Source organism: Klebsiella sp. R390, assembly GCF_051131745.1.
Lineage (GTDB): Bacteria > Pseudomonadota > Gammaproteobacteria > Enterobacterales > Enterobacteriaceae > Klebsiella.
Genome location: NZ_CP180445.1, coordinates 1831332 through 2062017, shown reverse-complemented (window position 1 = coordinate 2062017; position 230686 = coordinate 1831332). Strand labels below are relative to the sequence as shown.

The 230686-nt window shown below is 56.3% G+C and carries 215 protein-coding genes, 3 tRNA genes, 2 pseudogenes and 1 other annotated feature (2 of these 221 only partly in view); of the genes and pseudogenes, 114 read left to right on the top strand and 106 right to left on the bottom strand.

Annotated features, from left to right (window positions below; genetic code table 11):
• A protein-coding gene (locus tag ACMYSP_RS09635) for a GGDEF domain-containing protein (RefSeq protein WP_434586526.1) crosses the window boundary here: on the top strand, positions 1–1236 show its 3' portion. The gene continues 174 nt to the left of window position 1, outside the view; the window shows 1236 of its 1410 coding nt (coding positions 175–1410); the start codon falls outside the window, past its left edge; the stop codon is at positions 1234–1236.
• 19 nt (positions 1237–1255) lie between these two features.
• On the opposite strand, the gene trpS is transcribed toward ACMYSP_RS09635, so the two are convergent.
• The 18 genes from trpS to ACMYSP_RS09545 form a co-directional block, all read right to left on the bottom strand.
• Entirely contained in the window at positions 1256–2263 is a 1008-nt protein-coding gene (gene trpS / locus ACMYSP_RS09630; protein ID WP_434586525.1) for a tryptophan--tRNA ligase, read from the bottom strand.
• 217 nt (positions 2264–2480) lie between these two features.
• Positions 2481–2810, bottom strand: a complete 330-nt coding sequence (locus tag ACMYSP_RS09625) for a DMT family transporter (RefSeq protein WP_434586524.1) — start codon at positions 2808–2810, stop codon at positions 2481–2483.
• A gap of 17 nt (positions 2811–2827) precedes the next feature.
• A complete protein-coding gene (locus tag ACMYSP_RS09620; protein ID WP_434586523.1) occupies positions 2828–3238 on the bottom strand; it encodes a DMT family transporter in 411 nt (136 codons plus the stop codon).
• 14 nt (positions 3239–3252) lie between these two features.
• Positions 3253–3945: a hypothetical protein gene (locus tag ACMYSP_RS09615; protein ID WP_434586522.1), complete on the bottom strand. Its 693-nt coding sequence runs from the start codon at positions 3943–3945 to the stop codon at positions 3253–3255.
• Between the two features lie 12 nt (positions 3946–3957).
• Positions 3958–4578: a phosphate propanoyltransferase gene (locus ACMYSP_RS09610; protein ID WP_434586521.1), complete on the bottom strand. Its 621-nt coding sequence runs from the start codon at positions 4576–4578 to the stop codon at positions 3958–3960.
• Positions 4575–5012 (bottom strand): BMC domain-containing protein, encoded by a 438-nt coding sequence (locus ACMYSP_RS09605; RefSeq protein WP_434586519.1) that lies wholly within the window; start codon positions 5010–5012, stop codon positions 4575–4577. The genes ACMYSP_RS09610 and ACMYSP_RS09605 overlap by 4 nt, the downstream gene beginning before the upstream one ends.
• A gap of 12 nt (positions 5013–5024) precedes the next feature.
• On the bottom strand, positions 5025–5996 hold the full coding sequence (cutD, locus tag ACMYSP_RS09600; protein ID WP_434586517.1) for a choline TMA-lyase-activating enzyme: 972 nt from the start codon (positions 5994–5996) through the stop codon (positions 5025–5027).
• A gap of 27 nt (positions 5997–6023) precedes the next feature.
• The gene (gene cutC / locus ACMYSP_RS09595; RefSeq protein ID WP_434586516.1) at positions 6024–9416 is read right to left on the bottom strand and encodes a choline trimethylamine-lyase; all 3393 of its coding nucleotides are present in this window, start codon (positions 9414–9416) and stop codon (positions 6024–6026) included.
• A 25-nt stretch (positions 9417–9441) separates the two neighbouring features.
• Positions 9442–10608, bottom strand: a complete 1167-nt coding sequence (locus tag ACMYSP_RS09590; protein WP_434586514.1) for a 1-propanol dehydrogenase PduQ — start codon at positions 10606–10608, stop codon at positions 9442–9444.
• A gap of 15 nt (positions 10609–10623) precedes the next feature.
• Positions 10624–10881 carry a EutN/CcmL family microcompartment protein gene (locus ACMYSP_RS09585; protein ID WP_434586513.1) on the bottom strand — a complete coding sequence of 86 codons (258 nt, stop codon included), beginning with the start codon at positions 10879–10881 and terminating at the stop codon, positions 10624–10626.
• A 26-nt stretch (positions 10882–10907) separates the two neighbouring features.
• Positions 10908–12503: an acetaldehyde dehydrogenase (acetylating) gene (locus ACMYSP_RS09580; protein ID WP_434586510.1), complete on the bottom strand. Its 1596-nt coding sequence runs from the start codon at positions 12501–12503 to the stop codon at positions 10908–10910.
• 53 nt (positions 12504–12556) lie between these two features.
• Positions 12557–12835 carry a BMC domain-containing protein gene (locus ACMYSP_RS09575; RefSeq protein ID WP_015585230.1) on the bottom strand — a complete coding sequence of 93 codons (279 nt, stop codon included), beginning with the start codon at positions 12833–12835 and terminating at the stop codon, positions 12557–12559.
• 14 nt (positions 12836–12849) lie between these two features.
• Positions 12850–13134: a BMC domain-containing protein gene (locus ACMYSP_RS09570; RefSeq protein WP_041143877.1), complete on the bottom strand. Its 285-nt coding sequence runs from the start codon at positions 13132–13134 to the stop codon at positions 12850–12852.
• Between the two features lie 16 nt (positions 13135–13150).
• Positions 13151–13429, bottom strand: coding sequence for a BMC domain-containing protein (locus ACMYSP_RS09565; protein ID WP_010634659.1), 279 nt, complete (start codon positions 13427–13429; stop codon positions 13151–13153).
• Positions 13430–13834: 405 nt separating this feature from the next.
• Positions 13835–14353 carry a FidL-like protein gene (locus ACMYSP_RS09560; protein WP_434586507.1) on the bottom strand — a complete coding sequence of 173 codons (519 nt, stop codon included), beginning with the start codon at positions 14351–14353 and terminating at the stop codon, positions 13835–13837.
• Positions 14350–15186: a winged helix-turn-helix domain-containing protein gene (locus ACMYSP_RS09555; protein ID WP_434586506.1), complete on the bottom strand. Its 837-nt coding sequence runs from the start codon at positions 15184–15186 to the stop codon at positions 14350–14352. The genes ACMYSP_RS09560 and ACMYSP_RS09555 overlap by 4 nt, the downstream gene beginning before the upstream one ends.
• Positions 15187–15252: 66 nt before the next feature.
• Positions 15253–15837: a TetR/AcrR family transcriptional regulator gene (locus ACMYSP_RS09550; RefSeq protein WP_434586505.1), complete on the bottom strand. Its 585-nt coding sequence runs from the start codon at positions 15835–15837 to the stop codon at positions 15253–15255.
• A 146-nt stretch (positions 15838–15983) separates the two neighbouring features.
• Positions 15984–16766 (bottom strand): NAD(P)H-dependent oxidoreductase, encoded by a 783-nt coding sequence (locus ACMYSP_RS09545; RefSeq protein ID WP_434586503.1) that lies wholly within the window; start codon positions 16764–16766, stop codon positions 15984–15986.
• 87 nt (positions 16767–16853) lie between these two features.
• Here ACMYSP_RS09545 and ACMYSP_RS09540 point away from each other — a divergent pair, with 87 nt between their 5' ends.
• A complete protein-coding gene (locus ACMYSP_RS09540) occupies positions 16854–17762 on the top strand; it encodes a LysR family transcriptional regulator (RefSeq protein ID WP_434586502.1) in 909 nt (302 codons plus the stop codon).
• Positions 17756–18175 carry a FosA family fosfomycin resistance glutathione transferase gene (locus ACMYSP_RS09535; RefSeq protein ID WP_434586501.1) on the top strand — a complete coding sequence of 140 codons (420 nt, stop codon included), beginning with the start codon at positions 17756–17758 and terminating at the stop codon, positions 18173–18175. Before ACMYSP_RS09540 ends, ACMYSP_RS09535 begins: the two co-directional genes overlap by 7 nt.
• A 604-nt stretch (positions 18176–18779) precedes the next feature.
• Here the strand turns inward: ACMYSP_RS09535 and ACMYSP_RS09530 are convergent.
• Complete coding sequence (locus ACMYSP_RS09530; protein WP_434586499.1) at positions 18780–20204, bottom strand: PLP-dependent aminotransferase family protein; 1425 nt, start codon at positions 20202–20204, stop codon at positions 18780–18782.
• Between the two features lie 177 nt (positions 20205–20381).
• On the opposite strand from ACMYSP_RS09530, the gene ACMYSP_RS09525 reads away from it, so the two are divergent.
• The 4 genes from ACMYSP_RS09525 to ACMYSP_RS09510 all read left to right on the top strand — a co-directional run bounded on the left by ACMYSP_RS09525 (position 20382) and on the right by ACMYSP_RS09510 (position 23361).
• Positions 20382–20546 (top strand): DUF1127 domain-containing protein, encoded by a 165-nt coding sequence (locus tag ACMYSP_RS09525; RefSeq protein ID WP_434586498.1) that lies wholly within the window; start codon positions 20382–20384, stop codon positions 20544–20546.
• 222 nt (positions 20547–20768) lie between these two features.
• The gene (locus ACMYSP_RS09520; protein WP_123757673.1) at positions 20769–21233 is read left to right on the top strand and encodes a MarR family winged helix-turn-helix transcriptional regulator; all 465 of its coding nucleotides are present in this window, start codon (positions 20769–20771) and stop codon (positions 21231–21233) included.
• A 6-nt stretch (positions 21234–21239) separates the two neighbouring features.
• On the top strand, positions 21240–22307 hold the full coding sequence (locus ACMYSP_RS09515) for an HlyD family secretion protein (RefSeq protein WP_434586497.1): 1068 nt from the start codon (positions 21240–21242) through the stop codon (positions 22305–22307).
• Positions 22297–23361: a DUF2955 domain-containing protein gene (locus ACMYSP_RS09510; protein WP_434586496.1), complete on the top strand. Its 1065-nt coding sequence runs from the start codon at positions 22297–22299 to the stop codon at positions 23359–23361. Before ACMYSP_RS09515 ends, ACMYSP_RS09510 begins: the two co-directional genes overlap by 11 nt.
• A gap of 62 nt (positions 23362–23423) precedes the next feature.
• Here ACMYSP_RS09510 and ACMYSP_RS09505 read toward each other — a convergent pair whose 3' ends face one another.
• Positions 23424–23663, bottom strand: coding sequence for a DUF2164 domain-containing protein (locus ACMYSP_RS09505; RefSeq protein WP_434586495.1), 240 nt, complete (start codon positions 23661–23663; stop codon positions 23424–23426).
• Between the two features lie 61 nt (positions 23664–23724).
• A complete protein-coding gene (locus tag ACMYSP_RS09500) occupies positions 23725–24651 on the bottom strand; it encodes a LysR family transcriptional regulator (protein ID WP_434586494.1) in 927 nt (308 codons plus the stop codon).
• Between the two features lie 222 nt (positions 24652–24873).
• On the opposite strand from ACMYSP_RS09500, the gene ACMYSP_RS09495 reads away from it, so the two are divergent.
• Both ACMYSP_RS09495 and metC read left to right on the top strand, forming a co-directional pair.
• On the top strand, positions 24874–26106 hold the full coding sequence (locus tag ACMYSP_RS09495; RefSeq protein ID WP_434586493.1) for a dicarboxylate/amino acid:cation symporter: 1233 nt from the start codon (positions 24874–24876) through the stop codon (positions 26104–26106).
• Between the two features lie 37 nt (positions 26107–26143).
• A complete protein-coding gene (gene metC / locus ACMYSP_RS09490) occupies positions 26144–27334 on the top strand; it encodes a cystathionine beta-lyase (RefSeq protein WP_434586492.1) in 1191 nt (396 codons plus the stop codon).
• A gap of 43 nt (positions 27335–27377) precedes the next feature.
• On the opposite strand, the gene ACMYSP_RS09485 is transcribed toward metC, so the two are convergent.
• From ACMYSP_RS09485 to ACMYSP_RS09475, 3 genes and pseudogenes are all read right to left on the bottom strand, one after another.
• Entirely contained in the window at positions 27378–28649 is a 1272-nt protein-coding gene (locus ACMYSP_RS09485) for a DUF445 domain-containing protein (RefSeq protein WP_434586491.1), read from the bottom strand.
• 5 nt (positions 28650–28654) lie between these two features.
• Positions 28655–29317 (bottom strand): LysE family translocator, encoded by a 663-nt coding sequence (locus tag ACMYSP_RS09480; protein WP_434586490.1) that lies wholly within the window; start codon positions 29315–29317, stop codon positions 28655–28657.
• Between the two features lie 34 nt (positions 29318–29351).
• Positions 29352–30180 (bottom strand): annotated as a pseudogene (locus ACMYSP_RS09475) (helix-turn-helix domain-containing protein).
• Between the two features lie 227 nt (positions 30181–30407).
• Between ACMYSP_RS09475 and ACMYSP_RS09470 the strand changes: the two are divergent.
• On the top strand, positions 30408–31331 hold the full coding sequence (locus ACMYSP_RS09470) for an Rpn family recombination-promoting nuclease/putative transposase (protein ID WP_434586489.1): 924 nt from the start codon (positions 30408–30410) through the stop codon (positions 31329–31331).
• Between the two features lie 50 nt (positions 31332–31381).
• On the opposite strand, the gene yjiA is transcribed toward ACMYSP_RS09470, so the two are convergent.
• From yjiA to ACMYSP_RS09400, 14 genes are all read right to left on the bottom strand, one after another.
• Complete coding sequence (yjiA, locus tag ACMYSP_RS09465; protein ID WP_434586488.1) at positions 31382–32338, bottom strand: GTPase; 957 nt, start codon at positions 32336–32338, stop codon at positions 31382–31384.
• A gap of 11 nt (positions 32339–32349) precedes the next feature.
• Complete coding sequence (locus ACMYSP_RS09460) at positions 32350–32553, bottom strand: YbdD/YjiX family protein (RefSeq protein WP_434586487.1); 204 nt, start codon at positions 32551–32553, stop codon at positions 32350–32352.
• A gap of 123 nt (positions 32554–32676) precedes the next feature.
• The gene (locus ACMYSP_RS09455; RefSeq protein WP_434586486.1) at positions 32677–34827 is read right to left on the bottom strand and encodes a carbon starvation CstA family protein; all 2151 of its coding nucleotides are present in this window, start codon (positions 34825–34827) and stop codon (positions 32677–32679) included.
• Between the two features lie 297 nt (positions 34828–35124).
• Positions 35125–35637, bottom strand: a complete 513-nt coding sequence (locus ACMYSP_RS09450) for a 4-hydroxyphenylacetate 3-monooxygenase reductase subunit (RefSeq protein WP_434586484.1) — start codon at positions 35635–35637, stop codon at positions 35125–35127.
• Between the two features lie 19 nt (positions 35638–35656).
• Entirely contained in the window at positions 35657–37219 is a 1563-nt protein-coding gene (gene hpaB / locus ACMYSP_RS09445) for a 4-hydroxyphenylacetate 3-monooxygenase, oxygenase component (protein WP_174509066.1), read from the bottom strand.
• Positions 37220–37671: 452 nt separating this feature from the next.
• The gene (gene hpaA / locus ACMYSP_RS09440; protein WP_434586482.1) at positions 37672–38562 is read right to left on the bottom strand and encodes a 4-hydroxyphenylacetate catabolism regulatory protein HpaA; all 891 of its coding nucleotides are present in this window, start codon (positions 38560–38562) and stop codon (positions 37672–37674) included.
• A 9-nt stretch (positions 38563–38571) separates the two neighbouring features.
• Positions 38572–39924 carry a 4-hydroxyphenylacetate permease gene (gene hpaX / locus ACMYSP_RS09435; RefSeq protein ID WP_434586481.1) on the bottom strand — a complete coding sequence of 451 codons (1353 nt, stop codon included), beginning with the start codon at positions 39922–39924 and terminating at the stop codon, positions 38572–38574.
• 21 nt (positions 39925–39945) lie between these two features.
• Positions 39946–40743 (bottom strand): 4-hydroxy-2-oxoheptanedioate aldolase, encoded by a 798-nt coding sequence (gene hpaI / locus ACMYSP_RS09430; RefSeq protein WP_434586479.1) that lies wholly within the window; start codon positions 40741–40743, stop codon positions 39946–39948.
• Positions 40744–40753: 10 nt separating this feature from the next.
• Positions 40754–41557 (bottom strand): 2-oxo-hept-4-ene-1,7-dioate hydratase, encoded by an 804-nt coding sequence (hpaH, locus tag ACMYSP_RS09425; protein WP_123757652.1) that lies wholly within the window; start codon positions 41555–41557, stop codon positions 40754–40756.
• A gap of 79 nt (positions 41558–41636) precedes the next feature.
• The gene (locus ACMYSP_RS09420) at positions 41637–42017 is read right to left on the bottom strand and encodes a 5-carboxymethyl-2-hydroxymuconate Delta-isomerase (protein WP_123757651.1); all 381 of its coding nucleotides are present in this window, start codon (positions 42015–42017) and stop codon (positions 41637–41639) included.
• 9 nt (positions 42018–42026) lie between these two features.
• A complete protein-coding gene (gene hpaD / locus ACMYSP_RS09415) occupies positions 42027–42884 on the bottom strand; it encodes a 3,4-dihydroxyphenylacetate 2,3-dioxygenase (RefSeq protein WP_123757650.1) in 858 nt (285 codons plus the stop codon).
• Positions 42885–42955: 71 nt separating this feature from the next.
• Positions 42956–44422, bottom strand: a complete 1467-nt coding sequence (hpaE, locus tag ACMYSP_RS09410; RefSeq protein ID WP_434586478.1) for a 5-carboxymethyl-2-hydroxymuconate semialdehyde dehydrogenase — start codon at positions 44420–44422, stop codon at positions 42956–42958.
• Positions 44419–45183 carry a fumarylacetoacetate hydrolase family protein gene (locus ACMYSP_RS09405; protein ID WP_434586476.1) on the bottom strand — a complete coding sequence of 255 codons (765 nt, stop codon included), beginning with the start codon at positions 45181–45183 and terminating at the stop codon, positions 44419–44421. The genes hpaE and ACMYSP_RS09405 overlap by 4 nt, the downstream gene beginning before the upstream one ends.
• Entirely contained in the window at positions 45180–45812 is a 633-nt protein-coding gene (locus ACMYSP_RS09400; RefSeq protein ID WP_434586475.1) for a fumarylacetoacetate hydrolase family protein, read from the bottom strand. The genes ACMYSP_RS09405 and ACMYSP_RS09400 overlap by 4 nt, the downstream gene beginning before the upstream one ends.
• Before the next feature lie 289 nt (positions 45813–46101).
• Here ACMYSP_RS09400 and hpaR point away from each other — a divergent pair, with 289 nt between their 5' ends.
• On the top strand, positions 46102–46548 hold the full coding sequence (gene hpaR, locus ACMYSP_RS09395; RefSeq protein WP_123757646.1) for a homoprotocatechuate degradation operon regulator HpaR: 447 nt from the start codon (positions 46102–46104) through the stop codon (positions 46546–46548).
• 1 nt (position 46549) lies between these two features.
• Here hpaR and ACMYSP_RS09390 read toward each other — a convergent pair whose 3' ends face one another.
• The 4 genes from ACMYSP_RS09390 to ACMYSP_RS09375 are packed head-to-tail and all read right to left on the bottom strand — an operon-like array spanning position 46550 to position 50106.
• Complete coding sequence (locus tag ACMYSP_RS09390; RefSeq protein WP_434586473.1) at positions 46550–47812, bottom strand: FAD-dependent oxidoreductase; 1263 nt, start codon at positions 47810–47812, stop codon at positions 46550–46552.
• The gene (locus tag ACMYSP_RS09385; RefSeq protein WP_434586472.1) at positions 47793–48056 is read right to left on the bottom strand and encodes a 2Fe-2S iron-sulfur cluster-binding protein; all 264 of its coding nucleotides are present in this window, start codon (positions 48054–48056) and stop codon (positions 47793–47795) included. Before ACMYSP_RS09385 ends, ACMYSP_RS09390 begins: the two co-directional genes overlap by 20 nt.
• A complete protein-coding gene (locus ACMYSP_RS09380; protein WP_434586471.1) occupies positions 48053–49162 on the bottom strand; it encodes an NAD(P)/FAD-dependent oxidoreductase in 1110 nt (369 codons plus the stop codon). The genes ACMYSP_RS09385 and ACMYSP_RS09380 overlap by 4 nt, the downstream gene beginning before the upstream one ends.
• The gene (locus ACMYSP_RS09375; protein ID WP_434586470.1) at positions 49159–50106 is read right to left on the bottom strand and encodes a 4-hydroxyproline epimerase; all 948 of its coding nucleotides are present in this window, start codon (positions 50104–50106) and stop codon (positions 49159–49161) included. Before ACMYSP_RS09375 ends, ACMYSP_RS09380 begins: the two co-directional genes overlap by 4 nt.
• Before the next feature lie 310 nt (positions 50107–50416).
• On the opposite strand from ACMYSP_RS09375, the gene ACMYSP_RS09370 reads away from it, so the two are divergent.
• From ACMYSP_RS09370 to ACMYSP_RS09350, 5 genes are all read left to right on the top strand, one after another.
• Complete coding sequence (locus ACMYSP_RS09370; RefSeq protein WP_434586469.1) at positions 50417–51244, top strand: helix-turn-helix domain-containing protein; 828 nt, start codon at positions 50417–50419, stop codon at positions 51242–51244.
• Between the two features lie 151 nt (positions 51245–51395).
• The gene (locus ACMYSP_RS09365) at positions 51396–52316 is read left to right on the top strand and encodes a dihydrodipicolinate synthase family protein (protein ID WP_434586467.1); all 921 of its coding nucleotides are present in this window, start codon (positions 51396–51398) and stop codon (positions 52314–52316) included.
• 14 nt (positions 52317–52330) lie between these two features.
• Positions 52331–53935: an aldehyde dehydrogenase (NADP(+)) gene (locus ACMYSP_RS09360; RefSeq protein ID WP_434587056.1), complete on the top strand. Its 1605-nt coding sequence runs from the start codon at positions 52331–52333 to the stop codon at positions 53933–53935.
• A 15-nt stretch (positions 53936–53950) separates the two neighbouring features.
• On the top strand, positions 53951–55552 hold the full coding sequence (locus tag ACMYSP_RS09355) for an APC family permease (RefSeq protein ID WP_123757638.1): 1602 nt from the start codon (positions 53951–53953) through the stop codon (positions 55550–55552).
• Positions 55553–55563: 11 nt separating this feature from the next.
• The gene (locus ACMYSP_RS09350; protein WP_434586465.1) at positions 55564–56574 is read left to right on the top strand and encodes an Ldh family oxidoreductase; all 1011 of its coding nucleotides are present in this window, start codon (positions 55564–55566) and stop codon (positions 56572–56574) included.
• Between the two features lie 71 nt (positions 56575–56645).
• Here the strand turns inward: ACMYSP_RS09350 and ACMYSP_RS09345 are convergent, their stop codons facing one another.
• A complete protein-coding gene (locus ACMYSP_RS09345) occupies positions 56646–57866 on the bottom strand; it encodes an amino acid deaminase (protein ID WP_434586464.1) in 1221 nt (406 codons plus the stop codon).
• Between the two features lie 79 nt (positions 57867–57945).
• Positions 57946–58090 (bottom strand): annotated as a pseudogene (locus tag ACMYSP_RS09340) (hypothetical protein).
• Between ACMYSP_RS09340 and ACMYSP_RS09335 the strand changes: the two are divergent.
• The 5 genes from ACMYSP_RS09335 (at position 58068) to ACMYSP_RS09315 (ending at position 63041) form a co-directional block, all read left to right on the top strand.
• The gene (locus tag ACMYSP_RS09335) at positions 58068–59528 is read left to right on the top strand and encodes an N-acyl-D-amino-acid deacylase family protein (protein ID WP_434586463.1); all 1461 of its coding nucleotides are present in this window, start codon (positions 58068–58070) and stop codon (positions 59526–59528) included. The pseudogene ACMYSP_RS09340 and the gene ACMYSP_RS09335 sit on opposite strands and share 23 nt — an antisense overlap.
• Positions 59518–59910, top strand: coding sequence for a RidA family protein (locus ACMYSP_RS09330; RefSeq protein WP_434586462.1), 393 nt, complete (start codon positions 59518–59520; stop codon positions 59908–59910). Before ACMYSP_RS09335 ends, ACMYSP_RS09330 begins: the two co-directional genes overlap by 11 nt.
• 174 nt (positions 59911–60084) lie before the next feature.
• Positions 60085–61572, top strand: coding sequence for a sodium:solute symporter family protein (locus ACMYSP_RS09325; RefSeq protein WP_123757633.1), 1488 nt, complete (start codon positions 60085–60087; stop codon positions 61570–61572).
• Positions 61573–61582: 10 nt separating this feature from the next.
• Positions 61583–62455: a 2-dehydro-3-deoxygalactonokinase gene (locus ACMYSP_RS09320; protein ID WP_434586461.1), complete on the top strand. Its 873-nt coding sequence runs from the start codon at positions 61583–61585 to the stop codon at positions 62453–62455.
• Complete coding sequence (locus ACMYSP_RS09315) at positions 62442–63041, top strand: 2-dehydro-3-deoxy-6-phosphogalactonate aldolase (protein WP_434586460.1); 600 nt, start codon at positions 62442–62444, stop codon at positions 63039–63041. The genes ACMYSP_RS09320 and ACMYSP_RS09315 overlap by 14 nt, the downstream gene beginning before the upstream one ends.
• Here the strand turns inward: ACMYSP_RS09315 and ACMYSP_RS09310 are convergent.
• Positions 63038–63901, bottom strand: coding sequence for a MurR/RpiR family transcriptional regulator (locus tag ACMYSP_RS09310; protein ID WP_123757630.1), 864 nt, complete (start codon positions 63899–63901; stop codon positions 63038–63040). The two genes, ACMYSP_RS09315 and ACMYSP_RS09310, sit on opposite strands and share 4 nt — an antisense overlap.
• A 220-nt stretch (positions 63902–64121) precedes the next feature.
• Between ACMYSP_RS09310 and ACMYSP_RS09305 the strand changes: the two genes are divergently transcribed.
• The gene (locus ACMYSP_RS09305) at positions 64122–64940 is read left to right on the top strand and encodes a GNAT family N-acetyltransferase (protein ID WP_434586459.1); all 819 of its coding nucleotides are present in this window, start codon (positions 64122–64124) and stop codon (positions 64938–64940) included.
• 39 nt (positions 64941–64979) lie between these two features.
• Here the strand turns inward: ACMYSP_RS09305 and opgB are convergent, their stop codons facing one another.
• From opgB to ACMYSP_RS09275, 6 genes are all read right to left on the bottom strand, one after another.
• A complete protein-coding gene (opgB, locus tag ACMYSP_RS09300; RefSeq protein ID WP_434586457.1) occupies positions 64980–67271 on the bottom strand; it encodes a phosphatidylglycerol--membrane-oligosaccharide glycerophosphotransferase in 2292 nt (763 codons plus the stop codon).
• 263 nt (positions 67272–67534) lie between these two features.
• Entirely contained in the window at positions 67535–68029 is a 495-nt protein-coding gene (locus tag ACMYSP_RS09295; protein ID WP_434586456.1) for a DUF2501 domain-containing protein, read from the bottom strand.
• A gap of 65 nt (positions 68030–68094) precedes the next feature.
• Entirely contained in the window at positions 68095–68832 is a 738-nt protein-coding gene (dnaC, locus tag ACMYSP_RS09290; protein WP_123757626.1) for a DNA replication protein DnaC, read from the bottom strand.
• 2 nt (positions 68833–68834) lie between these two features.
• Positions 68835–69374, bottom strand: coding sequence for a primosomal protein DnaT (dnaT, locus tag ACMYSP_RS09285; protein WP_434586455.1), 540 nt, complete (start codon positions 69372–69374; stop codon positions 68835–68837).
• A 244-nt stretch (positions 69375–69618) separates the two neighbouring features.
• Positions 69619–70092, bottom strand: a complete 474-nt coding sequence (locus tag ACMYSP_RS09280) for a threonine/serine exporter (protein WP_434586454.1) — start codon at positions 70090–70092, stop codon at positions 69619–69621.
• Entirely contained in the window at positions 70083–70859 is a 777-nt protein-coding gene (locus ACMYSP_RS09275; protein ID WP_434586453.1) for a threonine/serine ThrE exporter family protein, read from the bottom strand. Before ACMYSP_RS09275 ends, ACMYSP_RS09280 begins: the two co-directional genes overlap by 10 nt.
• 287 nt (positions 70860–71146) lie before the next feature.
• Between ACMYSP_RS09275 and pobA the strand changes: the two genes are divergently transcribed.
• The 4 genes from pobA (at position 71147) to bglJ (ending at position 74863) form a co-directional block, all read left to right on the top strand.
• Positions 71147–72331 carry a 4-hydroxybenzoate 3-monooxygenase gene (gene pobA, locus ACMYSP_RS09270; RefSeq protein ID WP_434586452.1) on the top strand — a complete coding sequence of 395 codons (1185 nt, stop codon included), beginning with the start codon at positions 71147–71149 and terminating at the stop codon, positions 72329–72331.
• Positions 72332–72354: 23 nt separating this feature from the next.
• Positions 72355–73224: a helix-turn-helix domain-containing protein gene (locus ACMYSP_RS09265; protein WP_434586451.1), complete on the top strand. Its 870-nt coding sequence runs from the start codon at positions 72355–72357 to the stop codon at positions 73222–73224.
• A 263-nt stretch (positions 73225–73487) separates the two neighbouring features.
• Positions 73488–74183 carry a helix-turn-helix domain-containing protein gene (locus ACMYSP_RS09260; protein ID WP_434586450.1) on the top strand — a complete coding sequence of 232 codons (696 nt, stop codon included), beginning with the start codon at positions 73488–73490 and terminating at the stop codon, positions 74181–74183.
• 56 nt (positions 74184–74239) lie between these two features.
• Entirely contained in the window at positions 74240–74863 is a 624-nt protein-coding gene (bglJ, locus tag ACMYSP_RS09255) for a DNA-binding transcriptional activator BglJ (protein WP_434586448.1), read from the top strand.
• 15 nt (positions 74864–74878) lie between these two features.
• On the opposite strand, the gene ACMYSP_RS09250 is transcribed toward bglJ, so the two are convergent.
• Positions 74879–75337, bottom strand: coding sequence for a YbaK/EbsC family protein (locus tag ACMYSP_RS09250; RefSeq protein WP_434586447.1), 459 nt, complete (start codon positions 75335–75337; stop codon positions 74879–74881).
• Between the two features lie 340 nt (positions 75338–75677).
• Here ACMYSP_RS09250 and ACMYSP_RS09245 point away from each other — a divergent pair, with 340 nt between their 5' ends.
• Positions 75678–77021: a PTS sugar transporter subunit IIC gene (locus ACMYSP_RS09245; protein WP_123757617.1), complete on the top strand. Its 1344-nt coding sequence runs from the start codon at positions 75678–75680 to the stop codon at positions 77019–77021.
• Between the two features lie 42 nt (positions 77022–77063).
• On the opposite strand, the gene fhuF is transcribed toward ACMYSP_RS09245, so the two are convergent.
• Together fhuF and ACMYSP_RS09235 are read right to left on the bottom strand one after the other, a co-directional pair.
• Positions 77064–77852: a siderophore-iron reductase FhuF gene (gene fhuF / locus ACMYSP_RS09240; RefSeq protein WP_434586446.1), complete on the bottom strand. Its 789-nt coding sequence runs from the start codon at positions 77850–77852 to the stop codon at positions 77064–77066.
• Positions 77853–77960: 108 nt separating this feature from the next.
• A complete protein-coding gene (locus tag ACMYSP_RS09235) occupies positions 77961–79007 on the bottom strand; it encodes a GGDEF domain-containing protein (protein ID WP_434586445.1) in 1047 nt (348 codons plus the stop codon).
• Positions 79008–79266: 259 nt separating this feature from the next.
• Between ACMYSP_RS09235 and ACMYSP_RS09230 the strand changes: the two genes are divergently transcribed.
• Positions 79267–79506, top strand: a complete 240-nt coding sequence (locus ACMYSP_RS09230; RefSeq protein WP_434586444.1) for a DUF1435 domain-containing protein — start codon at positions 79267–79269, stop codon at positions 79504–79506.
• Between the two features lie 21 nt (positions 79507–79527).
• On the opposite strand, the gene ACMYSP_RS09225 is transcribed toward ACMYSP_RS09230, so the two are convergent.
• From ACMYSP_RS09225 to rsmC, 4 genes are all read right to left on the bottom strand, one after another.
• Positions 79528–79613, bottom strand: a tRNA-Leu gene (locus ACMYSP_RS09225).
• Between the two features lie 31 nt (positions 79614–79644).
• Positions 79645–79730, bottom strand: a tRNA-Leu gene (locus ACMYSP_RS09220).
• A 28-nt stretch (positions 79731–79758) separates the two neighbouring features.
• A tRNA-Leu gene (locus tag ACMYSP_RS09215) sits at positions 79759–79845 on the bottom strand.
• 169 nt (positions 79846–80014) lie between these two features.
• Positions 80015–81043, bottom strand: a complete 1029-nt coding sequence (rsmC, locus tag ACMYSP_RS09210; protein WP_434586443.1) for a 16S rRNA (guanine(1207)-N(2))-methyltransferase RsmC — start codon at positions 81041–81043, stop codon at positions 80015–80017.
• Between the two features lie 205 nt (positions 81044–81248).
• Between rsmC and ACMYSP_RS09205 the strand changes: the two genes are divergently transcribed.
• The 13 genes from ACMYSP_RS09205 (at position 81249) to deoD (ending at position 93945) form a co-directional block, all read left to right on the top strand.
• Entirely contained in the window at positions 81249–81662 is a 414-nt protein-coding gene (locus ACMYSP_RS09205; RefSeq protein WP_434586442.1) for a DNA polymerase III subunit psi, read from the top strand.
• On the top strand, positions 81631–82077 hold the full coding sequence (rimI, locus tag ACMYSP_RS09200) for a ribosomal protein S18-alanine N-acetyltransferase (protein WP_154144458.1): 447 nt from the start codon (positions 81631–81633) through the stop codon (positions 82075–82077). Before ACMYSP_RS09205 ends, rimI begins: the two co-directional genes overlap by 32 nt.
• Before the next feature lie 73 nt (positions 82078–82150).
• Positions 82151–82828, top strand: a complete 678-nt coding sequence (gene yjjG / locus ACMYSP_RS09195; RefSeq protein WP_434587055.1) for a pyrimidine 5'-nucleotidase — start codon at positions 82151–82153, stop codon at positions 82826–82828.
• 90 nt (positions 82829–82918) lie between these two features.
• Positions 82919–84508: a peptide chain release factor 3 gene (gene prfC / locus ACMYSP_RS09190; protein ID WP_154144460.1), complete on the top strand. Its 1590-nt coding sequence runs from the start codon at positions 82919–82921 to the stop codon at positions 84506–84508.
• 228 nt (positions 84509–84736) lie between these two features.
• Positions 84737–85348 (top strand): molecular chaperone OsmY, encoded by a 612-nt coding sequence (gene osmY, locus ACMYSP_RS09185; RefSeq protein ID WP_434586441.1) that lies wholly within the window; start codon positions 84737–84739, stop codon positions 85346–85348.
• Positions 85349–85594: 246 nt separating this feature from the next.
• Positions 85595–85756 (top strand): DUF1328 domain-containing protein, encoded by a 162-nt coding sequence (locus ACMYSP_RS09180; protein ID WP_100682648.1) that lies wholly within the window; start codon positions 85595–85597, stop codon positions 85754–85756.
• A 219-nt stretch (positions 85757–85975) separates the two neighbouring features.
• On the top strand, positions 85976–87049 hold the full coding sequence (locus ACMYSP_RS09175; RefSeq protein WP_434586440.1) for a patatin-like phospholipase family protein: 1074 nt from the start codon (positions 85976–85978) through the stop codon (positions 87047–87049).
• A complete protein-coding gene (locus ACMYSP_RS09170; protein WP_434586439.1) occupies positions 87046–87825 on the top strand; it encodes a TatD family hydrolase in 780 nt (259 codons plus the stop codon). The genes ACMYSP_RS09175 and ACMYSP_RS09170 overlap by 4 nt, the downstream gene beginning before the upstream one ends.
• Before the next feature lie 143 nt (positions 87826–87968).
• Positions 87969–89246, top strand: a complete 1278-nt coding sequence (locus tag ACMYSP_RS09165) for a NupC/NupG family nucleoside CNT transporter (protein WP_123757605.1) — start codon at positions 87969–87971, stop codon at positions 89244–89246.
• A gap of 442 nt (positions 89247–89688) precedes the next feature.
• A complete protein-coding gene (gene deoC, locus ACMYSP_RS09160) occupies positions 89689–90468 on the top strand; it encodes a deoxyribose-phosphate aldolase (protein ID WP_434586438.1) in 780 nt (259 codons plus the stop codon).
• Between the two features lie 56 nt (positions 90469–90524).
• Positions 90525–91847 carry a thymidine phosphorylase gene (gene deoA / locus ACMYSP_RS09155; RefSeq protein ID WP_434586437.1) on the top strand — a complete coding sequence of 441 codons (1323 nt, stop codon included), beginning with the start codon at positions 90525–90527 and terminating at the stop codon, positions 91845–91847.
• Positions 91848–91899: 52 nt separating this feature from the next.
• Positions 91900–93123, top strand: a complete 1224-nt coding sequence (deoB, locus tag ACMYSP_RS09150) for a phosphopentomutase (RefSeq protein ID WP_434586436.1) — start codon at positions 91900–91902, stop codon at positions 93121–93123.
• A gap of 102 nt (positions 93124–93225) precedes the next feature.
• Complete coding sequence (gene deoD, locus ACMYSP_RS09145; RefSeq protein WP_041143950.1) at positions 93226–93945, top strand: purine-nucleoside phosphorylase; 720 nt, start codon at positions 93226–93228, stop codon at positions 93943–93945.
• 84 nt (positions 93946–94029) lie between these two features.
• Here deoD and lplA read toward each other — a convergent pair whose 3' ends face one another.
• The gene (gene lplA, locus ACMYSP_RS09140) at positions 94030–95046 is read right to left on the bottom strand and encodes a lipoate--protein ligase LplA (RefSeq protein WP_434586435.1); all 1017 of its coding nucleotides are present in this window, start codon (positions 95044–95046) and stop codon (positions 94030–94032) included.
• Between the two features lie 11 nt (positions 95047–95057).
• Positions 95058–95699 carry a YtjB family periplasmic protein gene (locus ACMYSP_RS09135; RefSeq protein ID WP_123757600.1) on the bottom strand — a complete coding sequence of 214 codons (642 nt, stop codon included), beginning with the start codon at positions 95697–95699 and terminating at the stop codon, positions 95058–95060.
• 103 nt (positions 95700–95802) lie between these two features.
• Here ACMYSP_RS09135 and serB point away from each other — a divergent pair, with 103 nt between their 5' ends.
• From serB to nadR, 3 genes are read left to right on the top strand one after another with little or no spacing between them, the layout of a single operon-like run.
• On the top strand, positions 95803–96774 hold the full coding sequence (gene serB, locus ACMYSP_RS09130) for a phosphoserine phosphatase (protein ID WP_434586434.1): 972 nt from the start codon (positions 95803–95805) through the stop codon (positions 96772–96774).
• A 10-nt stretch (positions 96775–96784) separates the two neighbouring features.
• A complete protein-coding gene (radA, locus tag ACMYSP_RS09125; RefSeq protein WP_434586433.1) occupies positions 96785–98167 on the top strand; it encodes a DNA repair protein RadA in 1383 nt (460 codons plus the stop codon).
• Positions 98164–99558, top strand: a complete 1395-nt coding sequence (gene nadR / locus ACMYSP_RS09120) for a multifunctional transcriptional regulator/nicotinamide-nucleotide adenylyltransferase/ribosylnicotinamide kinase NadR (RefSeq protein ID WP_434587054.1) — start codon at positions 98164–98166, stop codon at positions 99556–99558. The genes radA and nadR overlap by 4 nt, the downstream gene beginning before the upstream one ends.
• 33 nt (positions 99559–99591) lie before the next feature.
• On the opposite strand, the gene ettA is transcribed toward nadR, so the two are convergent.
• Positions 99592–101259 (bottom strand): energy-dependent translational throttle protein EttA, encoded by a 1668-nt coding sequence (gene ettA / locus ACMYSP_RS09115; protein ID WP_434586432.1) that lies wholly within the window; start codon positions 101257–101259, stop codon positions 99592–99594.
• 359 nt (positions 101260–101618) lie between these two features.
• On the opposite strand from ettA, the gene sltY reads away from it, so the two are divergent.
• Together sltY and trpR are read left to right on the top strand one after the other, a co-directional pair.
• The gene (gene sltY / locus ACMYSP_RS09110; RefSeq protein WP_434586431.1) at positions 101619–103556 is read left to right on the top strand and encodes a murein transglycosylase; all 1938 of its coding nucleotides are present in this window, start codon (positions 101619–101621) and stop codon (positions 103554–103556) included.
• Between the two features lie 151 nt (positions 103557–103707).
• Entirely contained in the window at positions 103708–104040 is a 333-nt protein-coding gene (trpR, locus tag ACMYSP_RS09105; RefSeq protein ID WP_434586430.1) for a trp operon repressor, read from the top strand.
• Here the strand turns inward: trpR and yjjX are convergent.
• Positions 104027–104542: an inosine/xanthosine triphosphatase gene (gene yjjX, locus ACMYSP_RS09100; protein WP_434586429.1), complete on the bottom strand. Its 516-nt coding sequence runs from the start codon at positions 104540–104542 to the stop codon at positions 104027–104029. The two genes, trpR and yjjX, sit on opposite strands and share 14 nt — an antisense overlap.
• Before the next feature lie 237 nt (positions 104543–104779).
• Between yjjX and gpmB the strand changes: the two genes are divergently transcribed.
• Positions 104780–105427: a 2,3-diphosphoglycerate-dependent phosphoglycerate mutase GpmB gene (gpmB, locus tag ACMYSP_RS09095; protein ID WP_434586428.1), complete on the top strand. Its 648-nt coding sequence runs from the start codon at positions 104780–104782 to the stop codon at positions 105425–105427.
• On the opposite strand, the gene robA is transcribed toward gpmB, so the two are convergent.
• A complete protein-coding gene (gene robA / locus ACMYSP_RS09090) occupies positions 105424–106293 on the bottom strand; it encodes an MDR efflux pump AcrAB transcriptional activator RobA (protein WP_434586427.1) in 870 nt (289 codons plus the stop codon). The genes gpmB and robA overlap by 4 nt on opposite strands.
• 209 nt (positions 106294–106502) lie before the next feature.
• Between robA and creA the strand changes: the two genes are divergently transcribed.
• Entirely contained in the window at positions 106503–106985 is a 483-nt protein-coding gene (gene creA, locus ACMYSP_RS09085; RefSeq protein WP_434586426.1) for a protein CreA, read from the top strand.
• 295 nt (positions 106986–107280) lie between these two features.
• Here creA and arcA read toward each other — a convergent pair whose 3' ends face one another.
• Positions 107281–107997 (bottom strand): two-component system response regulator ArcA, encoded by a 717-nt coding sequence (arcA, locus tag ACMYSP_RS09080; RefSeq protein WP_123757587.1) that lies wholly within the window; start codon positions 107995–107997, stop codon positions 107281–107283.
• A gap of 95 nt (positions 107998–108092) precedes the next feature.
• On the opposite strand from arcA, the gene yjjY reads away from it, so the two are divergent.
• The 7 genes from yjjY to ACMYSP_RS09045 all read left to right on the top strand — a co-directional run bounded on the left by yjjY (position 108093) and on the right by ACMYSP_RS09045 (position 114877).
• Positions 108093–108233: a protein YjjY gene (gene yjjY / locus ACMYSP_RS09075; RefSeq protein WP_049268126.1), complete on the top strand. Its 141-nt coding sequence runs from the start codon at positions 108093–108095 to the stop codon at positions 108231–108233.
• 394 nt (positions 108234–108627) lie between these two features.
• Positions 108628–109314 (top strand): tRNA/rRNA methyltransferase, encoded by a 687-nt coding sequence (locus ACMYSP_RS09070; RefSeq protein ID WP_434586425.1) that lies wholly within the window; start codon positions 108628–108630, stop codon positions 109312–109314.
• A 211-nt stretch (positions 109315–109525) separates the two neighbouring features.
• Entirely contained in the window at positions 109526–109594 is a 69-nt protein-coding gene (thrL, locus tag ACMYSP_RS09065) for a thr operon leader peptide (RefSeq protein WP_071824685.1), read from the top strand.
• Positions 109533–109650 (top strand) — a sequence feature (Thr leader region). Its footprint overlaps the gene before it by 62 nt.
• A gap of 25 nt (positions 109651–109675) precedes the next feature.
• Positions 109676–112138 (top strand): bifunctional aspartate kinase/homoserine dehydrogenase I, encoded by a 2463-nt coding sequence (gene thrA, locus ACMYSP_RS09060; protein ID WP_434586424.1) that lies wholly within the window; start codon positions 109676–109678, stop codon positions 112136–112138.
• Between the two features lies 1 nt (position 112139).
• Complete coding sequence (gene thrB, locus ACMYSP_RS09055; protein ID WP_434586423.1) at positions 112140–113069, top strand: homoserine kinase; 930 nt, start codon at positions 112140–112142, stop codon at positions 113067–113069.
• A gap of 3 nt (positions 113070–113072) precedes the next feature.
• Positions 113073–114359, top strand: coding sequence for a threonine synthase (gene thrC, locus ACMYSP_RS09050; RefSeq protein ID WP_434586422.1), 1287 nt, complete (start codon positions 113073–113075; stop codon positions 114357–114359).
• A 224-nt stretch (positions 114360–114583) separates the two neighbouring features.
• Positions 114584–114877, top strand: a complete 294-nt coding sequence (locus tag ACMYSP_RS09045) for a DUF2502 domain-containing protein (RefSeq protein WP_434586421.1) — start codon at positions 114584–114586, stop codon at positions 114875–114877.
• 41 nt (positions 114878–114918) lie between these two features.
• Here the strand turns inward: ACMYSP_RS09045 and yaaA are convergent, their stop codons facing one another.
• Together yaaA and ACMYSP_RS09035 are read right to left on the bottom strand one after the other, a co-directional pair.
• Positions 114919–115692 carry a peroxide stress protein YaaA gene (gene yaaA, locus ACMYSP_RS09040; RefSeq protein ID WP_434586420.1) on the bottom strand — a complete coding sequence of 258 codons (774 nt, stop codon included), beginning with the start codon at positions 115690–115692 and terminating at the stop codon, positions 114919–114921.
• 78 nt (positions 115693–115770) lie between these two features.
• Entirely contained in the window at positions 115771–117201 is a 1431-nt protein-coding gene (locus ACMYSP_RS09035) for an alanine/glycine:cation symporter family protein (RefSeq protein ID WP_434586419.1), read from the bottom strand.
• 203 nt (positions 117202–117404) lie between these two features.
• Between ACMYSP_RS09035 and tal the strand changes: the two genes are divergently transcribed.
• The 3 genes from tal to ACMYSP_RS09020 all read left to right on the top strand — a co-directional run bounded on the left by tal (position 117405) and on the right by ACMYSP_RS09020 (position 120482).
• Positions 117405–118358, top strand: coding sequence for a transaldolase (gene tal, locus ACMYSP_RS09030; protein WP_123757579.1), 954 nt, complete (start codon positions 117405–117407; stop codon positions 118356–118358).
• 110 nt (positions 118359–118468) lie between these two features.
• The gene (gene mog / locus ACMYSP_RS09025) at positions 118469–119056 is read left to right on the top strand and encodes a molybdopterin adenylyltransferase (protein ID WP_123757578.1); all 588 of its coding nucleotides are present in this window, start codon (positions 118469–118471) and stop codon (positions 119054–119056) included.
• 121 nt (positions 119057–119177) lie between these two features.
• A complete protein-coding gene (locus ACMYSP_RS09020; RefSeq protein ID WP_434586418.1) occupies positions 119178–120482 on the top strand; it encodes an MFS transporter in 1305 nt (434 codons plus the stop codon).
• A gap of 48 nt (positions 120483–120530) precedes the next feature.
• Here ACMYSP_RS09020 and satP read toward each other — a convergent pair whose 3' ends face one another.
• Positions 120531–121097 (bottom strand): acetate uptake transporter, encoded by a 567-nt coding sequence (gene satP / locus ACMYSP_RS09015; RefSeq protein ID WP_434586417.1) that lies wholly within the window; start codon positions 121095–121097, stop codon positions 120531–120533.
• A 91-nt stretch (positions 121098–121188) separates the two neighbouring features.
• Here satP and ACMYSP_RS09010 point away from each other — a divergent pair, with 91 nt between their 5' ends.
• The 5 genes from ACMYSP_RS09010 to nhaR all read left to right on the top strand — a co-directional run bounded on the left by ACMYSP_RS09010 (position 121189) and on the right by nhaR (position 127027).
• Positions 121189–121383 (top strand): hypothetical protein, encoded by a 195-nt coding sequence (locus ACMYSP_RS09010; protein WP_434586416.1) that lies wholly within the window; start codon positions 121189–121191, stop codon positions 121381–121383.
• A 158-nt stretch (positions 121384–121541) separates the two neighbouring features.
• Positions 121542–123458: a molecular chaperone DnaK gene (gene dnaK, locus ACMYSP_RS09005; protein ID WP_434586415.1), complete on the top strand. Its 1917-nt coding sequence runs from the start codon at positions 121542–121544 to the stop codon at positions 123456–123458.
• Positions 123459–123545: 87 nt separating this feature from the next.
• Positions 123546–124682, top strand: coding sequence for a molecular chaperone DnaJ (dnaJ, locus tag ACMYSP_RS09000; RefSeq protein WP_123757575.1), 1137 nt, complete (start codon positions 123546–123548; stop codon positions 124680–124682).
• Between the two features lie 219 nt (positions 124683–124901).
• Positions 124902–126074 carry a Na+/H+ antiporter NhaA gene (nhaA, locus tag ACMYSP_RS08995; protein WP_434586414.1) on the top strand — a complete coding sequence of 391 codons (1173 nt, stop codon included), beginning with the start codon at positions 124902–124904 and terminating at the stop codon, positions 126072–126074.
• A 53-nt stretch (positions 126075–126127) separates the two neighbouring features.
• Positions 126128–127027 carry a transcriptional activator NhaR gene (gene nhaR, locus ACMYSP_RS08990; RefSeq protein WP_434586413.1) on the top strand — a complete coding sequence of 300 codons (900 nt, stop codon included), beginning with the start codon at positions 126128–126130 and terminating at the stop codon, positions 127025–127027.
• A 92-nt stretch (positions 127028–127119) separates the two neighbouring features.
• Here the strand turns inward: nhaR and rpsT are convergent, their stop codons facing one another.
• On the bottom strand, positions 127120–127383 hold the full coding sequence (rpsT, locus tag ACMYSP_RS08985; RefSeq protein WP_003018940.1) for a 30S ribosomal protein S20: 264 nt from the start codon (positions 127381–127383) through the stop codon (positions 127120–127122).
• Between the two features lie 330 nt (positions 127384–127713).
• Between rpsT and ribF the strand changes: the two genes are divergently transcribed.
• The 6 genes from ribF to rihC all read left to right on the top strand — a co-directional run bounded on the left by ribF (position 127714) and on the right by rihC (position 134506).
• Entirely contained in the window at positions 127714–128652 is a 939-nt protein-coding gene (gene ribF, locus ACMYSP_RS08980) for a bifunctional riboflavin kinase/FAD synthetase (RefSeq protein ID WP_434586412.1), read from the top strand.
• Between the two features lie 44 nt (positions 128653–128696).
• The gene (gene ileS, locus ACMYSP_RS08975) at positions 128697–131513 is read left to right on the top strand and encodes an isoleucine--tRNA ligase (protein WP_434586411.1); all 2817 of its coding nucleotides are present in this window, start codon (positions 128697–128699) and stop codon (positions 131511–131513) included.
• Entirely contained in the window at positions 131513–132010 is a 498-nt protein-coding gene (gene lspA, locus ACMYSP_RS08970) for a signal peptidase II (RefSeq protein ID WP_434586410.1), read from the top strand. The genes ileS and lspA overlap by 1 nt, the downstream gene beginning before the upstream one ends.
• A gap of 114 nt (positions 132011–132124) precedes the next feature.
• Positions 132125–132574, top strand: coding sequence for an FKBP-type peptidyl-prolyl cis-trans isomerase (gene fkpB / locus ACMYSP_RS08965; protein WP_123757570.1), 450 nt, complete (start codon positions 132125–132127; stop codon positions 132572–132574).
• A 1-nt stretch (position 132575) separates the two neighbouring features.
• Complete coding sequence (gene ispH / locus ACMYSP_RS08960; RefSeq protein WP_434586409.1) at positions 132576–133526, top strand: 4-hydroxy-3-methylbut-2-enyl diphosphate reductase; 951 nt, start codon at positions 132576–132578, stop codon at positions 133524–133526.
• Positions 133527–133591: 65 nt separating this feature from the next.
• The gene (gene rihC, locus ACMYSP_RS08955) at positions 133592–134506 is read left to right on the top strand and encodes a ribonucleoside hydrolase RihC (protein ID WP_174509100.1); all 915 of its coding nucleotides are present in this window, start codon (positions 133592–133594) and stop codon (positions 134504–134506) included.
• Positions 134507–134511: 5 nt separating this feature from the next.
• Here the strand turns inward: rihC and ACMYSP_RS08950 are convergent, their stop codons facing one another.
• Positions 134512–135414 carry a LysR family transcriptional regulator gene (locus ACMYSP_RS08950; protein WP_434586408.1) on the bottom strand — a complete coding sequence of 301 codons (903 nt, stop codon included), beginning with the start codon at positions 135412–135414 and terminating at the stop codon, positions 134512–134514.
• Positions 135415–135506: 92 nt separating this feature from the next.
• Between ACMYSP_RS08950 and ACMYSP_RS08945 the strand changes: the two genes are divergently transcribed.
• The 5 genes from ACMYSP_RS08945 (at position 135507) to ACMYSP_RS08925 (ending at position 142460) form a co-directional block, all read left to right on the top strand.
• Positions 135507–136136 carry an alanyl-tRNA editing protein gene (locus ACMYSP_RS08945; protein ID WP_434586407.1) on the top strand — a complete coding sequence of 210 codons (630 nt, stop codon included), beginning with the start codon at positions 135507–135509 and terminating at the stop codon, positions 136134–136136.
• A gap of 216 nt (positions 136137–136352) precedes the next feature.
• Positions 136353–137174, top strand: a complete 822-nt coding sequence (dapB, locus tag ACMYSP_RS08940) for a 4-hydroxy-tetrahydrodipicolinate reductase (protein WP_434586406.1) — start codon at positions 136353–136355, stop codon at positions 137172–137174.
• A 458-nt stretch (positions 137175–137632) separates the two neighbouring features.
• Positions 137633–138781: a glutamine-hydrolyzing carbamoyl-phosphate synthase small subunit gene (gene carA / locus ACMYSP_RS08935; protein WP_434586405.1), complete on the top strand. Its 1149-nt coding sequence runs from the start codon at positions 137633–137635 to the stop codon at positions 138779–138781.
• Positions 138782–138797: 16 nt separating this feature from the next.
• Entirely contained in the window at positions 138798–142022 is a 3225-nt protein-coding gene (gene carB, locus ACMYSP_RS08930; protein WP_174509114.1) for a carbamoyl-phosphate synthase large subunit, read from the top strand.
• Positions 142023–142223: 201 nt separating this feature from the next.
• The gene (locus tag ACMYSP_RS08925) at positions 142224–142460 is read left to right on the top strand and encodes a YgdI/YgdR family lipoprotein (protein WP_434586404.1); all 237 of its coding nucleotides are present in this window, start codon (positions 142224–142226) and stop codon (positions 142458–142460) included.
• 53 nt (positions 142461–142513) lie between these two features.
• Here ACMYSP_RS08925 and ACMYSP_RS08920 read toward each other — a convergent pair whose 3' ends face one another.
• From ACMYSP_RS08920 to idnO, 3 genes are read right to left on the bottom strand one after another with little or no spacing between them, the layout of a single operon-like run.
• A complete protein-coding gene (locus ACMYSP_RS08920) occupies positions 142514–142981 on the bottom strand; it encodes a YhcH/YjgK/YiaL family protein (protein WP_434586403.1) in 468 nt (155 codons plus the stop codon).
• Positions 142978–143508 carry a gluconokinase gene (locus ACMYSP_RS08915; RefSeq protein WP_254444107.1) on the bottom strand — a complete coding sequence of 177 codons (531 nt, stop codon included), beginning with the start codon at positions 143506–143508 and terminating at the stop codon, positions 142978–142980. Before ACMYSP_RS08915 ends, ACMYSP_RS08920 begins: the two co-directional genes overlap by 4 nt.
• A gap of 14 nt (positions 143509–143522) precedes the next feature.
• Entirely contained in the window at positions 143523–144287 is a 765-nt protein-coding gene (gene idnO / locus ACMYSP_RS08910; RefSeq protein WP_434586402.1) for a gluconate 5-dehydrogenase, read from the bottom strand.
• Positions 144288–144575: 288 nt separating this feature from the next.
• On the opposite strand from idnO, the gene ACMYSP_RS08905 reads away from it, so the two are divergent.
• The 6 genes from ACMYSP_RS08905 (at position 144576) to folA (ending at position 151267) form a co-directional block, all read left to right on the top strand.
• Positions 144576–145568 (top strand): LacI family DNA-binding transcriptional regulator, encoded by a 993-nt coding sequence (locus tag ACMYSP_RS08905; RefSeq protein WP_174509118.1) that lies wholly within the window; start codon positions 144576–144578, stop codon positions 145566–145568.
• A 210-nt stretch (positions 145569–145778) separates the two neighbouring features.
• Positions 145779–146729, top strand: a complete 951-nt coding sequence (locus tag ACMYSP_RS08900) for a 2-hydroxyacid dehydrogenase (RefSeq protein ID WP_434586401.1) — start codon at positions 145779–145781, stop codon at positions 146727–146729.
• Positions 146730–146801: 72 nt separating this feature from the next.
• Positions 146802–148121: an MFS transporter gene (locus tag ACMYSP_RS08895; protein ID WP_123757544.1), complete on the top strand. Its 1320-nt coding sequence runs from the start codon at positions 146802–146804 to the stop codon at positions 148119–148121.
• A gap of 80 nt (positions 148122–148201) precedes the next feature.
• On the top strand, positions 148202–148732 hold the full coding sequence (gene kefF / locus ACMYSP_RS08890; RefSeq protein WP_434586400.1) for a glutathione-regulated potassium-efflux system oxidoreductase KefF: 531 nt from the start codon (positions 148202–148204) through the stop codon (positions 148730–148732).
• Entirely contained in the window at positions 148725–150590 is a 1866-nt protein-coding gene (gene kefC, locus ACMYSP_RS08885; RefSeq protein WP_434586399.1) for a glutathione-regulated potassium-efflux system protein KefC, read from the top strand. Before kefF ends, kefC begins: the two co-directional genes overlap by 8 nt.
• Positions 150591–150787: 197 nt before the next feature.
• Complete coding sequence (gene folA, locus ACMYSP_RS08880; RefSeq protein ID WP_123757540.1) at positions 150788–151267, top strand: type 3 dihydrofolate reductase; 480 nt, start codon at positions 150788–150790, stop codon at positions 151265–151267.
• Between the two features lie 96 nt (positions 151268–151363).
• Here folA and apaH read toward each other — a convergent pair whose 3' ends face one another.
• From apaH to lptD, 6 genes are all read right to left on the bottom strand, one after another.
• Positions 151364–152212 (bottom strand): bis(5'-nucleosyl)-tetraphosphatase (symmetrical) ApaH, encoded by an 849-nt coding sequence (apaH, locus tag ACMYSP_RS08875; RefSeq protein ID WP_434586398.1) that lies wholly within the window; start codon positions 152210–152212, stop codon positions 151364–151366.
• 3 nt (positions 152213–152215) lie between these two features.
• Positions 152216–152593: a Co2+/Mg2+ efflux protein ApaG gene (gene apaG, locus ACMYSP_RS08870; RefSeq protein ID WP_123757538.1), complete on the bottom strand. Its 378-nt coding sequence runs from the start codon at positions 152591–152593 to the stop codon at positions 152216–152218.
• A 2-nt stretch (positions 152594–152595) separates the two neighbouring features.
• The gene (gene rsmA, locus ACMYSP_RS08865; RefSeq protein ID WP_123757537.1) at positions 152596–153417 is read right to left on the bottom strand and encodes a 16S rRNA (adenine(1518)-N(6)/adenine(1519)-N(6))-dimethyltransferase RsmA; all 822 of its coding nucleotides are present in this window, start codon (positions 153415–153417) and stop codon (positions 152596–152598) included.
• A complete protein-coding gene (gene pdxA / locus ACMYSP_RS08860; RefSeq protein ID WP_434586397.1) occupies positions 153414–154394 on the bottom strand; it encodes a 4-hydroxythreonine-4-phosphate dehydrogenase PdxA in 981 nt (326 codons plus the stop codon). The genes rsmA and pdxA overlap by 4 nt, the downstream gene beginning before the upstream one ends.
• 133 nt (positions 154395–154527) lie before the next feature.
• On the bottom strand, positions 154528–155814 hold the full coding sequence (gene surA, locus ACMYSP_RS08855; protein WP_434586396.1) for a peptidylprolyl isomerase SurA: 1287 nt from the start codon (positions 155812–155814) through the stop codon (positions 154528–154530).
• Between the two features lie 54 nt (positions 155815–155868).
• Positions 155869–158214, bottom strand: a complete 2346-nt coding sequence (gene lptD / locus ACMYSP_RS08850; protein ID WP_434586395.1) for an LPS assembly protein LptD — start codon at positions 158212–158214, stop codon at positions 155869–155871.
• A 244-nt stretch (positions 158215–158458) separates the two neighbouring features.
• Between lptD and djlA the strand changes: the two genes are divergently transcribed.
• On the top strand, positions 158459–159289 hold the full coding sequence (gene djlA / locus ACMYSP_RS08845; protein ID WP_174509122.1) for a co-chaperone DjlA: 831 nt from the start codon (positions 158459–158461) through the stop codon (positions 159287–159289).
• 55 nt (positions 159290–159344) lie between these two features.
• Here djlA and ACMYSP_RS08840 read toward each other — a convergent pair whose 3' ends face one another.
• Positions 159345–160043: a response regulator gene (locus ACMYSP_RS08840; RefSeq protein WP_434586394.1), complete on the bottom strand. Its 699-nt coding sequence runs from the start codon at positions 160041–160043 to the stop codon at positions 159345–159347.
• Entirely contained in the window at positions 160033–161658 is a 1626-nt protein-coding gene (locus ACMYSP_RS08835; protein WP_434586393.1) for an ATP-binding protein, read from the bottom strand. The genes ACMYSP_RS08840 and ACMYSP_RS08835 overlap by 11 nt, the downstream gene beginning before the upstream one ends.
• Before the next feature lie 431 nt (positions 161659–162089).
• On the opposite strand from ACMYSP_RS08835, the gene ACMYSP_RS08830 reads away from it, so the two are divergent.
• Together ACMYSP_RS08830 and citX are read left to right on the top strand one after the other, a co-directional pair.
• A complete protein-coding gene (locus ACMYSP_RS08830; RefSeq protein ID WP_434586392.1) occupies positions 162090–163448 on the top strand; it encodes a 2-hydroxycarboxylate transporter family protein in 1359 nt (452 codons plus the stop codon).
• Between the two features lie 169 nt (positions 163449–163617).
• Positions 163618–164157 carry a citrate lyase holo-[acyl-carrier protein] synthase gene (gene citX, locus ACMYSP_RS08825; protein WP_434586391.1) on the top strand — a complete coding sequence of 180 codons (540 nt, stop codon included), beginning with the start codon at positions 163618–163620 and terminating at the stop codon, positions 164155–164157.
• Between the two features lie 83 nt (positions 164158–164240).
• On the opposite strand, the gene rluA is transcribed toward citX, so the two are convergent.
• The 6 genes from rluA to araB form a co-directional block, all read right to left on the bottom strand.
• On the bottom strand, positions 164241–164900 hold the full coding sequence (gene rluA, locus ACMYSP_RS08820) for a bifunctional tRNA pseudouridine(32) synthase/23S rRNA pseudouridine(746) synthase RluA (protein ID WP_434587053.1): 660 nt from the start codon (positions 164898–164900) through the stop codon (positions 164241–164243).
• A gap of 24 nt (positions 164901–164924) precedes the next feature.
• Complete coding sequence (rapA, locus tag ACMYSP_RS08815; RefSeq protein WP_123757528.1) at positions 164925–167831, bottom strand: RNA polymerase-associated protein RapA; 2907 nt, start codon at positions 167829–167831, stop codon at positions 164925–164927.
• A 189-nt stretch (positions 167832–168020) separates the two neighbouring features.
• Positions 168021–170378 carry a DNA polymerase II gene (polB, locus tag ACMYSP_RS08810; RefSeq protein ID WP_434586390.1) on the bottom strand — a complete coding sequence of 786 codons (2358 nt, stop codon included), beginning with the start codon at positions 170376–170378 and terminating at the stop codon, positions 168021–168023.
• A gap of 146 nt (positions 170379–170524) precedes the next feature.
• Positions 170525–171220 carry an L-ribulose-5-phosphate 4-epimerase gene (gene araD, locus ACMYSP_RS08805; protein WP_123757526.1) on the bottom strand — a complete coding sequence of 232 codons (696 nt, stop codon included), beginning with the start codon at positions 171218–171220 and terminating at the stop codon, positions 170525–170527.
• Positions 171221–171290: 70 nt separating this feature from the next.
• On the bottom strand, positions 171291–172793 hold the full coding sequence (araA, locus tag ACMYSP_RS08800) for an L-arabinose isomerase (protein ID WP_434586389.1): 1503 nt from the start codon (positions 172791–172793) through the stop codon (positions 171291–171293).
• Between the two features lie 10 nt (positions 172794–172803).
• Positions 172804–174513: a ribulokinase gene (gene araB, locus ACMYSP_RS08795; protein ID WP_434586388.1), complete on the bottom strand. Its 1710-nt coding sequence runs from the start codon at positions 174511–174513 to the stop codon at positions 172804–172806.
• Positions 174514–174850: 337 nt separating this feature from the next.
• On the opposite strand from araB, the gene araC reads away from it, so the two are divergent.
• Together araC and ACMYSP_RS08785 are read left to right on the top strand one after the other, a co-directional pair.
• Positions 174851–175696 carry an arabinose operon transcriptional regulator AraC gene (araC, locus tag ACMYSP_RS08790; RefSeq protein ID WP_123757523.1) on the top strand — a complete coding sequence of 282 codons (846 nt, stop codon included), beginning with the start codon at positions 174851–174853 and terminating at the stop codon, positions 175694–175696.
• Between the two features lie 128 nt (positions 175697–175824).
• Positions 175825–176589, top strand: a complete 765-nt coding sequence (locus ACMYSP_RS08785; protein WP_434587052.1) for a DedA family protein — start codon at positions 175825–175827, stop codon at positions 176587–176589.
• On the opposite strand, the gene thiQ is transcribed toward ACMYSP_RS08785, so the two are convergent.
• The 4 genes from thiQ to sgrR form a co-directional block, all read right to left on the bottom strand.
• The gene (gene thiQ / locus ACMYSP_RS08780) at positions 176576–177277 is read right to left on the bottom strand and encodes a thiamine ABC transporter ATP-binding protein ThiQ (RefSeq protein ID WP_434586387.1); all 702 of its coding nucleotides are present in this window, start codon (positions 177275–177277) and stop codon (positions 176576–176578) included. The two genes, ACMYSP_RS08785 and thiQ, sit on opposite strands and share 14 nt — an antisense overlap.
• Positions 177261–178871: a thiamine/thiamine pyrophosphate ABC transporter permease ThiP gene (gene thiP, locus ACMYSP_RS08775; RefSeq protein ID WP_434586386.1), complete on the bottom strand. Its 1611-nt coding sequence runs from the start codon at positions 178869–178871 to the stop codon at positions 177261–177263. Before thiP ends, thiQ begins: the two co-directional genes overlap by 17 nt.
• The gene (gene thiB, locus ACMYSP_RS08770; RefSeq protein ID WP_434586385.1) at positions 178847–179830 is read right to left on the bottom strand and encodes a thiamine ABC transporter substrate binding subunit; all 984 of its coding nucleotides are present in this window, start codon (positions 179828–179830) and stop codon (positions 178847–178849) included. Before thiB ends, thiP begins: the two co-directional genes overlap by 25 nt.
• A 411-nt stretch (positions 179831–180241) precedes the next feature.
• Positions 180242–181897 carry an HTH-type transcriptional regulator SgrR gene (gene sgrR / locus ACMYSP_RS08765; protein WP_434586384.1) on the bottom strand — a complete coding sequence of 552 codons (1656 nt, stop codon included), beginning with the start codon at positions 181895–181897 and terminating at the stop codon, positions 180242–180244.
• A gap of 87 nt (positions 181898–181984) precedes the next feature.
• On the opposite strand from sgrR, the gene sgrT reads away from it, so the two are divergent.
• Entirely contained in the window at positions 181985–182161 is a 177-nt protein-coding gene (gene sgrT / locus ACMYSP_RS08760) for a glucose uptake inhibitor SgrT (RefSeq protein WP_434586383.1), read from the top strand.
• 164 nt (positions 182162–182325) lie between these two features.
• Positions 182326–183510 (top strand): sugar efflux transporter, encoded by a 1185-nt coding sequence (locus ACMYSP_RS08755; RefSeq protein ID WP_434586382.1) that lies wholly within the window; start codon positions 182326–182328, stop codon positions 183508–183510.
• A 61-nt stretch (positions 183511–183571) separates the two neighbouring features.
• On the opposite strand, the gene aroD is transcribed toward ACMYSP_RS08755, so the two are convergent.
• From aroD to leuL, 6 genes are all read right to left on the bottom strand, one after another.
• Positions 183572–184327: a type I 3-dehydroquinate dehydratase gene (gene aroD, locus ACMYSP_RS08750; RefSeq protein ID WP_434586381.1), complete on the bottom strand. Its 756-nt coding sequence runs from the start codon at positions 184325–184327 to the stop codon at positions 183572–183574.
• A gap of 64 nt (positions 184328–184391) precedes the next feature.
• Positions 184392–184997 (bottom strand): 3-isopropylmalate dehydratase small subunit, encoded by a 606-nt coding sequence (gene leuD / locus ACMYSP_RS08745; RefSeq protein WP_434586380.1) that lies wholly within the window; start codon positions 184995–184997, stop codon positions 184392–184394.
• A gap of 10 nt (positions 184998–185007) precedes the next feature.
• Positions 185008–186408, bottom strand: coding sequence for a 3-isopropylmalate dehydratase large subunit (gene leuC, locus ACMYSP_RS08740; protein ID WP_434586379.1), 1401 nt, complete (start codon positions 186406–186408; stop codon positions 185008–185010).
• A 2-nt stretch (positions 186409–186410) separates the two neighbouring features.
• Positions 186411–187502, bottom strand: a complete 1092-nt coding sequence (gene leuB / locus ACMYSP_RS08735; RefSeq protein ID WP_434586378.1) for a 3-isopropylmalate dehydrogenase — start codon at positions 187500–187502, stop codon at positions 186411–186413.
• Positions 187502–189073: a 2-isopropylmalate synthase gene (leuA, locus tag ACMYSP_RS08730; protein WP_434586377.1), complete on the bottom strand. Its 1572-nt coding sequence runs from the start codon at positions 189071–189073 to the stop codon at positions 187502–187504. Before leuA ends, leuB begins: the two co-directional genes overlap by 1 nt.
• Positions 189074–189169: 96 nt before the next feature.
• A complete protein-coding gene (leuL, locus tag ACMYSP_RS08725; RefSeq protein ID WP_434587051.1) occupies positions 189170–189256 on the bottom strand; it encodes a leu operon leader peptide in 87 nt (28 codons plus the stop codon).
• A 615-nt stretch (positions 189257–189871) separates the two neighbouring features.
• On the opposite strand from leuL, the gene leuO reads away from it, so the two are divergent.
• From leuO to mutT, 23 genes are all read left to right on the top strand, one after another.
• Positions 189872–190837, top strand: a complete 966-nt coding sequence (leuO, locus tag ACMYSP_RS08720; RefSeq protein ID WP_434586376.1) for a transcriptional regulator LeuO — start codon at positions 189872–189874, stop codon at positions 190835–190837.
• A gap of 393 nt (positions 190838–191230) precedes the next feature.
• Positions 191231–192955, top strand: coding sequence for an acetolactate synthase 3 large subunit (ilvI, locus tag ACMYSP_RS08715; RefSeq protein WP_434586375.1), 1725 nt, complete (start codon positions 191231–191233; stop codon positions 192953–192955).
• A gap of 2 nt (positions 192956–192957) precedes the next feature.
• Entirely contained in the window at positions 192958–193449 is a 492-nt protein-coding gene (ilvN, locus tag ACMYSP_RS08710; RefSeq protein WP_123757508.1) for an acetolactate synthase small subunit, read from the top strand.
• A gap of 180 nt (positions 193450–193629) precedes the next feature.
• The gene (gene cra, locus ACMYSP_RS08705; RefSeq protein ID WP_123757507.1) at positions 193630–194634 is read left to right on the top strand and encodes a catabolite repressor/activator; all 1005 of its coding nucleotides are present in this window, start codon (positions 193630–193632) and stop codon (positions 194632–194634) included.
• A gap of 654 nt (positions 194635–195288) precedes the next feature.
• Positions 195289–195747: a division/cell wall cluster transcriptional repressor MraZ gene (gene mraZ / locus ACMYSP_RS08700; protein WP_123757506.1), complete on the top strand. Its 459-nt coding sequence runs from the start codon at positions 195289–195291 to the stop codon at positions 195745–195747.
• Position 195748: 1 nt separating this feature from the next.
• Entirely contained in the window at positions 195749–196690 is a 942-nt protein-coding gene (rsmH, locus tag ACMYSP_RS08695) for a 16S rRNA (cytosine(1402)-N(4))-methyltransferase RsmH (protein WP_004857852.1), read from the top strand.
• A complete protein-coding gene (gene ftsL / locus ACMYSP_RS08690; protein ID WP_434586374.1) occupies positions 196687–197052 on the top strand; it encodes a cell division protein FtsL in 366 nt (121 codons plus the stop codon). The genes rsmH and ftsL overlap by 4 nt, the downstream gene beginning before the upstream one ends.
• Before the next feature lie 15 nt (positions 197053–197067).
• The gene (locus ACMYSP_RS08685) at positions 197068–198834 is read left to right on the top strand and encodes a peptidoglycan glycosyltransferase FtsI (protein WP_123757504.1); all 1767 of its coding nucleotides are present in this window, start codon (positions 197068–197070) and stop codon (positions 198832–198834) included.
• Positions 198821–200308 carry a UDP-N-acetylmuramoyl-L-alanyl-D-glutamate--2,6-diaminopimelate ligase gene (gene murE, locus ACMYSP_RS08680; RefSeq protein ID WP_434586373.1) on the top strand — a complete coding sequence of 496 codons (1488 nt, stop codon included), beginning with the start codon at positions 198821–198823 and terminating at the stop codon, positions 200306–200308. The genes ACMYSP_RS08685 and murE overlap by 14 nt, the downstream gene beginning before the upstream one ends.
• Entirely contained in the window at positions 200305–201663 is a 1359-nt protein-coding gene (gene murF / locus ACMYSP_RS08675; RefSeq protein WP_434586372.1) for a UDP-N-acetylmuramoyl-tripeptide--D-alanyl-D-alanine ligase, read from the top strand. The genes murE and murF overlap by 4 nt, the downstream gene beginning before the upstream one ends.
• On the top strand, positions 201657–202739 hold the full coding sequence (mraY, locus tag ACMYSP_RS08670) for a phospho-N-acetylmuramoyl-pentapeptide-transferase (protein WP_434586371.1): 1083 nt from the start codon (positions 201657–201659) through the stop codon (positions 202737–202739). The genes murF and mraY overlap by 7 nt, the downstream gene beginning before the upstream one ends.
• A 2-nt stretch (positions 202740–202741) precedes the next feature.
• Complete coding sequence (gene murD / locus ACMYSP_RS08665; RefSeq protein ID WP_434586370.1) at positions 202742–204058, top strand: UDP-N-acetylmuramoyl-L-alanine--D-glutamate ligase; 1317 nt, start codon at positions 202742–202744, stop codon at positions 204056–204058.
• Positions 204058–205317, top strand: coding sequence for a cell division protein FtsW (ftsW, locus tag ACMYSP_RS08660; RefSeq protein WP_434586369.1), 1260 nt, complete (start codon positions 204058–204060; stop codon positions 205315–205317). The genes murD and ftsW overlap by 1 nt, the downstream gene beginning before the upstream one ends.
• Positions 205314–206384: an undecaprenyldiphospho-muramoylpentapeptide beta-N-acetylglucosaminyltransferase gene (murG, locus tag ACMYSP_RS08655; protein ID WP_434586368.1), complete on the top strand. Its 1071-nt coding sequence runs from the start codon at positions 205314–205316 to the stop codon at positions 206382–206384. The genes ftsW and murG overlap by 4 nt, the downstream gene beginning before the upstream one ends.
• A 47-nt stretch (positions 206385–206431) precedes the next feature.
• Positions 206432–207907: a UDP-N-acetylmuramate--L-alanine ligase gene (gene murC, locus ACMYSP_RS08650; protein ID WP_434586367.1), complete on the top strand. Its 1476-nt coding sequence runs from the start codon at positions 206432–206434 to the stop codon at positions 207905–207907.
• Positions 207900–208820, top strand: a complete 921-nt coding sequence (locus tag ACMYSP_RS08645) for a D-alanine--D-alanine ligase (RefSeq protein WP_434586366.1) — start codon at positions 207900–207902, stop codon at positions 208818–208820. The genes murC and ACMYSP_RS08645 overlap by 8 nt, the downstream gene beginning before the upstream one ends.
• Position 208821: 1 nt before the next feature.
• A complete protein-coding gene (gene ftsQ, locus ACMYSP_RS08640; protein ID WP_434586365.1) occupies positions 208822–209655 on the top strand; it encodes a cell division protein FtsQ in 834 nt (277 codons plus the stop codon).
• Positions 209652–210914 (top strand): cell division protein FtsA, encoded by a 1263-nt coding sequence (gene ftsA, locus ACMYSP_RS08635; protein WP_123757494.1) that lies wholly within the window; start codon positions 209652–209654, stop codon positions 210912–210914. Before ftsQ ends, ftsA begins: the two co-directional genes overlap by 4 nt.
• A gap of 62 nt (positions 210915–210976) precedes the next feature.
• A complete protein-coding gene (gene ftsZ / locus ACMYSP_RS08630; protein WP_004857884.1) occupies positions 210977–212128 on the top strand; it encodes a cell division protein FtsZ in 1152 nt (383 codons plus the stop codon).
• A gap of 100 nt (positions 212129–212228) precedes the next feature.
• The gene (gene lpxC / locus ACMYSP_RS08625; RefSeq protein WP_123757493.1) at positions 212229–213146 is read left to right on the top strand and encodes a UDP-3-O-acyl-N-acetylglucosamine deacetylase; all 918 of its coding nucleotides are present in this window, start codon (positions 212229–212231) and stop codon (positions 213144–213146) included.
• 251 nt (positions 213147–213397) lie between these two features.
• The gene (secM, locus tag ACMYSP_RS08620) at positions 213398–213892 is read left to right on the top strand and encodes a secA translation cis-regulator SecM (RefSeq protein WP_434586364.1); all 495 of its coding nucleotides are present in this window, start codon (positions 213398–213400) and stop codon (positions 213890–213892) included.
• Between the two features lie 59 nt (positions 213893–213951).
• Positions 213952–216657: a preprotein translocase subunit SecA gene (secA, locus tag ACMYSP_RS08615; RefSeq protein ID WP_434586363.1), complete on the top strand. Its 2706-nt coding sequence runs from the start codon at positions 213952–213954 to the stop codon at positions 216655–216657.
• A gap of 59 nt (positions 216658–216716) precedes the next feature.
• Entirely contained in the window at positions 216717–217112 is a 396-nt protein-coding gene (mutT, locus tag ACMYSP_RS08610) for an 8-oxo-dGTP diphosphatase MutT (protein WP_434586362.1), read from the top strand.
• Between the two features lie 43 nt (positions 217113–217155).
• Here mutT and yacG read toward each other — a convergent pair whose 3' ends face one another.
• The 3 genes from yacG to coaE are packed head-to-tail and all read right to left on the bottom strand — an operon-like array spanning position 217156 to position 218726.
• Positions 217156–217353, bottom strand: a complete 198-nt coding sequence (yacG, locus tag ACMYSP_RS08605; protein ID WP_123757489.1) for a DNA gyrase inhibitor YacG — start codon at positions 217351–217353, stop codon at positions 217156–217158.
• A 9-nt stretch (positions 217354–217362) separates the two neighbouring features.
• Entirely contained in the window at positions 217363–218106 is a 744-nt protein-coding gene (gene zapD, locus ACMYSP_RS08600) for a cell division protein ZapD (protein ID WP_434586361.1), read from the bottom strand.
• Positions 218106–218726: a dephospho-CoA kinase gene (coaE, locus tag ACMYSP_RS08595; protein WP_434586360.1), complete on the bottom strand. Its 621-nt coding sequence runs from the start codon at positions 218724–218726 to the stop codon at positions 218106–218108. Before coaE ends, zapD begins: the two co-directional genes overlap by 1 nt.
• A gap of 346 nt (positions 218727–219072) precedes the next feature.
• Between coaE and ACMYSP_RS08590 the strand changes: the two genes are divergently transcribed.
• A complete protein-coding gene (locus tag ACMYSP_RS08590; RefSeq protein ID WP_434586359.1) occupies positions 219073–220116 on the top strand; it encodes a GMP reductase in 1044 nt (347 codons plus the stop codon).
• A gap of 31 nt (positions 220117–220147) precedes the next feature.
• Here ACMYSP_RS08590 and hofC read toward each other — a convergent pair whose 3' ends face one another.
• The 4 genes from hofC to nadC all read right to left on the bottom strand — a co-directional run bounded on the left by hofC (position 220148) and on the right by nadC (position 224242).
• Positions 220148–221353 (bottom strand): protein transport protein HofC, encoded by a 1206-nt coding sequence (gene hofC / locus ACMYSP_RS08585; protein WP_434586358.1) that lies wholly within the window; start codon positions 221351–221353, stop codon positions 220148–220150.
• Positions 221343–222725 (bottom strand): type II secretion system protein GspE, encoded by a 1383-nt coding sequence (gspE, locus tag ACMYSP_RS08580; RefSeq protein WP_434586357.1) that lies wholly within the window; start codon positions 222723–222725, stop codon positions 221343–221345. The genes hofC and gspE overlap by 11 nt, the downstream gene beginning before the upstream one ends.
• A 10-nt stretch (positions 222726–222735) precedes the next feature.
• Positions 222736–223167: a prepilin peptidase-dependent pilin gene (gene ppdD / locus ACMYSP_RS08575; protein ID WP_174509148.1), complete on the bottom strand. Its 432-nt coding sequence runs from the start codon at positions 223165–223167 to the stop codon at positions 222736–222738.
• Between the two features lie 181 nt (positions 223168–223348).
• Entirely contained in the window at positions 223349–224242 is an 894-nt protein-coding gene (gene nadC / locus ACMYSP_RS08570) for a carboxylating nicotinate-nucleotide diphosphorylase (protein WP_434586356.1), read from the bottom strand.
• Between the two features lie 231 nt (positions 224243–224473).
• Between nadC and ampD the strand changes: the two genes are divergently transcribed.
• Together ampD and ampE are read left to right on the top strand one after the other, a co-directional pair.
• A complete protein-coding gene (gene ampD, locus ACMYSP_RS08565) occupies positions 224474–225037 on the top strand; it encodes a 1,6-anhydro-N-acetylmuramyl-L-alanine amidase AmpD (protein WP_434586355.1) in 564 nt (187 codons plus the stop codon).
• Entirely contained in the window at positions 225034–225888 is an 855-nt protein-coding gene (ampE, locus tag ACMYSP_RS08560) for a beta-lactamase regulator AmpE (protein WP_434586354.1), read from the top strand. Before ampD ends, ampE begins: the two co-directional genes overlap by 4 nt.
• 32 nt (positions 225889–225920) lie before the next feature.
• On the opposite strand, the gene ACMYSP_RS08555 is transcribed toward ampE, so the two are convergent.
• The 3 genes from ACMYSP_RS08555 to aroP all read right to left on the bottom strand — a co-directional run bounded on the left by ACMYSP_RS08555 (position 225921) and on the right by aroP (position 229823).
• A complete protein-coding gene (locus tag ACMYSP_RS08555; protein WP_434586353.1) occupies positions 225921–226871 on the bottom strand; it encodes a glycoside hydrolase family 43 protein in 951 nt (316 codons plus the stop codon).
• Positions 226871–228277, bottom strand: coding sequence for a glycoside-pentoside-hexuronide (GPH):cation symporter (locus ACMYSP_RS08550; protein ID WP_434586352.1), 1407 nt, complete (start codon positions 228275–228277; stop codon positions 226871–226873). Before ACMYSP_RS08550 ends, ACMYSP_RS08555 begins: the two co-directional genes overlap by 1 nt.
• Positions 228278–228449: 172 nt before the next feature.
• The gene (gene aroP / locus ACMYSP_RS08545; RefSeq protein WP_434586351.1) at positions 228450–229823 is read right to left on the bottom strand and encodes an aromatic amino acid transporter AroP; all 1374 of its coding nucleotides are present in this window, start codon (positions 229821–229823) and stop codon (positions 228450–228452) included.
• Between the two features lie 643 nt (positions 229824–230466).
• On the opposite strand from aroP, the gene pdhR reads away from it, so the two are divergent.
• On the top strand, positions 230467–230686 hold the beginning of the coding sequence (gene pdhR / locus ACMYSP_RS08540; protein WP_123757476.1) for a pyruvate dehydrogenase complex transcriptional repressor PdhR. 560 nt of this gene lie beyond the right edge of the window; 220 of the gene's 780 nt are visible here — the first part of the coding sequence; it begins with the start codon at positions 230467–230469; its stop codon lies off the right edge, out of view.

The window sequence follows — 230686 nt, the reverse complement described above, 5'->3', positions numbered from 1 at the left end:
CACCTGACCTATGATCTGGTGCAGGAGCGCCTCAGTCGTTCGCTGGCCGCATGGGTAAAGGATATTTTAACCTGCGAACGGGATGGGCTGCAGGCGCTGGCAGAACGGCAATATTTTATCGGCAGCATCCACGCGCGCATTGGTATTCCCGCCGAGGCGGTACTGCGCGGAGCCCGCCAGCTCAAGGCCGGGCTGATAGAGTACATTCGCGATCGTGACGACATTGGCCACCAGACCGCGCTGGCGACGCTCCATTATTCGGTCATGGCGATTAACATGGCCATCGAGATGATGTGCCATGCCTACACCTTATCGCACTACCGGGCGACGAAAAATGAAGAGGCTTACCGCCTGTATAGCCTGATGGATAATATCCCGATGGAATACGGCAAACAGCAGGCTTCGCTCTCCGGTTGGGAAAATAGTACGATTTTTAATATCGTCAGCGAAAATACAGCCGCGATTAACGGTACATTATTATCGGAATCCGAATTTGGCCTGTGGTTCCGTCATAAATGCGTACGCTATTTCAATAAAAATGCTCAGATGGCAGAGATCACCGACGTCATTGAGCAGGTCGATCGCTTAATTATCGACTGGAAATCATCACCGGATCGTTCCGGGTATAAAAACACCCAAAGCCTGCTCCAGAGCATCCATATCCATTGCCAGCAGATAGGTCACCAGCTGGAAGTGATCTTTAGCAGCCTGTCGCAGATGCAAAATGGCAAGGATTCGCTGACCAGCCTGCTAAACCGTCGTTACCTGCCGGTGGTCCTCAAACATGAGGTCACCCTCGCCATGGAGCATGGGCTGCCGATGACGGTAGCGATGGTGGATATCGACCATTTCAAAGAGATTAACGATAACTGGGGTCACGTAGTGGGCGACCGGGCGATCAAGCACGTGGCCGACCTGCTCAGCGATAATATTCGTTCCAGCGACTATATCTTCCGCTATGGCGGCGAAGAGTTTTTACTGGTTCTGGTGGAAACCAACGCCGGTGAGGCCTTTACGCTGCTGGAACGCCTGCGAAAAAGCATCAGCCAGCTGCAGTTTGACGTTGGCGCAGAGACCCACATTGCCATCACCGTCAGCATCGGCTATGCCGTGCATAGCGGCCACCCGGATTACAATCGACTGTTGCGCGATGCCGACAGCGCACTGTACACCGCCAAGCGTAGCGGGCGTGACTGCGTGAAGCTGCATCAGGGCGGGCACGGCGAATCACACTGAGTCGCCATGCCCCGGCTTTTCAGAACAGTACCGGCAACCCTAACCCCCGCATGACCTCATGCAGCGTCTGCTGCGTGAGGTGCTGCGCTCGCTCACTGCCCTGGCGCAGCAGCTCCAGCAGCATCCCTTTATCAGCGATAAACGTAGCCCGGCGTTCGCGAATCGGTGCCAGTAGCGTCTGCAGGCACTCTTCCAGCACATTCTTACACTGCCGATCGCCCAGTCCGCCACGCTGGTAGTGGGCTTTCATCTCGGCAATCAAGGCGTGGTCGGGATGGAAGGCGTCCAGGTAAGTAAAGACGACGTTGCCGTCGAGTTGGCCTGGATCGCTGACGCGCAGATGGTGTGGGTCGGTATACATCGCGCTGACCGCACGATGGATCTCCTCTTCACTGGCGGAGAGCGTCAGCGTATTCCCCAGCGATTTTGACATTTTGGCACCGCCATCAATGCCCGGCAGGCGGCTCACATCGCTGAGCAGCGCTTTGCAGTGCTGCAATACCGGCGTCGTCGTCAGGCTATTCATTTTGTGGACGATCTCATTGGTCTGCTCAATCATCGGTAGCTGATCGTCGCCCACCGGCACCAGCCCGGCTTTAAAGGCGGTAATGTCCGCCGCCTGGCTGATAGGGTAGGCGAGAAAGCCGACCGGCAGTGAACGGGAAAATCCCTTCTGCGCGATCTCATTTTTGACCGTTGGATTACGTTCGACGCGGGCGACGGTGACGATATTCATATACAGCGCGCTCAGTTCAGCCAGCGCGGGAAGCGCCGATTGCAGACAAATCGTGGTATTGCGCGGGTCGATTCCCACCGCCAGATAGTCCGCCAGCACCTCGCAGATATTGCGGCTGATTTTCTGCGGATCGCTGCCGTTATCCGTTAACCCCTGCAGGTCGGCGACCAGAATAAACTGCTGATGGTCATGTTGCAGCTCGACCCGCTGGCGCAGCGAGCCCACGTAGTGGCCGAGGTGTAGCTGACCGGTGGGGCGATCGCCGGTAAGAATGGTGGGTAATGTGTTCATCAGAGACTCCTTAGGCTGCGGTAAGCCGAAAGACGTCGCTAAGAAACAATTAAGCCGCCTTCCGGCGGCTTAAAAATTGGAAAACATAAATCGTGCCGCCTGTTATGCAGGCAGCCACCAACGGCATGAGCGGGAGATGACAACGATTCTGTTCATGACAATTATCCTGACACGAAAAAGGCGTGGGGTAAACCCACGCCTGGTCATGTTTAGCGGATTACATGGTGGAGAAGACGTTCATGATGATGCCGCCAGAGATGATCAGCACCATGGCGAAGATCGCCGGCAGATCCGGTTTCTGCTTGTACAGGATCATCGAGCAGATGGTGACGCCGACAATGCCGAAGCCGCACCACAGCGAGTACGCTACACCCACCGGGATGGTGCTCATTGCGCGAGTGAGGGCGAAATAACACAACCCGTAAGCGCAGACGACCAGTGCGGAAGGCGCCAGTTTGCTAAAGCCGTTGGTTTTTTTGATCATCGACGTACCGGTAATTTCTGAGCCGATGGACAGCGCCAGCCATAAGAACCCGAGATTAAACATATGCTATTCCTTTTCTGTTAGTTGGCGATCTTGCGATCCAGTGGCGTTACCGGTTCGGCAGGCGCGTCAGTGCTCTCTTCGCTGCCCATTTTTGAAAACAGATTCATGATCACGATACCGCTGGCGATAATTGCCATGCCGATAATGGCTGCGGTATCCGGATGCTGGCCATAAAAGGCCATCCCCAACGTCGATACCACCAGAATGCCGGTTCCGGACCAGGTGGCGTAGGCCAGGCCGACGGGAATATCTTTAACCGCACGGGACAGCGAGTAATAGCAGGTGCAATACAGAACAATCAGCAGCCCGAGCAGCAACATTTTGGTGGAGCCTTCGCTGCTACCGAACATCTTGAGGGTGGACGTCGCCGAGGTTTCCGAAAGGATAACCAACAGCATCCATAGCCAACATTTTGTTTTTGAAGACATAATAAACTCCGGATCTATTTATTAAGGTAGGGTTCTTTATTTCTGTTTTTGAGAAAATCACTCGCGGCATCGGTTAACACGGCATCGCTGGCGGCGGCCAGCGCCGGATTATTGACGATGTCTGTGACAGTGAGATAACGACGCGCCCCGCCGACCGGCGTCGGAACGGACGCTCCCGGCCCGGCGACCAGCTTTGCCAGCAGTTCATTCATTGAGCACAGCGTGACGCCGCATGCCGTCAAGCGGGCCAGGGTCGCGTGCATCTGACTGGCGTATGGCGTCTGGCTCGCCGCGCCGCACAGCTGGTTCAGCTCGCTGTCCGGGTCGCAGTGATAGCGCAACGCCAGTACCGGCAGGCCGGCCAGCAGCACGTCGTGCAGCCGCCGGGCAACCGGGCTGCGCAACGTGCCGTTTGCCAGATCGGCCGCCAGCGGATAATCGAGATACGGCACTATCACGGCCCGCCAGGCCATCGACGGCAGCGCCGCCTGCCAGGTCCCGTACGGGATAATCTCGCCGATCGCCTGCCACTGCGCCGCATCTACTATTCCGTCTTCCAGCGCGAGGTGCAGACGCTGCCCACATCCCGCCAGACGACGGCGGATGAGCGGGCGATAGCCCTCCGCCGCGCCGACCATCACCAGCACCGGCGGCTGCAGCCGCTGGATAACCCGCGTCACCAGGTGGTCGATCTCTTCCTCGGTCATGGCTGGCCCCCGTTATGCAATAAGCGTGACCTGCGCGCCGTTTTTTAATCCGGCGGCGTTGGCTTCTTCGGTATCGATATGCAGCTCGAGGACAAAATCGTCCCGCACCCGCACCACCACTTCATCAAACGTCAGCTGGCGTTCGCCACGGCTGCCGACCTTGACCTTCTGGCCATGGCTGACGTTCAGGCGCTGCGCATCCTGCGGTGACATATGAATATGCCGCCAGGCACAGATCACCTGGGAGCGGAGCTCAACGTGGCCCGCCGGGCCAATCAGCAGGGCATTGCCGGCCTGCTCCAGTTGTCCGGATTCGCGTACCGGTGCCTGGATCCCCAGCGTAAAGGCGTCGGCGCGAGAGATTTCCAACTGGGTCACCGGACGAGTGGGGCCAAGCACGCGCACGCGGGTTAGCGAGCCTTTTGGCCCGACCACGGTCACGCACTCCTCGGCGGCAAACTGCCCCGGCTGGCGTAGTGGTTTGAACGGCGTCAGCGCATATCCCTTGCCAAACAAGGCTTCGACATCCTGCTGTGACAGGTGCACGTGACGGTTGGAGATCCCGACCGGAATATCCGGCGCGATGCGGGTCAGTCGGGCGCTAATTTTTTCCTGTAGCAGGGTGTCGATCATGCCTTCTTCCCTTTCTTGAACGCGGCACTTTTATCTTCCGCCTCGCCGGGTGTTGGTTGGGACGGCGGCAGCTCCGGTCCGCTTTTTTCCACCGACGTCGGGACGACGGCGGGTTCTGCGATGGCGGGTTTTACTGCCGCTGGTGTCGCAGGGCGCGGCGGACGGCCTTTTAATTTGCCCAGCGCCTCAACTACGCTGCGTTCCGGGCGGGCGATGACCAGTGAACCCACTACCTGGTCTGCGGCAACCACGGCAATACCGCGCTCAATGGCGGTGTGGATGGCGCTGATTTCGCCCTCGAAGCAGACGCTGACCAGCCCCGACCCGACTTTGCGATAACCAATGCAGGTCACGCCTGCAGCTTTACAGGCGGCATCGACGGCCTGAATGGCGGCGACCAGCCCTCGCGTTTCAATTACGCCTAAACTTTTCATTGTCGGCTCCTGTTAATGGCGGACTAAGCGGATATCAAAATCGAACTGCGTGAAGAACGTCTCCAGTTGGCTCAGCTCATCGGGTGAATAAGACGGGTCCTGGGTAATGGGATAGGGCATATCCAGACGCTCATATTTTTTGCGCCCCAGTTGGTGATACGGCAGCATGTCGATGCGGCGGATATTCCCGCGCTTCGCCAGCTTCTGCACATAATCAATGGCCCCGGTAATTGCATCGAATGAGTCGTTATATCCCCGCACCAGCGGCATGCGCACAATTACGTTGGCGCCGGAATCCACCAGCCATTCCAGATTGCGGCGAATACCTTCATTGCCGATGCCAAATAACGCTTTATGGTGCTCGCTGTTAATTTGCTTAATGTCGAATAAGAACGTGTCGGTAACCGGCGCCAGCTTTTGATAATTGGCCAGCGAGGTGGTGCCCTGGGTTTCGACGGCGGTATTGAGCATCATCTTTTTGCATTCGCTGAACAGGGCCACGGCAAAATCGGTCTGCAGACTCATCTCGCCGCCGCCGATGGTCACACCGCCGCCGGAGGCGATATAGAAGTCATAATCCTGCATGATGACCTCCATCAGCTCGCTGACGGTGACGTCTTTGCCCATAATATCCAGCGCGTTCTGGGTACAGATTTCTTCGCACTTGCGACAGCCGATACAGTCTTTATTGCGGTCGACGAAATGCTTCATCTCGCCGTTTTCTTCCGCCCGATAATGGATCCCGGCCGGGCAGACGTTGACGCAATCGCCACAGTTAATGCATTTGTCGTGTGAGAACATCACCTGAAACTGGCTGGTCAGCCCTTCCGGGTTGGCACACCACGGGCAGCGAATATTGCAGCCTTTGAAAAAAACCAGCGTGCGAATCCCATCGCCGTCGTAGATCGAATATTTCTGAATATTGAAGATTCGCCCGGTTAATTCTTTATTCACGCTTGCCTCCAGAAAAAATAGCCAGGACATCCTTGTCCAAAAACGTCCGTGTCTTTATCAGAACTTCTCGATGACCGTACGGCTGATAATCTCGTCCTGAACCTCTTTGCACAGCTCCACGAAGTAGGCGCTGTAGCCGGCGACGCGGACGATCAGGTCGCGATATTTTTCCGGCTCCTGCTGGGCTTTTTTCAGCACTTCGTTATCGACATAGCTGAACTGCATCTGGCCGTTGCCGAGAATCGACGCCGTGCGCAGCAGGGTGATCAGGCCATGGCGTCCTTCCGGGGTGTCGAGCAACCCTTTGAGGAACTTGAAGTTATGCACCATGCCGATGTTCATGGTCTCGACGTTCATCTTGCTCACGGACTTGATGATGGCGGTAGGACCTTGCTTGTCCGCACCCTGCGTCGGGCTGATGCCGTCGGAAAGCGGCATCCAGGCCAGGCGGCCGTTCGGCGTGGCGTTGGTCAGTTCGCCAATTGGCGTGTTGTTGGAAATGGACAACGTGCCGTGGCTGAGGGTGGAGTAGAGCATCTGGTACTGACGGCATTCACGCTCGGTCCACTCGGTGATATCCAGCGCGTACTGGTCAACGTAGTTGTCGTCGTTACCGTATTTCGGCGCGTTCAGGCAGTCGCGGCGCAGCGCCTCGAAGCCCTCGAAGTTCGCCAGCATCGCGTCGCGCATCTGCTCGAGGGTGTATTTTTTATCCTCAAACACCAGCTTGCGGATGGCGGCGAGGGAGTCGACGTAGGTCGCCAGGCCGGAGAAGATAAGCCCAGGCCCGTGGTTGACCATCGCACCACCGGCGGCGACATCTTTGCCACTTTCCATGCAGCCTTCCACCAGCAGCGACATCAGCGGTTTCGGCGCCACGTCGCGGTGTACGCGCTGGCTGATCACGGTGCCAATCGCCGACAGACGCACGATATGGGCAATCTGCTTCTTCACTGCCGCATCAAATTCTTCGAAGGTGCGCAGGTCGCGCAGGTCGCCGGTATCCAGCCCCTGATAGCTATCAAACAGCACCATCCGGCCGCGGTTGAGCACAAACTCGATGGCAATAGGCCACTGGGTGTAGCCGGTGGAGGTCCACTGGTAGATACGGCCGGATTTCTGCGGCTCGACGCAGCCCATCAGGCAGTAATCGCGGGCGTCTTCAAAGTCGAAGCCCTTGCGCAGCATCATCTTGATATGCGAATCATCGAAGTGACAGGCCGGGAAGCCCATGCCCGCTTTCACCACGTCGACGATTTTTTCCATATATTTTTGCGGCGACTGGTTGTGAATACGGCAGGCCAACGATGGCTGGTAGACCTTCACGAAGCGCACGGCATCCATAATCAGGTAGGTCAGGTCGTTACAGGCATCTCCGCCGCTGCGCTTCTGACCGCCGACGGTCAGGTTAATAAACGGCTGGTAGCCGGCAAAGTATTTCGCCCCCAGCTCGCTGGACATCCACATCAGCTCGGCGCACTTGATAATAAACGCCTGCATCATCTCCAGCGCAGTGTCGTGCGTCAGGCGACCTTCGCGAATATCGGCTTCAAACATCGGGTAGCAGTACTGGTCAACGCGGCCCAGCGACAGACCGGTCTGGTTCTCTTCAATTTCGAACAGCGACTCCACGGTCCAGATGCTTTGCAGCGCTTCCTGCAGCGTTTTCGGCGGGTTTGCCGGGACATTCTGGTTTACCTCGGCAATGGTCAGCAGTTCGGCGCGACGCTGAGCATTCTGCTCAAGGGCGGCCAGCTCACGGGCGCGGGCGGCAATACGGTGAGAGTAGTTAATCACCCCTTCGCAGGTTTCAATCGCCGCTTTGTAGTAGTAGATGCGGTCGATATCTTCCGGGTTCTCCATGCTCAGCTGCGCGAGATGCGCCTCGGCATCGGCTTTAATACCGTTCATCCCTTTGGTGAACAGCAGCACGTCATAGCCCGGGCAGGTGTCGCCGCCGCCGTTGATCTGGTGGTAGGAGAGGTCGCTGACGAAGGTCTCGCCGCTAAACGCCCACACGCCTGCTTCGCGGTACTGCGCTTCGCAGATCTCGTCCAGCGAACGGCCTTCCCAGAACGGCACGATCTCTTCGCGAATGGTTTTTTTATCTGCTTCGCTGATCTCAAACGGATCCTGCGGGCGGGTGCTCATGGTATCGAGCTCGTCGCGCACCCAGCGCCAGGCGATATCCGGTGAGAAGGCGCCGGCACGCGGTTTGCCGCACGGATGGCCGACGATCAGTTCGTCGTCCTGAATCAGGATCGGCGCGGTTTCGCAGGCGTGACGGAAGGCTTTGGCACGCAGCAGAATTGTTGGCATGCCCGGGTTGGCTTTCACCACCTCGGTAAAGGCCAGCGCGCGATAGATGGACACGCTCGGGCGTACCGTCAGGTAATGGTTGCGCAGGCGTTGCATACGCGGAGTCAGTCCCTCCACCGTCGGGGTGTTGCTCTCGGCGGCAAACGGTATGGATGAGACGCTTCCGGCGCCGCTGAACAGGCGAACCGGCAGGTTCAGCGCGCTCAGGTTGCGCTGCGCGCAGAGGAACAGGCCGGAGAGTTCGTTGATGATGAGGTTGGCATCATCGAGTTGCGCGCCGTGCAGCAGGGCATCGAACATCGGGTAGCCGTCGATCGCGCAGGGGGCGCGGACGTCGCTCAACTGTGCCAGTTTGAACCACAGGCACTCGACGATTTCATATGCCTGCTGTGGCGTCAGGAGACCGCTGGCAATGTCGCGTTGATACCACGGCAGCAGAACTTTATCGGCGCCTTCCGGGTTGACCGCGTAGCTGCCGTTGTCCAGCTGCAGCGCCAGCTGGAACAGATAAAAGGCCTGGCAGGCTTCTTTAAAGTTGCGTGCCGGGTGGGCTGGTACCTGATGCAGGATCGTCGCGCTCTCGCGCAGTTCGGCCTGACGGTAGGGGTTACTTTCCGCCGCGGCCAGCGTTTCGGCGCTGGTGGCCAGCTTTTGTGCCAGGGTGAGCAGCGCGTCGCAGGCATACAGGGCGGCGCGGCAGCCGTTTACTTCATCCATGCCGCTGCGGCTGACGGCGCTGCCGAGGCTGCGGGTTTTCTCTTCCAACTGGTGTTTAATCGCCAGCACGCCCTGCTCGACAATCAACCGGTAGTCCGGTGAGTCCAGTTCACTGTTAAGATTGAGGAAGCGGAACGCCGACGGGCGCTGGGCGGCGCTTTCATCGTGGAAAATGGCGCCGCGCGGTTTGCGGGTCTGGTCGCCGACAATCAGCTCATCGGGGCTGATGCCAACCGGCAGCTGGCGCATCAGCTCATAGAAGCGGCGCGCCGGTTTGACGACGGCGGGAATGCCCGCGATATCACCATCCAGGGCGTTCAGCGTGGCGGCATGCTCGGTGCACAGGGTACTTTTTTGTGAGAGTAAACGTTCAGCCAGCACGGTGACGCGCGGCGTTAAGCTGTAGTGTGCCATGGGTAAGGTTCTCCAAATCTTGTTATCAGTCGCCCTGAACGGCGACGCCGCTCTGGTGCCCGGTCCAGGCCCGGCGATAAATCCCGGTTAACGCGCTGGCGTCCGGCGTACGTGGATTGGTCGGCGTACAGCTGTCGCGCAGCGCCTGGCCAACCATCTCTGCCAGTCGTTGTTCAAATTCGGCAGCGTCGACGCGGGTCTCCCCAATGCCGGTCGGCATGGTCATTTCATCTTTTAGCGCCTGAATCGCCACCAGCAGGCTGGCGACGCCCTGACGCGTGGTGGCGGCAGGCAGGTCCAGCAGGTGGGCCAGTCGGGCATATTTGTGGGCGGCGGCGGTGTCGCACTGCCCCTGATAATCCGCGTTCCATGCCACCACTTCGGCCATTAACAGGGCGTTAGCGCGACCGTGCGGAACATGGAAGATGCCGCCAAGCGCATGGGCCAGACTGTGGGTGATGCCCAGCGATGCGTTGGTAAACGCCATCCCCGCCATGCAGGAGGCGTTGTGCATCTTTTCGCGTGCCAGCAGGTTGTCACCGCTCCGCCAGCAGGTAGGCAGATAGCGGAACACCTGCTGCACTACTTTTTCAGCCAGCGCATCGGAAAAGTCGCTGGCGGCGCGGGAGACATAGGCCTCCAGCGCGTGGCACAGCACGTCCATTCCGGTATCGGCGGTGATAGCGGGCGGAACGGAGGCAACCAGCGCCGGGTCGAGCAGGGCGATATCCGGCAGCAGCGTCGGGTCGACCAGCACCAGTTTTTCGTTGTGGGCTTTCACCACCGAAAACGCCGTCACTTCAGAACCGGTGCCGCTGGTGGTCGGGATCGCCACAAAGCAAGGGCGCTGGCGTTCGGCCTGTGGGCGGGTCTGTGCCAGGGCGAAAATAACCGCTTTGGCCGCATCAATCACCGATCCGCCGCCCAGCGCCACTACCAGATCCGGATAACAGGCATCCATCAGTTTCATACCGCGCACGATGGTGGCAATATCCGGGTCGGCAACCACGTCGTCCCAGACCTGGAAGGCGATACCGCGCTGGCGCAGGATCCGCGTGACGCGATCGGCGAGGCCAAACGTGATCATCGCCTGGTCGGTGACCAGCAGAACGTGGCGGGCGGGCAGCTCGTTCAGGACCGACAGGGCGTCCTGGCCGAAGCAGATCCGGGGTTTCAGCAAAAATTCACTCATTGGGTTATTCACTCCTTAAGCGTCCCGAAACACGTTCTCGACAATGGCAACCACCGACATGGCTTTGTAGTGCGCCTGGTTGAGCGAGAAATACGCTTCTGCCAGGACAATGTCGTGCATGCCAGCGCCAACGCTATCGACGGCGACCCAGGTCTGGTCCTTCATTGGCTGCTGGTTATCGTCTAATTTGACGATCAGCAGCAGGTTGCTACCGCGTAGCTCAGCGCATTTCTGCGTGGCGACGACATGGCCGACTACCTTTGCGAGAATCATCGTTTTTATCGCCTTATATCAAAGTGTTACTTACCAAGGCGTTCCAGCACCTGGCGGATGACGCGTTCCACGTTTTGCTCGTTAATCTCGCTCTGCATCCCGGCGATTGCGGGAACGGCAAAGCGGTCATCGGCCTGGGCATCGTGGGTCACCGCCGTCGGTGCGCGGAAGCGTTGATCGTCGACGATGCTGTGATGCGGGTTACTGCTCGGGGTGACGATGGCTGGCTGCGGTTCCGGGCGGCTGCCTGGGGCGCGTAGTTCATCGATAGATCGCACGCCGTAGCCCACTTTGCGGATGTTAAGCAGGTTCATCGGCCCGACGTTATCGGAGCTGGAGCCGCCGCCGACCGCACCGCAGCCGAGGGTTAGTGCCGGGGTGATATTGGTGGTCGCCCCAATGCCGCCCAGCGCCGCCGGGGTGTTGATCAAAATACGGTTCACGGGTTTTTCGAGGCAGAACTGGCGAATCACATCCTGGTTGCGGGTATGGATAACCAGCGTGTGGCCGAGCCCTTCGTTGGTCAGCAGCTCCATCACGCGATGGCAGGCTGCTTTCCAGTCCTCTTCGACATACAGGCCGAGTACCGGGCACAGCTTTTCACGAGAGTAGGGATTCTTGTGGCAGACGGTGGTCTGTTCGGCGATCAGTACTTTGGTGCTGGCAGGTACGCTGAAGCCGGCAAGCTGGCTGAGATAGAGGGCGGTTTTGCCGACCACTTTCGGGTTAATGGTGCCGTTCGGGCGCAGCAGCAGCGCCGCCATTTTGGCCGCTTCAGCTTCATTCATGAAGTACGTGCCCTGGGCTTCCAGCTCACGGTGCACTTCATCATAAATGCAGCGTTCGACGATGATCGACTGCTCAGAGGCGCAGATCACGCCATTATCGAAGGTTTTACTGGTGATAATATCTTTCACCGCATGGTGAATATCGGCGCTACGTTCGATAAAGGCCGGGCCGTTCCCCGGGCCGCCGCTGATGGTTGGCGTGCCGGAAGCGTAGGCCGCCCGTACCATGCCTTCACCGCCGGTGGCGAGGATCAGCGAGACCTCTTTGCTGTGCATCAGTTCAGAGGTGGCATCCAGCGTCAGTTCGGTAATGCCGCTGACGCAGCCTGCCGGTGCGCCTGCCGCTTCGGCAGCGCGGGCGACTATCTCAATCGCTTTCCAGCTGCACTGGCGTGCCCCTGGATGCGGAGAGAAGATAATCGCGTTGCCGGCTTTCAGGGCGATCAGCGTTTTATAGATAACGGTAGAGGTTGGGTTGGTCGAAGGGACCAGCGCACAAATCACCCCCAGCGGCACGCCCACGTCCATCACTTTTTTAAGCGGATCGTCATGAATGATGCCGACGGTCTTCATATCTTTGATGGCGTCGTAGACGCGCAGCGAAGCGAAACGGTTCTTCAGCACCTTGTCCTGCCAGTTGCCGAACCCGGTTTCTTCCGCGGCCATTTTCGCCAGCGTTTCGGCGTGGTGCGCTGCTTCCTGGGCCACGTTTTTCACGATGGCGTCGATTTGTTGCTGCGAAAAGGTGGCCAGAATCGCCTGAGCCTTTTTGGCGCTGCGCACCAGTTCCCGCGCGTTCTGGCGGGACTGCAAATCGTTATCCAGTTCAATCATGAGTCTATCCTTCATCAGACGAAAAGAGTGGGGACGGGGCGTGCCCTGTCAGGTCATGCCTTGTGCTGCGACGCGATTTTTTCGATATCGTTATGCGGGCGGGCAATGACGCGAGAGGTGACCACTTCGCCGATGCGTTTTGCCGCTTCCACGCCGGAGTCAACGGCGGCGTTAACGGCGCCGACATCGCCTTTCACCATCGCGGTGACCAGCCCGGAGCCGACGTTTTCATAGCCAATCAGCTCGACGTTGGCGGCTTTGCACATCGCATCTGCCGCTTCAATACAGGCCACCAGACCTTTGGTTTCAATGAGACCAAGTGCTTCTTTCATCATGTTGTCTCCCGTTATTCCGCGACTTTGTAATGCGCGACAATTTTGTTGATGTCGTTATGTGGACGGGCGATAACCAGTGAGGTCACCACTTCCCCGATGCGCTGTGCGGACTCCACGCCGGAATCCACCGCTGCCTTGACCGCGCCGACATCGCCTTTCACCATCGCGGTGACCAGCCCGGAGCCGACGTTTTCATAGCCAATCAGCTCGACGTTGGCGGCTTTACACATCGCATCAGCCGCTTCAATACAGGCCACCAGACCTTTGGTTTCAATCAGACCTAATGCATCACCCATTTGCGTTCTCCCGGCCTTAAGCCTTGTGTTTAATGACGATTTTGTTGATGTCGTTATGCGGACGGGCGATAACCAGCGAGGTCACCACTTCGCCGATGCGCTGCGCCGATTCCACGCCGGAATCGACTGCGGCTTTGACGGCACCGACGTCGCCCTTCACCATGACGGTGACCAACCCGGAGCCGATGTTTTCATAGCTAATCAACTCGACGTTGGCGGACTTGCACATCGCATCCGCCGCTTCAATGCAGGCCACCAGGCCTTTGGTTTCAATAAGCCCCAATGCATCACCCATGGTGATCTCCTCCAGAACAAGTTTTGTGATTCGGGAAAACCGTCCGCGTCACGGCGTCAACACGCGGTAGCGGCGTTCGAAAGTCACTATAGGGCGTAGGGATATAAGTGAAATTTAAATTCGCAAGACGTCTGTTTTTAGTTTTTTGTTCTGCAATTTAGCGTTTGTGAATACTGTATTTATCTGTTTGTGCTGATGCGCTGGGAGTGATTTGGCGCTGGATATGGCGGTTTTTGCTGTGCAGAACCGGGCGATGGGGAATGTTAACGGGATGCTAATTTATTGCGGAGAAGGGGTAATTTAACCCTCGTGAAAGTGTGGCTACGATCGTATTTTTTCGCGGAGGCTAAAAGCAAAAAGTGCGGTTTCCTGAGCTGGAGCGGCGAGCAATATTATGTGGTGGGGTTAATCGAGCTGGCTGCCGGATTTCAGCGTGCAGACAAACAGCGGCGAATTGATGGAGCTGAGCAGGATTGCTTTCTCGTTGAGCTTCTGGGCATTGAGAAACAGGCCGTCATGGCTGTCTGACATTTCACGCATAAAGTAGGCAAAGATAACGTCCGGAGACTCGTCGATGGATGACGCGCTGGATTCCCACTTGCTGATGCGGTAGTGGCGCTCGGTGGGGGAGATGCGTTGGCTGCTGTAGTTAAATTTGACGTAGCGTTGCAGATAGAGCCAGCCGGCGGCGGAGTCGGTATAACCCTCCACCACCATTGAGCCTTTGCCGCCTGTGGCAAAAGTGAAATGAATATTGCCGTTGACGTTCTCTTTATCCATGTTTTCAAAGCGCATGATGGCTTTGGTTGAACAGCTCATCACGCCCTCTTTTTCTACGGGCAGCAGTTTCCAGGTGCTGACGCCGGCGGCGGCGATAAATACCAGGGTGGAGAAGGCGAAGAAGGAGCGTGGCGCGAGTTTCATTGCGGCTTCCAGGAGTAGTAGAAATAGTTATCGCAATAGCTGAACGGGTTGTCTTCATGCATGGCGCAGTGGGCAAGGAACACCCGGCCGAGGCCATTGGTTTCCAGTCTGTCGCCGTAGAAGAAAACAAAACGTTCGCCGGGCTTGCACTCCAGCTTCAGTCGTTGGCGCACCTCATCAAAGTTTGCGCCGTAGGCGGTGGCCGACACGGAGCGCAGCATCTCATCACTGGCCAACAGTTCACACTGGCTATGGTGCATCTGGGTCAGCGTAATCGGTCGGGGTGGCGAATGGCCGACGAAAGCGCTCATCACCAGCAGCAGGGCGATGACCAGCAGGCAGACGCCGGCAAGGTACCAGCAGGTGCCCCGGCGATGGCCTGGCGGTGCCGTTTTTGGTGTTTCTGCTACCGGGGCGCTGGGCTGCGGGAGCGGTTGCGCATCGGGTGCGTTATTCACCTCTGCGGCGGTGATGGCCGTTGCCAGGGGTATCGCCGGTGCGGCGTCCATGAGGTCGATGGTGAGCTCGGGATTGAGCTGTAACATGCCGCGCGATACGGTGACGATGATGTTATCGATATCGTAGTGGCGGAAGGTTTTACGCAGCATGCTCAGATACTGGTTGAGATTGCTGTTTGATGAGGTTAAGCCATTGTCATCCCATACTTTTTTCAATACCTCATTGCGGCTGATAACGCCGGTGTGGCACAGGAAATAGTACAGCAGCGCGCTGGCGGTGATGGACAACTGGCTGTCTGGTTCATTGCTCCCCGGGAGGGTGAGGGTGCCGTCCGTTGCATCATAAATCAGACGGGCATTGATGTTGTAGCGCATCGCGGCCTCGATCTCAGCGCCTGTCTCATCAGGCTATGTTGTTATCAGTCTGGCGCCGGATAGTGTTTACGCCGGCAGCGTCATCATCGTCAGATCGCTCACCAGCGACTGGCGATGATCGGCGTTCATGGTGGGCCCCTCCGTTAGCTCTGACAGCCAGATGCCGTCTGCGGCATAGCGCACCAGGGTACCGGTGTGGCTGTTATCCAGCGCATCGCCCTGTGCCAGATGGGCCAGCATCCAGTCGCGCCAGCATTTTCGCAGTACCGGTTCATCCGGCATCGCCAGCGACAGTACCATCAACTGACGGCTTTCGTGGGTGCCGGTCAGTTCAGGGGCAGACAGATAATGCAAATACGCGCGGGTAAAGCGACCGTAAGCGATGTTATCGGCAGCCATGAGCTCCGCGATGGCCTTTTCCATAATGGCCAGCAGCCGGGCAAACAGGGCGAATATCAGGGCCTGCTTATTGGGAAAATGGTGTAAAAGACCACCTTTGCTGACCCCGGCTTCACGCGCGACGGCGTTTAATGAGAGTGCGGCAATGCCATCTCTGCCGGCAATCATCGCCGCGGACTCAAGCAGTTGGCGATGCAGGCGGACGGGATCTTTTTTGCGATGCTGAGCTTCCGTTTTCATGGACGAGATCATACCGACCAGACGGTATGATTATTCTTGATAGCGATCAAGATGAGGGCCAGCGTCATGAGGTGGATTGTCGTTATTGCGTGGAGGCTCACAATTAACATTATTCATGTTGGTGGTATTCGTTGTGCGCGAATACCACCATGAAAGATTCACATCGTGTTCAAATGGATTGCCAGCCCGCTTTCCCCGGCTGCCAGTTCCGGGCGAAGCGCCAGGGATGGGATTAGGTAGTCGCCGTGATTTTGCCGACGGAACGGGATTGGCGTGGCTTCCCCCAGCGTATCTAGTCGCAGTCCCAGCTCTCGGCACTGTTGCGCAAAGCGCTGCTGGTCTGTTTTTTCCGTACGGTAAAACACCAGTGGTGGCAGCACCTCAAAGCCGGGGTAAAACAGCATTCCGTGCTGGATCGGAAACAGAATATCGTTAATCGGTCCGTTAATTCCCCGTGGGGCGTAATGTTCCTCCCATCCGCCGGTAGTGACAACCAGCATTGCCCGTTTACCGGTCAGGGTACCTTCGCCGTAACGGTCGCCCCAGTGGCGGTCGCTGTGTTCCCCGACACCATAGGCAAAACCATAGGCGTAAACCCGGTCAATCCAGCCCTTCATTATTGCCGGCATCGAGAACCACCACAGCGGAAACTGGAAAACCACCGTATCCGCCCACAGCAGCTTCTCTTGTTCCGCAACGATATCCGCGCTTTGGGTTCCCTGTTCAAAGGCCTGCTTTGAATCGAGCGTCGAGCGCCAGAACTCGCCGACCGGCGGAGCCGTGCTGTCGTCAGCATCAAAACCTGCTTTCCAGCGCATGGCGTAGAGATCGGAAACCTGCACCTCATGACCGGAATTTTGCAGATGCTGGACGGCAAAATCTTTGAGCGCACCGTTCAGGGAGCGCGGCTCCGGATGGGCGTAAATCAGCAGTACTTTCATGATAATCACCTCTGAGTGATGGAAAGCTGCAGAGTAGGTGGTTGGTCGCTATAGTAGAAATTAATTACTTAAATCCCAGGTATAGCTGTGATTAATTTACATCGTCTGGATCTCAACCTGCTGCGCACGCTCGATGTGTTGCTGAGTGAGAATAACGTCACGCGCGCGGCGCAACGGCTCAATCTGTCGCAGCCGTCGGTCAGCATCCAGCTGGCGCGCCTGCGGGAAATTTTTGCCGACCCGCTGCTATTACCAGGGCCACGTGGGATGCTGCCCACCGCCCGTGCCGATGCGCTACGCGGGCCGCTACGTGATGCCCTACTGGCGCTGGAGTTGGCGGTAGCTCCCGCCGACATCTTCGAACCGCTGACGGCGACACAGACCTGGCGAATTGCGGCTACGGACTATATGGCCTCGGCGATTGTGCTGCCGGCGCTGAAAACCCTACGTAGCGCTTCCCCGTCAAGCCGACTGGCTATCTTCGAGCTCCAGCCTTCCCGTCTGGTCCAGCAGGCGGAGCGTGACGAGGTCGATCTGTTCTTTCATACCCGTGACGGCGCCCCGCAGGAGCTACATCAGCGGCTGTTGTTCAGCGAGCGTTACGTGCTGGCGGGCAGAGCGGGACATCCCGCGCTGCAGGCGTCTTTGGATCTGGCGCAGTTTTGCCAGTTGGATCAGGTTATTGTCTCTCCGGACGGCGGTGGTTTCAGCGCCGCAACCGATACTGCACTGGCCAACCTTGGGTATTCGCGGCGGGTTGTCCTTTCAGTGCCACATTTCCTGTTTATGCTGGAAACGCTGCGTAGCAGCGATTTGGTTGCTATGTTGCCGGAGCGGCTGCTGCGCGGGATGAGCGGACTGACGGTTATCGAACCACCGCTGGCAATTGCCGGGTTTGATATGCTGATGCTGTGGCACGAGCGCTGGCACCGTGACCCGGCGCACCGCTGGCTGCGCCAGCAGATTGTGAGGTCATTAGAGGATAAGTCATGTTAAGCGGATTAAATCATCTGACCCTGGCGGTCAGCGAGCTGGCGTCGAGCGTCGTATTTTATCAGCAGCTGTTAGGGATGAAACTGCACGCCCGCTGGGACAACGGTGCCTATCTTTCCTGTGGCGATCTGTGGCTGTGCCTGTCGCTGGATCCGCAGCGGCGCGTGACCCCACCGGAAGAGAGCGACTACACCCACTACGCGTTTAGTGTTACCGAGGCCGATTTCGCCGGGTTTGCTGCGCGACTGGAGGTGGCAGGAGTGGCGGTGTGGAAGGTGAACCGCAGCGAAGGAGCATCGCATTACTTCCTCGACCCCGATGGCCACAAGCTGGAACTACACGTTGGTAACCTTGCCCAGCGCCTGGCGGCATGTCGTGAGCAGCCCTATAAAGGCATGGTGTTTTTTGATGAGTGAAGGGAAGTGCGTCGTGGGCAGAACCGGTGAGCGCCACTCCCCGGAGGCGGCGCTTTGCGCCTTGTCCGGGCTACCAACGGCGGGGGTGTCTGTAGCCCCGGTCAGCACAGCTCCCCGGAGGCGGCGCATTGCGCCTTGTCCGGGCTACCTACTACCAACGGCGGGGCATCTGTAGCCCCGGTCAGCACAGCTCCCCGGAGGCGGCGCTTTGCGCCTTGTCCGGGCTACCAACGGCGGGGCATCTGTAGCCCCGGTAAGTACAACTCCCCGGAGGCGGCGCTTTGCGCCTTGTCCGGGCTACCAACTACCAACGGCGGGGTATCTGTAGCCCCGGTAAGCACAACTCCCCGGAGGCGGCGCTTTGCGCCTTGTCCGGGCTACCTACTACCAACGGCGGGGTATCTGTAGCCCCGGTCAGCACAGCTCCCCGGAGGCGGCGCTTTGCGCCTTGTCCGGGCTACCAACGGCAGGGCATCTGTAGCCCCGGTAAGTACAACTCCCCGGAGGCGGCGCTTTGCGCCTTGTCCGGGCTACCTACTACCAACGGCGGGGCATCTGTAGCCCCGGTCAGCGCAGCGCAACCGGGGTTCAACAGGCGATAACCTTATTCTGGCGCCTGCTCCATTGCGACTTTTACCGCCATCCCCAGTTGGACCATCACCTCCCGGTGCTTTTCAACTGGCGGCAGCGCGCAGTTGATTCGCAGACAGTTGCGGTATTTCCCTGAGGCTGAAAACAGCGATCCCGGCGCGACCTGGATTTTCATACGGCACAGTTGCTGGGCGACGCAGACCATGTCGACATGTTCAGGCAGCTCCACCCACAGCATATAGCCGCCTTTCGGGCGGGTAACGCAGATCCCGCAGGGGAAATATTCCCGCAGCCAGCAGGTGTAAATCTCCATGTTGCGCTGGTAGATCTGGCGCATCCGCCGCACGTGGCGATGGTAGTGTCCTTCACGAATAAAGGTGGAGGCCGCCAGCTGCGTGGAGGGTACGTTAGTACCACTGGCGGCGTATTTCATCTGCAGCAGGCGATCGTAATAGCGGCCCGGTGCGATCCAGCCGATGCGCAGACCCGGTGCGATAGTCTTGGTAAAAGAGCTACAGAGTATCACCCGGCCGTCGATATCCCAGGAATGGATCGTGCGCGGACGGGGATAATCGGTGGCCAGTTCGCCATAAATATCATCCTCGAATATCACGATATCGTGGCGCTGGGCGAGGGTCAGGATCGCGCGCTTACGGGCATCCGGCATGATAAACCCCTGCGGGTTATTGCAGTTAGGCACCAGAATCACCCCTTTGATCGGCCACTGCTCCAGCGCCAGTTCCAGCGCTTCAATACTGATCCCGCTGTCCGGATCGGTTGGGATTTCAATGGCTTTGATCCCCAGTCCCCGAAGCAACTGCATCGTGCCGTAATAGGTCGGCGATTCAACGGCGACGATATCACCGGGCTGGCACACCGACAGCAGGGCCAAAGACAGAGCGTTGTGGCAGCCGCTGGTCATCACCAGATCGTTGGCGGTGACCACGGAACCGCCGTCGAGCATCAGGCGGGCAATCTGTTCACGCAGTTCACGACGCCCCGCCAGTTCATCATAGTTGAGCACTTCGCTGAGATTATGTTGTATCACCCGGCTGAGTTCGCGCCAGAGTGGTTTCAGGCTGGGCTGGGTAACGTCCGGTGAGCCGCCGCCGAACGGAATAATCGATTTGTCGTTACGCGCGTCGAGCATAGTCAGCACCTGATCCCATTGGGTGATCTCGACCGGGCGCTGAACCGGACGCGACATCGGCGGCACCGGCGGCTGGGCTTTGCGCGGGGCCACAAAATAGCCGGAGCGAGGCTGCGGGGTGATCAGCCGCTGTTGTTCCAGGGTCTGGTAGGCCTGCTGAACGGTACTGATGCTGACGCCGTGCTCCTGACTCAGATTGCGCACCGAAGGCAGCTTTTCGCCGTCGCGATACAGCCCTTGTTCAATACGTTCCGCCAGCAGATTGGCCAGATGTTGGTAACGCGTCATGCTGTATCCCTTGTAGTCGCCATACAGATAAATAAACCAGTACAGATGGCTGGAAAAAACGCCACGCAGATACCGTTTTAGCCAATCTGTATGTTAAAGAAAAGTGATTTGTGCATCTGTATTGTCAGGCCTCGGATCCGCGAAGATAAAGCCTCTGGCAAGGTGAGGAGGTAAAGGATGGAATTTCATGAGAACCGGGCAAGACAGCCGTTTATCGGCTTTATTTTAGTAGGGCGGATGATCAGAAAATGGTGGATCAGGCAGAGAACGCGGCGGGTTTTGCAGCGAATGAGCGACGAACAACTAAAAGATGTAGGGTTACGACGGGATCAGGTCAATTAAAAAATGCTACCTGGCTTGTCCCCCGGTTTGTCGCTCCGGTAAGCGTAGCGCACCGGGGGATCCCCGGATGGCGGCGCGGACGCCTTATCCGGGCTACCGTTATCCGGCAACCTCGCGATAATGCATTCACAATATTTATCAATTGATGCTGCTACATCGGCTGTTTCTTGATACTTACCCTGATAAGTATTATTTTCTTGTCAGCTAACTGAGGAAAGAAACATGACCGAAGACGAACTGTTTGCCCGCCGCCCGATGGGGATGCGAATGGCGATGGTGGTGCGCCAGTGGCGCGCAACTATCGACGCTGCCATCACCGATACCGGCCTGACTCAGTCAAGCTGGACGGTACTGATGCAGCTGCATCAACTGGGGTGCAACGTCTCGGTCAGCGAACTGGCGGAAGTGCAGGGCATTGAACTGCCGCCGCTGATGCGCACCCTCACGCAGCTTGAAAACCAGGGCTACCTGGTGCGTTCAACCTCTCCCTATGACAAACGCATACGTCTGCTGACGCTCACGGCGGAAGGTCGCTCGACGCTGGAAACGCTGAACCGCGTGATTGAGGTTTATCAAGCCCGCGTCACCCGCACCATTCCCGAGGCCGACCTCGAGACTTTCAGTGCCACATTAAATCAAATCGCCTGCAATTTGCGGACAATCCGCGAAGAAGATAACAAGATCTAACACACTATGATGACGCCAGAACAAAAGTTTGCCCGTTGGGTAAGGGTAAGTATTGCCGCTTTCCTTGTCATATTCGCCTGGTTTATTGTTGCCGATATCTGGATCCCGCTGACGCCGGATTCAACCGTGATGCGGGTGGTGACGCCGGTATCGCCCCGGGTCTCCGGCTATGTATCCCAGGTCTATGTACACAACAATAGCCAGGTGAAAAAAGGCGATCTGCTCTATGAGCTGGATCCCACGCCGTTTATCAACAAAGTCCAGGCCGCGCAGATCGCCTTTGAACAGGCGAAGCTGAGCAACCAGCAGCTGGATGCGCAAATTGCCGCCGCGCGTGCCAACCTTCGCACGGCGCAATACACCGCCCGCAACGACAAAGTGACGCTTGACCGCTATCAGCGCCTGAGCACCATGCAAAATGTCTCGCAATCGGATCTGGATAAGGTGCGCACCACCTGGCAGACCAGCGAGCAATCAGTCAGCGCGCTGAATGCCAGCATTCAGAACCTGCTCATCCAGCGCGGAGAGCGCGACGATAGCCGTAACGTGACGCTGCAAAAATACCGCAACGCCCTGGAAGAGGCGCAGCTCAACCTCGGCTGGAGTAAAGTCCATGCGGAAACGGACGGAATGGTAAGCAACCTGCAGCTCAATCCGGGACTGTATGCTACGGCAGCCACGCCGCTGCTGGCGCTGGTCAGCAACCATACCGATATCGTCGCCGATTTCCGCGAGAAAAGCCTGCGCCATACCGCCGTGGATACCGATGCCGCCGTCGTCTTTGATGCCCTGCCGGGCAAGGTGTTTCCGGCACACGTCACCAGCAGCGACGCCGGGATTTTAGCCGGACAGGAAGAGGTCAATGGCCAGCTATCGCAGCCGGAACAATCCACGCGATGGGTACGTGATGCCCAACGTATGCGCATTCATGTCGCCCTCAATGAGCCGCTGGAGAAAGCGCTGCCGACCGGTGCGCGAGCCACGGTACAGCTCTACAACAGCGATGGCCCGTTTGCCCGCACCTTTGCCGGCGTACAGATCCATCTGGTGAGCCTGCTGCACTATGTCTATTAATACGCTGGCGCGCGTCTTCACCCCGCACGGCAATATCGTCTACACGGCAAATGATTTTCGCCAGACGTTGCGTATCGCCTTTGCCGGGATGATATCGCTGAGCATATCGACCTTCTACGATGTGCAGTATGGCGTTTTCTTCGTGGTCTATCCGCTGATGCTGCTGTCGCTGGTGCCGGTATTCAACCGGCACGTTGCCAGACAGTTTATCTTCAGCGCGGCAGTGAACTGCGTTGAAATGGTATTGATTGTCGGGTATCTGTCGCAATGGCCGATCGTCATGACGCTGGTGGTTTTTGGCCTTTACGTAATGCGCTTTCGGTTTATGAGCCAGGGGCCGCTGTTCCTGCTGGGGTCGATGGGCGTGGTCTGTCAGAGCACCATGCTCAACTTTATGAGCTACACCAGCAGCAACTGGCACACGCTACTGTTTTCGAATATGGAAGCCTGCGTGATGGCGGTGGCGCTCAGCGCCTTGATGCATTACCTGATCCCTGACGTCGAACCGCGTAAGCCACCGCCGCGAATCGAGAAAGACGCCGCCCGCGTGCGCCATGAATCGCTCCTCTCTGGTACCGTTGCGACGCTGATTTTTGTGGTTTTCCAGATGTGCGATCTGAGCGATTCTCTCTCGGCGCTGATGGCGGGGATCCTGATTTTATTCCCGATGCACTATCGCGGCGCGGTGATAAGTTCAGTATGGCGCGTGGTGGGCGTGGTGCTCTCTTGTCTCTATATCCTGGTAGTGCAGCTGGTTATCTATGATTTCAGCAATCATATGGTATTGATGATGCCGCTGATTGGCCTGGGCCTGGCCTTTAGCGCCCGCCTGCATGTGATGGAAAAGGTTGGTGCAGGGGTGGGCTTCGCCAGTATCACCACTATCGGGATTATGTTCGGTCAGAACCTGCACCCGGACCAGGATCTGATCTTCAGCGATCTCTACCGCATCACTTCGGTGACCACGTCGCTGATCGTGACCCTGACGCTGGTCTTCCTCGTACACCGTATTCTGAACTGCTTTGCACCGACGCGGTTTGTTATTACCGATTAGCATCAACCCGGCCAGGCCACGCTGTCTGACCGGGAAGCCCCTGTGGCGCATTTTGTCCGGCGCTAATAGACCTTTTTCAAATCCATCTCTTCCTGAATGCGCTCGCTGTAGGCGACGTGGGTGCGGATCGCCTCCTCAATCCCGGCGTTATAGAACATGGGCCCCAGCTCTTTTGCGATAAAATCGACAAAGAATTCGGCGTCAAACTGCTCCAGTTCGAGGTCAAAATTATTCTCACAGTAGGTGCACAGCTTTTCGCGTAACAGGTCGCGTTCGGCGGAGGTCAGGTTGATATCAGCCATTTTTAGCTCCTTAAAAAGGGGTCAGAAGTCACCACAAAATACGGATCGCGGGACGCCGGTGCTAGTGCGGGATCCAGTTGTCCCATGCCGGCACCGGACCTAATTCTGCCACCAGAAAATCGATAAACGATCGTACCTTAGGATTGCTGTATTTGCTGGGGAAATAGAGCGCATACAGTGTATGCGTTTCGCAGGTAATGGTGCCATCGAGGATCAGCGGCGTGATTTCTTCTTTCTGAATATGATCGCCGATTAAATAGGTGGGCAGATAGGCCACACCTTGATCTTCCAGTACTGATTTTAACAGTACCAGGCTGCTGTTGGCCTGGATCGGCATGTGCAGCTTCAGCTGATGCAGGCGATCCTGCTCATCTGCCACCTTCAGGACCGGCGTCAGACCGGGGTAAACCAGGCAATCATGATTCACCAGATCGCTGCGTCGTACGGGCATGCCTTTCTTCGCAAGGTAGCCAGGCGATGCGCAATAGGCCCAGCGGATGGGGACCAGTTTACGCATGGCGTAGTTTTGCGGTGGGGCGGTGGAAATACGTAAGGCGATATCAAAATCGGTGTCATTAAGATTGACGAAATTATCGTTCAGATCAATATACAGATTTACATCCGGATATTGCTGACGATATTTATCCACCAGGTTGACCAGCCGGGAGTAACCAAAGGCAATAGAGCAGGTAATACGTAATTCACCCTGCGGATTATGATAATAGCCGGAGGTGGTATTTAAGGTGTCATCAAACTCTTTTAGTAACTTATTGGCGCGATTAAACAAATATTGCCCGGCATCGGTCAGGGTAATACTGCGGGTCGTGCGCTTAATTAAAGTGGTTCCCAGGGTATCTTCCATCGCGGAGAGGCTTTTGCTAACCGCCGAGGGGGAGACGTTAAGCTGTGCGGCGGCCTCTGATAATCCTCCGCAGTCGACAATCTTGATAAAAAACTCCAGATGCTTTAACGAGATGGGGTTGCTCATTCTTTCCTTTAATTCACAAGTGATTTGCAAAAACGGTACGAATGAGCCGTTACATTCGTGCGTAAAACATGTGACTATTGAATCACAGGAAACAACTTGCTGGCAAAATGAAAAAATAACAAGTTAAGTGAGTTGCATCACAAAATACAAGGAGGCGGCACGAAAAGTTATTACTTTGTGAATTTCATCTCATCAATATAATTTTAATTAAAGGTACCGGTTATGTGGTCACGACTCGAACCCTACAAATCCTCTATTATTTTATTAATTGCTCTGGTGATTGGCGGCCTGACTGGTATTTACGCCCCGGGGCTGGCTGGTAAGCTGCAACCGATAGGTCAGATATTCCTCAACCTGTTATTTATGATTATTGTTCCGCTGGTGGGTATCAGCGTCATGTCGTCGATTGCCAGTATGACCGACCTGAAAAGGCTGGGGCGTATTATGGCGATTATCTTTATTGTCTCGATCGCCATGGCATTTATTCCGGCGGCAGGCATCGTTGCGCTGGCGTTATGGTACAACCCGGCGCAGGGCGTCACTATCGATCTCTCGCAGTCGGTACAGGCGGGCAGCGGGCAGATGGATTTTGTCAGCATGATTACCACCAGCGATTTTATCGGGCTGTTTTCAAAGTCCAATATTCTGGCGCTGATCGTGATGGCGATTATTGCCGGCGTCGCCATTGGGCAATCGGAGCAGGCGGGTAAACGCATCGCCTCGCTGCTGGAAGATGCCAATACCGTCATTATGAAGATTGTCTCAATCATTATGAAAGTCGCGCCAGTCGGCCTCGGCTGCTATTTTGCCGCGACGATGGCCAGCCAGGATTCCGCGCTGCTGCTGACCTTTGCGCGGGCGATTGGCCTGTTTATGGTGGCCACGCTGGTCTATTTTATCTTCGGGTCCATTTTATATTCCTGGATCGGGGGTGGTATACCGGCGGTGAAGGCGTTCTGGCGCAATGCGGTGGAGCCTTCAGCAACCGCACTCGGGACCTGCTCCTCATTAGGGACGTTGCCTGTGACGTTGCGCGCTGGTAAAGCGATGGGCATTAACCCGGAAATCGTCGATGTCTCTATTCCGCTACTGGTGAATCTCAATAAAGGCGGGGTGGCAATGATTGCCGCGCTGAAGATCGTCTTTATCTATTCGGTGCTGGGGATGGAATTCACCACCGAAACCTTCTTCCTGACCATGCTGATCGCCGTGCTCTCCGCCATTATCGTCGGCGGCGTGCCGGGCGGGGCCTTCCTCGGGGAAATTTTTATTGTCACCACGCTGGGACTGCCGATGGAAGCGATCCCGATGCTGGTGGTGCTCGGCACCATCACCGATGCCCCGGCTACCCTGATCAACGTGATTCATGATTTGAACGCCGCGCAAATTGTGGAGCGCTTCGCCGGAAAAAAGCAGGCACAGGCTGAGCTTAATTCCACAGCAGCTGCTGCATAAATTTGCCCACGGATAAAAGGATGTCACAGGAGACGTTATGAACAAGAAACTCAAACTCGACACGCAGTTAGTTATCGCCGGGCGCGACAAGCGCTACACCCAGGGAGCGGTGAATCCGGTGATCCAGCGCGCCTCTTCGCTGGTCTTTGAGACGGTGAAAGACAAAAAATTTGCCACCGCCAATCGTGCCAATGGCGAGCTGTTTTACGGCCGCCGCGGGACCTACACCCATTTTGCCTTTCAGCAGGCAATGAGCGAGCTGGAAGGCGGTGCGGGCTGTGCGCTCTATCCCTGTGGCGCGGCGGCAGTGACTAATGCCATTCTGGCGTTTGTACAAAGCGGCGACCATATCCTGATGACCGGCGCGGCTTATGAACCGACGCAGGACTTTTGCAATAAGATCCTCAGTAAATTCAACGTTGAAACCACCTATTACGACCCATTGATCGGCGCTGATATTACCCGGCTGCTGCGTCCTGAAACGAAAGTGGTCTTTCTGGAATCCCCCAGCTCGATCACCATGGAGGTACAGGATGTGCCGGGCATGGTGAAAGCGATCCGCGCGGTGAATCCGGAGATCGTCATTATGATCGATAACACCTGGGCGGCAGGCGTGCTGTTCAAGGCGTTGGATCTCGGCGTGGATATTTCTATTCAGGCAGGTACCAAGTACATCATTGGTCATTCGGATGCGATGCTGGGGACGGCGGTGTCCAACGCCCGCTGCTGGGATCGTTTACGTGAAAACTCCTACCTGATGGGCCAGACGCTGGATGCCGATACCGCCTATAACGGTAGCCGTGGGTTACGCACGCTGGCGGTGCGCCTTAAACAACATGAAGTAAGCAGTATCCAGATTGCGCGCTGGCTGTCGGCGCGACCAGAGGTGGCGCGGGTGAATCACCCGGCACTGGCCGAATGCCCCGGACATGCCTGTTTTCAGCGTGACTTCACGGGCAGCTCAGGCCTGTTCTCCTTCATCCTGAAAAAACGGCTGACCGACGAGCAGTTGGCGGCGTTTCTCGATAACTTTACCCTGTTCCACATGGCCTACTCCTGGGGCGGGTTTGAGTCACTGATTCTGGCGAACCAGCCGGAGGAGCTGAACAGCATTCGCCCGGCCGGGGATGTTGACTTCAGCGGGACGCTGATCAGGGTACATATCGGGCTGGAAGATGTTGATGATCTGATTGCCGATCTGGATGCCGGCTTTACCCGTATCGGCTAATGACAGGGCCCTGCCAGCGCGGCGGGGCCACTGTTTTCTCCGCTTAATGCAGGAACAGCGCCGGGATCTGCGAAAGTAACCACAGGACCAGGCCGATGCTGCCGCCGACAAGGGTGCCGTTAATGCGGATATACTGCAGATCTTTACCAATATTGAGTTCAATCTGCCGTGACATATCCCGTGCATCCCAGCTCTTCACCGTATCGCTGATATGGCGGGTCAGGAAGGTGGCAAACTCCGGAGCAACCCGATGTGCCGCCTGCTCAAGGTGTTCGTTCAACGACTCGCGTAGCGCCTCATCATGGACTAACGTCTCGCCGAACCACTGCCCGGCATCGGCAATCCGCTGCTGTATCCGCGAGTCGTCACTGCTGACATCGTTTTTAATCCACGCCCGTAGGTCGGCCCACACCTCGCCGAGATAGCGGTTAAAAGTCTCATCGTTTTTCAGCCAGGCCTTCATGTTCTCCGCTTTTTCCGCCATTAGCGGATCGGTTTTCAGGTTGTCGATCAGTTTCAACGTCGCCCGATCGAAGGCCTGGCGGATCTGATGGCTGCGATCCTGGGTAACCTCGTCGAGCAGCGTATTCACCGCATCGGTGACCATTTCAGCACTGTGCTCGCCCAGCCATTCGGTAGGCAGGATTTTGGCCTTCAGCGGGTGCTCGGTCTCCAGCCAGCGGACGATCCCGCGGGCCACAAAGGCACGTGAACTGTCGCGCTGCAGCAGCGTGATAAGCTGGGAAATCAGCGAGTCCAGCAGCTTCTGATGACGGTTATTGCGGGTTAATCCCTCCAGCATCATGGCGCTGGTTTGCGTCAGGTCGACCTTATCTATGGCCTTATGTACCGCCCGGCGCAGCAGGCGCTGAATGCGTGCGTCGTCGGTCAATTCCAGAAAACCGCTCATCACCTGTAGCAGGTGGTGGCCCACCCGCCGGGCGTTTGCCGGCTGGCTGAACCAGTTACCGAGCATCAGGGCTGGTTCATAGCGGCGAATCAGCGCCACCAGCGATGGGGTATCGAGAAACTTCTCCTGCACGAAATAGCCGAGGTTATCAGCGATCCGATCTTTATTGCGCGGAATAATTGCCGTATGCCGGGAGATAAACGGCAGCGGAATTGGGCGAAACAGTGCCACCACCGCAAACCAGTCGGCCAGCGCTCCGACCATCGCCGCTTCGGAGACAGCCTTCAGCGCGCTGACCCACGGCGTCGGCGGCAGCAGCAGCGTGGTGATAAAAATGGCGACCGCAATCAGCAGTAGCGACAGTGCCAGGAGTTTGGCGCGTTTCAGTTCAGCGAGTTTTTCCATAGGCTTTAAGCATATAACCTGACGGCGGACTCATGCAAAAACTGCCACATAATCCACAGGCCAAAGCCCATCAGTACCGCGCCCGCCGCCCGCTCGACGCGCCAGATTATACCGGATAAGCGATGCTGGACTGGCCCCAGCGCCATTAGCGACACCAGCAAGAGATCCCATATCAGCACCACGCTGACCATCCAGATACCGCAGCTTGTCTGCTGGAGCAAGGTGACATCGGGACCGAGCAGCGAAGTCATTAATGCCAGATAAAACAGGGCGTTCTTGGGATTGAGCAGCGACGAACCTAGCCCCAGCAGCAGCTGTTTACCCGCCGAGGGACGGGTATCGCGCGCGGCCTGCCACGCCAGGGGGGCCGGGGCGCTTTTCAGCAACTGGCGGCCAATCCACAGTAAATACGCCGCGCCCAGCAGTTCAACCACCGTAAACAGCAGCGGCGCCTGACGCAGTACGCCCCAGCCGATAATCGCCAGCACAATGTACAGCCCGTTGCCGACGGCGATGCCAAGGCACAGGCCGACGCTGCCGCGCAGGCGATAGCGCAGGGCGTAACCCATCAGTAAAAAGAAATCGGGCCCTGGACTGAGCAGGGCGACGAAGTGGGAGAGGGCCAGCGCCGGAAAGGCGGGCGGAAAAAACGACGTAAATATATCCATAGTGACCTCTGAATAAATCAGCGGTCAGCCTACGTCAGAGAAAACATAACTTATTGTTTGATATTGATCGGCCTTGCGGCGTACTGACCTGGTGTGGCGGCGGTGTAGCTGACAAAGGTTTTATGGAAGTGGCTCTGGTCGGCAAAACCGGCCTGATAGCCGACGTCGGCTATCTCATCCCCGGCGCGCAGCCGCGCTTTGGCAAATTCGATGCGCGTCATGTTCATATAACTGACGGGCGTCAGGCCGGTATCCTGCTTGAAGGTGCGGATCAGCGTCTCTTTACGCAAGGCGAACTCGTGGGCCAGGACATCGAGCGAAGGTGGAGCCTGCGGGTCCGTTGCCAGACGATGAGAAAGCTGCGAGCTGGTGTCGCGCAGCGGCGGCACCGCGGCGGCGTGCAGCGGCAGCGAGCGGAGCAACTGCGCCACCAGCGTGGGCAGATTTGTTGTTTGCTGCTGCGCCATCAGGGCCACTATCTGCTGATAGCGGTCGAAAAGCTGGCGGTTCCGGATCACCGGTTGTGGCGCATGCAGCTGCGTCTGGGGCGGGAGAGGCGGCAGCTGTTGCAGGCACCACGCCATGTCGAGGTACAACATATGGTAGCTGCGTGGCCGACCCTCGCACGGGTTACAGCTGTGTGGCGCGTTTGCCGGGATAACGATCAGATCGCCCGGCTGCAGCAGATACGTTTGCCCGTCGCACTGGCAGCAGGTTTCCCCGGCGATAATGGCCCCCAGCGACAGTTGCGGATGGCGATGGCGTTTATAGGCCTGACGACTGTGCCGGGTGCTGCGCAGTTCCAGCCAGGGCAGTGTTTCATCGCGCCAGAAGGCCTGCACAATGTCACGGGTAAGGCTCACGGCATGCTCCTTTGCTGAGGGGATGGCTCGTTTATAGCACGCCTGCCCGGGGCTGTCTTCGGTCTGGTCTCGTGAATTTCTGCGAGCAGGCTGCAGAAAATATGTCGTTATTACCATCGGGGAAAAAGCGTTTCCGGCCCGGCTCGTAAACCCTGAAACGGTGAGGTGTTTTAAGGTTTGCTGGCAGGTAGAGTCGTGGTCATTATCCGTCGCACGGGCAGGCCACAATGAAAAAAAATGCAACGTCGACGCCGCATGATGCGGTTTTTAAGCGATTTTTGCGGCATCAGGATACGGCTCGCGATTTTCTCGAGATCCATCTGCCTGCTTCGCTACGCCAACGTTGCGACCTAGAGACGATGCAGCTTGAATCCGCGAGCTTTATTGAAGAGGACCTGCGCGCCTGTTACGCCGATGTGCTGTGGTCGCTAAAAACGACCGCTGGCGATGGTTATATTTATGTCGTTATAGAGCACCAAAGTTCGCCGGACGCGCATATGGCGTTCCGGCTGATGCGTTATGCCATTGCCGCTATGCAGCGCCATCTCGATGCCGGGCATCAGCGCCTGCCGCTGGTGATACCGATGCTGTTCTATCACGGTATCGCGACCCCATATCCTCACTCGTTATGCTGGCTCGATGACTTCAGCCATCCGGCTGAGGCCCATGAACTTTATGCCACGGCTTTTCCGCTGGTGGATATTACGGTGATCCCAGATGACGAGATCGCCCGGCACCGCCGCGTCGCGCTGCTGGAGTTCATGCAAAAGCATATCCGCCGGCGCGATCTGTCGGGGTTAACCGAGCAGCTTATTTTCATTTTGGTTAAGGAATATACTAATGACAGCCAGTTGAAAACGCTGTTTAATTATCTGGTGTATTCCGGCGATACTCGCCGTTTTGGCCAGTTTATTCAGGAACTTGCCCGACGGGTGCCGCAACACAAGGAGGAGCTGATGACGATTGCGGAAAGACTTCGTGAAGCAGGACGCCGAAAAGGAAAGCAGGAAGGGCGGCTTGAAGGGCGGCTCGAAGGCCAGCGTGCGGAAGCGGTGCGTATTGCCCGCACCCTGCTGGCAGAAGGACTTGCGCTGGAGAGGGTTCTGCGAATTACCGGCCTGCCCGAAGAAGAGATTATCAGGTCGCGATGACCGGGCGATACTCGCCCGGAAGCCACGATAACCAACGCCGGTTGGAGCGGTTAGCGACGCAAGCCGGCAAACGCCGCGCGGATCTCTTCTTCCGGCAGATTAATGCCGATAAACACCAGCGTACTGTGTGGCGTTTCGTCGCCCCAGGGGCGGTCCCAGTCGGCGCTGTACAGGCGCTGGACGCCCTGGAACAGCAGGCGGTTCGGCTCGCCGTCAATCCACAGCATCCCTTTATAGCGCATCAGCTGTTCGGCGAAAGAGAGCAGCAGATTTTCCATTACCCTGGAAACTGCGCTGATATCGACCGGGTAATCCAGCTCGACCACGATAGAGGCGACGTCGTTCTGTTTATCTGCCATAAAGTGGAAGCGCGGTTTATTGTTGACCACGTTCTCTTCCAGCATAAAGCCGCTGGTATTAAACAGCAGGCTCAGATCGATATCGCCATGGGTCACGGTATAAACCGGCGCCCGGGCGTTGATGCGCGTCAATCGTTCCCGTAAGGCATCGCTGTTGCCTGCGACGTCGGTTTTGGTCAGCAGAATACGGTCGGCGTAGCCCACCTGCGACTGGGCAATGGTGAACTGGCTCATCCGCTGGTCAGCATGGACCGCATCCACCAGCGCAATCACGCCGTCCAGCAGATAGCGCTCGCACAGTATCTCATGGGAGAAAAAGGTCTGAATAATCGGGCCGGGGTCGGCCATGCCGGTACACTCAATCACCAGCCGGTCAAAATCAATTTCGCCGCGATCGCGGCTGTCGAGCAGGTCGAGCAGCGCATCTTCCAGCTCGTTCGAGCGGGTGCAGCAGATGCAGCCGTTAGTCAGGGTTTTGATCTGGGTGGCGCGGTCGCCAATCAGCTGGTCATCTACCGCGACTTCACCAAATTCGTTTTCAATGACGGCAATCTTAAACCCGTGCTGTGCATTGAGAATATGGCGCAGCAGGGTGGTTTTTCCCGCGCCAAGAAAGCCGGTCAACAGGGTCACTGCAATCGGTGCCATTTTGCCTCCATTTAACAGCAGCGCACGCCACCTTTGCCGTCACCGCCGTAGCGGGCCTGCTGGCGCTCGCGAAAGAATTCATCGTAGGTCATGTACGGCTTATCGGGATGGTTGGCTTTCATGTGTTCGACATAATTATCGTAGTCCGGAATGCCAATCAGCATCTTCGCCGCCTGACCGAGGTATTTTTTTGCCTGACCCAAGTTACCAAACATAGTGCCATCCAGATATACCCTTTGTCTTTCGGACTGCCTCTGCGTTGCCGTCTCGATGCCGCCCGAAATCCATTGGATATAAAGATAAAACCCGGTGCAATCAGCTGCACCGGGCATGAGGGGTTAGTGATGCGAAGAGGTCTTCACGCCACCTTCCGGAACCGGTACGTACGGCGTCTCTTTGTCGGTGCGCACTTTATTGTTACGCACGTTGAGCCAGGTTTTGATGCCGTAGAAGATGATGCTGTAAACCACCACCAGGAACAGAATGCTCAACCCGGCGTTGGTGTAGTTGTTCACCACGATATGGTTCATGTTGGCAATCTGCTGCGCGCTCAGTTCACCGCCGGCGGCAATCTTCTCTTTGTACTGCTGAGCCATGAAGAAGAAACCTTCCATCTGCGGGTTGGTGCTGAACAGTTTCAGACCCAGCGCCCAGGTGGTGCACAGCAGCAGCCATGCCGCCGGGATCACGGTAACCCAGATGTATTTAGTACGCTGCATTTTGACCAGCACCACGGTACCCAGCACCAGCGCCACGGCAGCCAGCATCTGGTTCGAGATACCAAACAGCGGCCACAGGCTCTTGACGCCGCCCAGCGGGTCGACAACGCCCTGATACAGCAGATAACCCCACAGGCCAACGCAGCCAGCGGTGCCGACAATCCCGGCGACCAGCGAGTCGGTTTTCTTGAGGAACGGTACGAAGTTACCCAGCAGATCCTGGAGCATAAAGCGACCGGCACGGGTACCGGCATCCAGCGCGGTGAGGATAAACAGCGCTTCAAACAGAATACCGAAGTGGTACCAGAAGCCCATATCCGCCATCGGGATGATTTTGTGGAACACGTGGGCGATACCGACGGCCAGCGTTGGTGCGCCACCTGCGCGGTTCAGTACCGACGGTTCACCGATATCTTTCGCCGTTTGCAGGATCTGCTCAGGGGTGATGACGAAGCCCCAGGAGCTGACGGTTGCCGCCGCGTGAACGGTGACTTCTTTCAGTTGTGCAGCGATCATTGCCGCATTTTCGCCACCCATTTCGTGCAGGTTTGGCATCACAATGCCCAGACCGGCCGGCGGGGTATTCATCGCAAAGTAGAGGCCTGGTTCAATGATAGAAGCTGCTACCAGCGCCATCACCGCCACGAAGGACTCCATCAGCATTGCACCGTAGCCGATAAAGCGGGCGTCGGTTTCATTCGCCAGCAGCTTCGGCGTAGTGCCGGATGCGATCAGCGCATGGAAGCCAGATACTGCACCACAGGCGATGGTGATAAACAGGAACGGGAACAGCGCGCCTTTCCACAGCGGACCGGTACCATCGATGTACTGGGTCACCGCCGGCATTTTCAGGTCCGGGTTGAGGATCACGATGCCCAGTGCCAGACCGACGATAACGCCGATTTTCAGGAAGGTGGCGAGGTAGTCACGCGGTGCCAGAATCAGCCATACCGGCAGCAGAGCGGAGATAAACGCATAGCCAATCAGGGTGAAGGTAATGGTGGTGTCTTTAAAGGTCAGCGCCGGGCCCCAGTACGGGTCATGGGCAATCACGCCGCCGAAATAGATAGAGGCCACCAGCAGTACGATACCAATCACCGATACTTCACCCACGCGACCGGGGCGCAGGAAGCGCATGTAGATCCCCATAAACAGCGCGATCGGCACGGTCGAGCAAACGGTAAAGACGCCCCATGGGCTCTCTGCCAGCGCTTTTACTACGATCAGCGCCAGTACCGCGAGGATGATGATCATAATCAGGAAGCAACCAAACAGAGCGATAGAACCCGGAATCGGCCCCATCTCTTCTTTGATCATTTCCCCGAGGGAAGACCCGTTACGGCGCGAGGAGATAAACAGCACCATAAAGTCCTGCACCGCCCCCGCCAGCACCACGCCCGCCAGCAGCCATAGGGTGCCGGGCAGGTAACCCATTTGCGCTGCCAGCACCGGGCCGACCAGCGGACCCGCCCCGGCAATGGCGGCAAAGTGGTGGCCGAACAGCACGTAGCGGTTGGTGGGAACATAGTTCAGCCCATCGTTGTTGATGACCGCCGGCGTCGCGCGCGTGGGGTCAAGCTTCATCACCTTCTGGGCGATGTACAAGCTGTAGTAGCGATAGGCCACCAGATAAACGGAAACCGACGCCACGACAATCCACAGGGCACTGACGTGCTCACCGCGGCGCAGGGCGACGACCGAGAGGCAAAATGCCCCGATGATTCCAAGAATCACCCAGGGTATGTGTTTAAAGAGTTTTTTTGTGTCCATAGTAGACCCGGTTTTTTGATTAATAACTGGCCGAAACCGTTTAAGGTTGAGTAAGGTTTGAGGAGGTATTGATTGCTCTGTCAGACGGCATTCTGCCAGAACGGTGGCTGCGTAAAGTTGGGTAAGTTTGTGAGTGGTTATATGGGGGGCTGAGCGGTCACTTGGCGGAATAAGCGGTTGGGCAGGAAATGAGCAGAACGGTAATATGTGATTGAGATCACATGTCTTCTTGCGAGTATTCCCTCCCCACTGAGGGGAGGGAAAAGTGACTGCGGTAGCAGGCGGTCGGCGAGTGAATCAGACCGCGACTTCCATCTCCATCATCACCGGATGGAAACGGCGCTTGAAGTAAATCAGTCCGTGGCCTTCCTGACTCAGGATGATGTTTTTGATCTCAACCAGATAGACCAGGTGGCTGCCGATGGTCTGCACCTGGCTTATCTCACCTTCAAGGCTGGCCAACGATCCTTTCAGCAGCGGTTGTCCCAGCGCTCCTTTTTGCCAGCAGGAGAGGCTGAAGCGCTCTTCCATGGCCATGCCGGTCATGCCGGCGAAGTGGCGGGCCATCACTTCCTGCTCATGGTTCAGTACGTTAATGCACAGTTTGCCGTTCCCCTGGAACACCGGGTTCATGGCGCTATTGGCATTGATGCAGACCATCACCGACGGCGGCGTATCGGTTACCGAGCACACCGCCGTGGCGGTGATACCGCAGCGGCCGGCCTCGCCTTCGGTGGTAATAACATTGACCGCAGCCGACAGGCTGGACATAGCATCGCGAAAACGCAGGCGTTGTTCATCTAATTGCATTGTGACCTCCTGCTGCGAATTACTTCAGCAGCTTATCCAACATATTGATATCAGAGTTGTTGTGCAGGTGCGGCACCGTCCAGCCATGCTGGTCGTACTCGGACAGACAGCGGTCAACCATGGCCATCATTTTGTCCATATTGCCGGAGCTTTGTGCCTGCCGCAGACACTGCAGACGGATCTCGTCCTGGCTCCCGGAATAGTTGATTTCATACAGTTCATGACGGCCACCGAATTCGCTGCCGATGGCGTCCCACATCAGTTTGAGGATCTTGATACGTTCGACGTGATCCATGCCGTTAGAGCCGCGGACATATTTTGCCAGGTACTGGTCGATCTGCGGGTTGTTCAGATCGCGGGCGCTGGAAGGCAGGTAGATCAGGCCGCTGGTGACGTTACGTTCAATGATATTTTTGATCTTGGCGTAGGCCATTGGCGCCATCACGCGGTAGGTTTGCAGTGCCGCATGATCCGGCAGCCAGGCTCCATTCACCCACGGGGTGGCTTCTGAACACATCGAGTCGCTCAGCGCCCAGAACATATTGCGCCACGCGACCACTTCGCCGAGATCAGCCTGCACGCCGCGGAATTCCATGGTGCCGGTACATTCCAGAGAGCGCTTGAGCAGGGCGGTGATAAAGTCGAGTTTGACCGCCAGGCGGACGCAGGCCTGCAGCGGATACATACGGGCAAAGCCGCCTTCCATTGTCCAGCGACGGCAGCGATCGAAGTCGCGATAGATCAGCACGTTTTCCCAAGGGATCAGCACTTTATCCATCACCAGGATCGCATCGTTTTCGTCAAAACGGCTGGAGAGCGGATAGTCGTACGGCGATCCGGTGGCGCCGGCAACCATCTCGTAAGAGGCGCGGGAGATGAGCTTCACGCCTTCGGCATCCATCGGGGCGACGAACATCAGGGCGAAGTCCGGGTTTTCACCCATCACCTGCGCAGAGCCAAAACCGATCATGTTGTAGTGGGTCAGCGCCGAGTTGGTGGCAACCACTTTTGCGCCACTGACGATGATCCCGGCGTCGGTCTCTTTTTCCAGCTTGATGTAGACGTCTTTCACCTCGTCTGCTGGTTTATGGCGGTCGATCGGTGGGTTGACGATCGCGTGGTTAAAGTACAGGCCGGTTTCCTGAATGCGGGTGTACCAGTTGCGGGCGTTCTGTTCGAACTGGCCGTAAAACGCTGGGTTAGCGCCCAGAGCACAGCCGAAGGCGGCTTTGTAATCCGGGGTGCGGCCCATCCAGCCGTAGCTCAGGCGGGACCATTCGGCGATGGCATCGCGCTGCTGGCGCAGGTCGTTGGCGCTTTTTGCCACGCGGAAGAATTTGTGGGTATAGCCGCCGCTGCCGGTATCGGTGTTCCAGCACAGCGAGTCCTGCAGCTCCGGTTTGTGCAGGGCGTCATACAGCTGGCCGACGGAGGCGGCGGCGTTGCGGAATGCCGGATGAGTGGTGACATCTTTGACGCGTTCACCGTAGATATAAATTTCGCGGCCGTCCTGCAGGCTCTTCAGGTACTCTTCACCGGTTAACGGGCGTTTAGCGTCTGCGCGGAAATCTTCAGGTTTCATAGGGGCCTCTTCAGTATTCATCGGAATCTCCCGTCCTGCTTCAGGTCGCCGTAGTGTGGCGGTATCTGAAGGCTTTCAGGGGATAAATGTTAAATTTATGTATTGTTTTTGTTGTTCAATTGAAGCGGTTAAACGTGGTTTCGTGAAGAGACTTTTGGGTCAACGGCAGGTACTTTTCAGGCTGGGTTTGGTTCTGTGATCCAGGCGATGTTTTCAGCCTGGAGGCGCCTGTTTTCCCCGGTGGCGCTGCGCTGACCGGGCTACGGACTGGTACTGGTAGGTAACCCGGATCAGGCCGCCATCCGTGATGCTTCCCCGGTGGCGCTGCGCTGACCGGGCTACGGACTGGTGCTGATAGGTAGCCCGGATCAGGCCGCCATCCGGGACATTTCCCCCGGCGTTGGCATCGGTGGTAGCCCGGACAGGTGCGCAGCACCGCCTCCGGGATGGTCTTAAGATACCGGGACTTTTTGCGTTCTGTACGCGCTCGGCGAGCAGCCCACCAGGCGGTTAAAAAAGCGGGCGAAATAGGCGGGGTCTTTAAAGCCGAGCTGCCAGGCGATCTCATTGACCGCGCTGTCGGAAAACAGCAGTAACCGTTTGGCTTCACGCAGCTGACGGTCGAAGATCAGCCGCTTTGGCGGCCGGTTGGCAAAGCGGCGGCAGATATCGGTCAGCCTTGATTCGGTGACATGCAGCTCACTGGCATAGTCCGGCACCGTCCAGTGCTGGTGGTAGTGGCTGTCGATCATCTGGTTAAAACGCTGAAACAGCTTCAGTTCGCCGCGCATCCCGCTGGCGGCATGATCGTCGAGCCTGGCGTTGCGTAGCAGCAGCGTGAATACCGCCTGCGCCAGCAGCGCCAAAGTATGTTCACGCCCTGCCAGCTGCGCGGTCGACTCGCGTTTAATCAGCTGCCAGTAGTGCGCCAGCGCCGTCAGCTCATCGGGTTTATCGGCCAGCGACAGGCACATTCCCGGCAGGCCGAAGGCTTCCCGTGTACCGGGGTAGAGCACCTCCAGCAGCGGCCAGATCAGATCCTCATGTACCGTCAGCACATGCCCGTCGCTGTCGGACTCGGTGATAAACGCGTGCGGCACCGACGGTGGCGTCAGGACAAACAGCGGCGCCTGCACCGAGTAGCGGTGATCGTCGAGCTGTAGCTCAATCTGCCCGGTATCGAGAAAATGCATCTGAAAGTACCGATCGTGCCGATGCGCTTGCATATCGCGGCCAAAAAAGGCCGCCATACGGGCAAACGACTGGTAGTGCACGTCTTCGGTCCCCAGACTCTCATCGTAATCTTTGTTGATATCGATATTGGCGATTGAGGGCTGGCACATGAGCACTCCTTAATGGCTTTTTTGTGCGGCGAGTCCGGCCGCCGCCGCGGCATCTTCCCGCTGGCTCATCGGGATCCTGGTCAGCACCAGCGCACCGACGATCAGCAGTCCGGCGACAAACCACAGCCCGGAGCTAAAGCTGCCGGTGGTGTCGCGCAGTATGCCGATCAACAGCGGACTGACGGCGGATCCAATGTTGCCGATGGCGTTGATCACCGCCAGCGCCACCGCCCGGGATTGCAGGCTAATCACGCGATCCGGCGTGGTCCAGAAAATCGCCATCGCGGTAAAGGATCCGACGGACGCCATGATGATGCCGATAAGCTGAACCATGCTGTGGTTGGTGGCAGAAGCCAGAAGCCAGCCGGCGGCGGCGAACAGATAGGGCAGGATGGTGTGCATCTTGCGTTCTTTACGCCGGTCGGATCGCCGGCTCCACCACAGCATCCCGAAGATGGTACAGAACTGGGGGATCGCCGCCAGCAGGCCGATCACAATATTGCTGCTGCCGGTATTGAAGCTTTGCAGGATCTGCGGGGTCCAGATATTAATCGCGCTCAGAGTATTGGTCAGGCAGAAGTAGGCGAGGGTGTACATCAGCACCGCCGGCGTCAGCACCTCGCGCAGCGTTGAGCGGCCCGAAGCTGGCAGCACGGTGGTGCTTTCGCGCTCGCGTTCAATCATGGTTTTCAGCGCCTGCTTCTCCTCCTGATCCAGCCAGCTGGCCTGATCCGGGGTGTCGTTCAGGTAGAACCAGGTGACGACGCCAAGCACCACTGACGGCAGCCCTTCCAGCAGGAACAACCACTGCCAGCCCTTCAGGTTCCACAGGCCGTCGAGCGCCAGAATATAGCCTGAGAGGATTGAGCCGAGCATCATGGTCACCGGCATCGCTATCATAAACAGGGCGTTAGCGCGGGCCCGGTGATAGGCCGGGAACCACCAGGTCAGATAGACGAGGATCCCCGGCAGGAAGCCGGCCTCGGCAATACCTACCAGCATCCGCAGGAGATAAAGCGTATGCGGGTTAGTGGCGAACATTGTGCAGGTTGAGGCGATCCCCCACACCACCATGATCCCAGCGATCCAGCGGCGTGCACCGACCTTCGCCAGCATCATATTGCTGGGGATCCCACACATCACGTAGGTGACGTAAAACAGCGTGGCGGCGAGGCCGAACATGGTGGAGGTCAGACCGAGGTCTTTACCCATCGTCAGGCCGGCGAAGCCAATGTTGATACGGTCGAGAAACGAGAAGACAAAGAGCACAAACAGGAACGTGATAAGGCGACGGAACAGTTTCTTGATCACCCGTTGTTCGGGGGCGTTATTATCACTATTTTGTAGGGTTGAGGTTGTCATAATGCGCTCCACATTATCCGTTTAATAGACGGATTTATTGTTATCGGTTGTGGTGGTTGCTGCGTCGGTAAAGCGTGCCGCCAGCGCTTCTGCACTGCGGGCCAGCAGGGTGGTATCTACGCCAACGGCGACAAACAGCGCGCCGAGTTCGAGATAGCGTTTTGCCAGCTGCTCGTTGGCCATCAGAATGCCCGGGGCTTTGCCTGCCTGGCGAATCTGGACGATGGCGCTTTCAATGGCCGCCTGCACTTCTGGGTGCTGCGGGTTGCCGCCGAAGCCCATATCGGCACTGAGATCCGCCGGGCCGATAAACACCCCGTCGACCCCTTCCACGTCGAGGATCTGCGGCAGATTTCTCAACGCCTCGCGGGTTTCAATCTGCACCAGCACGCACATGGCGTCGTTGGCCTGATGGAGATAGTCCGGAACACGATTCCAGCGGGAAGCGCGCGCCAGGGCGCTGCCCACGCCACGAATACCGGCCGGTGGATAGCGGGTGGCTTTCACCGCCAGCCGCGCTTCATCGGCGTTTTGTACCATTGGCACCAGCAGGGTTTGTGCGCCAACATCCAGCAGCTGTTTGATTTGCACCGGGTCGTTCCACGACGGGCGCACCACCGGCTGGCTGGGGTAAGGCGCGATGGCCTGGAGCTGGGTCAGCACGGTCTGGACGCTGTTTGGCGCGTGCTCGCCGTCGATCAGCAGCCAGTCGAATCCGGCCCCGGCCAGCAGCTCGGCGCTGTAGCTGCTGCACAGCCCCAGCCATAAACCGATTTGCGGACGACCGGCCTGCAGCGCCTCTTTAAAGGTGTTATTCATCTCTTTCCCCTTACACAAAACGGCAGCTAATCGCGCCCATGTTGCCGTAATCGACGTGGAAGGTGTCGCCCTTGCGCGCCGGTACCGGACGGGTAAATGAGCCGCCGAGGATAATCTGCCCGGCTTCCAGCTGAACGTCGTGGGCTGCCAGCTTATTCGCCAGCCAGGCGACGCCATTGGCCGGGTGATTCAGCACGCCTGCGGCAACGCCGGTCTCTTCGATGACCCCGTTGCGATACATCAGCGCGGAGATCCAGCGCAGATCCAGCTCATCGGGTTTAATCGGCCGACCGCCAAGGATCACCCCGGCGTTGGCGGCGTTATCGGAGATGGTGTCGAACACTTTGCGCGGGCGCTGGGTTTCAGGATCGATGTTGTGGCAGCGGGCGTCGATCAGCTCCAGCGCCGGGATCACGTAATCGGTGGCGTTGTAGACGTCGAACAGCGTGCAGTTCGGCCCGCGCAGCGGTTTCGCCAGCACGAAAGCCAGTTCAACTTCAATGCGCGGCACGATAAAGCGGTCGGTAGGAATATCGCTGCCGTCGTGGAAGAACATATCGTCGAGCAGCGCGCCGTAGTCCGGTTCGCTGATTTGCGAACTGGCCTGCATTGCTTTGGAGGTCAGGCCGATCTTATGGCCTTTGAGCACCCGGCCTTCAGCGATCTTCATCTCGACCCATTCGCGCTGGACGGCGTAAGCATCCTCAATGGTGATCGACGGGTAATCCAGGGAGATCGCGCGGATCTGTTCACGCTGCTTTTCAGCCTGATTCAGCCGTTGGGCGATCAGCGTGCGGGTCTGTTTATCGAGCATAGTGGCTTCCTGTAGCATTACCGGAAAATGGGCATCATCGGGTAGCCCGGCGAATCGCCGCCGGGACCGGCTTCGGGCGCTATTTAAAGAGCGCGTGCACGTTGTTCTGTTTGTAGTTCAGCGTCGGGTGCAGCTCTTCAATCTCAAAGGAGAGCGCCAGATAGCGGCTTTCCATCAGGGCGGCGAAGTGGGCTTTGATCAGCCCAAACAGCATTTCGCCGACCTCCTGCCGGCTCTCCAGGCTGCGCCCGCTGCCGATTTTCAAGGTCATGTGCACAAAGGCGTAATCGTGCTTTCCGTCGGCCATCTGCCAGGTATCCAGCCAGTGGGCGCGGCTGCGGATCCCGCCAATCGGGAAGATGCCGGTGGCGGCCAGCGCCTGGTTCACCTGGGCGAACAGGCCGGGTAAATCGGCTTGTTCGCGGATGTTGTCGCTACATTCGGCGATAAAGTGCGGCATAAAGGCTCCTTACGCCTGGGCCGGAAGCGGGAATACGGCGTTGACCTGGCCGGTGCCGGAGCTGGCGAACAGGTCGGTAATAAACTCCACCTTGCCGTCGTATTTGTCCCAGCCGAGCACCCCAAGCAGCATGACCGTGTCGTGCATATTGCCTTCGCCGTAGCAGTAGTCGGCGTACTCCGGCAACATGGTGCAGAACTCTTTGAACTTGCCTTCACGCCACAGCTTCACCACGCGTTCATCCATCTGATGGTCAAATTCGCGGGTGTAGCTGTTCATCCCTTCTTCGGCGCGCTGGTCGTCAATAAAGCGGTGCGACAACGAGCCGCTGGCGAACACCGCAACGGTCCCGTCGTATTGTTCGATGGCTTTAACGATGGCTTCGCCCAGCTTGCGGCTGTCGGCAAAATCGTGAACGGTGCAGAACGCGGAGATCGACACCACTTTGAAATGTTTATCGCTGTTCATGTAGCGCATCGGCACCAGGGTGCCGTACTCCAGCTTCAGGCTGGGGATGTTATGCGCTTTGGCGCGCACGCCCAGTTTGACCGCTTCGTCGGCAATCAGCTGACCCAGCTCCGGGTTGCCGTCGTAGTCGTAGGTCATGTCGCGAATAAAGTGCGGCAGTTCGTTACTGGTGTAGACGCCTTTAAAATGGTCGGCGCAGTTAATGTGGTAGGCGCTGTTAACCAGCCAGTGGGTATCGAACACGATAATCGTATCGACGCCCATTTCGCGGCAGCGTTTACCAATTTCTTTATGACCGTCGATGGCCGCCTGACGGCAACCATGGTTTTTCCCCGGCAGTTCTGAGAGGTACATCGACGGCACGTGAGTGATTTTGGCGGCTAAGGCTAATGTTCCCATGCGGTGTTCTCCTTACATAACCTGAATAGTTTGAGCCGCAGTCAACGTTGATGCGGCTCGACGGATGACGGTTACACGCCCCATTTCGGGATCGGATGGTCACCCATGGAAATACAGACGTTCTTCATTTCGGCGAACACCTCGAAGCTGTACTCGCCGCCTTCACGGCCGGTACCGGAGGCTTTCACGCCGCCAAACGGCTGGCGCAGATCGCGGACGTTCTGGGTGTTGACGAACACCATGCCGGCTTCAATACCGCGCGCCAGGCGCAGAACCTTGCTGATGTCCTGGGTCCAGATATAGGACGCCAGGCCATACTCAATGTCGTTTGCCAGGCGCAGCCCTTCCGCTTCGTCTTTGAACGGCAGCAGGCAGGCCACCGGGCCAAAAATCTCTTCCTGCGCGACGCGCATCCGGTTATCGACGTCCGCCAGCACCGTCGGGCGCAGGAAGTTGCCGTTTTTCAGATGGGCAGGCAGGTCGGACGGTTTGTCCGGGCCGCCGGCCAGCAGGGTGGCGCCTTCTTCGATCCCCAGACGGATGTAGCCGGAGACTTTCTCCCAGTGCTGCTGGCTGATCAGCGCCCCGACCTGGGTCGTCGGATCGGTCGGATCGCCGACCCGCAGGCGGTTAGCGCGTTCCGCAAAGCGTTTAACAAACTCCGGGTAGATGCTCTGCTGAATGAAAATGCGCGAGCCGGCGGTGCAGCGCTCGCCGTTGATCGAGAAGATGGTGAACAGCGCGGCATCCAGTGCGCGCTCGATATCGGCATCTTCAAAAATCAGCACCGGTGATTTGCCGCCCAGCTCCATCGAATACTTTTTCAGCCCGGCGTTTTTCATGATGTTGCGCCCGGTGGCGGTGCCGCCGGTAAACGACACGGCACGGATGTCATGGTGACGGACCAGCGCATCGCCAGCGCTGGCGCCGTAGCCCTGCACCACGTTAAGCACACCGGCCGGAATACCCGCTTCCAGCGCCAGTTCGCCCAGACGATCGGCGGTCAGCGGCGACAGTTCGGACATCTTCAGCACGGCGGTATTGCCCAGCGCCAGGCACGGAGCGACCTTCCAGGTGGCGGTCATAAACGGCACGTTCCACGGCGACACCAGCGCACAAACGCCGACCGGCTGCACGAGGGTGTAGTTGAGCATCTTGTCGTCAACCGGGTAGGTCTTGCCGTTCATCTGCTGACACACTTCGGCGAAAAACTCGAAGTTGTGCGACGCACGCGGGATCAGCACGTTTTTGGTTTGATGGATCGGCAGGCCGGTATCGGCGGTTTCCATTGCCGCGATCTCCGGGACGTCGCGATCGATCAGATCGCCCAGGCGACGCATCAGACGCGCGCGCTCTTTCATCGGCAGGTTAGCCCATTTCGGGAACGCCTCTTTGGCAGCGGCCACGGCCTGATTCACTTCGGCTTCACCGCCGGAGGCGACTTCAGCCAGCACCTCACCGGTCGCCGGGTTGGTGGTATGGAAATACTCGCTACCCGCGACATTTTTGCCGTTAATCCAATGGTTTATTTTTTTCATGACAGCTTCTCCTCATACGCCTGCTGGCTGATGATGCGATTGACCAGACGGCCGACGCCTTCGACTTCGACGATCACCTCGTCACCCGGCACCACATCGGACAGCCCTTTCGGCGTGCCGGTGGCGATCATGTCGCCGGGTTGCAGGGTCATAAATTCGCTCAGGTACGCGATCAGGAACGGGACGCTGAAGATCAGATCCGCCGTGGTACCCTGCTGGCGCAGTTCGCCGTTGACCCAGGTGCGCAGGGTCAGATTATGCGGATCCGGGATCGTCTCTTTCGCCACGATCCACGGCCCGATAGGGGTTAAGGTGTCGCGGCTTTTCACCCGCAGGTTCGGACGGTAGTAGTTTTCCAGGTAATCGCGGATGGCGTAGTCGTTGCAGACGGTATAGCCGGCGACGTAGTCCATGGCGTCAGCCTCGCTGACGTGGCGCGCAGTTTTGCCAATCACCACCACCAGTTCGGCTTCGTAATGCATGTACTCAACGTTGTCCGGACGTACCGATTCCTGCTGATGGCCGATAAAGGTGTTCGGCGCTTTGATAAAGACCAGCGGCTCTTCCGGCGGCGTAAACTCCAGCTCGCTGGCGTGATCGGCATAGTTCAGGCCCAGCGCAAACAGGGTGCCGTCAGCGGGAGGCAGCCAGCGGAATTCACCCGCCTTCAGCAGGGTGCCATCGCTGAGGCGTACCTGCTCACGTTCGTCAACCTGGACGTCGTGCCGCTGACCTTGCCATTCAATACGTGCCTGTTTCATGCCAGCTCTCCTTCTGCAACCACCGGGTTTTCCAGCGCGGGAAATCCTGCGGCGAGGATCCGCACGCGATCGCCTGGCTGCAGCGTCACGCGGGTGTGTGGGGTGCCGATCAGAATGGCATCGCCGGGGTTCAGGGTGGCGAACTCGCTCAACGCGCTTAACAGTTCGGCGGCGTTACGCTGCAGATCGCCGGTGTTCCAGCTGTCCGCTTCGCGGCCGTTGATTTCGGTAACGATGGTCAGATTGTCCACGTTGTGGACCGGGGCCAGGTCGCCGAGCGGGCAGAAGCCATCGCGGCATTTCGCTTTGATCGCCGGGCGATAGAAGCTCTCTTCCGGCAGGCTGACGTCATTGGCCAGGGCATAGCCGGCAATGAACGCCGCGGCCTCGGCGACGGGAACCCGACGCGCGGTTTTGCCGACAATCAGCGCGATGGTGGCGCCGCTCTGCACGGTTTCGCCCTGTGGATGTGGAATCGCCTCGCCGCTACCAATCACGGTATTACGCGGTTTGATAAACCAGACCGCGGTCTTCGGCGGCGTTTTGTAAGGGGCCTGTTGGAACGCATCGCGCCAGGCGTCGAGCTGGCTACGATGGTTGAGCGCAACGGCGAAGATAGTACCTTTCATTCACCACTCCTCTGGTACGGATGTCGGATGCTAAGTGTCATTCATTAATATGTTAATGATCATCTTTTATTCCTTGTGGCAAGGTTTGGCAAACAGAAGTGAATGTTTTGTGATCTGATTAACAATAAATTTACACCTGAAAATTTTATTTGTTTATAATCATGTTGTTATTAAATTTTACGCCTCAGACTGGTACTTTTCAGGTGCAGAAACCGGTTGCGTCATGGCAGGATAGGCGCTAATTATTAACTTATTAATAAAGCTGGGTGTGTGACCTTGAGGGTATGTAATGCATGATTCGTTAACCATTGCGCTGTTGCAGGCGCGGGAAGCCGCGATGGGCCATTTCCGGCCGATCGTCAAACGCCACAATCTCACCGAACAACAGTGGCGTATCGTGCGCATCCTCGCGGAAAACCCGTCGATGGACTTTCACGATCTGGCGTTTCGCGCCTGTATATTGCGCCCGAGTCTGACCGGTATTTTGACCCGCATGGAGCGTGACGGCCTGGTGCTGCGCCTCAAGCCGGTTAACGATCAGCGCAAGCTGTACGTGTCGCTGACACCGGCGGGCAACAAACTGTATGAAAGCGCGCAGGCGCAGGTCGAAGAGGCTTACCGCCAGATTGAAGCCCAGTTCACCCGGGAAAAAATGCAGCAGCTTACCGGGTTACTGGAGGAGTTTATTGCGCTCGGCGGCGGTCAGCAGGCCGGGCGCGGTGACGAAGAGGAGTAGATCAGCGCTCCGCGCGGTGTCCGGTTAGCGCAATCAGCGTTTCGGTGCGGGCGGGAGAGAGCGGTTCCCGCGGTTGCGGTAATGGCCAACCGTACAGCCAGCGGGCGGAAGCCGCGCAGGTTCTGCCCTGACAGGCACCCATGCCGCAGCGGCGGCTCAGTTTCGCCTGCTGCCAGCTTTCGGCATCGGCGATCTCGCCGCAGCGCACATCTTCGCAGCGGCACAGCAGGCTATCCGCCGTGGCGGCGCTTTTCAGGCTGCCCGGCAGGGCAAAAGTCCGGTTTACCGCGTCGGCAAAGCGTTGCCAGCGCTCGCGACGGGTGAAGAGGGCCTGCGCGGGTGCCTCGGCGTCAGCTGCCGCAAAGCCGGCAATTTCTCCTTCGATCAACGCCAGTTCGCTGCCGCCAAAGCCGGTGCATTCGCCGGCGGCATAAATATCCGCGATGCTGGTCTGCTGCCAGCGATTGACCTTAATGGCCTCGCCGGCAATCTCACAGCCGAAGAGCAGCGCGGTTTCAATATTGGGCACCAGGCCATAACCGATTGCCAGCCGTTGGCAGGGTATTGTCCGCTCATTCCCACGGTGGCGCAGCGTCACCGCTTCCAGCTGCGTCTCTCCGTGGGCACGAATGACCTGGCCGCCGCTCAGATAGCGCCGTGGGGCGAGCATTGCCAGCTGACGCAGTTTTTCCGGCCAGCGCCACAGGCCAGCACCAAAACGTACCAACGTGCCGAAGGGGGCCTGCTCGACGATCTGCTGTACCTCGCCGCCGCTTTTTATAACCGTGTCGGCCACCGCCAGCAGCAGCGGGCCGCTGCCGGCGATCACCACCTTCTGTCCCTGTAAGTTCAGGCCGTGTTTGATTTGCGCCTGCAGCCCGCCGGCGCCGGTGACGCCGGGTAAGGTCCAGCCGGGGAACGGCAGCGAGAGCTCGCGCGCCCCGCAGCAGAGGATCAGCTTTTGCCATTCAACGATCCCGCAGGTTTCTGCAGTTTCAAACAGCACGCTGCAGGCTGACGGGCGGGCGATGAGCCGGGCACCGTTTAACACGGTGATGTTGGGCGCGGCGGCAACGGCCGCACGGTAGCGGCGCGCCAGGGCGGGAAGAGCAACCTGCGGGCCATCGCGCCAGATTTGCCCGCCGGGGTGCGGGTTATCGTCGAGGATCACCACCTGTTTGCCGCAGGGGGCAGCAGCCAGCGCGGCGGCAAGACCCGCCGGGCCGGCTCCGAGAATGAATATGTCACAACGCAGCCTGTGCATGGGGACTCCTTTCAATGGTCATTTCCGGCTGGCACAGCGTCTGGCAGGCCAGCATCCGCCGTCCGTTGACGGTCACCCGGCACTCCTGACAAATGCCCATGCCACAAAAAGGGGCGCGGGACTGACCGCCGACGGCTACCCGGGTGGTGGGGTCCGCGGTTAATGCCAGCGCCGCCGCGACGCTGATGCCAGGCGGCACTTCGCAGCGCTCGCCTTCAATCACTACCGGGATAGTTTCACTCATGCGATAGCCTCTTTCTTCAGCAGGCGCTCCGGCAGCCAGGCGTCCGGGGCGAGCGGACAGCGTTCGCCCAACAGCTGGGCGGCGAGCAGCTCTGCGCTGGCAGGCGCGGTGGTCACGCCAAGCCCTTCATGGCCTAGCGCCAGCCACACCCCCTGGCGCGTCGGGTGCGGGCCAATCAGAGGATTGCCATCCTGCGAGGCGGCACGAAAGCCGCTCCAGCAGCGGATAATATTCAGCTCGCCCAGCGCTGGCAGGAAGTACCTGGCGCGGTCGAGCATCTGCGCCAGCAGCGATAAATCCAGCTGGCGATCTGTGGTATCAAACTGCCGTGATGAGCCGATCAGCAGCTGGCCGGTTGGACGCGGCTGAACGTTGAACGCCACCGAAGTGCCGCCGCTGTGGGCGCTGGCGCCGTAGCCCAGCTCGACCAACTGATGATGGAGCAACGGGCCATAGCGGTCGGTGATCGCCAGCTGGCCTTTCTTGGGCCGTAGCCAGTTTTCCGCCAGCAGCGTGTTGGCGGCAAGCCCGCAGGCGACCACGATCGCCGCGGCCCGCAGCCGTTTTCCACTGCTCAGCACCACCGTCGGTTCGTCGAGCTCTGTGGCGCTTTCTGTCAGGCAGGTCAGGTTGTCTCCGGCGTCGGCAATAAACCAGCGGGCGACTTCGGGGGCATACACGATGCCGTCGCCGGGAACCCACAGCCCGCCGTGCAATCCTGCTCGCAGCTGCGGTTCGCGCTGCATCAGCTGTGCGGGCGTCTGCATCTCGCTGGCGGCCTGGTATTCCGCCATGCGCCGCTGTTTTTCCCGGGCAATCTCCAGCTCCTGCGCCGTTTCCGCCAGCCATAAGGTACCGCAGCCGCGCCAGGCGCAGCGCTCGGGCATCCGGGGAGTGAGGGCGCGCCAGCGCGCCAGTGACCATGCGGAGAGCGCCAGTTCGGCGGGATCGTCGTCCATGCACACCAGATGCCCCATGCCAGCCGCGGTAGCCCCCGGCTGGCGATCGTCAAGCAGGATCACGCTCTGCCCGCGTTTTGCCAGCTGCCAGGCGCAGGCGGCACCGACGATCCCGGCGCCGATCACGATGACATCGCAGTGGGTCACGGCACGATCCCCCAGCAGAAGGGATCGTCCGGGTTGAGGATCAACCGCGTATCGCCACACACCCAGGCTGCACCGCGGATCGTGGGAATAATGTCGCCGTCGCGACGAGCATAGTGGGCGCTAAACTGGCTGCCGATAATGCTGGCCTGGTGCCAGCGTTCGCCGGGCTGGAGCTTACCGTCTTCTGCCAGGCAGGCCAGCTTGGCGCTGGTTCCGGTACCGCAGGGCGAGCGATCCCAGGCTTTCCCCGGACAGAGCACAAAGCTGCGGCTATCGGCCTCGGCGTCGTCGGCAAACAGTTCGATATGGTCGATCTCGCCGCCGTCATCGCCACGGATCCCGGCGGCTTCCAGCCCTTCACGTACCGCCCACGCATAGTCGGTGAGGGCCGGGATCTGTGCCGGTTCGAGGGTAAAAGGGTGATCGTTGATGAGGAAAAACCAGTTGCCGCCCCAGGCGATATCGCCGGTGACGGTCCCCACCGCGGTGCTGAGGCTGATCTGTTTTTTCCAGCGCCGGGCCGGGACGTTTTCCACCGAAACGCTACCGTCTTCATGCAGCGTGGCGCTGACGTTGCCTACCGGCGTTTCAATCAGATGCGTGCCGGGCTGGATCCGCCCAAGCCATGCGAGAGAGGCGATAAGCCCGATGGTGCCATGCCCGCACATGTTCAGGAAACCGGCGTTATTGAAGAAAATAACCCCCGCCGTCGCCTCGGGCGAAACGGGTTTACACAGCAGCGCGCCAACCAGCACATCGTTGCCGCGTGGCTCAAGGATAACGGCCTGACGCCAGTGGTCGAAGTCGCGGGCAAAGCGTTCACGACGCTGGGCCATGCTGCCGTCGCCGAGGTCCGGAAAGCCGTCGACAATCAGCCGGGTCGGCTCGCCGCCGGTATGAGAATCGATGGCCCTGAGTTCAATAGCGTGGCGTGGCACAGTCATGATGCGCTCCGAAAGTTAACAGTATGTTTCATCATGCTGGCGCAACATTCCGTCTCCTGCTTGAGCGCTTTCATCAAAGAAAATGACGAAATTAGCACAATCGCCGTGTTCTCTTACTCGAGGAAACCATAATTATTTATTATTAATCATTCGTTTAATGCTGTGGTAAACCGAAAGTCGTCAGAACGCCAGCGACGTATTAAGGGGAAAGCAGAAACCGCAGTCAGGATCGCAAAACGCGGTGTTGCTGCTTGATGTGTTACTGGTATGTGAATAAATATCCTCCCGTCACCCGCCATGAGGAAGTCTTATGTTCTGCATTACTGCTGCTGCACCGGAGCTTGCTCCGGCTGATACGACGGATCTGGCCGTCGATGAGCTGAGTCAGATTTGTGAAGGGCTGGCGCGTCAACGTCCGGAAAATATGCCGGCATTGCTCAATGCGCTGGCGTTAATCGCGCCGCTGTTGAATGCGATCCCCAACGTGGTTTTTTTTATCAAAGATGCTCAGGCGCGCTATCTGCTGGCAAACCTGACGCTGGCCCGCCGCTGCGGCTTTAAAAGCGTCACCTCGCTGCTGGGGAAAACCTCGGCCGACGTCTTTCCATCGGCGCTGGGGCAGGGCTATACCGAACAGGATCTGCGGGTGCTCAGAGAGGGCGTGACCCTGCGCGACCAGTTGGAAATGCACCTCTATAACGGGCGCGAGCGTGGCTGGTGCCTGACGCAAAAGCTGGCGCTGCGTGATATTCACGGCCAGGTGATCGGCATGGCAGGGATCTCTCACGATCTGCAGGAAGCGCATGCCCGCCATCCGGCGTGGCAGCGGCTGGCGATCGTCGACGATCATATTCGCCGCCACTATCATCGACCGATCTCAATGGAGGAGCTGACGGTATTAAGCGGCATGTCGGTGGCGCAGATCGAACGTTACTGCAAACGGATCTTTCACCTCACGCCCCGGCAGATGATCCACAAAGTTCGCCTCGAAAAAGCCACCGAACTGCTGGCAGGAGAGACGCCGATTACCGACATTGCGCTGCAGTGTGGCTATACCGATCACAGCGCGTTCAGCCGTCAGTTTAAGGCGATGACCGGCTCCACGCCGCGGGATTTCCGCCTGACGCTGGCGGGGTAATCGCCGGCTCACACTTTTGGTGATTGTGCTAATTTCGTCATCGTATTGGAAGAAAACCGACAAGCCGCCGGGTCCATGAAACGTCAATCTGTCAGTGAAAATTCACCATTCATTCACTTCGACTTAACAAAATGACGACAAGGAACCGAGCATGAGCAATAAAGCGATTCACTGGAGCGGCGTATTTCCGGCAGTCAGCACGCAGTTTCGTCAAGATTACTCCCTCGATTTAGACGCCACCCATGCGGTGATGAAAAACCTGGTCAGAGACGGTGTTTCCGGGCTGGTGGTGTGCGGCAGCGTCGGCGAAAACACCTCGCTGACCACGGCGGAAAAACTGCAGATTATCGAAGTGGCGAAGGACGCGGCGGGCGGCAAAATCCCGGTGATCGCCGGCGTTGCGGAGTTCACCACCGCCTTTGCGCAGAAGATGGCGAAAGAGGCTGAGCGGGTGGGCGTCGACGGGATTATGGTGATGCCGGCGCTGGTTTACTCGTCAAAACCGCATGAAACCGCCGCCCACTTCCGCAGCGTGGCCTCCGCCACCGACCTGCCGATTATGGTTTATAACAACCCACCGATTTACAAAAACGACGTGACGCCGGACATCCTCGCGACTCTGGCCGACTGTGACAACATCGTCTGCTTCAAAGACTCCTCCGGCGATACCCGCCGTTTCATCGACCTGCGCAATACCGTGGGCGACCGCTTCGTGCTGTTTGCCGGCCTCGACGACGTGGTGGTAGAGAGCATTGCCGTAGGGGCTGAAGGGTGGATTTCCGGCATGTCGAATGCCTTCCCACGCGAAGGCGAGACGCTGTTCCGTCTTGCCGTGCAGAAACGCTATGACGAAGCGATGGCCCTGTATCGCTGGTTTATGCCGCTGCTGCACCTCGATGCGCGCCCGGACCTGGTGCAGTGCATCAAGCTGTGCGAAGCACTGCTGGGCCGCGGCAGCGAGGTGACCCGTCCGCCACGTCTGGCGCTGGAAGGGGAGACCCGTCAGCAGGTCGTGAAGATTGTGGAGCAGGCGCTGGCGACGCGTCCTGTGCTGCCGGATGTGGGTCTGTGAGTCAGGGGGCGATGATGAGCGACACAGCGATGACGGCGGGGCGGCAGTTTATTGCCGGCCGTCGTATAGCCAGCGGTGAAGCTACCCTGCTGAGCCTGCGGGCGGCGGATGGCGAGACCACTGGCCAGCGTTTTTATCCGGCCTCCCGGGAGGAGGCCGCACTGGCGGCTGAAGCGGCGGCGCAGGCGTTTAGCGTCTATTCCGCGGCGTCACCAGAGCAGCGGGCGCATTTTCTCGACACCATAGCCGATGAGCTGGACGGGCTGGGGGAGGCGTTTTTTGCCCTGGCCCACGCCGAGACGGCGCTGCCATTGGCGCGCCTGCAGGGTGAGCGGGCGCGAACCAGCGGCCAGTTGCGTCTGTTTGCCGACGTGCTGCGGCGCGGTGATTTTCTTGGGGTGCGCATTGATACCGCACTGCCAGAACGACAGCCCCTGCCGCGCCCGGATCTGCGTCAGTTCCAGAGCGCGTTAGGCCCGGTGGCGGTGTTCGGTGCCAGCAATTTCCCGCTGGCGTTTTCTACCGCCGGCGGCGATACCGCTTCGGCGCTGGCGGCCGGCTGCCCGGTGGTGGTGAAAGCCCATCCGGGACATATGGCTACCGCAGAACAGACGGCGCTGGCTATCGTCAGGGCGGTGACGAAATGCGGCCTCCCCGGCGGCGTCTTCAATATGATTTTTGGTCACGATATTGGCGCCGATCTGGTGCGTCATCCGGCGATCCAGGCGGTGGGGTTCACCGGCTCGCTGGCGGGGGGCAAAGCGCTGTATCAGCTGGCGCAGCAGCGTCCTCAGCCGATCCCATTGTTTGCCGAAATGTCGGCGATTAACCCGCTGATTATTTTGCCGCAGGCGTTGGCCGCACGGGCGACATCGCTGGCACAAGCGCTGGTGGGCTCATTTACCCTCGGCGGCGGGCAGTTTTGTACCCGGCCCGGGCTGATTCTGGCGCTCAAAGGAGAGGGGCTGGCGACGCTGAAAGCGGCGCTGTGTGAGCAGGTACAGGCGGCTCCCGCTCAGGTGTTACTTAACGCGCCTACGCTACAGCACTACCACGCGGGGATTGATGCACTCGACGTTTGTCCTGGCGTGCAGCGGCTGGCCAGCGGGATAGCGCCTGGAGCTCAACAGGCGCAGGCGCTGCTGTATCTGGCGACGGCGGAGCAGCTGCTGGCGCCGGATAGTCTGCTGCATCGCGAAGTGTTTGGTCCGCTCTCCGTGTTGGTGGAAGTGGCGGACGAGGCCCAACTGATGGCCGTGGTTAACGCGCTGCAGGGGCAACTGACCGCCACGCTGCATGCGGAGGCGGACGATCGCCTGCTGGCCGGGCGCCTGTTGCCGTTGCTCAGTGAAAAAGCCGGGCGGGTGCTGTTTAACGGCTATCCCACCGGTGTGGAAGTGTGTGACGCGATGGTTCACGGCGGCCCCTGGCCGGCGACCACCGATGCGCGTGGCACCTCGGTAGGGACCCGGGCGATAGAGCGTTTTCTCCGACCGGTTTGCTTGCAGAACGCCCCCGCTGCGTTGCTGCCACCGGCCTTGCAGGATGCTAACCCTTTGAACCTGCTGCGCCTGGTGAACGGCCAGTGGACCCGGGAAGCCATTTCCCCTTCATGTTGACGCAAGGGCATCACGATGACTATTCACTCTACGCATAACAGTCAAACCCGTGTGGCTGAGTCGGGTAAGTTTAAAAAGCAGCTGACGTTAACCGATCTGACGTTTATTGGCCTGGGGGCGATTTTTGGTTCCGGATGGTTATTTGCCGCCAGCCACGTGGCGTCGATCGCCGGACCGGCCGGGATCGCCTCCTGGGTGATTGGCGGCGTGGCGGTGCTGCTGCTGGGTATTGTCTACTGTGAACTGGGCGCGGCGCTGCCGCGTGCCGGGGGAATTATCCGTTATCCGGTCTTTTCCCACGGCGAGCTGATGGGCTATCTGTTGGGGTTCATTACGCTGATCGCCTTTTCAAGCCTGATTTCGATCGAGATCGTCGCCGCCCGTCAGTATGCCGCGGCCTGGTTCCCGGCGCTGACGCAACCGGGATCCAGCTCGCCAACTCTGCTGGGCTGGGTGGTGCAGTTTCTGCTGCTGTGCTTTTTCTTTAGTCTGAACTACTACAGCGTCAAAACTTTCGCCCGTTCGAATAACTTTATCAGCGTGCTGAAGTTCCTCGTTCCGCTGCTGGTGGTCATCACGCTCTTCACCTTCTTTAAGCCGGAAAACCTGCATGCCCAGGGGATTGCTCCGTTCGGTATGTCCGGTGTGGAAGCGGCGATCAGCGCCGGGGGGATCATTTTTGCCTATCTGGGTCTGACGCCGATTATTTCCGTCGCCAGTGAGGTGCAGAACCCGCAGCGTACCATCCCGGTGGCGCTGATTCTGTCGGTGGTGCTGTCGACCATTATCTATGTGCTGCTGCAGCTGGCGTTTCTCGGCAGTATTCCGACGGAGATGTTAAGCGGCGGCTGGGCGGAGGTGAGCAAACAGTTCTCGCTGCCGTATCGTGATATTGCGATTACGCTGGGGATGGGCTGGTTGGCCTTTATGGTCATCAGCGATGCGATTATCTCGCCGAGCGGCACGGGCAATATCTATATGAACGCCACGCCGCGCGTTATCTACGGTTGGGCGAAAGCCGGGACCTTTTTTAAAGCCTTTACCTACATTGATAAGGAGTCCGGGATCCCGCGCCCGGCGCTGTGGCTGACCTTTGGTCTGTCGATCTTCTGGACGCTGCCGTTTCCTTCATGGGAGCAACTGATTAGCGTGGTGTCGGCCGCGCTGGTGCTGAGCTATGCGATCGCGCCGGTCACCGCCGCCGGGCTGCGCCGCAATGCGCCGGATCTGCCGCGTCCGTTCCGCGTGCGGGCGTTCGCTATTATTGGCCCGGTGTCGTTTATGATCTCGGCGCTGATTGTCTACTGGTCCGGCTGGAATACGCTCTCCTGGCTGCTGGGGCTGCAGATCGTCATGTTTGTGGTCTACATCCTGTGCAAAAGCAAAGTGCCGGTACATACCGTCAGCCTGGCGCAGCAGGTGAAGTCCTCGCTGTGGCTGATTGTCTTCTACGCGCTGATCATGCTCTTTTCCTGGGCCGGCAGCTTTGGGGGGATTAATGCGTTGCCCCATCCCTGGGATACGGTGATAGTGGCAGTGATGTCGCTGGGCATTTATTACTGGGGCGCGCGCAGTTGTCTTCCCCAGGCTAACTTTAGCGGAGACGAAGAAGAGTAGAGGAGAAGGTCATGGATACGGTAACCCTTTCGTTACCCGAAGCTTACGCGCTGGCAATGCGGGCGCTGAGCAGCAATGGATTCAGTGAGGAACACGCGGCGGCAGTAGCGCGCAATGTGACCGGCGGGGAGCGTGATGGCTGCGCTTCCCACGGCCTGTGGCGGCTGCTGGGGATTATTGACACCTTGCGTAAAGGCAAGGTGTCTCCCGATGCCGAACCGCAGATCGATGACCGGGCGCCGGGGATTGTCCGGGTCGACGCCGGCGGTGCCTTTTCACTGCTGGCGTTTGAGCGGGCGCTGCCGCTGCTGGTGGAGAAGGCGCGTCATAGCGGGATCGCCGCGCTGGCGATCAACCGCTGCGTGCATTTTTCGGCGCTGTTTGCCGATATCGAACCCTTAACCGAGGCCGGTCTGGTCGGGCTGGCCTGTACGCCGGGCCATGCCTGGGTGGCGCCAGCCGGCGGGACTTTGCCGCTGTTTGGCACCAATCCCATCGCCTTTGGCTGGCCGCGGGGCGAGGCGCCGCCGTTTATTTTTGATATGGCGACCAGCGTGGCGGCACGCGGTGAGATCCAACTGCATCAGCGTGCCGGAAAATCGCTGCCGGAAGGGTGGGGAATCGACCGCCAGGGTCAGCCAACCACCGATGCCGGGGAGGTCCTTTCCGGAGCGATGCTGACGTTCGGTGGCTATAAAGGCTCGGCGCTGGCGGCGATGGTGGAGCTGCTGGCCGGGCCGCTGATTGGCGATATGACCAGCACGGAGTCGCTGGCCTGGGATAACGGTGCGGGCGGGCTGCCCTACGGCGGGGAGCTGATTCTGGCGCTGGATCCGCAGCGTTTTCTTGGCGCGGAGGCCGATGCGCACCTGGCCCGCGCGCAGACGCTGTTTACCAACATGCAGGCACAAGGCGCCAGGTTACCCGGTGAACGGCGCTATCTCTGTCGTGAGGAGAGCGAACGATCCGGGGTGACCATTAACCGTTCGTTGTTTGATGAGATTGCCGCATTGAGCGAGTAGTCGAGCGGCCCGGTGGTTTTTGGGCCGTCGGCATGGATTCCCCGGTGTCATACCGCCACCGGGGAGCCCGATCAGAACAGGGTGTCCAGCTCTTCCAGCACGGTGTACTCGTCATCGACCAGCAGCAGGGTTTTCCATTTGTCGAAGGTCAGGCACGGGTGCGACGTGCCAAAAACGATAATGTCACCGACCTGCACATCGCAACCTGGAGCCAGGCGCAGCATACAGTGCTGATCCATAATCCCGACGCTGACGATCTCGTTGGCAGGCAGCGGCAGCGCGTGGCCGTTGCGATAGTGGGCGACAGGCTGTGGAAGCCCGGCATCAAAGGCGCAATCGCGTTTGCCAAAATTGACCACCGCGCGATCCGCCTCCGGAACTGACTGTACCATCGCCATCAGCTCCAGCGCAGAGGTCAGATCGCCCGCCAGATCGCAGGCGATCGGATCGCGGGCGATCAGTTCCCGTTGGGCTATGTCGTAGATCCCCATGTCATGGGTGATGTAGCAGCCCGGGCGGATCACTATCCGGCAGCGCGGTGGTTTCTGCGCGGCCAGCCACACGTTGCAGACCACGTCATACCAGACGGTTCCGGCGCCGGTCAGAATAAATTCCCCGTCAACCAGCGGCGCCATCCGGCAGGCAAGGGTGGCGGCCTGCTGTAACAGCGCCTCCACCTGGGGCTGCGGATCGTCGCCGTGCAGTACCCCTTCGTACAGCTCCAGCCCGCGTAGTGTCAGGCCCGGCAGATCGGCCACCAACTGGGCCAGCGCCAGGGCATCTTCCACGCTACGACAGCCACAGCGCCCACCGGGAACGCCCAGCTCGATCAGAACGTCCAGCGTCTGCTGACGGGTGCTGAAGAACGCCGACAGGGCGCGGGCGTTGGCTGCACTATCCACACAGCAGATAAAATCCACCGCCCGGTAATGCGCTTTCAGCTGCGAGACCACCTGCATGTTGGCTTTGCCGACCAGCTGATTAACCATCAGGACGCGCTGAATACCGCTGGCCATCGCCGCGCTGGCCTGCCAGGCGCTGCCCACTCCGATAGCCCATGCCCCGGCCTGCTGCTGCGCCTGAAAAATCCACGGCGTCATCGTCGTTTTACCGTGCGGCGCCAGCGAGACACCGCGGGCATCGGCATAGCGCTGCATCCAGCTGATGTTATTTTCCAGCGCCGTTTTTTTCACCAGCGCGGCGGGCAGGCAGACGTCTTCTGCCAACAGGTTCGCCGGGGAGGCCATCACGGCAGATTTGTGCGGGACAAGCGTAGCGGAATGGTATTTCATAACACTATCCTTTCAGGTTTTATACTCGATGTTTATCAGGGTATCATTTATATATTGTTGATTATTATTGATTTAATACTTAAATGTTATTCGTTATGAATAAAAGTATCACAAAACGATCTGGATTTTGCGTAGTTTTCCACTGTTTTTTCACCTTGTAAATGGTTAACTTGTCGGCAGAGTCGAAAGGGAGTAATTGCTATGAAGGTTGACTGGCTGTTCAAGAATGTCACGGTGATTGACGGGAGCGGTGGGCCGCAGTATCGCGGTGATGTGGCGGTGAAGGGCGATCGCATTGTGGCGATTGCGCCGGTGCTGAAGGTGGACGCCGGGCACGAGATTGACGGCGAGGGCCGCGTGCTGGCGCCCGGGTTTATTGATGTGCATACCCATGACGATATCAACGTCATTCGCATGCCGGAGTATCTGCCAAAACTGAGCCAGGGCGTGACCACGGTGATCGTCGGGAACTGCGGGATCAGCGCCGCCATGGCGACCATGCGCGGTGATGTTCCCGATCCGATGAACCTGCTGGGTGAACAGGATCAGTTTATCTACCCTACCGTTGAGGCTTACGCCCATGCGGTAGAAGCCGCCCGGCCGTCGCTTAACGTCGGCACGTTGATTGGCCATACTGCGCTGCGTAATAACCATATGGACGATCTGTTCCGTCCTGCCACGGATCGCGAAATTGCCGGAATGCGTGTCCAGCTACGTGATGCGTTACGTCAGGGGGCGCTGGGTCTGAGTACCGGCCTGGCCTATGCCAGCGCGTTTCAGTCCACCACTGAAGAAGTGATGGCGTTGGCGGAAGAGCTGGCGGCGGAGAAGGGTATCTATACCACCCATCTGCGTTCTGAATTCGAGCCTATTCTGGACGCCCTTGACGAAGCGTTTCGCATCGGTCGCCACGGCAAAGTTCCGGTGGTGGTGTCGCATCATAAGTGCGCCGGGGCAAAAAACTGGGGCCGCACCCGCGAGACGCTGGCCTTTTTCGATGAGATGCGCCAGCACCAGGAGATAGCCTGCGATTGCTACCCTTATTCCGCCAGCTCCTCAACGCTGGACATGAAACAGGTGACCGATGAGTTCGATATCGTGATTACCTGGTCGGAATCCCGACCGGAACAGGCGGGTAAAACGCTCAAGCAGATTGCCAGCGACTGGCAGATGAGCCTGCATGACGCGGCGGCGCAGCTGATGCCGGCCGGCGCTATCTACTACAACATGGACGAACAGGATGTCCGTCGGGTGATGCGCTATCCGGTCACGATGATCGGCTCCGATGGGTTACCCAACGATCCGATGCCGCATCCGCGTTTGTGGGGTGCTTTCCCTCGCGTACTGGGCCATTACAGCCGTGATGAACAACTGTTCCCGCTGACCACGGCGATTCACAAAATGACCGGGCTGTCGGCTGCGCGTTTCCGCCTGCCGCAGCGTGGGCTGGTTAAAGTGGACTATTTTGCCGATCTGGTGCTGTTCGATCCGCTGACGGTGCGGGATGTTGCCAGCTTCTCTGACCCGAAACAGCCCGCGGAAGGGATTGAGGCGGTGATGGTGAATGGTGTGATGAGCTACGGCAGCGATAAAAAAATTACCGGGCGCGCAGGGCGTTTCCTGCGTCGCCAGATGGACGAAGGAGTGAAGAATGAGCATTAAACGTTATGGCGTCGAAGGCGGAACCGGAACCGGCGGTCAGCATCTGCCTTTCGCACGGGCGGTAGAAGCCGGGGGCTGGTTGTACGTCTCCGGCCAGACGCCGATGAAAAATGGCGAAGTGGTTGAGGGCGGCATTGTTGAGCAGTCGCGCCTGGCGATTCAAAATTGCGTCGATATCATGACCGAAGCCGGCTACACCCTGGCGGATGTGGTGCATGTGAAAGTGATTTTGACGGACTCACGCTATTTCCAGTCATTCAATAAAGTGTTCCGCGAGTTCTTTGGCGAGAATCCGCCCGCGCGTATTTGCTGCGTCGCCGATCTGGTGGTGGATTGTAAAGTCGAAGTAGATGTGACCTGCTATAACGCCGCGCGCGGATAAATAATAACGCCCCACCATCGGGTGGGGCGTCAACCATAAAAATGTGATAGTCGTGCCAGATTGAATACCTCAATCGGCGCGAGCAGGGTTACTTTGCCTTTTTTCTGGCATCGTTACGATTAACTCATAATATTCAGCGGTACGAATATTATTTATTACGCCTGGATGTGAGCAATGAATAATATGTCATTCCTGATTTGGTTTTCCGTTTATGCCTGCGCGATGATTACCCTCGGCTGGTATGTGTCACGTAAACAGAAGAACGGTGATGATTTCTTACTGGGTGGCCGCTCCCTGCCGATGTTTCTGACTCTCGGCTCGACGGTGGGTACGATGGTCGGTACCGGTTCGAGCGTCGGGGCCGTGGGGTTTGGCTACAGTAACGGCTGGGCGGGGATGCTGTACGGCCTCGGCGGTGCGGTGGGGATCCTGCTGGTGGCGTGGTTATTTGCCCCGGTGCGTAAATTTCGCTTTATGACCATGAGCGAAGAGATGTCCTATTATACCGGCGGCAGTAAAATTATTAAAAACCTGGTGGCGATCCTGATTTTTATTGCCTCAATTGGCTGGCTTGGCGCCCATATATTAGGGGGCGGCTTATATCTGGCATGGGCCAGCGGTATTGATATTAATGTCGCTAAAGTTATTATTGCGCTGGCGTTTGTGGTGTATGTCGGTATTGGTGGTTACTCTGCGGTGGTCTGGATCGATACCGTCCAGTCGATCATTCTGTTCGTCGGTTTTATTTTGATGGCGATTTTTGCCGTCCAGCACGTGGGGGGCTGGAGCCATATTCAGCAGGCGGTCGACCCGGCGGCGCAAAGCCTGTTTGCCGTCGATAAACTCGGCGTGCTTCCTGCGCTGTCACTGGCGGTGGTTATCGGCGTCGGTGTACTGGCAACACCATCCTATCGTCAGCGTATCTACTCGGCGAAAACCGTCTCTTCTGTTCGCCAGTCCTTTACCATCACCGGCCTGCTGTACCTTGGTTTCTCCTTCCTGCCAGCCATTATCGGCATGGCGGTGTGGACCATGAATGCGAACCTCGAAAACAACGGTTTTGCTTTCCTGTTTGCCACCCAGGTGCTGCCGCCGGTGCTGGGTATGGCGATCCTGATTGCCGGGATGTCGGCCAATATGTCTTCCGGTAGCTCCGATGCCATTGCCGCAGTGTCGATTATGTTGCGCGACCTCTACACCCTGGTGACGGGCCATATGCCCGCGCCGGAGAAAGCGATTCGCCTGTCGCGGATGTTCCTGGTGCTGGTTATCGCCCTGGCGCTGCTTTTCGCGCTGACCTCTAACGACATCATCAGCTACATCACCAAAATGATCTCGATGATCATGTCCGGGATGTTTATCTGCACTATTCTCGGCCGCTTCTGGACGCGCTTCAACTGGCAGGGGGCGGTCGCGGCCCTGGCCGGTGGTGCCGGTGCCTCGGTAGCGGTGCTGCTGGACAGCGACTGGCTGGCCTTCTGGGGCAATCCGTGTATCCCGTCGGTGCTGACCAGCCTGGTGGCCTCCGTAGTGGTAACCCTGGTGACACCGGCCAGCAGCATGAGCCGTGAAGAGGCGCTGGAGATGATCACCCGCGAACGTGAAAGCCGCCCGGCGGCCCCGGCGCTGCCGATTGGCAAACGTCATCCGTCGCAGAGCTAAGGGGAGCGTTATGCACAGTTATATTGCCGTCGACTGGGGGTCGACACAGCTCCGCGGCTGGTTGATTCGTGATGGGAAATGTGTGGAGACCCTGCAGCACCCGCTCGGGATTGCGCGTTTGAACGGGCAAACGCCGGAGGCCGTGTTTCACCAGTATCTGGCACCCTGGCGTGGCGACACGGCGCTGCCGGTCGTGATGGCCGGCATGGTGGGCAGCGATGCCGGCTGGCAGTCGGTGCCTTATCTGGCCTGCCCGGCGGCGCTTGATGCGCCGGGGCGCCAGCTGACGGCCGTGGCTGACAAGGTGTGGATTGTTCCCGGTCTTAAGGTTGAGCAGGCCGGTGACTGCAACGTGATGCGTGGCGAAGAGACGCAATTGCTTGGTGCATCGCAGATGGCGCCGGCGGAGTGCTACGTCATGCCCGGCACGCACTGTAAATGGGTGCAGGTTGACGGTGGGGTGGTTCGTCATTTTTCTACCGCGATGACCGGGGAGCTGCACCATCTGCTGCTCAGTCAGTCGCTGATTGGCAAACAGCTGCCCGACCAGCAGCCCGATGAGGCGGCGTTTACGCTGGGGCTGGAAAAAGGCATGGCGATGCCGTCTCTGGTGGCGAACCTGTTCGGCGCCCGTGCGGCGCGGGTGTTGGGCGTTCTGCCGCCGACATCGGTCAGTGACTATCTTTCAGGGCTGCTGATTGGCTCTGAGGTGGCGACGTTCAGCGAGCGCTATCGCGCGACGCAGGTAACCCTGGTGGGGGAACCGGCGCTGAGCGGACGCTACCGACAGGCACTGGCAGCCCGGGGAGTAAAGGTTAACGGCTGTCTGGGCGACGAGGCATTTTTACACGGTATTGCGAGGATAATGAATGAACAGGCTTAAACTGGTCGCGATCTTGCGCGGCATCCGTCCCGCAGAAGCCGCGGAACATGTGGATACGCTGATCGGCGCTGGCTTTCGGTATATTGAAATCCCGCTTAATTCACCGGACTGGCAGCAGAGTATTCCACAGATGGTGCAGCAGTTTGGCTCGCAGGCGATGATTGGCGCAGGCACGGTACTGAATGTCGGGCAGGTGGAGGTGCTGGCTGAGGCCGGCGCGAAACTGGTTGTAACGCCCAATACGCAGCCGGCGGTGATCCGTCGGGCGGTCGCGCAGGGCATGTTGGTTTGCGCCGGATGTGCCACCGCGACAGAGGCGTTTACTGCCCTGGATGCCGGGGCGCAGTGGCTGAAGATTTTCCCTTCATCCAGCTTCGGACCGGATTACATTCGCGCGCTGAAGGCGGTGTTGCCGCCGGAAGTGCCGGTGCTGGCCGTCGGTGGCGTGACGCCGGAAAACCTGGACTGCTGGGTGCAGGCAGGGTGCGCCGGAGCAGGGCTGGGCAGCGATCTTTATCGCGCCGGGCAATCGCTGGATCGTACCCGCGAGCAGGCCGGACGCTTTATTGCCGCCAGCCTCGGTTAATCGCCTAAGGGCTGGCGGTCAACGCCACCGCGGTGGCTGTCCAGCGCCAGCTTGATGCGGCGCAGCCGATCTTTCGCCTGCGGTTTGTTGGCCATCGCCAGTTCGGTGGCCAGCACATCCACCATCGCCAGCATGGCATAGCGGGAGGTGCTGGGTTTGAAAATATAGTCGTTTTCACGCACCAGCAGCGGCAGTACCAGATCGGCTTGTTCCGCCAGCGGGGTTTCTGCCGGAGTAATCGCGATAACCTTCGCACCATACTGCCGGGCGATAGCCGCGCTCTCAATCATCTCTTTGGTATACCCGCCGAGCGACAGCACAATCACCACATCTTTGGGCGTCACGGCAGAGCTCATCATCCGTACCAGCAGGCCGTCGTTCTGGCTGACAACCGGCAGACCAAGGCGGAACAGGCGGTACTGGATCTCCTGGGCGCAGATAGTTGAACCGCCTCCCATGCCGATAGCCAGAATTTGCCGCGCGTCGCTGAGCCAGGAGACGGCTCGCTTTAACGCCTCAATATCCAGCGCCCGGCGGTTGGTTTCCAGTACGCCGATGATCGACTCGTAAATGCCCTGCACGCCTTCCAGATCCGGTACATCGAGAATAAAACGCTGGCCGACCGCCAGCGACTGCGCCAGCTTCATCTTGAGCTCGCGGACATCCTTGCACCCTAACGCACGGGCAAAGCGGGTTACGGACGCCTGGCTGGTTCCGGTTAAACGGGCGATTTCGGCGATCGGCAATTCTGCCGCCGCGGCGACATCATCGAGGATAAACTGGGCAATACGCTTTTCGCTGACGGTCAGCTCGAGAAAGCGATCGGTGATGCAGGAGATGATATCTATCGAGTAGGCCATCGCAGGTACCAGGCGGAAAATTCAGGATGATACTTTGTACCATATTTAGCCAGTAAACGCAGTACTGGCGGGGAAGGCGTGCAGGATGAGCCGCATGGTGCGGAACGCTCAATGGCTGGCAGCCGCACAATATCGCTCTCCTGAGTCGGGCGAAATGTCGCCGTGGCGATTATAGTATTGGCTTTCAACAGTTCAGCATCACAGCGTTCGGGAGCAATATATGGAGCTCATCGCCGTTCCTGCCACCCGGTTCAGTAGCGACCGGCTGGCAGCTATTCTCAGCGATTGTTTTGAGGATTATCTGGTCCCCGTCACTCTGTCGGTGGAGATATTTGTTCAGCGTTTTAGCGCCGAAGGCATGAGCCTGCTGGACTCCTGTGTCTGGCTGGACGGCGATGTGCCTGCGGCAATGGCGGTGATTTCCCGGCGTGGTGATGAGGCCAGATTAGCGGCATTTGCGGTGCGGCCCGCGTATCGTGGAAAAGGAGTGGGTCGCCAGTTGATGACGCCGCTGATGGCTTCGTTGCGGGAGCAGGGCGTGCGGCGGATGTGGCTCGAGGTGATCCGCGATAACCTGGCGGCAGTGGCGTTATACCAGGCGCTGGGGTTTACGGTACGCCACGGGCTATGCGGCTTTGTCAGCACCCAGCCGCAGAATGAGAGTGCGGCGGGGCTAACGGTGTGTGATGGCCTGACGCTGATCCGTAAAGCCGGCGCCGAGGTCAACGGTCGGCTGCCGTGGCTGATGGATCCGCTGACCTTCGCCACGCTGCCGTGTCGGACGCTGACGTTACATCAACAGGCCTTTGTGGTGCTGGCGACCCTGAATCATAAACCGCAGCTGCAGTTCTTGTGGGTCGAGCCCGCTGCGCGAGGCCGCGGGCTTGGGCGGGAAATGCTCACCACGCTGGCGCGACAATATCCTGGAATAAGTACCACGGTGACCATCCCGGAATCTTTTACGCCACTGTTCAACGCCGCAGGATATGCGACTCTGACGCTGAAGCAATATGAAATGAGCGTGACGCTGCGAGCATGATCGCCTGCAGCGTCGTGAGTGCGCTTACCGGCACTGAGCTTAACCGGCGCTGTTCACCACTTTGATATCCACCATGCCAATTCCCAGCTGACGCGGCGAATGGCCGAGGATATTGCCCTCGTTAGTGGATTGCGGGTCCGGCGGGACGATAATCAGCGTATCGCTGCGCGACGGGTTGTCGAAATGCAGCGTGGTGGTGGAGACATCGTTGGCCAGGGTCAGGGTTTGTTCGCTGTTGCCGACGCGCACCGGGATCGGTTTATTGGCGTTCGGCCCGTAGGCCTTGGCGGTGATCACCAGATCGAATTTTTCCGGTAACGGCTGCTTAAACTCAATTTTGACTTCGCTGCCTAGCTGGGCGTTGGACCAGCGGCCCCACGATTCCGGGCGAGAGATGCCGCTGAACTGTTTGACCTCTTCCGGGGCGCCGGCAACGTTAAAGACAAAGCTGTCCGCTTTGTAGCGAATATCGTTATCGACAATCTTCAGCGTATCGACGTTGCCTTTATAGCGCTGCATATCGATCACGGTATCTTTGAAGGCCGTTTTGCCCTGCCACTGAGGTTTATCGACATGCTGCACGGTTTGCTCGCCGCCGAGCTGGCCCTGTGAGACGCACCAGTCGGTTGAGAGCGCCAGCTCTGGCGACCACAGCTGGCCCATTTTGTAGCAGCGGTCGACCCAGACGAAATTATCTCGCGGAGCGAAATCTGCCAGCTGGAAGCGCAGCGGGGCGGAATATTCACTCTCTGGCAGCGGCTCGACACGTTTATCAGACACCCGCAGCAGCAGCGGCAGGCGGAAGTGGCTACCGGAGAACGAGATCATGTTCTTCTGGGCATCGACGGTGAAGTTTTTCATCTCTTTCGGGAAATTCCACAGACGGATGACATCCGGCTTCCATGCCAGCACTTTCTCTTTCATATTCATGAAGATGCCGGACAGCGACTGCCCGGAGAGGCTGCTGCGGCCCAGGCCGATAAAGTTATCGCCGCCGAGGATGTCCAGCACCGTGGCGCCGTTGTCCATGGTGTTGCGCTTAACGGCCAGCGTATCCTGCTGCGGCTGGTCGCCACGCAGAATAAAGAACAGGTTGCTGCGGTCCTGCTTATTGAGATAGTCCCAGGCGGAGTTTTTCATTGCCAGGTGGTCGGAAGAGACCACGATCACCGTGTTTTTAAAATAGGGTGAGGCTTTGATCTTGTCGATCAGCGCGGCGATATGCTCCTGGCTGCAGGTCACGGCGCTAAAGGAGAGGTTCTTTTTCCCGCCCATGTCATAGCTTTTACGCTGGCAGGTGCGGGAGATAAAGCCGTCCGGGTGATGGGTATCGACCGTCAGCGCAAAGAGCGAGAAGCGTTTGCCGGACTGGGAAAGCTGTTCGAATTTTTTCCAGGTTTCATCGAGTACGGTGTCATCGTAGAAGCCCCAGTCATTGCGGTAGGTCGGGTCCGCCACCGTGGTTTTCAGCTCTTCGGCGCCGTAGAGATGGTCGAAACCGTGTGATTTCAGAAACACGTCTTTCCCGGCAAAGCGCAGGTTAGCGCCCTGCACGAAATAGTTTTCATAGCCGGAGTTTTTCAGAATATCGCCGAGGCAGATATTTTGCGGGAAGAAGCTGGAGACCGAGGCCGACGCGTTGCCTTCAAACGGCGCAAACAGCGGAATGCCGCACTGCGACGCCACCATGCCGGCGATGGTGTAATCGGTACCCGGAAGCTGGGTGGTGTTGCTGAAGTCGAGGCCTTCGTTTTTGAGTTTGCCCAGCTCCGGCGTCAGGTCAGGGAATGCGTCGTTATCGAAATAGGTACGCTCGAGGCTTTCTCCGTAGATGTAGACCAGATTCAGCTTCGGATCGGCAATGCTTTTCGCCGGCTCTTTGTAATAGGCGGCAAAGTCGGGATCGCCATCGCGGGACTGGGATTTAACCAGTTCGCTGATCTGGCGGAATGCCGGACTGGCATCAACGGAGGCCAGCGCCAGCACCAGCGCCAGCAGGCTGTAGCCAAAGTGATGTGGGTGATGACGACGACGGCGCAGCACCCAGCCTAACGCGCTGAAGACGGCGACCAGCGCCGCGACAAGCCCGACGCCGGGAAGAATATATTTGCCGATACCGGCACCGGTCAGGCTGTTGGTCAGGGTATAGAGGACCGCGTCATTGATCCCAGCGCCGGTGAAATAGTCGCTGGCATAGAGGGTGATGTTGAGCACCACAAACAGGCCCAATACCGTCAATGTGGCGGCAAACCACCAGGTATTGCGACCCGCTTTTAAGGCATAGATCACCACCGAAGTGAGAAACAAGGCGATGGATAACAACTCTGACACAGTACGTACACCCTCTAAATGGTACCTGTTGAAAACCGGCAGGAGAGATCACTTTCCACGGTACACTGTAATTGCAGTGCCATATCGCTGCAATTGTAGAGTCATGAAAGTGTGCTGTGGTTCAGAATTGGTTTAGAAATTGTCATTCCAGGACAATGACTCATCCTGTGTTGCAGGGGGAGGCAGAACGAAAAAGGGTGAAAATCGAGACTGCAGCCGCGTTGTCGGCCCTAAGGCGTTAAACGCGGCCTCTGAAGCGGAGATCAGGAGAGGAAGCTAACACCTTGTTTTAAGACCAGATCGCAGGCTTTGGTTTTCACTTTCTCAGCCATTGAGCTGCTGCCAAGACTGTTGAGATCCAGTTTCTGGCCGCTGTTGCTGCTCAGAAGCCCCTGCAAACCGTCAAGGTAGCTGGTGTCCTCTTTCTGTTTTTCCGGGGTGCTGAGGCCCAGTTTATCCAGCACCTGGTTTTTCACGTTTTCAGTGTTGGTCACCGAAGACAGTTTCTGCTTCGCGCAATAGGACATAATCCCGGCGGCATTATTCATGCTGCTGGAGGTCAGAGACTGGTTGCCGTTGCTCAGCAGGCTGGTCAGGGAGGAGACTGACATACCGCCACTCTGCTGGGCGTCGCCCTGGCTGCTTAGCTGGCTGGCCGCGCTGGAAAGGGAATCCTGCCAGGAGGCAGCATGGACGCCGGCGCTAAGAAAAACACCGGCAATCAAGGTAGTGCGGATCAAAAATTGAGCAGATTTCATGAGTGTACTCGTCATAGTTACTTAAGCATCCTTGTAGTATAACCCCGCCCGGACTCGGAAATATCTTAATACTCTTTACCGGTAACACGATGACGATAGCTGTCCCAGTTGAAAATAACCCACAGGCTATTACCGAGACGCATACGGTCCATGACGCGTTCGCCGAGCAGCTTGTTCATCTCTTCCATGTTGCTGTTGGTAAGCATGCCGGTCGGGCGTTTCGAGGAGGAACGGCGGTCGACAATCTGATTAATGATCACCTTCTCGTAGCGCGATTCTGTCTGCATGCCGATCTCATCAATGACCAGTAGGTCGACCTTGCTCAGGTCGCTCAGCAGTTGCTCTTCGCTGACTTCCCGGTTGCCGAAGGTGTCTTTCATGGCTGACATAATATCGGCGACGGTAATGATTAACACCGACTTCCCGCGCAGCAGTAGCTCGTTACAAATGGCGGCAGCCAGGTGGTTTTTCCCGGTGCCGGGCTTGCCGGAAAAGATAAAGCTGGCGATATTGCCATCGAACTCTTCAACATACTGGCGCGCCCGGGACAGGGCGTTCATCTGGCCTTCGCACTCAACCCGGTAGTTCTCAAACGAACAGTTCTGATGCAGTGGCCGGATGCCGGAACGGTTAAACGTACGCTGCATCTTCATGGCGCGGTTTTCGCGCTCCAGTGCCTCAGAACGCAGCTTACCTTGCTCCTTTTGCCAGGCCAGCAGCTCTTCGCCGGTTTTAAACGCCGGTTCGACATGGGCCGGCATCATTTTTTGCAGACGCTTCATCAGGTCGCCAACGTTTTTCATGCTCATCCTCTGAAACCTCGTGGAATATGGCTATCCGGTTCACTGACCGTATTCACATCGCGTCGCGGCTGGCCGCCGTTGCTGGCCCGGCCGATTTGGACGCTGCGTGCCAGCTTTTGCTGCCATTGCACATGATGAAAGACTTTGCCTTCTGCTTGCCAGTAAGCGACGAACGCCGCCAGCTCTTCCGGGGTAACCGGCTGGCTGAGGGCGATGCCCCAGAGCGCAGCGAGGCGCTGAAAATCTGCATCCGGCTGCCAGTCGGCATACATGGCGAATTTCCCCATGGGGATGGCGGTTGGCGCGGCAGCAGGCTCATCAAAAAACTGAGTATCCAGCGCCACATCGCTGCCGGGACGTGCCAGCTTTGCTTCCAGCTCAAGCAGCTCAGCCAGACGTTCCGGCGTCAGCGCATAGAACGCCGGAGCATTGTTGGCAAAAACGGCGACGGCGCCGCTGGCCGATTTTGCGAGTACGGCTGCAGGGTCCTGGATGAAATCATCCAGGCCGCTAAAATCGGTGGTTAACATTCGCGAAGACATAATGCTATCTCAACTCTGAACAACATATACACCCGTCATACTTCAAGTTGCATGAGCGTTGGCTTTTCTGCAACTCGAATTAGTTCGGCTATAGAGGGGGTTAAACCGATTGTCTTTACAGTTGTTTTTGACTGGCGGCGCCCGGTGGACGGCATCGCTTAGTCCAGTAAGCCGATCGGCGCCGCAGTAAAAAAAATCGAAATCTATTGGCTATAGTAGCACAGGGTTCAGCCAAATCTCTGTGCTATACCCGCGGGCGCTTACGGTACAACCAGAGGCCCGGGATAGAAAGGCCAATGGAGAGAGCACCGACAATAGAAGAGGCCTTCAGGAAATTGCTCAGCAGCATGATCATCAGCTCATCGGAGTAGCCAAAGTGGCTGATTTTTACCGCCGAGATCATCGCGGTGTAGGCCGAGATACCGGGGAACATCGGGATCACTGCCGCGACGGTGAAAATCTTCGGATGCGCCAGATACCAGCGGGACCATTGAATACCGATGCTGCCAACCAGCAGCGCGGCGAGAAACGTTGCCCACTCAATATTGAACCCGACATCCATCATCACCATACGTGAGCTGTGGCCGATGGCGCCGAGCAGCGCACACCAGCGCAGCGCGCGCTGTGGGACGTTAAACACCATCGCAAAGCCGGCCGCCGGAATAGCTGATAACGCCATATCCTGCAGCAGTGCAAAAACATACGTCATTATACCCATCCTCGCAGCCCCCACATGGTCATCGCCATTACGACGCCAATACAGGTGGCCAGCGTCAACAGGCTGGCAAGCGCCCAGCGCGCCAGGCCGGTATTGATATGCCCTTTAAACATATCCGCCACGGCGTTGATTAAGGGAAAGCCGGGGACCAGTAGCAGGACGCTGGCGGCCATTGCGACCGTTGAGGTGGCGGTAAACGCCGGCAGACGTAGCATCAGCCCGGAAATGGTGGTGGCGACAAACGCCGTAATGCAGAAGTTAATCTGCGGGTGCATCGAACGGTGGGTCAGGAGCTGGCGAATATACATTGCGACGGTGCTGGCGCAGAAGGTCACCAGCGCGCCGTCCCAGCCGCCTTTATTTAACTTGCAGAAGCAGGCGCAGGATAAGCCGACCATCAGCACCACCAGCCAACGCGGGTAGCGCAGCGGTTTGATCTGGGCAAAGCGCTTCTCTACGTCTTTATAATCCAGCAGCTTATGCTCGGCCATAATCACAATATGCTGCACTTCCGTCACCACGTGCATATTGATGCCGCGATCGACGTTCTTGCGCGTGGAGGTCAGGCATTCGCCATCTTTAATCGTCGTGAGCACAATGGCATTCGAGGAGATGGCGCTTTCGACGCTGTCCATACCCAGTGCCCGCCCAAGGCGGGTTGAAAGTTCCTCCACCAGGGCGCTTTCGGCGCCGTGCTGCAATAAGAAAAGCCCACACTGAATGCACAACCGCGTAATAGCGCGCTGAACTGCCCGATCTGCTTGCATAAGTACCTGCTGTTCCCCACGTCCAATCCCAAAGTGTTTGTCGATACTTTAACCTGGACTCCCGTGGTATCTGGGGGGGACGGGATCAAACAATGTGCAAAAAGACGCCACGGGCGGACGAAATGAAATTTGAGCGCTGCCACACTTTCGCAAAACTGTTGGAAAGTGCAATTTTTGAACGAATTATGGCCTTCTTTTTCACGTCTGAGTTATCAAAAATGCAGCAAGGAACTTTTATTAAACAAAAAACAAACAAATAATTAACCATCTGAAAGTGAGACAACCCTATGAAAACACAAGTCGCGATTATTGGCGCTGGCCCCTCCGGGCTGCTGTTAGGTCAATTACTGCATCTTGCCGGCATCCGTACGGTTATCCTCGAGCGGCAGACGCCGGAATATGTACTGGGGCGTATCCGCGCCGGGATCCTCGAAAGCGGGACCGTCGAATTACTGCGCGAAGCGGGTGTATCACAGCGAATGGATGCAGAAGGCCTGGTGCATCATGGGGTGGAGTTTTTGTTTGAGGGGCAGCGGGTGCCGGTTGCCCTGAGCGAGCTGACCGGGGGGAAAAGCGTGATGGTCTACGGCCAGACCGAAGTGACCCGGGATTTAATGGCGGCGCGTGCGGACAGCGGGGCACCGATTATTTATGGCGTCAGCGACGTGGTGATTGAAGAGGCGAAGAGTGACCGGCCGTCAGTCACGTTTGTCAGCGGTGGCGAGACCTGCCGGCTCGAGTGTGATTTTATCGCCGGCTGCGATGGCTTTCACGGCGTGTCGCGCCAGAGTATTCCGCGCGAGATCCTCAAAGAGTACGAAAGCGTCTGGCCCTTTGGCTGGCTGGGGCTGCTGGCGGATACGCCACCGGTGAACCCGGAACTGATTTATGCGCACCATGAGCGCGGGTTTGTGCTTTGTAGTCAGCGCTCACTAACACGCAGCCGCTACTATTTGCAGGTGCCGCTAAGTGACAAGGTGGACGCGTGGTCGGACGAACGTTTCTGGGAAGAGCTGAAGTGTCGTCTGCCGGACGAGCTGGCTGGCAAGTTAGTGACTGGTCACTCACTAGAGAAGAGTATCGCTCCGCTGCGCAGTTATGTGGTTGAACCGATGCAATATGGGCGGCTGTTCCTGGTCGGGGATGCGGCGCATATCGTACCGCCCACCGGGGCAAAAGGGCTGAATCTGGCCGCTTCGGACGTCAATTATCTGTGGCGGATCCTGCGTGAATATTACCATCGTGGCCGTGCCGACCTGCTGGAGAGCTACTCGCGCTTTGCCCTTGACCGGGTGTGGAAAGGTGAGCGATTCAGCTGGTTTATGACCCGTCTGCTGCATGACTTCCCGCAGCAGAGTGAGTTCGATAAAAAAATGCAGGCGGCGGATCGCCGCTATTATCTGGGCTCGCGCGCCGGGTTGACCACCATTGCGGAAAACTATGTCGGTCTGCCAATGGAGCGCGTGGCATAGCGTTGAATAAAGCAGGAGTTGCCATGCAGGTTGCGAATACCGTTCCCGTTTTTACCTTGTATGGCGAAGAGCGTGACTGGCCTACGCCCGACCTGCTGCACTGTGAGTCGATTTTGCAGCGCAGCAGCCTGTATGAGTGGCATATCCGGATGCATCAGCATGCCGGGATGGTGCAGCTGCTGTACCTGCATAAAGGTCGGGCTGAAATCGAAATAGAAGGGACGATAACGGTGATGACCGACGCCTGTATTCAGGTCGTGCCTGCACTGTGCGTTCATGGGTTTCGTTTTTCGCCAGGCACTCAAGGCTATGTGTTATCGCTGGCGCTGCCGTTGCTCAGTCGGTTTGAAAGCCAGTTTGGCCGCCAGCTTGATGTCCTCAGCCAGCCGCAGTGTGTACCGGTTAAACAATCCCGCGGGCACGTGCGTGCCCTTTTTACCGCGTTACGTGAAGAGTATTGCGAAGAGCGAGATGCTCGGGAAATGATGCTGCATTCACTGCTGGGCACGCTGCTGGTGTGGTTGAACCGACAGTGTCTGCCAGCGCCGGTAGCGGAAGGGAGAGCGGAACGAAAGCGCAGCGTCATGCGCCATTTTTCTCGTCTCATTGAAAGTCATTATCGCGAACATCTGCCGTTGGCGGAGTATGCCCGGCTGGTCGGGCTATCGGCGACCCATCTTAATTATTTGTGTCGTGAATTCCATGGCGGTAGCGCACTGAGAGTTTTACACCAGCGATTGATGCTGGAAGCGCGGCGTAATTTACAATATACCACGATGACAGTGACGCAACTTTCTGATTATTTAGGTTTTTCTGATGTGACTTATTTTTCGCGTTTTTTCCGTCGCTATAGCGGCGTTTCACCAAAAACATTCAGGAATGAAATTAAATAAAGTCAGATGGTGTGATTCGGAATTTTTATTTCTAATAAATGCTTTCATTTATTCTAATTTATTGTTGGCCGTAATTTATGCTAGTGTCATTTGTTGTTAAGGCCAAAAAAATATATTTTAGATTTACCATAAAAAATATGTACCTGAACGTACGGCCGACGTTCGCCAGGGGTGATAAAAATTCACCTGGCAAATAAATTATGGTTGCCAGGCGCCCATCTGTTTTATGCCAGCGTGAATCTTCTACAAAACAGGGAGGGTTTATGTTACCAGGACAGGGTAAGTACGGCATTATCATCAGCAAAATACCGGTGATGCAATCCGGATTAAACACAATAACCAGTGAGTACCTTCCTCATTATATCTTCAGTCATTGTTATTCACTGGAGACGCTTACGCAGCTTCCGATAAATATGGCAACGGTGGTTATTGTTGATTTATCCGGTGAGATAGAACGGCCGCACGAGATATGTCGGTACTATTGTTCACTAATGGTTCGCTTTAAACATATTCATTGGATCTATGTGGTTGGTCGTGCTTGCTCTGCCCATGCTGAAACATTATTGGTCAGGCCTGAAAGCACATGTGTTTCCGACAGTGACCCAGTGACACGTCTGGGTGAAGCGCTCTGCGTCAGGGAAGCTGCCAGTGCGGGGGCAGAGCCGGGTGTTCCCCCTGTGCACCCGGTGGCTGCAGTGGGTGCGAGAGATTTTACCATTAGCCAGGAGAAGCTGAGGGTGCTGACCTTCTCGGAGCGTAAGGTGCTCCGACTGCTGGCAAAAGGCTGGGGCATTAATCAGATTGCTTCGTTGCTGAAGAAAAGTAATAAGACCATTAGCGCGCAAAAGAATAGCGCGATGCGGCGCTTATCTTTATGCAGCAACGCGCAAATGTACGCCTGGATTAATAGCACACAAGGAATGAAAGAGCTGAATGTACACTCAGCTTATGGAGAGTAGCCGCAATGGGACAACGGAACACAACATGCTGTATCGCAGTGGTAGAACCCTGTACGATGACGGCGATAGGGCTTCGTCATATACTGAATGAGTGCAGCACCGAACAATATTGTGTTCATTTTTTTAAAGATGTTCAGTCATTAAGACGCACTTTACACTTTCGGAATATCGCTGCGGTTATTTTTTCACTTTCGGGTCAGCGCTGGCTTCGGGTTGATAGTCTGCTTTACCTGCGTGATATTGCTTATTCTCATCCCGAAGTCCGGCGGATCATTTTGGCGAAGGACAATGGGGAAGTAAATCTCATCAAGAAACTGACGCCTTCTGGCCTGCACGGGATTATCAATAAAATGACGTGTCGTGAGATATTGCAGCAAGAATTATTCCGGCTGCTGCCCCGACACGCTCAACCTCTGGGCCAGCCGCTCATTAGCCAGATTGCAGTGCATCAACTCCTGAGCCCAACCGAGCATAGCATTCTTTGCTATATGACTTATGGTTACTCCTTGCCGGAAATCGCGCTGCAGCTGGATCGCAATATCAAAACCATTCGCGCCCATAAGTGCAACGCGATGACCAAGCTGGGGATCAGCTCCGATCTTGGTTTGATCAGCGCGGGCGATATTTTGATGCGTCTCCTGCCGGACAGAACAACCATCACGCATGCCATTGTCGCATAGCTGGTCGGCAACATTTTACTGACAGACATCAACCCAGGTGGCATCCGTCAATTGGGCCATTCTGTCAGGAGAAATGCGAACCGCACTATGAATGGCGCCGGCCGCCGGTAACACTTCCGGGTACTGCTTCAGCGAAATATCGCAATAGATCACCAGCGGGTTTTCCAGCCCGAAAGGGCAGACACCGCCGACCGGGTGCCCGGTAAGCATGACCACTTCATCACTGCTGAGCATACGTGCTTTCGCGCCGAACGTTTCCTTCAGCTTCTTGTTATCCAGCCGGGCATCACCGCTGGCGACCACCAGAATCACCTGCTCCTTCACTTTTAAAGAGAGGGTCTTCGCAATTTGGCCAGGCTCAACGCGATGTGCTGCAGCAGCGAGGGCGACGGTTGCGGTACTTTGATTGAGCTCGATGATTTCGATATCGGGGGCATGGCTGGCAAAAAACTGCCGCACGGACTGCAGACTCATGGGGATCTCCTGATTCATGTCCGTGTCAATCTGTCACAAGCCTGGCGGAGTGTAAATATTGTCGATGGGTAATCCGGAATTATTCCAATTTCTGGATCTTCTTCACAATCACCGTAACCGGTTACTGTAACCGGTTGCTGTTATCGTCACTCAGATGAATACTGAACGGGTAACTACCCTGTATCACTTATAACAAAAGAGCCGTGTATGAATCGTGCTGATCTGAACAGTATAGCCTATGAGATGGCCGCAGTGGGGAGCCGTTCACAGAACATATTTCATCGCCACGGCAGGATAATCGTTGTTGGGCCTGTGTCTAAAGCCTGTCAGGAGGGCTGCTATGTCTGCTAACCATGCTGCGTTTAATCTGATATTTCGCTTTGTAGAAAATTATATTAGCCCTGTTGCCGGGCGGATCTCATCACAGCGTCATGTGATGGCGATTCGTGACGGCTTCATCTCGGCGATGCCGTTTATGATTGTCGGCTCGTTCCTGCTGGTGTTTGCTTATCCGCCATTTTCGCCAGATACCACCTGGGGATTTGCGCGTGCCTGGCTGGATTTAGCGAAAGAGTTTGAAGGGCGTATTCTGACGCCGTTCGATATGACGATGGGCATTATGTCTATCTACATTTGTGCTGCCATCTCCTATAACCTCGGCAAGCACTATGAAAAATCTAATCAGCTCGATCCTTTCATGTGCAGCATGTTGTCAATCATGGCATTCCTGCTGGTGGCGGCGCCAAAAACCAATGGTAACCTGCCGGTCGATAGCCTTGGCGGTACGGGGATCTTTACAGCGATCCTGGTGGCGGTCTACTGCGTTGAAATGATGCGCTTCCTGAAGGCACATAATATCGGTATACGCCTGCCGGATCAGGTGCCGCCGATGATCAAAAACTCTTTCGACCTGCTGATTCCAGTGCTGGTTGTTGTACTGACGCTGTATCCGCTGAGCCTGTTTATTCAGCATCACTTTGACATGCTGATCCCGCAGGCCATCATGGCTATCTTTAAACCGCTGGTGTCCGCAGCGGATTCATTGCCGGCAATTTTACTGGCGGTGCTGATTGGCCACCTGCTGTGGTTCGCTGGGATCCACGGTGCGGCCATTGTTTCTGGCATGCTGCAGATGTTCTGGTTAACAAATCTCGGGATGAACCAACAGGCGCTGGCACAAGGCGCGCCGCTTCCGCATATCTTTATGGAGGCGTTCTGGACATTCTTCATTGTCATCGGGGGGTCTGGTGCCACTATGGGCCTGGTCTTCTGCTACCTGCGCAGTCGTTCGGCGCACCTGCGATCTATCGGTCGTCTGAGTGTGGTACCCAGCCTCTTTAACATTAACGAACCGGTTATTTTCGGGACGCCTATCGTCATGAACCCGGTGTTCTTTATCCCGTTCCTGCTGGCGCCGATGGTCAACGCCGTGCTGGCCTGGGCGGCAATGAAGCTCGATCTGATTGGGCGGGTAATTTCAGTGGTTCCGTGGACGGCTCCGGCACCGATTGGCGGCGCGTGGGCGCTGGGATGGGATTTCCGGGCGGCGATACTGGTGGTGGTCCTGGCCTGCGTCTCGGCGATTATTTACTTCCCGTTCTTCAAGGTCTATGAGAAGCAGCTGTTAGCGCAGGAAGCTGAAGAAGCGGAACGCGTGGCGCAGGAGAGCCAACAGACCGCGTAACAACGCTGGCGGGCGGCACTGTTGTCGCCCGCCGCATCGGGATTATTTTAACGTGCAGTCTCCGCACTGCTGAACGTCTGGCAGGCGGTTACGTTGGCAGCAGGTTCGCCGCACCAGTAACCCTTCGCGCAAGATTACCGTCCGCCACAGCGGGTTGTCCTGGCCGTCAGAAAACTGCTTTTCAAAGAAACAGTGCTGGCGAAGGGCGGCAACCTGCTCATCCCCCAACAGCGCTTTCATCTCACCGAGATACCAGTTAATCAGATAGCCGGTATTGCTCCAGATAAGCTTGCCATTGATATTGCCGGTCGCTTCCAGAGCCTGCACCACCGGCTGCAGGGCGCGGACGATCAGCATTTCCATCCGGGCCTGCGGGGAATCGACCTGGGCGGCCGGTTCGGCATGCACGTCAATCCAGAAGCAGGCTGCCCGGCCCGTTTCGTGAAACTCCACGCGGAAGTATTCCGGCATCAGGCTGATAGCGGTTTTTTCTGTAAGCAGCGCCAGCATCAACGGCGGCACCAGTAAACCGATATACCACTGCGCCCACAGTGACAGCAGAGGCTTCTGCTCGCGCGGGAGCGTCGGTTGATGGCGGTAAATATGATCGGACCAGGTCGCCAGCAGCGAGCTGAGCGCGCCGGGAGCTGACCACTCAGCCAGCGTTAGCGCGTGATGTGGCGCTTCTTCGTCCAGGCGGAGAAAATCCAGCAAATGGGGGCGTAGGGCGGTGATTTTTTCCCGAATGGCATTCGCCAATGCGCATTCAGCCTGGCGGAACGGCGCCTGCCAGATGATCTCATTGCTGAATGAAAGGGAACGGTATGCCATCAGATTGCCAGATATTAATCTAAATGATAATGATTAGTAATACTAGTTAGTTGTCTGGATGATGGCAAGCGGTTTGTCTGCGCCGTATTTGCTGGACCTGAGCAGGGATTAGCTGGCGAGAATAATGTTGCGTCCGAGGCTTTTCGCTTCGTACAGCGCGGTATCGGCTCTTTTCAGTGCGCTATCGATATCCGCATCAATCAACGGGGTCATCCCGATGCTTATGGTGACGTTGGTGGCGACGCTTTCATTGAACATGTGCGGGATTTTTAAATCATAGACCTGCTGGCGAATACGCTCAGCGGCCAGTGAGGCAGTCTCTGCGGTGCTGTCGGTCAACAGGACCATAAATTCCTCTCCGCCAAAACGGGCCACGATGTCACGTGAGCGCACAGCATTGCGAATGGCTGCAGAGACCTGAATCAGCGCCTGATCGCCCATCATATGCCCATAGTGGTCGTTATAGGCCTTAAAGTGGTCGATATCCAGCAGCAATACGTGATGGCGCATGTCGTTTGCAGCCAGCATGGCATCCAGTCGGTTTTGTAAGCCACGCCGGTTATATAAGCCAGTGAGGGGATCCAACATACTGAGATCGTTCAGCGTGTTACGTTCCTGCAGCAGTTTATCCATCAGCCCCTGGGTAAAAGTATCGCTACGTTTTTGAATCATATTCTGTAGCGTAATGCCGGCGATAGGGAGGGCAAAACAGTAAAACATCCGGGGCCATTGTGCGGTTTCAGCAAAAACCAGACTAACGATAAACGTGGGTAAAGTGTGTAGCGTAAACGCAATGATATTATTGGGAAATGCGATAGTGCCAATAAACAATATACTTAATAAGGCAATAACTAAAAAGTTAAATTGCGGTGGCGCCTGTAACAGGGCTTTATCTGCGACGTGCCATGCCCACAACACACCAAATATCAGAGAAATAAAAGAAATATTAATTTTGCGTTGTGAGTACTTCCAGTGCCAAAGCATTAAGGCAGTGCTTAACAGCGCTATCAGGGTGCAGGGCAGCGTGAATCGGGTGCTGATAAACAATGGGCTAGCCAACGCAAAAAGCGCAGAAATGAAATTCAACAGCAAAAATAGCCGTAAGGAATATTGATATTTTTTTTCGTAATGCTTTTGCCAGGATTGTGCAGTCATATTGAACGTGTCGCTATTAGCCATAAATTTCAAAATGATGGCTGCAAAGAAAGAACGTTAAAAAACAATATTTCGAGTAAGGTTTTTGTTAAATTATCAGGTAATTTAATGTATTGCTGTTGCTCGTGTAATTTATCACCTTCACGAATGTATGTCATTAGCGCGAACGTAAAGAACCGGTCATCCTGATGGTCATAACATGACAAATGATAAATATTATCATATGATATTGGTTATCATTATCGTCTTGGGGGGAGGCATGTTACAGCGAACTTTAGGCAGTGGATGGGGAGTGCTGCTTCCTGGCGTACTGATTGCTGTTCTGGGATTTGCCGATCTGTCGGCAGATGCCTGGCGTGGGCTGGTGACGGTCGGGCTATTATTGTCGGCATTGATGATTTGGCACCGTCAATTGCGCCACTTTATTCTGCTGCCATCATGCGTTGCGTTGATCAGTGGGATAATGCTGATGACGTTGAATCTAAAGCTGATGGGATAGTTCGGGGAAGGTTAAGAATATTGGTGCGAGGGGGGGGACTCGAACCCCCACATCCTAAGGACACTAACACCTGAAGCTAGCGCGTCTACCAATTCCGCCACCTTCGCACAGTATTCTTAATTGTTGATATCGCCTCGTTGGTGCGAGGGGGGGGACTCGAACCCCCACATCCTAAGGACACTAACACCTGAAGCTAGCGCGTCTACCAATTCCGCCACCTTCGCACAGTGCGAGCGATATCTATGTAGTATATGGTGCGAGGGGGGGGACTTGAACCCCCACGTCCGTAAGGACACTAACACCTGAAGCTAGCGCGTCTACCAATTCCGCCACCGTCGCATACCATCGATACTCAGAAAGTATCGTTACTACGGAGGCGCATTCTAGTGGTTTTCAACTTTTCGTCAATAGTTAATTGTGTCGCGCGGATTGATTGTTGCAAAAATGGTCGAGCGGGGCAGAACGGTAACGGCGGCGTGGTGACCCAGCCGCCGATGCGTGCAGGGAACTACTTTTTCGCCTGACGGGTCATGACGGTACGGTAAACTTTAAAACGACCGGTCTGGGCAATTACTTCATGGAAACCGAAGATTTCATCCAGCACATCCGGATACGGCAGGAAGGCGTTGGCCACGATACGCAGTTCACCACCGCTGCTCAGATGACGTACTGCACCGCGAATCAGCGCTTGTGCCGCTTCCTGGCTGGTTTGCAGGCCATCATGGAATGGCGGGTTAGAGATGATCATGTCGAAACGACCGTTCACTTCCGAGAACACGTTACTGGCGAAAACTTCACCCTCAATGCCGTTGGCGGCAAGGGTCGCGCGGCTGGCTTCGACCGCTGGTGCACTGGCGTCACAGAGCGTCAGGCGCACTTTCGGGGAATGGCTGGCCAGCACGGTTGCCAGGACTCCGGCACCGCAGCCGACATCAAGCACTTTCCCTTTGGTGTGCGGCGTCAGGGTGGAGAGCAGCAGCTGACTGCCGATGTCCAGTCCGTCACGGCTGAAGACGCCAGGCAGGGTTTTGATCGTCAGGTTTTCCAGCGGGTATTCACCCCAGTATTGCTCTGGATCGAAGGTCGGCTGTTTTTCCAGACGCCCGTGATACAGCCCGCAGCGGCGCGCGCTGTCGATTTTGGTCAGGGGGACGTATTCGGCCAGCATCTGTTCTGCGCTGCGAACGCCGCTGCGGTTTTCGCCAACGACGAAAACATCGGTGCCCACCGGCAGCAGTGACAGCAGGTTCATCAGCTGGAACTGTGCTTCTGGCTTGTTTTTCGGCCAGTAGTAAATCAGCGTATCGCAATCAGCCGCGTCCTCGGCTTGCGCGACCAGGCTAAAGCGAGCGTTATCTCCCATCTGGCCATTAAGGAGCTGCCAGTGGTGAAATTGTTGGGTATGGGCACGGCTGGCTGCGGTGTCCAGACGTGCTGGCAGGTCATCCTGCAGGTCACCGGCAAACAGAACGCGTGCGGGTTCGAAATCATCACTGTGGCGCAGCAAGACTTCACTTGCCGGGGTAAAAGCAGACATGAAACACTCCTTCATTAAGACTGGCGCCGATTATACACGTTATCCATAACGCTGCCTCTTTGTTGGCGCTTTCGACAGCGCGTTGTTCGGTCTGACTCTCCCGGCATGATGGCAGACGGGTCGGCGTGCGTGATGTACGTTGTTTGTTGGCGCAGATACGACGAATTTGCTATATTGCGCGCTTGATTAACAGGAGTGTTTCGCTATGACTTCCCGACGAGACTGGCAATTACAGCAGCTGGGTATTACTCAGTGGTCGCTGCGTCGCCCCGGGGCGTTGCAGGGCGAAATCGCTATCTCGCTTCCCGGGCATATTCGGTTGGTGATGGTGGCAGAACCAATGCCGTCGTTAACGGAACCGTTAATCAGCGATATTTTACGGGCCCTGGCCCTGACGCCGGATCAGGTGCTGCAGCTTGCCCCCGATCGCGTCGCCATGCTGCCGCAGAATAGTCGCTGCAACAGCTGGCGGCTGGGTACCGATACGCCGTTGTTGCTGGCGGGCGCACAGGTCGCCACGCCTGCTTTTGATGAACTCCAGACCAGCGTGCCTGCCCGAATGGCGCTCTGGCAACAAATCTGCGCACATGAACACGATTTCTACCCTCAACACGGCTGATTTGCCCCGTGCCTGGCAAATAGAACAACGCGCCCACGCTTTTCCGTGGAGTGAACAAACCTTTGCCAGTAATCAGGGTGAGCGCTATCTCAATCTTCAACTGACGGTTGATGGCGAGATGGCCGCCTTCGCGATTACGCAAATTGTGCTGGACGAGGCGACGTTGTTTAACATCGCCGTCGATCCGGCTTTTCAGCGGCGTGGCCTTGGGCGTGCGCTGCTGGAGCGGGTTATTGATGAGGTCGAACAGCGTGGCGTCGTGACGCTGTGGCTCGAAGTTCGTGCCTCCAATGCGGCCGCCATTGCGCTGTACGAGGATATCGGTTTTAACGAGGCAACCATTCGTCGCAACTATTACCCCACGGCCGACGGGCGTGAGGATGCGATCATCATGGCGCTGCCAATCAGTATGTAGTGGCCGGCGCCGGGAGATTTCCCGGACCGGTTGTAACAACATGCCTGCGGGCGAGCAATGACAGGGTGATATGATGAAGTGGGACTGGATTTTCTTTGATGCCGACGAAACGCTGTTTACGTTTGACGCTTTCAGTGGCTTACAGCGGATGTTTCTCGACTATTGCGTGACCTTTAGCGCCGAAGATTTTCAGGACTACCAGGCCGTGAATAAGCCGCTGTGGGTGGATTATCAAAACGGCGCTATCACCGCATCCCAGCTACAATATCAACGTTTTGATAACTGGGCCGAGCGCCTCAGCGTGCCGCCGGGCGAGCTCAACGACGCATTTATGAATGCGATGGCCGAAATCTGCTCGCCGCTGCCGGGGGCGGTATCGCTGCTGAATGCGCTGCACGGCAAGGTGAAAATGGGCATTATCACCAATGGGTTCACGTCGCTGCAGCAAATTCGTCTGGAACGTACCGGTTTACGTCATCACTTTGATTTACTAGTTATTTCTGAAGAGGTCGGCATTGCTAAGCCCGATGCGCGTATTTTTGATTACGCGTTAGCGCAGGCGGGCAATCCCGATCGTTCTCGCGTGCTGATGGTGGGGGATACGGCAGAGTCGGATATTCGCGGCGGCGTCAACGCCGGCCTGGCGACCTGCTGGCTGAATGCTCATCAGCGCGAATTGCCTGCGGACCTCCAGCCTGACTGGACGGTGACCTCGTTAAGCGAACTGGAGCAGCTCCTGTGTAAACACTGATTGCCTCCCCCCTGTTGATGAGTAAAATAGCCGCAATTTTGGATTCCACATGCGTGGCCCGCTAGCCGCGTTTACTAAGAAGATTGAATTATGACGTTGTCTCCTTATTTGCAAGAGGTGGCTAAACGCCGCACTTTTGCCATTATTTCTCACCCGGATGCCGGTAAAACGACCATTACTGAGAAAGTGCTGCTGTTCGGACAGGCGATCCAGACCGCCGGTACGGTAAAAGGCCGTGGCTCCAGCCAGCATGCAAAATCAGACTGGATGGAGATGGAAAAGCAGCGTGGTATCTCGATTACCACCTCGGTGATGCAGTTCCCGTATCACGACAGCCTGGTGAACCTGCTGGACACCCCGGGCCACGAAGACTTCTCCGAAGATACCTACCGTACCCTGACGGCAGTGGACTGCTGTCTGATGGTTATCGATGCGGCAAAAGGCGTTGAAGATCGTACCCGTAAGCTGATGGAAGTTACCCGTCTGCGCGATACGCCAATTCTGACGTTTATGAACAAACTCGACCGTGACATCCGCGATCCGATGGAGCTGCTGGACGAAGTTGAGAACGAGCTGCGTATTGCCTGCGCGCCGATCACCTGGCCGATTGGCTGCGGTAAGCTGTTTAAAGGCGTCTACCATCTGTATAAAGACGAAACCTATCTTTATCAGACCGGTAAAGGCCACACCATCCAGGAAGTGCGGATCGTGAAAGGGCTGAATAACCCGGAACTTGATACGGCGGTGGGAGAGGATCTGGCACAGCAGCTGCGCGACGAGCTGGAGCTGGTGCAGGGTGCGTCAAACGAATTTGATAAAGAGCTGTTCCTTGCCGGTGAAATTACGCCGGTCTTCTTTGGTACCGCTCTGGGCAACTTCGGCGTGGATCACATGCTGGATGGTCTGGTGGAGTGGGCGCCAGCGCCGATGCCGCGTAAAACCGACACCCGCGTTGTGACGGCAGAAGAAGAGAAATTTACCGGCTTCGTCTTTAAAATTCAGGCCAACATGGACCCGAAACACCGTGACCGCGTGGCCTTTATGCGTGTGGTCTCCGGGAAGTATGAAAAGGGCATGAAGTTACGCCAGGTGCGTACCGGTAAAGACGTGGTAATTTCTGATGCGCTGACCTTTATGGCGGGCGACCGTTCTCACGTGGAAGAAGCCTGGCCTGGCGATATCATCGGCTTGCACAACCACGGTACCATTCAGATCGGCGATACCTTCACCCAGGGCGAAACGATGAAGTTCACCGGTATCCCGAACTTCGCGCCGGAACTGTTCCGTCGTATTCGTCTGAAGGATCCGTTGAAGCAGAAACAGCTGCTGAAAGGGCTGGTACAGCTTTCAGAAGAGGGCGCGGTGCAGGTCTTCCGTCCGATTGCCAATAACGACCTGATCGTTGGCGCGGTGGGCGTGCTGCAGTTTGATGTGGTCGTGGCCCGACTGAAAAGCGAGTACAACGTCGAAGCGATTTATGAGTCCGTAAACGTGGCGACCGCGCGTTGGGTGGAATCCACCGACGTGAAGAAATTTGAGGAATTTAAGCGTAAAAACGAAATTCAGCTGGCCCTGGATGGCGGTGATAACCTGACCTATATCGCCCCAACCATGGTGAACCTGAACCTGACTCAGGAACGTTACCCTGAAGTTCTGTTCCGTAAAACTCGCGAGCACTAATCCCTCCCGGAGCGCGGTATTCGCCGCGCTCCACGCTATTTTTTCTCGTTAATTTCTCCTGATTTGCGTTATAGAAAGTTCTTAAAGATCCGCCTTGTCGTGATTTTTTGTGCATATTTCCCGCCTCTCTCATCGCCTTCTACTATATTTAATAAGTAATTTTTAAGATTCTGGCTTAATACGCTACTTATTTAGCTTTACCCGTATAGAAATAACGAGGACATGATAATGACAAGACTAAAGAATGCCGGAGCGCTGGTGGCTCTCTTCTTAGGCTCAGCCATGATAAGTGTCTCGGCATATGCAGAAAACTCAACGACAGACAGTGCGAAATCGGTAGCTAATAGCGCCGGTCAGGCGGTTGACAGCTCACTGAATAAAGTCGGCGACTTTATGGATGACAGCACCATCACCGCCCGGGTGAAAGCGGCGTTGATTGACGATAAAAGTATTAGCAGTGCCGGTATTTCCGTGAAAACGGAGAATAAAGTGGTGACCTTAAGCGGTTCAGTCGACAGTACTGCCCAGAAGGAGCAGGCGCTGAGCGTGGCGAAAAACGTTAAAGGCGTCACCACGGTCAATGACAAACTGAGCGTTAGTGAAGAGCAGTCTGCCAGCCTGAAAGGGTATGCCGGTGACACGGCTATCACCAGTCAAATCAAAGCGAAACTGTTGGCGGATGACATGGTGCCATCGCGCAACATCACGGTGGAAACCAGTGACGGCGTGGTACAGCTATCCGGCAGTGTAGAATCTCGCCAGCAGGCGGATCGCGCAGCGGATATTGCCAAAGCCGTTTCCGGCGTGAAAAGCGTCGAAAATAATCTCAGCGTTAAATAAAACCATTCATTTAATAATGTTATAGCCATTTTATCTCCAGGTTCTGCATTACGGACGAGCGGCAAACGGCAATATTTCCGGGCGCGCATTGGCGCGGTTGACCCGGAAAAACGGATACCGCTTTGATGGCCGTAATATGAAGTATGGCGAACAGCCGTTGAATAAAAAGAGCACGACAGGGTTGATACCCGCGCGTCTTCTGCGTGTGGCAATGCAACCGTTACTCACTATGGTAAGGAGTAGACTATGTTTCGATGGGGCATTATTTTTCTGGTCATCGCACTGATTGCCGCAGCGTTAGGATTTGGTAGCCTGGCAGGTACAGCAGCCTGGGCGGCGAAAATCGTCTTTGTCGTCGGTATTATTCTGTTCCTGATCAGCCTGTTTACCGGGCGCAGGCGTCCATAGCAAGCGTGTTTTCCCTGCCGTCTAACCGGCGAAATGCCGTGGCATGACATAGCGTTTTACATAAAGCCAGTCCTCAGGACTGGCTTTCGTGGTTTCTGGGGGGTAATAATTGCAGGTCATCGTGGTGATGATTGTTGGCCGGGCAGGTTGTCGTGCTGGCTGCTTGTCGTGCGGCAGATCATTTTTGCGCTTTTAGAATCAACAGAACAGGAAAGCAGGGTGGGGCATCGAATTCCCGTAACGCTTGGCAATATCACGCCGTTATCCGTAGAGCCGTTTCGTCCGGGCAAACTTGGCCTGGTGTGCGAGGGTGGCGGTCAGCGGGGTATTTTCACCGCCGGGGTGCTGGATGAGTTTATGCGCGCTGGGTTTAACCCCTTCGACATTATGCTGGGGACCTCCGCCGGGGCGCAGAACCTGTCGGCCTATATCTGCAACCAGCAGGGCTATGCCCGCAAGGTGATCACGCGCTATACCACCGCCCGTGAGTTTTTCGACCCGATGCGTTTTGTCCGTGGCGGAAACCTGATTGATCTCGACTGGCTGCTGGAGGTGACGGCGCAGAAAATGCCGCTGGCGATGGATTACGCGCTGGAACGGTTCGCCCAGGGTAAGGAACTGTGGCTGTGCGCCTGTCGTGGCGATGATTACACGGCCAGCTACTTCTCCCCGACGCAGACCACCTGGCTTGACCTGATCCGCGCCTCTAGCGCGATTCCCGGTTTTTATCGTAGCGGCGTCACCCTGGACGGCATCAGCTATCTGGATGGCGGCGTCAGCGATCCCATACCCGTTCAGGAAGCCGCCCGTCGCGGGGCGCAAACCATTGTGGTGATCCGCACGGTTCCCTCGCAGATGTACTATACCCCGCAATGGTTTAAGCGGATGGAGCGCTGGCTGGGAGAGAGCAGCCTGCAGCCGTTGGTGAACCTGGTGCAGCATCATGAAGCGACCTACCGCGCCACCCAGCAGTTTATCGAGACGCCGCCGGGTAAGCTGCGGATCCTTGAAATCTTCCCGCCCAGGCCGCTAAAAAGCATGGCATTGGGCAGCCGTTTACCGGCGCTGCGGGATGATTACAAGACCGGGCGTCAGTGCGGCCGCTATTTTCTGGCGACGATGGGGAAACTGCTTGCCGACAGCCCACCGCTGGTGCGTCATCTGCCACGCGTTACCAAGCCGACGGCGGTGGTCGTGCCGCCAGCAGCGGTGGCCAACGATCCGCAGCCGGCTACTTTTATCGCCACCGAGCAGGCGAATGATGCCCGCTTCGATAACGAGGACCTGGCATGACGCTGCGCTTTATCGATACCCATTGCCATTTTGATTTTCCCCCCTTTAGCGGTCATGAAACCGAGAGCATCGCCAGGGCGGCGCAATCAGGGGTCACGCGGATTATTGTTCCGGCTATTGAAGCTGACCATTTCCAGCGCGTGCTGGCGCTGGCGGAGCAGCATACGGCACTGTATGCCGCCGTAGGGCTGCATCCTATTGTCATTGAACGGCACGATGCACACAGCCTTGAACAACTTGAAACCTGTTTGCAAAGGCGTCACCACAAGCTGGTGGCGGTGGGGGAAATCGGCCTCGATCTGTATCGTGAAGACCCGCAGTTTGACCATCAGGTATCGATCCTGGAGGCGCAACTGCGGCTGGCGAAGCGTTATGATCTGCCGGTGATCCTACACTCTCGGCGCACCCACGATAAGCTGGCGATGCTGCTGAAAAAGCATGCCCTGCCACGGACCGGGGTGGTCCACGGTTTTGCGGGTAGCCTGCAGCAGGCGGAACGTTTCGTGCAAACCGGTTACAAAATCGGTGTCGGAGGGACGATTACCTATCCGCGTGCCAGTAAGACCCGCGAGGTGATGGCGCGACTGCCGCTGTCGGCGCTGCTGCTGGAAACGGATGCCCCGGATATGCCGCTCAATGGCTTTCAGGGAGAACCTAATCGCCCTGAACAGGCGGCTCGGGTGTTTACTGTTCTGTGCGAGCTCCGCCGCGAGCCGCCAGAGGTGATCGCCCAGGCCTTGCTCGATAATACCACCGCGTTGTTTGCCCTGACGTAAATCCCTTTTGGTGATAAGAGTCTCATTCTTGCCTTTTTATCTCATTGTTTTGCTTTAAAACTGAGAGTTAAGGCAAGAAAGATAGTTTCATGCCGTTATAATCCTGTTTTTAGTGCTGAACTATCAATACACAGGGACTCTGTATGCAAATCATCATGGGACTTATCGGCATGGTAGTGCTGTTAGCTATTGCCGTGCTCCTCTCCAATAACCGAAAAGCGATTAACCTGCGAACCGTCTTTGGCGCCTGGATGATTCAGGTGGGAATCGGGGCGTTAGTGCTCTATGTTCCTGCCGGACGCAAGGTGCTGCTGGCGATGTCTGAAGGCGTCGCCAACGTCATAGCCTATGGCAATGAAGGTATCGGCTTTATCTTCGGCGGCCTGGTCTCCGACAAGATGTTTGAAGTCTTTGGCGGCGGCGGGTTTGTCTTCGCGCTGCGCGTCCTGCCGGTTATCGTCTTTTTCTCCTCGCTGATTGCCGTGCTCTACTATCTGGGCATTATGCAATTCGTTATCCGCATTCTGGGTGGCTCGCTGCGTGCGGTATTAAAGACTTCGCGTACGGAATCCCTGTCCGCGACGGCGAATATCTTCGTCGGGCAGACAGAAGCGCCGCTGGTGGTTCGTCCTTATATCGCGACCATGACCCGTTCTGAACTCTTTGCGGTGATGTGCGGTGGTCTGGCTTCGGTGGCGGGTTCGGTGCTGGCCGGCTATGCCCAGATGGGCGTGCCGCTTGAATATCTGATTGCCGCCTCCTTTATGGCAGCGCCGGGTGGTTTGCTGTTTGCCAAAATAATCGTGCCGGAAACCGAGACCCCTGACGACCGACCTTCTCGTGACAAAAACGTTGCGGATCCGGATGCGCCGGCAAACGTACTGGATGCGGCGGCGTCCGGCGCGGCCTCCGGTATGCAGTTAGCCCTGAACGTCGGCGCCATGCTGCTGGCCTTCATCGCGCTGATTGCGTTGCTTAACGGTATTCTGTCCGGTGTCGGCGGCTGGTTTAATCATCCGGATCTGTCGCTGCAGATGATCCTGGGCTGGGTCTTCTCGCCGCTGGCGTGGGTGATTGGCGTGCCATGGCATGAGGCCAATGTCGCCGGTTCCTTTATCGGCCAGAAGCTGATTATTAACGAGTTTGTGGCCTACATGAACTTTGGCGAGTACCTGAAAGCCGATGCTGACGTTGCTGCGGCGGGCCTGCAGGTGATCTCGGCCCAGACCAAAGCCATCATCTCCTTTGCGCTGTGCGGGTTTGCCAACCTGTCGTCTATCGCGATTTTGATTGGCGGACTGGGCGGCATGGCGCCGAACCGTCGCCAGGAGATTGCACAGCTTGGTTTACGTGCAGTGGCCGCGGGGACCCTCTCCAATCTGATGAGTGCCACCATCGCCGGGGTGTTCCTCGCCCTGTAGTGAGGTTACCGGCATCATGCCGGTAGCCGTACCGGCGGCAATATGCCGCCGGATTCCTTTCTTTATGTGATAATTCCATCACGTCTGACTGTGAAATAAACCTGCTTATTTTCAAGTGGTAACTCTGTTTTTGCCTGTTTTCTATGCGACGTGTTGTTGTTGTTGTCGAGATTGCTCACATCTTTATGTTATTATAATAACATCATCACGCGATGAGGAAATCTGGTTATGCTTAAAGCAGACTTAAAGAAATCCTGTCGCTCGCAGGAGAGATGCTGCGCTTTTTAAAGTGATGAGTGTCACATTAAAGTAATGCAAATTCGCAATGAGTTTTCATTAACTGTGATGAATGTCGAAGTGTAACCGCGAGGCGATGTTACAATAGTAACAGACTCGCAAGGTGAACAAACCATTGAACGGCACTACGCCCTCGGAGTATGAAATGACCGATTTATCTGCAAGCAGCCTGCGCGCGTTGAAACTGATGGACCTGACTACGCTGAATGACGATGACACCAATGAAAAGGTGATCGCGCTGTGCCATCAGGCGAAAACGCCGGTAGGAAATACCGCCGCTATCTGTATCTATCCGCGCTTTATCCCTGTTGCCCGTAAAACGCTGAATGAGCAAGGTACCCCGGACATCCGCATTGCGACGGTAACCAACTTCCCGCACGGTAACGATGATATCGATATTGCGCTGGCAGAAACCCGCGCGGCTATTGCCTACGGCGCGGATGAAGTTGACGTGGTCTTCCCTTACCGCGCGCTGATCGCCGGTAACGAGCAGGTCGGGTTCGATCTGGTTAAAGCCTGTAAAGACGCTTGTGCGGCGGCGAACGTGCTGCTGAAAGTGATCATCGAAACCGGTGAGCTGAAAGAAGAAGCATTAATCCGCAAAGCCTCTGAGATTTCAATCAAAGCGGGTGCGGATTTTATCAAAACGTCTACCGGTAAAGTGCCGGTTAACGCTACGCCAGAAAGCGCACGCATCATGCTGGAAGTGATCCGCGATATGGGCGTTCAGAAAACCGTTGGCTTTAAACCTGCAGGTGGCGTGCGCAGTGCCGAAGACGCGCAGCAGTTCCTGGCGATTGCCGACGACCTGTTTGGTGCCGACTGGGCTGATTCCCGCCACTACCGTTTTGGTGCATCCAGCCTGTTGGCGAGCCTGTTGAAAGCGCTGGGCCACGGCGATGGCAAGAGCGCAAGCGCATATTAATTGTCCTTTCGCGGCGGTTTTTCCGCCGCACTTAACCTGATTCCTCGGGGGGTACCGTGTTTCTCGCACAAGAAATTATTCGTAAAAAACGCGATGGTCACGCGCTGAGTGATGAAGAAATCCGTTTCTTTATCAACGGCATTCGTGATAACACCGTGTCGGAAGGGCAGATTGCCGCCCTGGCGATGACCATTTTCTTCCATGATATGAGTATGCCGGAACGCGTCTCGCTGACCATGGCGATGCGGGACTCCGGCACCGTCCTCGACTGGAAAAGCCTGAACCTGAACGGCCCGATCGTGGATAAACACTCCACCGGCGGCGTGGGTGATGTGACGTCACTGATGCTGGGCCCGATGGTGGCAGCGTGTGGCGGCTATGTGCCGATGATCTCCGGGCGTGGTCTGGGTCATACCGGGGGCACGCTCGACAAACTGGAAGCCATTCCTGGCTTCGATATCTTCCCGGATGACGCGCGTTTCCGCGACATTATTAAAGATGTTGGCGTCGCAATCATCGGGCAGACCAGCTCGCTGGCGCCGGCCGACAAACGTTTTTATGCCACCCGCGATATTACCGCGACGGTGGATTCTATCCCGCTCATCACCGCCTCTATTCTGGCGAAGAAACTGGCGGAAGGCCTGGATGCGCTGGTGATGGATGTGAAAGTCGGCAGCGGTGCGTTTATGCCGACCTATGAACTCTCTGCGGCGCTTGCCGAAGCGATCGTTGGCGTCTCCAACGGCGCCGGCGTGCGTACAACCGCGCTGCTGACCGATATGAATCAGGTGCTGGCATCCAGCGCCGGTAATGCGGTCGAAGTGCGCGAAGCGGTACAGTTCCTGACCGGTGAATACCGTAATCCGCGTCTGTTTGATGTGACCATGGCGCTGTGCGTCGAAATGCTGATCTCCGGCAAGCTGGCCCAGGACGATGCCGACGCGCGGGCGAAACTGCAGGCTGTGCTGGACAACGGCAAAGCGGCAGAGGTCTTTGGCCGTATGGTTGCCGCCCAGAAAGGGCCGAACGATTTCGTTGAAAACTACGCGAAATACCTGCCAACCGCCATGCTGAGCAAAGCGGTCTACGCCGATGGCGAAGGGTTTGTGGCCGAAATGGACACCCGTGCGCTGGGAATGGCCGTGGTCGCGATGGGCGGTGGCCGTCGTCAGGCGTCTGACCTGATTGATTACAGCGTCGGCTTTACCGATATGGCTCGTCTGGGCGAAAGCATCGACGGACAGCGACCGCTGGCGGTGATCCACGCGAAAGACGAAAACAGCTGGCAGGAAGCGGCCAAAGCCGTAAAAGCGGCAATTAAACTGGACGATAAGGCACCGAAAGAAACCCCGACGGTCTATCGCCGAATCACCGAATAGCGGTATACTGATCTGATCGCTTTTTTGCAGCGCAAAAGGTACGGAGAATAATATGAAACGTGCATTTATTATGGTGCTGGACTCTTTCGGCATCGGTGCGACTGAAGATGCCGCTCGCTTTGGCGACGTCGGCTCAGACACCCTGGGGCATATCGCTGAGGCGTGTGCAAAAGGGGAAGCTGACCATGGCCGTCAAGGCCCGCTGAATCTGCCAAACCTGACTCGTCTGGGTCTGGTGAAAGCCCATGAAGGCTCTACCGGTAAAATTGCTGCGGGTATGGACGGCAACGCCGAAGTTATCGGCGCATACGGCTGGGCCCACGAGCTCTCATCCGGGAAAGATACCCCGTCAGGCCACTGGGAAATCGCCGGTGTGCCGGTACTGTTTGACTGGGGCTACTTCTCCGATCACGAAAACAGCTTCCCGCAGGAGCTGCTGGACAAACTGGTTAAGCGTGCCAACCTGCCGGGCTACCTCGGCAACTGCCACTCCTCGGGTACCGTGATTCTCGATCAGCTGGGTGAAGAGCATATGAAAACCGGCAAGCCGATTTTCTATACCTCTGCTGACTCGGTGTTCCAGATCGCCTGCCATGAAGAGACCTACGGCCTCGATAAGCTGTATGAGCTGTGCGAAATTGCCCGCGAAGAGCTAACCGAAGGCGGTTACAACATCGGTCGTGTTATTGCGCGTCCGTTTATCGGCGACAAAGCCGGTAACTTCCAGCGTACCGGTAACCGTCATGACCTGGCGGTTGAACCACCGGCGGCGACGGTCCTGCAGAAACTGGTGGACGAGAAAGACGGCCACGTGGTGTCGGTAGGGAAAATCGCTGATATCTATGCCAACTGCGGGATCACTAAAAAAGTGAAAGCGACGGGCCTGGATGCGCTGTTTGACGCCACCATCACCGAGATGAAAGAAGCAGGTGATAAGACTATCGTCTTTACCAACTTCGTTGATTTCGACTCTTCCTGGGGCCACCGTCGCGATATCGCCGGTTATGCTGCGGGTCTGGAGCTCTTTGACCGCCGTCTGCCGGAACTGATGGCGCTGGTGGGTGAGGACGATCTGCTGATCCTGACCGCTGACCACGGCTGCGACCCGAGCTGGCAGGGTACCGACCACACTCGTGAACATATTCCGGTGCTGGTGTACGGCCCGAAAGTTAAACCCGGTTCGCTGGGCCACCGTGAAACCTTCGCGGATATTGGCCAGACGCTGGCGACGTACTTCGGTACTTCAGCCATGGACTACGGCAAGAACATGCTGTGATTGATTGCCCGGTGATGCTTCGCTTACCGGGCCTACGGTTTTGCAGGCCGGGGAAGGCGCCGCCGCCCCCCGGCAAAAACTACAATGTAAAAGGAACTGAAGATGGCAACTCCTCACATTAATGCAGAAATGGGTGATTTCGCTGACGTCGTGTTGATGCCTGGCGACCCGCTGCGTGCAAAGCATATTGCGGAAACTTTCCTTGAAGACGTACGTGAAGTGAACAACGTGCGTGGCATGCTGGGTTTCACCGGCACCTATAAAGGTCGCAAAATCTCCGTCATGGGTCACGGTATGGGTATCCCGTCCTGCTCCATCTACACCAAAGAACTGATCACCGATTTCGGCGTGAAGAAGATTATTCGTGTGGGTTCCTGCGGTGCGGTCCGTGCCGACGTGAAACTGCGTGATGTGGTGATTGGTATGGGCGCGTGCACCGACTCTAAAGTCAACCGTCTGCGCTTTAAAGACCATGATTTTGCTGCTATTGCCGACTTCGGTATGGTGCGTAACGCTGTTGATGCAGCGAAAGCGCTGGGCGTAGACGCGCGCGTGGGTAACATTTTCTCCGCCGACCTGTTCTACACGCCGGACCCGTCAATGTTCGACGTGATGGAAAAATACGGCATCCTGGGTGTGGAAATGGAAGCTGCCGGTATCTACGGCGTGGCGGCAGAGTTCGGGGCGAAAGCGCTGACCATCTGTACCGTTTCCGATCATATCCGTACTCACGAGCAGACTACCGCTGCCGAGCGTCAGACCACCTTCAACGATATGATCAAAATCGCGCTGGAATCCGTTCTGCTGGGCGATCAAGAGTAATCGTATCTCGTCCCTCTCCGTGGGAGAGGGGCAGTATTTCCCGCGGCGCGACTGATGCTGTCGCGGGAACGTCACCTGTCAGTACTACCGCACCGCGCCCGCTATCCATGTGGCCAGCTCATGCAGCTCTTTTTCCTGCTCCGGGAATGCTTCCCGTAACGTTTCGCACGTCTGTTGCAACACTTCGGCACGATACGCGCAGCCCTGTAATCGCTCAGCCAGCGCCTCCAGCGGGGCCGGATTCAGGCTATCGGTAAAGACCTGAGCTCGGGTGATGTGCCCCTTCTCTACGTCGAAATGTAGCTCGACGCCGCCCCAGATGAAACGTTCATCCAGCAGATGGGAGAAGGCGGGCGCCTGACCGAAATTCCATGCCCAGCTGCTCTGGCGCGCGAAGGTGTCGGCAAAATTTGGCAGGTCCGGCGTCTTATCCGGAGAAATCACTTCTGCGGTGACGCGCTCGCCGTAGTAGTCGAAAAAAGCCTCTTCAATCGCTGAGCAGACCTGCTGGTGCGTAATACCCGGCAGCAGGTCGACCAGGTTTGCCACCCGTCCCCGAACCGAGGTAATGCCTTTTGCCTGAAGCTTTTTCTTGTCCGGGTTGAGGTAATTGGCCAGACGGCTCAAATCGGCATTCAACAGCAGCGTACCGTGGTGAAAGCCGCGGTCGATGGTTTCGCGGTAGGCGGAGCCGGAGACTTTACGATCCCCTTCGGCAGTTTTCACCACCAGGTCATTGCGCCCGGATGCTTCTGCTGTAACGCCAAGCGCGTTGAGGGCGGCCAGCACAATCCGGGTGGAAACGGTTTTGTCGTACTCCGGTTTGCCGGCCATAAAGGTAAAGCAGGTATTGCCCAGGTCATGGAATACCGCGCCGCCGCCGCTGCTGCGACGGGCCAGGCGCACGTTATCCTCTTCCATACGGCGAGTGTTGCACTCTTTCCACGGGTTTTGCGCCCGCCCAATCACCACCGTGTCGGCGTTGCGCCACAGGAACAGTACCCGTTGAGTGGCGGGCATCTGACGGAAAATACACTCCTCGACCGCGAGGTTAAACCACGGATCCGTGGAGTCTGAGAGCAGTAAACGGAGCGTCGACATCAGCGATTTCCTTATTCTGATTCATCTTTGTCTTCGTCCTGTACCGGCTTATTCGCGGTCAGCAGGAAGGGAGATTGTTGCCAGCGGGTGCGTTTACCCTGTAGCAGGGTACGGGTCAGCACCACGCCGATAGCCAGCGAGAGCAGGAGCATCAGGCGTAAAATGTTGGTGGTATTATCCACCTGTTTTGCCTCGGTCGCTAAGGTATGGGTGTCCAGAGTCAGGCGCAGGTAGCCGAGCGGGCCGTTTTTGCCTTCGATCGGCTCCACGATTTGCTGATTGAAATAGCCACCTGCTTTTTTGCCATCCAGCGCCAGCCGGTCACGGACATTCACGCCTTCGCCAGAGCGCGCAACCAGATCGCCCTGATCGTCATAGACGCCGGCATCAAGGATCCGGCTTTGCCGGGTGAGCTGCTCCAGCAGCTGGCCGATGCGTTTTTCATCAGGTGTTTCGCTACGCATCATCGGCGCCAGATTCAGAGTAACCTGCTGCGCAAGAGTGCGAGCCAGTTCTTCTAACTGTGGATTACGTTGCTTTTGGCTGTTCTGGCTGAACCACGACGCGCCCTGCATCAGGGCAACGAGCAGCGCGAGACAGATAAGAACAATGACCGCGCGATGCAGTCGGAATTTCAGTTTTGCGCGTACCATATTCCACCTTTAATATTTACAGCTTAATGTTGCCAGAAGCGCTGGTTACAAGGTAGCCTCATGCGTTATTTTCCTGGCTTGAATAAAGAAATGTGGAGCCGTAATGCCAAACAGTTTGACCTGGTGCGATCTGCCCGAAGATGTTTCCCTGTGGCCTGGATTACCGCTTTCGCTGAGCGGTGATGAGGTCATGCCGCTGGATTATCACGCCGGACGTAGCGGCTGGTTGCTGTATGGGCGCGGCCTGGATAAACGCCGCCTGACGGACTGGCAGCGTGAGCTGGGGGCCGCGCTGGTGATTGTGGCTTCCTGGGCGGTCGACGACTATCAGGTGATTCGTCTGGCGGGCTCCCTGACGCAGCGGGCAACCCGTCTGGCTCACGAGGCGGGGCTGGATGTTGCGCCGTTAGGCAAAATTCCTCATCTGCGCACCCCGGGGCTGCTGGTGATGGACATGGACTCAACGGCGATTCAGATCGAGTGTATCGACGAAATCGCGAAACTGGCCGGCACCGGTGAACTGGTGTCGGAAGTGACCGAACGCGCGATGCGCGGCGAGCTGGATTTCACCGCCAGCCTGCGCCAGCGCGTAGCAACCTTGAAAGATGCCGACGCCGGTATTTTACTGCAGGTCCGTGAGTCGCTGCCGCTGATGCCGGGCCTGACTCAACTGGTGCTGAAACTCGAAACGCTGGGCTGGAAGGTGGCGATTGCTTCCGGCGGCTTCACCTTCTTTGCCGAATACCTGCGCGATAAGCTGCATCTTGATACCGTGGTTGCCAACGAGCTGGAGATCATGGACGGCAAGCTGACCGGCAACGTCATCGGCGATATCGTTGATGCGAAATACAAAGCTGCGACCCTGAAGAAACTGGCGGAAAAATATGAAATCCAGCCCACGCAAACCGTGGCAATTGGCGATGGCGCCAACGATCTGCCGATGATCAAGGCGGCGGGGCTGGGGATCGCCTATCATGCCAAGCCAAAAGTGAACGAGCAGTCGGAAGTGACAATCCGTCACGCCGATCTGATGGGGGTCTTCTGTATCCTCTCGGGCAGCATGAATCAAAAGTAAGAGGTAACACGTGGCGAAAGCTCCAAAACGCGCATTTGTCTGTAATGAATGTGGTGCGGATTACCCGCGCTGGCAGGGGCAGTGCAGCGCCTGCCAGGCCTGGAATACCATCACCGAGATGCGCATTGCCGCTTCGCCGCAGGTGGCGAGAAACGAGCGTCTGACGGGCTACGCCGGGAATGCCGGCGTGTCGAAAGTGCAAAAACTGTCGGAGATCAGCCTTGAGGCGCTCCCGCGTTTCTCCACCGGCTTTAAAGAGTTCGACCGCGTTCTGGGCGGCGGCGTGGTGCCAGGCAGCGCGATTCTGATTGGCGGCAGCCCCGGTGCTGGTAAATCAACGCTGCTGCTGCAGACGCTGTGTCGGCTGTCTGAAAGTATGAAAACGCTGTATGTCACCGGGGAAGAGTCGCTGCAGCAGGTGGCGATGCGAGCGCATCGTCTGGGGCTGCCGACGGCCAATCTCAACATGCTCTCGGAAACCAGCATTGAGCAAATCTGCCAGATAGCCGATGACGAAAAGCCGCAGCTGATGGTGATCGACTCGATCCAGGTGATGCATATGGCTGACGTGCAGTCGTCGCCGGGCAGCGTCGCTCAGGTGCGTGAAACGGCTGCCTATCTGACCCGGTTTGCCAAAACCCGCGATGTGGCGATTATCATGGTTGGTCATGTGACCAAAGACGGCTCGCTGGCCGGGCCGAAGGTGCTGGAGCACTGTATCGACTGTTCGGTACTGCTGGATGGTGATGCCGACTCACGCTTTCGTACTTTACGCAGCCATAAAAACCGTTTTGGCGCGGTGAATGAGTTAGGTGTCTTCGCGATGACCGAGCAGGGGCTGCGTGAAATCAGCAACCCGTCGGCGATTTTCCTCAGCCGGGGCGATGAAGTGACGTCCGGCAGCTCGGTGATGGTGGTCTGGGAAGGCACTCGTCCGCTGCTGGTGGAGATCCAGGCGCTGGTCGATCACTCAATGATGTCCAACCCGCGCCGCGTGGCGGTGGGGCTGGAGCAGAACCGTCTGGCGATTTTGCTGGCGGTACTGCATCGCCATGGTGGTTTGCAAATGGCTGACCAGGACGTGTTTGTGAACGTTGTAGGCGGAGTCAAGGTCGCGGAAACCAGCGCCGACCTGGCACTGCTGCTGGCGATGGTCTCCAGCCTGCGCGATCGCCCGCTGCCGCACGATCTGGTGGTGTTTGGCGAGGTGGGGCTGTCCGGCGAAATCCGCCCGGTGCCGAGCGGCCAGGAGCGTATTTCCGAAGCGGCAAAACACGGTTTTCGCCGTGCCATTGTTCCGGCAGCCAACGTGCCGAAAAAAGCACCGGAAGGGATGCAAATCTTTGGTGTGAAAAAGCTTTCAGACGCACTAAGTGTGTTTGACGACTTATAATTAAATACCCGTCGCCTTTCCGGCGGCTGAGGCACAGGCGGCGTTCGTTTTTCCGCGAGACTGAGTTTACCTCGCGCCCGGTTCACCCGCCGCTGCCCTCCAGCCAGGCCGAAACGCCTCGGGTATTTTCTTTATTTTTGCTAAAGCAGGAGGCTCTTGTGTCATCGTTCGACTATCTCAAAACCGCCATTAAGCAGAAGGGCTGTACACTGCAGCAGGTTGCGGAAGCCAGCGGAATGACCAAAGGCTATTTGAGCCAATTGCTGAATGCCAAAATCAAAAGCCCCAGCGCGCAGAAGCTGGAAGCGCTGCACCGTTTTCTGGGGCTTGAGTTTCCGCGCCGACAAAAAAGCGTAGGCGTGGTGTTTGGCAAGTTTTATCCGCTACACACCGGACATATCTATCTGATTCAGCGCGCCTGTAGCCAGGTGGATGAGCTGCATATCATCATGGGTTACGACGATCCCCGTGACCGCGAGCTGTTTGAAAAGAGTGCGATGTCGCAGCAGCCGACCGTGCCTGACCGTCTGCGCTGGCTGCTGCAGACCTTTAAATATCAAAAAAATATCCGTATCCATGCCTTCAATGAAGAGGGGATGGAGCCTTATCCGCACGGTTGGGACGTCTGGAGCCATGGGATCCGCGCCTTTATGGATGAAAAAGGCATTGAGCCCAACTGGATCTATACCTCGGAGGAGGGTGATGCGGCGCAGTATCTCGAGCATCTGGGAATTGAAACGGTCCTGATCGATCCGAAGCGTACCTTTATGAGCATCAGCGGCGGGCAGATTCGTGAAAACCCCTTCCGCTATTGGGAATACATCCCGACGGAAGTGAAGCCGTTCTTTGTGCGCACGGTGGCGATCCTCGGCGGCGAATCGAGCGGAAAATCGACGCTGGTGAACAAGCTCGCCAATATTTTCAATACCACCAGCGCCTGGGAATATGGCCGCGATTATGTGTTTTCGCATCTGGGCGGCGATGAGATGGCGTTACAGTATTCTGACTATGACAAAATCGCATTGGGTCATGCGCAGTATATTGATTTTGCAGTAAAATATGCCAATAAAGTGGCGTTTATCGATACGGATTTTGTCAGCACCCAGGCATTTTGCCTGAAGTATGAAGGGCGCGAGCACCCTTTTGTTCAGGCGCTGATCGACGAGTACCGCTTCGACCTGGTGATCCTGCTGGAGAACAACACGCCGTGGGTAGCCGATGGCCTGCGCAGTCTGGGGAGCTCGGTGGATCGCAAAGAGTTCCAGACGCTGTTGATATCGTTGCTTAAAGAGAACGAGATCGACTTCGTGCATGTGAAGGAGTCGGACTACGATGCGCGCTTCCTGCGTTGTGTCGATCTGGTGAAGCAGCTCATGGGTGAGCCGGGGTGAAAAAAAACGGGTGGCATTTGCCACCCGTTTTTATTACTTCGCAATACGCTTGTACTTGATACGCTTTGGCTCCAGCGCATCGGCGCCGAGGGTGCGTTTCTTGTACTCTTCGTATTCGGTAAAGTTACCTTCGAAGAATTCAACTTTACCTTCATCCTGGTAATCCAGAATGTGGGTCGCGATACGGTCGAGGAACCAACGGTCGTGCGAGATAACCATGGCACAGCCCGGGAACTCTAACAGGGCGTTTTCTAACGCGCGCAGGGTTTCGATATCCAGGTCGTTGGTCGGTTCATCGAGCAGCAGTACGTTGCCGCCAACCTGCAGCAGCTTCGCGAGGTGCAGACGACCGCGCTCACCGCCGGAGAGTTCACCCACGCGTTTACCTTGATCGACACCCTTAAAGTTAAAGCGCCCGACGTAGGCACGGCTTGGCATCTCGGTGTTGCCAATCTTCATGATATCCAGACCGCCGGAGACTTCTTCCCATACGGTTTTGCTGTTATCCATCGCGTCACGGAACTGATCGACAGACGCCAGCTTCACGGTTTCACCGAGGGTGATTGAACCGGCATCAGGCTGTTCCTGACCGGACATCATGCGGAACAGCGTAGATTTACCGGCGCCGTTCGGCCCGATAATCCCGACAATCGCGCCTTTCGGTACAGAGAAGGTCAGATCGTCAATCAGCACGCGGTCGCCGTAAGACTTACGCAGGTTGCTGACTTCAACGACTTTGTCCCCCAGGCGGGCTCCAGGCGGAATAAACAGTTCGTTGGTTTCGTTACGCTTCTGGTATTCCACGTTGTTAAGCTCTTCAAAGCGCGCCAGACGGGCTTTGCCCTTCGACTGACGGCCTTTCGCGCCCTGGCGTACCCACTCCAGCTCTTTCTCAATGGATTTACGGCGGGCCGCTTCCTGAGACGCTTCCTGAGCCAGACGCTGATCTTTCTGCTCCAGCCAGGAGGAGTAGTTGCCTTCCCACGGAATGCCTTCGCCACGGTCCAGCTCGAGGATCCAGCCGGCGACGTTGTCGAGGAAGTAACGGTCGTGGGTAATCGCCACAACGGTCCCTTCGAAGTCATGCAGGAAGCGTTCCAGCCAGGCCACGGATTCGGCATCCAGGTGGTTGGTCGGTTCGTCGAGCAGCAGCATGTCTGGTTTTTCCAGCAGCAGGCGGCACAGCGCCACGCGGCGGCGTTCACCACCCGACAGGGTGGCGATTTTCGCATCCCAGTCCGGCAGGCGTAGCGCATCAGCCGCACGCTCCAGCTGAACGTTCAGGTTATGACCATCGTGAGCCTGAATGATCTCTTCAAACTTGCCTTGTTGCGCGGCGAGTTTATCGAAGTCGGCATCCGGCTCAGCATACTTCGCGTACACCTCATCCAGCCCTTTCAGTGCGTTAACCACTTCGGAAACTGCTTCTTCCACGGATTCACGAACGGTTTGCTCCGGGTTCAGCTGTGGTTCCTGCGGCAGATAGCCAATTTTCAGGCCAGGCTGCGGGCGGGCTTCACCTTCGATATCGGTATCGATGCCGGCCATAATGCGTAGCAGGGTAGACTTACCTGCACCGTTCAGACCGAGAACACCGATCTTTGCGCCAGGGAAGAAGCTCAGAGAGATATTTTTCAGAATATGACGTTTCGGCGGAACCACTTTGCCGACACGATGCATGGTATAAACGAATTGAGCCACGTTGGACTTCGCCTCTTTTATATACTCTTCATCCTTCAGGCCGCCTCGGTGTTGGTGACGTCTGAAAACGCCGGTCACATAGTTAGCTATGCTCCCTGGGAATTCCTCTGTTGCCGCCCTGATGCAGTCAGAATGATGTTGAGTAGAGTAGTGAATAGTTTTCAAAGGCGAAGTGTAGCCTTTTTCGCACGGTAATCCCAGAGAGGCGATAGGATTCACAGAAGCGTAAAAAAATGTCCAGGACGTGGCACGTTTGGCGTTGTCTGGTTAGCATATCTATATGCGACACTGGGATATTTTACACGCGGCACGATGCTGCTCTGATGTAAACAGATGTACTTAATATAGGGGAAGAGCTTGTGGAAAAAGCCAAAACAATGGCATGGCGTCTTCTGGCGGCCAGCATCAGTCTGCTGACGTTCAGTCAACTGGTGCATGCGGACTCACTGGATGAACAGCGCAACCGCTATGCTCAAATTAAACAGGCGTGGGACAGCCGGCAGATGTCCGTTGTCGAACAGTTGATGCCGACGCTGGCGAGCTATCCGCTATACCCCTATCTGCAGTACCGGCAGATAACTGATGATTTGATGAACCAGCCAACGCTGGTGGTGAAAAACTTTATTGAGGCGAACCCGACGCTGCCGCCGGCTCGCTCGCTGAAATCACGCTTCGTCAATGAACTGGCGCGCCGCACCGACTGGAGCGGGCTGCTGGCGTTCAGCCCTGAAAAACCAACCAGTACCGAAGCCCAGTGTAATTACTACTACGCGAAGCTGAGCGTGGGCCAGACGCAGGAAGCCTGGGATGGTGCGAAAACGCTGTGGCTGACCGGGAAAAGCCAGCCTAATGCGTGTGACGCGCTGTTTAGCGCCTGGCGTGACTCCGGGAAGCAGGACCCGCTGGCGTACCTCGAGCGTATCCGCCTGGCCATGAAGGCTGGAAATACCGCTCTGGTGAGGGTGCTGGCGCAGCAGATGCCGCCGGAATATCAGACCATTTCGTCAGCGGTTGTCGCGCTGGCAAACGATCCCAATACCGTGATGACCTTTGCCCGAACTACCGGGGCGACGGATTTCACTCGTCAAATGGCGGCGGTAGCCTTTGCCAGCGTGGCCCGTCAGGATGCCGAAAATGCCCGCCTGATGATCCCGTCGTTGGTGCAGGCGCAGCAGCTTAATGACGATCAAACCCAGGAACTGCGGGATATCGTCGCCTGGCGTCTGATGGGCAATGATGTCACCGAAGAGCAGGCTATCTGGCGCGATGATGCCATTATGCGCTCGCAGTCTACCTCCCTGGTGGAGCGTCGGGTGCGAATGGCGCTGGGGGCCGGGGATCGTCATGGGTTAAACACCTGGCTGGCCCGCTTGCCGATGGAGGCGAAAGAGAAAGATGAGTGGCGTTACTGGCAGGCGGATCTGCTGATGGAGCGCGGGCGCGACGACGAGGCGAAAGCGATCCTCCATTCATTGATGCAGCAGCGCGGTTTCTACCCGATGATTGCCGCCCAGCGTCTGGGAGAGGATTTCGTCTTCCGCATCGATAAAGCACCGGCGACGCTCGATCCTGCGCTGACCTCCGGACCGGAAATGGCCCGGGTACGTGAGCTGATGTACTGGAATATGGACAACACCGCGCGTAGCGAGTGGGCCAACCTGGTGACCAGCCGGACCAAAGATCAGCAGGCGCAGCTGGCGCGCTACGCGTTCAACCAGCACTGGTGGGATCTTAGCGTCCAGGCGACGATCGCCGGAAAACTTTGGGATCAGCTGGAAGAGCGTTTCCCGTTGGCCTACAACGATCTGTTTTCTCGTTACATCAGTGGCAAAGATATCCCCCAAAGCTATGCGATGGCGATCGCTCGCCAGGAGAGCGCGTGGAACCCAAAAGTCCGTTCACCGGTTGGTGCCAGCGGCCTGATGCAAATCATGCCGGGGACGGCGACCCACACGGTCAGTATGTTTAACATCCCTGGCTACAGCAGCCCGTCGCAGCTGTTGGATCCGGAAACCAATATCAATATTGGTACCAGCTATCTGCAATATGTTTACCAGCAGTTCGGCAATAACCGTATCTACGCTTCCGCGGCCTACAACGCCGGCCCGGGAAGAGTTCGCACCTGGCAGGGCAACAGCGCCGGGCGTATTGATGCGGTGGCGTTTGTCGAGAGTATTCCTTTCTCGGAAACCCGTGGCTACGTGAAGAACGTGCTGTCCTATGATGCCTACTACCGTTATTTTATGGGACAAACGGCTCCGATGCTGAGCGACGCGGAGTGGAAACAGCGCTACTGATACCCTGAGGTTTCGCGTCATGTACCCGGCCTGCCGCCGGTGGATGGCGCGAAATCCATAGAGTATTGAGCGGAGTATGTTATGCTTTGTACTCGTTAGTGAGTACATCGACAGGCGGCCATGGTCGCCTGTTCCAACAAGGTGGCGTAACATGACCCAACAATCCCCTTATTCAACGGCTGTGGCCGAACAGCGTCATCAGGAATGGCTGCGCTTCGTTGCCCTGCTTCAGCAGGCGTACACCGACGATTTGCATCTGCCTTTACTGCAGCTGATGCTGACCCCGGACGAGCGTGAAGCGCTGGGCACTCGTGTGCGCATCATTGAAGAGTTGCTGCGTGGAGAAATGAGCCAGCGGGAGCTGAAAAGCGAGCTTGGCGCCGGGATTGCCACCATTACACGCGGTTCCAACAGCTTAAAATCGGCGCCGCCCGAGCTGCGACAATGGCTGGAGCAGGCGCTGCTGAACGCTAACGGTAAATAAGGTTATGGAACGGGCTGAGCGCCAGCACCACCGCCTGGTGATAGACGCTGCTGCGGGTGAGTTTACCTGCGGTAAAGACGCCTATAGCCCCTTCTTTACGGCCAATCTCATCAATGCCGGTCTGTTGCGACATCACCGGCCCTAGTGCTTCGCCAGCGCGGACTTTTTCCAGAATGACGGCGGGCAATGGCAACGTTGCCGATCGCGCTTCTCCGCGCTGATGACGATCCTCAATCACCACCCAACTGAACGTGCTGCCATCATCGATCCCTGCTTCAATCGCGACCCAGTAGTCAGCATCTGGCCGTGCAGCACGGGCATTGGCGACCCTGTTTCGTGCGCCAGCGCGCGTTTCCTCATTACCAAAGGGCTGTTCGGGCACACCGCTCTCGACGGAGACGGACTCAATGTGGCAGGATCCTTCGCCGAAGATCTCGTTAAAAGCCTGTTGAATTGCGCGAATTTTGGCGGGATTAGTGGTAGCTGAGACAACATGGTGCATAATCAAACGACTCAGAATAAATTTACGTCGTCGTAGTATATACCCTAAATAATTCAAGTTGCATAAAGGCGGCAAGGCCGCAAATCCCCAGGAGCTTACACCGGTAAGTGACCGGGGGCGTGGGTAACGCCAGCGCTTATGCCGCTTGGAGTATGACGGGTATACTCCAAATCGTTTTCGTTGCAGCGTGAGAGACCTGCAGCCGAAATTATGAAGAGCACAGAACGGAAAAATAGCATGTTACAGGTACACCTTGTTCGCCATGGCGAAACGCAGTGGAACGCCGAAAGGCGCATTCAGGGCCAGTCAGACAGCCCGTTAACCCCCCACGGTGAGCGACAGGCCTGGCAGGTCGGTGAGCGCGCCAGAACGCTGAACATCACGCATATCATTGCCAGTGATTTGGGGCGTACGCGCCGGACGGCAGAAATTATCGCAGAAGCCTGCGGCTGTGATGTTGTTCTGGATTCGCGGCTGCGTGAACTGGATATGGGGGTTCTTGAGAAGCGCCATATCGATTCACTGAGCGTGGAAGAAGAGACATGGCGCCGTCGTCTGGTCGACGGAACCCCGGATGGTCGCATTCCTCAGGGTGAATCTATGCAGGAGCTGAGCGAGCGCATGCACGCGGCACTGGCCTCCTGTCTGGAGCTGCCTGCCGGAAGTCGTCCGCTGCTGGTCAGTCACGGTATTGCGCTGGGCTGCCTGGTGAGCACTATCCTCGGGCTCCCGGCACATGCAGAGCGTCGTCTGCGCCTGCGTAACTGCTCAATTTCTCGTGTGGATTATCAGGAGAGCCTGTGGCTGGCGCCAGGCTGGGTGGTGGAGACGGCGGGGGATATTTCACATCTTGACGCCCCCGCCATGGATGAGCTGCAGCGTTAACGACGAATTGGGATCAGGTATTCACAACGCAGTTGAATCGGTGTTTCCTGGTCCCGGCTGTCATCCTCAGGGAAAAAGCGCTCGATATCCAGACCTTTGCGACGAGTCAGGTTCAGCATTGGCATGCAGGTGCCATAAACTGTCAGGATGAAATCCTGTAAGCCGGTGCCTAAGCCTTCGTAGGTGAACATCACATACTCGCCGCCTTCCAGCATGACCGGGTGGGAGTTTTGCAGGTGACCGTTGGCCATCTCTGGTGTCAGCGCAGTGGTATAGAATACCTCCTGCTCATCGTCTTTCTCGAGGCTCGGGCGCGGTTCATGCAGACCGTATAGCGTTGGCGGAATCGACGGTGAATTGCCGAGGAAATCGCGCCAGAACTGCACGCGCATCTGGCTGCGGAAGTCGGAGATCTCCTCCAGCTTGCAGGTGTAGCTCTGGGTTACGCCCAGCAGTGGTGTGTTGCTTAGCGTGACGAATTCATGCTTCGGCATGGTGAACTCGCCCAGACGCAGCGGCGGGCGCATTCCGTAAGAGCTCCAGTCCGGCGAGCGACGGTACAGCGCGGGCGTTAAAGAAAACTGCTTTTTAAACGCACGGGTGAATGTTTGTTGTGAATCAAAGCGATACTGCAGCGCAATGTCGAGAATAGGGCGGGCTGTCAGGCGCAGGGCGACTGCTGATTTTGATAAACGACGAGCGCGGATATAAGCACCGATGGCATGGCCGGTTACGTCCTTAAACATTCTTTGCAAATGCCACTTGGAATAACCCGCCTTGGCCGCCACATTATCCAGTGAAAGTGGCTGATCGAGATGACCTTCCAGCCAGCTAAGGAGATCGCGAATAATCCCTGCTTGATCCATAAAATGTCCTCATCCATAAACTCAGGTGCCTGCTACTAAGGTAGCGGATAATAGCATTTTTTGATCTTTTAGCATTCAGTGTTTTTTTTGCTTATAAATGCGATTTATCGGCGAGAGTTATACTTTTATTTGTAACGTTGTGATCTTTAAATATTTTCTGCTGAGTCGACGATCGTTATTTAGTGAAATTTTAATACAATGGTAACAATATGAAATACAAGAAGTTAGTTGCTGGGCTGCTGTTACTGGCGGGGTCTCAGGTTGTTCATGCGGAACAAATTGGCTCCGTGGATACCGTATTCAAATTTTTTGGTCCCGATCATAAGATCGTCGTAGAAGCGTTTGACGATCCCGATGTTCAGAACGTGACATGCTATATCAGCCGGGCGAAGACCGGTGGGATCAAGGGCGGCCTCGGGCTGGCGGAGGATACCTCTGATGCGGCGATTTCTTGCCAGCAGGTTGGGCCAATTGAACTGAATGACAAAATCAAAAACGGCAAATCCCAGGGCGATGTGGTGTTCCAGAAACGCACCTCTCTGGTATTTAAAAAACTGCAGGTGGTCCGTTTTTACGACAGCAAACGTCATGCGCTGATCTACATGAGCTACTCGGATAAAGTGGTCGACGGTTCGCCGAAAAATGCCATCAGCGCCGTGCCGATCATGCCGTGGGGTGTTGAGGCGCATTGATGTCAGTGGCGCGTGATCTACCGCGCTGCCGCCGGCGATCCTCCGACGATGGTTAGCGTCAGGATAGGGTCAATCAGCGGGCCTTCTCGGTTTTTTGCTAAGTTTGCCAGAGACCACAGAATCGCCCGCTGAGTTATCTGGACCCGGTCCAGTTCAGGACGCTTTTCAAAGAGGCAATAGGGTGCAGGTCAGGGGTGAGAAAGGGGATATGCGGGGCAGGTCAAGGGGCAACGTGGGACTGGAAGCCGAACATATAGAAAACGACGCCGAAGCGCCGTGTTTCTAAAATACCGTCTTATTCCTGCAGATCGCCACAGAAACGGTAACCTTCGCCGTGAATGGTGGCGATGATTTCCGGCGTATCCGGAATAGATTCAAAATGCTTACGAATACGACGGATGGTTACGTCTACGGTACGGTCATGTGGCTTCAGCTCACGACCGGTCATTTTCTTCAGCAGTTCAGCACGAGACTGAATTTTTCCTGGGTTTTCGCAGAAATGCAGCATCGCACGGAATTCACTGCGCGGCAGCTTGTACTGCTCGCCCTGCGGGCTGACCAGTGAACGGCTGTTGATATCCAGTTCCCATCCGTTGAACTTGTAGCTTTCTACGCTGCGACGTTCTTCGCTCACGGTGCCCAGGTTCATGGTGCGGGAGAGAAGGTTGCGTGCGCGAATCGTCAGTTCACGAGGGTTAAACGGTTTAGTGATATAGTCATCTGCGCCAATTTCGAGGCCAAGAATCTTATCAACTTCGTTGTCACGACCGGTAAGGAACATCAGCGCGACGTCAGCCTGTTCACGCAGTTCACGCGCCAGCAGGAGACCATTTTTACCTGGCAGGTTAATGTCCATAATCACCAGGTTGATATCATTTTCAGACAGGATCTGATGCATTTCCGCGCCATCGGTGGCTTCGAACACATCGTAACCTTCTGCTTCGAAAATACTTTTTAACGTGTTGCGTGTTACCAACTCGTCTTCAACGATAAGAATGTGCGGGGTCTGCATGTTTGCTACCTAAATTGCCAACTAAATCGAAACAGGAAGTACCAAAGTCCCTGACCTGCCTGGTACATGTCGCAAATTAACATGTCCGGCGTAACATGACTAAAGTACGTAATTGCGTTCTTGATGCACTTTCCATCAACGTCAACAACATCATTAGCTTGGTCGTGGGTACTTTCCCTCTGGACCCGACGGTGTCAAAAACGGCTGTTATCCTAACCATTTTAACAGCAATATAACAGGCTAAGAGAGGCTGAACACCCAATAAAACTACGCTTCGTTGACATATATCAAATTCAATTGTAGCACGTTAACAGTGTTGTGAAATCATCGTGTTGAAATGCTATTTATAGTCACAAATTTTACACGACTCAAATGGTTACGTTGGTAAATTAATAAATATACTGAACCTAATGCTTGTCCGAAGGTGCTGCGCTAAATTTCATTGGCAAACATATGGATAAATGCGTTCTGTTAACATACCTCGGGTCGTGGTTAGATGGAAATAGTTTAGGCTTTTTTAACGGTAATCAACGGCAATTTTAGTGATTTTTGTTGCAATTTTGTAAATTTTCGACGCGTAAAATGAGATGATTTTCATTTACGCGCCGTATGAGAGTAGAAGAGACCACAATGCGCATATCTATCATATTGGTGGCCCCGGCCAGGGCTGAAAATGTCGGCGCGGCGGCACGCGCGATGAAAACGATGGGCTTTAGCGACATGCGTATTGTCGACAGCGAAGCCCATCTGCAACCTGCGGCACGTTGGGTCGCACACGGTTCCGGCGATATTCTCGATAACATCAGCACCTACCCAACGCTTGAACAGGCATTGCATGATGTCGACTTCACCGTTGCGACGACGGCACGCAGTCGGGCGCGTTTCCATTACTACGCCACACCGCAGCAACTGCTGCCGTTGATGGAGGAAAAGGCGCAGTGGATGAACCATGCGGCGCTGGTATTCGGCCGCGAGGATTCCGGGCTGACCAACGATGAACTGGCGCTGGCGGATGTGCTGACCGGGGTGCCGATGGTGGCGGACTATCCGTCGCTTAACTTAGGGCAATCGGTGATGGTCTACTGCTATCAATTGACCACTTTGCTGCAGCAGGCGTCGGTCGTTCCCGCCAGTATCGATGATAATCAGCTCCAGGCATTACGCCTGCGGGCGCTCGACTTATTGACCCGACTGGGAGTTGCTGAGGACGTCAAACTGACCGACTGGCTGCAGCAGCGGATCGGGCTTTTGCAGCAGCGCGATACGGCAATGTTGCACCGATTACTGCATGATATTGAAAAAAACCTTCCAGAATAAAGCTCTGATATAAGTTTTGATTATGGTGATACATGCCGATCTGAAACGGTGAAAGTTGGCGGATCAGGATGTTTTATCAGGTCGTTGTGGCGCATTGCCCGGATGTGTCTGAAAGGGTGAAATGTAGAAATTCGTTGACTTAGACCGGCAGATACTTTAACCAATATAGGCAGGACACAGACAGATAACAATGACAGAGCACACAACATCCATGAAACGCATCAGCATGATGACAACCATTATCACCATCACCATTACCACAGGTAACGGTGCGGGCTGACGCGTAAAGGAAACAAAGAAAAAAGCCCGCACCTGAACAGTGCGGGCTTTTTTTTCGACAAAAAATCTAGGGGTAACAACCATGCGCGTGTTGAAGTTCGGCGGTACATCAGTGGCAAATGCAGAACGTTTTCTGCGGGTTGCCGATATTCTGGAGAGCAATGCCAGGCAGGGGCAGGTAGCAACCGTCCTGTCTGCCCCGGCGAAAATTACCAACCATCTGGTCGCGATGATCGAAAAAACCATCGGTGGTCAGGACGCGCTCACCAATATCTCCGACGCTGAACGCATTTTTGCTGAACTGCTGCAGGGCCTCGCCGACGCGCAGCCGGGGTTCCCGCTGGCACAGCTGAAAGGGTTTGTCGCCCAGGAATTTGCCCAGATTAAACATGTTCTGCATGGGATCAGCTTGCTCGGCCAGTGCCCGGATAGCGTTAATGCCGCGCTGATTTGCCGCGGTGAGAAGTTATCGATCGCCGTTATGGCGGGCCTGCTCGAAGCCCGTGGCCACAAAGTTACCGTGATCAACCCTGTCGAAAAACTGCTGGCTGTCGGTCATTACCTCGAATCTACCGTCGATATCGCGGAATCTACCCGTCGTATCACCGCCAGCCAGATCCCCTCTGACCACATGGTCCTGATGGCCGGGTTTACCGCTGGCAATGAGAAAGGCGAGCTGGTGGTGCTGGGGCGGAATGGCTCAGACTACTCTGCTGCCGTGCTGGCCGCCTGCCTGCGCGCTGACTGCTGCGAAATCTGGACCGATGTTGACGGGGTATATACCTGCGATCCGCGTCAGGTGCCCGACGCCCGTTTGCTGAAGTCGATGTCCTATCAGGAAGCGATGGAGCTGTCTTACTTCGGCGCGAAAGTGCTGCACCCGCGTACCATTGCCCCTATCGCTCAGTTCCAGATCCCGTGCCTTATCAAAAACACCGGCAATCCGCAGGCGCCGGGTACGCTGATAGGTGCCAGCGTCGATGAAGACGGTCTGCCTGTGAAAGGCATCTCCAACCTCAATAATATGGCGATGTTCAACGTCTCCGGTCCGGGGATGAAAGGCATGGTCGGCATGGCCGCCCGCGTCTTCGCAACGATGTCCCGCGCCGGGATCTCCGTGGTCCTGATTACCCAGTCCTCTTCTGAATACAGTATCAGCTTCTGCGTGCCGCAGAGTGACTGCGCACGTGCGAAACGGGTGATGGAAGAGGAGTTCTATCTGGAGCTGAAAGAAGGGCAGCTGGAGCCGCTGTCGATCATGGATCGTCTGGCGATTATCTCCGTTGTGGGTGACGGAATGCGTACGCTGCGCGGGATCTCCGCGAAGTTCTTCGCGGCGTTGGCTCGCGCGAATATCAATATCGTCGCGATTGCCCAAGGGTCGTCAGAGCGCTCGATTTCCGTGGTGGTCAGCAATGATGATGCCACCACCGGGGTGCGTGTGACCCACCAGATGCTGTTTAACACCGATCAGGTCATTGAGGTCTTTGTTATCGGCGTCGGCGGCGTTGGCGGCGCGCTGATTGAGCAAATCAAGCGCCAACAGGGCTGGCTGAAGAACAAACATATCGACCTGCGCGTTTGCGGCGTGGCCAATTCGCAGGCCTTGCTGACCAATGTACATGGCCTGAACCTTGAAAACTGGCGTGCGGAACTTGCTGAGGCGAAAGAGTCGCTGAATCTGGGCCGTTTGATTCGTCTGGTCAAAGAGTATCACCTGCTGAATCCGGTAATTGTCGATTGTACCTCCAGCCAGGCGGTTGCCGATCAATACGCCGACTTCCTGCGTGAAGGTTTCCACGTCGTCACGCCAAACAAAAAGGCCAATACGTCCTCGCTGGATTACTATCATCAGTTGCGTCATGCTGCCAGCAGCTCACGTCGCAAGTTCCTCTACGATACTAACGTGGGCGCGGGCTTGCCGGTCATTGAAAACCTGCAGAACCTGCTGAACGCCGGCGATGAACTGCTGCACTTTTCCGGCATTCTTTCTGGTTCGCTGTCGTTTATCTTCGGTAAGCTCGATGAGGGGATGAATCTCTCTGAAGCGACGGGGCTGGCGCGTGAGATGGGCTATACCGAACCCGATCCGCGTGACGATCTTTCTGGCGTCGACGTAGCCCGTAAGCTGCTGATCCTGGCCCGTGAGACGGGTCGTGAGCTGGAGCTGTCGGATATTGTCATTGAGCCGGTGTTGCCCGCGCAATTTGATGCCAGCGGCGACGTCGAGAGCTTTATGGCGCGTCTGCCTTTGCTCGATGACGAATTTGCCTCGCGCGTCGCCAAAGCGCGTGATGAAGGTAAAGTGTTGCGTTACGTCGGTAACATCGAAGAGGATGGCACCTGTCGGGTAAAAATTGCCGCGGTTGACGGTAACGACCCGCTGTTTAAAGTGAAGAACGGTGAGAACGCTCTGGCCTTTTACAGCCACTATTATCAGCCACTGCCGCTGGTGCTGCGCGGCTATGGTGCGGGTAACGATGTTACGGCGGCCGGTGTGTTTGCCGATCTGCTGCGCACCCTGTCATGGAAGTTAGGAGTTTAAGATGGTCAAAGTATATGCCCCGGCTTCCAGTGCCAATATGAGCGTCGGGTTTGATGTGCTGGGCGCGGCGGTAACGCCAGTCGATGGTACGCTGCTGGGGGATAACGTCTCGGTTGAGGCGGCAGAGCACTTCAGTTTGCAAAACGTTGGCCGCTTTGCCAGCAAGCTGCCTACCGCTCCGCAGGAGAACATTGTTTACCAGTGCTGGGAGCGCTTCTGCCAGGAGAACGGTAAAAAAGTACCGGTTTCGATGGTGCTGGAAAAAAACATGCCGATCGGTTCTGGCCTTGGTTCCAGCGCCTGCTCCGTCGTTGCCGCGCTGGTGGCGATGAATGAATTCTGCGGCAAGCCGCTGAATGAAACGCGCATGCTGGCGCTGATGGGCGAGATGGAAGGGCGTATTTCCGGCAGTATTCACTATGACAACGTCGCACCGTGCTACCTGGGCGGGATGCAGTTGATGATTGAAGAGAATGGCATCATCAGCCAGCAGGTTCCCGGTTTTGACGAATGGCTGTGGGTGCTGGCCTATCCGGGGATCAAAGTCTCGACGGCGGAAGCGCGTGCAATACTCCCGGCGCAGTATCGTCGCCAGGACTGTATCGCTCACGGTCGCCACCTGGCGGGCTTTATTCATGCCTGCTATACCCGCCAGCCGCAACTGGCAGCGAAATTGATGAAAGATGTGATTGCCGAACCGTATCGTACCAAACTGCTGCCGGGCTTCAGCGAAGCGCGACAGGCGGCGATGGAGATCGGCGCGCAGGCCTGCGGCATCTCTGGCTCAGGCCCAACGCTGTTTGCGTTGTGTGATAAGCCAGAAACCGCGCAACGCGTTGCCGACTGGCTGGCGACACATTATCTGCAGAATCAAGAAGGCTTCGTTCATATTTGCCGGCTGGACACGGCGGGCGCACGCGTAGTGGGATAACCAATGAAACTCTATAACTTAAAAGATCATAACGAACAGGTCAGCTTTGCGCAGGCCATCACGCAGGGGCTTGGCAAGCAACAGGGGCTGTTCTTCCCGCACGATCTGCCGGAATTTAGCCTGACTGACATCGACGACATGCTGGAGATGGATTTGGTCTCCCGCAGCGCCAAAATTCTCTCGGCGTTTATTGGCGATGAGATCCCGCAGGATGTGCTGAAAGCGCGTATCGCGGCGGCATTTACCTTCCCGGCACCGGTTAGCAAGGTGCAGGATGATATCGGCTGTCTGGAGCTGTTCCACGGTCCGACCCTGGCGTTTAAGGATTTCGGCGGCCGCTTTATGGCGCAGATGCTGACCCAAATCGCTGGCGACAAACCGGTTACCATTCTGACGGCAACCTCTGGTGATACCGGCGCTGCGGTTGCGCATGCATTTTACGGTCTGCCGAATGTGAAGGTTGTGATTCTCTATCCGCGCGGCAAGATCAGCCCGCTGCAGGAAAAACTGTTCTGCACCCTGGGCGGTAATATCGAAACCGTGGCCATCGATGGCGACTTCGATGCCTGCCAGGCGCTGGTGAAACAGGCCTTTGACGATGAAGAGCTGAAGCTGGCGCTGGGCTTAAATTCGGCGAACTCCATCAATATCAGCCGTCTGCTGGCGCAAATTTGCTACTACTTCGAAGCGGTGGCCCAACTGCCGCAGGACGCGCGCAACCAGCTGGTGATTTCGGTGCCGAGCGGTAACTTTGGTGACCTGACTGCCGGTCTGCTGGCGAAGTCATTAGGTCTGCCGATCAAACGCTTTATCGCGGCGACCAACGCCAATGACACGGTGCCACGCTTCCTGCAGGATGGTCAGTGGGCGCCAAAAGCAACGCAGGCGACGCTGTCCAACGCCATGGACGTCAGCCAGCCTAACAACTGGCCGCGCGTGGAAGAGCTGTTCCGTCGTAAAGTCTGGCGTCTCAATGAACTGGGCTACGCGGCGGTGGATGATGAAACCACGAAATCGACCATGCGTGAGCTGCAAGCCATTGGCTACACCTCGGAACCGCATGCGGCGATTGCCTACCGTGCACTGCGTGACCAGCTGCAACCGGGTGAATACGGTCTGTTCCTCGGCACCGCGCATCCGGCTAAGTTTAAGGAGAGCGTGGAAGAGATCCTGCAGGAGACGCTGCCGCTGCCGAAAGCGCTGGCCGACCGCGCTGATCTGCCGCTGCTGTCGCATAATCTGCCGGCTGATTTCGCCGCGCTGCGCCAGCTGATGATGGGCAAAGCATAACGGCGATTGTCGCTGTGCGATGTTCGCAAACCGGGCCTCAGCGCCCGGTTTTTTTATGGGCGAAAAAGGAGAAATTATGCAGATAAGCGGCAGAAAAAATGGATGAATGACCATTAAATGCCGACGCGCAAAGATTAGGATTGCGGAGAATAACGTGCGGTGTTGTACGAGGTTAATCTTTTGTTATCGCCCCTTCGAGGGGACCGTTAAGAAAGGGGAAACCTATGTCTACACTGAAGTCTGTGATCCTTGCGCTTTCGATGTCGCTGGTGGCTCCTGCTGTGGTTCACGCATCTGAAATTACGCTGGTACCAGCAATTAAACTGCAAATTGGCGATCGCGACAATCACGGAAACTACTGGGATGGCGGTCACTGGCGCGACCACGAATGGTGGGGTCGTCATTACGACTGGCGTGATAACCACTGGCGTCCGCATGACGATCGTCGCTATGACCACGATCGTCATGATGACCACGATCGCGGGCGCGGCCCGGATCGCGACTGGCGTCATCACTAATGCGCTCTCCCCGGCCTGCCGTTCGGTGGCCGGGGAGAGGATTAACGTTCGTGGCGCTTAAAGACTATCTCACCTGCGCCGGAAGCATCGGCATCATAGAAGTAACCTTCGCTGTCGAAGCGGGTAAGCTGCTCCGGATGGCTCAGGCGGTTCTCGATGATATAGCGGCTCATTAAACCGCGAGCCTTCTTCGCGTAGAAGCTGATCACTTTAAACTGGCCGTTTTTCTCATCGAGGAACACCGGCTTAATCAATGTACCCTGCAGCTGTTTTGTTTTTACCGACCTGAAGTATTCGTCAGAGGCCAGGTTAATCACGATGTCATCGCCCTGGGCTTGCAGCGCCTGATTCAGCGTATTGGTAATCACGTCCCCCCAGAACTGGTAGAGATCTTTGCCTTTGGCGTTCTCCAGTTTTATCCCCATTTCCAGGCGATAGGGCTGCATCAGATCCAGCGGGCGCAGCACGCCATACAAGCCGGAAAGCATGCGTAAATGTTGCTGGGCAAAATCAAAATCAGCTTCGCTGAGGGTTTCCGCCTGCAGCCCGGTGTAGACGTCACCTTTAAAAGCCAGAATCGCCTGACGGGCGTTTTTCGGCGTAAAGTCCGGGTGCCAGTCGTGAAAACGAGTGGCGTTGAGGTCCGCCAGCTTATCGCTGATACTCATCAGCTTGCCGATCTGTGGTGCAGAGAGCTGGCGCGCGATGCCAATCAGCTGCTGGGAGTATTCCAGCAGTTCAGGCTGCGTGTAGCGCGATGTCGCCAGCGGGCTTTGGTAATCGAGCGTTTTTGCCGGTGAAATAAGAATCAGCATATCCAGTCCTTGCAGGTGTTTTATCCGTGACTTTAACAAAAAAAGGTCACGGAGGGATCGATAGCTGCGATTGCCGCATTATTCATGCGGCAGGTCATTCCAGGTGCCGGGCGCCAGCTGCTGATTGATTTCCGGGTACCGCGTGGCGTCAAAAGTCGGCTGTACGCCCAGTCGCCGCTGGCGGAGATAGTCGCCAGCGAGGATCCGCACCGTGGGTGATAGCAGTAAAATAGCGGTCAGGTTAGTGATGGCCATCAGCGCCATGATGGTATCCGCCAGCTGCCAGACGACCGGTAAACCGACCAGCGTGCCGCTGAGGACCATCAGTATGGTGACTATTCGCAGCACCCAGATATGGCAGGGGCGGTTAAGGCGCAGAAAGATAAGGTTATTTTCGGCGTAAATATAGTTTGCTACGATCGAACTGAAGGCGAAAAACAAAACGATGATTGCCACAAAACCCGCACCGCCGCTGCCGACAATGCCGGTCATGGCGTGCTGTATCGCCTGAATGCCGTGGGTGCTATTTTCCACCTCTGACGGCGGGGCCAGCATAATAATCACCGCGCTGGCGGTACAGATGACGATAGTATCGATGAAGACGCCGATCATCTGCACGATCCCCTGGGCCGCCGGATGCGGTGGCCATGAAGCGGCGGCGGCTGCAGCGTTAGGGGTCGAGCCCATCCCGGCTTCGTTCGAGAACATACCGCGCTGAAAACCGCTGGTGAGCGCCTGGCTGATGGTGTACCCCACCGCGCCGGCGGCGGCTTCCTGCCAACCGAATGCGCAACGGAAGATGGTGTCGAAAATAGCCGGCAGCGCCGTGATATGCCACAGTCCAATGAGCAGGCTGGCGGCAACCCAGAGCAGGGCCATCAGCGGCACAATCCACTGCATCAGCCGCGCCACGCCTCGTATACCGCGCATTATCACCAGTAGCGTCAGCACAGCGAGCGCCCCTCCGGTCAGTACAGAAGGCAGTCCGAAGGCATAGGACATGGCATGGGCGACCGAGTTGGCCTGCACGGTATTAAAAATAACGGCATAGGCCAACAGCAGCAGAATAGAGAACATCACCCCCATCCAGCGCATTCCCAGGCCTCGGGACATATACCAGGCCGGGCCTCCACGGAATTGCCCCTGCGCATCGCGCTCTTTATAGAGCTGGGCGAGGGAGCATTCGGCAAAGCTGCTGGCCATGCCGAGCAGGGCGGAAACCCACATCCAGAAAATGGCACCGGGCCCGCCCGCCGAGATAGCCAGCGCCACGCCGACCAGGTTACCGCTGCCGACGCGGGCGGCGAGGCTGGTACACAGGGCCTGAAAAGCGGTCAGTCCATCGGGTTGTGGCAGGAGGCTCTTTTTTAGACTTTTCCCAAACTGGCGGACATAGCGAAACTGCACGTATTTCGTTTGCCAGGTAAACCAAATGCCGGCGCCCAGTAACAGATAAATCATTACCGAGCCCCAGAGTATTTCGTTGATAAAAGAGAAAAAGTCAGGCATCAATTATCCTCTTGTCCATGCAGGCCCGCTAATGTAAGCGTTACCATTTTAGTGACAATCCCTTAGCATTCAGAGAATTAATTTATCCAGTTTATCACACTCTGCGCTCTTGCATGGTCCGCTGTTGCGCTGAAGATGCAGCGTGTTATCATCTTGGCAGACCGGTTACATCCCCTTAACTGCTGTTTAAGAGAAACACTATCATGACGGATAAATTGACCTCTCTGCGTCAGTACACCACTGTCGTAGCTGATACCGGAGATATTGCGGCAATGAAGCTGTATCAGCCTCAGGATGCCACAACTAACCCTTCTTTGATTCTCGGCGCGGCTCAGATCCCTGAGTACCGTAAGCTGATTGATGACGCTGTCGTATGGGCTCGTAGCCAGAGCAGCGATCGCGCGCAGCAGATTATCGATGCTTCCGATAAGCTGGCGGTGAACATTGGTCTCGAAATTCTTAAGCTGATTCCAGGCCGTATTTCGACTGAAGTTGATGCGCGTCTTTCCTATGACACGCAGGCTTCTATCGCCAAAGCGAAACGCATCATCAAGCTGTACAACGACGCAGGCATCGGTAACGATCGCATTCTGATTAAACTGGCTTCTACCTGGCAGGGCATCTGTGCCGCCGAGCAGCTGGAAAAAGAAGGAATCAACTGTAACCTGACGCTGCTGTTCTCCTTCGCTCAGGCTCGCGCTTGTGCGGAAGCAGGTGTATTCCTGATCTCTCCGTTTGTTGGCCGTATCCTCGACTGGTACAAAGCAAACACGGATAAGAAAGAGTACGCGCCGGCTGAAGATCCGGGCGTGGTGTCCGTCAGTGAAATCTACGAATACTACAAGCAGCACGGTTATGAAACCGTGGTGATGGGTGCAAGCTTCCGTAACGTCGGCGAAATCCTTGAGCTGGCTGGTTGCGACCGCCTGACCATCGCACCGGCTCTGCTGAAAGAGCTGGCAGAAAGCGAAGGCGCTATCGAGCGTAAACTGACGTTCAGCGGCGAAGTGAAAGCACGCCCGGAACGCATCACCGAATCCCAGTTCCTGTGGCAGCACAACCAGGATCCGATGGCGGTAGACAAACTGGCGGAAGGTATCCGTAAGTTTGCAATCGACCAGGAAAAACTGGAAAAAATGATCGGCGATCTGCTGTAATCATTGCGGCGTGACCGGGCTCCCGGTCACGCTACTTCTTTTGAGCCCTGTCTGTATTTCCTTCCAGCGTGTATCATTCCGTCTAATTGCACAGTTTGAACGGAATAACGATGAATACCTTACGAATCGGCTTAGTTTCCATCTCCGATCGCGCCTCCAGCGGCGTCTATCAGGATAAAGGCATCCCGGCACTGGAAGAGTGGCTGGCGCGTGCGCTGACGACCCCCTTTGAGCTGGAGACCCGCTTAATCCCTGATGAACAGGTGATTATTGAACAGACGCTGTGTGAACTGGTTGATGAGATGGGCTGCCATCTGGTGTTAACCACCGGCGGGACCGGTCCTGCCAGACGCGACGTCACGCCGGATGCGACGCTGGCTATTGCCGATCGCGTTATGCCTGGTTTTGGCGAGCAAATGCGCCAGGTTAGCCTACACTTTGTGCCAACGGCGATCCTTTCTCGTCAGGTGGGCGTGATCCGCAAGCAGGCGCTGATTTTGAATCTACCAGGCCAGCCAAAAGCCATTCAGGAAACGCTTGAAGGCGTCAAAGATGCCGAGGGCAAGGTTCTGGTGCATGGGGTTTTCGCAAGTGTACCTTATTGTGTACAGCTACTTGAAGGGCCATATGTCGAGACAGACGGCGATGTTGTAGCGGCTTTTCGCCCTAAAAGCGCAAGACGCGAAACTTTATCCTGAATTTAATACTTTCCTGACATAACCTGCATTGTCAGTGGTGTGCCGTTTTATTTACGATATAGTGTTTTTTACTTTACACATTGCGTGATAACTCTACACACCTCTGGATGAACTGCTCGTTATGTCACAACATACCCGACCTCTGAATCGACAGGATTATAAAACGCTGACGCTGGCTGCATTGGGTGGCGCGCTGGAGTTTTATGACTTCATTATCTTCGTCTTCTTCGCCGCCGTTGTCGGCGAACTGTTTTTCCCGGCTGATATTCCAGAATGGCTGCGCCAGGTTCAGACGTTCGGCATTTTTGCCGCCGGCTATCTGGCTCGTCCGTTAGGCGGGATTATCATGGCCCACTTTGGCGATCTGGTCGGGCGCAAAAAAATGTTCACCCTGAGCATTCTGCTGATGGCATTGCCGACGCTGGCGATTGGCCTGCTGCCGACCTATGCGTCGATCGGGCTTGCGGCACCGTTACTGCTGTTACTGATGCGTCTGCTGCAAGGGGCGGCCATTGGTGGTGAGGTGCCTGGCGCCTGGGTGTTTGTTGCCGAACACGTTCCGGAAAAACGGATTGGCATCGCCTGCGGTACCCTGACTGCCGGTCTGACGGTCGGTATTCTGTTGGGTTCGGTGGTGGCCACCCTGATAAATACCAGCATGACGCCACAGGGCGTTCACGATGGCGGCTGGCGTATTCCTTTCCTGCTGGGCGGCGTGTTTGGCCTGGTCGCGATGTATTTACGCCGCTGGCTACAGGAGACGCCGATCTTCCTTGAGATGCAGCAGCGTAAAGCGTTAGCGCAGGAATTGCCGGTTAAATCGGTGGTGCTGAAGCATCAGAAAGCGGTGGTGGTTTCCATGCTGCTGACCTGGCTGTTATCCGCCGGTATCGTGGTGGTGATTCTGATGTCACCGGTGTGGCTGCAAAAACATTACGGCTATGCGCCGGCGATAACCCTACAGGCCAACAGCATTGCGACGATTATGCTGTGTTTCGGCTGCCTGCTGGCGGGGCTGGCGGCAGATCGTTTCGGGGCCAGCCGCACGTTCATTGTCGGCAGCCTGTTACTGGCGGCTTCCAGTTGGGCGTTCTACCACCTTTCAGGAGACAGTCCCGAGCAGCTGTTCCTGCTGTATGGCACGGTGGGATTGTGCGTTGGCGTAGTGGGGGCGGTGCCTTACGTGATGGTTCGGGCCTTCCCGGCAGAAGTGCGTTTTACCGGTATCTCTTTCTCTTATAACGTCTCTTACGCGATCTTTGGTGGCCTGACGCCAATTGCGGTCACCATGTTAATGGGGGTCTCGCCGATGGCTCCTGCCTGGTACGTACTGGCGCTGTCGCTGATGGGGTTAGGGTTGGGGATCTGGCTGCGTCAGGGAAAGTATCGTGATGTGGCGGCAAAAGGCGCTGAGGTGCCGAACTAGCCTTAACCCGTGATAACCCTCGTCCCACCGGGACGAGGGTATGTGCTATCAGTGAGGTGCGCCGATAGGCAGTACGGTGCGACCAAACTGCTCGTTCAGGACTTCCCCCATCGCCAGATAAATAGCGCTACCGCCGCAGACTAAACCAATCCAGCCCGCGATTTTTACGATGCCTTCGTTATCAGCCAGGTGACCGATTGCCAGCAGTGCAAACAGTACGGTCAGGCTCAGGAACACGAACTGCAGCATACGTGCAGCTTTCAGCGTGCCGAAGAACATAAACAGGGTAAAGACGCCCCACAGTCCGAGATACATGCCCAGGAAGTGCGCATTCGGCGTTTCTGCCAGGCCCATTTTCGGCATCAGGAGAATGGCAACCAACGTCAGCCAGAAGGCGCCGTAGGAAGTAAAAGCCGTTAAACCAAAGGTATTGCCTTTTTTAAATTCCAGCAGGCCTGCGAAAATCTGCGCAATGCCGCCGTAAAAAATGCCCATCGCCAGGATAGCTACATCAAACGCGAACAGGCCGCTATTTGCCAGGTTAAGCAGAATAGTGGTCATGCCGAAACCCATAAGGCCCAGCGGTGCCGGATTAGCCAACTTAGTGTTGCCCATAATTCCTCAAAATAATGATTAGAAAGGGAAGCATTACCCCGCGACTCGGTGGCGGGGCGCGGCATAATAATGAGGCGCGGGATAACTGTCTATGATCTGGCGAGGTATTTTTCGCCAATTTACGCAGGTACCGGAAAATGCGGAAGATTCATCGCCAGCTGTCTGGCTCGATCGCCGTCTGACGGGGTTATCGTCGGCGTTGGTTCTTACTTTTTCACCTGCTATTTATGCCGATATCCTGAATTCTTACGCCCCACTTAATGAGAGAAAGATAAAAAATTTTTAATCTCCCCCCTTGATGAAGCGGCAGGCGACCCCATCTTGTAGTCAACCGCAGTGAATGAACCTGAAAAAAATCATGACCGGGCAGTTGAAACCGTAGGTTTCGCCCTTATTACAGGTTCACAACCACATGTTGATCGAATTTTTAGTGGAGACGTTTAGATGGGTAAAATTATTGGTATCGACCTGGGGACAACCAACTCTTGTGTCGCGATTATGGATGGTACTACTGCTCGTGTGCTGGAGAACGCCGAGGGCGACCGCACCACGCCTTCTATCATTGCTTACACTCAGGACGGCGAAATCCTGGTAGGTCAGCCGGCTAAACGTCAGGCAGTGACTAACCCGCAAAACACACTGTTTGCGATTAAACGCCTGATTGGTCGCCGCTTCCAGGACGAAGAAGTTCAGCGTGACGAATCCATCATGCCGTACAAAATCATCGGCGCCGACAACGGCGACGCATGGATTGATGTAAAAGGTCAGAAAATGGCACCGCCGCAGATCTCTGCTGAAGTGCTGAAAAAAATGAAGAAAACCGCGGAAGATTACCTGGGTGAGCCGGTAACTGAAGCTGTTATCACCGTACCTGCTTACTTCAACGATGCTCAGCGTCAGGCAACTAAAGACGCCGGTCGTATCGCAGGTCTGGAAGTCAAACGTATCATCAACGAACCGACCGCCGCTGCACTGGCCTACGGTCTGGATAAAGAAGTTGGCAACCGTACTATCGCGGTTTATGACCTTGGTGGTGGTACTTTCGATATCTCTATTATCGAAATCGACGAAGTTGACGGCGAAAAAACCTTCGAAGTTCTGGCGACCAACGGTGATACCCACCTGGGTGGTGAAGACTTCGACAGCCGTATGATCAACTACCTCGTTGACGAGTTTAAGAAAGATCAGGGCATCGACCTGCGTAACGACCCGCTGGCGATGCAGCGCCTGAAAGAAGCGGCTGAAAAAGCGAAAATTGAGCTTTCTTCCGCCCAGCAGACCGACGTGAACCTGCCGTACATCACTGCAGATGCCACCGGTCCGAAACACATGAACATCAAAGTGACTCGTGCGAAACTGGAATCCCTGGTCGAAGACCTGGTGAACCGTTCCATCGAGCCGCTGAAAGTTGCTCTGCAGGACGCGGGCCTGTCCGTTTCCGATATCCAGGACGTTATCCTGGTCGGTGGTCAGACGCGTATGCCAATGGTTCAGAAGAAAGTGGCTGAATTCTTTGGTAAAGAGCCGCGTAAAGACGTTAACCCGGATGAAGCTGTGGCGATCGGTGCTGCGGTTCAGGGTGGTGTACTGACGGGTGAAGTGAAAGACGTTCTGCTGCTCGACGTTACCCCGCTGTCTCTGGGTATCGAAACCATGGGCGGCGTGATGACTGCGCTGATCAACAAGAACACCACTATCCCGACTAAACACAGCCAGGTGTTCTCTACTGCAGAAGACAACCAGTCTGCGGTAACTATCCATGTGATTCAGGGTGAGCGTAAACGCGCCTCTGATAACAAATCACTGGGTCAGTTCAACCTGGATGGGATTAACCCGGCACCGCGTGGTATGCCGCAGATCGAAGTCACCTTTGACATCGATGCTGATGGTATCCTGCACGTGTCCGCGAAAGACAAAAATAGCGGTAAAGAGCAGAAAATCACCATCAAAGCTTCTTCCGGTCTGAACGAAGAAGAGATTGCTAAAATGGTTCGCGATGCGGAAGCGAATGCTGAATCCGACCGTAAGTTCGAAGAACTGGTTCAGACCCGCAACCAGGGTGACCATCTGCTGCACAGCACCCGTAAGCAGGTTGAAGAAGCAGGCGACAAACTGCCGGCTGATGACAAAACTGCGATCGAATCTGCATTGAGCGCGCTGGAAGCTTCCCTGAAAGGTGAAGATAAAGCCGATATCGAAGCGAAAATGCAGGCGCTGGCGCAGGCTTCTCAGAAGCTGATGGAAATTGCTCAACAGCAACACGCTCAGCAGCAGGCTGGCGGCGCTGAAGCTTCCGAAAGCAACGCGAAAGACGACGACGTCGTTGACGCTGAGTTTGAAGAAGTGAAAGACAAAAAATAATCGCCCTTTGAACGGGTAAAACACTGGCACGGGCGAAGAGGTTTCCTCTCCGCCCGTGCACGCATGTTAAGGGGCTGAAAAACACCAATGGCAAAGCAAGATTATTACGAGATTTTAGGCGTTTCCAAAACAGCGGAAGAGCGTGAAATCAAAAAGGCCTATAAGCGCCTGGCGATGAAATACCACCCGGACCGTAATCAGGGTGATAAAGAAGCCGAAGCGAAATTTAAAGAAATCAAAGAAGCGTATGAAATCCTGACTGATGACCAGAAGCGTGCGGCCTACGATCAATACGGCCACGCTGCCTTTGAACAAGGTGGCATGGGCGGCGGCGGCGGTGGTTTTGGCGGCGGTGCCGACTTCAGCGATATCTTTGGCGACGTGTTCGGCGATATTTTCGGCGGCGGTCGTGGGCGCCAGCGTGCGGCACGTGGCGCTGACCTGCGTTACAACATGGATCTTACGCTGGAAGAAGCCGTTCGCGGCGTGACCAAAGAGATCCGTATCCCGACGCTGGAAGAGTGCGACGTCTGCCACGGCAGCGGCGCGAAATCTGGCAGCAAACCGCAGACCTGTCCGACCTGTCATGGTCAGGGCCAGGTGCAGATGCGTCAGGGCTTCTTCGCTGTTCAGCAGACCTGTCCGCACTGTCAGGGGCGCGGTACGCTGATTAAAGATCCGTGCAACAAATGTCACGGTCACGGTCGCGTTGAGAAAACCAAAACCCTGTCGGTTAAAATCCCGGCGGGTGTGGATACCGGCGATCGTATTCGTCTGTCAGGTGAAGGGGAAGCGGGCGAGCACGGTGCTCCGGCGGGCGATCTGTACGTTCAGGTCCAGGTTAAGCAGCACGCTATTTTTGAGCGTGAAGGCAATAACCTGTACTGCGAAGTGCCGATTAACTTCACCATGGCAGCCCTCGGCGGCGAGATTGAAGTCCCGACGCTGGATGGCCGGGTGAATCTCAAAGTGCCTGGCGAAACGCAGACCGGCAAACTGTTCCGCATGCGCGGTAAAGGTGTGAAATCCGTGCGTGGTGGTGCTCAGGGTGACCTGCTGTGCCGCGTGGTGGTTGAAACACCGGTCGGACTGAACGACAAACAGAAACAGTTGCTGAAGGATCTGCAGGAAAGTTTTGGCGGACCAACGGGTGAGAAAAACAGCCCGCGCTCCAAAAATTTCTTTGATGGCGTGAAGAAATTCTTCGACGACCTGACCCGCTAAGCTTCTGCAATTTAAAAAAGCCACTTCATCGTTAAGTGGCTTTTTTGTTTCTGACCCACGCCACGTTAGTAATGCCGATTTCCGTGTTGCACTTTGATGATGTGCTACGATTAGATCGTTAAAGCCGATCTATTCAGCAATAATAATCTTATTTTTTCGAAATGTTATGGCGACTAGAATAGTTTAATCGATGAATTAGCCTTAATAGAGAGAGTAAAAGTGAAACATCTGCAGCGTTTTTTCAGTAGCGATGCTTCAGGGGGCATTATCCTCATTTGTGCGGCCGTGCTGGCGATGCTGCTGGCTAACACCAGCGCTACCACCGGCCTGTATCACTCCTTTTTAGACACTCCCGTACAGCTGCGTGTTGGCGCATTAGAAATAAACAAGAACATGCTGCTGTGGATTAACGACGCGCTGATGGCAATTTTCTTCCTGCTGATTGGTCTGGAAGTGAAGCGTGAAATGATGCAGGGCGCGCTGGCCAGCCGCCGTCAGGCCATTTTCCCTGTCGTGGCCGCGTTGGGTGGCATGGTGGTTCCTGCACTGGTGTACCTGGCGTTTAACGCCCAGGATCCGATTACCCGAGAGGGGTGGGCGATCCCGGCGGCAACCGACATCGCGTTTGCCCTGGGCGTGCTGGCACTTCTGGGCAGCCGTGTACCGCCGGCGCTGAAAATCTTCCTGATGGCGCTGGCGATCATCGACGATTTAGGGGCAATCATCATTATCGCCCTGTTTTATACCAACGATCTTTCCGTATTGTCGCTGGTTGTCGCTGCAGGGGCCATCATTGTGCTGGCTGCCATGAATCTGTGCGGCGTGCGGCGTACCGGTATCTATATTCTGGTGGGCGCAGTGCTGTGGACCGCGGTATTGAAATCTGGCGTTCACGCGACGTTAGCCGGGGTGATTGTCGGCTTTATGATCCCGCTAAAAGAGCAGGGCGGCAAGTCACCTGCGAAGCAGCTTGAGCATGTACTGCACCCGTGGGTGGCGTATCTGATTCTGCCGTTGTTTGCCTTTGCGAACGCCGGAGTCTCGTTGCAGGGCGTGACGATTGAAGGACTGACCTCGTTACTGCCGATGGGCATCATTGCCGGGCTGTTTATCGGCAAGCCGCTGGGTATCGGCCTGTTCTGCTGGCTGGCGCTGAAATTAAAGTGGGCTTCATTGCCTCAAGGCACCACCTGCAAACAAATCGTGGCGGTCGGGATTCTGTGCGGCATCGGCTTCACCATGTCGATTTTCATCGCCAGTCTGGCCTTCGGTAACGTCGACCCTGGACTCATCAACTGGGCTAAGCTGGGTATCCTGATTGGCTCCGTCCTCTCGGCGGTTACCGGGTATATGATCCTTCGCCAGCGCGTCGTGAATACCGCTGCGGTCTAACAATCGAGGGAGAGCCTGTGGTGGCTCTCCCTGACATTATCAGGGAGTGAAACATGTCGCATATTAACTACAACCATCTTTATTACTTCTGGCACGTTTATAAGGAAGGCTCCGTTGTTGGCGCGGCGGAGGCTCTGTTCCTCACGCCGCAAACCATCACCGGGCAGATCAAAGCGCTTGAAGAGCGTTTACAGGGGAAACTGTTTAAGCGTAAGGGCAGGGGGCTCGAGCCGAGTGAACTAGGCGAACTGGTGTTTCGCTACGCGGACAGGATGTTCACCCTCAGCCAGGAAATGCTCGATATTGTGAATTACCGCAAAGAATCTAACCTGCTGTTCGACGTTGGCGTCGCCGATGCCTTGTCGAAACGTCTGGTGAGCGGCGTGCTGGATGCGGCAGTGGTTGAGGATGAGCAGATTCATTTACGCTGTTTTGAGTCGACCCACGAAATGCTGCTGGAGCAGCTCAGCCAGCACAAGCTGGATATGATTATCTCTGACTGTCCTATCGACTCTACTCAGCAGGAAGGGCTGTTTTCGGTACGTATCGGCGAGTGCAGCGTGAGTTTCTGGTGCATGAACCCACCGCCAGAGAAACCCTTCCCCGCCTGCCTTGAGGAGCGCCGGCTGCTGATCCCTGGTCGCCGTTCGATGCTTGGTCGTAAGCTCCTCAACTGGTTTAATTCGCAGGGGCTACAGGTTGAGATCCTCGGCGAGTTTGACGATGCGGCACTGATGAAGGCATTTGGGGCGGCACATAACGCAATTTTTGTGGCGCCAACGCTTTATGCTCACGATTTCTATCAGGATGAGTCAATTATTGAGATCGGCCGGATGGATAATGTGATGGAGGAGTACCACGCCATTTTCGCCGAGAGGATGATTCAGCATCCGGCGGTGCAGCGTATTTGTAATCGTGACTACTCGTCGCTCTTCACCGTACCGCAGCCGTAAAGTATTGCGCGAGCGGCGTTACCGGGCGCAGAAAACAGACATAAAAAAACCCGCTTTCGCGGGTTTTTTTCAAAGCGATAACAGACGGGCGATTAAGCCAGTTTGTTGATCTGAGCGGTCAGGTTTGCTTTATGACGCGCAGCTTTGTTTTTGTGGATCAGACCTTTAGCAGCCTGACGGTCCACGATTGGTTGCATTTCGTTAAATGCTTTCAGTGCAGTAGCTTTGTCGCCAGCTTCAATAGCTGCGTATACTTTCTTGATGAAAGTACGCATCATAGAGCGACGGCTAGCGTTGTGCTTGCGGGCCTTTTCAGACTGAACGGCGCGCTTCTTAGCTGATTTGATATTAGCCAAGGTCCAACTCCCAAATGTGTTCTATATGGACAATTCAAAGGCCGAGGAGAATGCCCGTTTAGCCTTCTTTTGTCAATGGATTTGTGCAAATAAGCGCCGCTTAAAACAACAACGCTTTATTACGTAGTGATGGCGCAAGATTCTACCAGCTTGTTGCTGGCGAATACAGCCTTTCCACCATAAAAATCGATGACCCCGGCGAGTTTTTGCCGCATTCCTACGCTGAGTTGATGAATTACCGGGATCTTTCGGTGAAGAGGTGCAATCGCTGGTTAACGTCGTCAGTTGTACAAGGTATACTCGGACGATTTTCACTGTTTTGAGCCAGACATGAAGCTGATACGCGGCATACATAATCTCAGTCAGGCGCCGCACGGGTGCGTGCTGACCATTGGTAATTTTGACGGTGTGCATCGCGGGCATCAGGCGCTGCTGCAGCGTTTGCGCGCAGAGGGCCGCCAGCGTGGTTTACCGGTGGTGGTGATGATTTTCGAACCACAGCCGCTGGAGCTGTTCGCAGCCGACAAGGCACCCGCGCGTTTAACGCGGCTACGGGAAAAACTGAGCTATCTGGCTGAGAGCGGCGTTGACTATGTGCTGTGCGTGCGTTTTAACCGACGCTTTGCCGCGCTGACCGCCCAGGATTTTATCAGTGAACTGCTGGTGCGCCGTTTGGGCGTGCAGTTCCTCGCGGTCGGTGATGATTTCCGCTTTGGCGCTGGTCGCCAGGGGGATTTCTTGCTATTACAAAAAGCAGGAACAGAATACGGCTTTGACGTGACCAGTACCCAAACCTTCTGTGAAGGTGGTGTGCGTATCAGCAGCACCGCGGTGCGTCAGGCGCTGGCGGATGACGATCTCGAACAGGCTGAAACCCTGCTGGGACATCCTTTTGCAATTTCCGGGCGAGTGGTTCACGGCGATGAGCTGGGACGCACCATTGGTTTTCCGACGGCGAACCTACCGCTGCGCCGTCAGGTTTCCCCGGTGAAAGGGGTCTATGCGGTTGAAGTAACAGGCTTAGGCGACAAACCGCTAGTGGGCGTCGCCAATATTGGCACCCGTCCAACGGTTGCTGGCGTGCGTCAGCAGCTGGAAGTGCACCTTCTGGACGTTGTAATGGACCTCTATGGTCGCCATATAGATGTAATACTGCGTAAGAAAATACGTAACGAGCAGCGATTTGCGTCGCTTGACGAGCTAAAGGCGCAAATTGCACGTGATGAGTTAACGGCCCGCGAGTTCTTTGGGCTGGCCAGGCAGGCATAAGCCTGTTGGTGTTTATCAAACCGAAATACGGAACCGAGAATCTGATGAGTGACTATAAATCGACCCTGAATTTGCCGGAAACAGGGTTCCCGATGCGTGGCGATCTCGCCAAGCGCGAACCGGGAATGCTGGCGCGTTGGACTGATGATGACCTGTACGGCATCATCCGTGCAGCGAAAAAAGGCAAAAAAACCTTCATTCTGCATGATGGCCCTCCATATGCGAATGGCAGCATTCATATTGGTCACTCGGTTAACAAGATTCTCAAAGACATTATCGTTAAGTCCAAAGGGCTGACGGGCTATGATTCCCCTTACGTTCCGGGTTGGGACTGCCACGGTCTGCCGATCGAGCTGAAAGTCGAGCAGGAATACGGCAAGCCGGGTGAGAAATTCACCGCTGCGGAATTCCGCGCCAAGTGCCGTGAATACGCGGCGACGCAGGTTGATGGACAGCGTAAAGATTTTATCCGCCTGGGTGTACTGGGTGACTGGTCGCGTCCGTACCTGACCATGGACTTCAAAACCGAAGCCAACATCATCCGTGCGCTGGGTAAAATCATCGGCAACGGTCACCTGCACAAAGGCGCGAAGCCGGTGCACTGGTGCGTAGACTGCCGTTCCGCGCTGGCGGAAGCCGAAGTGGAATACTACGACAAAACGTCTCCGTCTATCGATGTGGCTTTCAACTCGGTAGACAAAGCGGCGGTGCTGGCGAAATTCGGCGTGGCCGACGTCAACGGTCCGGTTTCCCTGGTTATCTGGACCACAACCCCGTGGACTCTGCCAGCAAACCGCGCTATCTCCCTGTCTGCGGAATTCGACTATGCGCTGGTGCAGGTTGACGGTCAGGCGCTGATTGTGGCGAAAGACCTGGTTGAAAGCGTGATGAAACGCGCGGGCATAGCGGATTACACCATTCTGGCGGCAGTGCAGGGCGATCAACTCGAACTGATGCGCTTTAAGCATCCGTTCCTTGGCTTTGACGTGCCGGCAATCCTCGGCGATCACGTGACTCTGGATGCGGGTACCGGTGCGGTGCATACCGCCGGCGGTCACGGTCCGGATGACTACACCATCAGCCAGAAGTACGGTCTGGAAATCGCCAACCCGGTAGGACCGGATGGCGCGTACCTGGCGGGAACTTATCCGGCGCTGGACGGCATTAACGTCTTTAAAGCTAACGACATCATCGTTGAGATGCTGCGTGAAAGCGGTGCGCTGCTGCACGTTGAAAAAATGCAGCACAGCTATCCATGCTGCTGGCGCCACAAGTCGCCGATCATCTTCCGTGCGACGCCGCAATGGTTCGTCAGCATGGATCAGAAAGGCCTGCGTGCGCAGTCGCTGAAAGAGATCAAAGGTGTGCAGTGGATCCCGGACTGGGGCCAGGCGCGTATTGAATCAATGGTCGCTAACCGCCCTGACTGGTGTATCTCTCGTCAGCGTACCTGGGGCGTACCGATGTCCCTGTTTGTACACAAAGAGACTCAGGAGCTGCACCCGCGTACGCTGGAGCTGATGGAAGAAGTTGCTAAACGCGTAGAAACCGACGGCATTCAGGCCTGGTGGGATCTCGACGCGCGCGACATCCTTGGCGCCGACGCCGATAGCTACGAGAAAGTGCCGGATACCCTGGACGTGTGGTTCGACTCCGGGTCTACCCACTCCTCCGTCGTTGACGTGCGTCCGGAGTTCTCCGGTCATGCCGCCGATATGTATCTGGAAGGTTCTGACCAGCATCGTGGCTGGTTCATGTCCTCGCTGATGATTTCCACGGCGATGAAAGGCAAAGCGCCTTACCGCCAGGTACTGACCCACGGCTTCACCGTCGATGGCCAGGGCCGTAAAATGTCCAAGTCCATCGGCAACACCGTTTCGCCGCAGGATGTGATGAACAAACTGGGCGCTGACATTCTGCGCCTGTGGGTGGCTTCCACCGACTACACCGGCGAGATGGCGGTCTCCGATGAGATCCTCAAACGTGCTGCCGACAGCTATCGTCGTATCCGCAACACCGCGCGCTTCCTGCTGGCGAACCTTAACGGTTTCGATCCGGTAAAAGACATGGTGAAACCGGAAGAGATGGTGGTGCTCGATCGCTGGGCGGTAGGCTGCGCGCAAGCGGCACAGGAAGACATCCTGAAAGCCTATGAATCTTACGATTTCCATGAAGTGGTGCAGCGCCTGATGCGCTTCTGCTCCATCGAAATGGGCTCGTTCTATCTCGACATCATCAAAGACCGCCAGTACACCGCGAAAGCGGATAGCGTGGCGCGCCGCAGCTGCCAGACCGCGCTGTTCCATATCGTGGAAGCGCTGGTTCGCTGGATGGCACCGATCATGTCCTTCACCGCTGACGAAATCTGGGGTTACCTGCCGGGTTCCCGCGAGAAATACGTCTTCACTGGTGAATGGTATGAAGGTCTGTTTGGCCTGGCCGACAACGAAGTGATGAACGACGGCTTCTGGGACGAGCTGCTGCAGGTGCGTGGCGAAGTCAACAAGGTTATCGAACAGGCGCGTGCCGACAAGCTGGTAGGTGGTTCTCTGGAAGCCGCGGTAACGTTGTATGCTGACGCCGAACTGGCTGCGAAGCTGAACGCGCTGGGCGAGGAATTACGATTTGTCCTGTTGACCTCCGGGGCGAAAGTTGTCGAAGATGCTCAGGCTCCGGCGGATGCCTGGCAGAGTGAACTGCTGAAAGGACTGAAAGTCGTGTTGAGCAAAGCCGAGGGCGAAAAATGCCCGCGTTGCTGGCATTACACCAGTGATATCGGCAAGGTAGCGGAACACGCAGAAATCTGCGGTCGCTGTGTCAGCAACGTCGCCGGTGACGGCGAACAACGTAAGTTTGCCTGATGAGTAAATCTGTCTGTTCAACGGGGCTACGCTGGCTTTGGGTCGTCGTAGCCGTGCTGATTATCGATCTGGGCAGCAAATTCCTGATCCTCCAGAACTTCGCTCTGGGGGATACAGTATCGCTGTTCCCGTCGCTTAATCTGCATTATGCGCGTAACTATGGTGCGGCCTTTAGCTTCCTGGCCGATAGCGGGGGCTGGCAGCGCTGGTTCTTCGCCGGCATCGCCATCGGTATCTGCGTGATTCTGGCGGTATTGATGTACCGCTCGAAAGCCACACAAAAGCTGAACAATATTGCCTACGCGCTGATTATTGGCGGCGCGCTGGGGAATTTGTTCGACAGACTGTGGCACGGCTTTGTCGTCGATATGATCGATTTCTATGTCGGGGACTGGCACTTCGCCACGTTCAATCTGGCCGATACCGCGATTTGCATCGGCGCGGCGCTGATTGTGCTGGAAGGCTTTTTACCAGGTACGGCCAAAAAAACCGCCTGATGATCCCTGCCGGGTCGCGTTCGCGCTGGCCCGGCCTTCATGATAAGTTCGCCCTGCCAGCGCGCCATTCGGCGTGGCGGGGTGGATACAAATAAAAACTTAGAGCAAACCTGCATGTCTAACTCTGTACAGAGCAACAGCGCGGTGCTGGTGCACTTCACGCTGAAACTGGATGATGGTTCCACCGCGGAGTCTACGCGTAATAACGGTAAACCTGCGCTGTTTCGTCTCGGCGACGGGTCCCTTTCTGAAGGCCTGGAGCAGCATCTTCTGGGGCTGAAAGCGGGGGATAAAACCACCTTTTCCCTGGAGCCGGATGCCGCATTTGGCGTGCCAAGCCCGGATCTTATCCAGTACTTCTCACGTCGTGAATTTATCGACGCGGGCGAGCCGGAAATCGGCGCAATTATGCTCTTTACCGCAATGGATGGCAGCGAAATGCCTGGCGTGATCCGTGAAGTGAACGGCGATTCAATTACCGTTGATTTCAACCACCCGCTGGCCGGGCGTACCGTCCATTTTGATATTGAAGTGCTGGAAATCGATCCGGCGCTGGAGGAGTAAAATGCAGATCCTGTTGGCTAACCCGCGCGGCTTTTGCGCCGGCGTTGACCGCGCTATCAGCATTGTCGAAAACGCGCTGACCCTCTATGGCGCGCCGATTTATGTGCGCCATGAAGTGGTGCATAACCTCTATGTGGTCGACAGCCTGCGGCAGCGCGGCGCTATTTTTATCGAGCAGATCAGCGAAGTGCCTGACGGCGCGATCCTGATTTTCTCCGCGCACGGCGTATCTCAGGCGGTACGTAACGAAGCCAAAAGCCGCGACCTGACGGTCTTTGACGCAACCTGCCCGCTGGTGACCAAAGTGCATATGGAAGTCGCCCGTGCCAGCCGTCGTGGTGAAGAGTCGATCCTGATTGGTCATGCCGGTCACCCGGAAGTCGAAGGGACGATGGGCCAGTACAGCAACCCGCAAGGGGGAATGTACCTGGTAGAGTCTCCGGATGATGTCTGGACGCTGGATGTGAAAAATGACGCCAAACTGTCGTTTATGACCCAGACCACGCTTTCGGTCGATGATACTTCTGAGGTCATTGATGCCCTGCGTGAACGCTTCCCGAAAATCGTCGGGCCGCGTAAAGATGATATCTGCTACGCCACCACCAACCGTCAGGAAGCGGTCCGCGCGCTGGCTGAACAGGCGGATGTGGTGCTGGTGGTGGGGTCGAAAAACTCCTCTAACTCGAACCGCCTCGCGGAGCTGGCTCAGCGGATGGGGAAAGCCGCCTATCTGATTGACGACGCGACTGATATTCAGGAAGCGTGGGTCAAAACAGCCACCTGCGTGGGCGTGACCGCGGGCGCATCGGCACCGGATATTCTGGTACAGAACGTCATTTCGCGCCTCCAGGAGCTGGGCGGCGGTGAAGCGGTGCCGCTGGAAGGCCGTGAAGAGAACATTGTTTTCGAAGTGCCGAAAGAGCTGCGGGTTGACGTCCGTGAAGTAGAATAAGTTCTTTCGTCCCCTGTTGTGAGAAGATGCCAGACTCAATGTCTGGCATTTTTTTTGGAGAAACAATGCGCTTACCGATCATTCTTGATACCGATCCCGGCATCGACGATGCGGCGGCAATAGCCGCGGCGTTGTTTGCCCCCGAGCTGGATCTGCAATTGATGACCACCGTAGCAGGCAACGTGTCGGTGGAAAAAACGACCCGCAACGCGCTGCAGCTGCTGCATTTCTGGGGAGCTGATGTGCCGCTTGCTCAGGGAGCGTCAATGCCGTTGGTACGTCCGCTACGCGATGCTGCCTCGGTGCACGGTGAATCCGGCATGGAAGGGTATGATTTTGTCGAACACGATTGCCAGCCGCTGCCGAAACCGGCCTTCCAGGCGATTCGCGATGCGCTGATGCATGCACCTGAGCCGATCACGCTGGTGGCGATTGGCCCGTTGACCAATATTGCGCTGCTGCTGACGCAGTATCCGGAATGCCGCTTTAATATTCGCCGACTGGTGATCATGGGCGGGTCGGCCGGGCGTGGTAACTTCACGCCCAACGCGGAGTTTAATATTGCCATTGACCCGGAGGCGGCAGCCCAGGTGTTCCGCAGCGGTCTGGAGATCGTCATGTGCGGTCTGGACGTGACGAACCAGGCACTGTTAGCGCCGGACTATCTGGCGACGCTGCCGGCGTTGAACAAGACCGGTAAAATGCTCCATGCGTTATTCAGCCATTATCGCAGTGGCAGCATGAGTAGCGGCCTGCGCATGCATGACCTGTGTGCGATTGCGTGGCTGGTTCGCCCGGAACTGTTTACGCTCAAGCCGTGTTTTGTGGCGGTAGAAACGCAAGGAACCTGGACCGCCGGCACTACCGTCGTCGACATCGAAGGACGCCTGGGACAGCCTGCGAACGCTCAGGTGGCACTGGATCTGGATGTCGCCGGATTCCAGCGCTGGGCTGCGGAGGTCCTGTCTCTGGCACCGTAGCGGCGCTAGCGACGGTAAATCTTCTCGCTCAGGTAATCGATCATGGCCCGCATTCTGGCGGGCATATGTTTATTGCCCGACCACAGCAGCCACAGCTGACCGCTATAGCTGCTGATAAACTCCCATTCTGCCAGAACCTGTACGATCTCCCCGCGCTCCAGCGCTTCGCGGGCGGTAAACAACGGCAGGCTGCCGATCCCCAGATGTTGCTTCACCGCGTCAAGACGGACCGCAGTGTGGTTGGCGGCGTAGCGTCCGTGAGTCTGAATCGTGTCCGTTTTTCCCGCCAGACGGAATTTCCAGCGTGAGTCGGCCGGCGTTTCGCCGAGGCTAATACAGCTGTGATCGCGCAGGTCAGCCGGCGTCTGCGGCGTGCCGTGCTGGCGTAAGTAGTCTGGAGTGGCGCAGATAATGTGCGTCACCGGCATTAACGGCTTGCCATGCAGCCCTGGAGAAGGCGTTTGGGTAATGCGCAGCGCCAGATCGATACCATCATCAATCAAATCCAGATAGCGGTCTTCGAGCCGCAGGCAGACATCCACTTCTGGATAGCGGTCGAAAAACTCGGTCATCAGCGGATGGATCACGAAACGGCCGACGGCTTTGGGCACGCTGAGCGTGAGCTTGCCCTGCGCTACCTGCTGGGTACTGCTGGCGGAGTCCATCGCCTGACGGGCGGACGCCAGCATGTCCAGCGCGTGGCGATAGACTGATTCCCCGGCCTCGCTCAGGCGTAATTTACGTGTACTGCGTTGCAGCAGTTTGCAACCCATCTCATGTTCAAGCCGCGTGACGCTGCGACTGATAGCCGATGGGGTTACCCCGTTGAGCCGGGCGACGGCGGAGAAGCTGCCGTGGTCGACAATCTGCACAAACAGGGCAAGGTCGGGCAGTAAACTAAGATTCATTTGTGCTCATCAGGCAAAGGTCCATTGATGGATGACAGGATTATCGTCATGCGTAATATCAATATACTGTCCTGACAGCGAGGAGGACAACCATGACTGAACGACTTTATTACACCAGCGATGCGACCGAAGGGCGCGCACAGGTAGTGAACTGCCAGCCTGAAGCCGATGGTCGCTACGCCATCACCCTGGATCAGACCCTGTTTCACCCGCAGGGCGGCGGGCAACCGGCCGATCGCGGCTGGATCGGCGATACTCTTGTAGAGAGCGTGAGCGCACGCGGCGATGGCATTGTGCATATTGTTTCGCAGCCGCTGCCCCTGGGGGAGGTCACCATTCGGGTGAGTGCTGCCGAAAGGCACCTGCACGCCCGGCTGCATTCTGCGGGGCATCTGATTGGTCAGGCCGGAGAACGCTTTGGCTGGCAGCCCATTAAGGCTCATCACTGGCCTGGTGAAGGGCGGATCACCTTCAATGCAGGCGCGAAGGCGTCGCTGCCTGAAGCCGGCGCGCTGCTGGAGCAGGTTGAAATCTGGCAGGCGGAGAATTTGCCGCGTCAGATCTCTTTTGCTGATGGCCTGCGCAAGGTCGGGTTCGGCGACATGCTGAGCTATCCCTGTGGCGGTACGCACGTCGCGAGCCTGGCAGAACTTGGCAAGGTGACGATACTGCAGGTGAAAATGAAAAAAGGGCAGTTAATCGTTAACTACACGCTGGAATAGCAACAATGTTGCAGCGTATCAGCCCATTTCCACGATAAAACCCCCATATTTCCTGCCAGCGCTGTCTGGCAATTTTGCCTGCCTGCTTATAGTTTTTACTGATATCGATCGCGGTTTGTCATAAATTTCTAATTATCGGTGTTTTTGAGTAGCGGCCCACCGTTGGGCTGGTTACTCTGAAAACTATTTACGTGAAGTTAACAAAAGAGAATAGCTATGCATGATGCACAAATCCGCGTGGCCATCGCGGGCGCGGGCGGCCGGATGGGACGCCAGTTGATTCAAGCGGTACAGCAGATGGACGGCGTGGCGCTGGGCGCGGCGCTGGAGCGCAAAGGCTCCTCCCTGCTCGGCAGCGACGCGGGCGAACTGGCAGGCGCAGGCCACATGGGCGTCACGGTGCAAAGTAGCCTGACCGCAGTCAAAGATGATTTTGACGTGCTGATCGATTTTACCCGCCCGGAAGGCACCTTAAACCACCTGGCGTTTTGCCGTGAGCACGCGAAAGGGATGGTAATTGGTACAACGGGTTTTGATGACGCGGGAAAACAAGCCATTCGCGATGCCGCGCAGGATATTGCCATTGTTTTCGCGGCGAATTTTAGCGTCGGCGTTAACGTCATGCTGAAGCTGCTGGAAAAAGCGGCGAAGGTCATGGGTGACTATACTGATATCGAAATTATCGAAGCTCACCACCGCCACAAGGTCGATGCGCCGTCAGGCACAGCGCTGGCGATGGGCGAGGCGATTGCCGGTGCGCTGGACAAGGATCTGAAGGATTGTGCGGTCTATAGCCGTGAAGGCTATACCGGAGAGCGCGTACCGGGCAGCATCGGCTTTGCCACCGTGCGCGCGGGTGACATCGTCGGGGAACATACCGCGATGTTCGCCGATATCGGCGAGCGCATTGAAATCAGCCATAAAGCCTCCAGCCGGATGACGTTTGCCAATGGCGCCGTTCGTTCCGCATTGTGGCTGAAAAGCAAGAAATCAGGGCTTTTTGATATGCGAGACGTCCTGGAATTAAACAGTTTATAAGGTTTATTACCCATCGTGATGTGGTTGTTGCATTCAATATGTGATTGATTGCAAAGGGCAATGTTTTATTGCCCTTTTTATTTTTAGTTGTTTCATTAATATTTCTTGGTTAATCCTTTATAATTTCACGTTATATCTTCTTTTTCTGTTGTGTTATTGTAAATTTTGACCATCTGGTCTACTTTTTCACACTCAGACCCGCATTTTTTCAATCTTCCTGGTCCGCAAGCGTTTTCTTAGCATAGTTAGTTGATCTTTTTGCCTGCTAAAGCACTGCGAAGTGCCCAGTGACGTAAAAATAGATTAAAAATATCGGCTTTAAGTTGACTTTTGCCCGACATCTCTCCAGAATGCCGCCGTTTGCCAGAAATCCATAGGTAAGCAAATTTGCATTGATTCGTGCTATCGCTATGCATTAATATGCAAATAAAGTGAGTGAATATTCTCTGGAGGGTGTTTTGATTAAGTCAGCGCTATTGGTTCTGGAAGACGGAACCCAGTTTCACGGTCGGGCCATCGGGGCAACGGGCACGGCGGTTGGGGAAGTCGTTTTCAATACTTCAATGACCGGTTATCAAGAAATCCTCACTGATCCCTCCTATTCCCGCCAAATTGTCACTCTTACTTATCCCCATATCGGTAATGTCGGCACCAATGCCGCCGATGAAGAATCTTCTCAGGTACATGCTCAGGGTCTGATTATTCGTGACCTGCCGCTGATTGCCAGCAACTTCCGCAATACTGAAGACCTTTCTTCCTACCTGAAGCGCCATAACATCGTGGCGATTGCCGATATCGATACCCGTAAGCTGACCCGTTTGCTGCGCGAAAAGGGCTCACAGAACGGCTGCATCATCGTAGGGGATAACCTGGATGCACAGCTGGCGCTGGAAAAAGCCAAAGCGTTCCCGGGCCTGAACGGCATGGACCTGGCAAAAGAAGTCACCACTTCAGAAACCTACACCTGGACGCAAGGAAGCTGGACGCTGGCGGGCGACCTGCCGGAAGCGAAAGCGGAAAGCGAACTGCCGTTCCACGTTGTGGCCTACGATTTCGGTGCCAAACGCAACATTCTGCGCATGCTGGTAGACCGCGGCTGTCGCCTGACCGTCGTGCCGGCACAAACCTCTGCGGAAGAGGTGCTGAAGATGAATCCGGACGGGATCTTCCTGTCCAACGGTCCTGGTGACCCGGCGCCGTGCGATTACGCTATCGACGCGATTGAGAAATTCCTCGAGACCGACGTTCCGGTGTTCGGCATCTGCCTCGGCCATCAGCTGCTGGCGCTGGCGAGCGGAGCGAAGACCGTGAAGATGAAGTTCGGCCACCACGGCGGCAACCACCCGGTCAAAGATATCGATAATGACGTGGTCATGATTACCGCACAGAACCACGGTTTTGCGGTCGACGAGGCATCTATGCCGGCTAACCTGCGCGTGACCCACAAGTCACTGTTCGACGGCACCCTGCAGGGCATCCACCGCACTGACAAACCGGCGTTCAGCTTCCAGGGACACCCGGAAGCGAGCCCAGGCCCGCATGATGCCGCGCCGTTGTTCGACCATTTTATTGAGTTAATTGAGCAGTACCGCCAGTCCGCGAAATAATCAGGAGAAAAAAGCCATGCCAAAACGTACAGACATAAAAAGCATCCTGATTCTTGGCGCTGGCCCGATCGTTATCGGCCAGGCTTGTGAATTTGACTACTCTGGCGCTCAGGCTTGTAAAGCCCTGCGCGAAGAAGGTTACCGCGTCATCCTGGTGAACTCTAACCCGGCCACCATCATGACCGACCCGGAAATGGCCGATGCGACCTACATTGAGCCGATTCACTGGGAAGTGGTTCGTAAAATCATTGAAAAAGAGCGCCCGGACGCGGTTCTGCCGACTATGGGCGGCCAGACGGCGCTGAACTGTGCGCTGGAGCTGGAACGTCAGGGCGTGCTGGAAGAGTTCGGCGTGACCATGATTGGCGCCACCGCCGATGCGATTGATAAAGCAGAAGACCGCCGTCGCTTCGATGTGGCGATGAAGAAAATTGGGCTTGATACCGCGCGTTCTGGTATTGCACACACGATGGAAGAAGCGCTGGCCGTTGCTGCCGATGTGGGCTATCCGTGCATCATTCGCCCGAGCTTCACCATGGGCGGTACCGGCGGCGGCATCGCCTACAACCGCGAAGAGTTCGAAGAAATTTGTACCCGCGGTCTGGATCTCTCTCCGACCAACGAGCTGCTGATTGATGAATCGCTGATCGGCTGGAAAGAGTACGAAATGGAAGTGGTGCGCGATAAGAATGACAACTGCATCATCGTCTGCTCCATCGAAAACTTCGACGCCATGGGGATTCACACCGGTGACTCCATCACCGTGGCGCCGGCGCAAACCCTGACCGACAAAGAGTATCAGGTGATGCGTAACGCCTCGATGGCGGTACTGCGTGAAATCGGCGTGGAAACCGGCGGCTCTAACGTTCAGTTCTCGGTGAACCCGAAAGATGGTCGCCTGATTGTTATCGAAATGAACCCGCGCGTATCACGCTCCTCCGCACTGGCATCGAAAGCGACCGGCTTCCCGATTGCAAAAGTGGCGGCGAAACTGGCGGTAGGTTACACCCTGGATGAGCTGATGAACGACATCACCGGCGGTCGTACCCCGGCATCGTTCGAACCATCCATCGACTACGTCGTCACCAAAATTCCACGCTTCAACTTTGAAAAATTCGTGGGCGCGAACGACCGTCTGACCACGCAGATGAAATCTGTGGGTGAAGTAATGGCGATTGGCCGCACCCAGCAGGAATCTCTGCAGAAAGCGCTGCGTGGCCTCGAAGTGGGCGCCACCGGTTTCGACCCGAAAGTGAGCCTCGACGACCCGGAAGCGCTGACCAAAATCCGCCGCGAGCTGAAAGACGCTGGCGCCGAGCGTATCTGGTACATCGCCGATGCATTCCGTGCCGGGCTGTCTGTGGATGGCGTCTTCAACCTGACCAACATCGACCGTTGGTTCCTGGTGCAAATCGAAGAGCTGGTACGTCTGGAAGAGAAAGTGACCGAGCTCGGTATCACCGGCCTTACCGCTGACTTCCTGCACCAGCTTAAGCGCAAAGGCTTTGCCGACGCGCGTCTGGCAAAACTGGCGGGCGTGCGTGAAGGCGAAATCCGCAAGCTGCGCGACCAGTACAATCTGCATCCGGTCTACAAGCGCGTGGATACCTGTGCGGCGGAATTTGCGACCGACACCGCCTACATGTACTCCACCTACGACGAAGAGTGTGAAGCGAACCCGTCCGTTGACCGCGATAAAATCATGGTCCTCGGCGGCGGCCCGAACCGTATCGGTCAGGGTATCGAATTCGACTACTGCTGCGTACACGCCTCGCTGGCGCTGCGTGAAGACGGTTACGAGACCATTATGGTCAACTGTAACCCAGAAACAGTGTCGACCGACTACGACACTTCTGATCGTCTGTACTTTGAACCGGTCACCCTGGAAGACGTGCTGGAAATCGTCCGTATCGAGAAGCCGAAAGGCGTCATCGTGCAGTACGGCGGCCAGACTCCGCTGAAACTGGCGCGTGCGCTGGAAGCGGCTGGCGTACCGGTTATCGGCACCAGCCCGGATGCGATTGACCGTGCGGAAGACCGCGAGCGTTTCCAGCAGGCGGTTGACCGTCTGAAGCTGAAGCAGCCGGCTAACGCCACCGTTACCGCCATCGAGATGGCCGTTGAGAAGGCAAAAGAGATTGGCTACCCGCTGGTGGTACGTCCGTCCTACGTCCTCGGTGGTCGGGCGATGGAAATCGTCTACGACGAAGCCGACCTGCGTCGCTACTTCCAGACCGCAGTCAGCGTTTCTAACGATGCGCCGGTGCTGCTGGACCGCTTCCTTGATGACGCGGTAGAAGTTGACGTTGACGCGATCTGCGACGGCGAAATGGTGCTGATTGGCGGCATCATGGAGCACATCGAACAGGCTGGCGTACACTCCGGCGACTCCGCGTGTTCTCTGCCGGCCTACACCCTGAGCCAGGAAATTCAGGATGTGATGCGCGAGCAGGTGCAGAAGCTGGCCTTCGAACTGCAGGTTCGTGGCCTGATGAACGTCCAGTTCGCGGTGAAGAACAACGAAGTCTACCTGATTGAAGTCAACCCGCGTGCGGCACGTACCGTCCCGTTCGTCTCGAAAGCCACTGGTATCCCGCTGGCCAAAGTGGCGGCGCGCGTGATGGCTGGCCAGACTCTGGCACAGCAGGGCGTAACCAAAGAGATTATCCCGCCGTATTACTCGGTGAAAGAAGTGGTGCTGCCGTTCAACAAATTCCCGGGCGTTGACCCGCTGTTAGGGCCAGAAATGCGCTCTACCGGGGAAGTGATGGGCGTAGGGCGTACCTTCGCCGAAGCGTTCGCCAAAGCGCAGTTGGGCAGCAGCTCAACCATGAAAAAACAGGGGCGCGCGCTGCTCTCCGTTCGTGAAGGTGACAAAGAGCGTGTGGTTGACCTGGCAGCGAAACTGCTGAAGTTTGGTTTCGAACTGGATGCTACCCACGGCACCGCGATTGTGCTGGGTGAAGCCGGTATCAACCCACGTCTGGTGAACAAGGTGCATGAAGGCCGTCCGCACATTCAGGACCGTATCAAGAATGGCGAATACACCTACATCATCAACACCACCGAAGGTCGTCAGGCGATTGAAGACTCCAAGCTGATTCGCCGCAGCGCCCTGCAGTACAAAGTCCATTACGACACCACCCTGAACGGCGGTTTCGCGACGGCAATGGCGCTGAACGCCAACGCTATCGAGAAAGTCACCTCGGTACAGGAAATGCACGCGCAGATTAAGAAGTAATCTTAGCTGCCCGTAAAAAGCGCCTCCGGTGGTCGACACCGGGGGCGTTTTTTTTGCACAGCGATCGGCTTTAAACAAAAACAAGGACATCCGCGTGAAAACACCACTTCGGAGAGTTCTGGTGTTCTCTCCCGGTTTGGTCAGCTAGCCTGAAGTGGTTAGGAAATGATTAATTTGACTGAATAACGGGAGAGAAACACGATGCAATACAATAAACCCCTCACCGCTGCTGTTTTCGCCGCCGCTGCACTGTTTACCGTCGCCGGGTGTTCATCCAATCAGTCGCTGAAAACTACCGATGGCAAAACCATTGTGACCGATGGCAAACCGCAGGTGGATGATGATACCGGCATGGTGTCTTACAAAAATGCGGAAACCGGCCGTACCGAACAGATCAATCGCGATCAGGTTAAGTCGATGGATGAACTGGATAACTAAGAGACAAATTATGTGGCCCCGCATGGAAGGCTGCGGGGCCGATGGCTGGCTGATTAAAGCAGCGCGTGGTCAATTTTGACGATAATCTTGCGCAGCGGAGCGCCGGCATCCATGGCGCTCATTGGCCGATGCAGCTCACCGGGAAACAGGACGGCCAGCTCTTCAGGATGCAGATGAATCAGCGTTTCGCTGCTGATCCCCTCACAAAAGCCAATATCGTGGGCGTCCTTAAACGGCCCGTCCGGGACAATCTCCAGGCCCTTATTACCGGCCCCGATAATCTCCTCGCCTTGCAGCACAATATGAATATCGATGTACTGACGATGGAACTCCGGGCGCTGTTCCGCCAGCGGTTTCGTGCTGCCTTCGACAACGGTAAAAAACAGATTATCGCCATCGACGGTGTATTTCCCCGGTGGCAGAGCGTGCGGCTCCTGCTGCAGTACCGCCTGTAACGCTTTGCGGATAACCGGCGGATAAAAGTTGTTTTTAGCGGCGGCGCTTAAGGTATCGATAATCATGCCGGGACTCCCTGCGTGGGTTGCGGGTTAAGTAATGTGATGGAGTGCGCCACAATGCTCGCGACATCGGGGGCGATATCCACCGCGACGATATCGCCTTCGCTGGCGTCTGGGGTTTCCAGCGCGGCAAACTGGCTGCGCAGCAGGGCCTCCGGCATAAAGTGGCCCTTACGTGCCTGCATCCGTTGCAAAATGCAGTCGTAGTCGCCGGTCAGCCACAGGAAGCGTAAATGGGGATTCCCCTCGCGCAGCTGGTCGCGGTAGCGCTTTTTCAGCGCCGAGCATACCAGCACGCCGGATTCGTTCTTCTGCCCAAGGCTGAAAATCACATCGCCAATGCGTTCCAGCCACGGCTGGCGATCGTTATCATCCAGCGGCTGACTGGCGGCCATTTTGACGATGTTCTGCCGGGGATGAAGATCGTCACCGTCGATAAATTTAGCGCCAAGCGCCTGGGCCAGCGCCTGACCCACGGTGGTCTTCCCGGTGCCCGATACGCCCATCAAAATAATGCATTGCCCTGCCATAATGCGCTCCTTAATCAGACGGCAACCAGCATGCCGCCGTCGACGAATAACAGATGTCCATTGACGAAATCGGATGCTTTGGAGGAGAGAAACACGGCGGCGCCAACCAGCTCTTGCGGATCGCCCCAGCGTGCGGCAGGCGTGCGTTTACATAACCAGTCGGTAAAGGCCCGATCGTCCACCAGGGCCTGGGTCATGGCGGTTTTAAAATAGCCCGGCGCAATACCGTTGACCTGAATATTATCGCGCGCCAGTTCGACGCACATGCCGCGAGTCAACATCTTCACTGCGCCTTTGGCGGCGGCATACGGGGTAATGGTGTCGCGACCCAGTTCGCTCTGCATGGAGCAGATGTTGACGATCTTGCCGCGCCGGCGGCTGACCATGCGTTTGGCTACCGCCTGGGAGACCAGGAATACCGCGGTCTGGTTGACGGAAATAACGTCATGCCATTCCTGCACCGGAAATTCGGTAAAAGGGTGACGGCGCTGAATACCTGCGTTATTAAATAACACGTCAATTGCACCGATATCGGTTTCAATTTTCGCAATCGCATTTTCTACCGCGTCGGCATCGGTGACATTAAATACCGCGGTGTGGGCGATAGCACCTTCATCACGTAATTTCATGACCGCATCATCCGCACGAGACGCCGAAATATCGTTGACAATAATTTCTGCGCCATATTGTGCAAGGCCTTGCGCCATGACAAAACCAATTCCTTGTCCTGCGCCAGTAATTAAAATACGTTTGCCTTGTAAGCTGAAAAGATCTTTCATCTTGATATCCTGATTAACGGCTGAATATAAATGATGTGGTGCGTGTTAATGCCGCTGATGGCAAAACATGACCCGCAACAACCTGTGCTCTATCTCACGGATTTTTGTCGGGTAAATCTGTGATGAAGATCACTCAAAAGGGTGTTACGAAAAGGGGTTACGCTAAACGTGATGTCGGGTGGAAATTACCGCGGCTCAAGGGGTTAAGCGCAGAATGGCGTGATTCTCTTTTTCCTGAACGGCAGGCATAATGGCCTGATGCAGTGGATGTATTTGACGGGTCGATAGATGAAAGCACAACGCATTACGCTCAATGATATTGCAGCGCTGGCTGGCGTAACCAAGATGACCGTCAGCCGCTATTTACGTACGCCGGACAAAGTCAAACCGGAGACCGCAGAACGTATCGCCAGCGTGATTGCGGAAATCGGCTATGAACCCGATCCCGATAATCCGGCGATGACCAGCGTCGTCGTCCCGCGCATTGGCGTCTTAATTCCCTCTTTTCATAACCAAATCTTCGCCGACCTGCTGGCGGGGATCGAATCGGTGACCGCGGCGCATGGCTACCAGACGCTGGTGGTCAACTACGATTACGACCGCCAGCGCGAAGAGGAACAGATCGCGGCGGTGCTGGCGTTTCATGTCAAAGGCCTGCTGCTGACCGAGTCGGTTCACACCCTGCGGGCGGATAAGTACCTCAACGCCGCCAAAATTCCCATCGCCGAAGTGATGGGGCTGGCGGAGAATCCCGGGCGCATCAACGTCGGGTTCGATAACTTCAAAGCCGGTTTTGACATGACCACGATGCTGCTGGCGAGCGGCAAGCGGCATATTATCTATTTCGGCTCGATGTCTGACGTGCGCGACGAGCAGCGCTACGCTGGCTATTGCCAGGCGATGGAGAATGCCGGACTGGCGACCGGGCGTATTGCACCGAATAAGGTGTCGTCGGTGTCGATCGGCACCGGCATGATGAATCTGGCGCGGCAGATGTATGCCACCATGGACGGGATCCTCTGTACCAATGATGACCTGGCGGTTGGGGTGTTACAGGAGTGCCTTGCATCGGGTATCAATGTCCCGCAGGAGCTGGCGATCGCCGGCTTTCATGGTCTGGAGATCGGCCAGATCATCACCCCGCGGCTGGCCAGCGTGCTGACTCCGCGCTTTGAGATGGGTAAGGTCGCTACTGAGATTTTAATCAAAAAAATCAAAGGACTGCCAACCATCGAGAAAGTTGACCTGCACTACCGCCTGTCACTGGGGGAAACGATCTAACCCCGTCTAACGTGCGACGCCACGGTGTTAGCAAACCGTTAACGCCATGTCCCGCGTCGCAGCCGGATACGCTGGTTTTGTCTTAGGGATCACGTAGAGGGTAACAGCTATTTTTAACACGATTCAGCGTGATACAGATCGCAAAACGCCCTGCTAAAAACCCGTTTGATAGTGACTACCGTCGTAACGAACCGTCAAACAGGTGATCTGATGAAGAGTACTCTTACCCGCGCCGTCCTTTTAGTGGCCCCCGTTATTGATGCACTGCAGGAGCAACTGGCGGCCCATTTCCCGCTGCTGCGTCTGTACGAGCAGGACGATCCGATAAGTTTTCTGCGTGAACAAGGCGAGAACATCGCCGTTGTCGTTACCCGTGGAGACATCGGGGTGCAAAACAGCGTCCTTGAGTTGCTGCCGCACGTTGGCCTGATTGCCATTTTCGGCGTCGGCACTGATGCCGTTGATGTGGAATATGCACGTAGCAGACAGATTAAGATCTCCATCACCTCCGGCGTGCTGACCAATGACGTAGCGGACCTGGCGATGGGGCTGCTGCTGGCCGCGTCCCGCAATCTGTGCCAGGGCGATCGCTTTGTCCGGGAAGGGCGCTGGGAGAAGGGCGGGATGCCGCTGGCAACTCAGGTCAGTGGTAAACGCATTGGTCTGTTGGGGATGGGGAATATCGGCCAGGCGATTGCCCGTCGCGCCCGCGGCTTCGACATGCAGGTGCTTTACACCGACCGCAAACCGGTGCCGGGGCTTGATTATCAGTGGTGCGCCGATCTGCATACCCTGGCCCACGAGAGCGATTTCCTGGTGATTGCAGCCTCCGGTGGCGAAGCCAATCGCGGGCTGATCGATTATTCGGTGTTTAACGTCATGCCGAAACAGGCATGGCTGATCAACATCGCCCGCGGCTCGCTGGTGGATGAGAAAGCGTTGATTCAGGCGTTACAAAACGGTGTTATCGCCGGGGCGGCTCTCGACGTGTTTGAAGATGAACCGCATGTGCCGGCGGCGCTGATTGCGCTCGATAACGTCGTGCTGCAGCCGCACGTGGCCAGTGCGACCCATGAAACCCGACAGAAAATGAGTGATGTGGTTTTTGCCAACGTGGCGGCTTATTTTGCTGACGCGCCATTACCGAACGCGATTAATTAATTTCTCTCTCTTATTTCTGTACCCAGCTCGTATTTAATGACAACAATAACCTCTGCATAGAGAGCGCGAAATATGAATGATAAAATTCCCAGCACCCGCTGGTGGCGTATTATTACGCCGGTGTTGATCGCCTGTATTATTTCGTTTATGGACCGGGTTAATATTAGTTTCGCATTACCCGGTGGAATGGAAGAGGACTTAGGTATTACCAGCCAGATGGCCGGTGTTGCCAGCGGCATCTTTTTTATTGGCTATTTATTTCTACAAATACCCGGTGGGCGAATTGCGGTAAACGGCAGCGGTAAACGTTTTATTGCCTGGTCGCTGATGGCTTGGGCGGTGGTTTCGGTTGCTACCGGCTTTGTGACTCATGAATATCAACTGCTGGTGCTGCGTTTTATCCTCGGCGTGTCTGAGGGCGGCATGTTGCCGGTGGTCCTGACGATGGTCAGCAACTGGTTCCCGGAAAAAGAGCTGGGGCGCGCCAACGCCTTCGTGATGATGTTCGCTCCATTGGGCGGCATGCTGACCGCACCGGTATCCGGGGCGATCATCGCCGCGCTTGACTGGCGCTGGCTGTTTATTATCGAAGGTCTGCTGTCGGTGGTGGTGCTGGCGGTATGGTGGTTCATGATCAGCGACCGTCCGGAAGAGGCCCGCTGGCTACCGGAAAAAGAGCGTCACTACCTGGTCACGACGCTGGCCGCCGAGCGGGCGGCGAAACTGGCGGAAGACGCAGTCAGCAAGGCGCCGGTCAAAGATGTTTTCCGCAACGGCGGACTGATGAAACTGGTGATCCTCAACTTCTTCTATCAGACCGGCGATTACGGCTACACCCTGTGGCTGCCGACCATCCTCAAAGGGCTGACCGGCGGCAGTATGGCCAGCGTGGGTCTTCTTGCGGTATTGCCGTTCGTGGCGACGCTTGCCGGGATTTATGTCATTTCGTTATTCAGCGATCGCAGCGGTAAACGTCGTCTGTGGGTGCGCTTCTCGCTTTATAGCTTTGCGGCGGCGCTAGTGGCCTCGGTATTGTTGCGTGAGCACGTCGTGGCGGCCTATATCGCACTGGTGATTTGCGGCTTTTTCCTCAAATCAGCCACCAGCCCGTTCTGGTCGATGCCGGGGCGGATCGCCTCTGCGGAAGTGGCCGGTAGCGCTCGCGGGGTGATAAATGGCCTCGGTAACCTTGGCGGATTCTGCGGTCCCTATCTGGTGGGGGTGATGATCTATCTGTATGGCCAGAACGTGGCGGTTTGCGCCCTGGCGGGATCGCTAATCATTGCCGGGACCATGACCTTCCTGCTGCCGAAACGCTGCGATCTCGACGTCAGCGAACCCGAGGTTACCGCCAGCCCGCAGCCACATAAGGCCGGCAGTCCGCAGACATAAAATCAGGTTATGATTGTAAGCGCTTCGATTAACTGACTACACTCTTGCAGATTACAACGAGAGTTAACGCAGGCTAATCAATGATTCTGATAATTTATGCCCATCCCTATCCGCATCACTCGCATGCGAATAAGCGGATGCTGGAGCAGGCAAGGACGCTGGATGGCGTAGAAATACGCTCCCTCTATCAACTTTACCCCGACTTTAACATCGACATCGCCGCCGAACAGGCGGCGCTGGCGAAAGCCGATCTGATTATCTGGCAGCATCCGATGCAGTGGTACAGCGTTCCGCCGCTGATGAAGCTGTGGATGGATAAGGTGCTGTCGCACGGTTGGGCTTACGGTCATAACGGTATTGCGCTGCAGGGAAAATCCCTGATGTGGGCGGTGACCACCGGCGGCGGCGAGAGCCACTTCGATATCGGTGCATTTCCTGGCTTTGAAGTGCTGTCCCAGCCGCTACAGGCCACCGGGCTGTACTGCGGCATGAAGTGGCTGCCGCCGTTCGCCATGCACTGCACGTTTATCTGTGATGATGAAACCCTTCAGGCGCAGGCGCGCCACTATCGACAACGTTTAATTGAATGGCAGGAGGCGCACCATGGATAGCCATACGCTGATACAGGCGCTGATTTATCTGGGGTCTGCCGCCCTGATTGTGCCGATTGCCGTGCGTCTTGGGCTGGGGTCGGTGCTGGGTTATTTGATCGCCGGGTGCATTATCGGGCCGTGGGGCCTGCGCCTGGTGACGGACGCCGAGGCGATTTTGCATTTTGCCGAAATTGGCGTGGTCCTGATGCTGTTTGTGATTGGCCTGGAGCTTGACCCGCAGCGTCTGTGGAAACTGCGGGCGTCGGTGTTTGGCGGGGGTGCATTACAGATGGTGGTGTGCGGGGCGCTGATTGGCCTGTTTTGCATGCTGCTGGGGATGCGCTGGCAGGTTGCGGAGCTGATTGGCATGACCCTGGCGCTGTCGTCGACGGCCATCGCCATGCAGGCGATGAACGAACGTAACCTGACGGTCTCGCAGATGGGGCGCAGCGCGTTTGCCGTTCTGCTGTTTCAGGATATCGCGGCGATCCCGCTGGTGGCGATGATCCCGCTGCTGGCCGCCAGCGGCGGTTCCACCACCCTCGGCGCTTTTGCGTTGTCCGCGCTTAAAGTCGCGGGGGCGTTGGTGCTGGTGGTGGCGCTGGGGCGCTATGTCACCCGTCCGGTACTGCGTTTCGTGGCCCGCTCGGGCCTGCGCGAAGTATTCAGCGCCGTGGCCCTGTTCCTGGTGTTCGGCTTTGGCCTGTTGCTGGAGGAAGTGGGGCTGTCGATGGCGATGGGGGCGTTCCTCGCCGGGGTACTGCTGGCGAGCTCGGAGTATCGCCATGCGCTGGAAAGCGATATCGAACCGTTTAAGGGCCTGCTGCTGGGGCTGTTTTTCATCGGTGTCGGGATGTCGATCGATTTCGGTACTCTGATGAGCCATCCGCTGCGGATCCTGATTTTACTGGTCGGTTTCCTGGTCATTAAAGGTGTGATGCTGTGGGCGATCGCCAAACCGCTTGGCGTGCCGCGTGCGCAGCGCCGCTGGTTTGCGGTGCTGCTGGGGCAGGGGAGTGAGTTTGCCTTCGTGGTCTTCGGCGCAGCGCAGCTGGCGGACGTACTGGACAGCGAGTGGGCGAAGGCGCTGACCTTAGCGGTGGCGCTGTCGATGGCGGCCACGCCGATCCTGCTGGTGCTGCTGACCCGGCTGGAGAAATCCTCCAGCGGCCAGGAGCGTGAAGCCGATGAAATTGATGAAGAGCAGCCGCGGGTAATTATTGCTGGCTTTGGGCGTTACGGGCAGATTGCCGGGCGTGTGCTGCTTTCCGGAGGGGTGAAGATGGTGATCCTCGATCACGATCCGGACCACGTGGAGACGCTGCGTAAGTTTGATATGAAAGTGTTCTATGGTGACGCCACGCGCGCGGATCTGCTGGAGTCAGCAGGGGCGGCAAAAGCCGAAGTGCTGATTAATGCCATCGACGATCCGCAGGCCAGCCTGCAGCTGGTGGAGCTGGCGAAAGAGCACTTCCCGCATCTGCAGATTATCTCCCGCGCCCGCGATGTTGATCACTACATCCAGCTGCGTCAGGCTGGCGTAGACGCCCCGGAGCGTGAAACCTTCGAAGCGGCACTGAAATCCGGGCGTATGGCGCTGGAGGCGCTGGGACTGGGTGCCTATGAAGCGCGTGAGCGTGCCGATCTGTTCCGTCGCTTTAACCAGAAAATGGTGGAAGAGATGGTCGAGATGGCGGAAAACGATGCGGCGTCTCGCGTGGCGGTGTTCAAACGAACCAGTGACATGTTGACCGGGATTATCAACGAAGATCGTAACCATTTATCGTTGGTTCAGCGCCACGGCTGGCAGGGAACCGAAGAGGGTAGACATACCGGCAATATCGCCGACGAACCCGACAATAAGCCGGCATCCTGAGGCGAAAACGCACTGTTACGTTTTGTTTACAGTTAACATTTTGTTTTCAATTTAAATCCGCAGCTGGCGGTTCACGTGGCTTACGTGGGCTCGCCAGCAAATCTAAAAATTTTCTTATTCTTTACTCTCCACGCAGTCGACGAAGTATTACGCTTTCCGTATAGTGGCGGCAATTTTTTGCATTCGGGAAATTTTCAATGATCAGTCTGATTGCGGCGTTAGCGGTAGATCGCGTCATCGGTATGGAAAACGCCATGCCATGGAACCTGCCTGCCGATCTCGCCTGGTTTAAACGTAATACGTTAAACAAGCCGGTAGTGATGGGGCGCCTGACCTGGGAGTCTATTGGTCGTCCGCTGCCAGGGCGGAAAAATATCGTTATCAGCAGCCAGCCGGGCACCGACGATCGCGTGCAGTGGGTGAAATCGGTGGATGAAGCGATTGCTGCCTGCGGCGATGTTGACGAGATGATGGTGATCGGTGGCGGTCGCGTGTATGAGCAGTTTCTGCCGAAAGCGCACAAGCTGTATCTGACCCACATCGATGCAGAAGTGGAAGGCGATACGCATTTCCCTGACTACGATCCGGACCAGTGGGAATCGGTATTCAGCGAATTCCATGATGCCGACGCGCAGAATTCACACAGCTACTGCTTCGAGATCCTCGAGCGCCGTTAAGGCTATCCCCGGTGGCGTCAGGCGCGCCGGGGAGCTTTTAGCGCGCGAAAGCGTTGCCCGGATAGCGCCAGTTGGCGGTCATCCGGGACGCTCTACTTAAGACGCGATCGCGTCGCCTTCGGTTTGATCTTTCTGCCGGTTTGATGGCTGAGTAAAGTACTGCTTGTCTTCCCAGCGCAGGCAGGTGAGATCCCCGCCCCAGCAGCAGCCCGTATCAAGGGCATAAATCCCCTCAGGCGTACCGCGGCCTTCCAGCGAAGCCCAATGTCCAAACGCAATACTGTATTCACTGGCGACCGGACCCGGGATCGCAAACCACGGCTTTAACGGCGCGGGGGCGTTTTCCGGTGCCTCTTTGGCATACATATCCAACTGACCATTCGGGAAGCAGTAACGCATGCGGGTAAAGGCGTTGGAGATAAAGCGCAGACGGGCAAGGCCGCTCAGCTCGTTGCTCCAGTTATTCGGCATATCGCCATACATCGCGTCGAGGAAGAATGGATAGGAGTCGCTGGAGAGGACGGCTTCGACGTCGCGTGCGCACTCTTTTGCCGTCTCCAGATCCCACTGCGGCGTGATGCCGGCATGGGCCATCACCAGTTTTTTCTGTTCATCGATTTGCAGCAGCGGCTGACGACGTAACCAGTTGAGCAGGTCGTCGGCATCCGGTGCTTCAAGCAGTGATTTCAGGCGATCTTTCGGTTTGTTGCGGCTGATCCCGGCGAAAACGGCCAGCAGATGCAGGTCGTGATTACCAAGGACCAGACGAGCGCTATCGCCCAGAGATTTGACGTAGCGTAAGACCTCAAGTGAACCCGGGCCGCGTGCGACGAGATCGCCCGTGAGCCACAGCGTATCGTTCCCTGGGGTAAAGGCCACCTGCTTTAATAACGCGATCAGTTCATCGTAGCAACCGTGAACGTCGCCAATAAGATATGTAGACATTATTTAGTGAATGAGCGTTGGTACTGCGAGACGGAAAACAGGGATATCGATCGAGAACGGCACGCCGTTCACATCGATCATATCGTAATGTCCCTGCATGGTGCCCAGCGGCGTTTCAATGACGGCCCCGCTGGTATATTGAAATTCACCGCCTGCGGGAATATGCGGCTGTTCGCCGACAACCCCTTCACCCTGAACTTCAGTCTCACGACCGTGGCCGTTGGTGATAAGCCAGTAGCGGCCAAGAAGCTGAACCTGAGTCCGCCCCAGATTGCGAATAGTGACGGTATAAGCGAAGACGTAGCGCTCCTCTTCCGGGGAAGACTGCGATTCGATATAGACGCTTTGCACCTGGACGCAAACTCGAGGCGAATTGATCATGGTTAGCTCTCCTTGGTGGGCGCGTTGTCGGATAACCAGTTGGCTAACTGACAGTATTGCGCCACGGAAATATTCTCTGCACGTTTTGCCGGGTCGATGCCCAGCTCGGTCAGCACGTCAACGCTGAACAGATTACCGAGACTGTTACGAATCGTTTTCCGACGCTGATTGAACGCTTCGGTAGTAATTCGGCTCAGTACACGCACCTCTTTCACCGGATGCGGCAGCGTGCGATAAGGCACCAGGCGCACAACGGCAGAATCCACTTTAGGCGGTGGGGTAAAGGCGCTCGGCGGCACTTCGAGTACCGGGATAATCTGGCAGTAGTACTGCGCCATGACGCTCAGACGACCATATGCCTTGCTGTTCGGTCCGGCCACCAGGCGATTGACGACCTCTTTTTGCAGCATAAAGTGCATGTCGGCAATGGCATCAGTATAGCTGAACAGATGGAACATCAGCGGCGTCGAGATGTTGTACGGCAGGTTGCCAAACACGCGCAGCGGCTGACCCATGGTCTGCGACAGCTCGCCGAAATTCATGGTCATGGCATCTTGCTGATAAATCGTCAGCTTCGGTCCCAGGAAGGGGTGCGTTTGCAGACGTGCGGCCAGATCGCGGTCGAGCTCGATAACCGTGAGCGCGTCAAGGCGTTCACCGACCGGCTCGGTCAGTGCGGCGAGACCCGGACCGATTTCGACAATAGCCTGCCCTTTTTGAGGGTTAATGGCCGAGACAATGCTGTCGATCACGAACTGATCGTTGAGAAAGTTTTGCCCGAAGCGTTTACGAGCTAAGTGGCCCTGATGGACTCGATTATTCATTGCGTATTAACAATCATTTTGATGGCGAGATTAAGCGCCGTGATAAAACTGCCGACATCCGCTTTTCCCTGGCCCGCCAGTTCAAGCGCGGTACCGTGGTCAACGGAGGTTCGAATAAAGGGTAAACCGAGCGTAATGTTCACGCCACGGCCAAAGCCCTGGTATTTTAGCACGGGAAGGCCCTGATCGTGGTACATCGCGAGTACCGCATCGGCATGGTCGAGATATTTAGGCTGAAAAAGGGTGTCTGCCGGCAGCGGACCGCTCAGATTCATACCCCTGGCGCGCATTTCTTCCAGTACCGGAATAATGGTATCGATCTCTTCGGTACCCATGTGTCCGCCTTCGCCGGCGTGCGGATTTAGCCCGCAGACCAGCACATGCGGCTGGGCGATACCAAATTTATGGCGCAGATCGTGGTCCAGGATGGTGATCACCTCACGCAGTAAATCCGGCGTGATTGCCTCGCTGATGGCCTTCAGCGGTAGGTGAGTCGTCGCCAGGGCGACGCGTAGCTCTTCCGTTGCCAGCATCATCACGACTTTGCTGGCGTGCGAGCGCTCTTCAAAGAATTCGGTATGGCCGGTGAAGGCGATCCCCGCGTCATTGATATTTCCCTTATGCACCGGCCCGGTAATCAACGCTGCAAATTCACCGTTCAGGCAGCCGTCGCAGGCGCGAGCCAGCGTCTCCACCACATAGTGTCCGTTAGCCACATTCAGTACACCAGGTTCCACTGGGGCGTTTAACGTGACGGGAAGGAGCGTCAGGGTGCCAGCGCGTTGCGCTGTGGCGGGAAGGGAAGCATTGTAGGGCAGGAGAGATAAAGGAAGACCGAGCTGTTGGGCCCGGTCAGATAACAGTGCGCCATCGGCGCAAACCACCAGCTCTACCGGCCAGTCGCGCTGTGCAAGCTGCACCACAAGGTCGGGGCCAATTCCGGCGGGCTCGCCGGGGGTGATAACAACTCGATTCATACACTTCATCCTTCAGGACGTCTTTTTTGGCAACGCCAGCGGGACCCGCTCACAGCCTGAGCGGCACCGGGAGCCGCTGGCGCGCCGCCTCAATACGCCCCGAACGCTGCCGGGATATATTGAGGCCGTGGTATTAGTTGTTCAGAACCTTGACGTAAGCGCTGGCGCGTTGTTCCTGCATCCAGGTCGCCGCTTCTTCCGAGAACTTACGGTTCATCAGCATCCGGTAGGCGCGGTCTTTCTGCGCGGCATCGGTACGGTCGACCTGACGGCTGTCCATCAGTTCAATCAGGTGCCAGCCGAAGGAGGAGTGAACCGGCGCGCTGGTCTGGCCTTTATTCAGGCGCAACAGAGCGTCACGGAATGCCGGGTCAAAGATATCTGGCGTAGCCCAACCCAAATCACCGCCCTGGTTGGCAGAGCCTGGATCTTCAGAGAAATCTTTCGCCGCTTTCGCAAAGGTGGTTTTCCCGCTCTTAATGTCTGCTGCGATCTGCTCCAGTTTCGCCCGAGCCTGGTCGTCGTTCATGATCGGCGATGGCTTCAGCAGGATGTGACGAGCGTGAACTTCGGTGACGGAGATGTTTTTGCTGCCACCACGCATATCGTTCACTTTCAGGATATGGAAACCGACGCCAGAACGAATCGGGCCGATAATATCGCCTTTCTTCGCGGTGCTCAGTGCCTGGGCGAAGATCCCCGGCAGCTCCTGAATACGGCCCCAGCCCATCTGGCCGCCTTTCAGCGCCTGCTGGTCAGCAGAGTAGGTGATAGCCAGTTTACCGAAGTCAGCGCCGCTGCGTGCCTGCTCAACGATGGAGTTTGCCTGCTGCTGAGCGGCAGCTACGTCGTCAGAAGACGGGTTTTCCGACAGCGGAATCATGATGTGGCTCAGGTTCAGTTCAGTGCTGGCATCGTTCTGATCGCCAATCTGCTTCGCCAGGGATTCAACTTCCTGCGGCAGCACGGTAATACGGCGACGAACTTCGTTGTTGCGCACTTCCGAAATCAGCATCTCTTTACGGATCTGATTGCGGTAGGTGTTGTAGTTCAGACCTTCGTAAGCCAGACGGCTACGCATCTGATCCAGCGACATGTTGTTCTGTTTTGCGATGTTAGCAATAGCCTGATCGACCTGATCGTCAGTGACTTTTACGCCCATTTTCTGGCCCATCTGCAGAACAATCTGGTCCATGATCAGACGTTCGAGGATCTGATGACGCAGGGTCGCGTCATCCGGCAGCTGTTGACCGGCCTGGCCAGCATTGAGCTTAACCGATTGCATCAAGCCATCGACGTCGCTTTCAAGAACAACGCCATTATTGACGACAGCCGCTACTTTATCGACAACCTGTGGGGCAGCGAAACTGGTATTCGCGATCATGGCGATACCGAGAAGCAGCGTTTTCCAGTTCTTCATACTTTTTCCATTTCAATTAACCGCAAGTGCGGATTACGTTTTAAACCAGCCACATCACAGGGAGTTCTGGTACGGTAAAATGTTCGAACGCAGCATCTGCTGGGTGCCGAGACCGTAGTTGGAGCTCAGGCCACGTAGCTCAATGTTGATGCCAAAGGTGTTGTCGTATTTGCTCTCGCCGTTGCCGTTCGAATCCCAGCCGTTGATCTTACGTTCGTAGCCAAGGCGAATAGCGTAGCAGCAGGAGTTATACTGGACCCCTAACATCTGGTCGGCGCTCTTTTTGGTATTGGTGTCAAAGTAGTATGCACCGACGACAGACCAGCGATCGACAATCGGCCAGCTGGCAGTCATGCCCACCTGAGAAATACCATTTTTGTACTGTTCAGCGGTGGAATACGAAGGCAGCGTGGCCTGAATGTATTCCGGGCTGGCGTAACGATAGTTAAGCTGTATTAAGCGGTTTTCATCGCGACGGTATTCCACGGTGCCATTACCGGTAGCGACGTTATCCAGACGCGTATCGTACTGAATGCCTCCGCGTAAACCCCAGTTATCGGCGATGCGCCAGTAAGTATCTCCAGCCCATACCAGTGAACCCGTTGTGTCGTCATTCTCCCAGTTGATGTTGTCATCACCGGTCCGGGACTCGGTGAAATAATAGATTTGACCAACGGAAATATTAAAACGTTCAACGGCAGCTGAATCATATACGCGAGAGGTGACACCGGTGGTGAGCTGGTTCGCTGAAGCAATGCGATCCAGGCCGCTGTAGGTACGGTCGCGGAACAGGCCGGTATAGTCTGATTGCAGCAGCGTGGAGTCGTAGGTACCGATCTGGCTCTGGTCACGATACGGGATATACAGATACTGCATGCGCGGTTCCAGCGTTTGGGTGTAACCCTCCTGCATGTCGCGCTCGAAGACCATTTTACCGTCGATTTTAAACTGCGGCATCACACGGTTGACGGACTCTTTATAGTCAGTGCCATTGGCCGCATTGTAGTTATCGAGGTTGCTCTGCTGGTAATGAGTCGCCAGCAGTTTGGCTTCGGTATTGATACTGCCCCAGCCATTCGACAGCGGTAGGCTGATCGTCGGTTCAAAGTGAACACGGGTGGCTTCTGGCATATTGCCGTTAGTGTTGACGAAGTGCACCGCCTGCCCATACAGGTGGGTGTCAAACGGACCAACATCGTTCTGGTAGTAGTTAACGTCGAGCTGCGGCTGCGCGGCGTAGGAGTTGCTCGATTCGCGGTTAAAGACCTGGAACTGTTTGGTCGACACGGTGGCGTCGAAGTTCTGAATAACGTAGCCGGCGCTGAATTTCTGCGTGGCATAGCCATCGGTACTGGAACCGTATTTAGAGCTGAAGTCGTTAAAGTAGTCCGCATCGCTCACTTTGGTGTAATCAGCGTTCAGGCGCCATACCTGATCGATAACACCCGAGTGGTTCCAGTAGAACAGCCAACGACGGCTGTTGCTGTCGCTGGAGTGATCGTCCTGGTAGATTTTATCGGAAGGCAGGTAGTCAAACTCGAACAGACCCGCGCCCGCTTTGGTCAGATAGCGGAATTCGTTTTCCCACATCACGCCGCCACGCTTGCTCATGTAGTGCGGCGTCAGCGTTGCGTCGAAGTTAGGCGCAATGTTCCAGTAATAGGGGAGTGAAAACTCCACGCCATTCTTGGTGCTGTATTTGGCGTTCGGGATCAGGAAGCCAGAACGGCGTTTGTCGCCTACCGGCAGCTGCAGGTAGGGGCTATAAAACACCGGCACTGAGCCGATTTTAAAGCGCGCGTTCCAGATTTCCGCAACCTGCTCTTCGCGGTCATGGATGACCTCACTCCCGACGACGCTCCAGGTGTTCGACCCAGGCAGACAGGAAGTAAAGCTGCCGTTTTCCAGAATGGTGTAGCGGTTTTCACCGCGCTGTTTCATCAGGTCTGCGGTGCCCCGCCCCTGACGGCCAACCATCTGGTAATCGCCTTTCCAGATATTGGTATCTTTGGTATTCAGGTTTGACCAGCCTTTAGGGCCTTTCAGAATGACCTGATTATCGTCATAGTGCACATTGCCGAGTGCATCAACCGTACGTACCGGTTGAGGCTGGCCCGCAGCCTGCTGCTGATGAAGTTGAACTTCATCCGCCTGGAGACGGCTATTGCCCTGGTTAATATCGACATTGCCGGTAAATACCGCGTTGTCAGGATAATTACCCTTCGCATGATCGGCATCGATCGTCACCGGTAGCTCGTTGGTTTTTCCTTCAACGAGAGGACGATCGTAGCTTGGCACGCCAAGCATACATTGCGTCGCGAGATCGGCGGCGAGGCCTTGCTGGCTGTACAAGGCGCTGGCGATCATGGTGGCCAGGAGGCTGGGAATACGTTTTTTCATACGTTGTATTTGTTGTTCCGTCATCTTATGGCAGCGGCTTGCAAACGGTCAGAGCCTAACGTACTCATCTTCATCGCGCTAGTGTTAATCCTGCCGGTTTGGATCCCGAGCGTTAGGCACCGTGTAGAATGACGAGTATGATAAAGCAAAATATAGGCTATGTCCCACAATTGACCGAAGCGTCAGTGCTTTGTAACGTGCGGTCATATATAGCTTAACTGGCGGCGTAAATATTGGGGAGTCTATGCAGTATTTGGGTAAAATAATTGGGGTTGCAGTCGCGTTAATGATGGGCGCAGGCTTTTGGGGCGTGGTACTCGGGCTATTGGTCGGTCATATCTTTGACCGCGCACGAAGCCGTAGAATCAATGTGTTTGCCAACCAGCAAGAGCGCCAGGCGCTGTTCTTTGCCACCACCTTTGAGGTGATGGGGCATCTGACCAAATCCAAAGGCCGCGTCACCGAAGCCGATATTCATGTCGCCAATGTCCTGATGGATCGTATGAACCTGCATGGTGAGTCGCGTACTGCGGCACAGCATGCATTTCGGGTAGGTAAATCAGACGATTATCCGCTGCGGGAAAAAATGCGCCAGCTGCGTAGCGTCTGTTTCGGCCGCTTTGATTTGATTCGGATGTTTCTGGAAATTCAGCTGCAGACCGCTTTCGCCGACGGTGAGTTACATCCTAATGAACGTGATGTGCTGTTCGTCATTGCCGAAGAACTCGGGATCTCGCGCGCCCAGTTCGAACAGTTCCTGCGCATGATGCAGGGCGGCGCTCAGTTTGGCGGCGGAGGTTCTCAGCAAGGCAGCTACGGCCAGGGCGGCGGCAACGCTGGCTGGCAGCAGGCGCAGCGTGGACCCACGCTGGAAGACGCCTGCAACGTGCTGGGCGTGAAGCCTACCGATGATGCCGCCACCGTGAAACGTGCTTATCGTAAGCTGATGAACGAGCACCATCCGGATAAGCTGGTGGCGAAGGGGTTACCGCCAGAAATGATGGAGATGGCAAAACAGAAAGCGCAGGATATTCAAAAAGCCTGGGAACTGATCAAAGAACAACGCGGCTTTTAAGCACCAGCCCCGGGCCTGTCAGCGCCTGGGGCCTCTCTTACAGCCGGGAGAGGCCTTATGAGGCGCTGGCGACGCGGCGGTACATGCGTCGCGGGTGACCAATCTTACCGTACAGCATATCCACTTCCAGAAAGCCAATCTCCACGCAGTGCTCCAGATAGCGACGGGCGGTGGTTTTACTTAAGCCGGCATCGTTCACCACCTCATCCACGGAAAAACTGTGTGCTTCCCGGTCATTGAACAGGCTCTGCACCAACGCCAGGGTCTTCTCCTCGATCCCTTTGCTGCCGCTATCGGTACGGTAGTTCTTCGCCTGCAGTTGATAGAGGGAGTCGACGTTTTGCTGGTCGACGATTTTCCACTCGCGCTGCTGATCGTAAAACTGCACGAAGCGCTCCAGCGACTGGCTCAGGCGCTTCCATGACACCGGTTTAAGGATGTAGTCGAAGGCGCCGTTACGAATCGCCTGGCTACAGGTTTCCATATCGCTGGCGGCGGTAATAAAAATCACCGAACAGGTAGCGTCCGCCAGAATCGGGTCGGTCATCAAGGTCACGCCTTTACCGTCGGGCAAATAGTTGTCGAGCAGCACCAACTGGGGAAGTTGGGCATTGAGCATGTGCCGTGCCTGGCTAAGCGATGCCGCGATTCCGATCAGCCGCATCCGCGGATGTTTTTGAATCAGCTCGGCATGCAGCCGCGCCAGTTCACTCTCATCTTCGATGATTAACACATCGACCAGGTCATGATGCATAGTTGGCCTCTTGTTGGGGATGGGCGGGACCGTCTGCAGGGATAAACAGCGTAAATATCGCTCCTCGCGGTGCGTTGTCTGCGACCTCAATGGTGCCGCCCGCCTGGGTGACATAATGTTCTATAAGATACAGGCCGATGCCGTGATCGCCACGGGTTTTGGTGGTGATGCCGCGTTCAAATATACGATCGCGGATAGCCGGGTGAATACCGATGCCGCGGTCGGCCACTTCAATCATCAGCTCCCGGGCATTTAACTGGATTAACACTTCAACCGGCTCGTGCGGCAGCTCGGCACGCTGCGTGGCTTCAATGGCGTTGTCCAGCAGGTTGCCAATAATTGAAATCAGCTCTGACTCCATTAAGGACGGCAGGGGGCGATCGATATGACAGGCCGGGTCGAAACTCAGCTCCACTCCTTTTTCCCGCGCCCGGGCGGCTTTACCGAGCAGCAGCCCGCAGAGCGTCGGCGATTTGAAGCGCGAAGAGATAAAGTCCAGCAGCTCCTGCGCATGTTCGGATTGGGCCTGAATATAGCGGATCGCGTCGTCATAGTGACCCATATGCAGCAGGCCGGAGAGCGTCGTCATGCGGTTCAACTGCTCGTGGCGCATGATGCGCAGGTTATCCACGTAGCGTTTGACCTGGCTCAACTGGGCGCTGAGGGAGTTGATTTCGTCCCGGTCACGAAAGGTGATCACCCAGCCCTGCAGTGAATTTTCCAGCATAATGCGTACCCGGCTGGCGAGGACGGTCAGCTGATTGAAGCGACACAGCTCATCGTGAGTGTCGTTCTCCAGCATGTCGCCGCTGGCGAAAAAGGGCTGTGGCACAATCACGCTGTCGATGGATCTGCCGCGCAGCAGATGGGCCGGCTGGCTCAGCCCCAGCAGGCTCCGCGCCGCATGGTTGATGACTTCAATACGCCGGTGGTTATCAATGACGATCACCCCTTCGTAGATTGACTCCATCATCGCCTTCTGCTGGCGCACCAGCAGGCCGATCTCCCGCGGCTCCAGGGAAAAAATCTGCTTTTTAATGCTGCGGGTAAAGTACCAGGAAAATATAAACAGGGCGATCAGCAGCAGGATCGCCGCAATGAAGATATTGATCACTTTGGCCAGGGTGATGCTGTCGAGATAGCTGGTCAGATAGCCCACCGAGACAATCCCCACCACCTGGCCGGCTTCATTAACGATGGGCGCCTTGCTGCGCAGCGACACGCCGAGCCCGCCTTTACGGATGGTGGTGGTGCTCTCACCTGCCAGTACCGCCTGATTATCACCGCCGACCAGCCGGGTACCAACCCATTCCGGGTGAACGGAGTGGAACAGATGCACGCCGCGCGCATCGCCAACCACGATAAAGCTGGCATCGCTATGGGCGGCAATATCGCGCATAAACGAGGTCAGCGCCTGGGGATCGTCGCGGCTAACCTGGCGACGAAGCTCCGGCATCAGCGCAATCTCTTCGGCCTGTATTCTGGCGCGGGCGCTCATCTCCTGATACAGCTGGTGACTGGCATCAACGTAGTAATAGGCTCCCAGCAGGGCGAACAGGACGGAGAAGAACGCCACCAGCGAAATGAACAGCTTAAACTGAAAGGAAACCTTCATAAGTTCTGTACCGCGTCTGTGTGGTATCGGCACGGTAACCTCTTTCCTGATGACGACAGGAATGGTGCGGGAAACGCGCGGGCCTTTTTGTCTGGATGAACCACCAGAATTATCTACCAGCGGATATTTATCAAGATGGCGCGCGATCCCCCTTACTCCACGGGACTGACAAGCGCGGCAACAGCCCGATCCTGCTGTGGGTAGCGGTGGCGGGGCATATCGTCTGTGCTCGCCGGGTCATGTCGCCAGCAAGAGAGCATAAAAACCATAAAAACCACGCTAATAAATCAGATAAATATCACGTAGATGAATAGAAACCATAAAAACCATAGTGACCATTAAAACTTCATTTCTAATCCGCCGCGCCTCACATTAACTCTGCCTCAGGCTCCCTACTCTGAAAATGAATAATAACGAAAGGGCCAAAACCTATGAGCACCACAGACAATGCATTCTCTGCGACCCTCGACCCCATCAATACGCCAAAAGCGACGCTGAAACAGCGCTGGTGGCACGTGATGGACACCATGAAAGTCGGGATTATCCCGTTACCGCTTTTTCTGTTAGCCGGGGGATTGATTGCCCTCGACTGCCTTAATGGCAAGCTGCCGAGCGATATAGTGGTGATGGTCGCGACGCTGGCGTTTTTCGGTTTTGCCTGTGGTGAATTTGGCAAACGCCTGCCGATCCTCGGCAAACTAGGGGCGGCAGCAATCTGCGCCACCTTTATCCCTTCCGCGCTGGTTCACTACGGCCTGCTGCCGGATGTGGTGGTGGAATCCACCACCAAATTCTACAAATCCACCAACATCCTTTATCTCTATATTTGCTGCATTATCGTTGGCAGCATCATGAGCATGAACCGGACCACCCTGATTCAGGGCTTTCTGCGTATCTTTTTCCCGATGGTGTGTGGTGAGATTGTAGGGATGCTGGTCGGTGTTGGCGTCGGAACCGCTCTTGGGCTGGAACCGTTTCAGGTGTTCTTCTTTATTGTCCTGCCGATTATGGCCGGTGGCGTCGGGGAAGGGGCTATTCCACTCTCTATTGGCTATGCCGCGCTGATGCATATGGATCAGGGTGTTGCGTTAGGCCGGGTATTGCCGATGGTGATGCTGGGCAGTCTGACGGCGATTGTGATCTCCGGCTGCCTGAATCAGCTGGGTAAACGTTTCCCGCATCTGACCGGTGAAGGCCAGCTGATGCCAAACCGCAGCAACGAAACGCATCGTGAAACCCAGGATGTCGATACGAAGACCGATGTCACGACCCTGGCTTCGGGGGCGCTGCTGGCGGTGCTGCTGTATATGCTCGGCATGCTCGGGCAGAAAATGATAGGGCTGCCGGCCCCGGTGGGAATGCTGTTTCTGGCGGTGCTGCTTAAGCTGGTCAACGGCGTCTCTCCGCGCCTGCAAGAAGGGTCGCAGATGGTCTACAAATTCTTCCGTACGGCGGTGACCTACCCGATCCTGTTTGCCGTCGGCGTGGCGATTACTCCGTGGCAGGAGCTGGTAAACGCCTTCACCATCGACAATCTGCTGGTGATTGTCAGCACCGTCTCGGCGCTGGTGGCGACCGGCTTTTTTGTTGGTAAAAAGATTGGCATGCACCCGATTGATGTGGCGATTGTCTCCTGCTGTCAGAGTGGCCAGGGTGGCACCGGTGACGTGGCGATACTGACGTCCGGCAACCGCATGAACCTGATGCCGTTCGCCCAAATCGCCACCCGTATTGGCGGTGCGATTAATGTTTCGCTGGGTCTGCTGTTCCTCAGTCACTTCCTTGCATGATTTAGCTCTGTGCTAACAGGATAATCTGCAATTTTCGACCACAGGACGAAGAAAATTTCTTTGTCCTGTATCCTAAATTCTGTCTGATTAGCGCTACAATCAGCGCCGAAATTCGCTATTGCGACGGCAGCCTGACCGCTGTCATTTTTTAAGTGAAGGAGAGGAACAAATGTCAGTGGATACTCTCGCCCGTGAGGGCGTAAGCATGGAAGCGCTGCTGGCGGCGAAAGCGCAGCGTGCGGCTCGTCAGGCCGACTGGATCGCCCATTATCAACAGCCGGTGGTTTCGCTGACCCTGGTGACCCCGGGGGCGGTAAAAGACAGCATTCGCTATCGTAATATGATGGGCGTGGCGCTGCAGGCTTGCGATCAAATGCTGTGGAAACATCGCTGGCAAACGCTGGACCGTCAGGCGTTGTGGTTGCCGACCGGGCCAGAAGCCCTGTGGTGCGTGGCGCATCCGGCCAGTGAAATCAAAGCGTTGTGTGACGAACTGGTGCAGACGCATCCGCTGGGCCGTTTGTGGGATATCGATGTGATTTCCCCGAAAAAAGGCCTGGTGAGCGGCCAGTCTGAAGGCGCACATCGGCGTCAGTGCCTGCTTTGTGACGCACCGGCACAGGAGTGCGCTCGTAGCCATCGTCATGAAACTGAGCAGCTTGTGGCACATGTCGATCGGATGATTGATGCGTGGTTTGCCCGCGATTAACGCGAGGTTTTAGCTTGTCGCATTGCTGACAGAAATGCCCGGGTAGGCCGCTGGCGGCACAACCCGGGGCAGACCGCGACGATTCAGAAGTCGACGGGGGCGCGGAAGGTCATCGCGTTGCCGAAAGCCGGATGGGTGATGGTCAGCGTTTCAGCATGTAGCAGCAGCCGTGGTGCCATGGCCAGCGCTTCTGGCGTCGCATAAAAGCGGTCGCCAAGAATCGGGTGGCCCAGCGCCAGCATATGCACACGCAGCTGATGTGAACGCCCGGTAATCGGCTTCAGGCGTACGCGGGCGCTGTTATCGTCGGCATACTCCAGCACTTCATACTCGGTCTGCGCCACTTTACCGGTTTCAAAGCAGACTTTCTGCTTCGGTCGGTTCGGCCAGTCGCAGATCAGCGGTAAATCCACCATACCTTCTGCTTGTTGCGGATGTCCCCAGACGCGGGCGACGTACTGCTTCTTAGGCTCACGCTCGCGAAACTGGCGTTTCAGCTCACGTTCTGCCGCTTTGGTCAGCGCCACGACGATCACGCCGCTGGTAGCCATATCCAGCCGGTGTACCGACTCGGCCTGCGGGAAGTCGCGCTGAACGCGCGTCATCACGCTGTCTTTATGCTCTTCCAGCCTCCCCGGGACGGACAACAAGCCGCTCGGCTTGTTGACCACCATGATGTGTTCATCCTGATAGAGGATGACCAGCCAGGGATCCTGGGGCGGATTGTAGTTTTCCATCGGCATCGTCATCGACATCGTCGTGTTCCGTTACTGGTGGGTGACCACAATTAAACGCAACGCGTCGAGACGCCAGCCTGCCTGCGCCAGGGCGTCCATGACCTGCTGACGGTTGCTCTCGATGGCGGAAAGTTCGTCGTCACGAATGTTCGGGTTAACGGCTTTCAGGGCTTCCAGACGAGACAGCTCGGCCGACAGCTTATCGTTGGCTTCATTGCGGGCGGTGTCGATCAGCGCCTGTGCCGCCTTGGCCACCTGCGCTTCGCCGAGCTGGAGGATCGCATGGACGTCCTGCTGTACCGCGTTGACCAGCTTGCTGCCGGTATGGCGGTTCACGGCGCTCAGCTGACGGTTGAAACTTTCAAACTCCACCTGGCCGGCGAGGTTATTGCCGTTTTTATCCAGCAGCATACGAACCGGCGTGGCAGGCAGGAAACGCTTAAGCTGTAGCTGCTTCGGCGCCTGAGCTTCCACCACGTAAATCAGCTCCAGCAGCAGGGTACCCACCGGCAGCGCCTTGTTCTTCAACAGGGAGATGGTGCTGCTGCCGGTATCGCCGGAGAGGATCAGATCCAGACCGTTGATGATCAGCGGGTGCTCCCAGGTCACGAACTGGGCATCTTCGCGCGACAGAGCGACATCACGTTCGAAGGTGATGGTGCAGCCATCTTCCGGTAGACCCGGGAAGTCCGGGACCAGCATATGGTCGGATGGCGTCAGGACAATCAGGTTTTCACCGCGATCGTCCTGGTTGATACCGACAATATCAAACAGGTTCATGGCAAAGGCGATCAGATTGGTATCGTCATCCTGCTCTTCAATGCTTTCGGCCAGCTGCTGGGCCTGTTCACCGCCGTTGGAGTGGATCTCCAGCAGACGGTCGCGACCCTGCTCAAGCTGCGCTTTCAGCGCATCATGTTGCTGGCGGCAGGATTTAATCAGCTCATCGAAGCCTTCGGTGGTTTCCGGCGCGGCAAGATAGTTAATCAGTTCGTTATGCACGCTGTCGTAGACGGTGCGCCCGGTCGGGCAGGTGTGCTCGAAGGCATCCAACCCTTCGTGATACCAGCGAACCAGCACGGATTGCGCGGTGCGTTCGAGATACGGCACGTGGATCTGAATATCGTGCGCCTGACCGATACGGTCGAGACGACCGATACGCTGCTCCAGCAGGTCCGGGTTGAAAGGCAGGTCGAACATCACCAGGTTGCTGGCAAACTGGAAGTTACGACCTTCGGAGCCGATTTCAGAGCACAGCAGCACCTGGGCGCCGGTATCTTCTTCGGCGAACCAGGCGGCGGCGCGGTCACGTTCGATGATCGACATGCCTTCATGGAAGACCGCCGCACGGATGCCTTCACGCTCGCGCAGGACCTGCTCCAGCTGCAGCGCGGTGGTGGCTTTGGCGCAGATCACCAGCACTTTCTGAGAGCGGTGGCTGGTCAGGTAACCCATCAGCCACTCAACGCGCGGATCGAAGTTCCACCAGGTACCGGTATCGCCTTCAAATTCTTGATAAATCTGCTCTGGATAGAGCATGTCGCGAGCGCGTTCTTCGGCGCTTTTACGGGCACCCATAATGCCAGAGACTTTAATCGCCGTCTGGTACTGGGTCGGCAGCGGCAGACGAATGGTATGCAGCTCGCGTTTCGGGAAGCCTTTCACGCCGTTACGGGTGTTGCGGAACAGGACACGACTGGTGCCGTGACGGTCCATCAGCATGGAGACCAGCTCCTGGCGCGCGGCCTGGGCATCATCGCGGTCGCTGTTGGCAGCCTGCAGCAGCGGTTCGATATCCTGCTCGCCGATCAGATCGCCAAGGGTGTTCAGCTCGTTATCGCTCAGCTTATTGCCTGCCAGCAGCAAGGCCACGGCATCGGCTACCGGACGGTAATTTTGTTGTTCTTCAACGAACTGCTCGAAGTCGTGGAAGCGGTTCGGATCCAGCAGACGCAGACGGGCGAAGTGGCTTTCCATCCCCAGCTGTTCCGGGGTTGCAGTCAGCAGCAGCACGCCCGGCACGCGTTCGGCCAGCTGTTCAATGGCCTGATATTCGCGGCTTGGTGCGTCTTCGCTCCAGACCAGATGGTGTGCTTCATCGACGACCATCAGGTCCCATTCCGCGTCGCACAGGTGCTCAAGACGCTGTTTGCTGCGGCGCACGAAGTCCAGCGAGCAGATAACCAACTGTTCGGTTTCAAACGGGTTGTAGGCGTCGTGCTGGGCTTCGGCATAGCGCTCATCGTCAAACAGTGAGAAGCGCAGGTTGAAGCGGCGCAGCATCTCCACTAGCCACTGGTGTTGCAGGGTTTCCGGGACAATAATCAGCACGCGCTCGGCAGCGCCGGCGAGCAGCTGTTGATGGAGGATCATCCCGGCTTCGATGGTTTTCCCCAGACCTACTTCATCCGCCAGCAGCACGCGCGGCGCGTGACGACGGCCGACGTCATGGGCGATATGCAACTGGTGTGGGATCAGGCTGGTGCGCTGGCCGCGCAGGCCGCTCCACGGCATCCGGTACTGCTCGCTCTGGTATTTGCGTGCGCGATAGCGCAGGGCAAAACGGTCCATGCGGTCGATCTGCCCGGCAAACAGGCGGTCCTGCGGTTTGCTGAAGACCAGCTTGCTGTCGAGCAGCACTTCACGCAGTGTGACATTGGCTTCTTCGGTGTCGAGACGCGTGCCGGTATAGGCCAGCAGACCGTTCTCTTCATTTACTTCGTCAACCTGGAGCTGCCAGCCTTCGTGGCTGGTGATGGTATCACCCGGGTTAAACATCACGCGGGTGATCGGGGAATCATTGCGCGCGTACAGACGGTTTTCGCCGATGGCGGGGAAAAGAAGGGTTACCATACGCGCATCCAGCGCCACTACCGTCCCTAATCCCAGTTCGCTCTCTGTGTCGCTAATCCAGCGTTGACCAAGTGTAAAAGGCATATATGTTCAGCTCTTTGTTCTTAAATTGCAGGCAATAGTTGATCATCTCCGGGTAAGTCAGAGAGGGATCAAAATTGGGTCCAGGAATGGAAAGGGCGCTATATTACTGGATGGCAGGTCGTTCGTCACGTCCTCGTCGCCCTTCAATTTGCAGAACTGTCGGCTGGAAATTGCAGGGGGGCGAAGAAATCAAAATAGCCCCAGTTGCCCTGTCATTATTGTAGCAAAATCGTCGTCGACAAAGGGAAGAATTCCTTCCGCAACCGGCTGAAGCTGCTTTGACAAATAGTGCTCATAATCGAGCGGCGACCGCTGGTAGTCCACCGGTTCAGGGCCGCCGGTGGTCCAGACATATTTTATGCTGCCGCGCTGTTGGTACTGCTGCGGCCTGCCGAGGCGGACGTTTTCCTCGTCTGCCAGCCGCGCCGCGCGCACGTGCGGCGGAACGTTGCGCTGATACTCCGCCAGCGGGCGGCGCAGGCGCTTGCGGTAAACCAGCCGATCGTCGAGCTCACCGTTCATCAGCTTATCAATGGTTTCCAGGATGTAATCCCGGTACGGCTGGTGGCGGAAAATGCGCAGATATAGCTCCTGCTGGAACTGCTGCGCCAGCGGTGTCCAGTCGGTTCGCACCGTCTCCAGCCCTTTGAACACCATCCGCTGCGCGTCGCCCTCCTGGATCATGCCGGCGTAGCGTTTTTTACTGCCGGTATCGGCGCCGCGAATGGTCGGCATTAAAAAACGGCAAAAATGGGTTTCGAACTCCAGTTCAAGGGTGCTGGTGAGCTGCTCTTTATTCAGCTCCGTGGCCCACCAGTCGTTAACGAAAGCCACCAGCGACCGGCCGATTTTCGCCGCTTCTTCTTCGCTATGCGGGCGTTTAAGCCAGACAAAGGTAGAGTCGGTATCACCATAGATCACGTCATAACCCTGCGACTCAATCAGCGCTTTAGTCTGGCGCATAATCGCGTGTCCCCGCATGGTAATAGAGGAGGCCAGGCGCGGGTCGAAAAAGCGGCAGGCGCTGGTGCCCAGGACGCCGTAGAAGGCGTTCATGATGATCTTCAGCGCCTGAGACAGCGGTTTATTGTGCTGGCGTTTGGCGTCGTCGCGGCCATGCCAGATTTGCCCGACAATGCCCGGCAGGCAGTGCTTCTGTCTGGAGAAGCGCGCGCCGAGAAACCCCTCGGTGCTGTGCTCTGGTTCCGGGTGGGCCATGCCTTCAATCAGCCCCACCGGATCGATCAGGAAGGAGCGAATAATCGACGGGTACAGGCTTTTGTAGTCGAGAACCAGCACTGAATCATAGAGGCCAGGGCGCGAATCCATGACGTAACCGCCGGGGCTGGCCTGCGGCGGCACCTCGCCAAGATTCGGGGCGACATAGCCCAGCCGGTGCATACGCGGAAAATAGAGATGGCTGAAGGCGGCCACGGATCCGCCGTGACGGTCGGCAGGCAGGCCGTTGACCGTGGCGCGCTCCAGCAGAAAGGGCATGATCTCGGTTTTGTGGAAGACACGCGTCACCAGCTCGCAGTCCTGCAGGTTGTAGGCTGCCAGCGCCGGTTTGTCTTGGTGAAAACGACGGTCAATTTCGTCCATCCGATCCCATGGGTTATCGATGGCTTTCCCTTCGCCCAGCAGTTCACGGGCCACCGTTTCCAGGGCAAAAGAGGAGAAGCTCCAGAAAGCGGATTTCAGCGCCTCGATGCCGTCAACGATCAGCCGGCCGTTAGCCTGGGCGAAGAACACGCCATTCTTAAACCCGTGTTCGCGCCACTCCAGTTCGCTATTGCCGCGACCGAGCATTAACGGAATACGGTAACGTTCGGCATGTTTTTGCAGGACCCGCAGATCGAACTGGATGACGTTCCAGCCGATCAGCACGTCAGGGTCGTGCGCGGCAAACCAGGCGTTAAGCTTTTCCAGCAGCTGTGGGCGGCTGGCAACATACTCCAGCTGGAAATCGACGGCGGGCGAGGGCGTTGGCTCAGGCCCGAGCATGTAGACCACCCGCTGGCCGCAGCCTTCCAGCCCGATGCAGTACAGCTCGCCGTGGCGGCTGGTTTCGATATCCAGCGACACCCATTTCAGCGGTGGACGGTAGTCGGGGCTGGGCTTCATGCGGGCGTTGACGATCTGGTGGCCCACGCTATCGCCTTCGACCCAAACCGGCGCGGTGATAAAGCGCTCCATCAGATAGCGTTCCGGCGGGCGGATATCGGCTTCGTAAACCGTGACGCCGTTTTCCCGCAGCTTTTTCTCCAGGCGCATCTGCTGGCGATGCGCGCGGCAATAGAGGCCAAATACCGGCTGGCGGTGAAAGTCTTTTAAGCCGAGGGGGGCAAGGCGCAGGCCGTTTTCGCCCTGCAGCAGGCGTTCGACCAGCGGGCGCTGGGCTTCGGGAATAAACGCCACGGACTCCTGCGGCGGTAGCATGACCTCAAGTGGGCCATCATCGGTGGCGAGCCAGAAAGACAACACGGTGCCCTGCGGGGTATCCCGCCAGTGACGGGTCAGTAAAAAACCTTCTCGTGGCTGGGTCACGCCGTGCTCTCATCAATAAAAACCAGGCCTGATTATAGCCTGGTTTAATAGATGGTGCTGGGGTTTTATACAGGTGTGGTGTTTATCCCGGAGGCGCATTGTACCGTAGTCCGGTCAGTACAGCACCACCGGGTAAGACAGCAGCCTTACTGCCCGTAATAGGCTTTTGCCCCGTGCTTGCGCAGGTAGTGTTTATCCAGCAGCGTCTGCTGCATATCCGGCAGCTGTGGCGCCAGCTGGCGGCAGAAAATGCCCATGTAGGCAATCTCTTCCAGCACGATGGCGTTATGCACCGCATCTTCGGCGTTTTTGCCCCACGCAAACGGGCCGTGGGAATGCACCAGCACGCCGGGCATCTGAGCCGGGTCGATACCCTGTTCGCGGAAGGTTTCAACGATCACCGCGCCGGTTTCCCACTCATACTCGCCGTTGATCTCGTCGTCGGTCATCAGACGCGTGCAGGGCACCGCGCCATAAAAGTAATCGGCATGGGTGGTGCCGGTAGCCGGAATAGACTGCCCGGCCTGCGCCCAGATGGTGGCGTGGCGCGAATGGGTATGGACGATGCCCCCCAGCGTCGGAAATGCCTGATAAAGCAGACGGTGGGTTGGTGTATCAGAAGAAGGTTTCTTTTTCCCTTCAACGACTTCGCCGGTTTCCAGACTCACCACTACCATATCGTCAGCCTGCATCACGCTATAGTCGACGCCCGATGGCTTAATCACCAGCACGCCGCGCTCGCGGTCGACGGCGCTGACGTTGCCCCAGGTTAAGGTCACCAGATTGTGCTTTGGCAGCGCCAGGTTGGCTTCCAGCACCTGACGTTTCAGATCTTCTAACATTGTGTGCTCCGAATGACAGGAGAATACGGATTTCCCCTCTTCCCGACGGGCAGGAAGAGGGGAGGCACGCTTAGCGTTTTGAACCGTAATAAACTTCGTTCCAGCGCAGGGCATCTTTAAAGGACGGCAGACGCGTTTCTTCGTCGATCACCGTCAGCTCGATATCCTGCAGTTCGGCGAACTGGCGCATATCGTCGAGGGTCAGCGCATGGCTGAAGACGGTATGGTGCGCGCCACCGGCGATGATCCAGGCTTCTGACGCGGTGCGCAGATCCGGCTGAGCTTTCCACAGGGCGTTGGCAACCGGCAGTTTCGGCAGATCGTGCGGCGTTGGTACGGTTTCCACGGTGTTCACCAGCAGGCGGAAGCGATCGCCCAGATCCACCAGGCTTGCCACCAGCGCCGGGCCGGTCTGGGTGTTAAAGATCAGGCGGGCCGGATCGGCTTTGCCGCCGATGCCCAGCGGCTGGACATCGAGGATCGGTCTGTCTGCGGTGGCGATGGTCGGGCAGACTTCCAGCATGTGCGAGCCCAGCACCAGATCGTTGCCATTGTCGAAGTGGTAGGTGTAATCCTCCATAAAGGAGGTGCCGCCCTGCAGACCGGTTGACATCACCTTCATGATGCGAAGCAGAGCGGCGGTTTTCCAGTCGCCTTCGCCAGCGAAGCCGTAGCCTTGCTGCATCAGACGCTGTACGGCGAGACCCGGAAGCTGTTTCAGGCCGTGCAAATCTTCAAACGTGGTGGTGAAGGCGTGGAAACCACCCTGCTCCAGGAAGCGCTTCATCCCCAGCTCAATGCGGGCGGCATCCAGCACGTTCTGGCGTTTATCACCGTGAATCTGCGCCGCTGGCGTCAGGCGGTAGCTGCTTTCATACTCGTCAACCAGTGCGCTGATGTCGCCATCGCTGATGCTGTTGACCACCTGCACCAGATCGCCCACCGCCCAGGTGTTAACCGAGAAGCCGAATTTGATCTGTGCGGCCACTTTGTCACCGTCGGTCACCGCCACTTCACGCATGTTGTCGCCGAAGCGGCACACTTTCAGATGGCGGGTATCCTGCTTCGATACCGCCTGGCGTATCCAGGAACCAATACGCTGATGCGCGCCTTGATCCTGCCAGTGGCCGGTCACAACGCTGTGCTGCTGACGCATACGCGCGCCGATGAAGCCGAACTCGCGGCCGCCGTGCGCGGTCTGGTTCAGGTTCATAAAGTCCATATCGATGCTGTCCCACGGCAGGGAGGCGTTGTACTGGGTGTGGAACTGCAGCAGCGGTTTATTCAGGATAGTCAGGCCGTTGATCCACATTTTGGCCGGAGAGAAGGTATGCAGCCACACCACCATACCCGCGCACTTGTCATCGTAGTTGGCATCGCGGCAGATATGGGTGATTTCATCTGGCGTGGTGCCAAGCGGCTTTAACACCAGCTTGCACGGCAGTTTTGCTTCGGCGTTCAGGCTGTTCACCACATGTTCAGCATGTTTGGTCACCTGACGCAGCGCTTCCGGGCCATACAGATGCTGGCTGCCAATCACGAACCATACTTCGTAGTTATCAAAAATTGTCATTGTCGTGTCCTTAATGGGTGAGGGCTGCCTGAGAATGCGGGGCTTTTTCCGCCTTCACAGCCGAAGGGAGATACTGTTGTTCGGCGCTGACCGACCACTGCTGGTAGCGCTGATAAAGTTGTTCAAAGCGTTGTGCCTGCTGAGGGCGCGGCTGCAGGGTGCTTTCGACCTGGCTTGCCATATGGTGCTGGGCTGTCGGGATATCCTCATACACTCCCGCGGCGACGGCGGCGAAGATCGCCGCGCCGAGCGCGCAGCACTGATCGGATGCGACAATCTGCAGCGGCCGGTTCAGCACGTCGCAGCAGGCCTGCATGATCACCTGGTTTTTGCGGGCGATGCCGCCCAGCGCCATCACGTTGTTGACCGGGATACCCTGTTCGGTGAAGCACTCCATAATGGCGCGAGCCCCGAAGGCGGTGGCCGCTACCAGACCACCAAACAAGGCTGGTGCATCGGTGGCGAGGTTGAGATCGGTAATCACCCCTTTCAGGCGCTGATTAGCGTTGGGGGTACGGCGACCGTTGAACCAGTCGAGGACCACCGGCAGATGTTCGAGAGACGGGTTTTTCGCCCAGGCTTCGGTTAGCGCCGGCAGCAGCTGTTTCTGCTGGGCGCTAATCTGTGATTTCAGTTCCGGATGTTGTTGCGCTAACTGTTCCAGCGGCCAGCCGAGAATACGGCCAAACCAGGCGTAAATATCACCGAAGGCAGATTGCCCGGCTTCCATCCCGATAAAGTCAGGCACCACGCTGCCATCAACCTGACCGCAGATCCCTTTCACCGTGCGGTTGCCGACGCTCTGTTTATCGGCGATCAGGATGTCGCAGGTGGAGGTGCCGATCACTTTGACCAGCGCGTTTGGCTGCGCACCGGCGCCGACGGCACCCATATGGCAGTCAAATGCACCGCCGGAGAGGATCACCGTTTCCGGCAGGCCAAGGCGTTCGGCCCATTCGGCGCACAGCGAGCCGACCGGAACATCGGCGGTCCAGGTGTCGCTGAACATCGGCCACGCCAGGTTCTGGTTGATAATCGGATCGAGTTCATCGAAGAAGCTGGCAGGCGGCAGGCCGCCCCAGCTCTCATGCCACAGGGATTTGTGCCCGGCGCTGCAGCGGCCGCGACGCAGATCCTGCGGGCGGGTGGTGCCGGAAAGCAGGGCCGGAACCCAGTCGCACAGCTCTACCCACGACACCGCGGCCTGCGCGACGGCGCTGTCCTGACGGGTTACGTGGAGTATTTTTGCCCAGAACCATTCGCTGGAGTAGATCCCGCCGATATAGCGGGAGTAATCCTCTTTGCCCGGCTGGTGGCACAGGCGGGTAATGGCTTCAGCCTCTTCAACCGAGGTGTGGTCTTTCCACAGCACGAACATGGCGTTCGGGTTATCGGCAAACTCGTCGCGCAGCGCCAGTACCTGACCTTCGGCATCGATCGGTGCCGGTGTGGAACCGGTGCTGTCGACGCCGATGCCAACCACGCTGGCACGCTGTTCGGCGCTTAATAACGCCAGCACACTTTTCAGTGCGGATTCCATCGACTCAATGTAGTCGCGCGGGTGATGGCGGAACTGGTTATTCGGACCATCGCAGAACAGACCCTCCTGCCAGCGCGGGTACCATTCTACGCTGGTAGCGAGTTCGGCGCCGGTGGCACATTCCACCGCCAGGGCGCGTACTGAATCACTACCAAAATCGAGGCCAATCGCAATTGCCATGCTGTTACTCCATGCAGAAAACCATTAATGGTGAAACAGTAGATATTCATGGCAAAAACCGTCAGGCCGTATTCGCTAATCTTATGGATTATTTTGCTATAGCATCGCAAAGTGTGACGCCGTGCAAATATTCAATGTGGACTTTCCTGTCGTCCATATAGACACACCTGTTACCCGGTGAAAGTGCTTTAAATGTGCGCTATCATCGGTTTTTGCTGTGAGGTGGCGGGTTTTACTCTAAATTTCAACCGCCGTCCCAGTACGGAGTAATGGGTTAGCAGTACAATGTTGAATATGGACAATTGGTTTCCATGTGATATCCAGGAGAGCCGATCTTATGGCTGAAACACAGAACGATCCGCTATTGCCGGGCTACTCTTTCAACGCCCATCTGGTGACGGGGCTGACGCCAATTGATGCCGATGGCTATCTGGATTTCTTTATCGATCGTCCGCTGGGCATGAAGGGCTATATCCTCAACCTGACCATTCGCGGTGAAGGGGTGATCAACAATCACGACCAGCAGTTTGTCTGCCGGCCGGGGGATATTTTGCTCTTTCCGCCGGGGGAGATTCATCATTACGGGCGCCATCCTGACGCCCGGGAGTGGTATCACCAGTGGGTTTACTTCCGCCCACGCGCTTACTGGCATGAATGGCTGAACTGGCCGACTATCTTCGCCCATACCGGTTTTTTCCGTCCTGACGAGCCGTGGCAGACGCGTTTTTGCGAGCTGTTTGGCCAGATTGTTGAGGCGGGGCAAGGGGCCGGGCGTTATTCGGAGCTGCTGGCGATCAATCTGCTGGAGCAGCTGTTGCTGCGGCGCATGGAGGCCATTAACGAGTCGCTGCATCCGCCGCTGGACAATCGCGTGCGCGATGCCTGCCAGTACATTAGCGATCACCTGGCAGACAGCCATTTCGACATCGCCAGCGTTGCCCAGCACGTTTGTCTGTCGCCTTCGCGGCTGTCGCACCTGTTCCGCCAGCAGCTGGGCATCAGCGTGCTGGGGTGGCGGGAAGATCAGCGCATCAGCCAGGCGAAGCTGCTGCTCAGCACCACCCGCATGCCGATCGCCACGGTGGGGCGTAATGTCGGTTTCGAAGATCAGCTCTATTTTTCGCGGGTGTTTAAAAAATGTACCGGCGCCAGCCCGAGTGAATTCCGTGCGGGGTGTGAATAAAACGTAAATAAAATGAAATGTTGCGCCGGAAAATTGTCACAACCAGTAAACTATTTGGACAATTGATGGCTTGACGAAGGCGCGACGGCTCTGGAAAATCCGTGCTTCGTTTTGAAACCGGGCACATTATGCAAGCATTGCTGGAACATTTTATCACCCAATCCACGGTCTATTCCTTGATAGCCGTGATGCTGGTCGCCTTCCTTGAATCGTTGGCGCTGGTGGGGCTGATATTGCCGGGAACGGTGATGATGGCCGGTCTTGGGGCGCTCATCGGTAGCGGTGAAGTCAACTTCTGGCAGGCGTGGCTGGCGGGGATTGTCGGCTGTTTACTCGGCGACTGGATCTCCTTCTGGCTTGGCTGGCGGTTTAAGAAACCGCTGCATCGCTGGTCGTTTATGAAGAAAAACAAAGCGCTGCTGGATAAAACCGAGCACGCGCTACATCAACACAGCATGATAACCATTCTGATCGGGCGCTTTGTCGGCCCGACGAGGCCGCTGGTACCAATGGTGGCCGGCATGCTCGACCTTCCGGTGATGAAGTTTATCCCGCCGAATATTATTGGCTGCCTGCTCTGGCCGCCGCTGTATTTTATGCCGGGGATTCTGGCCGGTGCGGCGATTGATATCCCTGCCGATGACCACAGCGCCAGCTTTAAGTGGCTGCTGCTGCTGGCCGCGTTGCTGGTGTGGCTGGCGGGCTGGCTGTGCTGGCGACTGTGGCGGAGCGCGAAAACGCGCGATCGCCTGACGCGCTTCCTGCCTCGACCCCGTTTGCTTTGGCTGGCTCCCCTGACGGTGGTGCTGGCCGGCGTGGCGTTAACCGTGGTGATTCGCCATCCGCTGATGCCGGTCTATCTCGATATTCTGCACAAGGTTATCGCGCGCTGATCCCTAACAGGTGAGAGGCGCTGCTGTTCCCGCGAAGTAAGGTGTCGGTGTCGCCGTCCCAGGCGATGCGTCCGTCAGCCACCACCAGCGATCGTGGGGCGATGCGCGCGGCGTCCTCGACGCTGTGCGACACCATCAGCAGCGTTAACTGCTGCTGCTGGCACACGTCGCTGACCAGCGCCAGCATCTCCTGACGCAGCGCTGGGTCGAGCGCGGAAAACGGCTCATCCAGCAACAATACCGGTTGTTCCCGAACCAGACAGCGGGCCAGCGCGGCGCGCTGACGCTGGCCGCCGGAGAGTTCTCCCGGCAGCCTGTCCAGCAGCGCGTCAATCCCCATTTGTCCGGCGATGGCCTGCAGGCGGGCGGTCTGCGCGGCGGTGAGCTTCAGCCCCGGATGCATCCCAAGGCCAATATTCTGGCGAACGGTGAGATGATGAAAGAGATTGTTTTCCTGGAATAACATCGACACCGGACGCCGGGCCGGTGGCGTATCGCTATGTGGCTGACCGTCAATAATGATCGTGCCGCTTGCCGGTAGCAAAAAGCCGGCAATCAGGTTCAACAGCGTGCTTTTACCCGCGCCGCTGGGGCCGAGCACGGCGATGCGCTCACCCTGCTCAACGGAGAGCGTGAACCGCATCGGCAGATGCTGATAGAGCCAGGTTACATCATTCAGTTTTAACATCACGCCCCGGAAGTTTCTCAATCACGGTAAAGAGGACAAAGCACAGCACCAGCAGCAACAGGGCGGTCACCGCGCCATCCTGGCTGCGGTAGGCGCCAATCTGCTGATACAGATAGAACGGCAGCGTGCGGAAGGTGTCGTTCCCGAACAGCGCGACGGCACCAAAATCACCGATCGACAGCACGCAGGCAAAGGCCAGCGCCTGGGCCAGCGGGCGTTTTAAGGCGCGCAGTTCGACCACCCGCAGGCGGGTAAAACCTCCCATGCCTAAAGAGTGGCACAGCTGACCGTAGCGCACGGCGATGTCGCGCATCGGATTTTCCAGCACCTTCAGAGCATAGGGAATGGCCATCAGCGCGTTGGTGCAGATCACGATTCCGTCGGCGGATTCAGGCAGACCGATACTGTTATTGAGCAGTAAAAAAAAGCCGGTCGCCAGCACGATCCCCGGCATGGCGAGGATCAGCATACCGCTAAGCTCCAGCGTTTGCCCCGCCAGAGGCTGGTTACGCAGGCGCAGTTCACGACTGCTCCACAGCAGCATCATCGTCAGAATAACGCTGAGCACGCCGGCGCACAGCGCGATGCGCAGCGAGATCCAGAATGCCTGCCACAACGCCGGGCGGGCCAGCACGCTGAACAGATTGCTATTCAGGCCGTCGACAACAACCGCCAGCAGCGGCGGAAGCAACAGCAGAAGCGCGATGGTAATTAATACCGCGTCGCTGAGGCGGCTGTGCAGGCGATCGTCCGGATCGCGCCAGCCGTGAACATGGCTCACGCCGATGGCAACCGCTTTACTCAACCGCTGGGCGAGCAGTACCAGCCCGAGGCAGCAGATCATTTGGATCAGAGCCAGCATTGCCGCGCGGGCCGGGTCGTAATCAAAACTTAACGCCTGGTAGATAGCCAGCTCAATCGTCGTGGCCCGCGGGCCGCCGCCGAGCGACAGTACGGTGGCGAAACTGGCAAAGCACAGCATAAAGATCAGCGCCGCGACGGGGGGAATTTGCCGTCGTAGCCACGGCCATTCCACCAGACGGAAAAAATGATAGCCACGCATGCCCAGTTGGGCCGCTATCTGGCGCTGTTCGCCGGGGATATTCTCCAGCGCCTGCAGCAGCAGACGGGTGGCCATCGGCATATTGAAGAAGACGTGCGCCAGCAGAATGCCTTGTAACCCGTAGGGCGAGAAATCCCACTGCCAGCCGAGGGCATTAAACAACGCCGCCAGCCAGCCCTGGCGACCATACACGCTAAGAATGCCGAAGACCGCCACCAGTACCGGCAGAATCAAGGTCATTGCGCACAGGCGCAGCAATAGCGTTCGTCCGGGAAAACGCCGGCGGTAGAGCGCCCGGGCGAGAAACAGGGCCGGTACGACGGAGAGGAGCGCCGAGAGAAATGCCTGCCAGAAGGAGAAACGGATAACGTGCCACAGGTAGCTATCGTTCAACACCGAAGACCAGGCGGTCTCCGGCGCGCTGCTCCAGAGCGCCAGAAACGCCGACAGCGCCACGACGACCAGCAATGCGCTGGCCGCCAGGCCCGGTATCAGCCAGCTAAGACTTAGCGGCTGACGGCGCGTTGCCATGCATTAATCCAGTTCTGACGTTCTGCGGCGACCTGCTGCGGGGTAAATTGCAGGGTAGTTTGTGGTTTTTGCAGGGCGTCAAAGCCTGCAGGCAGCGCTACCTGGGTAACCGGATACATCCAGTTGCCGGTAGGGATCGCGTTCTGGAAGGCCGGTGACACCATAAACTTGAGGAATTTCTCAGCCAGCTCGGGTTGCTTGCTGGCGGCGGTGCGTGCGGCGACTTCAACCTGCAGGTAATGGCCTTCGGTAAAACCGGCGGCCGCATACTGGTCTTTTTTCTCTTCGATAATGTGATAGGCCGGCGAGGTGGTATAGCTGAGCACCAGATCGCTTTCCCCTTTCAGGAACAGACCGTAGGCTTCGCTCCAGCCTTTGGTGACGGTGACCGTTTTCGCTGCCAGTTTCTGCCAGGCTTCCGGGGCCTTATCGCCATAGACTTTCTGCATCCACAATAGCAGCCCAAGTCCTGGGGTGCTGGTGCGTGGATCCTCGTAGATCACCCGCCATTTTTGATCGCTTTCCACCAGCTCTTTCAGGCTTTTCGGCGGGTTTTTCAGCTTGTTTTTATCGTAGACGAAGGCGAAATAACCATAATCGAACGGTACGAAGGTGTCGTTATCCCAGCCGCCAGGCACCGTAACCGCGCTGGCCGGCACCTGACTTTTGGCGAACAATTTGCTCTGGGCGGCCGCTTCCAGCAAATTGTTATCCAGCCCAAGCACCACGTCGGCTTTGCTGTTTTTGCCCTCCATCCGCAGACGGTTAAGCAACGACACGCCGTCTTCCAGCGCCACGAACTTCAGCTCGCAGTTGCAATCGGCTTCAAACGCCTTTTTCACCACCGGGCCAGGGCCCCAGTCGGCGGAAAAAGAGTCGTAGGTATAAACGGTAAGGACAGGCTTCGCCAGCGCGGGTGTGGCGACCAGTACCAGCAGCGGGAGTAATTTTTTCAACACTTTGCACCTCATAAAAAAGGGTGGCAAAGGATTTTGAGTCGGCCCCAAATCCCTTCGCCGGCGTTATCCGGATCAGGTTCGACGGGTATTTTCTCAGCCTGTACACGTCATCCTTCGCGCTGCCTCTGCGTTAGCGTCGCGTGTTCACCCCAGTCACATAGTTTTCTATGCTCCTGGGGACTCACCCGCTTGCTGCCTTGATGCAACCCGAATGATTTTGTGTACACACGTCATCGAGCGCGCTGCCTCTGCGTTAGCGTCGCGTGTTCACCTCGGTCACATAGTTTTCTATGCTCCCGGAGATTCACCCGCTTGCTGCCTTGAGGGAGTCCGAACGATGGCGTGTATGTTTAATAGCACCCCGTTGAGAACGGCGAATAGTGTAATGATTTTGTTAGTTGACTGAAAGCATTACGGCTCCGGCGGGGCAAACCATGCGGATTTGAAATCAAACCAGCCGAGCGTATTCATGCGCACGCCGCGCATACTGCGCTGTCCCTGGATCATCAGCCAGTGGTGGATCAGCGGAACGACGGTTTGATTGGCCAGCAATTGCTGACTCCAGGTGGCGGGGTTTAATTCGCCGGCGTGCCAGCGCCGGGTTTCCTGCTCCCAGTCGATGGGAATACAGTGGCGAATCAGCGGGACTTCGTACAGCAAGGCAAAGAGTGAAAAATCGATCGGCAGGGTAAAGTTGGCGCTGTTCAGCCAGATATCGCTGACCACTTCACCGCGGTGCCACTCCTCGTACTCCAGCTCCTGAATCACCAGTTTTACCTGATGCTCCGCCAGCAGCTCCGCCATGATGCCGCCCATCACACGGTGTTCGACGTGATCGCGATAATAGGTCAGGGTAACGGATTCCAGCCCCGCTGGTTTTTCACAGGCGTGGCTGCGCGCATGGTGCCAGCGAGGAAGCAGGCCGTAGGCCGGGAACCAGTTGCCCTGGTAATGTTCGCCGGCATGGTAGAGCAGCGTGGCGGGCTGGAACAGATAACTGAGCCATTGACGTACCGCGCTGTTGTTGCCTAGCGGGCTGCGGGCATCAAACAGCAGGTAGTAACACCCTTCCTCAAGGCGGCTCTCAACCGCTTTCTCACTTTGGGTGGTGCCCTGCAGCGTTAAGCCGCCGTTGGGTTCTTCGCTAATTTCCGGTAGCACCCAGACGTTGACTTCATCGATCAGTGCCCGGTAGCCAAAATAGTCATCGAAAGCGTGGATCTTCAGCTGATTTTGATTGTTGCGTACCACCGCATATGGCCCGGTGCCGACCGGCATACTGGCGAAATTGTCCATCGACTGCCATTCCCGCGGCAGCACCACCGCCGACACCTGGCCCAACAGCCAGGGTAGCCAACGGTCTGGCTGCGTCAGGTGAATGTCCAGAGTCCAGGCGGTGGGGGAGACAATACGTTCGATGTGCGCATAGAGCGGCAGGGTGTTGCTGCGCTGCAAGGAGGCAATCACATCCTCCATCTCCAGCTCTCTGCCGTGGTGAAAATGAATGCCGGGGCGAAGAAAGAATCGCCAGTGGGTCGGCGAAATCTGCTGCCAGTGGTGGGCAATATCGGCTTCGAGTTCCCCGTTTTCCTCATTTACCCGGGTCAGCGCGCTGAAGATCTGCCGGGCAATATGGTTTTCCGAGCGCCGCAGCGCGCTGCCGGGGAGCAGGTTTTTCATCGGCCGGTAGTAGAGCACCCGGAGGATATGCCGCCCTTGACGAAAGCTGCGGCCGAGGTGCGACACCAGCATCTGGCGTACGGCGGCTTTATCACCCACCAGTTGAACCAGCTGATCGATCCGATCCTGCTCCAGTAGATCTTCCGCACGTTGCTGCTGCAGTGCCAGGCCGGTATAGAGGAAGGCCAGCCTGGAACGTTTGCCACGCCCGGCTTCCGCCTCCCAGGTTAACCATCCGCGGGCTTCCATCATGTTCAGCAGCGTGCGCATATGGCGGCGAGAACAGCACAGCATCTCCGCCAGTTCGTTAAGCGTCGTCTCCTGCGATTGGCCTTCGCAGCACTGCCAAAGGCGGATGAACTGTTGTTGCAAACGAGCAGAAGACATAAAAGGGGAACTCCTGATGAAAAGTCAGCAATTTATTAATCCCTATATTAGGCCAATAATCCACTTCGATGAAGCGAGGAGGTGAATATGATGAGGTCTACCGCGAAACAGTTTTACCAACGCTACTTTTCTGCGACGCAGGATGCGTCATGGCTGGCCCGCTTGATGGCAGGGAGACAGCAGAAGATTCTTGGCGAACTGATGCAGTGGGGAGTTACGTCACAGACCTCTGCTCATGACCTTGCCGATATCATGTGTGACTGAGTATTGGTGTATACCTGTCCGCTTTCAAACGCTGGCCACTCGGCTGAAACCAAAACGTTTTGGTCGCCTGTCTGTCACTTGAAATAGATAGAGTATAAAATCACCTGCCAGCAGATTGCTTCTGCTGGCTTTTTTCGTTTCTTCGCGTGCTTTAAGGACATGACATGCTGTGGTTAATGACGATGGGACGGCGGCTGAACGGCGTCTACGCGGCTTTTATGCTGGTCGCGTTTATGATGGGCATTGCGGGCGCGCTACAGGCTCCCACCCTCAGCCTGTTCCTCAGCCGCGAAGTAGGCGCACAACCTTTTTGGGTCGGCCTGTTTTATACCGTTAACGCCATTGCCGGGATTGCGGTAAGCCTGGCGCTGGCAAAACGATCCGACAGTCAGGGCGATCGCCGTCGGCTGATTATGTTCTGCTGCCTGATGGCGGTGGGTAACGCGCTGTTGTTTGCCTTCAATCGCCACTACTTAACCCTGATCACCTGCGGCGTGATGCTGGCGTCAATCGCCAATGCCGCGATGCCGCAGCTGTTTGCCCTGGCGCGGGAATATGCCGACAGCTCGGCGCGGGAAGTGGTGATGTTCAGCTCGGTGATGCGTGCTCAGTTGTCGCTGGCGTGGGTTATCGGGCCGCCGTTGGCCTTTATGCTGGCGCTGAATTACGGCTTTACCACCATGTTCTCGATTGCTGCCGGTATTTTTGTGATAAGCCTGGCGCTGATCGCGGTGAAGCTGCCCTCGGTGGCGCGGGTGGAACAGCCTTCGGAAGCGGACGGGGCGTCGATACCGGCGGGGGGATGGCAGGATAAAAACGTGCGCATGCTGTTTATCGCCTCGACGCTGATGTGGACCTGCAACACCATGTATATCATTGACATGCCGCTGTGGATCAGTAGCGATCTCGGTTTGCCGGACAGTCTCGCTGGGATCCTGATGGGGACGGCGGCCGGGCTGGAAATTCCGGCGATGATTCTGGCTGGCTACTATGTGAAGCGCTGGGGCAAACGAAAAATGATGGTGGCAGCGGTGGCGGCCGGCGTGCTGTTCTATGTCGGGCTGATTCTGTTTCACCATCGTACCGCGCTGCTGGTGCTACAGCTGTTCAATGCCATATTTATCGGGATTGTCGCCGGGATCGGCATGCTGTGGTTTCAGGATCTGATGCCGGGACGAGCGGGAGCGGCAACCACGCTGTTTACGAACAGTATTTCGACCGGGGTGATTCTGGCGGGCGTGCTGCAAGGGGCGCTGTCGCAAAGCTATGGTCACGCCAGCGTCTACTGGGCTATTGCGGTGATTTCTGTGCTGACGCTGTTTCTGACCAGCAAAGTTAAAGATATCTAGTCCTGATGCCGCATCGCGGATGACGGCGATGCGGCACTTCGATCAACTCAGAGCACCATACTCAGGAGAGCAATTCCATCAACTCCCGCAGCTTGCCGACGGCAATCTGCCCCGGCGCGGATGCCTGTCCTACGCTGCCGAAGGTCATCGCCGATCCGAACAGACGCCCGGTTACCCGGCTCACTCCGCCCATTTTCCCCATCGACATGGTAATTAACGGGCGGGTGGCGTGCTGTTCTTTCATGGTCAATGTCGCGCTGAGGAGCGTCAGCACGTCCTGCGGCGACTGCGGCATGACCGCGATTTTGGGTAAATCGGCGCCCAGTTCCTGCATCCGGCACAGCCGGTCGACTATCTCATTCTGCGGCGGTGTTTTCTGGAAATCATGATTGCTCATGATCACTTTCACCCCGGCGGCATGGGCGTCAGCGACCAGCGCCCGAATCTGCGTTTCCTCATTGAAAAGCTCAATATCAATCAGATCGACCAGCCCGCTGGCGACGGCCAGGCGGTTGAGCGCAAAGTAGGCGTCATCGTCGAGTTCCGTTTCGCCGCCCTCTTTGTGGCTGCGAAAGGTGAACAGCAGCGGGATCGTCGCGAGTATCTGGCGGATCTCCGTTAGCGCCAGCCGGATCTGCTTGTCGTCCCGGACGCCGGTAAAGTGATCGACGCGCCATTCGATAAGATCGGCACCGGCCTCTGCCAGGGTGTGAGCATGAATTTTCAGCTCGTCGAGGGTTTTACCGATCAGCGGAACGCAAATTAGCGTCGTCCCTTCCTGAAAGGTGATGTTTTTCACGGTTATCGCTTGTGTCATTTGTAGGGTCCATCGGTAAAAAAATGCCCGGTCATAGGACCGGGCAGGGTAATCAGCGGCGTGGTTAGTTCATAAAGGCCGGCAGTTTGTTCTCGTAGGCCGAAATCGCCGCTTCGTGCTGCAGCGTCAGGCCGATGCTATCGAGGCCGTTGAGCATGCAGTGGCGGCGGAAGGTATCGATGTTAAAGCTGTAGGATTTATCACCCGCTTTCACTACCTGGGATTCCAGGTCGACCTCAAAGCTAATGCCTGGGTTAGCCTGTACCAGCGTAAACAGTTCATCGACCTGCTCGTCGCTCAGCGTGACCGGCAGCAGCTGGTTGTTGAAGCTGTTACCGTAAAAGATATCGGCGAAGCTGGGGGCGATAACCACTTTAAAGCCGTAGTCCGTCAATGCCCAGGGCGCATGTTCACGAGAAGAGCCGCAGCCGAAGTTCTCCCGGGCCAGCAGAATCGATGCCCCTTTATACTGCGGGAAGTTCAGGACAAATTCCGGGTTGGGTTGCTGCCCCTGGTCGTCGAGAAAACGCCAGTCATTGAACAGGTGTGCGCCAAAGCCGGTACGGGTGACTTTCTGCAGGAACTGCTTGGGAATGATCGCATCGGTATCGACGTTTGCGGCATCCAGCGGAACCACCAGGCCCGTATGTTGGGTAAATTTCTCTGCCATGATGGTTTCCTTATTTGATGTCGCGGATGTCGGCGAAGTGGCCGGTAACGGCGGCGGCGGCGGCCATTGCCGGGCTGACTAAGTGGGTACGTCCGCCGCGGCCCTGACGGCCTTCAAAGTTACGGTTGCTGGTTGATGCGCAGCGCTCGCCTGGGTTCAGACGGTCGTTGTTCATCGCCAGGCACATAGAGCAGCCCGGCAGGCGCCATTCAAAGCCGGCGTCGATAAAAATCTTATCCAGCCCTTCGGCTTCCGCCTGGGCTTTTACCGGACCAGAGCCTGGAACTACCAATGCCTGTACGCCCGGCGCGACTTTGCGCCCTTTAGCGATTTCTGCCGCGGCGCGTAAATCTTCAATACGCGAGTTGGTGCAGGAGCCGATAAACACTTTATCGATAGCCACGTCGGTTAACGGGATACCCGGCTTCAGGCCCATATAGGCCAGTGCTTTTTCCGCACTGGCGCGTTCGACCGGATCGGCAAACGAGGCCGGGTCGGGGATCATATCGGTGACGGAAATCACCTGGCCCGGGTTGGTTCCCCAGGTAACCTGCGGGGCAATTTCTTCAGCCTGCAGGGTCACCACGGTATCAAATGTGGCGTCAGCGTCGGTTTGCAGGGTTTCCCAGTATTTCACCGCGGCGTCAAAGTCTTCGCCTTTCGGCGCATGCAGACGGCCTTTGACGTAGTTAAAGGTGGTTTCATCCGGCGCGACGAGGCCCGCTTTAGCACCCATCTCAATCGCCATATTGCACAGGGTCATACGACCTTCCATGCTCAGGTCGCGAATGGCTTCACCGCAGAACTCCACTACGTGACCGGTACCGCCGGCGCTGCCGGTTTTACCGATGATCGCCAGCACGATATCTTTGGCGGTGATGCCCGGTGCCGCTTTGCCATTAACGGCAATTTTCATGGTTTTGGCGCGGCCCTGTTTCAGGGTCTGCGTCGCCAGCACGTGCTCAACTTCCGAGGTACCGATACCGAATGCCAGCGCGCCAAATGCGCCGTGGGTTGCGGTATGGGAGTCGCCGCAGACGATGGTCATCCCCGGCAGGGTAACCCCTTGCTCCGGGCCCATCACGTGGACGATACCCTGATACGGGTGGTTCAGGTCATACAGTTCCACGCCGAACTCTTTGCAGTTCTTGATCAGTTCCTGCATCTGAATTCGCGCCATTTCACCTGACGCATTGATGTCTTTGGTCTGGGTGGAGACGTTGTGATCCATGGTGGCGAAGGTTTTGCCCGGCTGGCGTACCGGGCGGTTGTGCGCGCGCAGGCCATCGAAGGCCTGTGGGGAGGTCACTTCGTGCACCAGATGACGGTCGATGTACAGCAGCGGGGTTTCATCTTGTGCTTCATAAACCACGTGAGCATCAAACAACTTTTCGTATAAGGTCTTCGCCATGATTACACCCCTTCAGCGACATAGCGGGCAATGATATCGCCCATTTCATCGGTACCGACGGCCGTCGTGCCGCGTGCCAGATCGCCGGTGCGTACGCCTTCTTCTAATGCGCGGTTAATCGCACTTTCGATAGCGGTTGCTGCGGCTTCGGCATCCAGGCTATAGCGCAGCAGCAGCGCCAGGGAGAGGATCTGCGCGATCGGGTTGGCGATGTTTTTGCCAGCGATATCCGGAGCGGATCCGCCTGCAGGTTCATACAGGCCAAAACCTTGTTCGTTGAGGCTGGCGGAGGGCAGCATGCCCATCGAGCCGGTGATCATCGCGCATTCGTCAGACAGAATGTCGCCGAACAGGTTAGAACACAGCAGCACGTCAAACTGGGACGGATCTTTAATCAGCTGCATGGTGGCGTTGTCGATGTACATGTGCGACAGCTCAACGTCCGGGTAGGATTTTGCGATCTCGCTGACTACTTCGCGCCACAGAATAGATGACTGCAGCACGTTGGCTTTATCGATAGAAGTCACTTTATGGCGACGTTTGCGCGCGGACTGGAACGCGATGTGCGCAATCCGCTCGATTTCGAAGCGATGATAGACTTCGGTATCAAACGCTTTCTCATGCTGACCGCTGCCTTCACGACCTTTCGGCTGGCCGAAATAGATGCCGCCGGTCAGTTCACGGACGCACAGAATGTCGAAGCCGTTAGCGGCGATATCCGCACGCAGCGGGCAAAACTCTTCCAGTCCCTGGTACAGTTTCGCCGGACGCAGGTTGCTGAACAGTTTGAAATGTTTACGCAGCGGCAACAGCGCACCGCGCTCTGGCTGACCGTCTGGCGGCAGGTGTTCCCACTTCGGGCCGCCGACGGAACCGAACAGAATCGCATCGGCTTGCTCGCAGCCTTCCACTGTGGCCTGCGGCAGCGGGGAGCCCTGACGGTCGATGGCGGCGCCACCGACATCATATTGGCTGGTGGTAATGCGCATATCAAAACGGGTACGGACAGCTTCCAGTACTTTCATCGCCTGGCTCATGACTTCCGGGCCAATGCCATCACCTGGCAACACAGCAATATGGTAATTCTTCGACATTACACAGTTTCCTTCTTGTTCTCGTTATTTTGAGCTTTGCGTTGCAATTCTTTTTCGACTTCAGCGGCGCGCCAGATGTTGTTCAGAACGTGAATCATCGCCTTCGCGGAGGATTCAACGATATCGGTCGCCAGACCGACGCCATGGAAGCGACGGCCGTTGTAGTTCACCACGATGTCGACCTGACCCAGCGCATCTTTACCGTGGCCTTTGGCGCTTAAGCCATATTTAACCAGTTCGATCTCATAGCCAGTGACGCGGTTGATGGCCTGATATACGGCGTCGACCGGGCCGTTGCCGTTGGCGGCTTCGGCTTTCACTTCATCACCGCAGACCAGCTTGACCGAGGCAGTCGCGATAGCGTTGGAGCCGGACTGAACGCTGAAGTAGTCCATACGGAAATGTTCTGGCTCTTCCTGCTGCTTGTTAATGAAGGCCAGCGCTTCCAGGTCGTAGTCGAAGACCTGACCTTTTTTGTCCGCCAGCTTCAGGAACGCGTCATACAGGTGATCCATGTTGTAGTCGCTGTCTTTGTAGCCCATCTCTTCCATGCGGTGTTTAACCGCAGCACGGCCGGAGCGAGAGGTCAGGTTCAACTGTACCTGATTCAGGCCGATGGATTCCGGAGTCATGATTTCGTAGTTTTCGCGGTTCTTCAGTACGCCATCCTGGTGGATACCGGAGGAGTGTGCGAAGGCGCCGGTGCCGACAATGGCTTTGTTGGCCGGAATCGGCATGTTGCAAATCTGGCTGACGGTCTGGCTGGTACGCCAGATTTCGTTGTGATTAATGCGGGTACGGACATCCATAATGTCTTTACGCACTTTAATCGCCATGATCACTTCTTCCAGCGAGCAGTTACCAGCACGCTCGCCAATGCCGTTCATGGCACCTTCGACCTGACGTGCGCCAGCGTGGACGGCAGCGATGGCATTGCCGACGGCCAGACCTAAATCGTCATGGGTGTGAACAGAGATAATGGCTTTGTCGATATTTGGCACGTGGTCATACAGGCCGGTGATGATGTTGGAGAACTCGAACGGCATGGTGTAGCCGACGGTGTCCGGGATGTTGATTGTTGTCGCGCCGGCGTTAATGGCGGCTTCGACCACGCGCGCCAGGTCGGCAATCGGCGTACGGCCTGCATCTTCACAGGAGAACTCGACATCGTCGGTATAATTGCGTGCACGTTTGATCATATAGACCGCGCGCTCAATGACCTCATCCAGCGTACTGCGCAACTTAGTCGCGATATGCATTGGCGAGGTGGCAATAAAGGTATGAATACGAAACGCTTCCGCAACCTTTAAGGATTCTGCGGCGACATCAATGTCTTTCTCTACACAGCGCGCCAGGGCACAAACGCGGCTGTTCTTGATGGTGCGCGCGATAGTTTGTACGGATTCGAAGTCGCCAGGGGATGAAACCGGGAAACCGACCTCCATCACATCAACGCCCATACGTTCGAGGGCTAAGGCAATCTGCAGCTTCTCTTTCACGCTCAGGCTGGCCTGTAACGCTTGCTCACCGTCACGTAAGGTCGTATCGAAAATAATGACTTGCTGGCTCATGGTTTAGATCCTTAATCGGTGTCCTGGGCGCCTTGCTGACGAGCATAAAAAAACCCGCGCAATGGCGCGGGTTTTATAGTCTTGCTGGAAGATGACTTAACGCTGAACGTCGCCCAACAGCCTACCGCGCACAAGGGATGCGTTTAGTAGTAGTAGGCTGATGAAACGAGTAGTGCGAATCATTGCGTCATGCTCCAGATGAAATCGTTATGCTCTTAGAGTTACTGGATACGCCTTTTGATGTCAACCCTTGAACAGGAAAAACCGCTTTTCACCTTCGGGAGTGATTAGCTAATTGTGCTGATGAATGGGCGTTTTTACCGATGATAGTTTTTCTGCAGGTTGCACCGGTGAGGTGATGCAAAATCATTGTCGCAATTTATTATCATGTTAAACATAGCGGCTGATATTTTCGCTCTGAGGATATCTTGATGAAACGCATGGGTTATTTATTTTTTTAATGAGTTCGTGCGACTCTATAAGAGTAATCAATGATATTGAGATGTTAATGTTTAGCGATCGCTGGCAGCGTATTTTAATAATGCTTAAATTTAAGTTAACGGGTGCTGGTGTTGTTTATCTCTGTGGTTTATGGATAAACTATATCTTATAAAGAAATTGATATGTTTTATATTTCACAGGTGTTCCAGCATAATGGTAATGCTGCATATCTGAGCTTAATTATAACGTTTGATGTATTCCTAAAATGCATCCACTCCCTTCTGCAAATGAGATGTGTATGGTAATAATTATTTACTGTTTTACTGACTCTGTCTTTTGAAAAGGGAATTTCGCGTAATGGTGGATCTGGATATGACTATTGAAACTGCTGAACCTAAATCCTCCTCCGAGGGGGAAATCGTCAAGCCACAACTCAGAACTGTCGATCTTAATCTGTTGACGGTTTTTGATGCCGTCATGCAGGAGCAAAATATTACCCGTGCGGCGCAATCACTCGGCATGTCACAGCCCGCAGTGAGTAATGCGGTTGCGCGTCTGAAGGTGATGTTTAACGATGAGCTGTTTGTGCGCTACGGGCGGGGGATCCAGCCGACGGCGCGCGCGTTCCAGCTGTTTGGTTCAGTACGTCAGGCATTGCAGCTGGTACAGAATGAGCTGCCAGGTTCTGGTTTTGAACCGGTCAGCAGCGAGCGGGTATTTACGCTGTGTGTCTGTAGTCCTCTGGATAACTATTTGACCTCCGTTATTGTCAATAAAGTGAACGCTGTAGCGCCGAATATTCATTTGATTTTTAAGGCTTCACTGAATACCAATACGGAACACCAGTTACGTTATCAAGAGATTGAATTTGTTATCGGCTATGAGGAGTTTCGTCGCCCGGAGTTTTCCTGTGTGCCACTATTTAAAGACGAAATGGTATTAGTTGCCAGCGATAAACACCCTCGTATTTCCGGACCACTTTCTGAAACGGATATTTATCAGGAAGAACATGCGGTGGTTGCCTTAGATCGCTTTGCCTCATTTAGCCTGCCATGGTATAGCTCCGTCAATAAACAGGCTCGTATTGCTTATCAGGGAAATGCCATGGTCAGCGTATTAAATGTGGTTGCGCAAACAAATATGGTCGCGATTGCGCCGCGCTGGCTGGCAAATGAGTACGCAGATAAACTGGGGCTGCAACTTTTGCCGTTACCACTGAAGGTAAATAGCCGTACCTGCTATCTTTCCTGGCATGATGCGGCCGGGAAAGATAAAGGACACCTGTGGATGGAAGAGTTGCTGGTGGGTATTTGTCAGCGCTAACCCTTTTGTGACACAAACGAGAGCCGGCGCTCTCGCTTTGTGTGAATAATCCCACAAAATGCAGAATATTATTCTGTTTACTTCCGAAGGGGCTGCTGAACGCCAGGTGAAAAATGGATGATTTTCTGCCAACAGACTATTTACCCGAGTAATGCCCACGCGCGTTTCTGGTTTGCGAAGCTTTTAACCACAATTCATATCAAATTGTTATCTTTTATGCTTTTAATGGCCTGTATGCCTCTGAGGCAGCTAATTGCCTGCCCGTTGGCGAGCAGTTATGGTAATGGCACGCAGTCCATTCACCTCAATGCCGGGCGACGATTCCCGGCTTTGTGCGAACGCGCGGAAATTGAATTCTGCTGTCGTTAAAAACAATAAGCCTGGAGGCAAACCATGGAGATGTTGTCAGGAGCCGAGATGGTCGTCCAATCGCTTGTCGATCAGGGCGTCAAGCAAGTATTCGGTTACCCCGGGGGCGCGGTCCTCGATATCTATGATGCGTTGCATACCCTTGGCGGTATCGATCATATTCTGGTTCGCCATGAGCAGGCGGCGGTGCATATGGCGGACGGCCTGGCTCGTGCGACCGGTGAAGTGGGCGTCGTCCTGGTGACGTCAGGCCCGGGGGCGACCAACGCCATTACCGGTATTGCGACGGCATACATGGATTCCGTCCCGCTGGTGATTCTCTCCGGGCAGGTGGCGACCTCGCTGATTGGTTATGATGCCTTCCAGGAGTGTGACATGGTCGGTATCTCCCGGCCGGTTGTGAAACACAGCTTCCTGGTTAAGCAGACGGAAGACATTCCCGGGGTGCTGAAAAAAGCGTTCTGGCTGGCGGCCAGCGGCCGTCCGGGTCCAGTGGTGGTGGATTTACCAAAAGATATCCTCAACCCGGCAAACAAACTGCCGTACGTGTGGCCAGACAGCGTCAGCATGCGTTCCTATAATCCGACTACCAGTGGTCACAAAGGGCAAATCAAGCGTGCCCTGCAGACGCTGGTCGCGGCGAAGCATCCGGTTGTTTATGTCGGTGGCGGGGCGATTAACGCCCAATGCGAGCCGCAGCTGCGTACCCTGGTGGAAAAACTGAACCTGCCGGTGGCCTCGTCGCTGATGGGCCTGGGCGCTTTCCCGGCGACCCATCCGCAGGCGTTAGGCATGCTGGGGATGCACGGTACCTACGAAGCCAATATGACGATGCATCATTCCGACGTGATTTTCGCCGTCGGCGTGCGTTTTGACGATCGCACCACCAACAATCTGGCCAAGTACTGCCCGAATGCGACGGTGCTGCATATTGATATCGATCCTACTTCGATCTCTAAAACGGTTCCGGCTGATGTCCCGATCGTCGGCGATGCCCGTCTGGTGCTGGAACAAATGCTTGAGCTGCTTGAGCAAGAAGAGGCACATCAGCCGCTGGATGAGATCCGCGACTGGTGGCAGCAGATCGAACAATGGCGCGCGCGTCACTGTCTGCAATACGACACGCAAAGCGACAAGATCAAACCGCAGGCGGTGATCGAGACCATCTGGCGCCTGACCAATGGCGATGCCTATGTGGCGTCCGATGTGGGCCAGCATCAGATGTTCGCTGCGCTTTATTACCCGTTCGACAAACCACGACGTTGGATTAACTCCGGCGGCCTTGGCACGATGGGCTTCGGGTTGCCCGCCGCCCTCGGCGTTAAGATGGCCCTGCCAGCGGAGACCGTGGTTTGCGTGACCGGCGATGGCAGCATCCAGATGAATATTCAGGAGCTGTCTACCGCGCTGCAGTACGAGCTGCCGGTGCTGGTGCTGAACCTCAACAACCGCTATCTGGGGATGGTGAAACAGTGGCAGGATATGATCTATTCCGGCCGTCATTCACAATCCTATATGGAGTCGCTACCGGATTTTGTCCGGGTTGCAGAAGCCTATGGCCATGTGGGGATTCGAATCAGCGAACCGCAGGAACTGGAGTCTAAGCTGGCCGAAGCGCTAGAGCAGGTACGTAATAACCGTCTGGTCTTCGTGGATGTGATGGTAGACGGCAGCGAGCATGTGTATCCCATGCATATCCGCGGCGGCGGCATGGATGAGATGTGGTTGAGCAAAACGGAGAGAACCTGATTATGCGCCGGATATTATCTGTATTACTGGAAAACGAATCGGGCGCCTTGTCGCGCGTCATCGGGCTCTTTGCGCAGCGCGGATACAACATTGAAAGCCTGACGGTGGCGCCGACAGACGATCCGACACTCTCCAGAATGACCATTCAGACCGTCGGCGACGAGAAAGCGATCGAGCAGATTGAAAAGCAGTTGCATAAGCTGGTGGACGTGTTGCGCGTCAGCGAACTCGGGCAGAACTCGCACGTTGAGCGTGAAATCATGCTGGTGAAAGTGCAGGCAAGCGGTTTTGGTCGGGAAGAGGTGAAGCGTAACACGGAGATTTTCCGCGGGCAGATCATCGATGTGACCCCGTCGATTTATACCGTCCAGCTGGTGGGCACCAGCGATAAACTGGATGCCTTCCTCGCATCACTGCGCGACGTAGCGCGCATCGTTGAAGTGGCACGATCGGGAGTCGTAGGACTGTCGCGCGGCGATAAAATAATGCGCTGAGTACCTGAAACTGACGTAAAAATAGCCCGACACAATTTGTCGGGTTATTTTTTTGCGAAATCGGTAGGAACTGTAGACAAAACCGGTTGCTGCGCTAACTATTCTGCGTTTAGATGTTATCAAAATGAATCCATAGCTGAAGAAAGGTTATGTTCTGTACTTATTACCCAAGGGGCAATTGTGAAACTGGATGAAATCGCCCGGCTGGCCGGTGTCTCGCGAACCACCGCTAGCTATGTGATTAACGGTAAAGCGAAGCAGTACCGCGTGAGCGACAAAACGGTCGAAAAAGTGATGGCCGTCGTTCGTGAACATAACTATCACCCGAATGCGGTTGCTGCGGGCTTACGTGCAGGACGCACGCGTTCTATTGGCCTGGTTATTCCCGATCTGGAAAATACCAGCTATACCCGCATTGCTAACTATCTGGAGCGTCAGGCACGCCAGCGTGGCTATCAGTTGCTGATTGCCTGCTCGGAAGATCAGCCTGATAACGAAATGCGCTGTATTGAACATTTGTTACAGCGCCAGGTGGATGCGATTATCGTCTCGACGTCACTTCCGCCAGAGCATCCGTTCTATCAGCGTTGGGCTAACGATCCTTTCCCGATTGTCGCCCTTGACCGTGCGCTCGATCGTGAACACTTCACCAGCGTGGTGGGTGCCGATCAGGATGATGCCGAAATGCTTGCCGCCGAACTGCGTAAGTTCCCAGGCGAAAGCGTCCTGTATCTTGGTGCATTACCGGAGCTGTCGGTAAGTTTCCTGCGCGAGCAGGGTTTCCGCACCGCGTGGAATGACGATCCCCGTGAAGTCCAGTATTTGTATGCCAACAGCTTTGAACGCGAAGCGGCGGCACAGCTGTTCGAAAAATGGCTCGAGACACACCCGATGCCGGAAGCGCTGTTCACGACTTCGTTCCCGCTGTTGCAGGGGGTAATGGATGTCACTTTACGTCGCGAAGGCAAGCTGCCATCGGAACTGGCGATTGCGACCTTTGGCGATAATGAGCTGCTGGATTTCCTGCAGTGTCCGGTACTGGCCGTAGCCCAGCGCCATCGCGATGTCGCCGAACGGGTGCTGGAGATTGTTCTCGCCAGTCTTGACGAACCGCGTAAGCCGAAACCGGGGTTAAGCCGTATTCGCCGTAATCTGTATCGTCGGGGAAGCCTGAACCGTCGTTGAGGTACCTGCAGCCAGGATTATTCTTATAAAAAAGTAAGGATAATTGACGCACCGCTCGCCAGACGAAGAACGTCTGGCGATAATCCGTACAACTTTACTCTGAAACAGTAAAATGAAATCGCTTTCAGACAAATCCCTAAACTTCTTTACGCATTATTTTGTTTTATTCTGGAGTAGGGGATTTCTGGCATCCGCTGGCTATAAAAAAAGATAAATTGGCCTTTATTTGTATTATTTTGTTACATTCATTAAATTAATCGCTGAATTAACAATCATTTCACGCTGTAATCAGACTCGTTTCTCTCTGTACCCGCAGCAAGCGCACCTCTCCGACAGCAACAGGCACTGTTAACGGACATCATAATGGCCTAAAATGCCGCTCGCGTCGCAAACTGACACTTTATATTTTCCCGCCGAAGATATTTTGTTGCTTTTTACTGTTACGAATTTGTTGGTTGTTTTCTTACACGTATTCATAACGTTAATTTGCCTCGTTTGTTGATGATTATTTCATCAGGCCTAATATCTGCTGCAAATAATGGGTTTTTGAGCTCCGTTGGTATTCGTGCTGGCTTGACAAGCTTTTCCTCCGCTCCGTAAACTCCTTCTGGTGGGAATTTGTGGGTTAAAGTGGCGAAAAGGGGTGAGGCTGGCATGTTCCGTGGGGCAACGTTAGTCAATCTCGACAGCAAAGGCCGTCTGGCCGTACCGACGCGATACCGCGACGGGCTGATCGAAGACGCTTCCGGTCAACTGGTGTGTACCATTGACATTCATCACCCGTGCCTGCTGCTTTATCCCTTGCCTGAATGGGAAATCATCGAGCAAAAATTGTCGCGTTTATCGAGCATGAATCCCGTTGAGCGACGCGTACAGCGTCTGCTGTTGGGTCATGCCAGCGAATGTCAGATGGATAATGCCGGGCGTCTGTTGATTGCTCCGGTGTTACGGCAACATGCCGGGCTGACAAAAGAAGTGATGCTGGTCGGACAGTTCAATAAGTTTGAACTGTGGGATGAAACGACCTGGTATCAACGGGTCAAGGAAGATATCGACGCTGAGCAGTCCGCTACCGGGGAGCTATCGGAGCGACTGCAGGATTTGTCTCTATAAGATGATGGAAAATTTTAAACACACTACGGTACTGCTGGATGAAGCCGTCAATGGCCTGAATATTCGTCCTGATGGTATCTACATCGATGGGACCTTTGGTCGCGGCGGACACTCGCGTCTGATCCTTTCCCAACTGGGAGCGGAAGGACGGCTGCTGGCTATCGATCGCGATCCGCAGGCTATCGCGGTGGCGAAGACCATTGATGATCCCCGCTTTTCCATCGTACATGGACCTTTCTCTGCGCTGGCTGACTATGTAAGTGAGCGCGGACTAACTGGCAAGATCGACGGGATTCTTCTCGATCTTGGCGTCTCTTCACCACAACTTGATGATGCGGAACGCGGCTTCTCGTTTATGCGCGATGGCCCGCTGGATATGCGCATGGATCCGACACGCGGTCAGTCAGCCGCTGAATGGCTGCAGACTGCCGACGAAGCCGATATCGCCTGGGTGATTAAAACCTTTGGCGAAGAGCGTTTCGGCAAGCGAATTGCTCGCGCCATCGTTGAGCGTAACCGCATTGAGCCCATGACCCGCACCAAAGAGCTGGCGGAAGTGGTGACGGCGGCGACGCCGGTGAAGGACAAATTCAAACATCCCGCGACCCGTACCTTCCAGGCGGTGCGCATTTGGGTGAACAGTGAACTGGAGGAGATAGAGCAGGCGCTAAAAAGCTCGCTCAGCGTGCTGGCCCCAGGCGGGCGGCTGTCGATCATCAGTTTCCATTCGCTGGAAGACCGTATTGTGAAACGCTTTATGCGTGAACAAAGCCGCGGTCCGCAGGTTCCGGCAGGGTTACCGATGACCGAAGAGCAGCTCAAAAAACTGGGCGGCCGTGAGTTACGAGCACTAGGCAAGTTGATGCCGGGCGAAGAAGAGGTGGCAGAGAATCCACGGGCCCGTAGTTCAGTTCTGCGTATTGCAGAGAGGACGAACGCATGATCGGCAGAGTGACAGAAGCCTTAAGCAAAGTTAAAGGATCGTTAGGAAGCAACGAGCGCCATGCCTTGCCTGGCGTCATCGGGGACGATCTTCTGCGGTATGGGAAGCTGCCACTCTGTCTGTTCATTTGCATCATCATTACGGCGATTACCGTGGTGACGACGGCACACCATACCCGTCTGTTAACCGCGCAGCGCGAGCAGTTAGTTCTGGAACGTGACGCGCTGGATATTGAATGGCGAAACCTGATCCTCGAAGAGAACGCGCTCGGCGATCACAGCCGGGTTGAGCGGATCGCGACGGATAAGTTGCAGATGCAACACGTCGATCCATCACAAGAAAATATCGTTGTACAAAAATAAGGATTATTGCGACGCATGAAAGCAGCGCCGAAAACGCTAAAACCAAAACGTCAGGAAGAACAGGCCAACTTTATCAGTTGGCGTTTTGCGTTGCTGTGCGGCTGTATTCTGCTGGCTCTGACTTTCCTGCTGGGTCGTGTGGCCTGGCTACAGGTGATCAGCCCGGACATGCTGGTTCGTCAGGGCGACATGCGTTCTCTACGCGTGCAGGAGGTCTCTACCGCGCGTGGCTTGATTACTGACCGCTCCGGTCGTCCGCTGGCGGTGAGCGTACCGGTGAAGGCCATCTGGGCTGACCCGAAAGAGCTGCATGAAGCGGGTGGTGTCAGCATTGATAATCGTTGGAAAGCGTTGGCTGATGCGTTAAACATGCCGCTGGATCAGCTGGCATCACGTATCAATACCAATCCGCGGATGCGCTTTATCTACCTGGCGCGCCAGGTCAATCCGGACATGGCGGATTACATCAAGAAGCTCAAGCTGCCGGGCATCCATATGCGCGAAGAGTCGCGCCGTTACTACCCGTCAGGGGAAGTTACTGCTCACCTCATTGGCTTCACTAACGTGGATAGCCAGGGGATTGAAGGCGTTGAGAAGAGCTTTGACAAATGGCTTACCGGCCAGCCTGGCGAGCGCATCGTGCGTAAAGATCGCTATGGCCGCGTCATTGAAGATATCTCTTCAACCGACAGCCAGGCTGCGCACAACCTGGCGTTAAGCATTGATGAGCGCCTGCAGGCGCTGGTCTACCGCGAACTGAACAATGCCGTGGCGTTTAACAAAGCGGAATCGGGAAGCGCGGTGCTGGTGGATGTCAGCACCGGTGAAGTGCTGGCGATGGCCAACAGCCCGTCATATAACCCGAACAATTTCTCCGGTACGGCCAAAGACATCATGCGTAACCGCGCCATTACCGACGTGTTTGAACCGGGTTCTACGGTCAAGCCGATGGTGGTGATGACCGCGTTGCAGCGCGGGATTGTCAACGAAAATACCGTGCTGAATACCATTCCCTACCGAATTAACGGCCACGAGATTAAAGACGTGGCGCGCTACAGTGAATTGACCCTGACCGGGGTACTACAGAAGTCGAGTAACGTCGGTGTTTCCAAGCTGGCGTTAGCGATGCCGTCCTCAGCGTTAGTAGATACTTACTCACGTTTTGGGCTCGGAAAAGCGACCAATTTGGGGTTGGTCGGAGAACGCAGTGGCTTATACCCTCAAAAACAACGGTGGTCTGACATAGAGAGGGCCACCTTTTCTTTCGGCTACGGGCTAATGGTAACGCCGTTACAGTTAGCGCGAGTCTACGCAACGATTGGCAGCTATGGCATCTATCGTCCGCTGTCGATCACCAAAGTTGATCCGCCGGTTCCCGGTGAGCGCGTGTTCCCGGAACCTCTCGTTCGTACCGTTGTGCATATGATGGAAAGCGTGGCGCTGCCCGGTGGCGGCGGCGTGAAGGCGGCAATCAAAGGTTACCGCATTGCCATCAAAACCGGTACCGCGAAGAAAGTGGGGCCGGATGGCCGCTATATCAACAAATATATTGCTTACACCGCAGGCGTTGCGCCCGCCAGCCACCCGCGCTTTGCGTTGGTGGTGGTGATCAACGATCCGCAGGCGGGTAAATACTACGGCGGCGCCGTTTCCGCGCCGGTCTTTGGTGCCATCATGGGCGGCGTACTGCGCACGATGAACATCGAACCGGACGCGCTGGCAACGGGCGAAAAAAGTGAATTTGTGATTAATCAAGGCGAGGGAACAGGTGGCAGATCGTAATTTGCGCGACCTTCTCGCTCCGTGGGTGCCAAATGCGCCGGAGCGAATTCTGCGGGAAATGACGCTGGACAGCCGGGTGGCTGCTTCCGGCGATCTCTTTATCGCGGTTTTGGGTCATCAGGCGGACGGGCGTCGTTATATCCCGCAGGCGATAGCGCAAGGTGTTGCTGCCATTATTGCTGAGGCCAAAGATACGGCTGAAGATGGCGAAATCCGTGAAATGCACGGCGTGCCGGTCATTTATCTCAGCCAACTCAATGAGCGCTTATCGGCGCTGGCCGGGCGTTTTTACCATCAGCCTTCGGCTCAGCTGCGTCTGGTAGGCGTCACCGGGACCAACGGTAAAACCACCACCACGCAACTGCTGGCGCAGTGGGCCAAACTGCTTGGCGATACCAGCGCGGTGATGGGAACGGTCGGCAACGGCCTTCTGGATAAAGTCATTCCGACGGAAAACACCACCGGGTCTGCAGTTGATGTGCAGCATGTGCTTTCCGGCCTCGCAGGGCAGGGGGCAACGTTTGCCGCCATGGAAGTCTCTTCTCACGGTCTGGTACAGCACCGCGTAGCGGCGCTGCAGTTTGCCGCCTCGGTCTTTACTAACCTGAGCCGCGATCACCTCGATTATCACGGCGATATGGAACATTACGAAGCGGCAAAATGGCTGCTTTATTCCACGCACCACTGCGGTCAGGCGATTGTTAACGCGGACGATGAAGTGGGCCGTCGCTGGCTGGCTAAGCTGCCGGACGCGGTCGCGGTGTCGATGGAAGATCACATTAACCCGAACTGCCACGGCCGCTGGCTGAAGGCGACGGCGGTGAGCTATCACGACAGCGGAGCGACAATTCAGTTTGATTCCAGCTGGGGCAAGGGCGAAATAGAGAGCCGCCTGATGGGCGCCTTTAACGTCAGCAACCTGCTGCTGGCGCTGGCAACGCTGCTGGCGCTGGGTTATCCGCTGGACGAACTGCTGAACACGGCGTCTCGTTTGCAGCCGGTCTGTGGGCGTATGGAAGTGTTCAGCGCGCCGGGTAAACCGACCGTAGTGGTGGATTATGCTCACACCCCTGACGCGCTGGAAAAAGCGTTGCAGGCGGCGCGTTTGCACTGCAACGGTAAACTATGGTGCGTCTTTGGCTGCGGCGGCGATCGTGACAAAGGCAAACGTCCTCTGATGGGGGCCATTGCCGAAGAGTTTGCTGACATTGTCGTCGTGACCGATGACAACCCGCGTACCGAAGAACCACAGGCGATCATCAACGATATTCTCGCTGGGATGCTTGATGCCGGGCACGCGAAAGTGAAAGAGGGCCGGGCTGAAGCGGTGACCAACGCCGTGATGCAGGCACAAGAGGGTGATGTGGTCCTGGTTGCCGGGAAAGGCCATGAGGACTACCAGATTGTTGGCAATCGTCGCCTTGACTACTCCGATCGCGTCACCGTGGCCCGTCTGCTGGGAGCGGTAGCATGATTCGCTTTACGTTAAGCCAACTCTCCGACATCACACACGGCGAATTGCATGGTGGCGATCTGGCCATCGATGAGGTGACTTCGGACACCCGTAAAATCACCAACGGCTGCCTGTTCGTGGCGCTGAAGGGCGAACGTTTCGATGCTCACGACTTTGCCGAGCAGGCGAAGCAGGCCGGCGCGGGTGCGCTGCTGGTCAGCCGCCGTCTGGCGTGCGATTTACCGCAGGTCGTCGTGAACGATACTCGGCTGGCCTTTGGTGAACTGGCTGCCTGGGTTCGCCAACAGGTGCCAGCGCGCGTCGTGGCGCTGACCGGTTCCTCCGGGAAAACGTCGGTAAAAGAGATGACCGCGGCGATCCTGAGCCAGTGCGGCAATACCCTGTATACCGCCGGTAACCTGAATAACGACATCGGTGTCCCGATGACGTTGCTGCGTCTGACTAAAGAACATGATTATGCGGTGATTGAATTAGGCGCTAATCATCAGGGCGAAATTGCCTGGACCGTCAGCCTGACGCGTCCGGAAGCCGCGCTGGTCAACAACCTGGCCGCTGCGCACCTCGAAGGTTTCGGTTCACTGGCCGGTGTGGCAAAAGCGAAAGGCGAAATCTTTACCGGTCTGCCTGAAAACGGCATCGCGATTCTTAATGCCGACAATAACGACTGGCTGAACTGGCAAGCGGTTATCGGCGCACGCAAGGTCTGGCGTTTCTCGCCTGACGCGGCGCAGAGCGACTTTACCGCCACCAATATCCATATCACCAGCCACGGTACAGAATTTACCCTGCAAACTCCGGTGGGGAGCGTGGATGTTCTGCTGCCGTTGCCGGGCCGTCACAATATCGCTAATGCGCTGGCAGCAACTTCGCTGGCGATGGCGGTGGGCGCCGATCTCAGCGCAGTGAAAACCGGTCTGGCACAGCTGAAAGCGGTGCCGGGGCGCCTGTTCCCGATTTCGCTCAGCGAGACCCAACTGCTGCTCGATGACTCCTATAACGCCAATGTTGGTTCAATGACCGCAGCGGTGCAGGTGCTCTCCGAGATGCCGGGTTACCGCGTACTGGTCGTTGGCGATATGGCCGAACTGGGTGCAGAGAGTGAAGCCTGCCATCGCCAGGTCGGCGAGGCGGCGAAAGCGGCAGGAATTGACCGTGTTCTCAGCATCGGCGTGCTGAGCGCAGAAATTAGTCGCGCCAGTGGCGCAGGTGAACACCTTAGCGATAAAGCATCGCTGGTGGCGCGTCTGCGTGAACTGACGTCAGAACACAAGATCATCACCATTTTAGTGAAGGGTTCACGTAGTGCCGCCATGGAAGAGGTAGTACGCGCATTACAGGAGAATGGAACATGTTAGTATGGCTGGCCGAACATCTGGTCAAATATTATTCCGGCTTTAACGTCTTTTCCTATCTGACGTTTCGCGCCATCGTCAGCCTGCTGACCGCGCTGTTCATCTCGTTGTGGATGGGCCCGCGCATGATCGCCCGTCTGCAAAAACTCTCTTTCGGCCAGGTCGTACGTAACGACGGTCCGGAATCTCACTTTAGTAAGCGCGGTACCCCGACCATGGGGGGGATCATGATCCTCACCGCAATTGTGGTTTCGGTGCTGCTGTGGGCCTACCCCTCTAACCCGTATGTGTGGTGCGTTCTGACCGTCCTCATCGGCTACGGTATCATCGGTTTCGTTGATGATTACCGCAAAGTGGTGCGTAAAGACACCAAAGGGTTGATTGCCCGCTGGAAGTACTTCTGGATGTCGGTGATTGCGCTGGGCGTCGCGTTCGCGCTGTATATGGTTGGTAAAGATACCCCAGCGACCCAGCTGGTTGTGCCGTTCTTTAAAGACATCATGCCGCAACTGGGGATCCTCTACATCCTGCTGGCCTACTTCGTGATTGTCGGCACCGGTAACGCGGTCAACCTGACCGATGGTCTTGATGGTCTGGCGATTATGCCAACCGTATTCGTGGCAGCGGGCTTTGCGCTGGTGGCATGGGCAACGGGTAACATGAACTTTGCCAACTATCTGCACATTCCTTACCTGCGACACGCCGGGGAGCTGGTTATCGTCTGTACGGCGATTGTCGGCGCAGGACTGGGCTTCTTATGGTTCAACACCTACCCGGCACAGGTCTTTATGGGCGATGTCGGATCGCTGGCACTGGGCGGCGCGCTGGGTATTATCGCCGTGCTGCTGCGCCAGGAGTTCCTGCTGGTGATTATGGGTGGCGTATTCGTTGTGGAGACCCTGTCGGTCATTCTGCAGGTCGGCTCCTTTAAGCTGCGCGGTCAGCGCATCTTCCGTATGGCGCCGATTCATCACCACTATGAACTGAAAGGCTGGCCGGAACCGCGCGTGATCGTGCGCTTCTGGATTATTTCGCTGATGCTGGTGCTGATTGGCCTGGCGACGCTGAAGGTACGTTAATCATGGCAGATTATCAGGGTAAAAAAGTCGTCATTATTGGCCTGGGCATGACCGGGCTATCTTGCGTGGACTTCTTCATGGCGCGCGGCGTGACGCCGCGGGTGATGGATACTCGCGCCACGCCGTCAGGCCTCGACAAGCTGCCTGAAGCGGTTGAACGTTACGTTGGCGGGTTGAACAGTGACTGGCTGCTGGCGGCGGACCTGATAGTGGCAAGCCCTGGTATCGCGCTGGCGCATCCTGCGTTGAGCGAAGCGGCGGATGCTGGCGTGGAGATCGTTGGCGATATCGAACTGTTCTGCCGTGAAGCGCAGGCGCCGATTATTGCCATTACCGGCTCTAACGGTAAAAGTACCGTGACGACCCTGGTGGGCGAAATGGCGAAAGCAGCCGGCGTGAACGTCGGCGTTGGCGGCAATATTGGCCTGCCAGCCCTGATGCTGCTCGATGCAGATCGCGAACTGTATGTTCTGGAACTCTCCAGCTTCCAGCTGGAGACCACCTCCAGTCTGCGGGCGGTTGCGGCGACGATCCTCAACGTTACCGAGGACCATATGGACCGCTACCCGCTGGGTTTGCAGCAGTATCGCGCTGCCAAACTGCGGGTGTATGAAAATGCGAAGACCTGCATCGTCAATGCCGATGACCAACTGACGATGCCGGTTCGTGGCGCCGATGAGCGCTGCGTCAGCTTTGGTGTGGATGTCGGTGACTATCACCTTAACCGTCAGCAGGGCGAAACCTGGCTGCGGGTTAAAGGTGAAAAGGTGCTCAACGTGAAAGAGATGCACATCACCGGCCAGCACAATTACAGCAACGCCCTGGCGGCGCTGGCGCTGGCGGATGCTGCCGGCCTGCCGCGTGCCAGCAGCCTCAAGGCGCTGACCACCTTTACCGGCCTGGCGCACCGTTTCCAACTGGTGCTGGATCATAACGGGGTTCGCTGGATCAACGATTCCAAAGCGACCAACGTGGGCAGCACCGAAGCGGCACTGAACGGGCTGCATCTCGACGGTACGCTGTACCTGCTGCTGGGTGGCGACGGTAAATCTGCCGACTTTACGCCGCTGACGCGCTATCTGACGGGAGATCATATCCGTCTGTACTGCTTTGGTCGTGATGGCGAACAGCTGGCAGCGCTGCGCCCGGACGTGGCAACCCAGACTGCAACGATGGAAGAGGCGATGCGTCAGATTGCGCCGCTGCTGAAATCGGGCGATATGGTATTGCTATCCCCGGCATGTGCCAGCCTCGATCAGTTCAAGAGCTTTGAACAACGTGGCGACGTTTTTGCCCGTCTGGCTAAGGAGTTAGGCTGATGCGTTTATCTCTCCCGCGCCTGAGAATGCCTCAGTGGAGACTGCCGCGCCTGCCGGGGATGTTTATCTTCTCCTGGCTGTTTGCTGCGCTGAAAGGCTGGGTGATGGGCTCGCGTCAGAAAGATAACGATAGTCTGGTGATGTATGACCGCATGCTGTTGTGGCTGACTTTCGGCCTGGCAGCTGTCGGTTTTATTATGGTGACTTCGGCGTCGATGCCAGTCGGACAGCGCCTGGCCAACGATCCCTTTTTGTTCGCCAAGCGTGACGGATTATATATTTTGCTGGCGCTCGGGCTGGCGATGGTGACCCTGCGTCTGCCGATGGAGTTCTGGCAGCGGCACAGTACCGCAATGCTCATCGCCTCTATCGTGATGCTGCTGATCGTACTGGTGGTCGGCAGCTCGGTAAACGGTGCCTCGCGCTGGATTGCCCTCGGCCCACTGCGTATTCAGCCTGCGGAATTTACCAAGCTCTCGCTGTTTTGCTACATCGCCAACTATCTGGTGCGTAAAGGGGATGAGGTCCGTAACAACCTCCGCGGCTTCTTAAAGCCGATGGGCGTGATTTTCGTCCTCGCGATTCTGCTGCTGGCGCAGCCGGACCTCGGTACCGTGGTGGTATTGTTCGTGACGACCCTGGCGATGCTGTTTCTCGGTGGCGCTAAGCTGTGGCAGTTCATCGCCATTATCGGCATGGGGATCTCGGCGGTGGTGCTGCTGATCCTCGCTGAGCCCTATCGTATTCGCCGCGTGACCTCCTTCTGGAACCCGTGGGAAGATCCGTTCGGCAGCGGTTACCAGTTAACCCAGTCGCTGATGGCGTTCGGCCGCGGTGAAATGTGGGGGCAGGGCTTAGGTAACTCGGTACAGAAACTGGAGTATTTACCGGAAGCTCATACCGACTTCATCTTCGCCATTATCGGCGAAGAACTCGGTTATATCGGTGTGGTACTGGCCCTATTAATGGTATTCTTCGTCGCCTTTCGCGCCATGTCGATTGGGCGTAAAGCGCTGGAGATCAACCATCGCTTCTCCGGTTTTCTGGCATGTGCCATTGGTATCTGGTTCAGCTTTCAGGCACTGGTTAACGTCGGGGCGGCGGCAGGTATGCTGCCAACCAAAGGTCTGACGCTGCCGCTGATCAGTTACGGTGGCTCCAGCTTGCTGATTATGTCAACGGCCATCATGTTGCTGTTGCGAATTGATTATGAAACTCGTCTGGAAAAAGCCCAGGCGTTTACACGGGGTGTTCGATGAGCGGTCAGGAAAAGCGGCTAATGGTGATGGCGGGCGGTACCGGTGGACACGTGTTCCCGGGGCTTGCGGTCGCGCACCATTTAATGGACCAGGGCTGGCAGGTTCGCTGGCTGGGTACTGCCGATCGTATGGAAGCGGATTTAGTGCCGAAGCATGGCATTGATATTGATTTCATCCAGATTTCTGGCCTGCGCGGAAAAGGCCTCAAAGCGCAGTTACAGGCACCCGTTCGCATCTACCACGCCTGGCGTCAGGCGCGGGAAATCATGAAACGGTTTCAGCCGGATGTGGTGTTAGGCATGGGCGGGTACGTTTCCGGCCCGGGTGGTCTGGCAGCGTGGTCGCTGGGTATCCCGGTCGTGCTGCATGAACAAAATGGCATTGCTGGCCTGACCAATAAGTGGCTGGCGAAGATTGCAAAGAAAGTGCTGCAGGCGTTCCCTGGCGCATTCCCGCATGCCGATGTTGTGGGCAACCCGGTGCGTACTGATGTGCTGGCGCTGCCGTTACCTGAGCAGCGCCTGGTCGGACGCCAGGGGCCAACACGCGTGTTAGTGGTGGGTGGTTCTCAGGGCGCGCGCGTCCTGAATCAAACCATGCCGCAGGTGGCAGGGAAACTGGAAGGCGCGGTGACCATTTGGCACCAAAGCGGTAAAGGTGCTCAGCAAACGGTACAGCAGGCTTATGCGGATGCCGGGCAGCCACAGCATAAAGTGACTGAATTTATTGATGACATGGCTGCAGCGTATGCCTGGGCTGATGTTGTTGTGTGTCGTTCCGGTGCGTTGACGGTGAGTGAAATTGCCGCAGCAGGTTTACCGGCGTTATTTGTGCCATTTCAGCACAAGGATCGTCAGCAGTACTGGAATGCACTGCCGCTGGAGAAAGCGGGCGCAGCGAAAATTCTCGAACAACCTCAGTTTACCGTCGATGCCGTGGTGCAGACGCTGGCAAGCTGGGATCGGGAAACGCTGCTGGATATGGCGGAACGAGCGCGTAGAGCCTCGATTCCGGATGCTACCGAACGGGTAGCAGAAGAAGTGAGCGCTGTAGCACTGGCGCGCTAATCGCGGTGAATCTCACCGTCCGTATAAAGATGTAGATGGCGTAAAGAATGAATACACAAGATCTGGCGAAACTGCGTTCCATAGTGCCCGAGATGCGTCGCGTCCGGCACATTCACTTTGTTGGCATTGGCGGTGCCGGTATGGGCGGTATTGCCGAAGTTTTGGCTAACGAAGGCTACCAGATTAGCGGCTCCGACCTGGCGCCGAATCCGGTCACGCAACAGTTGTCGCAACTTGGCGCCACGATCTATTTCAACCATCGCCCGGAAAACGTGCGCGATGCGAGTGTGGTGGTGGTGTCCAGCGCCATTTCCGCGGAAAACCCGGAAATTGTCGCGGCACATGAAGCGCGTATCCCGGTTATTCGCCGCGCAGAGATGCTGGCGGAGCTGATGCGTTTTCGCCACGGTATCGCCATTGCCGGTACACACGGCAAAACCACCACAACGGCGATGGTTTCCAGTATTTATGCGGAAGCGGGCCTTGACCCAACTTTCGTCAACGGTGGGCTGGTGAAAGCCGCCGGGGTTCACGCCCGTCTCGGCCACAGCCGCTACCTGATTGCCGAAGCTGATGAGAGCGATGCGTCGTTCCTGCACCTGCAGCCGATGGTCGCTATCGTGACCAACATCGAAGCCGACCACATGGACACCTACCATGGCGACTTTGAGAACCTGAAGCAGACCTTTATTAATTTCCTGCACAACCTGCCGTTCTACGGACGTGCGGTGATGTGTGTGGACGATCCGGTCATTCGTGAACTGCTCCCGCGCGTGGGTCGTCAGGTCACCACCTACGGTTTCAGCGACGATGCCGATGTGCGCGTCGAAGAGTACCGTCAGGTTGGCGCTCAGGGTCATTTCCGCCTGGTTCGCCAGGATAAAGAGCCGCTGCAGGTGACGCTGAATGCGCCGGGTCGCCATAACGCGCTGAACGCAGCCGCTGCGGTTGCTGTGGCGACGGAAGAAGGGATTGACGATAGCGCGATCCTCAGAGCGCTGGAAAGCTTCCAGGGAACCGGTCGTCGTTTTGATTTCCTCGGCGAGTATCCGTTGGCTGCGGTCAACGGGAAAAGCGGCAGCGCGATGTTAATTGATGACTACGGTCATCACCCAACGGAAGTGGATGCCACGATTAAAGCCGCACGCGCGGGTTGGCCGGATAAAAATCTGGTGATGTTATTCCAGCCGCACCGTTTCACGCGTACCCGCGATCTCTACGATGATTTCGCCAACGTGCTGACTCAGGTTGATGCGCTGCTGATGCTGGATGTCTATTCCGCTGGCGAGGCGCCTATTCCGGGAGCCGACAGCCGTTCGCTGTGCCGTACCATTCGCGGTCGCGGTAAAGTCGACCCGATTCTGCTCTCCGATCCGGTACAGGCAGCTGAGATGCTGGCGTCAGTGTTAACCGGCAATGACCTGATCCTGGTGCAGGGCGCAGGAAACATAGGAAAAATCGCACGCCACCTGGCTGAAATCAAACTCGTGCCGCAAAAAACGGAGGAGGAGCAGCGTGGCTGATAAAATCGCGGTTCTTTTTGGCGGCACCTCTGCTGAGCGTGATGTTTCACTGAATTCGGGCACCGCGGTGCTTGCTGGCCTGCGCGAAGCGGGCGTGGACGCCCATCCGGTTGACCCTCGTGATGTGGATGTGACCCAGCTGAAACAGATGGGGTTTAAGAAAGCGTTTATTGCGCTGCATGGGCGTGGTGGTGAAGATGGTACGTTGCAAGGGCTGCTGGAACTGATTCAGCTGCCTTATACCGGCAGCGGCGTGATGGCATCGGCCATTTCCATGGACAAAGTTCGCAGCAAATTGCTGTGGCAGGGCGCGGGTTTGCCTGTCGCACCGTGGGTAGCGTTGACGCGCGCGCAGTTCGAGAAAGGCCTCTCTGCCGGGACGGAAGCACAAATTGCTGCCCTTGGGTTGCCATTGATTGTTAAACCGGCTTGTGAAGGTTCAAGCGTCGGCATGTCGAAAGTGAGCGAAAGTTGTGCATTACAGAGTGCATTGACGCTGGCTTTTCAGCATGATGAAGACGTTCTGATTGAAAAATGGCTGAGTGGCCCCGAATTTACCGTCGCTATCGTCGGTGAAGAAATTTTACCGTCAATTCGTATCCAGGTGGCTGGAACCTTCTATGATTATGAGGCGAAGTATCTCTCTGATGAGACGCAATATTTCTGCCCTGGTTGTGAGGATCCCGTCCGTGAGTCAGAAATTCAGGCTCTGGTGCTTAAAGCCTGGAATGTTCTCGGCTGTAAAGGTTGGGGACGCATTGACGTGATGCTGGACAGCGATGGCCAGTTTTATTTGCTGGAAGCGAATACTTCCCCTGGCATGACCAGCCACAGCCTGGTGCCGATGGCGGCACGTCAGGCAGGAATGAGCTTCTCGCAACTTGTCGTTCGTATTTTGGACCTGGCGGGGTGATATGTCGCAGGCTGCGCTGAATACGCGAAACCAGGAAGAAGAAGAAAACGCTTCTTTGCGCCGGAGTAATGGAACTCGTCTGGCCGGGATTTTCTTCCTGCTAGCGGTGCTAAGTACCGTATTGGTCAGCGGGTGGATGGTTTTGGGCTGGATGGAAGATGCACAGCGTTTACCTCTGTCCAGAATGGTGGTTACCGGTGAACGTCACTACACGCGCAATGATGATATTCGTCAGGCGATTCTGGCGTTAGGTTCGCCGGGCACCTTTATGACCCAGGATGTCAACATCATCCAGAGTCAGATCGAACGTCTGCCGTGGATTAAGCAGGCGAGCGTTAGAAAGCAGTGGCCAGATGAATTGAAGATTCATCTGGTTGAATATGTGCCGATTGCGCGTTGGAATGATCAACATATGGTGGACGTCGAAGGAAACTCTTTCAGCGTCCCAGCGGATCGTACCAATAAGCAGAATTTACCGATGCTGTATGGCCCGGAAGGCAGTGAGAACGAAGTGTTGCAAGGGTATCGCGACATGGGGCAGGTGCTGGCAAAGGATAAATTCACGTTGAAAGTCGCGGCGATGACCGCACGTCGCTCCTGGCAGTTGACGCTGAATAACGATATTAAGCTCAACCTTGGTCGCGGCGACACCATGAAACGACTTCAGCGCTTTATGGAACTCTACCCGGTTCTTCAGCAACAAGCGCAGACCGACGGCAAACGGATTAGCTATGTTGATTTGCGTTATGACTCGGGTGCGGCAGTGGGCTGGGTACCTGCTCCCGTAGAGGAAACTAACCAACAACAGAATCAGGCACAGGCAGAACAACAATGATCAAGGCGACGGACAGAAAACTGGTAGTTGGGCTGGAGATTGGCACCGCAAAGGTTGCCGCTTTAGTAGGGGAAGTTCTGCCCGATGGCGTGGTCAATATCATTGGCGTGGGCAGTTGCCCTTCGCGTGGTATGGATAAAGGCGGAGTGAACGACCTGGAATCCGTGGTGAAATGCGTACAGCGCGCCATTGACCAGGCCGAACTGATGGCGGATTGCCAGATTTCGTCAGTGTATCTGGCGCTTTCAGGTAAACATATTAGCTGTCAAAATGAAATCGGTATGGTGCCGATCTCAGAAGAAGAAGTGACGCAGGACGATGTTGAAAACGTGGTGCATACCGCGAAATCAGTCCGCGTACGCGATGAGCATCGTGTTCTGCACGTCATTCCGCAGGAATATGCCATCGATTATCAGGAAGGGATTAAAAATCCGGTGGGTCTGTCCGGCGTGCGTATGCAGGCTAAAGTCCATCTGATTACCTGCCATAACGATATGGCGAAAAATATTGTTAAAGCGGTTGAACGTTGTGGTCTGAAAGTAGACCAACTCATTTTCGCCGGTTTAGCGGCTAGTTATTCCGTCCTGACGGAAGATGAACGTGAGCTGGGTGTCTGCGTGGTGGACATCGGCGGTGGTACAATGGATATCGCCGTGTATACCGGCGGTGCGCTGCGTCATACCAAAGTGATCCCGTATGCGGGCAATGTGGTGACCAGCGATATCGCCTACGCCTTTGGTACGCCGCCGAGCGATGCCGAAGCGATTAAAGTTCGCCACGGTTGCGCGCTGGGTTCTATCGTCGGCAAAGACGAAAACGTCGAGGTGCCGAGCGTTGGTGGACGTCCGCCGCGCAGCCTGCAGCGTCAGACGCTGGCAGAGGTTATTGAGCCGCGTTATACCGAGCTGCTCAATCTGGTTAACGAAGAGATCCTGCAGCTGCAGGAGCAGCTTCGCCAGCAAGGGGTGAAACACCATCTGGCGGCGGGGATTGTATTAACGGGCGGCGCGGCGCAAATTGAAGGTCTTGCTGCCTGTGCTCAGCGGGTGTTCCATACGCAGGTGCGTATTGGCGCGCCGCTGAATATTACCGGATTAACGGATTATGCCCAGGAGCCGTATTATTCGACGGCGGTTGGGTTGCTGCACTACGGGAAGGAATCTCATCTTAGTGGTGAAGCAGAAGTAGAAAAACGCGTAACTGCATCAGTTGGCTCGTGGATTAAGCGACTTAATAGCTGGCTGCGAAAAGAGTTTTAATTTTTTCAGAGAACGCAGAAAATTAGCGTTCTCAGGCGACAGGCACAAAACGGAGAGAAACTATGTTTGAACCTATGGAACTGACCAACGACGCGGTGATTAAAGTCATCGGCGTCGGTGGCGGCGGCGGCAATGCCGTTGAGCACATGGTGCGCGAGCGCATCGAAGGTGTTGAATTCTTCGCGGTGAACACCGACGCGCAGGCACTGCGTAAAACGGCTGTTGGCCAGACTATCCAGATCGGTAGCGGTATTACCAAAGGTCTGGGTGCGGGCGCTAACCCGGAAGTGGGCCGTAATGCGGCTGACGAAGACCGTGAAGCGTTACGTGCTGCTCTTGATGGTGCAGACATGGTGTTTATCGCCGCAGGTATGGGCGGTGGTACCGGCACCGGTGCAGCACCGGTTGTGGCTGAAGTGGCGAAGGATCTGGGTATCCTGACCGTTGCGGTAGTCACTAAGCCGTTTAACTTTGAAGGCAAAAAACGCATGGCGTTCGCCGAACAGGGGATCACTGAGCTGTCCAAGCATGTGGACTCACTGATCACCATTCCGAACGACAAGCTGCTGAAAGTGCTCGGTCGTGGTATTTCTCTGCTGGATGCTTTCGGCGCGGCAAACGACGTGTTGAAAGGCGCAGTACAGGGTATCGCCGAGCTGATTACCCGCCCGGGCCTGATGAACGTCGACTTTGCGGATGTGCGCACGGTGATGTCAGAGATGGGTTACGCGATGATGGGTTCTGGCGTCGCAAGCGGTGAAGACCGTGCGGAAGAAGCTGCTGAAATGGCGATCTCTTCTCCGCTGCTGGAAGATATCGACCTGTCCGGCGCGCGCGGCGTTCTGGTCAACATCACGGCAGGCTTCGACCTGCGTCTGGATGAGTTCGAAACCGTGGGTAACACGATCCGTGCTTTCGCATCGGATAACGCGACCGTGGTTATCGGTACTTCCCTTGACCCGGACATGAACGACGAACTGCGTGTAACCGTTGTTGCTACCGGTATCGGCATGGACAAACGTCCGGAAATCACCCTGGTGACCAACAAACAGGTTCAGCAGCCGGTGATGGATCGCTACCAGCAGCACGGTATGGCACCATTAACTCAAGAGCAGAAACCGGTCGCAAAAGTGGTGAACGACAACACGCCGCAAACTGCGAAAGAGCCGGATTATCTGGATATTCCAGCTTTCCTGCGTAAGCAAGCCGATTAAGAATTGGCTGGAAGTTGGGCATCAGCGCTCTTTGTGCTAAACTGCCCTCCCGAATGTATAATATACTTCGGTTGGATAGGTAACTTGGCGAGATTATACGATGATCAAACAAAGGACTCTTAAACGTATCGTTCAGGCGACTGGCGTCGGTTTGCATACCGGCAAGAAAGTCACCCTGACGTTACGCCCTGCGCCGGCAAATACCGGGGTCATCTATCGTCGCACCGACTTGAATCCACCGGTTGATTTTCCGGCTGATGCCAAATCTGTGCGGGATACCATGCTCTGTACTTGCCTGGTGAACGAGCATGACGTGCGGATTTCAACAGTCGAGCACCTGAATGCCGCACTGGCGGGCCTGGGCATTGACAACATTGTGATTGAAGTCGATGCGCCGGAAATTCCAATTATGGATGGTAGTGCTGCGCCGTTCGTTTATCTGTTGCTGGATGCCGGCATCGATGAACTGAACTGTGCGAAGAAATTTGTCCGCATCAAAGACACCGTGCGTGTTGAAGATGGCGACAAATGGGCTGAATTCAAACCGTACAATGGTTTTTCGTTGGACTTTACCATCGACTTTAACCATCCGGCGATTGATGCAAGCAACCAGCGCTACGCGATGAACTTCTCTGCTGATGCATTTATGCGCCAGATTAGTCGCGCTCGTACTTTTGGTTTTATGCGTGATATCGAATATCTGCAGTCCCGCGGCCTGTGCCTGGGCGGCAGCTTCGATTGTGCCATCGTTGTTGACGATTATCGCGTATTGAACGAAGACGGTTTACGCTTCGAAGATGAGTTTGTCCGCCATAAAATGCTGGATGCGATTGGTGACCTGTTTATGTGTGGTCACAATATCATCGGTGCATTCACGGCGTTCAAATCTGGTCACGCGTTGAATAACAAATTGCTGCAGGCCGTCCTGGCAAAACAGGAAGCCTGGGAATATGTGACTTTCGAAGACGAAGCAGAACTGCCGCTGGCGTTCCGCGCACCGTCAATGGTTATGGCGTAAGCCTGGCCATTCAGTAAAATCGACTGGTAACCTGGTACCCTCTCCGGCCAGGGGACCAGTCTTTTTTCTTTTTTAGCCTTTCCCTCCTATGACTGCTGTCATTCTTCGGCGCTGTTCATTGTTCGTTCGCTGTTTTATTGAGCGCTTTTGACTTGCCAGAGCTGTCATTCATGCTGCCGTAGCGCAGTATTAATGGTAGTATTTGGGCGCAAAATTTTTTCCTGGGGTTGCTTCAACTAAAGGTAACGTACGTGAGTGGATTGCTGACGCGCTGGCGACAGTTTGGCAGACGATATTTCTGGCCGCATCTCCTGTTGGGGATGGTCGCGGCTAGTCTCGGCTTGCCGGCGCTTAGCAATAGCCACGAAACCGCGTCACCGGCGAAAGCAACGGCCAGTAACCATAATCCAACGAAAGTTAACTTCTCCCAGCTGGCGCTGCTGGAAGCCAGTCGTCGACCTAACTTTACCGTCGATTACTGGCATCAGCATGCAATACGCACGGTCATTCGCCATCTGTCATTTGCCATGGCGCCACAGGCGTTGCCGGTTGCGGAAGAATCTTCGCCATTACAGGCGCAGCACCTGGCTTTACTCGACACGCTCAGCGCACTGCTGACGCAGGAGAGCAAACCGCCGGTTGCCGTCCGTCTTCTGGCCTACAACCCGTCCCATTCCGCCTTTAGTATCTCGGCCTGGATCAGCCAGGTCGCCGGGATACGCGCAGGGCCTCAACGTCTCAGCTAAACGAAAAACGGATTATTCTTTTTTGTGACTCCGCGATGCGGGGCGTTTGAGATTTTATTATGCTAATCAAATTATTAACTAAAGTTTTCGGTAGTCGTAACGATCGTACCCTGCGCCGTATGCGCAAAACCGTTGGCGTGATCAACGCCATGGAACCGGCAATGGAAAAGCTCTCCGATGACGAGCTGAAAGGTAAAACTGTCGAATTCCGTGCTCGCCTTGAGAAAGGTGAAAGCGTTGAGAGCCTGATCCCTGAGGCCTTTGCGGTAGTACGTGAAGCCAGTAAACGTGTGTTCGGGATGCGTCACTTCGACGTCCAGCTGCTGGGCGGTATGGTGTTGAACGATCGCTGCATTGCGGAAATGCGTACTGGTGAAGGTAAAACCCTGACCGCAACCCTGCCGGCGTATCTGAACGCACTGTCGGGTAAAGGCGTCCACGTGGTTACCGTCAACGACTACCTGGCACAGCGTGATGCTGAAAACAACCGTCCGCTGTTCGAGTTCCTCGGGATGACCGTCGGCATCAACATGTCCGGTCTGCCTGCGCCAGCCAAACGCGAAGCGTACGGTGCAGATATTACCTACGGTACTAACAACGAATACGGCTTTGACTACCTGCGTGACAACATGGCGTTCAGCCCTGAAGAACGTGTACAGCGTAAGCTGCACTATGCGCTGGTGGATGAGGTGGACTCCATTCTCATCGATGAAGCGCGTACTCCGCTGATCATTTCAGGTCCGGCGGAAGACAGCTCAGAAATGTACAAACGCGTTAACAAGATCATCCCGCACCTGGTGCGTCAGGAGAAAGAAGATTCCGACACCTTTACCGGTGAAGGTCACTTCTCTGTCGATGAGAAAGCGCGTCAGGTTAACCTGACCGAACGCGGTCTGGTGCTGATTGAAGAATTACTGGTGCAGGAAGGCATTATGGACGAAGGAGAATCACTGTATTCACCGTCCAATATTATGCTGATGCACCATGTGACGGCTGCGCTGCGCGCCCACGTGCTGTTCACCCGCGACGTTGACTATATCGTTAAAGATGGCGAAGTCATTATTGTCGATGAGCACACCGGTCGTACGATGCAGGGTCGTCGCTGGTCTGATGGTCTGCATCAGGCCGTTGAAGCGAAAGAGGGTGTGGATATCCAGAATGAGAACCAGACGCTGGCCTCCATCACTTTCCAGAACTACTTCCGTCTGTACGAGAAGCTGGCAGGGATGACCGGTACTGCGGATACCGAAGCCTTTGAATTCAGCTCTATCTATAAACTGGATACCGTGGTCGTGCCGACCAACCGTCCGATGATCCGTAAAGATATGGCGGATCTGGTTTATATGACCGAAGCGGAAAAAATTCAGGCGATCATCGAAGATATTAAAGAGCGTACTGCTGCTGGTCAGCCGGTGCTGGTGGGTACTATTTCGATTGAAAAATCAGAAGTGGTTTCACATGAACTGACGAAAGCCGGTATCAAACACAACGTACTGAACGCCAAGTTCCACGCCAGCGAAGCGGATATCGTTGCTCAGGCGGGCTACCCGTCAGCGGTGACCATCGCCACCAACATGGCTGGTCGTGGTACCGATATTATGCTCGGCGGCAGCTGGCAGGCCGAAGTGGCAGCGCTGGAAGATCCGACGCCAGAACAAATCGAGCAGATTAAAGCTGACTGGCAGATTCGTCACGATGCCGTACTGGCTGCCGGTGGTTTGCACATTATCGGTACCGAGCGTCATGAATCGCGTCGTATCGATAACCAGCTGCGTGGCCGTTCTGGTCGTCAGGGTGATGCCGGTTCTTCCCGCTTCTACCTGTCGATGGAAGATGCCCTGATGCGTATCTTTGCCTCCGACCGTGTCTCCGGCATGATGCGTAAGCTGGGGATGAAACCGGGCGAAGCGATTGAACACCCGTGGGTCACCAAAGCCATCGCTAACGCCCAGCGTAAAGTGGAAAGCCGCAACTTTGATATTCGTAAGCAGCTGCTGGAATATGATGACGTGGCGAACGATCAGCGTCGTGCCATCTATAGCCAGCGTAACGAACTGCTGGACGTATCCGATGTTAGTGAAACCATTAACAGCATCCGCGAAGACGTTTTCAAAGCGACCATCGATGCTCATATTCCGCCGCAGTCGCTGGAAGAAATGTGGGATGTTGAAGGCCTGCAGGAACGTCTGAAAAACGACTTCGACCTTGAGCTGCCGCTGAAAGAGTGGCTGGATAAAGAGCCGGAACTGCATGAAGAGACGCTGCGTGAGCGTATTCTGCAGAGCGCGGTTGAAACCTATCAGCGTAAGGAAGAAGTGGTTGGCACCGAAATGATGCGTCATTTCGAAAAAGGCGTCATGCTGCAGACCCTGGACTCCCTGTGGAAAGAGCACCTGGCGGCGATGGACTACCTGCGTCAGGGGATCCATCTGCGTGGCTATGCGCAGAAAGATCCGAAGCAGGAATATAAGCGTGAATCCTTCTCCATGTTCGCCGCGATGCTGGAATCCCTGAAGTATGAAGTGATCAGCACCCTGAGCAAAGTTCAGGTCCGCATGCCGGAAGAAGTGGAAGCGATGGAGCAGCAACGTCGTGAGGAAGCAGAACGCCTGGCGCAGATGCAGCAGCTCAGCCATCAGGATGACGACACTGCCGCCGCCGCCGCGCTGGCTGAGGAAACCGGCGACCGTAAAGTGGGCCGTAACGATCCTTGCCCGTGCGGTTCTGGTAAAAAATATAAACAGTGCCATGGCCGTCTGAGCTAATCTCAGAGAGTAAAAAATAAAGGCGCAGATATCTGCGCCTTTTTTATGGAATGAAGACAATGAAAAAACTGCAAATTTCCGTCGGCATTATTCGTAATCAGCTGGGCGAAATCTTTATTACCCAGCGGGCATCCGATGCCCATATGGCCAATAAACTTGAGTTTCCCGGTGGCAAAATTGAAGCCGGAGAAACCCCGGAGCAAGCGCTGGTTCGTGAGCTTCAGGAAGAGGTCGGGATTACGGTCGAGTCCTCCCGTCTGTTTGATACCCTGGAGTACCAGTTCCCGGACCGTCATATTACGCTGTGGTTCTGGCTGGTTGAGGACTGGGCTGGAGAACCGTGGGGGAAAGAGGGGCAGCCAGGGCGCTGGATTGCGCAGCGGGCATTAGTCGCAGACGCGTTCCCGCCGGCGAACGAACCGGTGATTACCAAACTAGTGCAGGCGGCCTCGTAAATACTGTCGCCCGGCCTCTTATCATATGGCCGGGCTAGCGCGATTACTGTTGCTGTTCTTCGCTCCAGTCATCGCTGTCGGACAGATCGCCTGCGCTGGGAATACGTTTTTCTTCCGCCGCCCACTCGCCGAGATCGATCAGCTGGCAGCGCTTAGAACAAAATGGCCGAAACGGGCTTTGTTCATTCCAGGCTACGGTCTTACCGCAGGTAGGGCAGTTGACTATTGTCTCTTCTGACATTTTTACTCCTTAACAACACGCCAGTTCAAAATCATAACGCTCAGGAACCACTCCAAACTCGCTATCCAGCGGCAGGAAACGAATCGCAAAACGGCTCTTATGGCCGGAAATTTGTGGGTAGAGCTGGCTGGCAATATCCAGACGCAAGCGCAGCAGGTCGGCATCTTCACCGTTATCCTGATAAAAGCCGTTAAGGCTGGTTTGCTTGCGGAAAGGGGCAGAGTTGCGGATCAGGTCAAGGATCAGCACCAGCGATTGTGTCAGAGGCTCGAGGCTGGCTAACCATTTTTCGACCTGCTCGTCACGATGTGCCTGGGGCATATGCAGCCAGATGTGCAACGTCGGAAGGTCAAAGCTGCAGCAGCCACCAGGAATGCTCAGTCGCTGCCGTACCAGGGCTATCAGCCGGTCTTCGCGCAGAAACTGGCCGATGCGCGGGGCGGATATCAGGACGCTGCCGCACTGTTTGAGCTGCTGACGCAAGGCGCCAATGCGCTCTTGATCGACACCGGGGACTTCAGCCCAGGACTGCAGTTTACGCTGCTGGCGTTCTAGCTCTTTCAGCATATCCGTTCGGACTTCGCCGCGTTCCAGAACATCTAAAAGATCGCCCGCGTTGCGGAAAAAATGGAGCGCATCAGCATAGGTGGCTAACGTCGGGTGAACGGACAGCTGCTGCGTTAAGAATTCAATGCGCAGCCAGGTGCGCATTTTCTCGTTCAGTGGATGTTCAAACAGAACAGGGGTGTGCATTACGATTTTTCCTGTGAGGCGGCCTGCGATGCCAGGAGTAGATACCGGTCGTGCAGGCGGGCAACATCCGATGCGATGGCATCCGGAGTGCCTGTGTTTTCAATGACATCATCCGCAACGGCGAGACGCTGTTCGCGCGTCGCCTGGGCGGCAAGAATATGTTCTGCATGTTCACGGCTGACCCGGTCACGTGACATCGTCCGTTCAATCTGCGTCTCTTTTGGGACATCAACGACCAACACACGATCGGCCTTCGCGGCCAGGTGGTTTTCAACCAGTAAGGGGACAACCCAGAGAATGTAGGGGGAGCTCGCCGCCTGCATCTGTCGGCGTGTTTCCTGCTGAATAAGCGGATGCAGGAGGGCGTTAAGCCAGGTTTTATCGTCGGGGTGGGCGAAGATCTTTTCGCGTAATGCGCGGCGGTTCAGCGTACCGTCATCATGGAGCATCCCTGAGCCAAAATGAGCGGCGATAGCCTGCAGTGCCGGGGTTCCGGGTTCAACCACCTGACGAGCAATGATGTCGGCATCAATAACGTTCACCCCAAGGTGAGAAAATGCATCGGCCACGGTACTTTTACCACTGCCAATACCGCCCGTTAACGCTACCGTATACCTCATACACTCCGTATCCCGATCTGACCAATGAACACATTACATTCCAGTGGCGCTGGTCGTACACGCCCCGATGCTCTTGCGAGCGAAATCCCATCACGATGGCGCAGGCCAACAGAGTGGGTTAAAACCTATACTGGTTTATTTTGTATATATAAATCAAGTGGTTAAAATTAACGCATTTCACGTTGCTGCTCGCGACCGCGTTATTCACTGTTCACCAGGTAAATTTATACAATTGTAGCGTAAAAAAAGTGAAAATCGCAGTCTTGCGCAGCCATGATTCGTGCGTATGATAACGTCACTGGAGTTGTGCTCTCACAATAATGCAATTAACCCCAGGAATTCGCACATGCGTATTGAAGAAGATCTGAAGCTTGGTTTTAAAGACGTTCTTATCCGCCCAAAACGCTCTACCCTCAAAAGCCGTTCTGATGTTGAGCTGGAACGTGAATTCACATTTAAACATTCTGGCCAGTCATGGTCCGGCGTGCCGATCATTGCCGCTAACATGGACACCGTCGGGACGTTTGGCATGGCGAAAGCGCTGGCATCTTTCGGCATTCTGACCGCGGTTCACAAACATTATAGCGTTGAAGAGTGGCAGAGTTTTGTGCAGTCATCTTCTGTGGATGTGCTGAAATACGTCATGGTGTCCACCGGGACTTCTGATGTTGATTTCGAAAAAACCAAACAGATCCTCGCTCAAAATCCACAGCTGAACTTCGTCTGCATCGATGTGGCGAATGGCTACTCTGAGCATTTTGTGCAGTTCGTTGCGAAAGCACGCGAAGCCTGGCCGCAGAAAACCATCTGCGCGGGTAACGTCGTCACCGGCGAAATGTGCGAAGAGCTGATTCTCTCTGGCGCTGATATCGTGAAAGTCGGTATCGGCCCGGGTTCCGTATGTACCACTCGAGTGAAGACCGGCGTGGGTTATCCGCAGCTTTCTGCCGTGATTGAATGTGCCGATGCGGCGCATGGGCTCGGCGGCCAGATCGTCAGCGATGGCGGTTGTACAATGCCGGGTGATGTAGCAAAAGCCTTTGGCGGCGGTGCCGATTTTGTCATGCTCGGTGGCATGCTGGCTGGTCATGAAGAGAGCGGCGGCAAAGTGGTTGAAGAAAACGGCGAGAAATTCATGCTGTTCTACGGCATGAGCTCTGAGTCCGCGATGACCCGTCACGTTGGCGGCGTTGCGCAGTACCGCGCAGCGGAAGGTAAAACCGTTAAGCTGCTTCTGCGTGGCCCGGTTGAGAATACCGCACGCGATATCCTCGGCGGCCTGCGCTCTGCCTGCACCTATGTGGGTGCCTCGCGTCTGAAAGAACTGACCAAACGCACCACCTTTATTCGCGTACAGGAACAAGAGAACCGCGTGTTCAACAGCCTGTAATGCCAGATGCTGGCGCGCTACGCGCCAGCATTTATCCCGCCATACCGCTAATCGCGTCGCCCAGATGAAAAATGGGTAAATACATCGCCACCACCAGTACGCCAACAATTATCCCGGTTATCAACAACAGCATAGGTTCCAGCAACGTCGCCAGGTTTTCAGCCTGATAATGCGTCTGCTCACTATGGTGCCGGGCGAGATTGTCCAGCATGGTGTCCAGTGAGCCGGATGCTTCTCCGGTGCGGATCAGCTGCAAGCATAATGGTGTAAAACCACCGCTGCGATCGAGAGCCTGCCAGATAGGAACACCCTGCGTAATGTGCTGGTGCACCTGCTGGATCCGCTGGCGCCATAACGGGCAGGCTAGCGTATCCTCGACGCTTTCCAGACCTTGCAGAAAACTGATGCCGGCGCGCTGGGTGAGGGCAAGCACGGTGAAGATCTGGCTCAGCAATTGCCCGCGGATAAGCTTTCCCACTACGGGCAGAGCATGTAGCATTTTCTGGCGCTGCAGCAGCCACTGTGGCCGACGGTGGGAGAGCTGATTGAGGGCGAGGGGTAAAATAACCAGCAAAATCAGCCAGGGCCAGTGACGGGTCAGCCCTTCACTGGCGTGAATCACGAGCTGCGTCAATAACGGCAGCGGCGTATTGAAGGTTTGATAGATAGCCGCAAACTCTGGCAGAACAAAACAGAGCATCGCCATCACCACCAGCAGGGCCAGGCCCAGGATGATGACGGGATAGCGCACCGCTTTTTTCACTTTCTCTGCCAGTTGCTGCTGCTCCTGTTGCTGACGCGCCAGCTGCAGGCAGCAGAAATCGAGTTTACCGGTGAGTTCTCCGGTGCGGATCATTGCCAGATAGAGCGGTGAAAAGGCCTGAGGCCACTTTTCCAGCGCCGCAGAGAGTGAGGTACCCTGCGCCAGCTCCTGAGACAGAGTGCTGAGCAGTGCCTGCCACTGGGCGTTGGGCTGCTGTTGCGCCAGCAGCACCAGGCCTTCTGCTAACGGAAGCCCGGCTTGCAGCAGGGAGGCGAGCTGGCGCACAACCTGGCCACTATAGCGTGGGTGCCAGAGTGCGTTTTTGACCGCGCAGCGGCGAACCGCCAGCGGAATGATTCGTTCATGAGTCAGCGCCTGACAGATGTCCAGCCGACTTTGGCTCCACTGGGTTCCCTGGCAATGTTCTCCTTGTGTATCAACTCCTTGCCAGCGCCAGAGACGGTTAGTAGCCATGAGGGATCCCCAGTACGCGGATAACCTCTTCAAAGCTGGTTAGCCCTTGTTCCACCGCTTCGCAGCCGCTTTCAAACAGCGTCATCATTCCCGCTTCGCGCGCCATAGATTCAATTTCTATGGCATTAAGGCCGCGAGCAATTGCCTGACGCAGTGCGGTGTTCACTGGCAGCAGTTCGAATAATGCCTGACGACCATAGTAGCCGTGATAGCAGTGCTGGCAGCCCATGGCTTGCCAGCGAGGGAGCGGACGTGGCCACAACGTGCGCGGGACATCGGCATGCTGGCCGGTTTCGCATCGGCAATGCACGCAGAGCTTTCGCACCAGACGTTGCGCCACGACCAGGGAGAGCGCGGAAGAGATCATCCAACTGGCGACGCCCATTTGCTGCAGGCGGATCAGGCTTTCGCTGGTCGAGTTGGTATGCAGCGTAGACAGGACCAGATGCCCGGTTTGCGCGGCTTTAATGGCAATTTCCGCGGTTTCGGCATCGCGAATTTCCCCGACCATCACAATATCCGGATCCTGACGTAACAGCGCCCGCAATACGTTCTGGAAGTTAAGCCCGGCACGGGGGTTAATCTGTGTCTGGTTCATACCGACGATCGGGATCTCGAGCGGATCCTCGACGCTACATATATTGACGGCGTCCTGATTGCGGGCCTGCAGCGCGCTATAGAGCGTCACAGTTTTACCGCTACCGGTAGGGCCGGTAACCAGCATCAGGCCTTGCGGCTGCTCCAGCGCGGAGCGAAAGACTCTGAGCTGCTCTGGTGCCAGCCCCAGGGCGTCAATGTCGAGCGCTTGTTCAACTTGATGCAACAGGCGCAGCACGATTTTCTCTCCGTGACGGCAGGGCAGGGTGGCGATACGAAACGAGACCGGGCGGCCAGCAAATATCAGCGTGAACTGACCGTCCTGCGGCAGGCGGTGTTCGGCGATATCCAGATTACCGAGCACCTTAAGCCGCGCGGTAATTGGGGCCGTGAGTTCAGGCGACAGAAATGGCAGCGGGTGCAGGACACCGTCGATTCGCAGGCGAATGCGCAGATGACGTTCCTCCGGTTCAATATGAATATCGGAGGCGCGCTGGTGTAAGGCCTGCTCAAGGATCTGATTGACCTGCTTAATAACGCCTGACGTCATATCGTTACCGGCGGGTAGCAAAGGTTGACCGGTCTGCAGGCGCTTGTTCATCTGATCCTGGCTCCAGCACTCAATATCGATTCGCTTCTGGGTTGCGAAACGCAGGGCTTCCATCAGTTCTGGTGCTGGGTTATCGACCACCGCGATGACGATGGTGTGCTCATCGCTATTGAGCAGCAGGGCATGATAGCGCTGGCAGAGGGTGACCAATTGTTCGGTTTTCATCGTGGTGGCCTCAGTTTATGCGAAAGACATCTTCACAGGCCTGCTTGAGCGAACTGTTACTGGCAATATTGCATACGCGTTGCCACCCGGTGATGCCGTTGGCATTGTCCCAGCCGGGCGTCAGGGTTACGCTCAGGCCCGTGAGGCTCTCTTGCCCGTCGAGGGTGACGATGCCTTTGGCGACGCTCATGGTGGCGACGTAGCGCGTAGTGGCGGGGGACGGTATCCCTTGGCTACCTGCATCGCAGGTGGTGAGGCCGCCGTGTTCGAGGGCGCATAATTCGATGGCTGTACGGTAGGGTACGAACGTTTGTAGCATGTCGGTCAGGGCGGCTTTACGCAGATAATTCTGGTAAGCCGGAATACCGATGGCGCTCAAAATAGCGATGATCCCGATAACCACCATCAGTTCGATCAGAGTAAATCCGCGTTGTCTGTCCATAAGTGCTCCTTGTGTTGTCAGGAGTACAGTGACGGGCTTCGGCGACGGCGGCGAATAGTAAATAATAGGGTGGGAAACGAGGTTCCAGGCTTTCTGGTGATGTTACACGGATGGCAGGCGAGAAATGCTAGCTGCTTCGCAAATGATAGCCCCGGTGCCGGACGGGCACCGGGGGCGTCAATCAACGAAAGCGCATGGAGAGATCGAGCGCGCGCACGTGCTTGGTGAGGGCGCCGACAGAGATGTAATCCACGCCGGTTTCGGCATATTCGCGGATAGTATCAAAGGTCACGTTGCCGGAGACTTCCAGCGCGGCCTGGCCCTGGGTCCGCTGCACGGCTTCACGCATCAGGTCGGTGGTGAAGTTGTCGAGCATAATGATATCCGCACCTGCTTTCAGCGCTTCGTCCAGTTCATCCAGCGATTCCACTTCCACTTCGACCGGCACGTCCGGATGCAGCCAGAAGGCTTTTTCCACCGCCTGGCGTACCGAACCGGAAGCGATGATGTGGTTTTCTTTGATCAGGAAGGCGTCGGATAATCCCAGACGATGGTTGGCGCCGCCGCCGCACAATACGGCGTATTTTAATGCGGTACGCAGGCCTGGCAGAGTTTTACGCGTATCGAGCAGCTGGGTTTTAGTGCCCGTTAGCAGATCGACATAGCGGTGCACTTCGCTGGCGACGCCGGACAGTGTCTGCACGAAGTTCAGCGCAGTACGTTCCCCGGTCAGCAGGACACGGGACGGGCCGTCCAGTTCAAACAGCGGCTGATCGGCTTTAATCATATCGCCATCCGCGACGTGCCAGGTGATGCTGACATCGTCGCCGGCCAGTTGAATGAAGACTTCTTCCACCCAGCGTTTACCGCAAAATACGCCATCTTCGCGCGTAATAATGACCGCATGCGAGCGTGCGTCTTCCGGCAATAATTGGGCGCTAATATCGTTGTTGGCATTCACTTCGCCACCGAGGTCTTCCCGCAAAGATTGGGCGACGGCATCCGGGATATCGAGGTTAATGCGTTCCAGCAGCGCGTCACGGCGGCGGTCGGGATTGTAGCGACGAGGCGACATGATAAAGCTCCAGATAGATAAGATTCAGCAATGGGAAACATGCTAACCTGAACCGTGTTTTTACACCATATACACTTGGTGGTTCCTGGCGCCTGGCCCGTTGGTTTTTCCCTGCGTTGGCGTTGAATATGCAGGGATGTTGGCGGCAGGCCGAACAATTTTGTGTATGATAATCAGCATCCTTTGGCCAGTGGAGGCCCGGGAGCACCAGCGAGTGAAAGGAGAGGTCACATGCAGTTGAATGGGGGATGGCTGATAGAGGCGCGTCGGGTTCCTTCGCCGCACCATGATTGCCGTCCGGAAGATGAAGCCCCTTCGTTATTGGTGGTGCATAATATTAGCCTGCCGCCTGGGGAGTTTGGTGGCCCGTGGATTGACGCGCTGTTCAGTGGCACTCTTGATCCCAACGCCCATCCTTTCTTTGCTGAGATCGCGCACATGCGTGTTTCCGCACATTGTCTGATTCGCCGTGATGGCGAAATCGTGCAGTATGTTCCTTTCGATAAACGGGCGTGGCATGCGGGCGTCTCCCTGTATCAGGGGCGAGAGCGTTGCAATGACTTTTCTATTGGTATTGAGCTGGAAGGGACAGACACGCTGGCCTATACCGATGCACAGTACCAGCAACTGGTGGCCGTGACGCGGCAGCTGATCGCCCTGTATCCGGCCATCGCCGACAATATCACCGGCCACAGCGATATTGCGCCGGTACGGAAAACGGATCCCGGCCCGGCTTTTGACTGGGCAAAATTCCGCGGTCTGCTGACCGCTTCGTCAGAAAAGGAGATGCCATGACGTTGTTTACTACGCTGTTGGTTCTCATCGCTGAACGTCTGTTTAAGCTGGGTGAACACTGGCAGCTCGATCATCGACTGGAAGTGCTGTTTCGTCGGGTGAAGCATTTTTCGTTCGCCGCTACCCTGTTAATGACGGTGGTCGCGATGGCGGCGGTGTTTATTATTCAGCGCCTGTTGCACGGAGTGCTGTTTAACGTACCATTGCTGATTTTCTGGATTCTGTTGGGACTGCTGTGTATTGGCGCCGGTCGGGTACGACTGCATTATCATGCGTATCTTAAAGCGGCATCCCGCAACGATAGCCATGCCTGTGATGCGATGGCCAGCGAGCTGACGCTGATTCATGGCGTACCGCCCGGCTGCGATAACCGCGAATTTCTCAGCGAGCTGCAAAACGCGCTGCTGTGGATAAATTACCGGTACTACCTGGCACCGCTGTTCTGGTTTGTGGTGGGCGGCAACTGGGGGCCTGTCACGCTGATTGGATACTGCGTGCTGCGTGCCTGGCAAACATGGCTGGCGCGCTATCAAACGCCTCGCCATCGTCAACAGTCGGGGATTGATGCGATTTTACACGTGGTGGACTGGCTGCCGGTGCGTCTGGTCGGTGTGGTGTATGCGCTGGTGGGGCACGGTGAAAGAGCGTTGCCTGCCTGGTTCGCTTCGTTGGGCGATCGCCATTCATCGCAGTATCAGGTATTGACCCGTCTGGCGCAGTACTCTCTGGCGCGCGAGCCGCATGTCGATAAGGTCGAGACGCCAAAAGCTGCGGTCTCGATGGCCAAGAAAACCTCGCTGGTGGTGGTGGTCATCATGGCGCTGCTGACGATTTACGGCACCTTGATTTAAGCCCCTGCCCATATCCGGGCAGGGGGGGCGTTTTACTCTGTGTCCGCAGCCGGGATGCCGAAGTCAGGCATCCCGTTTTCTTGCCAGCGCACCAGCTTTAGCCGGGTATGGCGATTGGGGTCGTACAGCGGGTCGCCTTCAATTTCGGTGTAGTTCCGGGCGTGATAGACCAGTACATCTTCCCCTTCCGGGGTTTGCGTAAAGCCATTGTGACCGGGGCCGTACTGACGGTTCTCATAGCTGGTACGGAACACCGGCTCCGGTGATTTATGCCAGTTTTCCGGGCGCAGCGGGTCGGCCTGCAGGTCGATCCACAGCAGCCCCATGCAGTAATTCTCATCGGTGGCGCTGGCAGAATAGCTGATAAACAGCCTGTCGCCGTGCACCAGTACCGCTGGACCTTCATTGACCTTAAAACCGCGGCATTCCCAGTCAAACTCTGGTTTGCTCAGCATTACCGGTTCGCCTTTCAGCGTCCAGGGATTCTCCAGCTCTGCCAGATACAGGTTGGAGTTGCCTGCAATATGCGGGGCCTTCTGCGCCCACAGATACCACTGCTTACCCTGATGCTGGAAAGTGGTAGCGTCGAGCGCAAAGGTATCGAACGGCGTGTGCACCTGGCCTTTTTCCACCCAGCGGCCGCTCAGCGGATCGCTGTCGGCACATTCAAGGACAAACATCCGGTGCTGGAACATCCCGAGTTCATCGAGGTCGTGGGTGTGGGTGGCGGCATAATAGATGTACCACTTGCCGTTAATTTCATGCAGCTCCGGCGCCCAGATCAGCTGGCTCATCGGGCCGCTTTCCGGTTTGCGCCAGACCACCACCGGCTTCGCCTGGCGCAGACCTTCCAGCGTGGCGGCGCGGCGGATCTCCAGCCGGTCATATTCCGGCACTGAGGCGATAAAATAGTAGTGGTCCTGATGGCGCAGAATATACGGGTCTGCGCGCTGTTCAATAAACGGGTTGGGCCAGTTGTTCATCAAGCTTTCCTTACGTGTTCACTGGTTTTGTGATCCTGCCAGGTATTGAGTTCGCTGTAGTTTGTGCGGCGCTTTTCCAGGTCCGACTGGATTTGACGCATAAATTCGCGATTGACCTTCAGCATGCGTACCACGCCGGCGGTGATCAGATAGCCGATGCCGGGGATCACGCTGAACAGCAGCACAATGCCGTTAACCGCTGAGGCGCTCTGTTCTTTTGCGCCCGCATCGTAGCCGTACCAGGAGAGCAAGAAGCCAACCATCGCCCCTGCTACCGCCAGCCCAACTTTAAGGAAGAAAAGGTTACCAGAGAAGCTAATACCGGTGATGCGTTTACCGGTTTTCCACTCGCCGTAATCATCCACGTCGGCCATCAGCGACCAGTGCAGCGGCGATGGGATCTGATGCAGGATATTGAGCAGGAAATAGAGCACCATAATCATCATGGTGGCATGCGGGTCGAAGAAGTAGAAGGCGCAGGAAAAGATCGCCAGTACGATATTGGTCCAGAAAAATACCTGCAGTTTGCACCAGCGGTCGGTCAGCACTTTTGCCAGCATGCTGCCGATCATCATCCCGACCACGCCGAGGCTGATAAACAGAGTCGCGAAGTGGGTGCTTTGCTGCATGACCCAGGTCACGTAGTACATGGTGGCCGCCATGCGAATAAAACCCGGGCAGACGTTGCACAGCGTCAGCAGCAGGATGCGTACCCACTGATCATTCTTCCACACGTCCTTAAGGTCTTTTTTCAGTTCATCATTGGTTTGAACCGCCGGCTGCACGCGTTCGCGCACGGTGGCGAAGCAGAACAAGAACATGCACATTCCGATGAGCGCCAGCACGGTCATCGCCATCTGGTAGCCTTTGGCTTTATCAGCGCCGCCGAACCAGTCCGCCATTGGCAGCAGCGTTAGCGACAGCAGCAGGGTGGCAATGCCGACCATTACGAAGCGGTATGACTGGCAGGCTACGCGTTCCTGTGGGTCATTAGTAATCACGCTACCCAATGAACAATAGGGAATGTTGATCGCCGTATAGGTCAGGGAGAGCAGAAAGTAGGTGACGAAGGCATAGATAACTTTGCTGTTATAGGTCCATTCTGGTGTGGTGAACATCAGCACGCTGAACAGCGCATAGGGGAAGGCTATCCACAGCAGCCAGGGGCGGAAGCGGCCATATTTACTGCGGGTACGGTCGGCCATCGCGCCCATAATGGGGTCCGTTACCGCATCGATCACCCGTACCGAGAGTAGCAACACACCGACCAGCGCCGGCGTCAGTCCAAAGATGTCTGTGTAAAAATAGTTAACAAACAACATGATGGCGCCGAAAATAATATTACATCCGGCATCACCCATCCCGTAGCCAATCTTTTCTCTGACTGAAAGTTTATTGCCTGCCATCTGGCGATCTCCCCATTACGATATGGAGAGAATTATTTGCTGAGTAACGGATAAATGCGTTGCAGTATTAGGTTAACGATATGGATAAATATGCTATGGAGAGGAAAGTGTGAACCAGCTAACAATGCGCTGTGCCCGCCAGTTCAGGGCGGACACAGCCTTGGGAGATGTATTATTGTGCTTTTACAGCACTGGCACTTTTCTGTTTAAACAGGTATCCGACGCCAAGAATCGCAATCCAGACCGGGATCAGGTAAACGGAAATCGCCATTCCCGGGGTCATCAGCATGATCACCAGCACCGCCAGCATGAACAGCAGGCAGACCCAGTTACCGACCGGGTAGAACAGCGCCGGGAAACGTGAAACGACACCCTGCTGCTGTTTTGCACGACGGAATTTCATGTGTGCCAGGCTAATCATTGCCCAGTTGATGACCAGGGCGGAGACAACCAGCGCCATCAGCAGGCCAAACGCCGACTCCGGTGCGAAGTAGTTAATCAGTACGCACAGTGCGGTCACCACCGCCGACACGATGATGGTGTTGACCGGCACGCCGCGTTTATCAACGCTCATCAGCGCTTTTGGCGCGTTACCCTGCTGAGCCAGGCCAAACAGCATGCGGCTGTTGCAGTAAACGCAGCTGTTGTATACCGAAAGCGCGGCGGTCAGGACAACCACGTTCAGCGCGTTGGCGACAAAGGTATCGCCCAGCTCGTGGAAGATCAGGACAAACGGGCTGGTATCCGCGGTCACACGCGTCCATGGCAGCAGCGACAGCAGGACGGCCAGGGAACCCACATAGAAAATCAGGATGCGGTAAATAACCTGGTTTGTGGCTTTTGGAATGCTCTGCTCAGGGTTATCGGCTTCAGCGGCGGTGATGCCGACCAGCTCCAGACCGCCAAACGAGAACATGATTATGGCCATCATCATCACCAGCCCGGTGAAACCATGCGGCAGGAAACCGCCTTGATCCCACAGGTTGCTCACGGTTGCCTGCGGGCCGCCGTTGCCGCTGAACAGCAGCCAGCCACCGAAGAGGATCATGGCGACAACCGCGACAACTTTAATAATGGCGAACCAGAACTCCATTTCCCCGAACACTTTCACGTTGGTCAGGTTAATCGCGTTGATGGCAACAAAGAACACCGCAGCGGAGACCCAGGTTGGGATCTCAGGCCACCAGAACTGGATGTATTTCCCAACGGCAGTCAGTTCCGCCATGGCCACCAGAACGTACAGCACCCAGTAGTTCCAGCCGGAGGCAAAGCCGGCAAACCCACCCCAGTACTTATACGCAAAATGGCTGAATGAACCTGCTACCGGCTCTTCGACAACCATTTCGCCTAACTGACGCATGATCAGGAAGGCGATAAAACCAGCGATTGCATAGCCCAGAATGATCCCGGGGCCTGCAGATTGAATCACCGATGCACTGCCCAGAAACAGGCCGGTACCGATAGCACCGCCCAGGGCTATAAGCTGAATATGGCGGTTTTTCAGGCCGCGCTTAAGCCGATCGCCATGCTGTTGACCTTCCATCATGAAACCTCGTGTGTGGTTATTATGTTTATACGCGTCGTCCTTCAGGTTACTGCTGCGTTGTCTGTCCCTGCCAAATAGCATAGCTATCTATATTCAAGGGAGTTTTAGTCAGTACAGTCCCGATGGATTTGGCTGTCATATTGTTGTGGTGTGTAATTATGAAATTCCGTTTTCGTATTGATTTCTTTACGCAAGGCGCAGCATGAAATCGCCTAAAGGCCTTTCGTATCCTGGAGAATAGTGGTAAGCGCGGGTGAATGCACCTGCTTTATGAAGGGATGATGACGAAGCGAACAAAAAGAAACCATTTGTAAATGGCGCCGCGGCAGGGGTATTGAGCAGGTTGCGCTGTAATATTCATTTTGTGTGAATAAATAACCGTTTTTTTCAGAGTTGAATCGGTTCAGATAGCCTAATTTTTCGTTTCATAAACGTTAATACTACCTCTAATGGGGTAAACACATCATTTGTGTGAAGTTACAATTCTGAAATGTTATTTCTGTAAGGTTGTTAAAATGTGCGTGGTTTACTGATTTCAATCAAAACCTGTATGGACAGAAGGTGAATACTTTGTTACTTTACCGCTACGAACTGCGAATTGGTAAGACCAATTGACTACGGGCTAATGGCAGAGACAGGGAATATGGCCTACAGCAAAATCCGCCAACCAAAACTATCTGATGTGATAGAGCAGCAGCTTGAGTTTTTAATCCTTGAAGGGACGCTGCGTCCCGGTGAAAAACTCCCGCCTGAACGCGAACTGGCAAAACAGTTTGACGTTTCCCGTCCCTCGCTGCGTGAGGCGATTCAACGCCTCGAAGCCAAGGGCTTGTTGCTTCGTCGCCAGGGCGGTGGAACTTTTG

Coding starts and splice junctions, on each gene's coding strand:
- araA (WP_434586389.1), bottom strand. CDS start 172,793: ATGACAATTTTTGATAACTACGAAGTATGGTTCGTGATTGGCAGCCAG.
- satP (WP_434586417.1), bottom strand. CDS start 121,097: ATGGGCAACACTAAGTTGGCTAATCCGGCACCGCTGGGCCTTATGGGT.
- cutC (WP_434586516.1), bottom strand. CDS start 9,416: ATGGCACACTACAGCTTAACGCCGCGCGTCACCGTGCTGGCTGAACGT.
- ACMYSP_RS09035 (WP_434586419.1), bottom strand. CDS start 117,201: ATGCCTGACTTTTTCTCTTTTATCAACGAAATACTCTGGGGCTCGGTA.
- carB (WP_174509114.1), top strand. CDS start 138,798: ATGCCAAAACGTACAGACATAAAAAGCATCCTGATTCTTGGCGCTGGC.
- yjiA (WP_434586488.1), bottom strand. CDS start 32,338: ATGGCACCGATTGCAGTGACCCTGTTGACCGGCTTTCTTGGCGCGGGA.
- ACMYSP_RS09525 (WP_434586498.1), top strand. CDS start 20,382: ATGGAATTTCATGAGAACCGGGCAAGACAGCCGTTTATCGGCTTTATT.
- ACMYSP_RS09510 (WP_434586496.1), top strand. CDS start 22,297: ATGTCTATTAATACGCTGGCGCGCGTCTTCACCCCGCACGGCAATATC.
- kefC (WP_434586399.1), top strand. CDS start 148,725: ATGGATAGCCATACGCTGATACAGGCGCTGATTTATCTGGGGTCTGCC.
- lptD (WP_434586395.1), bottom strand. CDS start 158,214: ATGAAAAAACGTATTCCCAGCCTCCTGGCCACCATGATCGCCAGCGCC.
- citX (WP_434586391.1), top strand. CDS start 163,618: ATGTCAGTGGATACTCTCGCCCGTGAGGGCGTAAGCATGGAAGCGCTG.
- rapA (WP_123757528.1), bottom strand. CDS start 167,831: ATGCCTTTTACACTTGGTCAACGCTGGATTAGCGACACAGAGAGCGAA.
- ACMYSP_RS09020 (WP_434586418.1), top strand. CDS start 119,178: ATGTCACAACATACCCGACCTCTGAATCGACAGGATTATAAAACGCTG.
- hpaD (WP_123757650.1), bottom strand. CDS start 42,884: ATGGGAACATTAGCCTTAGCCGCCAAAATCACTCACGTGCCGTCGATG.
- ACMYSP_RS09500 (WP_434586494.1), bottom strand. CDS start 24,651: ATGAGCAACCCCATCTCGTTAAAGCATCTGGAGTTTTTTATCAAGATT.
- ACMYSP_RS09585 (WP_434586513.1), bottom strand. CDS start 10,881: ATGATTCTCGCAAAGGTAGTCGGCCATGTCGTCGCCACGCAGAAATGC.
- ACMYSP_RS09250 (WP_434586447.1), bottom strand. CDS start 75,337: ATGAGTCTGCAGTCCGTGCGGCAGTTTTTTGCCAGCCATGCCCCCGAT.
- mraY (WP_434586371.1), top strand. CDS start 201,657: ATGTTAGTATGGCTGGCCGAACATCTGGTCAAATATTATTCCGGCTTT.
- arcA (WP_123757587.1), bottom strand. CDS start 107,997: ATGCAGACCCCGCACATTCTTATCGTTGAAGACGAGTTGGTAACACGC.
- leuA (WP_434586377.1), bottom strand. CDS start 189,073: ATGAGCCAGCAAGTCATTATTTTCGATACGACCTTACGTGACGGTGAG.
- yjjX (WP_434586429.1), bottom strand. CDS start 104,542: ATGCACCATGTTGTCTCAGCTACCACTAATCCCGCCAAAATTCGCGCA.
- sgrR (WP_434586384.1), bottom strand. CDS start 181,897: ATGTCTTCTGCTCGTTTGCAACAACAGTTCATCCGCCTTTGGCAGTGC.
- ACMYSP_RS09480 (WP_434586490.1), bottom strand. CDS start 29,317: ATGGATATATTTACGTCGTTTTTTCCGCCCGCCTTTCCGGCGCTGGCC.
- ftsL (WP_434586374.1), top strand. CDS start 196,687: ATGATCGGCAGAGTGACAGAAGCCTTAAGCAAAGTTAAAGGATCGTTA.
- lspA (WP_434586410.1), top strand. CDS start 131,513: ATGAGTAAATCTGTCTGTTCAACGGGGCTACGCTGGCTTTGGGTCGTC.
- ACMYSP_RS09330 (WP_434586462.1), top strand. CDS start 59,518: ATGAGCATTAAACGTTATGGCGTCGAAGGCGGAACCGGAACCGGCGGT.
- ACMYSP_RS09165 (WP_123757605.1), top strand. CDS start 87,969: ATGCAAATCATCATGGGACTTATCGGCATGGTAGTGCTGTTAGCTATT.
- robA (WP_434586427.1), bottom strand. CDS start 106,293: ATGGATCAAGCAGGGATTATTCGCGATCTCCTTAGCTGGCTGGAAGGT.
- ACMYSP_RS08590 (WP_434586359.1), top strand. CDS start 219,073: ATGCGTATTGAAGAAGATCTGAAGCTTGGTTTTAAAGACGTTCTTATC.
- leuC (WP_434586379.1), bottom strand. CDS start 186,408: ATGGCGAAGACCTTATACGAAAAGTTGTTTGATGCTCACGTGGTTTAT.
- leuO (WP_434586376.1), top strand. CDS start 189,872: ATGGTGGATCTGGATATGACTATTGAAACTGCTGAACCTAAATCCTCC.
- fkpB (WP_123757570.1), top strand. CDS start 132,125: ATGTCTAACTCTGTACAGAGCAACAGCGCGGTGCTGGTGCACTTCACG.
- yacG (WP_123757489.1), bottom strand. CDS start 217,353: ATGTCAGAAGAGACAATAGTCAACTGCCCTACCTGCGGTAAGACCGTA.
- gpmB (WP_434586428.1), top strand. CDS start 104,780: ATGTTACAGGTACACCTTGTTCGCCATGGCGAAACGCAGTGGAACGCC.
- dnaT (WP_434586455.1), bottom strand. CDS start 69,374: ATGTCTTCGCGAATGTTAACCACCGATTTTAGCGGCCTGGATGATTTC.
- aroD (WP_434586381.1), bottom strand. CDS start 184,327: ATGACACAAGCGATAACCGTGAAAAACATCACCTTTCAGGAAGGGACG.
- ACMYSP_RS09295 (WP_434586456.1), bottom strand. CDS start 68,029: ATGAAATCTGCTCAATTTTTGATCCGCACTACCTTGATTGCCGGTGTT.
- ACMYSP_RS09335 (WP_434586463.1), top strand. CDS start 58,068: ATGAAGGTTGACTGGCTGTTCAAGAATGTCACGGTGATTGACGGGAGC.
- tal (WP_123757579.1), top strand. CDS start 117,405: ATGACGGATAAATTGACCTCTCTGCGTCAGTACACCACTGTCGTAGCT.
- apaH (WP_434586398.1), bottom strand. CDS start 152,212: ATGTCTACATATCTTATTGGCGACGTTCACGGTTGCTACGATGAACTG.
- murC (WP_434586367.1), top strand. CDS start 206,432: ATGAATACACAAGATCTGGCGAAACTGCGTTCCATAGTGCCCGAGATG.
- ACMYSP_RS09575 (WP_015585230.1), bottom strand. CDS start 12,835: ATGAAAGAAGCACTTGGTCTCATTGAAACCAAAGGTCTGGTGGCCTGT.
- ftsW (WP_434586369.1), top strand. CDS start 204,058: ATGCGTTTATCTCTCCCGCGCCTGAGAATGCCTCAGTGGAGACTGCCG.
- ACMYSP_RS09505 (WP_434586495.1), bottom strand. CDS start 23,663: ATGGCTGATATCAACCTGACCTCCGCCGAACGCGACCTGTTACGCGAA.
- deoD (WP_041143950.1), top strand. CDS start 93,226: ATGGCAACTCCTCACATTAATGCAGAAATGGGTGATTTCGCTGACGTC.
- dnaC (WP_123757626.1), bottom strand. CDS start 68,832: ATGAAAAACGTTGGCGACCTGATGAAGCGTCTGCAAAAAATGATGCCG.
- ACMYSP_RS09245 (WP_123757617.1), top strand. CDS start 75,678: ATGTCTGCTAACCATGCTGCGTTTAATCTGATATTTCGCTTTGTAGAA.
- ACMYSP_RS09405 (WP_434586476.1), bottom strand. CDS start 45,183: ATGAAACAGGCACGTATTGAATGGCAAGGTCAGCGGCACGACGTCCAG.
- dnaJ (WP_123757575.1), top strand. CDS start 123,546: ATGGCAAAGCAAGATTATTACGAGATTTTAGGCGTTTCCAAAACAGCG.
- ribF (WP_434586412.1), top strand. CDS start 127,714: ATGAAGCTGATACGCGGCATACATAATCTCAGTCAGGCGCCGCACGGG.
- ACMYSP_RS09375 (WP_434586470.1), bottom strand. CDS start 50,106: ATGACTGTGCCACGCCACGCTATTGAACTCAGGGCCATCGATTCTCAT.
- ACMYSP_RS09560 (WP_434586507.1), bottom strand. CDS start 14,353: ATGAAACTCGCGCCACGCTCCTTCTTCGCCTTCTCCACCCTGGTATTT.
- ACMYSP_RS09550 (WP_434586505.1), bottom strand. CDS start 15,837: ATGATCTCGTCCATGAAAACGGAAGCTCAGCATCGCAAAAAAGATCCC.
- ACMYSP_RS09565 (WP_010634659.1), bottom strand. CDS start 13,429: ATGGGTGATGCATTGGGGCTTATTGAAACCAAAGGCCTGGTGGCCTGC.
- deoC (WP_434586438.1), top strand. CDS start 89,689: ATGACCGATTTATCTGCAAGCAGCCTGCGCGCGTTGAAACTGATGGAC.
- ampE (WP_434586354.1), top strand. CDS start 225,034: ATGACGTTGTTTACTACGCTGTTGGTTCTCATCGCTGAACGTCTGTTT.
- ACMYSP_RS09355 (WP_123757638.1), top strand. CDS start 53,951: ATGACTATTCACTCTACGCATAACAGTCAAACCCGTGTGGCTGAGTCG.
- hpaH (WP_123757652.1), bottom strand. CDS start 41,557: ATGCTCGATAAACAGACCCGCACGCTGATCGCCCAACGGCTGAATCAG.
- leuB (WP_434586378.1), bottom strand. CDS start 187,502: ATGTCGAAGAATTACCATATTGCTGTGTTGCCAGGTGATGGCATTGGC.
- ACMYSP_RS08900 (WP_434586401.1), top strand. CDS start 145,779: ATGAAGAGTACTCTTACCCGCGCCGTCCTTTTAGTGGCCCCCGTTATT.
- ACMYSP_RS08915 (WP_254444107.1), bottom strand. CDS start 143,508: ATGGCAGGGCAATGCATTATTTTGATGGGCGTATCGGGCACCGGGAAG.
- ACMYSP_RS09310 (WP_123757630.1), bottom strand. CDS start 63,901: ATGGCCTACTCGATAGATATCATCTCCTGCATCACCGATCGCTTTCTC.
- lpxC (WP_123757493.1), top strand. CDS start 212,229: ATGATCAAACAAAGGACTCTTAAACGTATCGTTCAGGCGACTGGCGTC.
- mraZ (WP_123757506.1), top strand. CDS start 195,289: ATGTTCCGTGGGGCAACGTTAGTCAATCTCGACAGCAAAGGCCGTCTG.
- ACMYSP_RS08755 (WP_434586382.1), top strand. CDS start 182,326: ATGCTGTGGTTAATGACGATGGGACGGCGGCTGAACGGCGTCTACGCG.
- hpaI (WP_434586479.1), bottom strand. CDS start 40,743: ATGAATAACACCTTTAAAGAGGCGCTGCAGGCCGGTCGTCCGCAAATC.
- ACMYSP_RS09450 (WP_434586484.1), bottom strand. CDS start 35,637: ATGCAATTAGATGAACAACGCCTGCGTTTTCGCGATGCTATGTCCAGC.
- rsmH (WP_004857852.1), top strand. CDS start 195,749: ATGATGGAAAATTTTAAACACACTACGGTACTGCTGGATGAAGCCGTC.
- ACMYSP_RS09345 (WP_434586464.1), bottom strand. CDS start 57,866: ATGAAATACCATTCCGCTACGCTTGTCCCGCACAAATCTGCCGTGATG.
- murF (WP_434586372.1), top strand. CDS start 200,305: ATGATTCGCTTTACGTTAAGCCAACTCTCCGACATCACACACGGCGAA.
- ilvI (WP_434586375.1), top strand. CDS start 191,231: ATGGAGATGTTGTCAGGAGCCGAGATGGTCGTCCAATCGCTTGTCGAT.
- ftsZ (WP_004857884.1), top strand. CDS start 210,977: ATGTTTGAACCTATGGAACTGACCAACGACGCGGTGATTAAAGTCATC.
- prfC (WP_154144460.1), top strand. CDS start 82,919: ATGACGTTGTCTCCTTATTTGCAAGAGGTGGCTAAACGCCGCACTTTT.
- ACMYSP_RS08905 (WP_174509118.1), top strand. CDS start 144,576: ATGAAAGCACAACGCATTACGCTCAATGATATTGCAGCGCTGGCTGGC.
- ACMYSP_RS09315 (WP_434586460.1), top strand. CDS start 62,442: ATGAACAGGCTTAAACTGGTCGCGATCTTGCGCGGCATCCGTCCCGCA.
- ACMYSP_RS09515 (WP_434586497.1), top strand. CDS start 21,240: ATGATGACGCCAGAACAAAAGTTTGCCCGTTGGGTAAGGGTAAGTATT.
- ppdD (WP_174509148.1), bottom strand. CDS start 223,167: ATGGACAGACAACGCGGATTTACTCTGATCGAACTGATGGTGGTTATC.
- djlA (WP_174509122.1), top strand. CDS start 158,459: ATGCAGTATTTGGGTAAAATAATTGGGGTTGCAGTCGCGTTAATGATG.
- araC (WP_123757523.1), top strand. CDS start 174,851: ATGGCTGAAACACAGAACGATCCGCTATTGCCGGGCTACTCTTTCAAC.
- kefF (WP_434586400.1), top strand. CDS start 148,202: ATGATTCTGATAATTTATGCCCATCCCTATCCGCATCACTCGCATGCG.
- zapD (WP_434586361.1), bottom strand. CDS start 218,106: ATGCACACCCCTGTTCTGTTTGAACATCCACTGAACGAGAAAATGCGC.
- ACMYSP_RS09605 (WP_434586519.1), bottom strand. CDS start 5,012: ATGAAAAGTTTAGGCGTAATTGAAACGCGAGGGCTGGTCGCCGCCATT.
- nhaR (WP_434586413.1), top strand. CDS start 126,128: ATGTCGCATATTAACTACAACCATCTTTATTACTTCTGGCACGTTTAT.
- ACMYSP_RS09580 (WP_434586510.1), bottom strand. CDS start 12,503: ATGATTGAACTGGATAACGATTTGCAGTCCCGCCAGAACGCGCGGGAA.
- ACMYSP_RS09545 (WP_434586503.1), bottom strand. CDS start 16,766: ATGAAAGTACTGCTGATTTACGCCCATCCGGAGCCGCGCTCCCTGAAC.
- trpS (WP_434586525.1), bottom strand. CDS start 2,263: ATGAACACATTACCCACCATTCTTACCGGCGATCGCCCCACCGGTCAG.
- osmY (WP_434586441.1), top strand. CDS start 84,737: ATGACAAGACTAAAGAATGCCGGAGCGCTGGTGGCTCTCTTCTTAGGC.
- ACMYSP_RS09625 (WP_434586524.1), bottom strand. CDS start 2,810: ATGTTTAATCTCGGGTTCTTATGGCTGGCGCTGTCCATCGGCTCAGAA.
- ACMYSP_RS09180 (WP_100682648.1), top strand. CDS start 85,595: ATGTTTCGATGGGGCATTATTTTTCTGGTCATCGCACTGATTGCCGCA.
- ACMYSP_RS09320 (WP_434586461.1), top strand. CDS start 61,583: ATGCACAGTTATATTGCCGTCGACTGGGGGTCGACACAGCTCCGCGGC.
- ACMYSP_RS08550 (WP_434586352.1), bottom strand. CDS start 228,277: ATGGCAGGCAATAAACTTTCAGTCAGAGAAAAGATTGGCTACGGGATG.
- ACMYSP_RS09230 (WP_434586444.1), top strand. CDS start 79,267: ATGTTACAGCGAACTTTAGGCAGTGGATGGGGAGTGCTGCTTCCTGGC.
- ACMYSP_RS08945 (WP_434586407.1), top strand. CDS start 135,507: ATGACTGAACGACTTTATTACACCAGCGATGCGACCGAAGGGCGCGCA.
- fhuF (WP_434586446.1), bottom strand. CDS start 77,852: ATGGCATACCGTTCCCTTTCATTCAGCAATGAGATCATCTGGCAGGCG.
- aroP (WP_434586351.1), bottom strand. CDS start 229,823: ATGATGGAAGGTCAACAGCATGGCGATCGGCTTAAGCGCGGCCTGAAA.
- rsmC (WP_434586443.1), bottom strand. CDS start 81,043: ATGTCTGCTTTTACCCCGGCAAGTGAAGTCTTGCTGCGCCACAGTGAT.
- ACMYSP_RS09610 (WP_434586521.1), bottom strand. CDS start 4,578: ATGATCGACACCCTGCTACAGGAAAAAATTAGCGCCCGACTGACCCGC.
- ACMYSP_RS09420 (WP_123757651.1), bottom strand. CDS start 42,017: ATGCCGCACTTTATCGCCGAATGTAGCGACAACATCCGCGAACAAGCC.
- ACMYSP_RS09280 (WP_434586454.1), bottom strand. CDS start 70,092: ATGGGTATAATGACGTATGTTTTTGCACTGCTGCAGGATATGGCGTTA.
- ACMYSP_RS09205 (WP_434586442.1), top strand. CDS start 81,249: ATGACTTCCCGACGAGACTGGCAATTACAGCAGCTGGGTATTACTCAG.
- rluA (WP_434587053.1), bottom strand. CDS start 164,900: ATGCCGATGGAAAACTACAATCCGCCCCAGGATCCCTGGCTGGTCATC.
- ilvN (WP_123757508.1), top strand. CDS start 192,958: ATGCGCCGGATATTATCTGTATTACTGGAAAACGAATCGGGCGCCTTG.
- ACMYSP_RS09070 (WP_434586425.1), top strand. CDS start 108,628: ATGCGCATATCTATCATATTGGTGGCCCCGGCCAGGGCTGAAAATGTC.
- yjjY (WP_049268126.1), top strand. CDS start 108,093: ATGACTAAAGTACGTAATTGCGTTCTTGATGCACTTTCCATCAACGTC.
- hpaR (WP_123757646.1), top strand. CDS start 46,102: ATGCATGATTCGTTAACCATTGCGCTGTTGCAGGCGCGGGAAGCCGCG.
- ACMYSP_RS08685 (WP_123757504.1), top strand. CDS start 197,068: ATGAAAGCAGCGCCGAAAACGCTAAAACCAAAACGTCAGGAAGAACAG.
- rsmA (WP_123757537.1), bottom strand. CDS start 153,417: ATGAATAATCGAGTCCATCAGGGCCACTTAGCTCGTAAACGCTTCGGG.
- sgrT (WP_434586383.1), top strand. CDS start 181,985: ATGATGAGGTCTACCGCGAAACAGTTTTACCAACGCTACTTTTCTGCG.
- ACMYSP_RS09235 (WP_434586445.1), bottom strand. CDS start 79,007: ATGACTGCACAATCCTGGCAAAAGCATTACGAAAAAAAATATCAATAT.
- apaG (WP_123757538.1), bottom strand. CDS start 152,593: ATGATCAATTCGCCTCGAGTTTGCGTCCAGGTGCAAAGCGTCTATATC.
- araB (WP_434586388.1), bottom strand. CDS start 174,513: ATGGCAATTGCGATTGGCCTCGATTTTGGTAGTGATTCAGTACGCGCC.
- leuD (WP_434586380.1), bottom strand. CDS start 184,997: ATGGCAGAGAAATTTACCCAACATACGGGCCTGGTGGTTCCGCTGGAT.
- metC (WP_434586492.1), top strand. CDS start 26,144: ATGAACAAGAAACTCAAACTCGACACGCAGTTAGTTATCGCCGGGCGC.
- mutT (WP_434586362.1), top strand. CDS start 216,717: ATGAAAAAACTGCAAATTTCCGTCGGCATTATTCGTAATCAGCTGGGC.
- ACMYSP_RS08920 (WP_434586403.1), bottom strand. CDS start 142,981: ATGATTATCGATACCTTAAGCGCCGCCGCTAAAAACAACTTTTATCCG.
- ACMYSP_RS09390 (WP_434586473.1), bottom strand. CDS start 47,812: ATGCACAGGCTGCGTTGTGACATATTCATTCTCGGAGCCGGCCCGGCG.
- lplA (WP_434586435.1), bottom strand. CDS start 95,046: ATGTCGACGCTCCGTTTACTGCTCTCAGACTCCACGGATCCGTGGTTT.
- ACMYSP_RS08785 (WP_434587052.1), top strand. CDS start 175,825: ATGCAAGCATTGCTGGAACATTTTATCACCCAATCCACGGTCTATTCC.
- hofC (WP_434586358.1), bottom strand. CDS start 221,353: ATGGCTACTAACCGTCTCTGGCGCTGGCAAGGAGTTGATACACAAGGA.
- ispH (WP_434586409.1), top strand. CDS start 132,576: ATGCAGATCCTGTTGGCTAACCCGCGCGGCTTTTGCGCCGGCGTTGAC.
- ACMYSP_RS09275 (WP_434586453.1), bottom strand. CDS start 70,859: ATGCAAGCAGATCGGGCAGTTCAGCGCGCTATTACGCGGTTGTGCATT.
- murG (WP_434586368.1), top strand. CDS start 205,314: ATGAGCGGTCAGGAAAAGCGGCTAATGGTGATGGCGGGCGGTACCGGT.
- rihC (WP_174509100.1), top strand. CDS start 133,592: ATGCGCTTACCGATCATTCTTGATACCGATCCCGGCATCGACGATGCG.
- ACMYSP_RS09470 (WP_434586489.1), top strand. CDS start 30,408: ATGAAAAAAAATGCAACGTCGACGCCGCATGATGCGGTTTTTAAGCGA.
- leuL (WP_434587051.1), bottom strand. CDS start 189,256: ATGATTCGCACTACTCGTTTCATCAGCCTACTACTACTAAACGCATCC.
- ACMYSP_RS08835 (WP_434586393.1), bottom strand. CDS start 161,658: ATGAAGGTTTCCTTTCAGTTTAAGCTGTTCATTTCGCTGGTGGCGTTC.
- ACMYSP_RS09400 (WP_434586475.1), bottom strand. CDS start 45,812: ATGAAAGGTACTATCTTCGCCGTTGCGCTCAACCATCGTAGCCAGCTC.
- ACMYSP_RS09010 (WP_434586416.1), top strand. CDS start 121,189: ATGATCTGGCGAGGTATTTTTCGCCAATTTACGCAGGTACCGGAAAAT.
- ACMYSP_RS09520 (WP_123757673.1), top strand. CDS start 20,769: ATGACCGAAGACGAACTGTTTGCCCGCCGCCCGATGGGGATGCGAATG.
- nadC (WP_434586356.1), bottom strand. CDS start 224,242: ATGTCGCCTCGTCGCTACAATCCCGACCGCCGCCGTGACGCGCTGCTG.
- ACMYSP_RS09365 (WP_434586467.1), top strand. CDS start 51,396: ATGAGCAATAAAGCGATTCACTGGAGCGGCGTATTTCCGGCAGTCAGC.
- ACMYSP_RS09615 (WP_434586522.1), bottom strand. CDS start 3,945: ATGACCGAGGAAGAGATCGACCACCTGGTGACGCGGGTTATCCAGCGG.
- thiQ (WP_434586387.1), bottom strand. CDS start 177,277: ATGTTAAAACTGAATGATGTAACCTGGCTCTATCAGCATCTGCCGATG.
- ampD (WP_434586355.1), top strand. CDS start 224,474: ATGCAGTTGAATGGGGGATGGCTGATAGAGGCGCGTCGGGTTCCTTCG.
- ACMYSP_RS08830 (WP_434586392.1), top strand. CDS start 162,090: ATGAGCACCACAGACAATGCATTCTCTGCGACCCTCGACCCCATCAAT.
- ftsA (WP_123757494.1), top strand. CDS start 209,652: ATGATCAAGGCGACGGACAGAAAACTGGTAGTTGGGCTGGAGATTGGC.
- ACMYSP_RS09360 (WP_434587056.1), top strand. CDS start 52,331: ATGAGCGACACAGCGATGACGGCGGGGCGGCAGTTTATTGCCGGCCGT.
- ACMYSP_RS09620 (WP_434586523.1), bottom strand. CDS start 3,238: ATGTCTTCAAAAACAAAATGTTGGCTATGGATGCTGTTGGTTATCCTT.
- ACMYSP_RS09460 (WP_434586487.1), bottom strand. CDS start 32,553: ATGTTTGGTAACTTGGGTCAGGCAAAAAAATACCTCGGTCAGGCGGCG.
- thrA (WP_434586424.1), top strand. CDS start 109,676: ATGCGCGTGTTGAAGTTCGGCGGTACATCAGTGGCAAATGCAGAACGT.
- ACMYSP_RS08555 (WP_434586353.1), bottom strand. CDS start 226,871: ATGAACAACTGGCCCAACCCGTTTATTGAACAGCGCGCAGACCCGTAT.
- creA (WP_434586426.1), top strand. CDS start 106,503: ATGAAATACAAGAAGTTAGTTGCTGGGCTGCTGTTACTGGCGGGGTCT.
- dnaK (WP_434586415.1), top strand. CDS start 121,542: ATGGGTAAAATTATTGGTATCGACCTGGGGACAACCAACTCTTGTGTC.
- bglJ (WP_434586448.1), top strand. CDS start 74,240: ATGACGGCGATAGGGCTTCGTCATATACTGAATGAGTGCAGCACCGAA.
- ACMYSP_RS09485 (WP_434586491.1), bottom strand. CDS start 28,649: ATGGAAAAACTCGCTGAACTGAAACGCGCCAAACTCCTGGCACTGTCG.
- mog (WP_123757578.1), top strand. CDS start 118,469: ATGAATACCTTACGAATCGGCTTAGTTTCCATCTCCGATCGCGCCTCC.
- ACMYSP_RS08950 (WP_434586408.1), bottom strand. CDS start 135,414: ATGAATCTTAGTTTACTGCCCGACCTTGCCCTGTTTGTGCAGATTGTC.
- secA (WP_434586363.1), top strand. CDS start 213,952: ATGCTAATCAAATTATTAACTAAAGTTTTCGGTAGTCGTAACGATCGT.
- thiP (WP_434586386.1), bottom strand. CDS start 178,871: ATGGCAACGCGCCGTCAGCCGCTAAGTCTTAGCTGGCTGATACCGGGC.
- ileS (WP_434586411.1), top strand. CDS start 128,697: ATGAGTGACTATAAATCGACCCTGAATTTGCCGGAAACAGGGTTCCCG.
- ACMYSP_RS09170 (WP_434586439.1), top strand. CDS start 87,046: ATGACGCTGCGCTTTATCGATACCCATTGCCATTTTGATTTTCCCCCC.
- folA (WP_123757540.1), top strand. CDS start 150,788: ATGATCAGTCTGATTGCGGCGTTAGCGGTAGATCGCGTCATCGGTATG.
- ACMYSP_RS08895 (WP_123757544.1), top strand. CDS start 146,802: ATGAATGATAAAATTCCCAGCACCCGCTGGTGGCGTATTATTACGCCG.
- coaE (WP_434586360.1), bottom strand. CDS start 218,726: ATGAGGTATACGGTAGCGTTAACGGGCGGTATTGGCAGTGGTAAAAGT.
- gspE (WP_434586357.1), bottom strand. CDS start 222,725: ATGAAAACCGAACAATTGGTCACCCTCTGCCAGCGCTATCATGCCCTG.
- ACMYSP_RS09570 (WP_041143877.1), bottom strand. CDS start 13,134: ATGGGTGATGCATTAGGTCTGATTGAAACCAAAGGTCTGGTGGCCTGT.
- ACMYSP_RS09455 (WP_434586486.1), bottom strand. CDS start 34,827: ATGGACACAAAAAAACTCTTTAAACACATACCCTGGGTGATTCTTGGA.
- pobA (WP_434586452.1), top strand. CDS start 71,147: ATGAAAACACAAGTCGCGATTATTGGCGCTGGCCCCTCCGGGCTGCTG.
- dapB (WP_434586406.1), top strand. CDS start 136,353: ATGCATGATGCACAAATCCGCGTGGCCATCGCGGGCGCGGGCGGCCGG.
- hpaB (WP_174509066.1), bottom strand. CDS start 37,219: ATGAAACCTGAAGATTTCCGCGCAGACGCTAAACGCCCGTTAACCGGT.
- thrB (WP_434586423.1), top strand. CDS start 112,140: ATGGTCAAAGTATATGCCCCGGCTTCCAGTGCCAATATGAGCGTCGGG.
- thrC (WP_434586422.1), top strand. CDS start 113,073: ATGAAACTCTATAACTTAAAAGATCATAACGAACAGGTCAGCTTTGCG.
- hpaA (WP_434586482.1), bottom strand. CDS start 38,562: ATGTGCCAGCCCTCAATCGCCAATATCGATATCAACAAAGATTACGAT.
- ACMYSP_RS09325 (WP_123757633.1), top strand. CDS start 60,085: ATGAATAATATGTCATTCCTGATTTGGTTTTCCGTTTATGCCTGCGCG.
- ACMYSP_RS09260 (WP_434586450.1), top strand. CDS start 73,488: ATGTTACCAGGACAGGGTAAGTACGGCATTATCATCAGCAAAATACCG.
- ACMYSP_RS09265 (WP_434586451.1), top strand. CDS start 72,355: ATGCAGGTTGCGAATACCGTTCCCGTTTTTACCTTGTATGGCGAAGAG.
- surA (WP_434586396.1), bottom strand. CDS start 155,814: ATGAAGAACTGGAAAACGCTGCTTCTCGGTATCGCCATGATCGCGAAT.
- ACMYSP_RS09535 (WP_434586501.1), top strand. CDS start 17,756: ATGTTAAGCGGATTAAATCATCTGACCCTGGCGGTCAGCGAGCTGGCG.
- trpR (WP_434586430.1), top strand. CDS start 103,708: ATGACCCAACAATCCCCTTATTCAACGGCTGTGGCCGAACAGCGTCAT.
- ACMYSP_RS09305 (WP_434586459.1), top strand. CDS start 64,122: ATGGAGCTCATCGCCGTTCCTGCCACCCGGTTCAGTAGCGACCGGCTG.
- hpaX (WP_434586481.1), bottom strand. CDS start 39,924: ATGACAACCTCAACCCTACAAAATAGTGATAATAACGCCCCCGAACAA.
- ACMYSP_RS09045 (WP_434586421.1), top strand. CDS start 114,584: ATGTCTACACTGAAGTCTGTGATCCTTGCGCTTTCGATGTCGCTGGTG.
- pdxA (WP_434586397.1), bottom strand. CDS start 154,394: ATGAATCGAGTTGTTATCACCCCCGGCGAGCCCGCCGGAATTGGCCCC.
- yjjG (WP_434587055.1), top strand. CDS start 82,151: ATGAAGTGGGACTGGATTTTCTTTGATGCCGACGAAACGCTGTTTACG.
- ACMYSP_RS09385 (WP_434586472.1), bottom strand. CDS start 48,056: ATGAGTGAAACTATCCCGGTAGTGATTGAAGGCGAGCGCTGCGAAGTG.
- idnO (WP_434586402.1), bottom strand. CDS start 144,287: ATGAAAGATCTTTTCAGCTTACAAGGCAAACGTATTTTAATTACTGGC.
- ACMYSP_RS09590 (WP_434586514.1), bottom strand. CDS start 10,608: ATGAGTGAATTTTTGCTGAAACCCCGGATCTGCTTCGGCCAGGACGCC.
- rimI (WP_154144458.1), top strand. CDS start 81,631: ATGAACACGATTTCTACCCTCAACACGGCTGATTTGCCCCGTGCCTGG.
- ACMYSP_RS09370 (WP_434586469.1), top strand. CDS start 50,417: ATGTTCTGCATTACTGCTGCTGCACCGGAGCTTGCTCCGGCTGATACG.
- ACMYSP_RS09135 (WP_123757600.1), bottom strand. CDS start 95,699: ATGGTACGCGCAAAACTGAAATTCCGACTGCATCGCGCGGTCATTGTT.
- ACMYSP_RS09530 (WP_434586499.1), bottom strand. CDS start 20,204: ATGACGCGTTACCAACATCTGGCCAATCTGCTGGCGGAACGTATTGAA.
- ACMYSP_RS09555 (WP_434586506.1), bottom strand. CDS start 15,186: ATGCGCTACAACATCAATGCCCGTCTGATTTATGATGCAACGGACGGC.
- serB (WP_434586434.1), top strand. CDS start 95,803: ATGCCAAACAGTTTGACCTGGTGCGATCTGCCCGAAGATGTTTCCCTG.
- ACMYSP_RS09495 (WP_434586493.1), top strand. CDS start 24,874: ATGTGGTCACGACTCGAACCCTACAAATCCTCTATTATTTTATTAATT.
- araD (WP_123757526.1), bottom strand. CDS start 171,220: ATGTTAGAAGATCTGAAACGTCAGGTGCTGGAAGCCAACCTGGCGCTG.
- ACMYSP_RS08840 (WP_434586394.1), bottom strand. CDS start 160,043: ATGCATCATGACCTGGTCGATGTGTTAATCATCGAAGATGAGAGTGAA.
- ACMYSP_RS08925 (WP_434586404.1), top strand. CDS start 142,224: ATGCAATACAATAAACCCCTCACCGCTGCTGTTTTCGCCGCCGCTGCA.
- yaaA (WP_434586420.1), bottom strand. CDS start 115,692: ATGCTGATTCTTATTTCACCGGCAAAAACGCTCGATTACCAAAGCCCG.
- murD (WP_434586370.1), top strand. CDS start 202,742: ATGGCAGATTATCAGGGTAAAAAAGTCGTCATTATTGGCCTGGGCATG.
- hpaE (WP_434586478.1), bottom strand. CDS start 44,422: ATGAAAAAAATAAACCATTGGATTAACGGCAAAAATGTCGCGGGTAGC.
- ACMYSP_RS09350 (WP_434586465.1), top strand. CDS start 55,564: ATGGATACGGTAACCCTTTCGTTACCCGAAGCTTACGCGCTGGCAATG.
- cutD (WP_434586517.1), bottom strand. CDS start 5,996: ATGTCCTGGCTATTTTTTCTGGAGGCAAGCGTGAATAAAGAATTAACC.
- ftsQ (WP_434586365.1), top strand. CDS start 208,822: ATGTCGCAGGCTGCGCTGAATACGCGAAACCAGGAAGAAGAAGAAAAC.
- deoB (WP_434586436.1), top strand. CDS start 91,900: ATGAAACGTGCATTTATTATGGTGCTGGACTCTTTCGGCATCGGTGCG.